Raw genomic sequence first — 230686 nt, 5'->3', positions numbered from 1 at the left:
CAGCGCGATGCTAGACGATTGGTTGAAAGACCAGATAAGGGAGCTGCCCCAAGATTAAACCATTTAAAGCCACTTTCTTTGCCGTAAAGTAACAAATTGGCAAAAAGCGCCTCCATTAAAATATTCGAAATATTGGCATAATAGCGCATCATATCAATAGTAATTTCATTTTTATGGGCGCTTTGCCAAATATTGGCGAAAGCCACAATTTTATCGTGCTTTTTCATAACTGCAACATCAAAACGGCATAAAAATTCATCATTGAAATTACCGATAGAAAAATGTTTTTCCGCACCTGACTTTTTGGCAAGCCAACTATTCGAAACATCACGCAATTCATCTAAATGAAGATTTACATCCTTTGCCGGAATGATTTCAAATTTCAATCCATCACGCTCGGCTTTACGATAAGCATAGCGGAAAGGTTGCCGCTTTGCTCCCTCAAGGGTGAAGTTTTCAAGCGCAACACGCGCCGTTTCACCAAGTTTTAAAACACTAAGCCCCATATCAAGATAAAGCGGTAGATTTTCAACCCCAACACTATAAAAAACGGTGCGGAGCGCAGCGCCGTCAGCTTTTTTATGAAAATCCCAAGCAAGTGATTTTAATGTATCACCATTAGTACTTACCGGTTCACCAAGAGCAATGAGGCTGCCGCCTGAGCGATCAAACATAATGAAACCATCTTGATTTTCAGAGATTAAAAATTGTTTGTCACCTAATAACGCCAAAGCTGTATCAGACATTGGTGATGATTGAACAAGTGAGGGTATAATATCAGGAATTTGATAATTATGATGATTGTCTTTACGTGATGATCGATGAATAATATTATAAAGGGCAATAATAAAAATGCCGGCCAAAATCACAAGGCTAGCGCGCAGAAAACGCGGTGCATTGGCGTTCCATGCGAAATCCCACCATAGGTTATTGGAATATTCAACATGGCGATAAACAAAAAAGCCAAGCCAAAGCGCCGCACCTATACAGGTAATAACACTGGTAAGCCAACCCCAGCTGATTGAAAAACTACTATCTAATGGCCGGCGATAAAAGGAATGGCGAAATTGCCATAAAAGCCAAGCAAATACGCAAAGAATAAGCGCTTCTTCAAAATCTAAACCCTTGGTTAAACAAAATACTGCGCCAGCAGCTAAAAGGCACATGGTAACCAACCAAGCATTGGCAAGACGTTTGGCAAGACCATAAGAAACAATAAGCAAGATAATAGCGACAAGACTTGCAGCAAGATTTGACGTCTCAATAAAAATCATCGGCAATATATCGGATAACACATCCAGTCTTATTTTTCGCCCCGGTGTCACCACAGAAATAAGCATGACAACGCCTGCCAAAAAGGTAAGAGCTGCTGATAATATTGGAATGAAAGGCTCAATAATTCTTGCAACCAAGGCAGCTTTACTGGTCATTTTTTTGCGTTGGCGTATTATTTCCCATAATGCCACACCAAAAGCCGCAAGGATTAAAGGTAGTACGGTATAAACAAGCCGATATAGCACAAGGGCGGCTAAAACTTCGCCATCACTTGGCATGCCAAGGCCAGCAATAATGATTGCTTCAAATGCACCAAGGCCTCCTGGGGAATGGCTAAAAACACCAATAACCACGGCCAAGGCATAAATGACAGTAAAAGCGGCAAAGCCGATATTTAAATCTGCCGGCATAAAAATATAAAGCGTTGCGGCCGCACCAATTAAATCAATTAGTCCTGCAATCATTTGAAAAATGGCATTTTTGGCATCAGGCAAGGGCAGCGATAACGACTTTATTCTTAATACACGTGCGCCTTTACGCAGCCAAAATAACAGTGCGGCGAGCACAATGAGCAATAAAAAGCCGATTGGACGTTCTAAACCCGACATAAAGGCAAGTAGGTGGGGGAAACCAATCGGATCAAGAATTAAGGCAAAAGCTAAAATGACCATGAGCGCTAGCCACATGGAAATCCAAGACATGCTAGTAATACGGGTAATATCAGCGATATTGATTTTTTCCTGCGCATAAAGACGGTAGCGCAAGGCACCACCAGTCACAAAGGAAAAACCAAGGGCATTGGATACTGCATAGCCTGCTGCACTGGTGACAGCTGCAAGCGGTAAAGGGATTTTCCCCGGTGCAATAATATGGACAGCAATCACGTCATAAAGAGCAATGCCACAATAGCTTATGATCATAAATAAAATAGCAAGCATAATATTTTTGCTATCAATATTATGCAACGCATTCCACGTTTCATGGCGCGGGGTTGATGAAGCAAGATGCCAAAAAGCGTAAAGAGAAATAAAGGCAATAGCTATTCCTGCCAAAAGCCCTAAATAGCGCTTTAATCGGGGGTATTGGCTAAAAGAGGCTTTATTTTTATGGTTGTCATCGTCTTTGCTAAAAGGTGTCGCGGTATTATTTGTCATTATGAAATATCCAAGGGCTTAAGCTTATCTATTTCCTTATTGAATCGCACGGCAAAGTTATGGCGGTTTAGGCTAATGTGAAATCATATTGTCGTGAATATAGCCGCTTATAATATTTAGTTTAGTCAATAGTGGCGTAAATATGAGCAGATCACAATTAATAGGTCATTTTTTTGAAGTAAAAATAATAAAAGGCCCACACCTTTATGGTGCGGGCCTAGCGGGGGCGCTTTACTTGTAGTAATTATCAGCCATAAGCAACATTCATACTTGCTTGTACGAAGATTTCTTCATTCGCGCCATTATTATAAACATTATAGATAACGCCAGATTCAGCTGTATAATTGCTTTCACTTAAGTGCCAGTTAGATGCAAGCTGTACAGTGTCATTGCCATCACCTGTGATGTGCAAGCTATCATTATCATAGCCAGAACTTTGAATATCCGAACCGATTTTCAAGGTATTGGCACGGCCACCAGTTAGGCTAATGCCAGTGATTGCACTTTCATCGGCACTGGTAAATAGGCTATCAAAGTTGATAACACGGCCAGCACTATCAAGATTAACTGTCAAGTTAATGTCATCATGGCCTGCTTCCGCATTATAATCATTGATAAGCTGGGTTAGCCAATCAATGCTAGAAACTGAAGCGCGATAGCCAATATTAGCTTGAATTTCTTCAAGATTGGTTGAGGCAAGCTCACCACTTTGCTGAAGGTCGGTTAACCAGTTGCGATAGTCTAGTTGGAAAGACCAGTTATAATTGGAGTTTAACACCAAAACATCATAACCATCGCCAGCGTCAATAGTAAGACCACCAACATTCACGCCATCATCGAGAATAATTGTATCATTACCTGCGCCAGTATCTACATAGTTGTGGCTTGAGCGATCGGCTTCAGCACCATCTTTAATATGAACAACATCATCGCCATCACCAGTTGAGATACGGTTTACGCCGCCGTTTTTGGCCGAAAGTTTGTCGCCAATAATGATGTGGTCATCGCCTTCACCAGTGGTAATTTCATTGGTACCACTTTTAGCCTTGATACTATCTTTAATGTTTAGCTCTGTTTGACCTTCGGTTGTCAAGCGATTTACACCACCTTTTTCCGCCACAAAGCCTTCAATGTTGATTTCATGGGAGCCATAACCAAGAAGGATTTCATTTAAGCCCTTGCTATCAAGATCGCCTTTAACATTGATGATACTATCACCTTCGCCAGCGATAATACGGTTGGCTGAACCAGATCCAGCTTCAATATCTGAACCAAAAGTTAGGATGTGAGAGCCTTCACCAAAGGTAAAGCGATTTTCGCCGCCCTTGTCTGCTTCAAGACCTTTGCGAATATTGATTTCTTTATCGCCATCGCCACCAGTAATAGTGTTTTTGCCTTGAGCTTTAATTGAACCATTAACTTTCAATATATCATCGCCATTACCTAAATTAATGCCGATTGCAGAATTAGATTTGCTTTCAATATTTTTTTGTACAGTAAGAACATCATCATTATTACTACCATCGAAATATTTTAAGCCATATTTTGTGACGATTTCACGGATAGACTTTGTAAGACCTTTAGCCATGTTAGCAACCTTTCGTTTTCAACTTGAGAAAGTGAATTTGAATTCTCATGCGTAATGTTTAAATCTAAATAAGATAATATTTCGAATGTATATATCTTTCTTTCTACAATTCCATTTGTAGTTTCATAATATATATGTTGTCAATTTAAATATTATTTCAAATATTAGCTCATTCTATTTTTTATTTTTGTTATATTTAATAACATTTATATAATTATTTAATTGTTTAATAAATTAAACAATAAATAATATAAAAAATAAAAAAATAAATTTCATAAAATCAATTGGTTATTTGTGTTATTAAATTTAATATAACTAAATTATTATTTTATAAATATAAGATATATTATTTTGTTTTATTATAATTTAATAAAATATATGGCAAATTGAGCTTGCGTACAAAATAAGTAAGCGGTGGCAAATCTGTTTAGTTATATCCTAACTACTATACTTTTTTTAAAAAAAATATTTAAAAACAATATGTTGTGATAAAAAATCTATTTTGTTAATACTTTAATATAAATTAAAATAAAAATGGTATTTTTATTATAATAATAGGATAATATATATGGAATCCACTAATTTTAGAAAACTACACTGATGGATTTCCAAAAAATTCTCAAAATTTAGCTTTTTTTTGTACAAAGTGCTATAAATAGATTCATTAACTTTGTAGCGAATTTTTAAGATAAACTTATAGCTAATGCGGTCATGTTTGATAATGTTGCTCTTAATTAAAGGCGCATCTAATGATTTAATGACTATTTGATAGCAAAATTGGTAGATACCGCCGCTTGTGAGCTATCCTCACCAATCACCAAGCAATAAATTAGCACCAAGTTAGCTCGTTAAGGAAATTAAAAATTTCAGTCCGAGGGCGTAAAAATGATATAAAGGCAAAGTACTGCCGCATTTACCGTTAATGATCTATTATCAGGCGCCAGTATGGATGTTTGGCACGCTTACAAAAGGAGCTATTTATGCAAATTGAGCAATTCATGTGTCGTAGTGATAATTTTGGCGTTATTTTGCATGAAGAAAGCAGCGGCAAGACGGCTGCTATTGATGCGCCTGATGCCGATGCTATTTTGGCGGTTTTAAAACAAAAAAATTTGAGCCTTGATTATTTATTTATTACCCATCATCATAGCGACCATATTGCCGGCATTGAAAAATTAAAAGCAGCAACTGCGGCTTTGGTCATTGGTCCCAAAGCCGAGCAATCGCAAATAGTCGGGCTTGATAGCGCTATTGCTGAGGGGGATGATTTTAATTTTGGCAATAGCCGTGTCGTGCCACTATCTACGCCTGGCCATACCAGTGGGGCATTATCCTATTATTTGCCATTAGACCGATTATTGTTTACAGGCGACACGTTATTTTCATTGGGCTGTGGTCGTTTGTTTGAAGGTTCTCCTAGTCAAATGCATGCATCGCTACAAAAATTAGCACAACTACCCGATGAAACACATATTTATTGTGGTCATGAATATACTCAATCTAATGGACGTTTTGCCATGTCAATTGATGGTAGCAATAATGCTTTACAGCAACGCATGGTTATAGTTGATGCATTGCGCGCCCAGAATTTGCCAACATTACCAACCACAATTGGTCAAGAAAAAGCAACCAATCCATTCTTGCGCTGTGATGACAATAATATTCGTGCTAATCTTGATCTTGTTGGGGCCGATGATATTACAGTATTTACAAAAATTCGCATGTTAAAGGACAATTTTAAATGAAAATAAAAAGAGGGATTCTCTTTATTTTGGGATTAATCATAGTGCCAACATTAAGTTTTGCACAAAATGCACCCAAAGGCGATGATACGTCATTTGCTCTTATTCGTGAAGAAAACGCCAAGGAAGTTGCCACCTATCCATTAAACGAAGATTTTTTAAGCAGAATGGAAAAAGTGCGAACGGAATTTCAAGCATTACCGCTTGAATCAAATCCTCCTGGCACAGGTGATGATGATACGTCCATTGATGGCATGACGCAGGCGATTAGCGGTCGCCCTGAATTGATGACGCTGTTGCGCAAATATTCTATCTCTGCTCATGATTATGTCGTAGGCTCAATGGCATTGTCGGCGGCTTTATCGGCAGCTTCAGCGCAAGGCGAAGAGCAATTTTTTGACGAAAGCCTTTCGGTTTCCGAAAATAATTTGAACTTTGGCCGTAGATATATTGATCGTATTCGCGCTGTGTTGGCTGATTGACATAAGTGTTTTTAAAAGCATTTCAATAAAGGGTCAAACATTGGGTTTGGCCCTTTTGGTTATTGTTAATGGCTGCTTTTTCTGTAGCTAACAGAAAAATCATCGATTTTATAATGGTGAGCTGCAAAAATGACTGAAAATAAAGATCAAATTCAACTTGTACGTGCAAAAGTTTTTGATATTTTAGAAAAACACGATTCTTTTAATTCTAATAGCGTGCCTGTCATTATTTTTGAAAATCCAACGGGGTGGGGTGAACCCTATCTCACTTTTGACCAAGACACTTACACGTTAATATTTGAAGAGCGTGGCAATGAAATTAACCGTATTGAGAATTTAACATTTGACGGTGTCGTAAAATTTTATATTTTTTCGGCTTGCCAACATTTTGGTAGCAATTATGAACTTAATAATCGTCGCAATGTAAATGATTATTCGCGTTGGAATTGGATGAAGCCCGCAATTGACGCAATGATGGCAGTTGATGAAGATTTTGGTGAATATGCAATCATATATTATCAAGAGGTACTATTTCGTTCACCACTTTCTAAAGATGAAATTGCCAATAGCTGGTCTGAAATACCGCAATGGGCAGTAGAGTAAACCTTTTATCCAGATTTTGTATTATCTTGCAATACAGAGGAAAGTAAAATGGTAGAAGTTAAAGACAAAATTGCTAAGATAAGGGATGCGGTCAATGATATTTTAATCGCACACAATTTACCAAAGCTTTATTATGATACGGTTCCTGAAGCTCCACAAGGTGATGGTACTCCCTATTTAACCTATGCTGGTGACGTTTTTACAATTCTTTATGAAGAGCGTGGCAAAGAATGTGGACGCATTGAAAATTTAAGCTTTGATGAAGTTATACGCTTTTATATTTTTGAATCAGCAATCCAATTTGGTCGCGATTATGAGCAAAATAATCGCCAAGATGGGAGCTGCCATTCACGCTGGAACTGGATGAAACCAACAATTGAGGTGATGGCGCAGGTAAGTGAAGATTATGGCAAATATGCCTATGATCATTATATCCGTTTTTTAAGACATTCACGCCTTACTAAAGATGAAGTCGCTAATAGTTGGTTTGATATTCCGCAGGTTTTGCTACGGCATTGAAAAAATGGTTGCGCGTTGCATATGGAACTATAGAGAAATATTAAAGATTTTATAAATAGTTAGCTAACATAAAAGTTTATTTAGCTTTCATCTTCATCATTGCAGTCGGTATTCATCAAATATATATGGTTGGCACCATTGATGCACCAGTATTTTTGATCCAATGGTAATAAATCTTCAGGATATTTTGTCGAAAAACTAAAAAACCTTGCTTGCCATCCCTCAGGAGCATAAAGTTCCCAAAAAGGACTATCATCAAAACTATAGCATGCATCAAGTCGTTTTTTATCAAAATCAATATATATGCGTGGAAGTAAATTTTCGATATCCCAATAGCAATTGGTCTTTGAGATTTTGTTTTTAAAAAATTTTTTCATATCATCAATATGAATAATACGATGCCGAGCTTTTTTAAAAAATAAATCAATCGTATCAGTATCAAGAACCATGATACCATATCTATCCTTTGCATCTTCTAAATCAATTGGAATAGCGTGCTGAGTGCTTGCCTTAATCCAAGCCATATTCCACTTATTATAGTCCAATATCCAAACCCATCTTTTCATCGAAAAAAGGTGTAGGTTTCCTTTGTAACGGATATAGGCTAAGCGATCATCTTCATCAAATCTCAACACAAATTACTTACCAATTTATCATCTTATAATTTTTAAATGTCATTTTGTATTAGTTTTATTATAAATTCCAGTGTTTTATTCGCCGTTAATAACGAATTTGTGTTTCTGTACAATAAAAAAAATTGAGCACTTCTATTTATCTAATACAAATTTTGGAATAACAATATTTTTAACTAATGCGCCTTATCTATCCAGTTGAAATGAGAACAATAATTGCCAGAATTTAAAAATAAAACTTCTGCTTTCAAAGCACTCGATAGTGTAAACTTCTTTTTAGCCGATGTTCGCGATGGGTTAGGTCCTTATCTTTCAATTTATCTTCTAGCTGTAAAAGGGCCTGAGCAAGGATGGAATGAGGCGTCAATTGGTCTTGTCATGACGATTGCTGGACTATGCGGGCTTTTAACATTGTCTCCAATTGGCTATATTATTGATAAAGTAAATGCGAAACGTGCTTTACTTATCTTGGCGGCGTTAATTGTAACAACCGGATGCTTGTTTTTACCTTTTGTGTCGTCGTTTTTTATTATAACTTTTACACAATCAGTAACAACAATGGCAGCAGGTGTTTTTGCGCCTGCAATAGCCGGTATATCGCTTGGCATTGTTGGGCCAAGATATTTTACCCGTAGAATAGGCCGAAACGAAGCTTTTAATCATGCCGGGAATTTCTTTTCTGCGGCATTGGCGGCGATTGGCGCTTATCTTTTTGGACCTGAAGTTGTTTTTTGGCTTATGGCGATTTTAACAGTATTCTCGATTATTTCTATTCTACTTATTCCATCCTCTTCAATTGACAAAAAGGCCGTGCAAGGTATCGATGAAAGTGCTGGGCCGCCGCTAGAATTTAAAAAAATACTACTTGTCCCATCCTTATTGATTTTTGCCTTTTTAATGGCGGTGTTTCATTTGGCAAATGCTGCAATGCTACCAACTTTGGGGCAATATTTAAGTAAACTTGTTGGCGCTGAACATGCAACCTCTTTGGTTGCATTATGTACCATGGCCGCACAAATTGTCATGATACCGATTGCATTGCTTGTTGCAGCCAAAGCAGATCTATGGGGAAGAAAAAAATTTATAATTTTGGCTTTTTTCTTTTTAACCCTAAGAGGATTTTTGTATCCATTATGGGCCAATGTCTATTGGCTATTTTTTGTGCAATTATTCGATGGGGTTGGGGCTGGCATTTTAGGTGCGCTGCTTCCAGTGGTTATCGCCGATATTATGTGGGGCAAAGGAAATTATAATTCGGCTCAAGGCATCGTTGCTTTTATACAAGGCGTTGGTGCGGCTTTAAGCGCAAGTTTGGCTGGCGGCATTGTTGTAAAATTTGGCTATGCAGAAGCATTTTTAACGCTAGGCTCAATTGCCTTGATGGGGCTCATTATCGCATATTTCTTTATGCCAGAAACAAAAAAAACGAATGAAATACAATAAGATCAAATATTGCTGTCATATTTAAATAGATTTTACCTAAAAACCTAGCTGATAAACTCACTTGCCAATTTCCAAAATGGCAATTGAGTTCAAAAATAAAGGCGCTTTACCTTGCGATAAAGCGCCTTTTAAGCATTATGCGATGGAAAGAAGATTAAAGGTCAAGAACCAAACGTTCTGGATCTTCGAGGCTTTCTTTAATGCGTACGAGGAATGTCACAGCTTCTGCACCATCAACGATACGGTGATCGTATGAAACAGCCAAATACATCATTGGACGAATGACCACTTGACCATTCACTGCAATTGGACGCTCTTTAATGGCATGCATACCAAGAATTGCTGATTGTGGTGCATTGATGATTGGCGTTGACATGAGTGAGCCGTAAATACCACCATTGGTGATGGTAAATGTGCCACCGCGCATATCAGCAATACCAAGCTTGCTATCGCGTGCCAAACGGCCAAGACGACCAATTTCTTTTTCAATCTGTGCAATTGACATCTGGTCGGCATCGCGTACCACTGGCACAACAAGACCCTTATCAGTACCTACTGCAATACCGACATGGGCATAGTTTTTGTAAATGATATCTGTGCCATCAATTTCAGCATTGATTGCTGGAACTTCCTTGAGGGCGTGGCAGACAGCCTTGGTGAAGAAGCCCATGAAGCCAAGCTTAACGCCATGCTTTTTCTCAAATACATCGCGGTAACGCTTACGCAATTCCATAACAGCGCTCATATCCACTTCGTTGAAAGTGGTAAGCATTGCCGCAGTATTTTGCACTTCTTTCAAACGTTTAGCAATTGTTTGGCGCAATTTGGTCATGCGTACACGTTCTTCACGTGCTTCATCATCTGGTGCAGATGCTGCGCGTGGTGCGGCAACAACTGGAGCGCTAGCAGCAGCGCTAGGCTTAGATAATGCATCAAGAACATCACCCTTAAGCACTTGACCGCGTTTGCCTGAACCATCAACTTGGCTTGCTGATAAGTTGTTTTCAGCCATAAGCTTAGCAGCTGATGGTGCAGGTGGTGTAGCTGATGAAGATGCAGGAGCTGCAGGTGCTGTAACTGCGGGTGCAGCAGCTTCAGCCTTTGGTGCGGCAGGTGCGCTACCTGCTGCGCCTTCAACCAAGGTACCAAGCAAAGCGCCAACTTCAACAGTGTCGCCTTCCTTTACCAAAATATCACCAAGCTTGCCACTTGCAGGGGCAGGCACGTCAACTGTTACCTTATCAGTTTCAAGCTCAACAAGCGGCTCATCAGCGTTAACTGATTCACCAGGTTGCTTATACCATTTGCCGATTGTTGCTTCGGTAACAGATTCACCCAATGTGGGAACACGAATTTCAGTTGCCATAATTACATTCCATTAGACTTAAGTTTCGGGAAGTCTATCTTGGCAAAAGCTAAGATAGACTTGAAATTAATATTTAAACAAGCGCATCCTCTAGGAAGGCTGCAAGTTGTTCAAGGTGTTTCGACATTAAGCCCGTTGCTGGTGAAGCAGAGGCAGAACGGCCAGCATAACGTGCACGTGGATATTTCGCATCAATATGGGCAAGTACCCACTCAATATAAGGCTCAACAAACGACCAAGCACCCATATTTTTAGGCTCTTCTTGACACCAAACAATCTCAGCATTGCGGAAGCGTGATAAGACATTTACCAAGGCTTTTGCAGGGAATGGATAAATCTGTTCCACGCGAAGCAGGTAAACATCATTAATACCGCGCTTTTCGCGTTCTTCATAAAGGTCGTAATAAACCTTACCCGAACAAATTACAACGCGGCGGATATTGGCATCCTTTTGCAATTCAATTGGTTGGTCTTTCAAATATTGCGCATCATCAAGCAATAGGCGGTGGAAGCTAGTATCTGGACCTAGTTCGCTTAGGCTTGAAACAGCACGCTTATGGCGCAATAATGACTTAGGCGTCATAAGAACCAATGGCTTGCGGAAATCGCGCTTCATTTGACGACGCAAAATGTGGAAGTAATTGGCAGGTGTTGTACAATTGGCAACCTGCATATTATCTTCAGCACAAAGTTGCAAATAACGCTCAAGACGGGCAGATGAATGCTCAGGACCTTGGCCTTCATAGCCATGAGGAAGCAAGCAAACAAGACCAGACATTCTTAACCATTTACTCTCACCAGAAGAAATAAATTGGTCAAAGACAACCTGCGCACCATTAGCAAAATCGCCAAATTGGCCTTCCCAAAGCGTTAAGCCACGTGGTTCAGCAAGGGAATAACCATATTCAAAGCCCAAAACTGCTTCTTCCGATAACATGGAGTTAATCGGCTCATAAATAGCTTGGCCTTTTTGCAAATGGTTAAGCGGAATATAGCGATTTTCAGTGTCTTGGTCATATAGAACCGAATGACGCTGGGAGAACGTGCCACGTTCAACATCTTCACCAGAAAGACGAATTGGATTGCCTTCAGTTACTAAAGTACCAAATGCCAAGGCTTCTGCCGTTGCCCAATCAATACCTTCACCTGTTTCAATCATCTTGGTGCGATTGTCAAGGAAGCGTTGAATGGTGCGGTGAACCTGAAAACCTTCTGGAATTTCGACAAGCTTGCTGCCGATTTCTTTCAAGGTTTTAACTGCAACGCCGGTTGCACCGCGACGTTGTTCATCAGCATTATCCGCAGCGCGTAGTCCTGTCCAAGCACCATCAAGCCAATCAGCTTTATTGGGCTTATAGGCGGAGCCTGCTTCAAATTCGATTTCAAGCTTATCGCGCCATTTTTGGCGTTGTGCTTCAAATTCTTCCGCTGTCAACAAACCTTCGCTAATTAAGCGGTCGGCATAAAGCTGAGTTGTGGTTTTATGACCACGAATGGCCTTATACATTAATGGCTGTGTGAATGATGGTTCATCACCTTCATTATGGCCATAACGACGATAGCAGAATAAATCTAAGACGACAGGCTTATGGAAAATCTGTCTAAATTCAGTAACCACTTTAGCCGCAAAAACTACAGCTTCTGGATCATCGCCATTAACGTGTAGAATTGGCGCCTCAATCATCTTTGCAACATCTGATGGATATGGCGAAGAACGTGAGTAACGAGGATTGGTGGTGAAGCCAATCTGGTTATTAATGATAACGTGGATAGAACCAGCGACACGATAACCTTTCAAACCTGAAAGGCCGAATGTTTCTTGGATAACACCTTGACCCGCAAATGCCGCATCACCATGAATGAGAAGAGGCATAACTTTTGCCCTCTCGCTTAATGGAATAAGATCGGTACGGGTTGGACCCACCAATTGATCTTGCTTGGCGCGGGTTTTACCAATAACGACAGGATCAACAATTTCCAAATGGGAAGGGTTAGGCAAAAGTGACAAATGCACTTTATTGCCATCAAATTCACGGTCAGATGAGGTACCAAGGTGATATTTCACATCGCCTGAGCCTGCAACATCATCTGGCTTATAAGAACCGCCCTTGAATTCGTGGAAAATAGCGCGATGTGGCTTTGACAAAGTTTGGGTCAAAACATTCAAACGGCCACGATGTGCCATACCAAAGGTGATTTCTTGAACACCCATAGCGCCGCCGCGCTTAATAATTTGTTCAAGAGCTGGAATAAGAGCTTCACCGCCATCAAGACCGAAACGCTTAGTACCTTTATATTTCACATCAAGAAACTGCTCAAAGCCTTCAGCTTCGATAAGCTTGTTTAAGATTGCTTTCTTACCTTCAGGCGTAAAGGCGATTTCCTTATGAGGGCCTTCAAGGCGTTCTTGAATCCATGCTTTTTGAGCAGGATCTGAAATATGCATGAATTCCACACCAATGGTCGAGCAATAGGTGCGATTCAAAATTTCCAACATTTGTGGAATGGTTGCATATTCAAGACCAAGAACATTATCGATAAAGATTTTGCGGTTATAGTCATCCTTGGTGAAACCATAGGTTTCAGGTGCTAATTCATTGTAATCTTCAACCGGTTCAGCAAGCTGTAAAGGATCTAGCTTGGCATGAAGGTGGCCACGCATACGATAAGCGCGGATCATCATGATAGCACGCACGCTATCACGCGCGGCATTGACTAATTGTTCTTGCGTTAAAGCTGCAACGGCTTCGCCTTTTTCATTCTTGGCGCTACCAGCGGCGGATTTACTCTTGAGCTTATCGCTCATATGTTGCTCAACACTGGCCCAATTACCGTCAAGTGCTGAAACAAGCTCGCCTGTCGCTTTAAGCGGCCAGTTCGTCCGCTGCCATGAAGCGCCTGCTGCATTTTTCTCGACATCATTTTTATCATCATGAAGAGTGCTAAAAAATTCTTGCCATTGAGGATCAACTGAACCTGGATCTTTTTCATATTGTGCATAAAGCTGATCGATGTAATCAGCATTACCACCATCTAGAAAAGAGGTAAGGGCCAAAAGATCATTTGCCTGTTCTTGCCTTGCCATTTACTTTACGGAAAAAGCTTCCGTCTCCTTTAAAGGGCTGGTTATAATTGTCATTATAGACCAGAGCTTATAAAACTTAATCAGTTCAATACTATTTTTCGTAATTTGCCTTGATATTTATATAGGCTTTAAAAAAACAAAAAATAGTCGGTGAACCCGTTTTCTCTTTATTATATTTTGGGTAGCGTTGATGAGTTTATATGAATCATGGCTTTTGCCATCAAACACTTTCATCACTATTTTGCCGCCCAATCCATTCCTTACTATGTCCACCTTTTCCAAACCGCCTTTTATACCATGATGGATTTAAAGCGTTAGGAGTTCTCCCGAACATAACATGCGTAAAACTTGTTTTAACGCATTAAAAGTATTCAATTCTTTTCGTTTTTCATTTGCAGGCAAAATTATTATAACTGCGCTGCAACTGCATTTTAAAATAGTTCAGCTAACTTCATTACACAGATAAGCCTTATTTATGTTATTTGCCTTTATGTTTATATAAATGCTATTTTACATAAAATTGGGTTTTATAGTTGCATTGCCCATAATGACTTAGTTTTACCAGTAATAATTTAGCTTTTATGGAGTGGCTAAACGCCACCCCAAATTGTGACACTTAAATACCTTGAAAACTATCTAGGCATTTAAGAAAGATTAGCCCTTAAGCAAATCTGCCAAAGTTTTACCAATGCGTGCTGGTGAATCTGTGATTTTAATACCTGCAGATTCCATAGCCGCAATCTTGTCTTCAGCGCCGCCTTTACCGCCAGAAATAACCGCACCGGCATGACCCATGGTGCGTCCTGGAGGTGCTGTGCGTCCTGCAATAAAGCCAACCATAGGCTTTTTACGGCCTTTTTTAGCTTCATCTTTAAGGAATTGTGCTGCATCTTCTTCAGCGCTACCGCCAATTTCACCAATCATCACGATCGACTTGGTTTCATCATCTGCTAGGAACATTTCAAGCATGTCGATGAATTCTGTGCCCTTAACTGGATCACCACCAATACCAACAGCAGTTGTTTGGCCAAGGCCTTCTTGCGAAGTTTGGAAAACTGCTTCATAGGTAAGGGTACCGGAGCGCGAAACAACGCCAACAGAACCTTTTTGGAAGATTGAACCGGGCATAATGCCGATCTTGCACTGATCAGGAGTTAGAACGCCTGGGCAGTTAGGTCCAAGAAGACGTGATTTTGACTTATCAAGGCGGGCTTTAACCCGTACCATGTCAAGCACAGGAATGCCTTCAGTAATACAGACGATTAAACCAATTTCAGCTTCAATCGCTTCAATGATCGCATCAGCAGCACCTGCTGGTGGTACATAGATTACTGATGCATCAGCACCAGTTTTTTCTTTACCTTCAGCAACACTGGTGAAGATTGGCAATTCTTGACCGCTCGTTGCAGTCCAAACTTCGCCACCCTTTTTAGGGTGAATACCGCCAACCATTTGCGTGCCATGATAGGCAAGGGCCTGTTCGGTGTGGAATGTACCAGTTTTACCGGTTAGACCTTGAACGAGAACTTTGGTGTCTCTTGTAACAAGAATGGACATAGCTTAGGCTCCCTTCACCGCAGCAACAATTTTTTGCGCTGCGTCATCAAGATCATCGGCAGAAATAACGTTCAAGCCGCTTTCATTGATAATTTTCTTGCCGGCTTCAACATTGGTGCCTTCAAGGCGCACAACGAGCGGCACTTGCAAGCCAACTTCTTTCACTGCAGCGCAAACGCCTTCTGCAATAATATCGCAGCGCATGATACCGCCGAAAATATTAACCAGAATGCCTTTTACATTTGGATCCGTTGTAATGATCTTAAAGGCTGCCGTTACTTTTTCTTTTGAAGCGCCGCCGCCAACATCTAGGAAGTTTGCAGGCTCTGCACCGTAAAGCTTGATAATATCCATGGTTGCCATAGCAAGCCCGGCACCATTGACCATGCAGCCAATATTACCTTCAAGAGCAACATAGGCAAGGTCATATTTCGATGCTTCAATTTCTTTTGGATCTTCTTCAGTTGTATCACGCAAAGCGAGGATATCAGCATGGCGGAACAAAGCATTATTATCAAATGAAACCTTGGCATCAAGCACACGTACATGACCATCTGTCATAACGATAAGTGGGTTGATTTCCAAAAGGCTCATGTCTTTTTCAGTGAAGGCTTTATAAAGAATTGGGAAAAGCTTAAGCCCATCTTCACGTGCATCACCTTCAAGCTTCAATGCATCAGCAAGTTTGTTAGCATCGTCTGCAGTTACACCTGTATCTGGATTAATTGCAACGGTAACGATTTTTTCAGGTGTTTCTTCAGCAACAGCTTCAATATCCATGCCACCTTCGGTCGAAACAACAAAGGCCACTTGACCAACAGTGCGGTCAACCAAAATGGAAAGATAGAGTTCGCGTGAAATGTCAGCGCCGTCTTCGATGTAAAGACGGTTTACTTGCTTACCAGCAGGACCTGTCTGCTTGGTAACAAGAGTATTGCCGAGCATTTCCTTGACATTAGCAACAACTTCTTCAATGGAATGAGCAAGGCGTACACCACCTTTTGCATCAGGCCCTAATTCCTTGAATTTACCTTTACCGCGGCCACCAGCATGGATCTGGCTTTTTACAACGTAAAGCGGCCCAGGCAATTTTTTTGCCCATTCTTCAGCTTGTTCAGCAGAATAAATGGCAACACCATTAGCAATAGGCGCACCATATTCATGAAGAAGCCTTTTGGCCTGATATTCATGGATATCCATATCTAATCCTTCTTTGGTTGAAAGCGTGTAGACCCGGGCTAATAAAAGCCCGGATCAATTTCTTATTTTAAGCTAGGTGCAATAGTTGCACAGGCTTCGCAAAGCCCCTTAACCGCGTTGACAGACTTGTCAAATGCTTGCTTGTCTTCGCTGTTAAGCTCAATTTCAATGATGCGCTCAACGCCGCCAGCACCAAGAACTACTGGTACGCCAACATAAACATCATCAAGACCATATTGGCCTGAAAGATGAGCGGCAACTGGAAGAACGCGTTTTTTATCTTTAAGATAAGATTCAGCCATAGCGATTGCTGATGCAGCTGGTGCATAAAAGGCCGAGCCTGTTTTTAAAAGTGCAACGATTTCGGCGCCGCCATCACGGGTGCGTTGAATGATTTGATCAAGCTTTTCCTGAGTTGTCCAACCCATTTTAACAAGATCAGGCAAAGGAATACCGGCAACAGTTGAGTAGCGTGCAAGTGGTACCATGGAGTCGCCATGACCACCAAGAACGAATGCTGTTACATCTTCAACCGATACGTTGAATTCTTCAGCCAAGAAATAACGGAAGCGCGAAGAATCAAGAACACCAGCCATACCGACAACTTTATTGGCAGGAAGACCAGAAAATTTTTGTAATGCCCAAACCATCGCATCAAGTGGATTGGTGATGCAGATAACAAAAGCGTTTGGCGCATATTGCTTAATGCCGGCACCAACTTGTTCCATTACTTTAAGATTGATGCCAAGAAGATCGTCGCGGCTCATGCCTGGCTTACGAGGTACACCGGCGGTTACGATAACAACATCGGCGCCTTCAATAGCAGCATAATCATTTGCGCCTTTGAAATGTGCGTCAAAACCGTCAACCGGTGAGGATTCTGCGATATCAAGCCCTTTTCCCTGCGGAACACCTTCTGCAATATCAAAAAGAACAACGTCGCCGAGTTCCTTAAGGCCGATCATATGGGCAAGTGTGCCACCAATCATGCCTGATCCGATTAATGCGATTTTATTGCGTGCCATTTTGGTCTCTTCCTCAAACTTTGTATGAGCAAAATGCTCAATGCTGTTAACCAAAGGTTTCCTCAAATCCCGAATACTGCCAAATTGTTAAACTTAAAAGCCTATAGACTCGACATTTATTCACTTGTCAGTTTTCACGAATGATGAACCTAGAATTATGGTATCATCATGAAGTTTTCATGATATATCCAAATTCATCTTTAATGCTTAATATGACTAAGGCATAATCGCACCTAATTTTTTAAAATTAGTCATAGTAAAAGCATAAAAATATCCGCGAAAAAGACTAACATAAAATTCTATAGGTTATATTTTAGAAAAAAACAACAATTTATTATGATTGTAATAAAAACAAAGGCTTAAAGGTGTAGCAGTTTACGTTAACGTAAGTAATTTGCTTAAAATAGTGACATTATTATCCATATATTTTTTTTATTGATTCAGGTGTTTTTGGTTTATAATCACTTTTATGTGTTTATTAATTTCCAAACCATTTGGTTTAATGTGTTAAATGTTTTTTTTCACTTTTTTTATCAGAAGTATTCTTTATCAAAAACGGCTTTGAAAAAGATAATTATCTAAAATTACATTATATAAGGTACTAATTTTAATTGAATTTCTATATATATAATCTAAAAGGGTTATATGTGTATCTTATCTTTTTTGGCAGCCAAGAAGCATGTTATAAGGTTGACTAGTAAAGATAACTCGGTTGTGGTAAAAATGGCTCGAATATTTATCCGCAAATTGGGATAAAATATCACCCTTATTTATAATATAAATTGATAATACTGAAAGTGTTTAGGAGACTATCATGGCAGAGGCTGGCCGTACAACTATTGATGAAACGGAAGTTGAGCGTTTTTCGCGTATTGCGGCCGAGTGGTGGAACCCTGAAGGTAAATTTCGTCCTTTGCATAAATTTAATCCTACACGTCTTGCTTATATTAAAGAAAAAATCTGTTTGGCTTTCGATCGTGATCCTTTGGCGGCCCTACCGCTAGAGGGGTTGCGTATTTTGGATATTGGTTGTGGTGGTGGGCTATTATGCGAGCCATTGGCCCGTCTTGGTGCTTATGTTGTGGGAGCAGATGCTTCTGCAACCAATATTGAAGTTGCAAAAATTCATGCGGATCAAAGTGGAGTTACTATTGATTATCGCGCAACGACAGCTGAAGATCTAGCTGCTGCAGGCGAAAAATTTGACTGTGTCCTTAATATGGAAGTTGTTGAGCATGTTGCCGATGTACATCTTTTCATGGAGGCATGTTCTGCTATGGTGAAGCCGCAAGGGTTGATGTTTGTTGCAACAATTAATCGTACTTTGAAAGCTTGGGCTTTGGTAATTATTGGTGCTGAATATGTCTTGCGGTGGTTGCCAAAGGGCACGCATAGCTATGACAAATTCTTGCGTCCTGAAGAGCTAAAGAAAGAGCTTGGCTCCAATGGTCTATCAGTTATCGACGAATTGGGTATTACATTTAACCCGATAAAAGATAGCTGGAATCGCTCACGCGATATGGATGCAAATTATATGCTATTGGCGCGCCGCTTAAAGTAATTTAGCTATCAAAGCCTTTTTGATAGGGTGGATAGCTATAAGCATATTGGTTGAAACTTTTGTTTAAGAGTCGTGTGAAGGGGTCTTCTTTGCCAAATATCGAGCAAGTTATACGTCATACGTTAGAAAAAATTGACACATCTAACGATAATTTGCGTGAGCAGGTTTATCGTGCAGTTTGGGAAAATCATGAAAGGTCAATTATTGGCGATCCTCATTTAAGCGATGAAGATCGTAATGCCTTGCGTAATATGCTTACCACGCTTATCCAAGAAATTGAGAGTGAATATAGTCAAATTGATGATGTGCCTACAACATCGCCAGATGACGCAATTGAAGCAGCTTTTGATGACGGAGCTTTTGAAGATAGGCGGCCGCAAGTTGGTAATAGCATTGATGATGCCGATCGCATGGTCGAAGATATTGAAAACGGCATTTTGCAAGAAATAGATGAAAAGGCCAGTCAAAATAAGACTAGTGGTGTTGGTCCAGAGGAATTGGGCTTTGCACCACCAGGGGGGCAAGCATCAAGGCTACAAAAGCGCCATAGTTGGTGGCGTTCCAACCTTATTTTAATGGTTTTATTGCTGTTGTTGGTTTTAGTGGCTTGGGCGTTTTATAATAGTCTTACTGCCATTAATCGCCCTGATGATGCAACCCCACAAACATCCAATCCACCGGCGACCATTACCGATCAAGCACAGGTTTCCCAAGATGGTGGTTGGATAACGGTTTTTGATCCATCACGAATTAATGATTTTTCAGTGCAAGGAAGTGCTGAGGCGCAAATAAAAGGTGAAGGTAATAATCGTGCCTTGCGTTTTAAAGCCAATAGTCTTGATGATAAAGTTGTCATTGACGTTGGTGAGGGCGTTATTGAGCAATTGCGTGGTAAAACAGTTTATTTTAATGTGATTGCAAGTAGCGTCAATGATGCAACGGCACAAATTGCTATTACCTGTGATTTTGGCTTGGATAATAGTTGTGGCAAGCGTAATTTTGATTTGCCCCAAACACGAGAAGATCTGCTTTTTTCGGTTGAAATTCCGCAGAACATTAATAATAATGGCCAACTCTTTTTACAAAGCGCTTTATTGGGCCCTGAATATGAAATTGATATTTTTGCCGTCCGAGTTCGTATTGAAGATTAGGCTGACATGATGACAAGCTTAAAACTAAACAGATTTTGGTTTTGATAAAATTTTGTCAGCAAAATGAAGGGAAGTAAGAATGACGCAAACCAGTGCAGTTGACGAAGTATTGATTGAAACCGTAGTGCGACATTTTTACGATAGAGTGCGAGCCGATGCATTGCTAGGCCCAATTTTTGAAGAAAAGATAAAAAATTGGGAGCCGCATCTACAGCAAATGTTTGCCTTTTGGTCGGCGGTGATGCTGCATAGTGGTCGTTATGAAGGGAGGCCAATGCCTAAACATGTCGTGCTTGATATTGATGCGCAGCATTTTGATCATTGGCTTGATATCTTTAGGCAAACGGTAGATGATTTGTGTCTACCTCATGATGCAGAAATCTTTAAGCAAAAGGCAACCCATATCGCTAAAAGTTTAGAAATGGGTGTTGCGCATTTTAATGGTGCTTCAACCATGAATGGCGAGCGCTATTACCGAAATAAGGATTAAAATAATTTTTTGATTTATGATTTAGGGTGAGAAGCTATGAATCTAAAGAAACAAGCACAATGAACAGCAAAAATATATAATTAAAAATATAAAGGGGAGGAAAGTAAAAAGTGGGTGGTATACCCATTTGAGCTTTACATTGCTGTGGATTATAACTGTTTTGTGTCCTTTTAGGATATGCTACTTTTTGTGATAGCTTTGACGAGGAGCCTTGAAAATATTTATATTTCTCAGAGGCTCTTCTCGCATTTAATCTTTGGGTTCTCATAAAACTTTTCTCACGCCATTTCGTTCAAATTAATAGGTCCTGACCCTAAGGTCCATTATCATTTGTGATTATTTAAAGTAATTAACTATTTATTGTTTAATAAGAGGTTGCTATGCATAAGCCAAAAATTACAGCCCATCGCGGAGGTGCAGCACTTGCACCAGAAAATAGCCTTTCGGCTTTTATGAATGCCATCGTGCTTGGTGCTGATGAAGTAGAATGTGACGTGCATTTGCTAAAAAGCGGTGAAGTCGTGGTTTTTCATGATTTTCATCTTGAGCAACTGGCAGGCAGAAGTGATGATATATCCGAGCTTAATAATGACGAGCGCAAAGCTTTGCGCATAAGCGGCGGTCATGAAGCGCCACCTTTGCTTGAAGACGTGCTTGAGGCTTTGGCACCAAGCAATCTTGGTTTACATATTGAGATAAAGACTCGCGGCAATAAGGCTGAAGAACTAGTTTTAGCGCAAAAATCATTGGCTTTGATTGAAGCGCATAAAATGGGCAATCGCACATCAGCGATTAGTTTTGATGGTGATTGTTTAAAACCATTTATTGACGCAGGTGTTCCATCTGGCCCTTGTGTTGAGCGCATGCCAGAAGATTTTGCTGCTTATTTTGCCGTTTGTCGCAATAAGGGCTATCGTGATTTAAGCTTTAACGGCAGTGCAACTTCGGTTGAATTTGCCAAGGCGGCAATTGAAGAAGGTTTTCAACTGGGTGTGTGGACAATTAATGGTCCTGCAAGGCTTGCACATTGGCTCAAGCAACCAGTTAAATATATTACTACCGATCAGCCAGACCTTGCTTTAAAAATGCGTAAGGAAATTTGTAAGGCTTCATAGTTATAGTTGTTATTTAGCCCCACTATCTTGTGGGGCTAACATTGCAAGTATCTTGCATTAAAATTTAGCCGTAAATTTGTTAAATAAATAGAATTAAAAAAGAAAAATACTTTTATATTAATTTTTCCTAATATTAGGATGATGCATAAAATTTAATTTCTTTGCATAAAATTGTAATATTTTATAGGTTTTCTAATGTAAACACTTATGGATAGTTAAACTTGTTTCTTGATTTTTCTTAAGTAATCTGCTTTCACTTTTTCTAGACTATTTTATAAAGCCTATTGGCATTTATTGACTATAGGACTTATTTATCGGTGACGGGATTGGGGCGGGGCATTTGCAAACAAAACAGCAGCATTTATTATTTTTATTGTTGTTAGCAATTAAAAAGGGGGCGAAATGGATAATTTCAACTGCTTTTTAAAAAGTAATAATTTGCAAGAGTTTGACTATGCCTGTTTTGAAAGAAAAGCTGTTGTTCATTCCTTTGATGAGGTGGAGGCCTATTTTTCTCGCCATAGTGCTGTTAATAGTCATTTTATTTTTGCAAAACCCTTTATTAGTGAAACGCGTGATAATAGTGGTGATGTTGTTTCTTGGTATTGCAACGAGCATGGTAATGCCATTACCTGGCTAGATCTTGATGAGGGCACAAAAGCAAGGGTTGCCCAAGAATTGCAAAAAGAATGGCAAAATATTTTGACTATTTTTGCCGCAACGCCTCTTTTACCAATTGTAGAGCGTTGGTTTAACATTGCTGATATTAATCAAGATTTATTATTGGTAGCCAATCGCCCAATATTGACCAATTGGGGGCTTTTACCAAAGGCCATTAGTAAAGACGAAAAGACACGCATAAATCATTTTAATAATGGATTAGGTCATGTGATTGGTGTTCAGGCTGTTTTGCCTTTTCATAGCACTGATAGCGATCTTTCCACCCCTTTGATAGGAGGCCAGACTGTGGCTGCAAATGATGGCAATCAGCATCAAGGCTCGCAAGTAAGCCAAAATTCCCAAAACCATAATCCAGATGCAACAAGCGTGCATGAGACACATCAATATGTCACCGCACCGCCATCAAGAGGTGGTTTTTTATTACCGCTTATTTTCTCTGGGGTTTTCCTTTTTCTTATTGCACTTCTATTGCTAGTTTATTTTTTGCCGGCTAGCAATCTTGGGGTTAAGGTTTCATCAACTGAAAAAGATGAAGCTATTGCTTTGTTGGAAACACGCCGTGATGAATTAAAAAAAGGTTTAAGTGGTTTTAGTTGCCCAATACCTGAAGCTGGTCCGCAATCAGCAGGTCGTACCCAAGGTGGTGGATCAGGTAATAATGGTGATGGCGTAATTAGCGCGATTGATCCAAATTTACCATTGCCAGATATTTCTGGCGCGTTGGTTGTGCCAACCAGTGGACCAATTGCCCATGCCGAAAAGGCAACCGTTCTCATTATGGTGGAAGATGATAGCGATGAAGGCGGCAGTATGGGGTCGGGTTTCTTTATCAATGAAACCGATATTTTAACCAATCTGCATGTGGTTGGTGAAGCTCAAAATGTTAAAATTATTAATAAGGAGCTTGGTAAAACGATTGATGCCAAAGTTGTCGCCCGCTCGCGCGGTGAAGCGCAAATCGGTGCTCCTGATTTTGCTGTTTTAAGAGTGAGCGGTGCCCGCGCTCCTGCAGTGCTTGCTATTGCTGGAAAAACCGCCAAGGGTGAAAGTGTTATTGCTGCAGGCTTCCCTGGTATTATTATGGAAACCGACACAGTATTTCATCGCTTGTTGCGCGGTGATGCGACTGCCGCTCCTGAAATGGCGGTAACGCAAGGCATGGTAACTACTTTCCAGCAAGGCATTGAAGGTTTGGAATTGATGCTGCACACCGCAGCAATTTCTGGCGGTAATAGTGGCGGGCCACTCATCGATTATTGTGGTCGTGCTGTTGGGGTTAATACATTTTTGCGCTCTGGCGGTTCAGAAAATTCACCACTGAGCTTTGCACAGCGCACCAGTACCTTGACCAGCTTTTTAAAGCGCTCCAATGTGGCTTTTAAATTTGATGATACCCAGTGCAATCCGCAAGCGCAACAGCCTGCTGTAGCGCAAGCCGCACCAACAACTACTGGTGAGGGGGCAACTACTGGTGAGGGGGCAACTACTGGTGAGGGTGCAACCAATGGCGAGGCTGCGCCAACCAGCCCGGCGGCACCCAATGCGCAGCCGAACAATGCAAAACCAAATACTGCAACACCAGATGCCAGACAACCATCAACACAGCCAAGCACAAGTGGTAATGCAGCGCCTACAACAGGTAATAGTAATAATGGTGCAGCTAATCCACCTTTAAGTCCGGCGCCGTCATCTGGTGGTGGTGCTAATGGCGGTACGCAAAGTCCTGCAACGGGAACTACACCTTCTACGCCACCTGCAGGTGGTGGGGCAGCCAATGGTAGCCAATCTTCAAATCAACCATCAAGCGATCAGTCAACTCGGCCGTCAGCCAATTCGGGCAATCAATCTTCTAACCAACAGGGGAATGCACAATGAACAATATTCGTCTTGCAATAACTCTGCTTAATAATTTGCGTCCTGTTGGTCCGGTTAGTGAACGTGATCACGCCTTATTGACCGACCGCTTGGTGAGCGAGCTTGGCAATGATTATGCCAATTTTTTGGCAGAACCTATCCCTTCAGGTAATGGTGCACAGGTTGATTGGTATGTTAATGCCAATAGCCGCCCACAACCCATGGAAGAGCTTGACCCACAAAGCAAATCGGCATTGCTAAGCGCGGCCGAAAGCCGCAAAATGTCGGTGATTACTTTGGCAAACCGTCTTGAGCAAGGATCGCGTGGTGATAAGGAAATTGCCAAAGCTTTGCGTAATGCGATGATTACGCCAGATAGCGGTTGGCTTTATGACGTTGATGGTAAGCCAGTACTCGTTGGCTGGGGCTATGTTTCGGCGCAAAACGAGCAGCGATCCTTGGGGCTTACAGCCGTTGGCACTGCCGGTACTGCTGCTCAGGTGCGTAGTAGTCAGGCAGTTGAACAACCAAGCCCTGCGCAAGCTAATGCAGAGCAGCCAACGGCAGGTCAACCAACCGTTGCACAATCAACACCAACAAATGCGCCGCAAACAAACCAATCACAACAAACCCATAATGTTGAACATGTGGTGCATACAACCACCTATCATCATAATAGCGTTGTTGCAAAACGCCCCTTTAATTGGCTTGCCCTTATTTTTTGGCTGCTTTGTGCTTTGCTCGCCCTTATTTTCATTTGGCTTTTATTGAGTTCGTCGGCGCTTAACCGTTGGAGCACAGTGGTCAATGGACCAAAGGTTGAAATTGGTAGTGATAACGATCCGAGCTTGCAAAAAATTGCTGATTTAAACAAGGAAATAACCAACCTTGAAGATGAAGCCCGCAAAAGGCAGCAAGAATGTATTGAGCAGCAAGCAGCCAATGAGCCACCTGCAAATAATCGTCGCAATGGCAATCCAAGGTCGGATGATGGTAGAAATCCATTTGACAATGGCCAGCCAGAACAACGTGCTGATCGCGGTAATGATGGTGGCAACAATGGTTCTGGGCCCAATAATGGGCAACCTAATATTACAATTATTATGCCACAAAATGGCGGTAATGCGCCGGAGCAGCGTGTGGAAATTGTTCCTGTACCAGTACCAGAAACTCCGCAGCAACCAACACCTCCTCAGCCAACGCCGCCAGAACAACCTGCTGATCCTGAACAGCCCGCAGAGCCTGAACAAACACCCGAACAACCACAGCAAACTGAGCGTCAGCGTGAACTTGATGATGTGATTAATCGGTCAGGGGTAAGAACGGGTGCATTGCAAATTACCCTTATCTGGAAGGGCAAATCTGATCTTGACTTATCAATCCGCTGTCCCAATGGCACGCGCGTTTATTTTAAACGCCGTTCAAGTTGTGGTGCAACGCTTGACCGTGATGCCAACCAACGCCCTGATATGCTATCGCGTGAGCCGGTTGAAAATATCTATTGGAGTGATCCATCAAAGATTCCGCCAAAGATTCCTGTCTATGTAGATTATTATGACAATCATGGTGATCCGCGTCCCAATACGCCTTTCCGTTTGCGTATTCGTAAAACGATTGTGGATCCGCAAACTGGTGAGTCCAAAGTTGAGGATAAGATCATTGATGGTGTTGCCAATGGCTCGCGTCGTCGTAGCCCAAGGCAAATTTATGTCATTACCAATCCATAATTGAACAATTATACTCCGTGAATTCCATTTAAATGAACGGAGTATATTTTTTATCAAAAGCGCATTTGGTTAAGGTTGAAAATCAAGTGGAAAAAAGCGAACAATGATAAAAAGGATATATACTTTGCAGATTTTTAGGATTTGAAATGAACAAAGTATAAGAATATTATTTTATTCCGTATCACCATTCGGATTTAACAATTAAAACAGAATGAAGCACACCTAATGATCGAGCCAAAAGATATTGTTCTTGTTCCAAATAGCGGTATTCAATTTGTAACGCTGCCTTTTGCTTTTGATAAAATTAGCCGTTTTGATCGGCCTTTTATTGAAAAGCGCATGGAAGTGCGTAGTGACGGTAAACCAGTGTTCCGGCTGTTTCCAGGCTGGAATGAAATTGATCCGCAAGCAGATGCGCCTTATTTTAGCGAAGAGGGTGATGAGGAATATTCGGTCAATAAAAATAAAGCCTTGGAGCCATTTTTAAATCAATGGGTACCATTGCCGTTTTTACGGGCATTGCCAGGACGTGATGCTAATGGTTTAGAAAATTATGACACTGGCCCAACCAATTGGTCGCGGGTGAGGGTTATTAAAGCGCCGCATAGCGATGATGCAGATGCACCTTCGCATATGGCGGTTTTTGCCTTTGATACAGCGGTGGAACAGCATGGCGGCGGTAGCGGCGATCCGCAATCACGACCATGGCCTTATACGGCGCCCATTGCCAATGATATTCTTAATCCGCAAGAATTTTCTCTTGTAAGCATGATTAGCCGCAATGGTTGGTTTTTGGGCGATCCACGCAAGCACCCAATTAGCGGTGAGGAAATGGATTTTCAAAGCTGGGCTTTAAGCTGGATTGAAAATCTTTTTGTTGCCCATCGAGAAACAGAATTAGGCCGCAAACTGCGCGAGAGTGATCGGCGTTTTGCGCTTGAACATGCGGCGCGTTGGTTTGCTTTTATTGAGTTATTGGGTATAGGTTGCACGATTCCAAAAGTGCGCTTTATGGATACAATTTCAGGGCAATCTCATGTACGGCCGGTTGAGGTTGACCTCGTTCTTGATATTGGCAATAGCCGTACTTGCGGCTTGCTGATTGAGAATTACCCTAATGAGGATAATGTCGATCTTAATAATTCGATGATTTTGTCTTTACGTGATCTTGAGCGTCCAGAATTGCAATATAGTGAACCTTTTGATAGTAATATCGAGTTTTCACAAGCCACTTTTGGTGATGATACATTGTCACGTCTATCGGGGCGGCAACGGGCGTTCCTATGGCCAGGTGTTGTGCGGGTTGGGCCAGAAGCATCGCGCCTACGCGCAATCAAGGGTGGTACTGCCGCTGTTGGTGGTATATCTAGCCCAAAACGCTATTTATGGGATGTGCAAGAAGTTAACCAGTCTTGGCGTTTTCCAGCTTCGCAATATTTGGCTGATGGTGCTGCACCGCCAATTAGCCGCATTGTGCGGCGGTTTTTAAACCGCAATGGCGATGTGATTTCGCAAATACGCAAAGATCGTGCTTTATATAAGCGGCTTTATGGCAAAAGAAGTGATAGCGAATTAATGCAGCCAAGTCCGGCTTTATCCTATTCTCGCTCATCGCTTTATTCTTTAATGATTGCTGAAATTCTATTTCAAGCCATTGCCATGATTAATAATCCGCAAGTGCGTGCCGAACGTAAGCAAAGCAATGCACCGCGCCGTTTGCGCCGCGTGATTATGACCTTGCCATCAGCTTTGCCAACGCTTGAACAACGGCTTATGCGCTCACGGGTTGAAGGAGCGGTTAATCTTTTATGGGAGTTGATGGATTGGCATCAATCTTCAAGCCCAAGCCTTGCTCGCCCAACGGTACAAGTATCATGGGATGAGGCAACCTGTGTTCAATTTGTTTGGCTCTATAGCGAAATAAGTCGCCGCTTTGGTGGACGTATTGTTGAATATTTTGATCTGTTCGGTAAGCCGCGCCAACGTTTTGAAGCTGGGCAAGAGCCTAAGCCAGATACACCGCTTGAACCATCATTACGTATTGCCAGTATTGATATTGGCGGCGGTACATCGGATTTGATGATTACTACCTATTATCAAAATGATGATCGCGCGTTGGTTCCTGTGCAAACTTTCCGTGAAGGCATTGGTATTGCTGGTGATGATATTACAAAATCGGTGATTGAGCGGTTAATTTTACCGGCAATTTCACGTCAATTAAGCGCATGTGGGGCAGGTAATCCACGCGCCATTTTAAATGAGCTTTTTGGTGGTGACCGCTCCAATATGGCCGAGCAGATTAAGGATCAGCGCCGCGAAACGGTGATTAAAGTTCTAATGCCAGCAGCCCTTGGGCTTATGTCAGCCTATGAAGAATCTGGGCAAGACCGCTATGAAGCCATTCATACCAAGCGTCTTGATGAATTGGTGCCAGCCTTACTTAAAGATAATTATCTTGACCTTGCTTATGTTCATGAAGCAGCACGTGTCGGCGGCGCGGTTGATTTTAATATTGGCGACACACCAATTGATCTTGATTTCCAGCGTTTACGCTCGGCAATCAATGAAACGTTGCAAATCGCGCTTGATTGCTTAAGTGAAGCCATTAGCCATTTTGATTGTGATAAAGTATTGCTTTCAGGTCGGCCATCGCGTTTGCCGGCTATTCACGAATATTTGGAAAATAGCCTTGCCGTTACTCCTGATAAGATACAACCATTACATCGGTATCGGGTTGATATTTGGTATCCATTCCGTTCGCGCAGTGATGTGACGATTGGTGATCCTAAAACCACAGCTGTTGTTGGCGCAATGCTTTGTGCTTTAGCCGAAGGCTCTATTGTTAATTTCAGCTTGCAAACCCATAAATTGCAAATGCGTTCCACTGCTGCCTATATTGGTGAGCTCGGCAGTGATGGCGTTCTTGAGCAATCACGGGTGTTGTTTACGGCTGAAGAATTGCAGCAAAATGGCGCTGTTGAAGCCGAGCATAAGTTAAAAATTTACACACGTGCGCGGTTAGGGTTTAGACAATTGCCATTGCAACGCTGGATTACCAACCCGCTTTATCAATTATCGATTGATGAAGGAGCTGGCAATGTTCCCCGTCCGATTGAAATCACCATTGCTCGCGAGGTGCAAGAGGACGAAAGCGGCGATAGTGCGTCGGTGTTAGAACAAGAGGCATCTAAAGAAGAGCTGACTATTAGAGAAGCATGGGATGCTAATGGCGGTGATGTACGCCGTTCCATCAATTTGACATTCTGTACTTTGCAGCTTGATGATAAATCAAGTGAATATTGGCTGGATTCTGGCACATTAACGGTTTTATAAAATGTGAAATATTGCACTTTAAATAAACGCAATATTTCGTCACAAAAGATTATAGTTGTTTTATCGTGGTTTTAATTGGCTTTGGTTAAAACCACTTGCAATAGGTAAGTAGCATGAAGGCGAATGATAATTTGGGCTTGGCAGCCGATACCACCAAAGAGACTGCACGTGCGGCGCTTGATTGGTTGCAAAAGGCTAATAATCGCGCATTGGTTGGCGATCAAGCAGCCCGTCTTGAGCGCGCCTTGCGCCTTGGTATTGTTAATGCTGGTCAGTTATCGAAAGCTGCTCGCCGGCCAATGGCGGTTGCGGTATTTGGTGCAAGCCAAGTGGGAAAATCACACTTGATTTCAGTGCTAGCCCGTAAGGGCGACGCTTTAATGGCGCGTTTCCAAGGCATGGAAAAGCCAGTTAATTATATTACAACGATTAATCCAGATCGCGGTAAAGAAGCAACCGGTCTTGTAACCCGCTTTACTATTCGTGATCCAAAAGCTGCTCCCGATGGTTTTCCTGTGCATTTGCGGCTGTTAAGCCATGCAGATCTCATCAAAATTTTTGCCAATGCCTATTTTTTTGATGGTCAACCAGGGCGATATGAGACTTGGCCAACAGAAGATGAAATTAAGGCTTTTCTTGCGCCTTTTCGTAATGGGGTGGCACAAGGTGCAGGTGATAGTGGCGAGCCTAATGGTCTTACCATTGAAGATATTTGGGGCTTGGAAGAATATTTTAATAAAACCCTTGCCGAGTTTGAATTAACCAAACGTCTTGGCTCATTTTGGGTAGTTGCAGCAGATATTGCGCCGCGTCTTAGTTTGCCAAAACTCGCAGAATTTTTATCGCTTTTATGGGGTCGTCATCAGGCAATCAGCGATGTTTATCTTAATCTTGTAAAAAGCTTGCAAGGCTTGAATTTTGCTGAAGAAGTATTTGTACCGTTTAGTGCTATTGATATTTCAGCAGAAGACCAGCAATCTATCCTTGATGTTGAAACCTTAAGTGATATTATTGAAGAAGATGCGGTTAAGCTTGATGTAGCAACGCCAAATGGTAAAATTGTTGCGCTCAATAAGCCGATTATTACCGCCCTTACTGCCGAACTATTGATTAACCTTGCTGATAATCCTTGGCCTTTTTTCGAGCATACGGATTTGCTCGATTTTCCCGGCTATCGAACCCGTGGTTTGCCGCAAGGCAGCGGCGAAGATGATGAAGGCGGCACAAAAGGTTTAGCGCGTTTTTTAAGCGAAGCGCCGCGCGAAACCATGGCTTCGCTTATTTTGCGCGGTAAGGTTGAATATCTTTTTCAACGTTACTGCAATGAGCAAGATATTACCGCCATGCTGTTTTGCGTTAAAGAAAGCAATCTAGATGTTAATCAGCTTGCCGATGTTGCAGCCAATTGGATTGCAACCACCCATGGTGCGCGGCCAAATGAACGTATTGGTAAACCGCCACTATTATACTTTGTATTAACCCGTTTTGATATGCATTTTGAAAAAAAGGCCAATGACTCTTCCATGGGGTTAAAAACGCGGTTTGAAGGGCGGATGATGGCATCATTGATCAAGCCTTTTGGCTCAAGTCCTGATTCATGGGTCAAACAATGGACACCGAATGAGCCATTTCGCAATATGTTTTTAATGCGTAATCCCAATGTTATGAATGCCGATATGTTTACCTTTGATGGTGGGCGTGAGGTGGATATACGCGAAGACCGTAAGGATTGGGTCAAAGAATTGCGTGATGGGTTTTTAGAAACCGATTATGTGCAAGAGCATTTTAACGACCCACAAACTGCCTTTGATGAAATGATGCGGGTTAATGATGGCGGTGCGAGCTATATTGCTAAAAGCCTTGCCCCCGTTTGTCGCCCAGAGATAAAATATCAACAAATTGCTTTCCGCCTTAACAAGTTAAATATGGATTTATTAGCAATATTAAAGCCATTTTATACAACAACAGATCTTGGCAAACGCTTAGCAGAGCGTGAAGAAATTGCACGCAATGTGGTCGACGCTCTTTATACGGCAGAGGAAAACTATCACCGTTTTGGTACATTGCTTCGTGGTTTAATGCTTGATAATGCTAGCATTACCGATCAACTTTATGAAGCCTTGATTGAAATGGATCGCCACCCTATTAGCCAGGATGCGGTGGCAGCACCAAGCGCGCCGCGCCGTTTGCGTCCTTGGGAGAAAAAAGAAAATACCGGCGATGAGAGTAGTGATGCGGTACCGGTTGAGCCTAGCGCCAATAATCGCCGTGAGGGGAAATTTGTTAGTGCAGCCATAGCAACTTGGATAAGCCATCTTTATCGCCAAGTTGATAATCCGCATTTCTTGATTGAAACTAAGATGGATCCTAGCCACTTACGCGAAATGGTTGATGATATCGTTTTTGCTGCTAAACGCCTAAAAATGACTGATATTATGGCGGAAACTATCAAGCGCGTAGCCTTTGTTGATCGCCGTGATGAGCAAATTTCTAAAGCGGCTTTGGTGAGTGAGCGTTTTCTTAATCGCTTTATCGCCGATCTTGGTGTCTCACTCATGGAAAAGAATGAGCGCCCCAAAAATGACTATGCCGAGCCACCACGCATTGTCTTTGATTATGGTCCATCGCCGTTTAATGCAAAAAATATTGGTCTTGAGCCTGCAACACCCTATCTCACAACGCTAGAAGATTGGGCGATTGCCTTTATGGCACTTGCCAGTGATAATGCTAAAAGTGAAGAGGGTTTAACCATAGATATCGAACAAAATGCAGCTTTGGGGCGAATTATTGATGCGTTGCATCCAGTCGAATAGCGATTGTTGCATAGTTATAAATTATGATGCTTGTATTTGATTTGCTCAAAAACAAATACAAAAGATGAATAATTAGAAAACCACTATACTCTGTACATTTAAGGTTTTAAAATGAGCAGAGTATAAGTTAAATTACTGTGCGTAAAAAACTATTTTCCATTTTCAAATGGAAAGGTCTTTACAGTTTGGGTAACTTGTATTTGTAATAGGCAAACTTATTTTAAGATTTGTCATCTTTAAAATTAATGTGGAAGAGGAAAAAATGGCTGAGATCATTGCCGCTCTGGAATTTGGCCCCGGTCATGCATGGTTGATTTTCGATGAACCTATTGCTGATGATGCAGTCATTTATATTACACGCGACTCCGATACTGCAGGTAATCTAGGGCCCAATGGTTGGCAGGCGCAATCTTTTGGTATTGATCCTATACAAATTGACCCAATGGCGAGTGGCGCACGTGTTTTGCTTGGGCCCGATGTGGTGGATTATGTCCTTGATGGTGAAGCCGTAACCGTTAAGGCTGGTAAGGTTGCGTTTTTTGCATTTTGGCCTCCTGTGACACCGGCTCCTAAAAAGAGCCGAAACAGTGTGGTTGATGGCGGCAAAGCAAAAATAGCGCAAAAGATTGAGCCGGTTTTTGAACCAGAGCCGACAGCACCTCAGCCAAAGGATGAGCCGGAACCAGAGCCTGAGATTAAAATGTTTGAGGAGACACCGCGCACACCTCGGCAACCGCAAACCGATGAAAATCCAAAGAATGAAGATGTTAAACGTGCTGTAAATGCTGCTCTTGCTGGCCAAAATAATTTTGGTGCCAATGTGCCAAAGAAAAAATCAATGGTTGTGCCTTTTGTGATAATTGGTCTTATTGCTTGTGTTGCTATCATTGCTGGTGGATATTTTATCTATAGTTCATTTTTAAATCAAAACACAGAACAGGTTGCGGGTGGTTCACCGGCAACACCGCCCGTTACTGGTGGAGAAGAACCACCAGTAACGCCAGATCCAACAACACCAGATCCAGCAACACCTGAGCCAGTCGTTGAGCAAACACAGGTTCAACGAGATTTTGCGCTTGGCCCTGATGGCTGGAGCGCACTTATCACCGCACCTGATACTGATCCGCAGCGACTTTTTGATCTTGGCCGGACTTTACGCAATGATGAGGGTGGCAATACTGATATTGGTTTTGAAGCAATTTATCGTTCTGGTGAAAGAGGCAATCGTGCAGCACTTGAGTGGTATGCCAAGGCTAATGATCCAACATCAAATGCCACCGGCAATGATCGTATAACGCCTCCCAATATTCGCCGTGCTTTTGAAAGCTGGACCAAATTGGCCGAGCAAGATGCTACCATGCGTGAAAATATAACCCGTCTTTGCAATAATTTACGTGAAAAACGCTATTCTGGTACAGCGGATGAACGCACAACCTTTCAGGATTACTGCCAATGAACCATGCTTTTCGCTCTTTAGCGCCAAATTATGTTCAATATTTGGGTCGCCTCGTAGGTCTTGCGTTTGTAAGCCTGCTCGTTGCAATACTGTCATTGACGCAGGTTAATGCGCAAAATGCTGACCGTGAAGCTTTAAAGCAAGAAGGGCGGCAAACCCTTTATCAACGCATCGTCACTAAGCCGGGCGCAATTTTGTTGCCGCAAAGCAATTCACCCGATAGCGCTGGTAAGCCATTACCTGCCTTTGAAATTTATTATGTTTTTGCTCGTCAAAATGGTGTTTTGGAAGTGGCAGGTAATAGCCGCGGCGCAACGCAGGGTTGGATAAAACAAGAATTTGCGGTCGATTGGAAACACTCAATTGTTGCAGCTTTTAATAATCGCGTCGAAGTTGGCCGCCAAAGGCAGCTTTTCTTTGCAGATAAAAATAAGCTTGTTAATGTGATTGGTGCAAGTGACGTTAAAGAAAAAATTGCAGCCCTTCGTCAAAATCCAGGGCAACAAGGTAGTCCAGTTATCGCTTTGGAACCTGAAAATATTCCGTCAATTGATGAAAAATTTTATCTCTTGCCTATTTTGGATTTTGAAAAAGGATGGTTGCATGATGATGCAGAAGGCACATTCTTAGGGGTTGGTTCGATTACTCAAAGCGGGCAATCTCAGCAAACACCGGCAACGGCACAAAATCAGGTACAGCAAAACCCCAATTCACCTAACCAACCGGCAAATGATCCAAATGCGCAGCAAGCAGGCAATCAACAGCCTAAAACTGGCGTGATGTTTGTCATTGATACAACCATTTCGATGCAGCCTTATATTGATGCAACGCGTGATGCCGTCTTAACCTTGAAGGGGGATATTGAAGATTCAGGTAAGCCAATCAATTTTGGTCTTATTGGTTTTCGCCAAAATGAGACAACCAATCGCGGTATTGGCTATCATGTCAAAGTATTTCAGCGTTTGACGCCAACTGCCACCGCCGATGATTTTGTAACCGAAATTAGCAAAATGAAAACGGCAACTCGCTCAACCCAAGGTATTAATGAAGATGCCCTTGGCGGCGTATTTGCAGGGCTTGAGGCCGGCGATTGGGATGCGTTTGATTTAAAATATATGATCTTGATTACAGACGCAGGTCCAAGAAAACCAGAACATGGCGATAATTTTGCGGGCTCTTTATTTGTTGACGAAATTAATGAGTTAGCCCGCAAAAAAGGTATCCGCATCACCACTTTGCATGTGCGTACACCTGAAGGCGCACGCGACCATCAATATGCTGAAGATGCCTATCGCCGCTTGTCGCGTATTGCTGGTGGTACCCTTTATACGCCAATTACGACGACCGATGTATCAGGGTTTATTGATCAAATCCGTCCAGCCGCAACCCAAATTGTAACCGATTTAAATAATATTGCTGCTGGTCGTTTAACTGAAGCACCGGCTGAAGATGATAATTCAGCACCGGCGCAAATTGCGCGCGCAAGCCGCGCCATGCAACTTGAATTTTTAGGACGGCGCGAAAATGCGGCCGCACCAGCTTTTTATGAAGCTTGGACGATAGATCGGGACTTTGACCAACCGGCTATTAAACCAGCCCTTGATATTCGTATCATGCTCACCAAAAACCAACTTTCAACCTTATCTGAAACGTTGCGCACTATTGTTAATCGCAGTGAAGTTATGAGCGGCGATCCAATGGAATTTTTCCGTGATATTCGAGATTTGGCGGCACGTGCTTCTAATGATCCACGGCAATTGGCAGCTGATGCGCCGCTAGGGGACGCTTTTGGCGAATATTTGGAAGGTTTACCCTATACCAGTCAAATTCTTAACCTTACCCCTGAGGATTGGGTACAAATGCCAGCCTCTCAGCAACGCGATCGTATTTTGGACTTAAAATCGAAGCTTGCTTTTTATGAGCGGGTGCACAATGATCCAAATGCTTGGTTGCAATTGCAGTCTGATGCTGCGGCTGGTGAGTTCGTCACAACTATTTCACTTGATCGCTTACCGTGATCCTTTGCCTTTATGGTAACAAATTAAGGACATTGTTTTGGCTCGTATTGTTGTTGAAAACATGACAAAAACGCTCACTGATCGTGAGCGTTCTTTTTGTCTTCATATTCCTTCATTTTCGCTACAAGAAGGCGATAAAAAAGCAATTGTTGGGGCAACGGGATCAGGCAAAACAACCGCAATGGATTTATTGGCTCTTGCTAGCCGCCCACAAACATCTGATTATTTCGAGCTTATTGGCGATGAGTTTGGCACAATTGATGTTAGTGCCAAAGCTATTCGCCGCGAAAATGCAAGGCTTGCACAATTGCGTGCCCATCTTTTCGGCTATGTTGTACAAACTAGCCCGCTTTTTTCTTTTTTGACGGTTAAGGAAAATGTTGCCGTTCAGCAAAAATTGGCAGGGCGGCGCGATGATAATTATATCATGGCGCTTTTGCAAGCAGTTGGACTTGGTAATGATGGAGATGCTCGTCCCAAGGATTTGTCGATAGGGCAGAGACAAAGAACAGCGATTGCTCGTGCGCTTGCTCATCGGCCGGCGTTTTTGATGTGTGATGAACCAACTGGTGCATTGGATGATGAAACCGCCAATATTTGCATGGAGATGATTACCAGTGTTGCCGAGCATACTGGCACTGCCATTGTAATGATTACCCACGATGTTAGCTTGGCAACGCGTCATGGCTTTAGTTTGGTAAAGGTTGAGCGCGAAAATATCAAACCTGGTTTTTCGCAAGCAGTTTTATATGACACAACAAGCGAGGTTTCGGTATGAGGCTTGGCTTCTATCTAGGGCTTCGCACAATTTTTGGCCATCCACGCGGAGCGTTTTTATCGCTTTTGGTGCTTGCTGCTATGCTTGCCCCCATTCTAGTGCTTTGGGGTTTAAAAAGTGGTACATTGACCGCGCTTGTTAATGAATTGCGCAACGACCCACGTAATCTTGAAATACGACTTATTGGTGATCATCCTTTGGGAGTTGCAGAACTTGCCAAGATTAAAGGTCTTGAAGGCGTTGGCTTTTTTCAACCAACTACCCGCGGCCTTGCAGCGCGCGCTTGGCTATCACCTGCAAGTCATGGTGGGCGGGAGGCAATCTCGCTATTGCCGGGCGGCGAGGGTGATCCACTTTTACCGCAAAATGTTGCACCACCAAAGTTAGGTGAAACGGTTATTTCAAAACGTGTTGCCGATAGTTTAAAAGTGGCAATTGGCGATGAAGTAATTTTACGAACGCAACGTGAAAGCGATCGGCTAACATTGGCGCAAAAATTAAGAATTACTGGGCTCATTGATGCCGCGCAAGCATCAGGCAGTCAGGCGATTGTCAATGCCACATTGGTTGAAGAAGTTGAGTCATTTCTTGATGGTTTTGCGATTGATCGCTTAGAGCTTGCGGGCCGCCCCATATCCGAGCGGCATTTGCGCCATGCTAATTTGCGTCTTTATGCCAAGCAAATTGAATTTGTGCCCAAATTAGCCCAATCGATTGAGGATCTGGGCTATCCGGTAAGTTCGCGGGCGGCTGATGTTGAAAAGCTAGTTTCCATCGAAAAAGCATTAAATGGTATTATTGCCGTGGTCGCAAGCCTACTGATCATTTCTTATTTCGGTGCGGCAAGTGCCAGTATTTTAGGTGTGTTTGATAAGCATCGCCGTGATATTGCGCTTTTGCGCCTTATGGGGGGATCGCGAGCAACAATATTTTGGTTCGTTGCCGGTTTTGGTTTAACCACCGGCCTCATTGGGCTTTTAACCGCAATGGGACTTTATTTGGGGCTTGCAGATTTTATCAATAGTCGATTTTCCCTTGGTCTTGCCAGTGGTGCGGCCAATTGTTATTTGGAGCCAATTCAGCTTGTTGCTGCAGGCTTGGCAACCATGTTCCTTATTCTCATCGTCACTGCGCTATCGGCATGGCGTTTTGTGACTGTTGCACCGGGAGGGGCTCTACGTGCTGAATAAATTTAATCCCACTTTCTCATCGTTCAAATCTTGGCGTCACCGCGTTACTGCTATCGGTATTGTTGCTCTATCTTGGGGGGCTTTAAGCGGCACTGCACTTTCTGCTGAATGGACACCGCGGGTTTGGAATCCAAAGCCTGCCGATGGCGATGTTGTCATTGACTTGCCCTGTGATGGCAAACTTGTATTTCGTGCTGTACAAACAGTGGTTATGGACGAAAATTCTGCCAGTGCACCTTTGAGCGACAGTCCAGTAAGCCTTGGCGCGACTGAGGGTGAGCGCGCTTATATGGAATATCGCCGTGAAGAGCATATTAGTGGTGCATTAACTAATGAGCGCGGCAATTTCTTTTTAATGGGAAAATATGAAATTAGCCATGCGCAATATCAAGCGGTGATGGCAGATAGTCCCGAAAAATGTCCAACCCGTATGGGGCCGCCTGATGCATTACCTGAAACTGGTATTAGTTGGTATGATGCGGTGGAATTTACCCGCCGTTTAAATGCTTGGCTTTATAAAGATGATCTAGCCCAGCTAACTGCAATTGGCGCACAAAACGGCTATGTACGCCTACCAACCGAAGTCGAGTGGGAATTTGCCACCCGTGGAGGCCTATCGGTTAGTGCAGCCGAACGTAGCAATAGCCGCTTCTTTACCAATGGCTCTATTGATGATTATGCTTGGTATAATGGCGCACAATCAGCAAGCGGTAAAGCAAAGCCAATTGGCCAAAAAAATCCTAATCCTCTTGGTCTTTATGATCTTTATGGAAATGCTGAAGAAATTATGCTTGATCCTTTTCGCTTAACCCGACTTGATCGCTTGCATGGCGCAGTTGGTGGTTTTGTTGTGCGCGGTGGTTCGTTCTTAGATAATCCAGAAACTTTAACATCGTCTCGTCGTGATGAATATCCATTTTTTTCGCAAGATTCAAAAGGTGAAATGCGCCGCCGCACGGCTGGTTTCCGATTGGTGATTAGCACCCCATCGATTGGCGATTTAGCGTCTGTGGAGCGCTTAGAGGCGGCATTTAAAGAGCTAAGCAAGCAGGTAGAGGGCGATGCCGCCAATCAACCTAGTATGCAATTGCAAGAAATTGAAGCGCGGATTGAAGGGCCTTTGAAAACAGAAATTGCTGGCTTGCGTACACGTTTGGAAACCGAGTTTACACGCCGAAATGACGTTGAAAATCGCAGTTTACGCCGTGCGATTTTTAATGCTGGCATGTCGGCACGCGAATTACATTTGGCCTCGCGCGCCCTTGATAATTTTTATGCGAATTTAAACGATCCTGATTTTCCTGCTGACTTGAAGGAAAGCACAAGGACGCGCTTTAAGCGTGAACGTGAAAATTTTGATATGTTTGTGACGATATATACCGATTCTATCGTGCAGATTGCAACAGATCAGGGCAATAAGGTGGCAGTTCAAGGCGATATCGTTAAGCGTGAATTGACCGAGCAAAAGCGTCAAGCCTTGGTGCGCTATGTCGATGAAGCTATGCAGCAAATATCCGATTATCATGCTGGCAGCGTCACCCAAACCCGTGCCATTGTCGATAAACTTATCGGCGCCCATCCATGGTTTGATTAGGATTTGTTGGCAAAGATGCTTTAGCAAAATGAGCAATATTTGGCGCTTTCTTTAAAAATTTTTGTAAGAAAACGCCAAATTTAAGATTTAATCGCCGATGTTATTTAATAATGAATTACCTATCCCTTTACCGTCAAAATAGGTTTAATCTTGGCAACTTTACTTACCATTTTGGCTTTAGTCATTGGTTCAACAACATCGTCAATTGGGCGGTAAGCGGCAGGTGCTTCTTCACGCAAGCGGTCTTTTAGTTCCTTTTGAATATCTAAACGCCCATATAGATTACTATTTTCATGAGCTATAGGTGTTACAACGCGCAGTTTTGTATTTAACGGCGCGCTTTTTCGTGCTTCGCCACGTGACAAACGCCTACCCGCACCATGGGCTGATGATTGTGCTAATTGCTTATTGCCAAGCCCTTTTAATAGCCAACTACCGTCCCCCATTGATCCGGGTAAAATAACTGGTTCACCAAGCCAATGATAGGCACTGCCTGCCATAATATCACCACCACGGGCAGGGCAAGCACCTTTTCGATGGCGATAAACACCATCTTCATACCAAATAGCGTTATGCGCCGCATCATAAACCAAATGATGCTCAACCTTGCGTTTTAAAACGCGTTGCAGTGCTTCAATAGCTGATAAGCCAATTAAGAAACGATTGGCAAATGCAATATTGATGGCATTTGCATATCCATTGATACAAAATTGCACTAAGCTATTATTATCATCTACATCAAGGCCACATTTATGATCGGCACTTTCTTGCATTTTTTCACGCAATATGCTGCCAACTCTTTGGCCAAAATCTAATGAGCCACTATGGATAATGACCACTAAACTATTAGATTTCAAGCCTGCGGCATGGGCAAATTGACCATCAACAATGTCATCGACAAAACCAAATTCAACAAAATGGTTGCCGCCACCAATTGTTCCCAAAATTGCATCATGGCGAAATTCGTCTAATCCTTTGCCAAAATCAGCAAAGTCTTCAATAATTCTATTCGCGTTGAAATGGCCATAATCGCCTTGATGATTAACATCGTGCCATGCGGCATCAATATTAATATCAGCCAACAAGCCTTGTCGCCCTGCTTTAAAGCTATCCAATAACCCTAAAATGCCATGTTGTAAAATGGCTTGGCGATTGCGTCCTGTAAGTGCAATATTGCGCCCACCTTGAAATAATATATGCCTTAAATGACCATCAAGCTCAGGCAATAATTCATCAGGTGACACATTATCAATAGTGACCATGCGCATGCCACAGCCAATATCATTGCCAATTAGATGAGGTATTAGGACATGCTGTGTATCAAGCACAACCCCAACAGGTACTGGTTTGCCCGCATGAAAATCAGGTGTTGTGACAATGTTGCCAATAGTATTGCTTGTTAATTGCGGTTCATGTAAAGCGCGGCGCAAATCATCCAGTGCCCGTACATAATGGCCTTGCGGTTCATTTTTCGCAATAATTGCTTGATATGGAATAGATGAAAAAATATGTTCGCCCATGTTTACTGGGCGTTTATCATGTAACATGACTTAACTCCTAAAATTGTGCAGGTTCAGCAGCCGCAGCAATACGGAGTTATTTCACGGTTCAATATTCGCTTTGCTTTTAAAAATCAAGTAAATTTTATAAAGTTTCAAAAAGCCAAATATAGTATTTAGCTAGTAATTTGTTGTTCTGGTGCATAGCAAATAGTTTTAAGTGCTTGCAATTGCGAAATAATTCCCTTTTTACCCACCAAAATATTTACTTCTTGGTCAAGTCGACGATCTTGCCAATTTAGGGTGTTTTCTGCTCCTAAAGCGGTTAAAATAGGTAAAAGCCCAGCCACATCCCATGATGCAACGCCCGCCGCTATATAGCCATCGCTTAGTCCCATGGCAGCGCGCATCAGCGATATAACCGAGGAGCCGGTGGCACGATAGGCCATTTTTTGATGGATCAATATTTCTTCAAGCATTGTCATTTCATAAATGGGTGCCCATTTGGGGTGGACTGCAATATCAATGACCGCTTTTTTAGCATCAAGGTTTGCCAATTCTTTCAAAGGTTTATTATTGAGTTGTGGCGGGCAATTGACACCGCCATAAATCATCTCACTACGAATTGGTGCATTTGCAACACCAAAAATCGATTGGTCACCGTCTAATAAGCCAATAGAAATAGCCCAATCGCCGCTACCACGTAAAAAATTAAATGTGCCATCAATGGGATCAATAATCCATACGCGGCCATTTTTGCTTGGTTTTGCGCCGCCCTCTTCACCAAAAATACCATCATCAGGAAAATGGCGTTCAATTTCACCATAGATAAAATTTTCCACTTCCTTATCGGCAATGGAAACAAGATCAAGATGGCCCTTTTCGATGACTTCCAGTTGCCCAATATTGTTAAAGTGCTGCGCTGCCAATTGACCTGCTTGGCGTGCTATCTCGATAACAATGTTATAATCAAAAGCTTGAAATTCTTGGCTCATCTTGGTCTTCCAATAATCTTGATGTTGCTATTGCTTTTGCAAATTAAATCGTCACGCCTATTTTATACCAGCATGCATAAAGGATTGCACAAATTGGCGTTGAAACAACAAAAAGGCAATTAATAAGGGTGCAATTGTCATCACTGTTGCTGCGGTGATGGTTGACCAGTTGACACCAGTTTCTGGTGAGCCAAAAATTGCCAAACCAACGGTTAAAGGGCGACTTTCAACTGAATTGGTAACAATAAGCGGCCAAAGAAAATTATTCCAATGGAAACTTGCTGAAACAAGAGCAAAAGCAATATAGGTTGGTTTTGCAAGTGGCACAAAAACTTTTAGCAAAATACCAATTGATGATGTGCCCTCAACCTTAGCCGCATCGACAAGATCATTGGGAACATTTTTAAAAGTTTGCCGTAATAGAAAAATGCCAAAGGCTGACGCAATATAGGGAAGCGCCATAGCAGGAATTGTATCAAGTAGCCCAAGACCTGAAACAATGCGGTAATTTTCAACAATGAGGACATCGGGCATAATCATCAACTGAATAAGCACCAGAATGAACAAAATATCGCGGCCGATGAAATTAAACCGCGCAAATGCATAGGCAGCAAGAGTTGCAACAATGATCTGCCCGCATAAAATAAGTAATACAAGACAGGTTGTATTAAAATAATAGCGTAAAAACGGTGCTTGTGCCCATGCATGCTTAAAATTATCAAGTGTAAGCGGTGCGGTTAAATCGAAGCGGGTTGCGTATTCGCTTGGATGGAACGCTGTCCAAAAGGCATAGATCACGGGTAGGATCCATAAAAGAGCCAAAAACCAAGCGCCAATTGTTTCAAGAAATTCAGTTGTACGGCTCATTGGTAATGGGTCCTGCGATCAAGAATAACAAATTTAGTAATTGCAATAACCGCCAACACGATAATCAAGGTTACACTTAATGTTGCGGCATAGGGCGTATCCCAATAAGAAAACGCATTTTCATAAATATAGTATAATAAAAGGGAGCTAGCATTATCTGGCCCACCTTTAGTCATGATAACCAGATGATCTACCAGTTTAAAGGCGTTGATAATCGCATTAATCGAGACGAAAAGTGTGGTTGGCATCAGCAATGGAAAAGTAACGCGCCGGAAAAAATACCAGCGGCTTGCACCTTCAACTTCGCTAGCTTCTTTTAGTTCTGGTGATAAATTTTGGAGGGCAGCCAGATAAAAAATCATAAAAAATCCGGCTTCTTTCCATATTGCCATGACAATAAGGCAGCCCATTACGGTTGAAGGATCACCCAACCAGTTATGACCTGAAAAACCAAGGCTTTGTAAAAACTGGTCTAGTAATCCATAGCCCGGCGTATAAAAAAACAACCAGATATTAGCTACCGCAATCATTGGCAAAATCGTTGGTGTGAAATAAGCAAGGCGCATAAAACCGCGACCCTTTAGTTTCCCATTGACAAAAATTGCCATCATCATTGCTAGCGCAATACTTGCAGGAACGGTAACAAGCGCAAAAACAATATTATTGCCAAAAACTTGCCAAAAAATACCGTCATTCATCATGGTATGATAATTTTCCATACCCGAAAAATAACTGCCTTTGGAACGGCTTTGCGAAAAGAAACTGGAAATAAATGTTGCGATAATTGGATAATAGGTAAAGGTCACAAGTAAAAGCATCGCTGGTGTTATAAGCAACCATGCATTTATGTTTTCTTTCCAACTAATCGGCTTGCGCGAAACTGACATATTGTTCTACTTCATTTTAAAAATGCGGCTGGCGCTTATGTCCAGCCACATTTTTGTTAGAATATCAATAATATTTGATCATTTTGAAAATGACTTATTTATAGGGTTTAAGGATGCGCTCTGCTTGGCTTTGTGCCTTATCAAGCCCGTCTTTTGCGCTTTGATTCCCAGTTAATACCGCCTGAATGGCATCGTTAATGATTTTATAAATGCGACCATTTTCGTAAACTGAAAGTTCAGGCACTGCATAGGCCAGTTGATCACGAGCAACAAGGGTTACAGGAAACTCTTCGCTATAGGCCTTTAGCTCTTTTGTGTCATAAGCATCAGGACGGGTTGCAACATAACCAGATTTCATGCTCCATTCGGCAGCACGCTCTGGTGTAGTCATCCATTTGATGAATTTTACAGCCGCGGCTTGTTGTTCTGGGCTAGCTTTTTTAAATACATAGAAGTTGCCGCCACCAGTTGGTGAGCCGCGTCTTACTTTTTCTGGTAGCATTGCAACGCCAAAATCAAACTTTGCGCCTTCTTTCACTGCGGTAAGATTACCGGTTGTATGCCACATCATTGCAGTATTTTGCTCAAGAAAATCGCTGCGCAATGTTCCCCATTCAATATTGCCTTTAGGGCTAGCATTATAGGTCTTTGAAAGGTCTAACCAATAATTTAAAGCTTCAACGGTTTTGTTGTCGTTAAAGTAAACTTCGTTACCATTCTTATTCATCAATTCATGATCATTTTCAATGGCCAAGGCTTGTAACATCCAATAACCGAATGTGCTTGGAATTTTAACGCCCCAACGGGTTACATTGCCAGAATTATCTTTTTTAACTAGCTTTTGGGCATATTCAGTCATTTCATCCCAAGTTTTGGGTGGCTGTTCTGGATCAAGACCAACTTCACGGAAAGCGTCTTTATTATAATAAAGAACAATAGTTGAACGTTGGAAAGGAATGCTCCAGGTTTTGCCATCAATATTGCCATTGGCCATAAAAGCAGGATAAAATTTATCAAACCAATCCTTGCTATCTTCACCACTAATGTCATCAAATGGCACGATTGCATCTTCTTCAAGCAAGGTGAATACGTCGGTTGACAAAAGAACCGATAATTGCGGTGGTTGCCCGCCCTTAACCACAGTCATGACTTTAGTCATGGTTTCAAAGTAGTTGCCTGAATAAACCGCATTAATTTTAATGTCCGGGTTTTCTTTTTCAAAGCGTTTTACAAAATCATCCATAACATTGGTAAGTGGTCCACCAACGGCAACTGGATAATACATGGTAAGCTCAGTGGATTGAGCAGGTGTAAAGCCAAATGCCGACCAACCTAGGACCGCCGCGGCGCATATTTTTTGTACAAAGTTCATTTTTTCCCTCAATGATGATAAATCCAAGTGATATTAAGCACTTCAAGTGTAAAGATTATCTTTTATCGGTGTTATCTAAACCTTGATTAATCGGATTTTGCCAACAGAATATCTATTGGCGCATACCAGTTTGTAAGTTAAAATGGTGAGCTGCTTCACTGTCCCAAGTGATGTAAACCTCACTTTGGGGTTTTACGTTTGAAAAGCCAGCTTCACGAACCAAAACAGTTTGTCCGGCAATATCTGCAACAATGATGCTATCTGCACCCAAATATTCTACAGATTTAACGCTACCTTTTAAAGGACCATTATTGGTATCAATTCGCGCATCTTCAGGGCGAATACCAATAATATGATTTTCATATTCAATAAGATTCATTGGTGGCATGCCAACAAAACGCGCGGCAAAGGTTGATGTTGGGCATTGATAAAGCTCATGGGGCGCGCCCTTTTGCTCAATCTTGCCATTATTCATCAACACAACTTGGTCAGCCATCGTCATAGCTTCGGTTTGGTCATGGGTAACATAGACCATTGTCATGCCAAGGCGTTGTTGCAAGGATCGAATTTCGGTGCGCATTTCATGGCGCAATTTTGCATCAAGATTAGAAAGCGGTTCATCCATTAAGCAAACGGCAGCTTCAGCTATAATCGCGCGCCCTAATGCTACACGTTGCTTTTGTCCACCAGATAATTGCCCTGATTTACGATCCAACAAATGGCTAAGGCCAACAATTTGTGCAACTTTTTTCAAACGTTCATCGCGTTCAGCGCGTCCAACACCGCGGACCTTTAGGCCGTAAACAATATTTTCTGCAACATTAAGATGAGGAAAAAGTGCATAAGACTGGAAAACCATTGAAAGTTTGCGGTCTTTTGGCGGTAAATGCGTAACATCGCGACCCGCTATGAAAATTTTACCAGAATCGCTGGTTTCAAGACCAGCAAGCAAACGCAATGTTGTTGACTTACCGCAACCTGATGGCCCAAGAAGAACCAAGAAATCGCCCTTTTCAACGCTAAAGCTGACATTATCAACACCGCCAACACCACCCCACTGGCGCGAAATTTGCTCAAAGATAATTTCAGACATGCAAACCCAATCAATTACATTGTGATATTCGTATATTATCGCTTAATTTTTAGCCGCCAGTCGTTACTGTATTATGACGTATAAGTCTAATCATATTTTAGCCACAACGTCAAAATTCAGCCTTAATGAACAATAATCCGCACCAAAATTCTGTATATTGAGCCTCCTTTTGGTGATGGCGCTTTTATTTGGGGCAAGATCGTCGTCTCAGGTTAAGCGGCGATTCTGTTGGTGTTAAGCAAATTATATTAGGCAAAACGTTGAATTAAGTTAGCCGGCGTAATTTTTAAGTTTTATCGCCGTTGATTTAATATAATTAAGATAGGTAAGCGATTCCAAAAAATATACGATTTTAGATTATATTAAAATATCGCTGCATTAATAAGCCCTTGTTTGGTATCCTTCCAACCTATGCTAAATATCAGCCATAAGAAATGGTGGTAAATAGTGCATAAAACCATAAAATAAAGCTGTTGGTGGAGTTTTTCGCTGTTTTTATTAAACATGACTTGATTTATCATATTATTAAAGGGTAAGAATAGCCAAAAATTTCCTATTATATTTGAGATGTGTAAGAGGCATGATGATGAGTGGCTTAATAAAGCAAGTTGTGGGCACACTAGGCATATTATTGGTAATGGCAGGCAATAGCCATGCACAAAATGCGCCCACACAACCAGTTCAAGGTGAGGGGGCTTTATCAGTACCTAATCAAGCAATTGATTCTCAAACCAATACAGCGCCTCTTCAGCAAGCACCAGTATTGCAGCCAACACCAACTGCACAAACTGGAAATGGGGCGCAAGCTACCAGTACTCCGTCAACAAATGGCACGGTGATCGTACCTGCAACAACTGCCAATGGTGACAGTAGCTCAGCTAACACGCCAAGTGCTAATCAAGCCCCTGCAAACCAAGTACCTGCAAGCCCAAATAATGCCCCAGCAAATTCGGCTGCTCAAGATGCCACGGCACCAGCTATAAACAATCCGCAAAATAGTGAAACAGCTCAAGGTACTGGTAATCTACCTGCCCAGCCGCTGCCGCCTATCAATGCAGGCGAGACCGTAGTTGGCATTGATAAGTCAACGCTGCCGCATGACCTTTCTCCTTATGGCATGTTTATGCAGGCCGACTGGGTAGTTAAAACCGTGATGATTGGTCTTGCAATGGCATCATTGCTCACTTGGATTATTTTTGTGGCCAAAACGATTGAGCTTAGTATTGCCAAAGCCAAAGTGCGTAATGCAGTGCGGGAGATTGTGAGTTCGCATAGTCTTAGTGAAGCAATTGAAAAATTTGCTAATAAAAAAAATGTCAGTGGACGCCTTGTTAATGCAGCAGCCAATGAAGTGCGTATGTCCATTAATGCAGTGGATGGGGCTGGTAGCAGCGGTGTCAAAGAGCGCGTAACATCCGCTTTATCACGTATTGAAGCCCATGCAGGCCGGCGCATGGCTGGTGGCTCGGCTATTTTGGCAACCATTGGTTCAATTAGCCCCTTTGTTGGTCTATTTGGTACTGTTTGGGGTATTATGAATGCATTTATCGGTATTTCAAAATCTCAAGTCACCAATTTGGCGGTTGTGGCACCAGGTATTGCTGAAGCATTGCTAGCAACGGCAATCGGGCTTGTTGCAGCTATTCCTGCTGTTGTGATTTATAACTATCTTGCCAAATCCATTACTGGATATCGTCAGATTGTAACCGATGCATCAACAGGAATTGAGCGTCTTGTAAGCCGTGATCTTGATTTTCGTGAAGCCCAAAGAAAATCGCCGCGCCCCATACAACCCTTAACTGCGGAGTAAAATAATGGCTGCAAAACTCGGTGAAATTGGTGACGAACTAGATCTTAACCATGACATTAACGTGACGCCGTTCATTGATGTTATTTTGGTTCTGCTGATTATTTTTATGGTGGCTGCACCTTTGGCAACTAGCGATATTCCGGTAAAATTGCCGGCATCTACAACGCAGGCTCAGCCGCCAGAAGATAAGCCAATTTATCTATCGCTTCAGCAAGATAAGTCGCTTTTTGTTGGCGATGTTACGGTAAACCTAGAAAATCTTGCTGCTGAACTTGATAGGCAGAGCGAAAATAATAAGGAAACCAAGATTTTCATTCGTGGTGATACAAATGTTAATTATGGTGCAATGATGGATTTATTCAATTCACTGCGCGCGGCTGGATATTTTAGCATTGGGCTTGTTGGGCTTGAAATGTCTCCCTCTGCTCCGCCTGCTGCACAATGACTACCTGCGGAGCAATGACCACCTGCGGCGCAATGAAAAGCGCTTAAAATATATTGGAAATTTAAAGATGGCAGAAAATGCAAAATTTAAAATAGGTATAAAAATGATAAAGTCATTGACTGTGTTTTTATCTTTTTTGCTTTTGCTGCCCTTACATTCTGCATTTGCAGAAGTACAAAACCCAACAAGTGATAACCAACATCTTGTAAATGATGACGCAAGCCATCAAAGTGAAGTTAATCAATCTACAGCATTGCCAGCTTCACCGCCAGTGATCTCGGTAAAGCCAAATACGCCATTCAATAAAGAGGGTTTTGCGGCCCAACGATATTTTGACAAGAATAATATAGACTGGAAAGGTCGCGTACAGGTTAGGATTAAAAGATTTAGCCAAAGCATGCCTGAGATTGAAGGAACTGAGGGTGGTGTGGTTCTTATCAGTTTTAAATATGATGACGAGGGCACAATCACTAGCGTTGAAGTTAAGCGCCCTTCAGGGAATGAAAAACTTGATCAATACGCGGTAACCATGTTTCAAAAGATGGCTACTATACCAAAACCAATCAGTGGCGGCGGAACTCTCACCGTTCCGATTAGTTTTCCAAAATCAGAAAAAAAGCCAACCGATGATGAGATGATTGATGATAAAATCAAGACAGATCCAACGTCTTAAAATGATCAACGCATTTGTTCATCAAGAAAATATGTAGAATTTGTTAAGTGGGTAAATACCTCATCTGTTGAAGATAATATCATTTACGACATTCTTGCAAATTTCAGAAATAGCAGATTTTAGCAAAATATGATGTTTTTTTGTGAAATTTAGGTATGTGGCAATAAAAGCTTTACGCACAAAAGCATTGCAAAAGTTATGTAAATTGAAGTGAGAAAATAGGGCGGCGGTTTTTGCAGCTTTCCAATTAGGAGTTGAAACAATGCAGGGAAATATAGGACAGGACAGTTCAGGGCAAAAGCAGTCCCCCTTTATTCTACCAGCAACCCCATGGTGGCATAAATGTCTATTATGGGGTGGTGCGGCGATTTTTGTCACGTTTTTTTATGTTGCTGCAGCCGTTGCACTTTATCGCTTTGGTAATGAGCCAGATCGTCTGGCAGGGGCGCCTCCTGCTTTGATGTTAGTTTTTGCAGAAGAAGTAACCGCGCCGGATAGTCCAAATTTGTCTGAAGAGGTACAGGCCGAAACACAGGTAAATGAACCTGAAGTTGAGGAAAAGCCCGAAGAGGAGCCAGAGCCTGAACCAGAGCCACTTCCCGAACCTGAGCCCGTTGTTGAAGACGTGAAGCCTGATCCTGTAGTGACGCCGCCATCCGATATGGTGGAAGAAATAAAAAAGGAAGAGCCAAAGGAAGAGCCTAAAGAAGAAAAGGTAAAACCAACACCAAAGCCTGAAAAGCCGGAACCTAAAAAGGTTGAAAGGCCAGAGCGTAAAAAAACACCACCGCCAAAAAGGCAGGCACAAAGGGCCGACCGCAACCAAAAAGCGGCGGCACCAATAGTTGATGCAAAACAAGGTTCAACTTTTGCCGCACCACGCACCAGTACAACTGATGGTCTAGGTGGAAAACTCTTTGATGACTGGAAAGGCAAAGTGCAGGTTAAATTGCGCAGTATGGCTAACCGTGTAAGGCGTCAAGCCGGTGGTTTAACCGGTACTGCAATGGTTCAATTTTCCTATGATGCATCAGGAAGGGTGACATCAACTCGTATTAGTCGCTCATCAGGTAATGATCGGGTTAATGAAATTGCTTTGAAAGTGGTTCAAATGGCATCACCAATACCAACGCCACCAAAAGGTGGTGGAAGCCTTACTGTACCAATCCAGATCCGTTAATCATAAAGCATTTAAAACGAACGATTTTTAAAATGGCTTTATCTATGTAATTTAAAAGCGCCAAAGTAATTTGCTTCGGCGCTTTTTTTATAAATTACATAAATCTTGTAAGCGGTATTTTGCCAATTGTGTTTTAACTGTTATAGCCATATGAAAGATGTTTAAGCGGTAAGCCTCGTCCTTAATGCGGTTTTGCAGCTGTAAACACATTATGATAGAATGAAACCCGTTTTGAAATGGCGAATTTGGTATGGCCTTTATTTATAAAATTTTGACCCAAGTGCAATGGCAGCAAGCGCAAGAAGATGGGGTTTTTTTGGGCGCCTCAATCGACATTGCAGATGGATTTATTCATTTTTCAACTGCCGCCCAAGTGGCAGAAACCGCCAATAAGCATTTCAAGGGGCAAGATAATCTTTGGCTATTGCAAGTTGATGAAGCAAAGCTGGGTCAAGCCTTACGCTATGAAGTATCAAGAGGTGGTGCTTTATTTCCCCATCTCTATGCTACTTTAGATTGCCAACTTATAGAAAATATTTGGCCCTTTAATGCCAATGATAATGGCATTTTTTCGATTGATAAGGATTTATTATGAACTTTCCAATCAAGCAAAGCTTGGCCTGGTCACTCATCAAGCCTTTTATTTATAAGTTTGATCCTGAAGCCGCTCATGGCATGGCACTTTCTGGTTTAAAAACTGGGCTTACTAAAGGCATACCAATCGAGGACACTCGCCTTGAATGTAACGTCGCTGGATTAAACTTAAAAAATCCACTCGGTATGGCTGCTGGATTTGATAAAAATGCTGAAGTGCCAGACGCGGTTTTACGGCTCGGTTTTGGTTTTACCGAAATTGGTACGTTAACGCCATTGCCGCAAGAGGGAAATCCTAAGCCGCGCTTATTTCGCTTGGTTGATGACCAAGCGGTTATAAATCGCATGGGATTTAACAATGATGGTCATGATGCTGCTCATCAACGGCTTATAGCAAGGCGTAGGCAAGGTATTGTCGGGGTTAATATTGGTGCCAATAAAACCTCACAAGACCGTATTGATGACTATGTTCAAGGCATTAATCGGTTTTATGATGTTGCGGACTATTTTACTGTTAATATTTCTTCACCCAACACACCCGGTTTGCGTGACTTGCAAGCACGAAGCAGTTTGAACGAGCTGATAAGTGCAATAACTGCAGCACGAACTTCGCAAATGGCGAAAACAACCAAAGAAATTCCAATTTTCTTAAAAATTGCGCCGGATCTTGACGAGGTAAGCTTAGATGATATTGCGCAAGAACTATTAGCAAGTTCGTTTAATGGTGTCATCATATCCAATACGACCTTGTCGCGTAGTGGTTTAAACGACAAGGTTCAAGCTAAAGAAGCGGGTGGCTTATCGGGTAAGCCAATTTTTGAACGCTCCACAATAGTACTTGCGAAAATGCGTAAGCGGCTTGGCAAGGATTATAATATTATTGGTGCGGGCGGCATTCGTAATGGTGAAACCGCTTTAGAAAAAATTAAGGCAGGCGCGGATTTATTGCAGCTTTATAGCTCTATGGTTTATGAAGGGCCGTTTCTTGCAGGGAATATTTTGCGCGGCCTTTTAAATGCTTGTGAGCAAGATGGTGTTAGCAATGTTCGTGATTATCGCGATGCTAATCTTGATGCGTGGGCAATGCGCCAAATCGATATTTAAAGCTCTTAAAATGCTCTAAATATCATCAAAAATATTATGCTTTGGCAAAATGTTTGATGAGGGTTTGTGGTATCACTTAAAATATTTCACTCGCTACTAAATAGTTTGAGTGATACCTATTATTTTTCCATATTCAGGGTTTGTTCAATTGGTGTTAATCTTTGAATAAAATAAAATTTTCTTAAAGGGTCATATTGCTTAAGGTGATAGGCAAATGTGGCAAGCAAAGCCAGCGCAAATAATATTGAATGGTTAAATGTTAGATCTGGAAACTCATTTTATATTTCGAGTAAATTGGGGGTGTTATAGCTACGTACAAAGTAAGTAAGCCAACCATCATTATGACCATCAGCTAAATTTTGTGAAAAATAAAAAATACATAAAAAAATGGAAATAGTATAGTCGGTAGCAATAGAAGGCGCATTAACCAACTGCGCTTAATACTTACCAATATAAACGCCATAAACGAAAAAAATGCAAAGACAAAGTATAACGTAGTTCCCCAATATAAAGTAAGTTCATTTAGCATATGATAGCTTTACCGTTTGTATTCACCTTTTATAAGGTTTACGATTTTTAATCGCGATGGTAGGGGTGATTACTCAAAATCGTGGTCGCCCGATAAAGCTGCTCGGCAAGTAAAATACGAGCAATCTGATGTGGCCATGTCATGGAGCCGAAAGACAATAGTTTATCAGCTCTTTGGCGTGCCAAATCACCGTGACCATCGGGCCCACCGATCGCAATTAATAATTGCCGCGCACCATCATCACGAAATTGGGCAATGTCATCAGAAAATTGCCGCGATGAAATCGACTTTCCACGCTCATCAAGTACGATTAGTCGCGCATTGTCTTGCAGGCGCTCAAGCATTTTATTGCTTTCTTCATCCATGCGTGCTTGCGCCTTATCAAGGCGGCTTTCGGTGATTTCATGAACGCCGCCAAAGCTAAGGCCTAAGGTCGGAGCCGATTTTGTAAAACGGTCAAAATAGCGGTCAACAAGCTCACGCTCTGGGCCTTTTTTCATGCGGCCAACGGCAAAAATTCCAACTTGCACAACATATTCCTTTTTTGATTTGCATAATCCACCCATTTGGGTTGGCTTACTAATTTACCCTCTACGATAAATATATGGAGTGGATAAACCTTTTTTATCAAAAACAGGGTATTTTATAGACATGATACGATATTGTCACAAAATAATCTTGTAAACTTAATTTTTTGATTGAATTAAATACATTCAAAAAGTCCGGCAAGTCCAAGCATAGCATTTTCACGCTCTACATTGTCGAAATCATCGCCAAGTGTAAGATCACTTAAAGGATTATCTTTTGGCTTTTGCGTAATAATTTGCATTAATTTGCGCTGCTGCCAAAATTGTGGCCCGCGTAAATGATCAACAGCTTGACCTAATTTTATATGTTGGCGAGCTCGCATTTTTACCCACTCTTCCATAGGCGGGTCGCGATCATAATTTTCCAAAACATCAATTTCATAGGATTCAAGAACATAGAATTGGCAGCGATGCGATGACAAATGCTCCAATACAGGGTCAAATAATTCAACTATTTCAGGATTATTTTTAACGGCTAGGTTTCTCATCAATAGGCTTAGTTTTTTAAAGCGATTAAATCCAATATCACCATCACCCATAGTAGCATAAATAACCGGATCCACAGGAAAGCCTTCGTCTTCGTCGTCCTCATCATTGCTATAATCAATGCTTGTTATACATCTTGTATTGCCGCTTACTAATAAGCGAAAAAACAATGGAACAGCATAAGGCTGATCACCGAGATAAATTTTTTCCTCAGGAATTAGATTGCTATCGGGCAAATAGCCATTAATGCCAATAAGAGTTGATCTATTTGCCATAACTCATCCTTTGAATATCTTAAATATTCTTCAATTATATATTGTTTTATAAAATAAACGCTATTTCTAATTCAAGCAAATTGGTCAAAAAAATCATAAAAGCCTAATTTTCTGCATTAAAGCCATGCGATAAATTATGCTTATACTTTGCTTTAATGTTAAGCAGTCTTGGGGCAAATGGCTCTTTGACGATAAAAATGCTTTGCACATAATATATTACAAAGCCCAAAAATTTGCGCAAACACCATAATCGCCAAAGCATAGGTATTTGCGCAAATTCATCAATTTGCATCCCTTTGAAAAATTACTATAGGGAAAAACGGCAATAGAGAGTGGTTCTTAATCTTTTGCTGGCTGCTGCCACATTTTTTCAAGATTATAAAATTCACGCACTTCTGGACGGAAGAGATGAATAATAACATCGCCAGTATCGATCAACACCCAATCACCATCAGGTAGTCCTTCAACTTTAACATTACGCACGCCTTCTTCGCGTAGTTTGCGTAAAATTTGGTCGCCAGCAGATGCGACATGGCGGCTAGAACGACCCGAAGCGATAACCATGAAATCGCCAAGTGCAGACTTGCCCCTAATATCAATTTGGATGATTTCTTCTGCTTTAGCGTCTTCTAGGCATTCAATAATAAATTCTAGCTGTAGCTCAGGCAGAGGAATAGCTTTATGAGGTTTGCGACCAGACCGATTATTAGCCAAGATTGGATCGCTTGTCGACAAGGTGTCGTTTAAGTGTGTTGCGGTTTTCAGAGCCGTCCCTTTCTATAAAAAGATATCGTTACGCATCACATTTATTAAATGTGCCGTAAATTAGTGTAATTGGCAAGATAAATTATTAACCAATGCCTTATCAACTATTTAGCTTTGGCGCAATTGTGTTGACGAAAGGCTTGAGCGTGGGCCGTGGATAAAGGTCCATGCAGGTGGTTTCATCAAAGCAAGGCCGCTTGCTAAGCGTTCATCAATACGGTTTTGGGCAAAGCGCCGTGCCGTCACTGATGATAGAGCTGCAATGGTTGCACCCGGCCTATCAATAATTGCAATGGGGATTTTACGAGCTATATCTTGCCAATGCTGCCAAAGATGGAAGTTTTTTAAGCTATCTGCTCCCATAATCCAAACAAAATGCACACCGACATTACGTTGCAAAATGTGATTGATGGTATCTGCTGAAAAACGTGTTTCAATCGCCTGTTCAAATGCTGTTACTTTAATATGTGGATCAGAGATGAGCCCTTCACTTAAGCCTACCCGCTCACTTAATGGGCGCAATTCCTTTTGGCTTTTTAGTGGATTGCCCGGCGTTACCATCCACCATAGTTTGTCAAGGCGCAGCCGTGTTATTGCAATATCGGCCACTAAAACATGCCCCTTATGCGGCGGATTGAACGAACCACCATAAAGGCCGATAATATTGCCTTTTTCCGCATGAGGCATTTTCAAATAATGATCGGCTAGCTTGTCGCTCAAGGTCTTATTTGCCCTTTGCCCAATACATGATATTGAAACGAAGTCAGCTGCTCAACACCAATTGGCCCACGTGCATGCATTTTACCCGTCGCAATACCAATTTCCGCACCAAAACCAAACTCACCACCATCGGCAAATTGCGTCGAGGCATTGTGAATTAGAATGGCTGAGTCGATGCCATTAAAGAATCTTTCAACAATTTGAGGATCTTCAGCAATAATAGCTTCGGTATGATGCGATGAATAATGTTCAATATGGTCAATCGCTTCATCAATGCCATCAACAAAACGCACCGACAAAATCGCATCAAGATATTCGGTTGACCAGTCCTCATCAGTTGCTAGCACTGCCTTATCAAATATTTGCAATATTTCAGTGCTGCCGCGAATTTCACAACCTTTAGCAATAAGATTATTAAAAATAGCAATCAATGCTTGCACGTCAAAATGGCGATCTACCAATAAGGTTTCAGCTGCGCCACAAATACCAGTACGGCGCATTTTTGCATTAAGCACAACCTCATTAGCAATATTTTTATCGGCGGATTTATCAATATAAATATGGCAAATACCTTCAAGATGAGCAAAGACTGGTACTCTTGCTTCATCTTGCACGCGCTTAACAAGGCTTTTGCCACCACGTGGCACGATCACATCAATTGCACCATTAAGACCTTTAAGCATTTCGCCAACTGCAGCACGGTCGGTTGTCTCAACCATTTGCACTGCATTTTGTGGTAAGCCAGCCGCTAACAACCCTGCTTTAATTGCTTGATAAATCGCATTTGATGAATGAAAAGAATCCGAGCCACCACGCAAGATGACGCAATTGCCAGCCTTAAGGCAAAGGGCCGCCGCATCAGCGGTTACATTGGGGCGGCTTTCATAAATAACGCCAATAACTCCAAGCGGCGTGCGCACCCTTTGAATATGCAAACCATTGGGACGATCCCATTCATCAATGATGCTGCCAATTGGATCAGGCAAATCGGCAATCATGCGCACGCTGTCAGCAATGGCTGCTATGCGTTTTTCATCTAAGCGTAAACGGTCAAGCAATGCTGCCGACATGCCAGCTTTTGTCCCTTGCTCAATATCCAATTGATTGGCAGCAAGAATGGCTTGGCAATTATTAGAAATTTCATCTGCAATGGCTTTTAAAGCAGCGGTCTTTTGTTCCGGCAAGGCTGATTTTAGCGTGCGCTGGGCTTGCGTTGCTTTCACTCCCATATTAAGCATGGCACTGACAATATCATGATTTTGATGATGATCTGGCATTATATCCCCCTAATTATGCACAACCATATCATTGCGATGAATTATGGCAGAACGCGCATCATAACCCAAAATATCAGCAATTTCCGTGCTTTTATGGCCAGCAATGCGACGTGCTTCATCACTATCATAGGCAATTAACCCGCGAGCAATTTCGCCGCCATCTGGGCGCACAATCGCAACCGTATCACCACAATGGAATTGACCCGATACTGAAACAACACCAGCGGGTAAAAGTGATTTGCCGGCAAGCAAGGCGCGCACTGCGCCTTCATCAACCTGTAAAATACCCATTGGCTCAATCTGACCGGCTATCCATGTTTTCCACGCATTGACCGGGCGCTCTGATGGTTTAAAGAGGCTATAAGGAATACCCTCATCCAAAGCTTTAAGTGGATGAAGCCGCTTGCCCGAAGTGATAATCATTGCCGTGCCGGCGCTCGTGGCAATCTTACCGGCATCAAGCTTAGTTTTCATGCCGCCGCGTGATAATTCCGATGCCGCAACGCCTGCCATGGCCTCAATATCTGGGGTAATGGCATCAATCACTGGTAATAATTTAGCATTTTTATCTAAATGCGGCGGTGCAGTATAAAGCCCATCAATGTCCGATAGCAAAATAAGCAAATCTGCACCCATCATTGTTGCAACGCGCGCGGCTAGGCGATCATTGTCGCCATAGCGGATTTCACTGGTTGCAACCGTGTCATTTTCATTGATAACCGGTACAATGCCCAATTTTAGCAAAGTATTCATGGTGGCACGAGCATTGAGATAACGCCGACGCTCTTCGGTATCGTCAAGGGTTAATAAAATTTGCCCCGTGCGCAACTGGAATTTTTGCAATTCTTCATTATAGGCGCGGGCAAGTTCAATCTGCCCCACCGACGCAAAAGCTTGACTTTCTTCCAGTTTTAACGCACCCGATGGAATAGATAACAAGGTACGCCCCAAGGCAATAGCGCCAGAGGAAACAACCATAATTTCTGTGCCAGAGGCTTTGAGTGCGGCAATATCACTACAAATGGCGGCAAGCCAGTCTTGTTTAAGGCCAGAATTTGGGTCAACCAAAAGGGAAGAGCCAATTTTAACCACAATACGCTTATAGCTTGCTAATGATTGTTTGACCGCCGCCATCAAATTTTACGCCTCACTTGTTTCCTCAATGCGGCTCTCGTCGATGTTTTTCATCAACATGCGCAATGCACCTTCCAAACCTTCACGGGTTACACCTGATAGGGCAAGGACGGGAGATCCTACAGCCTTTGCAAGCTCCGACATTTTTTCAGCGCGTTCTTCAGGGGTTAAAATATCAACCTGCGACAGCGCAACAACTTCCGGCTTTTCATCAAGACCATTACCATAGGCTGCCAATTCATCACGAATGGTGCGGTAGGTTTTGGCAACATCTTCTTCGCGCGCTGAAACAAGATGCAATAATACGCGCGTACGCTCGACATGGCCCAAGAACTTATCACCAATGCCAACGCCTTCATGGGCGCCTTCGATAAGACCTGGAATATCCGCAATCACAAATTCACGGACATCAATACGGGCAACGCCAAGGCCGGGATGTAAAGTGGTAAAGGGATAATCAGCAATTTTGGGTTTTGCTGCGGTCACGCTAGACAAAAAGGTTGATTTACCAGCATTAGGCAAGCCAACAAGGCCAGCATCAGCAATCAACTTTAAACGCAACCATAAGGTGCGCTCTTCGGCATCTTGACCGGGATTGGCACGCCTTGGTGCGCGGTTAGTAGATGTGGTAAAATGTAAATTACCAAAACCGCCATTCCCGCCTTTTGCTAGGCGAAAACGCTCGCCAACACGAGTGAAATCGCAAATTAAGGTTTCATCATCTTCTTCAAAAATTTGCGTACCAACTGGTACTTTTAAAATAACATCTTCACCTTTAGCACCGGTGCGGTTACGGCCCATGCCATGCATGCCGGTTTTAGCCTTGAAATGCTGTTGAAAGCGATAATCAATTAAGGTGTTAAGACCTGCAACACATTCAGCCCAAACATCGCCGCCACGTCCGCCATCACCGCCATCGGGGCCGCCAAATTCAAGAAACTTCTCCCTGCGGAAAGAGACCGCGCCAGCGCCACCATTGCCGGAGCGAATATATACTTTTGCTTGATCGAGAAATTTCATGCTTTTTGCCGTTTACCAGTTTTAGAGAATAAGGATGAAGCAATTTTGTACCAACAAAATGCTTGAGATGTTTGACGAATGCATTTGAGCGATGGGAGCAAACATCTGCCATTGATAAAATGCTATAATTGAATTTTGCGCATTTTTCCACATAAAAGCGCAACTATTCGAATTAAATTGCTTTTTAGATGAAAAATAAAGGGCACCTTTACAGCGCCCTTTATAATTTACTTTGGCTTTAATAGATTGAAAACTTCAATTAAGCCGCATCTAGCTTATTAGGCATATAGTTTAAAATTGGCCCAAGCCAACGTTCAACCTCACCAACCGGCATGTTTTTGCGCGCAGCATAATCTTCCACCTGATCGCGCTCAACTTTGGCAACGCCAAAATAATAACTTTCTGGATGTGAAAAATAAAGCCCAGAAACGCTTGATCCTGGCCACATGGCATAGCTTTCTGTAAGCTCCACCCCTGTTGACTTGGTGGCATCTAACAAATTAAACAAGGTTCGTTTTTCAGTATGGTCTGGCTGAGCAGGATAGCCAGGCGCTGGCCGAATTCCTTTATAGGGTTCCCCTACCAATTGCTCTGGTGTAAAGGCCTCATCCTTTGCATAGCCCCAATAGTTTTTGCGCACTTCTTCATGCATACGCTCGGCAAAGCTTTCAGCAAAACGGTCCGACAAAGCTTTCACTAAAATAGACGAATAATCATCATTGGCGCGTTCAAAATTTTCGGCAAAGCTTTGTTCGCCATTACCAGCAGTTACCACAAAGCCACCAAGATAATCAGCTTTGCCACTTGTTTGCGGTGCAACAAAATCAGCCAAGGCAAGATTTGCAACATTTTCACGCCGGCTTAATTGCTGGCGAAGTGTATAAAAGGTTGCCAATTGTTCATTGCGTGTTTCATCAGTAAACAACGCAATATCATCACCAATTGTATTGGCTGGCCAAAAACCGATAACCCCTTTTGGGTGGAACCATTTTTCCTTGATAATTTTATCCAGCATATGGCGTGCATCATCATAAAGTTGGCGTGCCGTTTCGCCTTGCTTTTCATCTTGTAAAATAGCTGGAAAACGCCCTTTCAACTCCCAACTTTGGAAAAAAGGTGTCCAATCAATATAATGGGCAAGGTCAGCAAGATCCCAATTATCAAAAACCTTGGTGCCAAGAAATGTTGGCTTGGGTGGCGAATAATTTTGCCAATCAATCTTAAAAGCGTTAGCGCGTGCTTCTGCAAGCGGTAAGCGTTTTTTAGCCGCTTCCCCACGCTCATGGGCGCTCGCAACCTTGGCATATTCTTCTCGTATATCGCTTATTGTTGCGTCACGGCTATCAGGCGACAAGAGTGATGATACGACACCAACCGCGCGACTTGCATCAAGCACATAAACCGCTTGACTACGTTGATAACGTGGATGGATTTTTACCGCTGTATGAACGCGGCTTGTGGTTGCGCCGCCAATCAGCAATGGAATATCAAAGCCTTCTTTTTCCATCTCACTGGCAACATTGACCATTTCATCAAGCGATGGCGTGATAAGCCCTGATAGGCCAATGGCATCGGCCTTAACTTCACGGGCGGTTTCTAAAATTTTAGCTGCCGGCACCATGACCCCAAGGTCGATAATTTCATAATTATTACAAGCAAGCACAACACCGACAATATTTTTGCCAATGTCATGCACGTCACCTTTAACCGTAGCCATAACAATTTTACCCGCGCTTGAGCGAGTATTGCCGGATTTATCATCTTCCATATAGGGTAATAAAACCGCAACCGCCTGCTTCATCACGCGGGCAGATTTAACCACTTGTGGCAAAAACATTTTACCAGCACCAAAAAGATCGCCAACCACATTCATACCCGCCATTAACGGGCCTTCAATCACATCCAATGGTTTTGCTGCTTGTAACCGCGCTTCTTCCGTATCTGCCTCAACAAATTCTGAAATACCGTTGACTAGCGCGTGTTCAAGACGCTTTTCAACCGATAATTGACGCCAAGACATATCTTTTTCTTTAGCCGCTTGCCCGCCTCGGCCGCGATAATTCTCGGCCAGAGTTAATAGACGCTCAGTCGCGCCATCATCACTATTGAGCACAACATCTTCACAAGCCTTGCGCAAATCTGGGTCAATGGCATCATAAACTGCCAATTGGCCAGCATTGACAATGCCCATATCCATACCGGCAGCAATGGCGCGATAAAGGAAAACCGCATGCATGGCTTCACGCACCGGTTCATTACCGCGAAATGAGAAAGAAAGATTGGATACACCGCCAGAAATATGGACATGCGGCAAGGTGGCACGAATATCATGGGTTGCTTCAATAAAATCAACACCATAATTATTATGTTCTTCAATACCAGTGGCAACGGCAAAAATATTGGGGTCAAAAATAATATCTTGCGGCGGAAAGCCAACTTGCTGAGTTAAAATATTATAAGCCCGGGTACAAATTTCAACCTTACGCTCGCGTGTGTCAGCTTGGCCAACTTCATCAAAAGCCATAACCACAACGGCGGCGCCATAACTGCGGGCAAGACGAGCTTGCTCGATAAATTTTTCCTCGCCCTCTTTCATGGAAATTGAGTTGACGATGGATTTACCTTGCACGCATTTTAAACCTGCTTCGATCACTTCCCATTTAGACGAGTCGATCATAATCGGCACGCGGGCAATATCAGGTTCAGCTGCTAACAGATTTAAAAACTCATGCATAACGGCTTTAGAATCAATTAGCCCCTCATCCATATTAATGTCGATAATTTGCGCGCCGTTTTCGACCTGCGCCCGGGCAACTTCTAATGCCGCGCTATAATCACCTGCGGTAATAAGCTTTTTAAACCGTGCCGAGCCGGTCACATTGGTGCGCTCCCCCACATTCACAAATGGGATATCATCAGTTAAAGTAAAAGGCTCAAGGCCTGACAGGCGTAAACGCGGCTCAATTGTTGGAATTTGTCTTGGTTTAAATTCTTTAACTTTTTCAGCAATAGCGGCAATATGTTCAGGCGTTGAACCACAACAACCACCAATAATATTGATAAGACCATCCTTAGCAAAATTGGCGACTTGCTCCGCCATCGCTTCGGGGCTTTCATCATATTCACCAAAAGCATTGGGAAGACCAGCATTGGGATAAGCGCAAATAAGCGTATCTGCTACTTGCGACAATTCTTTTATATGCGGATACATAGCATGGGCACCAAGCGCGCAATTTAGCCCAAATGAAAAAGGCTGGGCATGGGCGAGTGAATACCAAAAGGCGGTTGGCGTTTGCCCAGATAAGGTACGACCAGACAAATCGGTAATCGTACCTGAAATCATAATCGGCAAACGGATATTCTTTTCAAGAAACACTTCTTCAGCAGCAAAAACAGCCGCCTTTGCATTTAATGTGTCAAAAATCGTCTCGATAAGTAAAAGATCCGAACCACCATCGATCAGTCCTCTAATCTGCTCGCCATAGGCAATGCGCAAATCATCAAAAGTGACAGCGCGATAGCCCGGATTATTAACATCCGGCGAAAGTGATGCAGTGCGGTTGGTTGGTCCAATAGCACCTGCAACAAAGCGCATTTTGCCATCATAATCTTGCGCGCGTAATGCTGCGCGGCGCGCAAGGCGTGCGCCATCGCGGTTAAGCTCGTAAACTTCCGCTTCCATACCGTAATCAGCTTGAGCAATTGAGGTTGATGAAAAAGTATTGGTTTCCAAAATATCTGCGCCAGCAAGGGCATAGCGATAATGAATATCTTCAATGGCTTTTGGCTGGGTAAGGGTTAAAAGATCATTATTGCCTTTTAGCAAACAATCACAACTTACAAAGCGGTGGCCGCGAAAATGTTCTTCCTCAAAGCTTAGACCTTGAATTTGTGTTCCCATTGCGCCGTCAAGGATAAGAATGCGCTCTTTAGCGGCTTTTTTGAGCATTGCAAGGCGATCATCCGTTGCCTTACCGCTTTCAAAAAGTGAAGAGAAAGATTCGCTCATAATACATGATCCTTGGTCGTTATCGGCGCATTGTTATAAAATAATAGGCTCATTGCTTAATCTTCGGCTTAAAACTTAAAGGCGCGAAGCTTGCAGTTTGGGTACGGACAAAGATTGTTTTGACAAACTCCTCCCTTGCCGCTCCACTTAAATGACATAAAGAAATCTTTATGTCAATAAAGAGGTGGTAAAAGGTAAGGGAATAAAAATCTTAAAAAACAAAGACCTTAGCGAGTTTTTATTTTCAGTCTGTATTTTCACAATCAAGCTGCTTTTGGTCAATGATTAATCCATCAAGTTCGGCGCGTGCTAATCGTGTGGCGCTAGCTCTGCCAAATCGCTGGATCACTGCTTTACGACGTGCGGCATTTAATTTGTGCTCTGGTGCTTCGCGCAGGACATGGCCGCCATAACTATCAGCAAGGATAAATCCACAATCTTCAGGAAATAAATCCATTGGCACGTCACTATGGGTTGCAAAAAACAGCTTATCACAAAATGCCCGATAATCAGGCCACTTATTATCGGCCTTTAAATCAGCAATGGAGGATTTGACTTCAATAATCCAAATTTCACCCTTTGATGACACCGCTAAAAGGTCAGCACGCCGACCATCAGCCAGCGATAATTCGCTTAAGGGTGCAAAGCCAAGGCTTAATAATAGTCGCATAACGCCGCGCCGCACAAAAAGTGCGCGTTCAGATTGTCGCCCGTCATCAAGTGGATGGTTTTTATGAAGATTAATGATTGCCATAATTTTCTAAAAATTTGAAAGCCGATTTAACGCATTTTTATAATAAATATTATGTTTTATAGGTAAGACGACAGTTATAAAATTTCAAGCGGTTGGTGTTATGAGCTTATATTGATGCTTTCTAAACTAATGGTACAAGCCGGTTTTATTGATTGCCTACTTGCCGCAAGATAAAAATCACTATATAAGGATAACAAATTTCCCGGAAAAAATGTGGCTTTTACCCACGTCCCGCAAAACCGGTGCGGGCGAACAGAAGGATTATATCTATGGCTAACCAGCTGCTGATGCCCAAGGCGACCGCCGTATGGCTTGTTGACAATACTGCTTTATCTTTTGATCAGATTGCTGCTTTTTGCAAATTGCATCCACTGGAAGTAAAAGCAATTGCTGATGGTGAAGCCGCGCAAGGCATTAAAGGTCTTGATCCAATCAATACCGGACAATTAAGCCGTGATGACATTAAACGTGCCGAACAAAATCCTGATTTACGTTTGAAGTTAGCTGATCCAAAAGTGCGTATTCCTGAAAGTAAGCGTCGCACAGCACGCTATACACCGCTTTCAAAGCGTCAGGATCGTCCAAATGCTATTTTCTGGCTTGTGCAAAACCATCCTGAATTAAAAGACGCACAAATTTCGCGTCTTATTGGCACAACTAAATCAACTATTGAGCAAATCCGCACCCGTACTCACTGGAATTCAGGCACTCTTGTTGCGCGTGACCCTGTAACTCTTGGTCTTTGCTCGCAGATTGATCTTGATATTGAAGTTGAAAAAGCTGCTAAAAATCGCCCTGCTGATATGCCACGCGATGAAACATTGTTGCCTGCATCTGCGACTGAAAATTATGGCTATGATCGCAGCCACGAAGAAGAAGAGCTTGATGCTGACAAGATCTTTGCAAAGCTTTCTTCCATGAAGCGTAAGGATGAAGACGAGGAAGAAGAAAACAATTCTTTCTAATTTGACATCATAAATTTCTATTTTAAAAAGGCTCGAATGCGTAATGCTTCCGAGCCTTTTGTTTTAAAAGCTGTTAAAATAATTTTATATTAGTGACCTGACGCTCGATTATCTAGTTGACTTAAAACAGATAAAGGCATTGCTCTTGCCGTTCCAAAGGTGATATTTTTTGCAAGGTTGGGAAATCTTGTATTCAAGATCTCTTTAAGCTTTTCATTGGCTGGATAAGGGAGAGACATGCCAATATATTGGCGATAAGAAACTTCAAACCCCTTTAATTCAATGCTTCCAAGATCTAGCCATTCATTTTCCTTTAGCTCAAAATAATTAGCGCCAAGAACGGGTTTAATGACCTCTGCAGTTTTTGTACCAAAAAATGTTTTTTCTGTTTCACCAATCCATTCGGAGTGTTGACCATTTGTAAAACATTTTACTTCGGTGATAACATAGCGCCCCGGCTTTAATACTGTAAATGAATCAATAATGTCTTTAGCATTTAATTTTTCTAAAGAAGCTTTTTTTGAGCCAAAATCTGGAAAAGTGGCCATTCTCTTTGTTTTATCCGTAAGGCCCACAACACCATAATGTCTACCGCTTGAAGAGAGAATGGTAAATTGGCGATAGTCGATTTTTCCGTCTATTAACTGTCGTACGCGAATACTCCCTGCTAAACATTCTCGCTCATATGCAAATACGCGAACAGTTGCTCGGCTTGCTTGGCTGTTTGTAAAATTGGTAATTTCGGTTACGGAGTAATCTTTACGAGCGCCGCATGAGGATATGATTACACCACAGGAAATAATACCAAGGGTATAAATTAGCTTTTTAAAAAACACAGCTTTTACCTTATATAATTGATTATTAACCGCAAATTATATGCGCTTTTTAAAGGGGCAAAATTTTGCTTGCCGCAAAGCGTAAATATTATGCGCTACTACTGAAAAATATAAACGGCGCTGCCAATAGGGGCTTGCTGTCTTCCCCATATTCTCAGCGCCGATATTTTTCTATAATAGAAATTAAACTTAACTGCTATTCTTAACCAGCATATTGATTAAGAGCACGCTGTAGTGAATTTACCTCTTGCTCAAGACGTAAAATGTCTGCTGCTGGTGTCGCGCGATTATTTCGTGCTGCACGAAGGCGAGCTTGTGCTTGATTATATTGCTGACGCAATTGGCTTGCCTTAGCTTGACGGCTTGCCGCAGTTTGTCTTAATTGGGCAGTCTGCTGTGTATAGGTTCCATTTGAAATATTGGAACGTGCACAATAATAGCCATCAAAACGAGCGTCCCCCGTACAAGAGCTTTGGCAACCAGTAAGGGCTGTTACGGCGCCTAACATGCCAATGACAACCAATGGAAAAAGTTTTTTCTTTAAACCAGTCATTTCTTACTTAATCCTTTAATAAAAAGCTGCCGATATGTGTCAAAATATCGACAAATCGGCAGCCGTTAAATTATTAGCTATCAGCGCGGCTTACAGCTGTTTGCATACGAGCCAATTGGTTTTTAAGCTGATTGCGCTGCGCGGTTAACTGGGCAACACGCTGCTTAGCGGCAGCATTATTGTTATTAGCTGTTGCTCGCTTCAAATCATTAAGATCTTGATCTGCCTGATCAACATATTGGCTAACAACCTTGACATTGCCGCGGGCGCTTTCAACTTGTTTGCGATAGGCTTCTTTTGACATTTGGCCGCTTGCAAGGCTTTTTTTGCTACTAGCAAGACGAGCGGTTTCTTCAGTGATAAGGCGACCAGTCAACCCATTGATTTTGCTGTAATGGGCAATGCTCTTATCAGCATTGGCAATAATTGCGCGCAAGTCACTTTGCTCGGCTGCAATGCCGCGGGTCTGCTGATTAACGCGGTTTGCATCTGCACCACCAATAACACCGCCACCAACGCCGCCAATAATTGCGCCGCGTGTGATTGAGCGGCTATCGCCACCAGCAATTGCACCAATTGCTGCACCTGCAAGCGCACCAACGACAGCACCAGTTGCAACACCTTGTACAATGCGGGTGCGTTCAGTTTGCTGTTGACGCAAAGCAATTTCCGTTGGGGTCATCGTTGATGGGTCAATTGCAGTTGTTGTATTGGTACAACCGCTTGCCAAAACTGAAACAGCTAAAAGACCTGCAACAATCCGCTTGGAAATAAATGACATTATATTCTCCTGTAATGACGATCTATATTATAACTTGCCTTGCTTCATGCCATTGCAGGAGCTGTATATGTTTTAAGCCAATTTTAAAATGATAGCTGTTATATTTAAACTTATGTCGCCATCTTTATAGGATAGTAGCTCAATTGGTCTAAATATTGGATATGTTCAAATTGATTATGAAAAAAACCACCGCCGGCATTTTTTAAATTAACCTTATCCCTCTCACCACATTTGGCTTTTAAATTGCAATTTCAAAAACTGCTGTAAAATTCCCCTTCCAGCCAGTTTCATGCAAAATATGCCGTATTTCTAATCAAGGCAGTTTATCAACAACAATATTGCAGTAAAAAACAAGTCCTTTTTTAACTAATAATTAACTTTACACAATAAATTTTGATTTCATATAAAAAAACTAGATTTGGTATAATCTTAGAGCTTTGCAATGCTAGGCGTTATTGGTTTTCAAAGAACTTCATCATTGTGAAAAGTGAAGCCGAAAAAATTAAGAGGATCTGCAATTAATATGCCTTTTAAGTTTTGACCATATGAATATTCTATTACCAATTTTTCAAAACGTTCTCGTTTAGTATAAATATCGTCAACTCTAACGGCATCTTCACATTTAAATAGATTCTCATGGATGGAAGAAAAGCAAAATTCGTCATCTTCGTCGATATCAAAGCAACATTCTATTTTTCCTTCAGCAACAACAATAGAAAGATCTTTTTCATTGATTGAAACTTTAAAGAGTTTATTGCCGCTTTTTATATAAAAAATATAATAATAAGGATGAAATTTTTTTACTCCATCCGTCTCATCAATAAAGCCGGTAACAAAACTTTTAGAAATTCCATTTCTTTTAATAAAATTCAAAATATTTTGCATTTGGTTTTACCTTTTTTTTAATATATAAAACACACTTATAAATTGGGCCATAAAATACAAGCTTTTTTTAAATTTTAAAAATGGGAAAATAGATGAGTGACAAGGCATTAATTGTTATTGATATACAAAATGATTTTTGCCCTGGTGGTGCATTAGCTGTTGCCCAAGGCGATGATATTATTGCGCCAGTTAATGAGCTTATCGCTTGCCATGATCATATTATTGTAACGCAGGATTGGCATCCTCAAAATCATTCAAGTTTTGCGTCACAGCATGATGGCTGTGACCCTTACCAAATTATTGAAATGCCCTATGGTAAACAAGTGCTTTGGCCAGATCATTGCATTCAAGGCAGTTATGGTGCCGATTTTCACCCTGACCTTCACTGGCAAAAAAGTGAGCTTTTATTGCGCAAAGGCTACAATGCTGCAATTGATAGCTATTCGGCATTTTTTGAAAATGATCATAAAACCCCAACTGGGCTAGCAGGCTACTTAACTGAGCGCCAGATAAAAAAAATATTGCTATGCGGTTTGGCCACAGATTTTTGTGTTGCATATTCAGCAATTGATGGTGTGCGTTCTGGTTTTGAGGTAAGTGTAGTTTTAACTGCTTGCCGTGCTATTGATCTAAATGGCTCGCTTGATCATGCAATTAAAGCAATGCAAAATAATGGTGTTGAACTATTATTGACCATATAGGATGTTGATATTGCGATAAATATGTCAACAGTCCTTAGGATTTTAAAACCTTCTTAATATTGCAACTTTTCACGTATATTGAAATTTTAAGGCCATTTGCCTTAGAAGCGTCTAAATTTTTGTGTCTTTGGCGTTTGATTTATTCAATAGATGGATTTACCAATCATGAAGTTTTTTGTTAGCCGTTTTTTATTACTGCTGGTATTTGGTGCTGTTTTAAGTGCCTGCACCGATGAACGTGCTATTCTTTGGCATGATAAAATGGCGACAGCTTCGTCAATTGCGGCATCTAAAGCTGCACTTATCCAACCCAAAAAACCAATTGCTGTTCAGCCGGTCTATGTTGCTACAAGTCGCGGTAAAGAAAATAATCTATATTTGCCTTTTGGTTCGAAACGTTCACCGCATTTAAATTTCGCACGTGTTGATGTTGGGATACCTGCAGCACACCAAAAAGGCGCCGTGGAAGCTAATGGTAATAAGCCAAACTCTGGTGAGCATTTTGCTGCCGTTGCTATGCAAACCTACAAAGATAGGCAAGATTTTAAAAGTGCTTTAAATAGTGCTTTAGCAAATTTGCCACAAAAAAATAAAGAAATTCTAGTTTTTATTCATGGTTACAATAATAACTTTGCTGAAAGTACATTTAGAGCCGCGCAAATTGCCTATGATTATCAATTAAATGCTGTAACTGTTCACTATGCATGGCCATCAGGTGGTGCCTTAGGGCTTTACGTCTTTGATCGAGACAGCGCCGATTATGCTCGTGATGGTCTTGTTGAATTATTGCAATTAGTATCAGAAACAAATGCTAAGCAGGTTAGTGTTGTTGCTCACTCGATGGGTAATTATGTGACTATGGAAGCATTGCGTACTCTTGCGCTTAAAAAGCAACGTGGACCAATCAACCGTATTTCTAATCTATTGCTTGCCGCACCTGATATTGATGTTGATGTTTTTCAAATGCAGCTAAAAGACATTAATGGATTGCCAAAATCAACCGCTGTTCAAGTCTCTAGCAACGATAAAGCACTTACAGTTTCAGGAACAATCACCGGTGGCCACGCTCGCGTTGGTGATGGGTCGGATATTGCAATGCTAAATAAAGCGGGAATTGCAGTTTTTGACATGTCAAATGTTGATGGTGGCTCGCATGCGGTGTTTGCGTCATCACCAACACTGATGGCACTGGTGCAAGATGGTGCGCTTTCCCATTCGGTCCTTAAAGGCGATGAAGACAATGATGATAATGCAGCATTTCTTGCGGACGGTAATTCAGTAATTAAAGGCGCGCGGTCTTTTGTGCAGGGAGCTGCATCATTGATACTTTATACGCCGGCGCGTATTTTAAACGTGGCAAATTAATACGCTATTTAACTAGAGCGCATTTCGATCTGATTAGATCAGATCGGCGCTCTAATCCATTGTCTGCACCGCGTTTTTTGTCCGAAAACCGCTTCACACTTTTTTAAAAACGCTCTAATCAAAAAAAGATAGCATAATGAGTTAAAAAAAAGCCTTTGCAAATCTAATGCAAAGGCTTTTGTATTATAAGATATTTAAGCTTTATTAGTTTCTATTACGCTTCATGGAAATGCGCTGATAATCTATTTTAAACATGCCATCAGCAAAGCGAACGCCGGTTTTTAATTCGGTGATTTGCACTGTTGTTTCTTGGTTTTGTCGATCAATCATGGTCCATTGTCTTAATTCGTAGGTCTTGGGGTCAAATATTAGCTTTAGCTTGCCGCCGCCCATGGTTTTATCGGCAATTTCCATCACGGCAACTTTATCATTGGTAGAAAATGCTAATAATTTACCGCCGCTTAAATCAATTTGATTATTAAGCAATAATTTCATTGGCGTTTGGTTAAGCTGATAAAGATCCCATGTATCAAGTTTTTTATTATGAATAACCACCGATTTGCCATCAGCAATCACGCGTATATCCGAGCCCTTATAGGTGAAGCGGATTTGTCCAGGGCGCTCCATGTAAAATGTGCCTTCGGTCATTTCACCTTTTGGACCAATTTGAATAAAATCACCGGTCATGGTTTTTATTGAAGCAAAGTGGTTAGCAATTTCTTGGGCTGTTACTTGTTGGCTTTGGGGCTGATTTTGGGCTTGCGCAAGCATTGGCGTAATTGAAACAGCGCTAAGAGCTAATGGCAAAGCAATAAAAGCAAGGCGTAATTTTTTCAATAATTTCATCTTCATCCTCTAAATTCTTGCTAAAGCCTTTTTGAGTGTTGTCGAATTTGAGCAATGAAATGCTTTGGTTATTTGCAAATGTTCAATGTCAAAAAAAATCGCAAAACCGATTATAAACTAGGCTTAGATTTTATTTTTCTGGTTTTTTCATAGCAATATTTTGATAATTAATTCTAAACATTCCGTCAGCAAAACGTACATTACTACGTAAATTGGTAATTTGCACAGTGGTTTCAAGATTTTGACGGTCTATCATAGTCCATTGTTTAAGCTCGTTGGTTTTTGCATCAAATATTAAACGCAGCTTACCACCACCCATGGTTTTATCAGTAATTTCCAAAGTGGCTGCATTTTTATCGCTTACGAAATTTAATAATTTGCCGCCGCTTAAATCTATTTTGCTGTCGAGCAGAAGTTTCATCGGTGTTTGGCTAAGCTGATATAGATCCCAAGTATCTAATTTTTTATTATTGATCACTACTGACTTGCCATCAGAAATGACACGGATTGGGGAATTTTTATAGGCAAAACGAATTTTACCGGGGCGTTCTAAGTAGAATGTGCCTTCGCTCATTTCGCCTTTGGGGCTAAATTGAACGAAATCGCCAGTCATTGTGGTTATGGCAGCAAAATGATCAGCAATTTTTTGTGCTGCAGCTTGTTTATTACCTGCTTGGCTTACGTTTGCAGCATTATTTTGCGCCAATAATGGCGATGTGGCAAAGCTGCTGAATAAGACGGCGATTAAACTTGTTTTTATGAGTTGGAAACCACGCATAGAATTACCTCATTGTTTTAAGGCAAGTATCTCATATTGCCAATTAATCAAAACTCTAACTATTGGCTATGGCTGTTTCATGGCGCAAATCTGTTGACTTCGCGATTTTTCCATTTCATTTAAACATAAAAACCGTGTGATTGCGGTCTTTATGGTGTTTTATGAAATCATCTTTTTAATAATTTTCATTGCCGTCTTCTAACAATATTTCTCGTTTGCCGGCATGGTTGGCAGGGCTAATAATGCCTTCCTCTTCCATGCGTTCAATGATAGAGGCCGCACGGTTGTAGCCAATGCCAAGGCGGCGCTGAATGTAGGATGTTGAGGCTTTCTTATCGCGAAGAACAATAGCAACGGCTTGATCATAGGGATCTTCACTATTGGCCATGTTACTATTATTGCTTGAATTATCACTTTCGTCATCGCCTTGGTCTTCCATGACAGCATCAAGATATTCTGGTGTGCCTTGGGTTTTAAGGTGATTTACAATGGTTTCCACTTCATGATCGCCGATAAATGGTCCATGTACGCGTTGAATGCGGCCGCCGCCCATCATAAACAGCATATCGCCTTGGCCCAATAATTGCTCGGCGCCTTGTTCGCCAAGTATTGTGCGACTGTCAATTTTAGAAGTAACCGAAAAGGAAATGCGGGTTGGGAAGTTGGCTTTAATCGTACCGGTAATAACATCAACGGACGGGCGCTGGGTTGCCATAACTACATGGATACCTGCAGCACGTGCCATTTGCGCTAAACGTTGTACCGCGCCTTCAATTTCTTTGCCGGCAACCATCATCAAGTCGGCCATTTCGTCAATGATAACCACAATATAGGGCATGGTTGTCATATCAAAATGTTCGGTTTCAAAAATCGGCTTGCCTGTTTCATTATCAAAGCCAGTTTGCACGGTGCGTGATAGGCTTTCGCCATTTTCTTTTGCCTTTTGCAAACGCTCATTAAAGCCGTCAATATTGCGCACGCCAAGTTTGGACATGTTGCGATAACGCTCTTCCATTTCGCGCACCGCCCATTTTAATGCCACAACAGCCTTTTTGGGGTCGGTTACAACCGGCGTTAGCAAATGCGGAATACCGTCATAGACTGACAATTCCAGCATTTTAGGGTCTACCATGATAAGGCGGCATTCTTGTGGTGTATGCTTATAAAGAAGTGACATAATCATGGTGTTAATAGCGACAGATTTACCCGAGCCAGTGGTACCTGCAACGAGCACATGGGGCATTTTGGCAAGATCTGCAATAACCGCATTGCCACCAATCGTTTTACCTAAGGCAAGGCCAAGCTTTGCTTTACTATCGAGATAATCACGGGTTTCAAAAATTTCACGCAAATAAACCGTTTCACGATGTTTGTTCGGTAATTCAATACCAATAGCATTGCGACCTGACACTACAGCAATACGGGCAGATATCGCACTCATATTGCGAGCAATATCATCGGCAAGGCTGATAATACGTGATGATTTCACCCCCGGCGCCGGCTCAAACTCATAAAGTGTAACCACAGGCCCCGGCCTTACATCAATGATTGCGCCCTTTACCCCAAAATCTTCTAAAACGCGGGCAAGAAGTTCGGCATTTTGCGCCAATTGATCTTTGGAAAGCGAAGCATCTTTAAAGGTTTCTTTTGGTTCGGCTAAGAACTCTAGATGAGGCAATTCAAAGCCATTGCTAGTGGTTTTTTTGGCAATGTTACTTTGCCGACCTGTATCTTGCTTGCGATCTGCGGCGCGGCTTTGCCGCGTTTCTATCGCCACGCGCTCATTATTGTTGGGCATTGCATTATGATCGCCACGCTCGTCAATGTCTTGGCTAAAGTTTGGCTCAACACGTTGGTTCGATGTTGTGGTTTGTCTTGCTGTGCGTATTTCCGTTTGCTTGTTTGATGGCTTACGCTGCTCTTTTAAGGCAAATTTTTCGGCGCGCTTTGCTTTGATGCGTGCAAAAAATGCTGATACGCGCATGAATAGATGCATGGTCAAACCAAACATTGTCACAAAGATGCCCGCGCGCGGCGCATCTTCATAATCTTCAACGCGGTTGGATCGTTTAACTTCTGCCAATTTTTGGCGCTTTTTAGCTTTATTGCGCCCAATCACTGCGCCAGCATAGGCAGCAGTTATCAAAGCAAGGGGGGTAAAAACAATAGCAATAACAATATCGCGTAATGTTTTGGGCATGAAGGACAGTAATTGGTCAAAAAAGCCTAAAAACTTATCACCAACAACGCCGCCGAGGCCCATTGGCATAGGCCAACCTGCAATAGGAGGAATAGTTGCAATAGCGGTTGCAAAGAAAATGCCTGAAAGCCCCCATAGAATGATGCGGGTTATGGGCTTTGGAATATCGCGTTGCATCAGTAATAAAATTGCCCAAAAAAATGGTGGCAATAAATTAACCGGAGCTGCAAGGCCAAAAAACTGCAAGGCAATATCCGCATAGGCTGCGCCCCAAAAACCAAGCTGGTTGGTAACGGGGTTATTATTGGCAAAGCTTAATGATGGGTCGGCAAAATTCCAAGTAGCAAGAGCGGTGCCAGCAAGACCAATTAAAATAAGTAGGCCAAGACCTAAAAATGTACCAAGCTGACGAAAAAGCACATGGCTAAAGCGTGGTGCTTGATAGTCGTCTTCATCTGGTAAATTATAAGCAGAGTGCCCTTGTCTCATTTTAAAATCCTAAATGCGATCCAACCTAAAACGGTTTTAATTTTGGAAATTATAGCAAGCGAGAGTTAAGGGCAAATTAACCTAAAGTTGCGGACCAACAATTAAATTGGATTAGAAAAGACAAGAATTGTGCTTTGCAACGAATAATTTTATGCAGCTTAATCTTTTATTATTCGCGGCTTTGGGGTAAAATAAACGGCAAAACCATATCTATCCATTGGATTTCACGGGAAAATTTTAGTTTTTTTGTTCGTGAAATAATGCGTTTAAATGGTTTTTTGGTGAAACGGTTTGAACACATACGCCGTAACAATTAGCCAATAAAAAAATAGAAATGATGGTTTCAAAAGAAAAACCTTTAAATATCTCCCGAACAAAAAACTATTTTTCGCAATTAGGATTATCTAGCCATCTTTTCGCATTTAACTCTCTTGGAAATGGAATGTGTCATTGTATCACTTATAATTATTTACCGAAAGAAGATTGGGCTGTTTTTTTATAGTGAGAGAGGAAATCGATATGACGTTAAAGAATTCGCTAATGAAGATGATGCATGTAGATATTTAATCGATACCGTCATTTCTTCTTTTTTGCACCAGATAAATACTTCAGAAGAAAGTCGCAAAAATGGAAAATTTATATTTTCTGATGAGTTCCCTTAGGGATATAAACTAATTATTATTGATGGTCTCACAAAAATTATTGTGTTTTTTAAGATTAAATCCGCAGCCGATATTGTTGAATGTAATCAACCGCTCTTTAAGGCATCGCCCCATTCAAGGCGGCGCGCCTGTTTAAATAAATCACCGTCACGGCGCGTAATTTGGCGTATTTCAACATTGCCTTTATCAGTGCAAAGCTTAAAAGCAAAGCGGCCACTGCTTTTTTGTGGATGGCTTAAAATACGCGCTTCAATCGGTTGTGGTGCAAAACGCGACGCAACAAGATAGCAAAATTTTTCGTCTTCATAAGGGACTTCTGCTTTCTTGGTAAGGCGATGAAGTTTTGAGCGTGCGAGGCGCACCGAAAAATGACACCAATCCTCTTGGGTTTTGCTGTCAATTTTTGCATTTAATTGCGTTAAAGGGCAGGGGGCTAAATGTGCGCAAGGGGCAGCGATAAAGGCGCCAAGCTTTTCAAGGTTTTGCCGCTGGCGTAAAATGCGTTTCCAACCTGCCGGCGTGCCGGGCTCAATAATCACCAATGCACCTGCACATTTTTGCCAAAGGCTGCTTATCAACCTATCTTGCTGTTCATCGTGCAATTCATCAAGAACAAAACCCAAGGTGACAAGGTCAGCAATTGGCAAAGCGTCAAGAGCTGCTTGTTTGCTTAAATCTTCATGGCACCATGTAACCGTTTGATTGGTATGGCTGGTTTTTTGGCATAATTGCTCGCCAATTTTTTGAATGTCGCCACTTTGCTCAAAAAGGCTTATATTTTCAAGGGTTTCAAAAACTTCGCGCGCCGCAAAAAATACTGTTCCGGGTCCAGAGCCCGCGTCAAGCATAGTTTTAGGGGCAAAATCTCCAAGCACAGCATAAGCTTCATCAAGCGCCTTATAGGCGGCGGCAAAGGTTGCCGGTAGCCGTGCAGCGATATAGGCTTTTGCCGCCATGGAATTATCAAGATGCATGCGACCATCGCGTGTTTCAGTACGATAACGCTGGCTCAATCGTTTTGAGGCATTGCTCAACTCGTTGATTGAAACATTGGCTAAAAGCTCTTCACCAGCTTGCCGCAAGTCTGCAGGTAGTTCCATTTGGGTTCAAACTCAATTTTAAAAATGAAATGGTTTTAAAATGAAATAGCTTAAGTTTTTGCAAGCACATTCAATAATTCATCGACGCAATTAGCCAGCTTTTCATCAATTATATGGAGATATAGCTGCCAATCGTCAATATGGTTGATTTCATGTTTGCCATCAGAAATACCGCGCAAACCAATAAGCGGCAGATTAAATTGTTGGCATGCCCGCAATACTGCATAGGTTTCCATGTCAACCATATCTGCATCAATCTCATTATAGGCACTGCCTGAAACAACATTACTGCCGGTTGATAGCCGAGCTTTTGGCAGGTTGTTTAAAAAGCATGGCAATTCTATTTCTTTTGGCAGGTCTAAAAATGGCGTTAAGCCTTTTTCAACGCCAAATGCGCTCGCATCAATATCGCGCCAAGAAACCGACGCTACTTGATAAACGCCTGTTTGATGCAAATTTTGTGCGCCGGCAGAGCCGAGAGAAATGACATAATCGGGTAGGCAATTTTGTGCGCTTAAGTTTGATAATGCAATGGCGGTATTTACGGCCGCTTCAACTGGCCCAACACCTATAAAAAGCGGGGTAAAAATCTGTTTTAGCTTTTCCCCATATTCAGCTTGAGCTGCCATGAGAAACAGAAATTTTTTACCCGCTTTTTCAGTTACAATTGCCTTTATTGCCATTATGCTTTCTTTTCAAGGACGCTGATATAAAATCCATCTGTCTGCGTGCTTTTAGGTGACAAAACAATACCATGCTTTGAAAAATGTGGCGCTGGGCTTTTGGCCGACATGCGCTTTTGCCATAGGTCTTGCATATCGATTTTTTTCAAATTGGGTTCACGTGCCAAAAGACTGGTTATTTGCTCATCATTTTCAGGCGCAAAAAGTGAGCAAGTAATATAAACAAGGCGGCCATTATCTTTGACAAACTCAAGGGCATTATCAAGCACTTGGCGTTGCTCTTCAACGCGGCGTTCTAGCTGTGTTTCAGTAAGGCGCCATTTCGCGTCTGGTCGACGGCGCCATGTGCCAGTACCTGTGCATGGTGCATCAACCAATACACAATCCATTTGGCCTTTTAATGGGGTTAATTCTTTTAGATTAGCATGGGCTTGGCTATTGCGCACGCCGGCACGGCGCAAGCGGTCAAAAATTGGCGCAAGACGGCTTTTTTCCGCGTCATATGCGTGAATTTGGCCACGATTATCCATTTGGGCGGCAAGGGCCATGGTTTTACCACCAGCGCCAGCGCAATAATCAAGAAGTTGTTCATGGCCGTTAGCATCAACCAAGTGAGCTGCAATTTGCGAGCCAAGGTCTTGCACTTCAAACCAACCTTTTTGGAAAGCCGGTTCAGCTTGCACATTTGGGTGGCGGCCTAGTCCTTCAATGGGGGCAATGCGAATTGCTTCATCATACCAGTCAACTGGCTGAGCATGTGTTTCTGCTAGCTCTTTCAACACGCGTTCGCGATTAGATTTTAAACTATTAACGCGCAAATCAAGTGGTGGGCGCTCGCCAAGGGCAGCGGCTTCTTTAATCCAATTAACGCCAAATAGGTCTTGGAAATAAGTTATAGACCATTGTGGAATATCAGCTTGTATATAATCGGCTGCATCAGCAATATTAGCATTTTGCCAATGGTTGCGTGTGTTTCCATCCAATTGTTCTGGCGCAAAACGGTCATCATGCAATGCTGCATCAAGGGTTGCAAAATTCATGCCGCCTTCGCTCATTAAAGCGCCAAAGGCTAATTTTTCAATACTATTATCGCCCATGCGATAAGCAATGGATAGACGGCGACGCAAAGCATCATAAACGATATTACCTATTGCAGCCCTGTCACCAGATCCTGCAAAGCGGTGGGAAAGTCCCCAATCTTTTAATGCGTCAGCTGCAGGACGTTTGCGTGTCTCAATATCTTTTAAAACTTCAATCGCTGCTTGAAGACGGCCGCCCAATCGCATTTTTTTATTCCTACCTTTATCAATGATGTGATGTTACTCGCATCACTGCTTTACGACTTACAAACTACGCATTTATAAAGCATTGCAGTTTATAATTTTTATTCATGCTTGCTATAATGAAAAAATGGAATAAGGGCAAGGGCTGAGAAATTGGTTATGGATATCCTTTTTGCTGTGTAAAGGGTTGAGTAAATAATACCTCCATAAGTGCTTTTTGTTACAATACAGTCAAGTATTCATGGCATTCATGGAGGCGTAGGTTTCAAAAAATATATTAAAAAGCGCGATTATAGGATTTTGGCACGAAATCTACAGGGCTAAAATCTGCACCTTTTTGATTATATTGGGCGTTTAATAGCCAATAGGGATCGCGTAATAAGCCTCTGCCGACCGCAATAAGATCAGCTGCATTGCTACTTAACACAAAATCAGCAACCTGCGGATCATCTAACATGCCAACCGCAATAACCGGAACGCCCGTTGCTTGTTTAACCGCATCTGCAAGATATACCTGATAACCAGCATGAAAAGTTGGTGTATGGTTGGGGTCTAATTTGCCGTCTCCGCCACCGCTCACATGAAGAACATCTGCGCCGGCTGCAACAAAACGTTTGGCAACTTGGCATCCATAATCAACATCAAATCCATTTTCGCCATATTCTTGTGCTGATATTCGTACAAAAAGGGGCATTTCAGCCGGCATAACCTCTTTTGCAGCTTTAATAACCCGCTCACCAAATAGCATTTTGTCTTTGCCATATTCATCATCGCGAAGATTCATTTTAGGCGAATAGAATTGATGAATGAGATAGCCATGGGCGCCATGCAATTCAATGGCATCAAAGCCAGCTTCAACAGCGCGTTTAACGCTATTGCGAAATGCTACCACTATTTCATCAATTTCATCAATACTCAATGCGTGGGGCATTTGATAAGACCATTTGCCATCCCCTGCGTCAGCACTTCCATCATATATCATGGCTGAAGATGAAACAACATTGGTTGTGCCAAGCGCTTTGCGTCCTGCATGGGCAATTTGGATGGCTATTTTTGCGCCTTGTTGATGGGCAGCATCAACAATTGGTTTAAATGCATCTCTTTGTTCATCATTCCATAAGCCTAGGCAATTAGGTGAAATACGCCCATTGGCGGCAACATTGGTCATTTCAACAATGATAAGTCCAACACCGCCAACAGCGCGCGATGCATAATGAATATGATGCCATTCATTAGGCATTCCATCCTGTGCTTGATATTGACACATGGGCGGCATAACGACGCGGTTTTTTAATTCAAGGTTTTTAATATTATATGCTGTATTGAGATAACGCAATTTTGCCATTTGAATTAATCCTAACTAAAAATAAATCTGCTTGAAGCCTATCCCAGCTGCTGTTATCAGTAAAATAAATGATTTGTATAATTGGTATAAATATGGATAATATCAAGACGCTTGATCTTAATTTATTAAAAGCTTTAAATGCACTTTTAGAAGAATGTAATGTTACAAAAGCAGCTAATAAATTATCGCTGACGCAACCTGCGGTGAGCAGCATGTTAAATCGATTGCGTGACAAATTTAATGACCCATTATTTGTGAGAAGTTCGCATGGCATCGTGCCGACCGACCGCGCCTTAAGCTTGGCAGCGCCTGTAAAGCAAATTTTGTCTGATATTGATAAGCTCGTTCAACCGGTGGTTTTTGATCCAGCATTTTTAGATGTAACCTTCAAAATTGCCGCCAATGATAATGATATGCAGGTGATTGGGCTTCCCTTTATTCTTGCATTAAAAAAAATTGCACCACGGGTAAATCTTTCTTTTATTTCTTACCACCATGTTGATGTGCAATCGATGTTGGCGCGTGGTGAACTAGATCTTATTTTAACCGACCCAAAAAATTCACCACCATTATTACGTAGTCGTATTATTTATCATGAGCGTTATGTTTGTTTGATGCGTAAAGATCACCCTATGGCGCAAAAACAAAAATTGACGCTTGATGAGTTTTGTTCACTTGAACATGTTTTGGTGTCGAATGATGGTGGGCAATTTTATGGCGTTAGCGATGAAGCATTGGCAAAAATTGGTCGTAAGCGCCGAGTGTCATTATCCGTAACCAGCTTTTTAATGTTACCTAGTATTTTGCAAAAAAGTGATTTTATAACCGTTGCACCCGAGCGACTGGCTAAAACCTTTACCAATTTAGCGTTGCTACCGCCACCTTTGGAGATTAGCGGCTATACAAAAATTATGGCATGGCATGAACGTAATCATCAAGATCAGATACAAAAATGGCTGCGCCAATTAATGCTACAGTCATTTTCGTAATAGCTAATGCGTTTTTTAGTGAATGTGATTTTCTGGCTTTTCAAATATCCAAATTGCCTGTTTTAATTGAAATTGGCGTTAAGCGCGGGTTGGCAGAATGCGGTCTGGCGGGCGATGATGATCGACAAATGCGCGGATATTGATAATGACTTTTTCGCCCATATCAATCCGGCTTTCAATAGTTGCTGAACCCATATGGGGTAGTAAAACCACCCGACCACCTTTGGCAAGCTCAAGCAAGCGTGGATTAATGGTGGGCTCATTTTCAAATACATCAAGACCAGCACCAGCTAAGTGATCATTTTCAATTGCGGTGATAAGTGCTTCTTCATCAATTAACTCACCACGCGCGGTATTAACAATATAAGCACTTTTTTGCATTGCTTTAAGTCGCTCGGCTGAAAGTAAATGGAATGTTGCAGGTGTTGATGGACAATTGATGGATACAATATCCATATTTTTGAGCATCTCGTCGAGATTTTCCCAATAGGTTGCACCTAAAGCATCTTCAATAGCGTTATTGGCGCGACGGCGATTATGATAATGAATGGAAAGTCCAAAAGCGCGTGCGCGTCTTGCAACGGCTGTACCAATGCGCCCCATGCCGATTATACCGAGTTTTTTACCCCAAATTCGCCGGCCTAGCATCCAATTTGGTGACCAACCGGGCCAAAAATTTCCAGATTTACTGTTTAAAACATTAGCACCCTCAACCAAACGCCGTGGCACTGAAAGAATAAGTGCCATAGTCATATCTGCGGTGTCTTCCGTTAAAACATTGGGGGTATTGGTAACAATAATACCACGGCTAGTGGCTGCAGCAACGTCAATATGATCAGTGCCATTACCAAAACTTGCGATAAGTTTTAATTGTGGTCCTGCTTTTGCAATTAATTCAGCGTCAATGCGATCATGAATCGTTGGAACCAAAATTTCCGCAATTTTTATTGCTTCAATCAATTGGCTTTTAGTCATTGCTTGGTCAGGCGCAAGACGGACGTCAAAAAGCTCTCCCATTCGCGTCTCAATCGGATCAGGTAATTTACGAGTTAAAACAACAAGTGGCTTTTTTTGATCGGTCATTCCGTATCCCAAATGTTTAAAGTAAAAAAATCTACAATTTAATCAACCTGTTAAGTTGAAAAGAACGTCCGTATATTTCAAAGATGCCTGTTAATAAAAACTAACAATAAACAAAGATCATATATTTTGCATTCTATTGACTGCTCATTAACCAGCTTGGCATATAGCTATGCGGATAATGAGATATGCTGACTGCATATTCTATTCAAATGTTTAGCATTTGCCAGTTTAAATGCAATAAAAATTTAATTGGAATGACAATGAGGTTGGTTGTGCAATTTTCTGCTATTTTGAGAACATCGCTTTTGATATTTGCGACCCTATTGGCTGGGGGCGGATTGGCTATGGCCCAAGATTCTGAAAGCCAAGATAATGGGGTGGTAAACGAAACCGCGCAAGTTGCGCCGACAAATCTTGGCAAAAATAGCCAATTACCAATTCCGCGCTTTGTTAGTTTGAAATTTGACAAAATCAATGTTCGTGTTGGTCCCGACTCAAATAAATATAAAATTGCCTGGGTTTACAAGAAAAAAGGGTTGCCTGTTGAAATCATAGCTGAGTATGATCAATGGCGCCGTATTCGTGATGCAAATGGTGAAACAGGCTGGGTAAATGGTGGGCAGCTTGATGGAAGGCGTACGGCCATGACTGCGCCTTGGGTTAAGGATGACCAATTATTTGTTATGCGAAAAACCCCTGATAACGAAGGCGCCTTGGTCGCAGAAGTGCAATCCGGCGTCATAGGCAATGTACGTGCTTGTGATGGCATGTGGTGCGAGATGGAAATCCATGGTTACCGTGGCTATTTAAAGCAAATGGACCTTTGGGGGGTGTATCCTGGTGAAGAAATCAAAAAATAAAGGAATAAAGGCGCTTTTGATAAGAACTAATATTTTTAAATAAAAGTGCTTTATATATTTTTCTCTATCCCCCTACTAATAGTGATAGGGGGATAAATTAAGCAATTATGCTGCAGGTTCCTTGACAGCTTCATCAATAATTGATTCGACTGGCTGCGGTGCAGGCATTTTCATCATCAAGCGCAAAAGACGGGCAATGGTTTCTTTTAAGTCAAGGCGGGAAACCACCATATCAACCATGCCGTGGTCTTTAAGATATTCAGCGCTTTGGAAGCCTTCAGGCAAAGTTTCACGGATTGTTTGCTGAATAACGCGGGCACCAGCAAAGCCAATTGTTGCACCTGGTTCAGCAATGTGGATATCGCCAAGCATTGCATAAGAGGCAGAAACGCCGCCAGTTGTTGGGTTAGTTAATACCACAATATAGGGAAGTTTTGCTTCTTTCATACGCTCTATCGCAACGGTGGTGCGTGGCATCTGCATTAAGGATAAAATTCCTTCTTGCATACGTGCGCCCCCCGATGCTGTAAATAGAACAAGTGGGCGATGTTCGGCGATAGCTGTTTCAAAAGCTTTTACAATTGCTTCGCCAGCTCCCATACCTAAAGATCCGCCCATAAAGGAAAAATCCTGAACGGTTGCAATGATTGGCAAACCTTCAATAGTGCCCCGTGCATTAACGATAGCATCATCCATGCCCGTGCGAGAACGATAATCTTTAAGACGGTCAATATAACGCTTTTCATCGCGAAATTTTAACGGGTCGGTCACAACCTTGGGGTTTTCCAAAGTTTCATAAATGCCATCATCCATAAAATGCTTTAAGCGATCCTTGACCGGAATACGCATATGATGACCAGAAGCGGGAATCACATATTGGTTTTCAACCAGATCCTTATGGAATACCATTTCACCGCTGATAGGATCTTTGATCCATAGGTTTTCAGGCATATCACGTCGACCCAACATTGAATTAATTTTGGGCCTAACAAAATTTGTAATCCAGTTCATCTCTTTAGGCTTTCCTTCCAGATCATTTTTGCGCAACTTAATCTAAAATGATCAATAAATTCTTATCAGCTGATTTTTGGCATTTTCTATGCCTTAATGGCAATATTAATATTTCTTATAAATACACAAAATGGCAAAAATGAAAAGCCTTGACGACAATCTTGATTAATAAGCAAAAAATACTAGTTTTTCTCTTCTTAGATTATATGTTGAAAAATTTTGATGTTTTGAAAAGTCTAGATGGGTAGGGTTTTGATATTGGCAGTAATCGACAATGAGTAATTCAAAGTAGGGCTCATTGATTTTACATCAGTAAAAAATAATTCAATGCAAAACAAGTATAAGATAAAAAGCCAAAAAAAAAGCCGGACAAAAGTCCGGCAAGTTATGAAGGTGCCATCTAGGGCAAAACCTTCAGAGGGGAACACTCAAGAAAATGCAATGGGAGGAGACAAATTCTTGAGACCTCTGAATATTGCTCTTTTTTTCATCACAATACAACTAACACTATAGCAAGGCAGATATGCATTTTTGCATGGCTTATAGATTTTAGGCATTATGCGTAATTACTCAGCAAAAATTGATTAAATAAGACGCGAAATTAGATTTATTTTCGATCGAAAATAATAATTGCTCAATTTTTGTGCAATTAGCTGTAGACGTTTTCCGGGGTAATAATTGGCGCCTAGTTTAATAATGCTATAGGTCATACTTCTATGCAGAATATTGGCAACGCAAATATATGTCTTCACTGTCAAAGAAATGGAAACAAGTCGTTACGATTTATCCACTTCACAAATGGTTCTATTGAGATACTTTAAGGACAAGTTATCATAAACCAAAAGGAATTTTTCATGCGCCTTATCAAGACCCTTGCTACTGTTGCTCTACTTGCTGTAAGCAGCAGCTTTGCACATGCTGCTTCAATTGAGGCTCCACAAGGCAATTATTCTTTGGATCCAAACCACACTAATTTGCTTTGGAGTGTTTCACACTTCGGTCTTTCAAATTATATTGCTCGCTTTGACAAGATTGAGGGTAACCTTGTTCTCGATCCATCAGATGTTTCAAAGTCAATTCTTGAAGTTACTGTTGATCCAGCTTCGGTTGATACCAATCACCAGTCAGAACCAAATAAGTTTAATGAAGAATTGGCTGGCGAAAAGTTTTTTGATGTTGCTCAGTATAAAACCATTACTTTCAAATCAACTGCGATTGAAGTAACTGGCGAAAAAACTGGCAAAGTAACTGGTGACTTGACATTCCATGGTGTAACCAAGCCTGTAACTTTGGATGTTACTTTTAATACAGCTCTTACTCCACATCCAATGACAAAAAAGGCAGCTCTCGGTTTTTCAGCTAAAGGCGTTATCAAGCGCTCTGAATTTGGTTTAAGCGCCATGGTGCCAATGGTTAGCGATGATGTAAATTTGGTTATTGAAACCGAATTCCATCAGCAATAATAGCTTAATCCGCCCTATGCTTTGCCATTTTGGCGCATAGGGCGGATTTTTATGAGCATCTTAAAATTCTGTTTTTAACTTATTTTTTATGCAGTCCGGCTGCAATAAGATCTTGTTTGCTGACATTGCCCTGTAAGGTGCAAGAAATACTGACAACATTTGTTTTTTTATTTTGTTCGATAATAAGCACTTTTTCAGCAACTTTTGGTTTTGGCATGGTTCCATGCAATGCAGCTCTGTTTGGCTGCCAGTTGCCATTCTTTCCAGTTTTTATCATCGGATTATAAATATAAATACCTCTATCTTGAATCAATTGATTATTTTTAGAGAGTAAAGAGATAATCTGTTTTAATGATTGTTTTGTTTCAAATCCCCAATAATAAAATTTGCCTTGTGGTCCAGAAATTCCAAGCTTCTTAAGCGAATCAAAGTCAGAATAATCAATCGTGAATTTATTGATTTTTATACCTTCAGGGGATGTATAATTTAAAGGTATGGATAAACTTCCCTTCGCTTCAATATTGGTTGTATTCAGTTGGCTTGTTATCCCTTTTAGGCTAGGTATATTTTTGATTTCCTTAAAAAAATTGCCGTCGCATTGCATTAATGCTTCAACTGCCGATTGAGGAGTTGTTTGGGCGTTTGCGCTACTCAATACGCTTAAAGATAAGAGTGCAAAAGCACTGGTCAAAATTTTCTTCATGAAGTCCAGCCTTGTTTTAAATAACCATATGGGCGTAAAATAATGTGCTATACCATTAGTTTAATGGATATTTCCTAATCTCAAAATCATAAAATAATGACTTTGTATTGCAATATCTTTTTAGTTGATTTTTGTGAAAATTAAATACCGTTACGATATAAAAGTCATTTGCATTTCTCTATAGCCTGTAAGGAAATGGCTTTTTTCTATAATTTTAGATAATTTTTGTTTTATTTCGATAAAGTCCGTTGTAAAAGGCATTTATGAAACATTATGGCAAAAATATATTTATAATATGTAGCAGACGAATTGAGGGGCGAATTAGTCGCCCGGCCTTTTATCTGACCAATTAGGTCATGGAAAGGTCCGGGGATTTTATGCCGTTTAATGGTGGGTAACCATTAATTAAAGTCAGCGCTATTGCGCTTTGTTGCCAATTCCAATTTGCCTATATTGATCATTTCAATATAATAAGCTCATTTCCAATTATATTGTCAAAAAGACAATCAGAAAGATTTTTCAATGACTGATACTAACCAGACAATTGATTATTCCACCACGTTATTTTTGCCAAAAACAGATTTTCCCATGCGCGCAAGCTTGCCGCAGCGTGAGCCAGAGATTTTGGCGAAATGGCAAGAAATGAATCTTTACAAAGTGTTGCGCGAAGAAGCAAAGGACCGTCCTCTATATGTTTTGCATGATGGCCCTCCTTATGCCAATGGCAATATTCATATCGGCCATGCGCTCAATAAAATTTTGAAAGATGTTATTACCCGTTCTTTTCAAATGCGTGGTTTTAATGCCAATTATGTCCCCGGTTGGGATTGCCATGGCTTGCCAATTGAATGGAAAATTGAAGAAAAATACCGCAATGCTGGTAAAAATAAAGACGATGTTCCAGTCAATGAATTTCGTCAAGAATGCCGCGAGTTTGCAGCTCAGTGGATTGGACTTCAATCAGAAGAATTTAAGCGCCTTGGTGTTATCGGTGATTTTGAACAGCCTTATACGACTATGGCTTTCCACGCCGAAGCGCGTATTGCCGGCGAATTGATGAAATTTGCTATGAGTGGCCAGCTTTATCGCGGCTCAAAGCCAGTTATGTGGTCAGTGGTTGAACGCACAACTTTGGCTGAAGCTGAAGTTGAATACCATAGCCATGTTTCTGATGCTATCTGGGTTAAATTTCCAGTTAAAGATACACAGGCAGAAGATCTTAAAGGCGCATTTGTTGTTATTTGGACAACGACACCTTGGACAATTCCAGGTAACCGCGCTGTTTCTTTTTCGTCAAAAATTGCCTATGGACTTTATGAGATTGTAGCGGCTGAAAATGATTTTGGGCCGCAAGTTGGTGAAAAAGTCATTTTTGCTAATAATCTTGCACAAGCCTGCGCAGAAAAAGCAAAGCTTGGTTTTAAAAAGTTGCGCGATGTCAATAGTGATGAACTTGACGCAACTCTCCTATTTCACCCATTGCACGGTTTTGGCGGCGGCTATGAATTTACTGTACCGCTTCTTGATGGCGATCACGTCACCGATGATGCAGGTACTGGTTTTGTGCATACAGCGCCAAGCCATGGTCGTGAAGATTTTGACATCTGGCTTTCATCAACCCGTAAATTGCAAAGTCTTGGCATTGATCCAAGTATTCCTTTCCCTGTTGATGATGGTGGTTTTTATACCGGTGACGCACCGGGCTTTGGCGCCGATCGTGAAGGTGGCGCAGCCCGTGTTATCGATGATAATGGCAAGATGGGGGACGCCAATAAATCAGTGATGGATGAGTTGATTGCCCGCAATCATCTTTTCGCTCGTGGCCGTATCACTCATGATTATCCCCATAGTTGGCGGTCCAAAAAGCCGGTTATTTATCGCAATACACCGCAATGGTTTGTCTATATGGACAAAGATCTTGGCGATGGCACAACATTGCGTAGCCGTGCCTTAAAGGCGGTTGAGGAAACACGTTTTGTGCCGCAAGCTGGGCAAAATCGCTTGCATGCGATGATGAAAGATCGCCCTGATTGGGTGTTATCGCGCCAACGTACATGGGGCGTACCAATTGCTATTTTCGCCAATGAAGACGGCGAGATCTTACTTGATGAAGCGGTGAATTCACGCATTCTAGAAGCCTTTGAAGTGGAAGGTGCAGACGCTTGGTTTAAAGAAGGTGCGCGTGAGCGTTTCCTTGGTAGCCGTGCAGGTGAACCTTGGCAGATGGTAAGTGACATTTTAGATGTGTGGTTTGATTCTGGTTCCACTCATACATTCACCTTGGAAGACCGTCCTGACCTTAAATGGCCTGCGGATCTTTATCTTGAAGGTTCAGATCAGCATCGCGGTTGGTTCCACTCATCAATGTTAGAAAGTTGTGCAACACGCGGCCGCGCGCCTTATAATGCCGTTCTAACCCATGGTTTTACCTTGGATGAAAAGGGCCGAAAAATGTCAAAAGCGGTTGGCAATGTTATTGCACCGCAGGAAATCATCAAACAATCTGGCGCTGATATTTTGCGTCTTTGGGTGATGAATACCGATTATTGGGAAGATCAACGCCTTGGGAAGAATACTTTCCAAACCAGTGTTGATTCTTATCGTAAATTGCGCAATGTTATGCGGTGGATGCTTGGTACTCTTGCCCATGATAGCGGCGAAGATGTTGCTTATGCGGATTTGCCAGAACTTGAAAAACTGATGCTTCATCGCCTTTATGAATTAGACGAAGTGGTGCGCACAGAATATAATGCTTTTGATTTTAAACGCATCAGTCGTGCTTTGCTTGATTTTTGTATTGTTGATCTATCGGCATTTTATTTTGATATCCGCAAAGATTCGCTTTATTGCGATGCTCCATCATCCATTCGCCGTAAGGCCGCCTTGCAAACCGTGCGCCATATTTTTGAACGTATTGTTACTTGGCTTGCTCCTATGTTGCCATTTACTTGTGAAGAAGCTTGGCTTGCCCATTATCCAAATGCAAAAACTGTGCATATTGAGCAATTTAGACAAACACCGGCAGAGTGGCGCAATGATGAAGTTTCTGAGCGTTGGCGTAAAGTGCGCCATGTGCGTAAAGCGATTACTGGTGCCTTAGAACTTGAACGTGCTGATAAGCGCATTGGTTCTTCGCTTGAAGCTGCACCAATTGTTTATATCAATGATGTTGAATTGTTGAAAGCAGTTGAGGGCCTTGATATGGCCGAAATTGCTATCACTAGTGATATTATGATCACCAATGCACCAGCACCTAGCGACGCATTTAGTATGGATGAAGTTGCCAATGTTGCCGTGTTGCCACAAAAAGCAACGGGCGTTAAATGCGCGCGTTCATGGCGCTATACGCAGGATGTTGGTAGTGATCCAGAATATCCAGATGTCTCAGGGCGCGATGCATTGGCATTGCGTGAGTTAAAAGAATTAGGTCTTTTGACTAACTAAATTAAGTACGTTGAAAGTTTAACCGCTTTCAACGTATTTTTGCCTTGCTGCTGCCTGAATTATGCATTAAGCGAAATTTAATCATATGCTCTTGATTTATGATTATGTGTCATGATGCAAGGATATATAGTGGGATTCAAGTGGACTAAGGATGCAAGTATATTAAAATCTTGCATTTTTTGTCTAAATTTGCGACACCTGCTTGTGATTTATTGATTGTAGGCATTATTTGTCAGCAATTTAAAATACCATTGATTACAGATTTCTGAAAAATTTAATGGTAGTTTAATCGGTAAATAATTGCTAGCATAGCTAAAATTACCGTAATTTTGATAGGTTACGTTATCGGCATTATGTGGTATTATATTATCGCCATATAATAATTGAAGAAATAGATCGTTTGAAGCGAACTATTTGGTTGAAAAATGAATAGTCGTCTTTATTGGTTGTAAAACTGGCCCAAGATGATTGATCCTAAAAAGGATGATGACTAAGGTGAGCAAACTAAAAACAGGTATTATCATTACTGGAACTCTAGTATTGAGCATTAGTGTGTCTGGCTGTGTCAGCGGCCCAACCTATGGTACGGATAAATCATCCGGCCAACAAATGGTTGATGATTTTTCAAACCTTTTCTCATTTAGGACAAATAAAAATTCCGGCATTGAAGTAAAGCCACGACCTGAACTTGTGCGCCCTAATGAGGCAACAAAAAACAATTTGCCAACCCCTCAGCAAAGTGTTGCAAGTGCAGGTTCGCCAGATTGGCCAGAATCACCCGAACAAAGACGCAATCGTTTGCGTGCTGAGGCGACAGCTAATCAAAATAATCCTGATTATGTATCGCCAATCACCAGTTCTCCTGGTAATGCCGAGCGTTATTTATCGTCTGGTATTGATGCTGCTGCTGATCGTGCTGATAGAATGCCTACTCAGGCTGTCGCGAAAAAGCAACGCGAAGAATATTTGCGTCGTAAAAAGGAAGCTAGCGGCGGCACCGCAACAGAGCGTAAATATTTGAGTGAGCCGCCTATTGCTTATCGCCAACCTGCTGCCACCGCACCAGTTAATGAGCAAGGTCCGGACGAAGCGCAAAAAGAGCGTGAACGTAAGGCTAAATTAGGTAAGAAAAGCAGCATTTGGCCATTTTAAACTAAAGTATATAATGATTGAATTCAAAGCCAGCTTGTTAGTTCAAGTTGGCTTTTTGTTATATACCAAATTAATTAAAATAAAATATGCTTGTGGTCGTAGCAAATGCGTTTGATATTTTTAAATATTAAATAAAATGGGTAGAAGCTTGTTTAAAATCAGTTAAGCCTTAGAGTTTGACGTTAAAAGTTTTAAATACAATTAACAATTGCCGGTGTTATTAAAAACTAAAAAATATTAGCTGCCGCTGTAGAGTGCGACTCACCTTAATTTACACTAGTTTATAATATTTAATTTCGCCTAATTAAGCTGTTTAACTAATTTAGTATATTGCGCCAATGATATGCATGGCTAATAGGCGGTTATTTTTAAGCTAAAATGTGGTTTTATTAACCCTTAATCGGATTCTTATACAAAACGGCTTCACACTCTTCCATAAATGCATTAGAAGCTTATATATATGAAAACAAGTACTAAATGTAAGAGATTTATCGCTTTATGGCAGACTTTGTAGGACTTTTAAAAAAAACCATAGACGCACAAAGTAATATGACGCCGCAGTTGCGGCAGCGTATATATGAACGTGCAAAGGCCGCAGTTGAGCGTAAACTTTCCGAAAGTCCGCTTGCGCAAGAGGTTGTCGATGAGCAGCGTGCAATATTGCAGCGTGCAATTGATGAAGTTGAGGCTTATTATCTTGCACAAGAAGGGCTTGATGAGCTTTTGGATTTTTCTTTTGATGAAGACAAATATCAAGAGGAAACCGTAGTCGAAAGCCAACCGCTTGGCACGCTTAAAACTCAACAATATAGTTCTGAAGTTGTCGTTGATCATTCAGCTAATGAAACAGACACAAACGATCAGGAGTTAACGACTGAGCCAAGCATATTGCCTGCACATGATAGCGTTAATGCAAAAATTGATATGGTGTCTCAAAGTTCTGAGGTCTTTAAGTCCGAGGAGCATAGTCTTGATGGCGTTAACGAACCTGCTCATGTGGAGCCACTATCTGATACATTCATATTGCCGATTGCCGATCAACATCGTTTAAGTAATGAAAATAGCGTAGAAGCTACTGAAACTTTCAAAGATGAAACAGTAGCAACCGAGCAAGCACGATTAGAGCTAATTGAGCGTGAACGTGAAGAAGAACGTCGTATTGCTGCAGAGCAAGCTTTAAAGCTAGCTGAGGATCGCGCACGCTTTGAAGAGAATGAGCGTCAACGTGAAGAAGAGCGCAGAATTGCTGCAGAGCAAGCCTTAAAGCAAGCTGAGGATCGCGCACGTTTTGAAGAGAATGAGCGTAAACGCGAAGAAGAACGCCGAATTGCTGAAGAACAAGTTTTAAGGCAGGCGGAAGAACGTGCAAAATTTGAAGAAAATGAGCGTAAACGCGAAGAAGAGCGCCGAATTGCTGAAGAGCAAGTTTTAAGGCAGGCGGAAGAACGCGCAAAATTTGAAGAAAATGAGCGTAAGCGCGAAGAAGAACGCCGAATTGCTGAAGAGCAGGCTTTAAAACAAGCAGAAGAACGTGCAAAATTTGAAGAAAATGAGCGTAAGCGCGAAGAAGAACGCCGAATTGCTGAAGAGCAAGCTTTAAAACAAGCAGAAGAACGCGCAAAATATGAGGCTGAGCAACTTAGTCTTGCACAAGAAGAGGTAGAAATTGCACAAAAAGCGCGACTTGAAGCGGAGGAAAAAGCTAAGCTTGAGGAAGAAGCAAAGATAGCAGCTGAGGCAAGCGCTAGCGAAGATGAAGGCGCACGTTTGGCAGCATTGGATCATGCGGCAGCCCAAGAAGCTGCTATAATCGAAGCTAAGTCAAAAGCGCGCGATGAGGAATTGGCAAGGCAAGCGAGTGAACAACATCTTGATGCAAAAGAAAAGGCCGTACTTGAAGTCGATGCTCGTTTGAGTATTGAGGGTGCTAAAACCATCTCGCCACGCAAAACTGAAAACAGTAATTTTGATCCATCTGCTTATCGAGCTTTCGATGGTAATCTTGATATTGCTGCGGAGCGTGATATTGCTGGTGCCCGTAAAGATGTGTCACGCGGTCAAACTGATGATATCATGCCGATGCCACCTTTGGTGCGTGGTTCAGCTACAAAAGTTGATGTTAGCAGCCAAGCTAAAGAGGTAAAGGTGGCATCATCATTAAATGATGATCTACTAACCTCAAATGATCGTTCACTGGAAAAGGGCGATGCATCAATAAGCAAGGTGGATGATAATTTTGACCTTGTTTCTGATATCTTCAGTCAATCTTCAAGACGTGAGCAAAATCGCACACGCAGCCATATTGTCATCATTATATTTGTTTTTGCCATTATAATTGCAGCTTTGGCAGCTGGTATTTATTTTTATTTAGAAGGGCAAAAAAATAGTGCAGCCGTAGAGCCAAAGCCTGCGGTAAGCGAAAATGTCGATGGTAATGCACAGGCAGGAATAACAACACCTGATACCATAGCGCCTGTGGAAGGGGAGAGTGACTCAAATGGAGAAGTCCCTCTTGTCCATCCACCAAAGCCCGCCGATCAGACCACACAAAGCGATCCTACTGCTTCTGAGCCGGACAAAATTACAACAAGATTATTGCCTGACGGACGCGAAGTTACCGCCGGACTTTCACAATCAGGCGCTGACACAGGCAGTGAAGGTACATCATTAAGCCAAGCAACATCAATTGCTCAACGTAGTTCAGTGGCAAAGTTTTATGAACGTTCAACTTCAATTTTGCCTGCCACTGCCAGTCCCGGTATGGTTGATTGGAAGCTTATTCGTAATAAGGGCAAGGACAACGGTCCTGATGAGCTTGCAATACGTGGCGATATTATCATTCCTGAAAAGGACTTGTCAGCAAGAATTACAATTCGCCGCAATGATGATCCTTCAATTAGAGCAGATTTTTTGATCGATATGATTTTCATTGTTCCTGAAAATTTTGATGGTGGATCTGTTGCAGATATTGGAAGAGTTTTATTTAAAGCTGCAGAAAATTCAACTGGGCAGGAATTATCTGGCATGTTGCCAGTCAAGGTTGATCAAAATTTCTTTATTATTGCAGTATCTTCAAATGCAAGCGGGAGTAACCGCAATCTTAATCTTGACGTGATGCGTCAGTTTCGCTGGATTGCCATGCCTGTTATTTATGAAAATGGTCGTGTAGGTGAGTTTGTCATTGATAAAGGTGATTTTGGTGACAATATCTTTAAACAGGTTATTGATGATTGGATTGCCAAAGGTCAGTGGGCACAAAATGGAAACATAGCAAATGGTTCAGCTCCAGTTTCCGTTCCATCGGTACGGCAACCAGCACAAATTGAGCAGCCTGCGGTTAATCAAGTTCCTGTTCCAACACCTATGCCAAATAATGTGCCGGTACCAAGTACCCCAGCAAATGTTCCTACGCCGAGCTCTGTTCCAGTTCCATCTGCACCACCTGAACAGTAAAATGCCAGAACAATAATTTGATAGTATATTAATTGAATTCCTCAAACCACAAAATAGGCGCTTTATGTTTTAATGCATAAAGCGCCTATTTGTTTGCTTTTATATAATTGGTGCTTTTCTAGGAGCTGTTTGCCCTTGAAAATATAACGAAATCATTAGTCTCAGCAATTTTATGGCACGATACGAAGCAGAGTTATCAATTAAAATGCAATAAGTGAAACGCTATCTGCAGAATTTTATTTAAGAACAAAGCCCAATGGACTGCAAAAATATACAAGAGTGGAAACGAAGAGTTGGTATATACTCGGTTGAGTTCGGGACGCGTTGATTACAGCTATATTTGTGTATTTTGCATGAAATAAGTTTCCCGATAAATGTGTCGATGAGTCTTTAAAAATTGACATTCTTTGCTTCTCTTCTTCTCGTTATTACGAAAGATTTTTATATTATTTGCTAAAATTAATAGGCGTCTTAGTGACTGCGAGAAGATCTTGATATTTTCAAAATACAAAATTCGATAAAAATCATTCAACTTTACAATATAGATTGTATGAAAAAAATAAAAGATACCCCTTTTAATATTTTATATTCGCTACATATAAGTGAGGAAAGAATTACTTATAATAAAATACTAATATTATAAAATATAATACCATTATTATTATAATTACATTTGGGGAAATTGTATGTCCAATAGTTCATTATCAAATTTACCCCCAATCAATCCAGATATAAAGGTTGCACCAAGTACTACGGCCACGAATAGCCTAAGGCAAAAAGCCATTGCGTTGACATTATTTCTAGTCATTGCGGCAGCTGCAGCCGTTTTTCCATTGTCTAAAGCGATTGATCGCCATCTTTTAGCCGTATCATCGACCACAGAGCTTAGACATTTATGCGATCATCTTTTACTTAATCTTATTGCGCAAACAGAAGCCGAGCGTGCTTATTACCTAACAAGAAATCCTGAATACGATACAAAATTCACGCATAGTACTGAGGAGATTGACCTTAATCTTGGCCAACTTAATAGCATTACCCGAGGCAATGCAGTGTGGCAGGCATGGTACCAAGACGTTGCTATAAATGTTCTGTTAAGACGGGAATATTTAAAACAATTGATGTCTATCACTCGCCTGCTACCTAATAAGGTTGATGCTGCCTTAAAGCCACGTGTAGAGGAAAGATTAACAACAGGTCCTATTACCAAGCTGATTGTCAATTTCATTGAGCAAGAAGAACATTTACTAATTTCCAATTATGATCGACTTAGGCTTTTACGCTCAATTCTTAACTATATCGCTTTAACCGCAATTATAACCACCTTTGTTTTAGCTTATTTTGTAAATCAGCAGTTAAATCGTGACGTGGAGCAACTAAAAAATTATCAAAATCGTTTGGGATTAAAAAATGCTTTATTGGAGCAGCGTGTAAAGGAGCGCACCAATGAGTTGGAAACTGCAACACAATATGCTGAAAAAGAGCGCCAGCGTGTTGAATTTTTATTGCAAGATGCAAGTCACCGTATTGGCAATTCTTTAGCAACGGTTTCGTCCTTATTATCCATTCAGATCAATCAATCAAATAAAGATGAGGTGAAATCAGCCCTTATAGTCGCGCGCGATCACATACAGACTATTGCTACAGCTCATAGGCGGTTGCGCCTGTCGGAAGACATGGATACAGCTGATACTAAAGATTTTTTTGAAACTGTTATAAATGATATTGAGCTGTCTTTACCGCAACCGAAGCGAGCAAGGATTACGATTAAGACCAATATCGAAAGTCTTCGCATTAGCGCTCGTGATGCGACAACTTTGGCAATTATTGCAGGTGAGCTTGTAACCAATGCAGTCAAGCATGCGTTTATACCTCAAGAACCGGGAATTATTGCTGTTACACTAAAAGGACATGACGACGGCACATTGAAGCTCATTGTTGAGGATAATGGCAAAGGCTTCCCAGATGACATGGCTAAAAATAAAAGTCTTAGTGGTAAAGGCTTAGGTCACCTTATCATTTCCAAATTGAGCATGCAATTTGATGCAAAACCAATATTTGAAAATAAACCAGATGGCGGAGCAAGGATTATTCTTGAACTTGAAAACTTGAAACTAGTATCCCGTGGAAATTTTCGCTTGAGATAGGCTATTTAAATTTTTTAGCATGTGCGGCTTTAAAATTTTGTGACCGCACATTTTAAAGTAATGAAGCTATTTTATTTAACGCTGGCATTCTAAAAGTTTCTACAGCATTTCTAAGCGTGTTTTGGACGTAGGTGCTGAAAAAACTTTATCTAATAGTAACAGATCCTCTTCAGTCAAATGAATAGTTAATGCCATGAGGTTCTCATCTATGTGGATTGGATCTGACGCTTTGGGAATAGCAATGATATTTTCAATGCGTAATACAAAGGCAAGTGCAATCGCGGCAGGCGTTGCCCGATATTTTTGGGCTATTTGATGTAATTGTGGATATTTTAAAATACGCGCTTGCTCGATTGGGGAATAAGCCATGATTGGAATGGCTTGGCTTTTACACCAAGGCATAAGATCAAACTCTATCCCACGTCGTAAAAGATTGTAAAGCACTTGATCCGTAACAATGGAGTTTGATGGCGCTATTTTTTGGAGTTCTTCCATATCCGCAATATCAAAGTTACTCACGCCCCAATGTTTTATCTTGCCTTGTTCTTTCAAGGCTTCAAAACTCTCAACGACCTCTTCCAGTGCAAAAGCACCTCGCCAATGTAACAGATATAGGTCTATATAATCCGTATCGAGGTTGCGTAAACTACGCTCACATGCATGCTGTATGCGTAGGCGGCAGGCATTGGATGGTAATACCTTGTCGACAAGAAAAACATCATCACGAAACCCTTGCATGGCTTCGCCTACTACTTGCTCTGCACCGCCATCACCATACATTTCAGCAGTATCGATAAGAGTCATGCCCCTTTGAATACCATGACGTAGAGCATCGGCCTCTTCGCTCATTGGCAGACGGCCTTGCCCCATGCCCCATGTTCCTTGGCCAAGAGCCGGTATAGAAATACCGTTAGGTAGTGTTGCAGTTTTCATTAAAACCTCGAATTACAAACTAGTGCATAAATTAGCACAAGACCTTTAGCCGTCTTATATTGCCGCTCTCCCAACTATTTCTAGGGGGGCTATTTGTTAAATATATTTAAAAATATGAATATATTATTTATAAGCAGACATAAAATTATGTTTTACTTAAAAGCTAGGTCTTTTGCCTCAAAAGCTTTCGTGTTGGCGTTGGTCAATCAAAGGGGGATGGTTTTGCATTAAAAATGGCGGTTTTATTTAACTTGATAAGCTATTTTTAAAAATTGTAGTCTTTACATGTTAAATTGCTAAAATGTCTTAAAAATACTGTTTTTTGACTAATTATTAAGCGGGAAAAAACTAAAATGACATAATATGCAGTGGTTGAAAATTAGAGCGCTGTAATGATAGCAATATATAAAATATAGTCGATTTTCAGCCTAATTTGTGATTCGATTGACTATATATTGGAAAAAATGCAGGACAATTTGGGGGCTGAAGCTGCAAATATATTAGCTCAATTTATAAAATTTTAACCATATTTCATTGTCGTTTTTATAATATGTCTAAAGACGCTTAAATAACTGTATTTTATGCCTTGCCAGTTGTTGACATTAAAAAGAATTAATTTCATCAGTCTTTTAATATGACATCGATTATCATATTTGGAGAGTGGAATGAAAACGAAACTATCAGCAACGATAGGAGCGCTTATTGTAGGGGTAAGCCTGTTATCGTTAGTACCGCAATCTTTTGCTCAAACTTCAGCCGAGCAAACAGATAGCACTGAAGAAGAAGGGCAAAGTCGCAACGGCAATACTGTGCTATTAGATACGGTTGTTGTTACTGGTACATCTGTTGCTACAAATTTGGTTGATGCGCCTGCCAGTGTTTCCGTTGTTGGGCAAGAGCAGTTACAACAACGTGCAGTGCCTGATATTACTGAGATTTTGCGTACTGTACCGGGCGTTAATGTCGGTTTTGGTAGCGATGGTACACGCGGCATTAGTATGCGCGGCATGGGGTCTGGCTATACGCTTATTTTAATTGATGGAAAGCGTGTTAACGCTGGTCTTACCACGATGCGTCACTATAATGGTGATCTTGATTGGGTGCCAATTGATGCAATTGATCGCATTGAAGTTGTTCGCGGACCAATGTCAACCCTTTATGGTTCGGATGCCTTGGGCGGTGTTGTCAATATCATCACCAAACGTCCAGAAGGTAAATGGACTGGCTCATTAACAACCGAATATATTGCGCCAGCAAGCAGCGGCACAGGTACAACTCGTAAAGCAAAGGGCTTTATTGGTGGTGCAATCGTTCCCGGTCAGTTGGACTTCATGGGGTTTGGTAGCATTGGTCGTCAAAAGCCAGCAAATCCTAACGACCATGATGGCCTACAAGTGCCACGCGGTGTTGATGATTATGATCTTAATGGTCGCTTCACTTGGACACCAAATAAGGATCATCGTTTTGAATTTGAAGGTGGCGGAGCAAGGCAGAAATACAAGCCTTGGCTTGAACCTAACGAAGTAGATAATAGCGAAACTGAAATTCGTCGTGTTCACGGTTCTATTCGTCACATTGGTGATTGGGGCTTTGGAACATCAACAGTTACGGGACAAATTGAAGAAGCCAAAAATCTTCATAATACTACAAACCGTGCCGGTGCAGTCACTGGTTCAACCGCTATTTCCGTGACTACCGCAACTCTTGACGGTAAGCTTTCTATGCCGCTTACTCTGATGGGCTTTAAGCAGGATTTGACTATTGGTGGCGATTATCGTCACGAAAAAATGGTCGATGATGAAAACACCGGCAAGTTAAATACGTGGCTTGGTACAAAAGGCTCACCAGAAACAACAATGTGGACGGCTGCTATTTTTGCTGAAGATCAGGTTCATTTAACTGATGTATTGAAAATGACCCTTGGCTTACGTGTTGATCGCCATGAAAAATTTGGTACCCATACCAGCCCACGCGTCTATTTCAACTATAATGTTAATGACGCTTTAACATTGAAGGCAGGTTGGGCGCAGGCGTTTAAAGCGCCAAATCTACGTCAGCTCAACCCTCATTGGGTGCAAACATCACGCGGTCGCGGCTGCGGTGCTGTGGGCGGCCCATGCGAAATGGTTGGTAACCCAAATTTGAAGCCTGAAACAAGCAATAGTTTCGAAGTCGGCGGCTATTACATGCATTCCATGTTTGATGCCGGGCTTACCTATTTCTATAACGAGATTGATGATAAGATTACCTCAGCTCGCGTCGCAACTCTTATCATGCCTAATGGCACGAAATATGTGCAACAGGTCAATGTCGATAGAGCAAGAACGCAAGGTCTTGAAGGTAATTTCACCCTTTATTTCCATCCTAACTGGACATGGAATAATACGGCAACCTATCTTATTGAGTCAAAAAACCTTGAAACGGGTCAGCCGCTTTCAGCAGATCCAGAATATTCAATCCATACGGAGTTAACATGGCAAGCCCTAGAAAATCTTGCTATGACCGCATCGATGGATTTTTATGGCAAGCAGGTTGATTATACTATTGCAGAAACTTTATCAGCGCAAAATGTTTCCGCTTACAATATTACCAATTTCTCGGTAAAATATGATCCAACCAAGAACTTTACGGTAAGAGCAGGCGTTAACAATATTTTTGATAACCAGCCAAAAGCTGAATCAAATTATGCTGAAAATGGCAGAAGCTATTTTGTATCTTTAACCGCTAAATTTTAAAAATATTAAAGCGAGCCGGTATTTGCTATCGGCTCGCCTCATAAAGTGCTTAAAAATTTTATGATAAAGCCTTTGTGATGAAAATCGTATTATAGGCTAGTGCGAGCTTTAAGAGCGGCAGCAAGAGTGCCATCATCAAGATAGTCTAACTCACCACCCACTGGGACACCGTGCGCAAGGCGTGTTACCTTGACGTTGAACTCTTCAATTAGGTCTGTGATATAATGGGCCGTGGTTTGACCTTCTACTGTGGCATTTACTGCTAAAATAACTTCCCTTATATTACCTTGTGCAACGCGGCTCACCAATGATTTTATATTGAGTTGATCGGGACCAATACCATCAAGGGGCGATAATCTGCCGCCAAGGACGTGATATTTTACTGCCATGGTACCAGCTCGCTCCAGTGCCCAAAGGTCTGATACATCTTCAACAACAATTAAAATAGCGTCATCGCGTTTTGGGTCACAGCAAATAGAGCAGGGATCTATTGTATCAATATTACCGCAAACTGAACAAACCTTAACATTATCGGCAGCATCTTGCATCGCTTTTGCAAGCGGTGCTAACAATGCTTCTTTCTTTTTAACCAATTGCAATGCAGCTCGCCGCGCAGAACGAGGCCCAAGCCCAGGCACCCGCGCCAATAATTGGATAAGGCGCTCAATTTCAGGGCCAGCTATTGTTTTCGACATAGATATATATTCTCCATCAGGTGTAACTCAAATAGAGGATGGAGCGAAGCATATCAAGAACGCTTGGCTAAAATTAACTTAAAATTATCCATCGCGTGTTTTGCAACGATAAATCGGGGTGTTTAATTTTCATGAAATCGTAAAGATCTATAAAGACTTGTTCTTAGGTTTTTTAAAAATAAGTTCGCTATAAATTTAGCGTAATGGGAGGGGTGGAAAAGCAGTTATAGCTATTGGCAGCATTAATTTTATCAAGTGTTGTTAAGCATCGCATCAAAGACAGAAATTTGCTAAGTGGTTGATAATTTATATTGGCGAGCCTTTGGTAAGGTTATAATATTTGGTCTTTTATCATAAAAAATTATCATAAAAGACCAAAATTTGCCTATTGTACAATAACCTTGGTGCCAGTTGGAGTGTGGCTGTAAAGATCAATCACATCCTGATTGTTTAAGCGAATACAACCTGATGATATATTGCTACCAATTGTCCACCATTCTGGTGTGCCATGTAAGCGGTAAATGGTGTCGCGCCCATTTTTATATAAATAAAGTGCCCGCGCTCCAAGTGGATTATTAAGCCCCGGCTTCATGCCGCCAGCATATTGTCTTAGTTGCGGCTGTCGGCGTACCATTGATGCAGGTGGTGTCCAGGTTGGCCATTCCTTTTTTTGCCCAATATAAGCAGTGCCAGACCAGCGAAAACCATCACGTCCAACGCCGATACCATAACGCATGGCTTTGCCATTTGGCATAACGCGGAATAAAAATTTACTCTTAGTATCAACGATCAAAGTGCCGGCTTTTTCTGTGGTTGGGTAACTAACCACTTGGCGGCGAAATTCTGGTTTTATTTTGCTTTGATCAATGGCTGGAATCGTATAGCCCGCATCGCGCACAAGTGGATAGGTTGATGTAAAGCTAGTGGGGCCTTCACTGGTTACACAAGCTGATGTAGCCACTGCTCCTAATAATGCTAAGCCGCTGAATACTCGTTTCAGTTTCATTATATTATCCCATGTTAACTTAAATCATGCTTTATGTATTATGCAGCCTCCCAAAATTTATGCCAAGACTATCCGTGATTGAACTCTGTTGGCTGTATTAGTAAGAGCATGCAGAATAATGATTTGATATGATTAAATATTTAAGCTAATTTGGTGATATAATGATTAATATAGAATTAACCTTGATATACTTTGTTTATTTTTAAACAAATAAATATAATTATAAATAATTTAAGGGTGAGATCATATTAAATGGCATTTAAATTTTAAAAAAATTGTCAAAGCAATGACATAGGGTTGGCCTTGCCCATTAATATTGTATGTCGCTTGCGAGCAACTTCAAGCTTATTAATAATTAGCGTTTTGCAAGATTTGATATCCAATATAGGATAATTGATGAGCCGCATAAATAGGCATGATGAGATGGTCAAAATACCAAGCTGCATCCCAAATTGGCATAGATTTGTGTCGATCTGATTGCCGCTCTATACGATCGCGAAAACAGAAAAACGCGATGTGATCCTCTTTGTAGCAACTTACGCAGACATTGGCATCTTTATAATAGAGTTCAAACGCTATATCATTGCAGTTCTTGTCGGTGATGAATGATGCAATCTTGGTTTTTAATGATGCGTCATATTTTTCTTGCTGCCAGTCTTCATTTTCATCCTTATAACATGCATAACCATTGGTATCTTGCAAAGACCACCCATAATTTTCAAGATCTCCAATATAAGTTAAAAGCTTCGAGCGTGATTCATCAAGTTGCAGTATTATTGAATAGTTCATAAATCCCATATTGGCACCGTTAGAAATTAGGGTCAGGACTTTAAGTAAAATGGAATAATAATAGCCCTAAAGAACAAGATCAAATAGAGTTCTTGTGTGTCATAGAGTTGGTTTTTTTTATGAGCTGTTTACGTGACATCTATAGGGTTATGTCTATTTTGATAATAATTAAATACTATATGTAATTTATTTATATAAAAATTATTTATAAATAGTCATAAATTAATTATTTTTAATAAATTATAATATTAAAAAAGTCTATATTAATGATTTTTATAAATTTATAGCTGTTTTTTTCAAAAAATATTAAAATATTACAAAATTTTAATCTTATTTAATGAAATTATTGCAAATAATTAATCTTAATTTTACGGCAAGACACATTTTTGACTTAATTAAAGCTAATTTTAGACATGATTAAATTGAAGAATAGCTTCAACAAATGGTGTTGGGCCACCGGTTGGGACACTAGGTTTTATATTATTATAAATATTATTGTGATGGAGTAAAAAATGAAAAAAATGTTATTTTCTACGATGATGGTTGGTGCTCTTGCTTTGCCAGGTTTGGCATTCGCAGCGCCAGATGCTCCAAAGCCTACGGCTCCTCATGCAGAGCAAGCGCCAGTAGGTAACGGCCCGCGTGGACATGCAGGAGAAGAACGTCATGCTTTGCGTATGGCTGAACGTCTTTCCGCAATTGAAACAGCAATTGGTATTAAATCTGACCAGTTAGATAGCTGGCGTGCTTATACTGCCGCACTTGTTGGTTTAATGCCTGAGCCGCCACACGCGGATAAGGCGCCTCGCGATGGTGAAACTGCTGGCGGACCCGAAGAGCTTATTCTAGGTGAGCGTATGGCCGATCGCATGATTGAACAAGCTGAAAAGGCTAAGACATTTAAAAAAGCTGCCGAAGAGCTTCGTGAAAAACTTACACCTGAACAATTAGCGCGCTTAAATAATTTAGCTCGTGAAATGCGAGCAGAGCATGTTGGTGATAAGAAGCCTTCTCATGCTAAGCCTGATGGCGAGCATAAGGCACATGCAAAGCCAGATCATGGTAAGCCTTCACATCCAGAAGGTCAGCATAAACCGCGCCCATAATGAAAATTAACAGCATTGTGCTGTTTAAAATTGACTAAATTACTACCCTGAAAACTCCTAATACTTTACCACGCATCTGTTAAAAAAGCAGCTGCGTGGCTTTTTATAGTAGGCAGGCATAAATCTTAATTTGATTGCTTGGCTGTGCTGAAAGCAATTTTAACCAAAGATGAAAAGGTCTTGCTTTAAAATATGCCAAAAAATAAAAGCCATGCTTTAATACGCAAGTTTAAATGGATAATCCAAGGGGTTAGCAGTCGCCGCCAAAATTGTCGGCTTAAGTATTGGTGAGCACATCACGCAAATGCGGATTACATTCCAATTCACGCTCATAGGAAATCTGACAGCTTGCATAGGCTTCTTGCCGCTCAACATTCCAATAGCGTAAGTCGTCAAGAGGAATTTTCTCGCGGCTGACCGCGCATAAAACATAGGTTCCTGGAATTTCAATAACGTAATCGCCACCCTTATATTGAAGCTTAGCTTCATTGCCGCGTAAATTGTTCATATCCATGTTTAAATCCTTTTAGGCGCAGTTTTTATGCTATCATTTTGTATTATCAATAGAATAATTTGTTCGTTTTGCAAATGGTTTTCTGGTAACCAATGTTTTAAAAACAACCAGTGTTTTTAAAATCTGTAAAAAATGTTCAATAATCGCTTATTGGTTCTAAAGGCTGTGATTTTCATTAAAGCGATAACTGCTTCAAATTGAAACATTCTTCTTCTCATTAGAGGCTGTTACACAAGAAAATCAGTGTAAATTGATATTCTCACCTAGAATTGACTTTTAACCGTTCTAATTCTTTGACATTGTGTTAGAATAATTCTATGCATGCGCCTTTAAATAGGTACTTGCCTTGCTGGAATCTATGGTTAGAGAACTAAGGTTCAAGGATGCAAAGCTGAGCGCCGCAAAATAAAGCAATGTTTTAACAGCAGGTTGGTGAAGCTAAAAAAACAATAATTCACCAATATGTTGATAGAGATGGAGGATACCCGCCATGAATTTTGAGATCTCGCGGCGCGCCTTTTTAAAGGGTGCAGGCGCGGGGGTTGCTGTAACAGCGCTTGGCGCGCTAGGTTTTGACGAAGCAGAAGCTGCTGTACATAGTGCCATTCGTCCTTATCGACTAGCTGCTACCCAGCAAACCCGCAACACCTGTACCTATTGTTCTGTTGCCTGTGGTATTATCCTTTATGCTAAGGGTACTATGGAAAAGGGTGATGCTAAAATCGTTCATATTGAAGGCGATGTTGATCATCCAACCAATCGTGGTACTTTATGTCCAAAGGGTGCGGCGCTTTTCAATACGGTTAATGCGCCAACGCGTTTAACCAAACCAAAAGTTCGTAAGCCCGGTTCAGATCATTTTGAGGATATTAGCTGGGGCGAGGCTCTGGATAAAATTGCCCGCTATATGAAAGATGATCGCGACAAAAATTTTGTCGAGAAAAATGAAAAAGGTCAAACGGTTAATCGTTGGATTTCAACTGGTTTCCTTGCCGCTTCTGCAACAACCAATGAAACGGCTTTTCTTACCTATAAGGTAGTGCGCTCGTCAGGCATGCTGGTTTTTGATAATCAGGCACGCGTTTGACACGGCCCAACGGTGTCCAGTCTGGGCCCAACATTTGGTCGTGGTGCAATGACGAATGCATGGACAGATATCCGTGCAACTGATCTTGCCATTATTATGGGCGGCAACGCTGCTGAAGCGCATCCTTGCGGCTTCAAATGGGTAACTCATGCTAAAGAGCATCGGGGTGCGAAACTCATTGTTGTTGATCCGCGTTTTACCCGTTCGGCATCGGTGGCAGATTATTATGCGCCTATCCGTCAGGGCAGTGACATTGCATTCTTGCTTGGTGTTATCCGCTACTGCATGGAAAACGATAAAGTGCAGTGGGAATATGTGCGCCATTATACCAATGCTGCCTTTATTATTAAGGATACGTTTGAGTATAAGGATGGTCTGTTTAGCGGTTATGATGAAGAAAGCCGCAGTTATGATACATCCAGTTGGGCCTATGAAATGGGCGATGATGGCTTTGCAAAAATTGACGAGACATTGCAGCATCCGCGCTGTGTCTGGCAGCTTTTGCGCAAACATGTCGCACAATATACGCCTGAATTGGTAAACCGCATTTGTGGTACACCTATAGACAAATATCTTTATATTTGCGAACAGATTGCCGAATGTTCAAGCCCAACCAAAAACATGACTTCCATGTATGCGCTTGGTTGGACACAGCATTCTAAAGGCTCGCAAAATATTCGTACCATGGCGATGCTTCAGCTTATCCTTGGTAATATTGGTGTACGCGGTGGCGGCATGAATGCCTTGCGTGGTCACTCAAATATTCAAGGTCTTACCGATGTTGGCTTGATGTCCAATCTATTGCCGGGCTATATGAATATACCTAATGAAAAAGAGGTTGATTTAAAGACCTATCTTTCAACCCGCCAATTTAAGCCTTTGCGACCAAATCAGGTAAGCTATTGGAAGAATTATGACAAATTCTTTGTTTCCTTCCAAAAGTCAATGTGGGGCAAAGCTGCAACAAAAGAAAATGATTGGGCCTATGACTATCTGCCAAAGCTAGATATTGCCAATTATGACATTCTAAAAGCTTTTGAAATGATGGATAACGGCCAGATGACGGGCTATTTCTGTCAAGGCTTTAACGCGGTTTTATCATTCCCTAATCGCGCTAAGGTACAGCGTGCGTTGTCTAAGTTGAAATATTTGGTGGTGATGGATCCGTTAGAAACGGAAACAGCACGTTTTTGGGAAAATCATGGTGATTTTAACAATTATGATCCCAAAGATATTCAAACTGAAGTATTCCAATTCCCAACTAGCTGCTTTGCCGAAGATGAAGGCGCAGTGGTGAATTCTGGTCGTTGGTTGCAATGGCATTGGGCAGGGCAAAATCCTCCTGGTGAAGCAAAGTTTGATACTTGGATTATGGCACAAATTGGCTTGCGCTTAAAAAAGCTTTACCAAGAAGAAGGCGGTGTGTTCCCAGATCCTATCGTCAATCTTCATTGGCCTTATGAAGATCCGGAAGATCCATCGCCTCATGAACTTGCCAAGGAAATGAATGGTTATGTCCTTGAAGACGTTTATGATGACAAGGATCCAACCAAGAAAATCCTTGAAAAAGGCAAGCAGATTGGTGGTTTCGCCGCATTGCGGAATGATGGTACAACCGCAAGTGGTTGCTGGATTTATGCCGGTTCTTATACCGAGGACGGTAATATCATGGCACGGCGCGATAATACCGACTATGACAATGCCGGTCTTTATCAAAAATGGACTTTTGCATGGCCAGCCAATCGGCGTATTATCTATAATCGCGCTTCTGCCGATCTTGATGGTAAGCCTTGGGATAAGGATCGTAAGATTATTGAGTGGGATGGTGAGAAATGGGGCGGTTTTGACGTTCCAGATACTACACCAACCTCTGATCCACGCAGTGTCGGCCCCTTCATTATGAATGCCGAAGGTAGTGCGCGGTTATTCTCATTGGCAGGTTTGCGTGATGGGCCATTCCCTATTCATTATGAGCCATTTGAATCACCAATGACCAATTTGATTGCTCCGCATATTCGCGGCAATCCGGTGGCGCGTATCTTTGAGAAAGATTTAGCTCAAATGGGAGATCGTTCTGAATTCCCTTATGCGGCGACATCTTATCGCTTGACCGAGCATTTCCATTATTGGACTAAGAATAATCCGGTTAATGCTGCTTTGCAGCCGCAATTCTTTGTCGAAATTTCGGAAGAATTGGCGGAAGAAAAGAAAATTGAGCGCGGCGGTTGGGTGCGTGTTTGGAATAAGCGCGGCAGTGTCTTTGCTAAAGCCTTGGTAACCAAGCGTATCCGTCCACTCGATTGTGATGGTCAAAAAGTGCATGTCATTGGTATTCCATTGCATTGGGGCTTTGTTGGCGCGGCGAAAAAGGGCTTTGGTCCAAATTCGCTGACACCATTTGTTGGCGATGCCAATTCCAATACACCGGAGTTTAAGGCATTCCTTGTCAATATCGAGCCATCACGCGCGCCAGTTGATGTAAGTTAAGGAGGAAGAAAATGGTCAATATTAATCCTCCCAGCGAGGGACAGATAAAACCTAAATTTGGTCCTGATGATTACATCAAGGCTTCGGCATCTAATTTGCCGGAGCCTAGCCGAAAGCTTGAAGAAATTGCAAAGCTCATTGACGTGTCACGCTGCATTGGCTGCAAAGCCTGCCAATCAGCCTGTACAGAATGGAATGAGTTAACGCCGCCAATTGAAGAAAATGTCGGATCGTACCAAAATCCTCATGATCTTTCGCCTGATGCTTTCACTTTGATGCGCTTTTCCGAATGGATTAATCCAGAAACTGATCAATTTGAGTGGCTTATCCGCAAGGACGGCTGCATGCATTGCTCAGAGCCTGGTTGTCTTGCGGCTTGCCCATCTCCCGGGGCTATTGTACAATACTCAAATGGTGTCGTTGATTTTGTCCATGATAAGTGCATTGGCTGCGGCTATTGCGTTAAAGGCTGTCCATTTAATATTCCGCGCATTTCAAAAGTTGATCATAAGGCTTATAAATGCACTCTTTGCTCTGATCGTTTGGCAGTTGGTCAAGCGCCCGCTTGTGCCAAATCTTGTCCAACTGAAGCCATTATGTTTGGTAGCAAGGACGATATGAAAGCCCATGCGCAAGATCGAATTAAGGATTTAAAGTCTCGTGGCTATGACAATGCTGGTCTTTATGATCCGCAAGGCGTTGGTGGTACTCATGTGATGTATATTTTACATCACAATGATCAACCCCATATTTATGCTAACTTGCCCGATGAACCAAAAATCTCGCCGATTGTTAAAACATGGAAAGGCATTTCCAAATATGTCGGTATTAGCGCGATTACCGGTGCTATTGTTGCCACTGCTGCCCATGCTATGATGTTTGGTGCAAGCCGCGTTAAGAAAAAGGAAGAGATCGAGGCTAAAGAAGCCTTGAAGGAGGCCGAAGATGAAGCATAAATATTACGAAAAAGGCGATATCGTCACCGATGGCGAACCGGTTATTGTCAACCGCTATACCGTTGGCGCGCGGATTAATCATTGGATCGCTGCTGGTTCAATGATTTTACTTGCTTTAACTGGGCTTGCTATGTATTGGCCGCCTTTGTTTTTTATTGCCCATCTTTTTGGCGGCGGTCAGGTTATACGCGCCATTCACCCCTTTATTGGCGTTGTGATGGTTTTGAGTTTCGCTGGCTTATTTTTCCGTTTTTGGCGTTTAAACATTTGGGAAAATTCCGATTTAAAATGGGCTATGCAGGTCCATGATGTGCTCGGCAATCATGAAGAAAATCTACCTGAAATTGGCAAATATAATTTTGGTCAGAAATGTATTTTCTGGGCAATGTCGATGGGTTTAATTATTCTTATCGTTTCGGGCTTTATGGTATGGCAAGCTTATTTTGCGCAATATTTCAGCATTGAATTGCAGCGCTATGCCTTGCTTGCTCACTCGCTGATGGCGGTTATTATTATCGCAATCTGGATTTTCCACATGTATGCGGTTTACTGGATTCGTGGGTCATTAGGAGCGATGATAAAGGGCAAGGTAACTGGCGGTTTTGCTTGGCAACACCACCGTAAATGGTACCGTGCTATTATTGCCAATAAGGATCTTATTAAAGAACCGGAAGAGCAAAACAAAACGACAAAGAAATAAGTTAATTTAAAGCACTTTGGCTCTCTTAGAGTTAAAGTGCTTTAATCCTTTATAGCGCGCGTTCTCTAAAATTATGCTTTATATATTTTGACAGAATAGCAGTATTAAAACATGCTAGAAATATAGTCGATTAGTCTAACATCATAATTATTAGGGTCTAAGGGCCCGTCTAATGTTTCACCAGCTAAAAAATTGGTAAATGACATGAATGAAAATTGATGGTAGCAATTATCATTCGCTTTGGCCAAGAAATAAGCATCGATTTCAAAGGAATAGAGAATTGGGTCTTTGTTAAGATATAGTTCACGAACCTTTTGGTAGCATTGCTCTAAATCTTCATCCTTTTGCATCAAAATATGAATGACGATTTCACTAAAATCATAATGCAAGGAAAGGGATGATTTTTTCCATAAATCGCCATCAAACTGTGATAATTCTTGCCTTAGGTCATCAACAGGTTTACGCAATTTTTGAATAATAATATTATCATTCATCAGCAAGCTCTTTATCTGCCATTTATAAGATGTTTTGGGCAAAATTTAATGCGGTAATGATTGCAAATTATCCCTATTTAACCGCACCAACAAGCAAATCTTCTGGTTGTTCGATTGATACCCACTGACCGGTATTTTGGGTTGATTGGCGTTTAAGATAAAGATATTCAGTATCTTTCCAATTCAAGACCTTATCGCGCAAATTGTCTAAAATAAAATCACCACGGTCAGTCCGAATAGTGAGAACTGAATGGCCTTCGCCATCAGGTTTACGTACAACGGTGATAAGTAGGCTTGATAGGGGAATACCGCGTTGGTTTAGCTCGCGGCGCTTTAACAGCACATAATCTTCACAATCACCTGCATCAACAGGATAAGCCCAATATTCTTCCTTGCCGTAAAGTTCCATGTCTGTCGCTGGACGGATACGCGTATTGACATCATAATTCACAAACAAAATATTATCCCAAATTTCTTGGGTTAGTTTGATGGCAACAGGATTGCGGTCTTTTTGATTGCACTCTTTCGGCAATCTTTGGCAAAATTCATAATGGCCAATTGGTTGAGATGTAATGAAACCAGTTTTCATGAATGGACTACTGGCAAGCGCAAGGCTACCTGATGTTAGGCAAAAGCTAGTGGCAAGCAGAGCAATTTGGCAGATTTTACGCATTACAACTTAACCTGTTTTAAAATTTAAATCACTTTAACAAAACCATTTGGGGGTAAAACCACTTTGTAACAATGGATTTTAGTCTTTATGGCATGTCTTTGGCGAATTATTAACAAAAGGTTAACACTGCTTAAGGGGGGGCTGTCAATGGCACAAAAGCCACAATTGCATAATTATTAAAAAATGGTTAATAAATAAAATTATTGTAAATCAATTACTTGATGAGTTTTGCAATAATTGTTACAGCTTTAATCAAGAGTTGTTGAACAGAGTATGAGCATCATCCACACCTTAAATTTTAACAAGTTGGTTGGGTTTGGTATAAACATTAGCAAGTGTGCATATTCCGTATTTTTCAACGGTCTATTAGTTAACGCAAAACGACGGTTCATATAAAGCAATAGGAGAGTGGTATAGATTAGCTTCCAAGGTGATTCTCACTGATGAATTTATAGAAAAAAGCCTTAGATAAAAGTGTTTGTGCTGTGATTTTTGGTTTAAAAATTTCTTCACTTTCGTATAAAATGCTCTACACTTGCTTTGCTATTTCGCCTATCAATTTTGTTTTACGGTTTTAAGTCTTCAAAAGGAAAGCTATATTATGACAGCTATTTCGCCTCTTGCGCCACAATCCTATCCTGATATGCCAAGCCTAAAAGGCGTGCGCATGGCAACAGCACAGGCTGGCATTAAATATAAAAACCGTACTGATTTATTATTTCTCGTTTTTGATCAACCTGCTGATGTTGCAGGTGTGTTTACGCGTTCGCGCTGCCCTTCAGCAACTGTCGATCATTGCCGCGCTTCGCTTGCTCACGGTAAAGCAAAAGCTGTTGTGGTTAATTCTGGTAATGCCAATGCATTTACAGGCAAAAAGGGCAAGGTCACCACTACAAAAACGGCAGAAGCAGCAGCAGCTATTTTATCGTGCCGTGAGGATGAAATTTATCTTGCTTCTACGGGTGTTATTGGCGAGCCATTGGATGCAAGTCGTATTACCAATGTTTTGGATGGCATGGTTGAAACAATGCGCGAAGATTCTTGGCTTGATGCGGCGCGCGCAATTATGACGACTGACACATTTCCCAAAGTGGCAACGCGTAGCTTTGAGATTGATGGCATTAAGCTCACCATTAATGGTATGGCAAAAGGCGCAGGCATGATTGCGCCTGATATGGCAACCATGTTGTCTTTCGTCGTGACAGATGCGCCAATTGAAAGCATATTATTACAAAAAGCACTGAGCACTGGTACTGAAATCAGCTTTAATTCAATTACCGTTGATAGCGATACATCAACATCTGATACTTTGCTGCTATTTGCAACCGGCACGGCTTTGGAACAAGGCGTCAAGCCAATAACCGATGAAGCTGATCCGCGTTTTGCGGTGTTTAAAGCAGCCCTTAATGATGTGTTGCAAGATCTTGCCGTGCAAGTGGCAAGCGATGGGGAAGGGGCAAGAAAGCTAATAAAAATTAATGTGCGTGGAGCCACCGATAATAAAGCTGCAAAAAAAATTGCTATGTCGATTGCAAATTCGCCATTGGTCAAAACTGCTGTTGCCGGTGAAGACGCCAATTGGGGGCGGGTGGTTATGGCCGTTGGTAAAGCAGGAGAAGAAGCAGATCGTGACCGGTTAGCAATTTGGTTCGGTGATATTCGCGTTGCGGTTGATGGCGAACGTGACCCCGATTATAGCGAAGAAGCGACATCAAATTATATGAAAAATAGTGAAGTGTTGATTGGCGTCGATATCGGGCTTGGCAATGGTGAGGCAACGGTTTGGACTTGTGATTTAACTAAGGAATATGTGGCAATCAATGGCGACTACCGTAGCTAATCTTATCCAACAGCTTGAAGATAGTTATTATCGTAGTTGGGTTGCTGAAACATCCTATTATGATGGCGGTTGGCTGGTGCGCAAAACACCAAACAGTCCGTTTAAACGCTTAAATAATGTGACGCCGCTTAATATGGCTGATGATCATGATATTGAGCAGCGAGTGCTTGCCCATTGTGGAAGCCATTTAGAAAAGCCTTTGGCCATGCGGCTTATTCCATTAAGTGCGCCAAAGATTTTAAATTATGTCGAACGCCACCAGTGGAAAGCTTTGGCAAGTGTTGGGGTTTATGTGTTGGATTTAAAGGGCAGGGATGTGCTTGCAACCTTTGACAATTGCCCTATTGCTGATCTTAACCTATTTGCTGAAAGTGTTACAATTGGCGATATATCGATAGAACTTATTGACCCACAGCTTTATGCTGAGATTTCGATTGCCCATCATCAAGCAAAACCAAGCGAAGTTAAGCCGCTAAATCAATTGGTGCAGCGCTGTGAAGCAAAACCATATCCGCTTATTTTTAAAATAAATGGCAAAATTTTTGCCAATATATTTTTGGTGGAAGACAATGGCATGATCGGAATGTTTGATTTTGCACTTGCCCCCAATATGCGTGGGCAAGGTTTGGGGAGACAAAGTTTTAATGCTGTTTTGGAATATTTACGGCTTTTTGACGCTATTCGCTTTGTTTGGCTACAAATTGAAAGCACAAATGCAACAGCTTTGCATCTTTATAAAAGCTTTGGTTTTAAAAAAATCTATGCTTATGATTACTATATAGTCGATTAAAAATTTAAACGTGAAATCCCACATCACCGTGATATTGGAAATTATATGAAAAAATTACTATTGGTTGTTGCTTGCGCACTTATTGATGCCGATAATCGTATTTTATTGGCACAGCGACCAGAAGGTAAAAACCTTGCAGGGCTTTGGGAATTTCCAGGCGGAAAGGTTGAACAGGGCGAGGAGCCAGAAGCAGCTCTCATCCGCGAGCTTCATGAAGAACTTGGCATTACCACTAAGATTGATTGCTTAGCGCCCTTAAGTTTTGCGAGCCACACTTATGATGATTTTCATTTATTGATGCCACTCTATATTTGTCGGCGTTTTGAGGGGATTGCGAGCGGACGCGAGGGGCAAGCGTTAAAATGGGTGCGGGCGGATAAGTTACAAGATTATCCTATGCCACCTGCAGATCTGCCGCTTATTCCAGTTTTACGTGATCTTTTGGGATGAATATTAGATTTTGACTTGAAACTAAAACTTGACGGTTGATAATACCCGTTTCTAGTCTTGCATCTTTCTGTTGGAATAATAAATCATAAGAATGCAAGGCTTTAAGTATTTCTAGGTCATTGTTTTTATTTTATTTTTTCTTTTGTTCCAAAATATAAAAGTAACGCTTTTTTAACCAAAATTTATATTTTATTTTGCTATCAAACTTCGAATTAAAGGTTTTCTTTGTGTTTATATTATTGTTTTTAAATAATTTTATTTAATTCGACATTATTTTTTTGGAGTTTGCTCACGTTTTAATAAAGAATGTTTTCGCTTTTGACAGGCTTTTTGCGGTGAATCAATGCATAATGCCAACATGCGATTATTTTGTTGTAAATGTCATACAAAATAATCTGGGTGTCATATTAGAGCAAATTTGGCGTTTCCGCCTTAATTGTTCCGTAGCTGCAGAGCTTTTAAGAAAAGTAAGACTTCTTAAATAGCGAGTTTGGAGTTAATCATGCGTCATGCAAAGAACGTAGAATTTGAAAATATTGGCTCCATGGCTGGCGAATATTCCATGAAAGCTGGTGTTGGTTTTTTACGCGTTGTTCTGTTATTTGGCATGGCTGCTGTAATGTTAGGGCTTATTTTGGTGCCTCTTTTAATGCAGCGTGCAGATCACCAGTGGTCTGGTAATCTTTACCCAAATTTACCAGATCGAACTATTACTGGATCAATCAAACCCAATAATGATTCATCTACAGTAAAAGCAATTTTGCCAAATCAATAAACTTTATTGCTTAAAGGCATCAAAAGAAAAACTGTTTAAAAGCGGCTTTTAAGCCGCTTTTGTTTCTTCGCTCTCTGGAATAAATAGATTAAGCAAAATTGCTGTAACGCCGCCCATGGCAAGTGGTGAGCGCATAAGATCGGCAATAACAACAGGTACAGCGCTAATAAAGCTTGGTACAGTTTCAATGCCAACCCATGAAAATAAATGGGAAATCATTAAATTTACTGATATTGGGAAAGCTTCTATAAATTTTGGTACTTGTGCAATGCCAAGGCCTAATGCCAAAGATACAGCAATAATCAATAAGGCACGGCGATCAAGATTGATGCTTGATAGGATATTGATGCCTGAGGCGGCAACCGAGCCAAACATAATTAAAGTTGCACCGCCAAGGGCTGCTTCTGGCAAGGATTGGATAACAGCCGAAAAAATTGGGAATAGACCAAGAATCACCAAAATTGCAGCAATCCAAAGGCCAACATAGCGGCTAGCAACACCAGTTAATTGAATAATGCCGTTATTTTGCGCAAAGACGGAGCTTGGGAAAGTGTTGAAAAAGCCAGCAAGCAACGAATTGGCGCCATTGACTAAAACGCCGCCCTTAATGCGTTCCATCCATTTAGGACCCTCAACTGGTTCTTTGGAGATTTTACTGGTTGCAGTAATGTCGCCAACCGCTTCAAGCGATGTAACAAGATAGATAACAATCATTGGAATAAATAGCGACCAAGAAAATGAAATACCAAAATGCATAGGGCGCGGTATTTCAAAAATTGGTGCTTGTGCTAAGGGGACAAGATTTAAATCACGCATGAGTGCTGCTAGAATATAACCAACCACCAAAGCGAGCATAATCGCACTAGAGCGAAGCCAGATGTAATTCATACGATTAAAAATGATAATAAGAATAAACACGGTTAATGAAAGTATGAGATTATCAGGGCTGGCAAAAGTACCGTTTTTCATGGCTGCATAACCGCCACCCATGCTTATCAAACCTTCCTTAATGAGGGAAAGGCCGATAATTAAAACAACAATGCCCGTCACCAATGGTGTTACCATGCGCCGCACAAAGGGTAAAATGCGCGAAACGCCCATTTCAATGAAAGAACCTGCTATAACCACACCAAAAATGGTTGCCATAACCTGCTCAGCTGGAACGCCTTTTTCTACCATAAAAACGCCGCCGGCAATAAGTGGGCCAACAAAGTTGAAGCTTGTTCCTTGTACAATTAAAAGGCCGGCGCCAAGTGGGCCAAATTTGCGACATTGCACAAAGGTAGCAATCCCAGAAATCACTAGTGACATCGACAGGATCATTGATGTATCACGATCATTAAGCCCAACAGCGTTACAGATTAAAAAACCCGGTGTAATAATCGGCACAATAATCGCCAGTAAATGTTGAAAAGCCGCAAAAAACGCAATATGCGGCTTTGGACGAGCATCCATGCCATAAATAAGTTCACTATTGTTGGGTTGCGTTATTGGTGCTTCTTGGGGCGATGTCATGATGGGCCTATTTAATTGACGCGAAATTTAGAGGGTAAACTCATTTAAAGGCAGTGTTGATTTAATTATTGTGTTTTGGATTAATTTGCTGGGCAAACGAGCGATATTGGGTGAGGGCGCAAACCAGGTGATAAAATATGGAGGCAGGCACCTGATTGGAGCGGCCGCGGCCATCTTCGTCAATCATGTCAATCCAAAGACCTTTGGGCGCAGCATCTATATGCCAACGGAATAACCGCCCGACCCGCGCTTCAATTTCTGGCTTTAAGTCGGGTCCCTGATTGCCATCAAGGGCAATAGCAGCTTTAATTACTTCGGTTTGTGGCCAACTGCGCGAATTGCGATCAATCGGTAAGCCAGAACGTGAAACAGAATTATAGGCAAGGCCAGTTGCACGATTTAAACCATTGGCAATGCCAAAAGCGTAAAGTTTGCGTGCGAAAGGCACTAGGTTCTCGCAAGATTTTTTGGCCTTGGCGCAAAGATTTTGGTAGCTAATAAGCAATGAAGCCCATTCAAAATGGTGGCCGGGCTCGCAAATGTCACCAGATTCGCCAGTTGCTATACGCCATTCATCATCAAAAAATTCGCCTAATGTCCAGCTATCACGATCAAAGAAATGGCTTTTAAACAAATCCACAATACGCGATGCCCGTTGTAAATAGTCGATGTTTCCAGTCACATCATACCATGCAAGAAATGTCTCTAATAAATGCATATGGGGGTTAGAGCGCCGCCATTGTCGTTCGCCATTGGGTGTTTCAAAAAAGCCTTTGCCGCCTTTATCGCTTAAATGGTCATCCAAAAATGCAAAACTATTAATGGCAGCAGGCAAAGCTTTTTTATGTCCGGCTTTATGGGCATGGGCAAGCGCCAACAAAACAAAGGCTTGGTCATAAAGATCTTCCACGGGATTTAAGATGTTGCCACTGGCGTCAAAACTTGAAGCCCAGCCACCATTTGCCGTTTGTCCGTGTTTTAAAATAAAATTAAGCCCATGGTCGATAAGCTGCTGCGCTGGCCCATCCCAACCCATTTCACCGGCTATGGCAAAGGCATAAATTTGCCGTGCCATGGTACGCATGCGGCGCTCGCCAATAATCGGCAGACCATCAAGCCCCAATGCTTCATAAAACCCGCCCTTGTCATCAACGCCGCGCGTTGACCAAAGTGGCAAGGTTTCGTCAAATAGCCAATGTTCAACCCGTGCATTATAACTACCAGCAATCGGCATACGATCCGGCGCGGGAGTAAATTTGGCTTCTAAGCGACCAGATTTTTCTAAAGCAGCTACCACTTCGCGTACATTTTGGCTTTGACTGACGGGGGCAACAAAGGTTGCATCACTGGTTGCAACTACTGCCATGTTGCGCAAACCAACCGCTGATAAAAGCCCGCCTTGCGAACGTAAATATGAGCGCTCACAATCAATCGCTACAACATCGCCAATGATGACATTGCCAAATTCATCACGATTATTGTTTTCGCCTTGCGCGTCGAGCAAGGATTGCCATGAACCTAAATCATTCCAGTGAAATTTAGCGCGAACAAGGGCAATATTTTGCGCATGTTCCATAATAGCGTAATCAACTGAGGTTGAGGGGATTTCCGAATAATCATCAAAAGGAAGCCAAGTGCCAGAAATATCTGTTTTAGCAGCTTTTAAGGCAGTTGCAGTTTTATGCCATATATCAGCAGATAGTTTTAAAAAACTTTCTTGCATGGTTTTGGCACTAAATAGAAAAATACCAGAATTCCAAAGAAAATTACCCGATGCAACATAGTTTTGTGCGGTTTCAAGGTCGGGTTTTTCAACAAAGCGCTCAACATCAAATACATGATTGCCTAGCGTTTTATTATTATCTTTGGCTGTTTCAATATAGCCATAGCCAGTTTCTGGTTTATCGGGGGCAATACCAAAAACAACTATTTTACCATTTTGGGCAGCAAGTTTGCCTTCATCGATTGTCGTCCAAAAATCATCATTCGTGGATATTTCATGATCACTTGGCACAACAAGAACAAGCGCATCTTCGCCTTGCTCATTAAGCGCAATTTGGCTAGCAAGCGCGACGGCTGCGGCAGTATTACGACCAATTGGTTCAAATATTGGGCGGCCACCATTTAAGGGGAGACCTGCAATATCTTGACCAAGTCGGCTCGCATGGGCTTCAGACCCAATAAGATAAATCGGTGTATCGCCGTGATGATTAAGACGGCTTACCGTTTGTGATAGCATAGAGCCATGGCCGGAAAAATCATGAAACTGCTTGGGGAAATCTTCACGCGACAAAGGCCAAAGACGAGAGCCAATGCCGCCACTCATAATAAAGCTGATAATTTTTCCCGTCATGGCATTCTCCTGTTATATGCTCTAATTGGCGTTTTACGGCACATTTTTGGCGATATGACATTTTAAGATTAACGTTTTTAAGTGTTATATACTAGAAACGTTTTTTATAAACTGCAAACTTATATAAGGTATAAAAAATGCAAATTAACCAAAGATGTTTTAAACTTATGGTTAAATATGCAGAGCTGATATTTGAGTTTTTATGGCTTGGTGCCCAATTTTTTGTAAATCAAAATTTTTGCCAGAATGTAGCCATTCACTGATAATTCCGCCAATAATGGCCACGAGCATGCGGGCTGCGTCTTGGGGCGAAAAATCTTGGTTAAGCATCTGTCGATCTTGTGCGACCTGTAAAAGACGTATGAAAAGGTCTAGCATGCTATTTTGCGCTTGGCGCAGACGCTCCACCATTTCAGAAAAAGCGCCAACATATTCGCAGCGTTGGGTGATAATAGTGACAATCCGTTGCTGTTGCTCATCCTCGCTAAAAATTTTGAATGCACGTTCTGCTGATTTTTCAAGAATGTTAAGAGGATTAATAGAATCACTTTGCTGTGCTTCTTCAATGAGGCTTTCTTGCGGGAAGCGGACTTTTTGAATCATGGCACGAAATATTTCTGCTTTATCGGCAAAATGGAAATAAATAGCACCGCGTGTGACGTTGGCACGTTTTGCTATCTGCGCAAGGGTGGTTTGTGAAACACCCTGTTCAAGGAAAAGAAATTGCGCTGCAGTAATGATAGAATCGCGGGTTGCTGCCGCCTCAGCTTTTGTACGTCGCATATATGTTCCAAGTTAATCAATATATATCAAATGCTTGCTGATATTGTTTAGGCAATTACGATTTGTTGGTGAATCATTATTGTGCTAAGCATCAGATGTTTTTATACGATAATGAAGGGGCAGTTTTGTAGTAGCATCAAGAATCAGCGTTTTTACAGCTTTTGTGTTTCTAAGATCATTTTTTTGTGACCATTAGTAGGAGATAATAACTATCGACTTTTACCTAGGCAATGGGATAATTACAATATAAGTTCAATTATTTACTTGAAGCATGTATAGGCCATATTATTAGTATTTTAACGCTTGATTGTAGGGTGTAACAAGGTAAATTTAACAAAATATTCAATTTACCTTCGATTTCACCTATTTACAAACATTGGTGTCGGTATATTTTAGGCATATCATGATATAGAGGTCTGATCAGACATGAATTTTTTAAAGAAATTAACGATGGGCATTGCAATCAGTGCTACCGGTTTGAGTTTAGTGGCATGCGGTCAGGAACAAAAAGCCCAACAACAAATGCCCCCTCCTAATGTTTCCGCTGTGACCATTGATAAGCGTGAAGTTCCTATCACCTATGAATATGCTGGTCGTGTAGCTGCCTATCGCGAAACTGAAGTGAGAGCGCGTGTTGGTGGCATTTTATTGCGCCGCAACTTTATTGAAGGCAATGAGGTAAAAGAGGGCGATGTTTTATTTGAAATAGACCCTGATACATATGATGCCGAAGTTGCTCGTCAAAAGGCAGCGGTCGCTCAGGCTCAGGCGACTTATGATCAATCATTGCGCGATGCAAAACGTGCGGAAGAATTATTAAAACAACGTGTTTATAGTACGGCGCAGCGTGATCAAGCTTTTGCAACGCGCGATGCCAATGCCGCAAGTTTGCAGCAGGCGCAAGCGATGCTAAAAACAGCAGAACTAAACCTGCAATATACGAAGGTTACAGCGCCTATAAGTGGTGTTACCTCTAGGGAACAAGTTCCTGAAGGTAGTCTTATTAGTGCTAATGGCTTGCTAACGAGTATTACTCAAAGTAATCCAATTTATGTTAATTTTTCCTATACAGATAGTGAAGCCAAGGCCATTCAAAAATTAATGGCTGACATGAATGCCCGCGGCGAAAAAATTGATAAATTACAGGTAAGAATTACCTTTGGTGATGGCAGTGAATATCCAGAGCTTGGAACAATTGATTTTACCTCGCCAACTCTAGATGCGACTACAGGTACATTGGGTGTACGTGCGGTCTTTAACAATGATAAACGGCAATTGGTTGCAGGACAATTTGTACGCGTTACTGTACTTGGACTTAAACAGGATAATGCCATCGTCATTCCTGAAGCCTCGCTATTGCAAGATGCAACCAATCAGTATGTTTATATTATTGACGAAAATATGAAATTGCAAAAACGCGTTGTTAAAGTCGCGCGCGAGGTTGAGGGACGTAATTGGTTGTTAGAGCCTGCAACCAAGGTAATGGTTGATGCACCGGCAGCTCAAGCAGCTCCAGCTGCTGCAGCGGGGCAAAAGGAAGAAAGCCGTACCAAAGCAGATAAGCAAGTTAAGGCTGGTGAAACACAACCGGTTACACCACAAAAAATAGAGGAAACTATTGGCCTTATTGGTGGCGAACGTGTTATTAGCGATGGTATTGTTGGGGTTCAATCCGCCATGGCTCGGAAAAAACCGGGTAGTGATGCAATCGGCAATTTAACAACCCTTGATGGAAAGGCATTGCCTCAGCCGGTGCAAGGGCAAACAGAGCAAGGGCAACCAACAAAAGACCCATCTGCAAAAACCCAAGCTCCTAATGATGATAAAACCCCTAAAACGGGTGAAAAACAATGAATTATGGTTTTTTCATCAATAGGCCAGTTCTATCTGCCGTTTTATCAATTGTAATTGTTCTTGCTGGTATTTTATCTATTCCTAATTTGCCCGTGGAACAATATCCAGATTTGTTGCCGCCTCAGGTTACAATTTCGGCGCAATATCCAGGAGCCAGTGCGCAAACGCTTGCGCAGACTGTTGCTGTTCCTCTTGAGCAGCAAATTAATGGCGTTGAAGACATGATTTACATGAACACGGTGTCTAATGCGCAAGGTACTTTGCAAATCACCGTGACTTTTAAGCAAGGGACTGATGCAGACCAAGCAACGATTAATGTGAATAACCGCGTGCAACGTGCGTTGACGACACTACCACAAGAAGTTCAGCGTTTGGGTGTTTCGGTGGTGAAACGTTCATCGTCCACTCTTGGTATTGTGTCGATGCAGTCAGATACAGCATCCTATGATCGTACTTATGTTGGCAATTATGCATTGCTCAATGTAGTGGATGATATTAAACGTATTTCAGGTGTTGGCGATGCGCAAGTTCTCGGTAGCATCGATTATTCCATGCGTATTTGGTTGCGTCCTGATAAATTGGCGCAATATAAGCTTATTCCATCAGATGTTATAACAGCAGTTCAACAACAAAATGCGCAATATGCTGTTGGCCGTTTCGGTGATAGCCCAGATAGTCAATCAGGGGCTTACACCTATTCTGCGACGACCCAAGGCCGTTTGATTTCGGTAGAAGAGTTTGGCAACATCATTTTAAACTCTGATGAAAATGGTTCGGCCTTACGTTTAAGGGATGTTGCACGCATTGAGCTTGGCACACAACAATATGTCGTTGATACCAAGCTTAATGGTACCCCGATGGTGCCGATTATGATTTATTTGCAACCAGGTGCTAATGCATTAGCCACCATGGAAAGCGTTAAGTCGACGATGGAGGAACTTTCAAAGAATTTTCCTGCCGGCATAACTTTTGACGTTCCTTATGATACTACTAAATTCATTGTTGTTTCAGTCGAAGAAGTTATTCATACTTTCATCGAAGCGATTTTGTTGGTTATTGTTGTTGTTTTCATTTTCCTACAAAATTGGCGAGCAACTCTTATTCCGCTCATCGCGGTGCCAATATCAATCATTGGTACATTTGCTGGTATGTATGTTCTTGGCTTCTCGATCAATATGCTAACGCTTTTTGGTTTGGTGCTGGCTATCGGTATCGTCGTCGATGATGCTATTGTGGTACTTGAAAACGTTGAACGCTTGATGAGTGAGGAAAAGCTATCGCCCCATGATGCAGCGGTTAAATCTATGGCTGAGGTGACTTCGCCTATTATCGCTATTGTTCTGGTGCTTTGTGCCGTGTTTATTCCGGTGTCCTTTATGGGGGGGCTTGCTGGTATCATGTATCAGCAATTTGCGATTACGGTTGCAATTTCAGTGGTAATTTCAGGGCTTGTTGCTCTAACGCTAACACCTGCTTTATGTAGCTTGCTTTTGAAACCAACCCACAAGGAGCCGATTGCACCTTTCAGAGCGTTTAATAAATTATTTGATGCAATTACTGATCTTTATATGCATGGCGTCAAATTTTTCATTCGTTATGTTGCAATTGGTATTGCGATCTTCATTTTTGTTTGCGGATCTGTTTTCTATCTGTTCGAAAAAGTTCCAAGCTCACTTGTTCCAGCTGAAGATCAGGGCGTCTTAATGGTATTCGTGACGCTTCCATCAGGCGCGTCGCTTGACCGCACCTCGAAAGTTATGACGCAGGCCGAGGCGATATTAAGTCAAAATAAGGCGGTTGATTCAATTGTTTCTATTGCCGGTTTTGATTTGCCATCAAGTGGTCTTAAAACCAGTGCTGGGGCTATGTTCCTAACACTGAAAGATTGGAGTGTTCGTGGTAGTGATCCAACGCAGGATCCACGTCAAATGCCAGGTCCAATTATGGGGGCAACATTTGGAATTCAAGGTGGTTCTGTTTACCCAGTCAATCCACCACCAATTATGGGGCTTTCAATCTCCAGTGGTTTTGAGCTTTACATTCAAGATCGTAGTACCGGTACAGCGCAAACAATTGAAGAAACGTTAAAAAAACTTAATGACGTGACGCAAAAGGTTGTGCAAGCCGCACGGATGCGTCCGGAGTTAGATCCTCAAACAGTTCGTACGACTTTTGATCCAAATGTGCCTCAATATGATTTAGAGGTCAAACGTGATGAAGCTTTAACAATGGATGTGCCGATTAGCACTATTTATGATGCGCTTTCATCAACCTTTGGTAACGTCTATATCAATGATTTTACGCTTTATGGTCGCAATTATCAGGTTAAATTGCAATCTGAAGCTGAATTTCGACGTACACCTGAGGACTTAAAGCAAGTTTTCGTCAGGTCAAATACTGGGAAAATGGTACCACTTGATGCCTTAATTACAGCAACTCGCGTTGTTGGTCCTGATCAGTTAGAGCGGTATAATGCCTATTATGCAACTAAAGTAATGGGTTCAGCAGCTCCAGGCTATACGACAGGTGATGTAATTAATGCGATGAGAGAAGTTGCTGCAGAAGTATTACCGCAAGGTTATCAGTTCGCCTGGACAGGGACTTCTTATCAGGAAGTAACAAATTCAGGGCAGGGAAGTACCGCGCTTATTTACGGTATCATAATGGTATTTCTTATTCTTGCTGCCCAGTTTGAAAAATGGAGTTTGCCACTTGCTGTTATCACGGCGGTACCTTTTGCCGTTGCAGGAGCGCTGCTACTTACTTTGGTACGTGGGCTTGCCAATGATGTGTACTTCCAAATTGGGCTTGTCACGCTTATTGGCCTTGCCGCCAAGAACGCTATTTTGATTGTAGAGTTTGCGGTGCTTGAGCGTGAAAATGGTAAGTCAGCGGTGGATGCAGCATTATCGGCGGCAAAAATGCGCTTCCGTCCAATTGTTATGACGTCTCTTGCTTTCATTCTTGGCGTGTTGCCATTGGCAACTTCGACAGGTGCAGGGTCTGCAAGCCGCCATGCAATTGGTACTGGTGTTATTGGTGGTATGTTGGCGGCAACATGTGTTGCAACCTTCTTTATCCCAATGTTCTATCGTTTGATTGGTGGCAGGGGCAAAGCTTCTCGTAATGCTGACAATGGAACCAATAATGGTGGTGATGCACCACAACCAGTAAGTCATTAATAGCTCTACAAAAATAAAAAGCCCCGCATTTTGCGGGGCTTTTTTATGCCAATAGATGTTTTACTTTAAAAAACAGCTAAATAACTTGAATATAAAGCACTATCAGATTGTTGGCGAGTTAATTAATCGCAAGTAATAGCGCAGTTTTGGTTTAGGGAATGGTTTTGCCACATTTTTCCATAAAGCTTTTCAAGGTTGGTTGCAAAAACCTGGGTGTCAAACAGCGGTGAAGTCATCCGTTTTTCCGCAAGTGTTTGGCGTAATTTTTGCCGTTGCTCAGGGCTTTTTGCCAAGGCGATAATTCTAGCCAAATAGTCATCATCGCAATTGCAAATAAGATCGCTAAAGCCATGGGTGGTTAGCAAGCTACTTGCGACACGTGAAGCAAAACTCGCACCACGTTTGGTGATTATTGGAACCCCAGCCCATAAGGCATCGCTTGCTGTGGTATGGGACGTATAGGGAAATGTATCAATGGCGATATCCGCAAGACCAAGACGCTGAAGATGCAGATCAGTGCTTAGGGGGCTAGCAAAGGTAATACGGCTAATATCAATATTGCGTTTTGCAAACTCTTTTAGTAAATTATCGTAAACGTCTTGTTCTTTGGGTTTAATCAGCCACAAATGGGCATTATCAATATTGGCAAGGATCTTTTGCCATAAATCAATCGTTTCTGGATTGAATTTGATAATTTGATTAAAATTGCAAAGCACAAGTGCATTATCGGGCAATCCCATGTCGGCCCTTGTTACATTGGTCGTAAAAGGACGCGTGCGGTCATTGGGTTGGTAGCAATGAGGCATTAACGCCAATTTTTCGCTAAAGCCGTTTGCATCGTCTATTGGGGTAACAATAGCATCACCAATAATATAATCAGCAAGGCGCTCATGTCCCAAAGTGCCAGGAAAGCCAAGCCAACTTACAATGATTGGGGCAGGATGATAAGCGGTGATACCAAGGCGGTGTTCGCCCGTATAACCCTTAAGGTCAACAATAATATCAAACCCATTGTCAGCAATCCATTGCGCTGCGCTAAAATCGCTTTTTTCATATAAATTATGTTGCGGCCAACCCAATTGCGCTAAGCGGGCTGTATAACTATCTTGCTTTGGTTCATTATAGGCAAGAATATGAAAATCAAAGTCTGATTTATTATGTGCTTCCATCACACCAATCATCAGCCGCATCGTGGCATGGTCATAAAAATCCGAAGAGAGATAGCCAATTTTTAATCGCTTTTTTAAAGGTGCATGTTGGCTTATTGGACTAATGAGAGCAGGTCGGCTAAAAATAGTGCCGTAACGGCTAAGCGCATAGGCATGAGCAGCTGCACGCAAGTTTAGCGGTGTAAGGATTGGCATATTTAAAATGGATAATGCATCACCAACATTGCCACCATTAAGCTCATCATTTTCACATAACTGCCGGTAAATTGTATCAACCTTACCTAAGTCATTCCAAATTGCACCACGGCGCATGACCCGTTGCAAACCGCCCCAATCTTTTGCGGCATTAAAATTTTGTGCAGCTTCATTAAAGCGGCCAGTTTTTTCGGCTATTTCGGCAAGGCCTGCATAAATTTGCGGTAAGTTGGGGGCAAGTGTCTTTGCCTTTAATAATTGACTTTCCGCATTTGCATAATCTTGTTTTTTTACCGCCAAAAAAGCAGAATTAACGAGGCTTGCCAGATGATTATTATCACGCTGCAAAGCATCTTCATAATGCATGCGCGCATTTTCATAGCGTTCAAACCCTTGCTCAACCATGCCTAAATAATAATGGGCATTGGCATTTTGATTGAAAGCTTTAGCAAAATCTTTGGCAAAAGTTAAAGCCTCTTCTTGTCTTTTCATTTCCCAAAAAAGACGTATCAATAAGTCATAAGCGCGCACATCTTTTTTTATTTGCAAAAGCTTTATAAGATCTGCTTCGGCTTGTTGGTAGGCTTGACGTTTAAGATAGCAGGAAGCTCTAAGATAAAGTCCTTCAATGTCCTTTGGTTTTTTACTTAAGAATTGGTCAAGCAATTCTTCTGCCTTGCTAAAATCCTTGGCATTATAGGCAGATACTGCTTTGATAAATCGTTTCATAAAATTGCTTTCCTACCATTAAGATCTAAGCTAAATATTGCATAGTTTATGAAAAATATGAAGAAAATAGCAATGGTTAAAGCGCGTTTAGTTTAAAATAAAGAGGAGAAAAAATCTTTTTACCTAACCGCTAAAAAGATCAATAAAAAAGGCTATTAATAATAATAGCCTTAAATTAACATCAAAATATTTTGCTGACTATTAGATTGGGCGTTTAAGCACTTTCATCAAAGCGCCATGCATTAGTTCATTACCAACGACAATATTTTTTGTGTCAAACATATTTTGACCGCCATCTTTGTCGGAAACATAGCCACCAGCTTCACGTACCATAAGCATGCCAGCTGCCATATCCCAAGGTTGCAAACCATCTTCCCAAAAGGCGTCAAGACGACCTGCAGCAACTGCGGCAAGATCTAATGATGCTGCACCCATGCGGCGAATACCGGCAACTTCACCCATGACGTTGCGCAATTCAACAAGGTAATTACCATGATGACCGCGACCTAAATGTGGAATACCCGTGCCGATAACTGCATCTTCAAGTTTGCGGCGTGCTGCAACACGCAAACGACGATCATTTAAAAACGCACCACCACCGCGTTCCGTGGTGTAAAGCTCATCTAATACGGGGTTGAAAATAACACCAGCAACAATTTGTCCTTGGCGTTCTAATGCTACTGAAATTGCAAAGAGTGGAATACCATGTAGAAAATTGGTAGTGCCATCAAGTGGATCAATAATAAAGCGATGCTGGGCATCATTGCCGATAACTTCGCCGCTTTCTTCCATTAAAAAACCATAGTCGGGACGGGCGCGACTTAATTCATTGTAAAGAATGCTTTCTGCCTTTTTATCGGCTTGGCTAACATAATCGCCAGGGCCTTTAAGGGAAACTTGCAAATTTTGTACTTCACCAAAATCACGAACCAGCGAGCGACCTGCTTTAACTGTCGCTTGTACCATCACATGCATTATAGCCGAAAGGGCCATTATCTTTTCCTATCACTTTAGCTGTGTCACCTAAGGGTGATCTATAATATCGTCAACTTTATGAAAATCTTGGCTGCTTGCCAAGACAAAACAATGGGAATGATTTTATTATCGTTTTATCAAGCATTAAAGCGCTCGCCGATCAAATATGTATTTTGACGCAAGTGTAATGATGGTGCCTATGAACAATAATATTGGTCATTCCAAAACCAAAAAGATCCTGTTTAATTTGCTCAGATACAATCTAAACAGTAAAAAACATTTCGTTTGCTGCCATTTATTCGGCGCATACCATTTTATCTATGGTGAATTTTATTCGTGTAAAACGTGTAAATGCATGGGTGGCATTTTAAAATGCCACCCAAGTAAAACATTAGTCAGCGCGGCGAAGATAAGTAATTTCGTTGGTATCAACGATAATGCGCTCACCTGATGCAATGAAAGGCGGTACCAATACGCGAATACCATTTTCAAGGATTGCCGGCTTATAGGAAGAAGCAGCGGTTTGGCCCTTAACAACAGGGTCAGCTTCAGAAATTGTCAATGTTACTTGATCAGGCAAGGAGATACCAATTGGTCTGTCTTCATAAAGTTCAACAGTAACAGTCATGCCATCTTGCAAAAATGCAGCGCGATCGCCAACAAAATCCTTTTGCAATTCAAGCTGTTCATAGCTTTCAGAATCCATGAAAATCAAAGCTTCGCCTTGTTCATAAAGAAATGTGAAATCTTTTTGCTCAAGGCGCACTTTTTCAACAGTCTCAGCCGAGCGAAAACGTTCATTAAGCTTGGTGCCATTAAGAAGGTTTTTAAGTTCAACCTGATTAAATGCGCCACCCTTGCCAGGCTTTACTGCATTGCATTTTACTGCAACCCAAAGGCTGCCATCATGCTCGATCACATTGCCTGGGCGAATTTCATTGCCGTTAATTTTCATTTATCTATCCACTTATATCAAATGTCTTATAATTTTTGCTATATTCATGTGTTAAGAGGCTAAATAACACATATTATAAAAAATTCCACTCATATTGGCATAAGTTTGCTTCTGATTAATGCAAGCTTACCTATCAGTCTCATTTTCATGAATTATTACTGTTTGGTAGCACCAATAAATCCTGTGTTTTAAAAACCATATCAAAGACAGCGAGCGAACTTTTCAAATAACGTTTCACTATCGACATAGCATTTATATTCCATCTTCCAAAACCATAAAATTGTAATGAAAGCAAGGAAAATGCCACATTTTTAAGGTTAAGTTTTGTAAAATCAGTTTTTTTTTGTCTTTGTCAAAATAGTACACACCCTTTTGCTATATGCTTTTTAAAAACCGCTTTTATGTTTTTAGTGTTTTTATGGTTTGCGTGGTTATATCGTTTGCATATTGGTCATTTGGGGGATTGATGATGTACTTCGGTCAGAGGGGGATAGAGTTTGTTGTGGTATAAATCATCAATGTAAAAAGGACGCGACTATTTGCAATATGTCAGGCTTTCGCAATTGTAATGCGGCAAATGTTTAATTGTCCTTGTTAGGCGGGCATTTACTAATATGGATAGAATACCGCCTTCAACATTGGTTGGTGGGTAATGGTAGCTATGACTTGAACCTATACTGCCTTTTTGAACACGCGCTGCTATCATTTACTTTTCAATCATCTATATCTGCATGAGCGCATATTCCATTTACAATATCGAAACTACAAATTTGTAAATCGAAATCAAATCTATCATAAAAGTAATTTATCGACGTATCTGACATTTTTGATAAAAGATAAAAATATTTACCGCTACTATCTTTAAATTCTTTATCATTAAAAGAGGTTGAATATTTGGAATCGATAACTGATAAAATATATTTTGATTAATATCATTGCTTTCTATGCTAAATTTACAAAAATATATTTTATCTTTTATTTCCAAATTTTCACAAACTTTTTTTCTTTTTCATCAATTTCAATTATTGTTAATAGGGAAATGGTTTTATCATTTTTATGCATTTCCAACCTATTAATACAATATGAATGTGCTAAATTGGCTAATAAAAATATTAAAAAAATTATTATAAAGTTAAAACTAAGCCTTTTCGTAAATTGTTCTAATTCTGTATAAATATCTTTTCTATTATAGCAAATTGTATTTCTAAAATAAAAATTACATGTGCTGTTTAAACCCATTCCATATATGTGTTTAGGAGAAAATTTTTCTTCAACACCTAAATTTATATTTTCATATTTTAGTACTTCTTTATAAATTTCCTCTTTATTTCTAAAATTGATTATTTCTAATTTGTTAAAATTTAATATATAAATATTTGAAAAAGCGTGATCTTGCTCTGCATTGCTCAGATTAAATATTGCAATTGTATAACTTATAATGCTATTATTACTTTTATTTAAGATTGTAAGTGGAAAGTAAATATAATTTCCATATTGTCTAAAAACTGGTAGTCAGTTTACTTCTAGTAACTTAATATCATTTTTGATAGATACAATATAATAATTTTTTCCATGAAAAAAATTATTAATTGAAATGATCTCTTGCGGTTGATCTGCAGCAAAAGCCTTATTGGGAATACACACCATCGCCAAATTTAAAAATTCAATTACCATCTGTAGGCGAGCAATTTCCTTTTGCATAAAATTGATGAGGCGGAAATGGATTGCCCTAAAATCTTCCTTGATTATTGTATATAGTGGCATTGCTGAGCGACGAAATATGTATATCACGATAAATGTATAGGTCCTGACCCTAGATAATATACAATAGGCTACTTTGACATTATTTATATATTTTAAATAGAAGTTTGAAAGAGCAAGATGGCGGCCGAAAATATTAATATACAAACAATGAACAGTTCGTTGCAGTTCAAGTTAAAATGGTTGTTACCAATAATAATTCTCGGTAGCACTTTATTTATTGTTATTGGGTTCTTTTTCACCATTATGAGCTTTATGCAATCTGCCGATGCGTATCAAGCAGGTGTGGCAGCAGCCCAGAAAAATATTACAGTTATTAATTTAATTGGTGAACCAATGGAGCCTGCCGGCTATTTTACAGGCTCTATTACCGTTCACAATTCAAATGGCAGCGCTGATATTGCCATTTCGATTAAAGGTTCTAAAGGGACTGGTACGATATATGTTAAGGGTGAGAAAAAGTTTGATATCTGGAATTACTCCACCATGGTATTTCGCCTTGATAGCGATAATTCGCTCATTGAGCTGCAATAATGATGACTTTCGATGCTAAGGGTCGATATTTAGAAAATTTATCAATTTGCGGAAATGCTCTAAGCCATCATAGTCCTCTAATAACTAGACTGTCGCAGATGATAGTTTGAAATAATTATTTGAAAACCCTTACGGGTTGAATAAAAGCGTATCAATACGAGCTTTTGCCTCATTTAATTGTTGTGGTGAAAGCTTTTTCATGATTGCGTCAAGGTCGGTAGCACCTTGGTTTCCTTGCTGAGCTAGGAGATACCAACTTGCACCCATTACCGGATTTTTTTCAGTGCCAACACCGTTAAAATAAAAACGAGCAAGGTGAACTTGGGCTACAGGTACATTATTAACTGCAACCAACTTAACCAATATAAATGCGCCCTTTTGGTCAACTGGTCCACCGCGTCCGTCAATCTTCCATTTTGCAAGTTCCAATTGGGCTGAGACACTTCCTAAGTTAGCGGCACTTTCAAGCAATGCACGGGCGGCATATTCATCGGGCTTAACTGTTTCAGTTCCCACAGCAAGAATCTCTGCTGCGGAGTAAAGGCTATACGCATCTTTGGCAACTGCGCCTTTTAAAAACCAGATAAGGCCAATATCAAGCTTATCTTTTTCGGGAGCTAAACTCATCAAGATTTGTGCATAATAGTAGCTAGCACGAGGCACGCCAGCCTTTGCAGATTTTTCAATATATTGCGCGCCAATTTCTTTTTGAGCTTCATCTTTTGAGTCGTTAAATAAGTTAACGCCATAATATAGGGCGGCATGGGGGTCGCCCAAGTCAGCGGCGCGTTTAAACCAATCCGCAGCTATATCTGAATCCCTTTCAACCACTTTGCCTTCCAAATATAGCATGCCTATAAGTGTCATTGCAGCAGGGTCGCCTATTTCAGCGCGTTTTTTGGCTTCCTCTAAAGCTTTCTTATATTGTCCTACATCATAGGCGCTATAGGCTGCATCATAGTCACCAGCTTTAAGAATGTGCAAGGGGGCATCAGTTATTGCCTGATTTTCTGATCCTTGATTTTCATTTGTAGATGAATTGCTTGATAGGGTATTGGATGCTGGTTGGCGTGACTGCCCTGTTGGTGTGCCACTATGAATAGGGCCATGAATATCATTGGCGCTAGCTGGAACTGTTTCCATCACCATTACATTGGGCGTATTTTGTGCAAAACCAAATGCTGTTCCGCTTAAAAGGAAAGCTGTTGATACTACCAGAAAGCCGAATACCCGCATCACTCGTCATTATCCCCTAATTTTGGTGCATGTTCATCAAGCAGCTTATTGGCTGCAATAATATTTTCCACCATATCACTTGTTCCAAAGATAGCCTCTTCTAAAACAATAAATTCTGCTCCTGTTTTAGCAATTGTTTCAATACTTGCCAAGCTATTACCCGCTTGAATAAGCGCAGGCACTTCCATCATTGATGCCCACCATTCACCAAGATTGATGTTACGTGAATGGGCTTCAGGCTTTTTATCAGCGCCAAGCTTGCCAAACATCATATAATCGGGCTCTAATTCGCCAATTTGCATGGCGCTATGGCGGTCACGCAAATTAGCAAAGCCAACCATCATTGATGATTGATGCTTATCAATTGCATCTTTTAGATCTTCTATACTGGTTTCAATATGTAGACCATCTGCTTTGACACGCCCAGCAATACGGCTATCACCGGCGATAATTGCCGCAACGCCAGCATTTTGTATGATTGGAACCAAAGCTTCAGCATGTTTTTGAAACGCAGTTTCATTTTCGTCTTCGCTATAAAGAATAAGCGAGGCAACATCGCCAGCCTTTAAAATATCAGTCATTTGTTGTGGTGATATATTGCGTGTCGTTGAAAGGGCTAAAACAATGCGGCAGCGTTCATGTGACTTGTTGACGGACATATTTTATTCTCCTGCCGATGTTAAATATTGCCTTTATAGTCGTTTATTTTAATCTTGCAAATAAAACATATGCAAGAGATAGTTATTGATAATAAGAATTTAATGATAATGCGTGATTTAGCTTCATATTTAGAGTTCCAACTCGCTTAAAAGTGTTCCTTTTCCAAGATTATAAAGCAAATTGTTGTTTTAACCGATGTAGTGGTTTTAACCGAACGAATTGCCATTTAAATATATAAGACAATTGCATTTTACTAAGTTTATTCCATTTCGCGAAGTTTAATAAGGGCAAGTGATCTACAATCCGTCTTCAAGTTTTTGGCGAGTTTAAACGGTGCATTTTAACTAAGATTTCAAATGATAATGAAAATTGATGGGTAAAGCACATTTTAGGACTACATTTTGTCAATCCATAGTTCTAATTATAACACGAGCACAAATTGCATGTGTTGTATGGAGTGATTGATTTGAATAAGGCGCCTAATTTTTCTCAAAAACCAGCTGTAAAACGCGATACTCGTATTGATGTATTGCGGGCTTTGGCGCTTTTGACCATTTTTATCAACCATGTTCCTGGCAATATTTACGAAATATTTACCCATAAGAATTTTGGCTTTTCTGATTCGGCAGAGGCTTTTGTTTTAATGTCTGGTATTGCGGTTGGTCTTGCTTATGGTAAAAAATTTGTACCTGGTAATCGCTTGTTGCTGACTTTGAAAATGTGGAAACGTAGTTTTACACTTTATTCGGCACATATTTTAACCACGCTTGTCACTATTGCAATTTTTTGTGGTGCAGCCTTATTTATGCATCATCCCAATTTGTTAACCCAAATCAATATTGCACCTTTGATGAAAGAGCCTGCAAAAGCAATTTTTGGCATTGTAACGCTTGGTCATCAATTGGGATATAATAATATTTTGTCGCTTTATCTGCTGTTGATGCTTGCCGCACCTTTGATGCTGTTTTTAGCACGTAAAAGCCTTGCTTTACTTTTAGTGGTTTCTGGTAGCCTCTACTTATTTTCTGCGCTTTATGGTGTTGCGCCAATTAACTATCCTAATGCCGGTGTTTGGTTTTTAAATCCGCTCTCTTGGCAATTTTTGTTTGTTATTGGCGTTGTTGTGACTATGCATATCAAAAATGGCGGCAAATTACCAGCTCACCCTATGCTTGTCTTATCTGCAATTGGTTATTTGCTTCTTTCATTTTTTTGGGTAAAGGCTAGCCTTTGGTGGATTGACCCAACAATGGGATTACCGCACCGTTTAACTGGTTTTGATAAGACATATGAATCTTTACCACGTCTTTTACATGTTTTAGTGCTTGCCTATGTTATTGCAATTTTCCCACGCATTTCTAACTTTTTCCGCTGTTTGCCAACTAATCCATTAGCCATTTTGGGTAAATATAGTCTTGCCGTATTTGTTACTGGTACTATTTTGGCTATGGCAGCACAGGTGTTGAAGCAAGTTAATCCAGGCGGTTTGGTTTTTGATAGTTTGCTCATTGCAACAGGTATTGTTGTGCAATTTACTATTGCTTATTATTTTGAATGGCTTGCAATGATTAAGCTTGCAGCAAAACAAAAGCAGGTGGAAGTTGTACCAGTTGGTGCAACAACAACCGATGGCGAAATTTCACTACCACAACCTATCGCCAATGTCCTTAAAGCCAGTTAATCTTTATTAACCTTCATTTTGCTTAATTGTGTGCAATTGTTTTCTAATATGCCTTTCAAGGTGAAATGCTATTATAAAAGGCGATAATTGATGCATGGAATCGCTAGAAAGATTGTTTTGCCATCCAGAGTTTGGGGCTTTGTTGGTGGTTAAATTATAATTACTATTTGATTTACGTGTTATTTTATAAATAAAATTCAAAAATGAAGGAACCAATTTCGGGCAGCTTGCGTTGAATATGCAATAATTGGGTTGTTTTGAATATCATCAATAATGCAAATACTTTTGTATTACTCAGTTGATTGATAGTTCTGCATGTGGTGTTTTTTTAAATGCCAATAGCGATATAACCTGTTTTCAACCAAGAATAGTTGATGCAATTGTTTTAAAAGCAATTTGCCTTAAATATGCTTGACTTTTTTGCTTCAATAAAGGTCTTTAATATGAATATGGTAGCCGCATGGCCTAAGGATAGTCAACAGGTGGGATCGCATCCGTCAAACCGCGCAGATAGATCAGGCAACATGGTTGTATTAATGGAGCATGAGGCTTTTAATACAACATTCAAAGCACTTTATCAGCGTGGCATGCAATTAATTGAAGAAGTTGGTCATTATATTAATGAAGATGGTCGCGCGGCTATGTGTTGTTTGCCAGATGATGCTGCAGCTCTATATTCAACGGAAGCTATCCATTTAGGTTCACGTTTGATGCAGGTTGCTTCATGGCTATTGCTAGAGCGTGCTTTGCGTGATCGCGATATGAAGCCAGATTACGTTGCCAAAGAAAAGAAAAAAATCAAACTAAATTTAGAATATCCGAATTTTGATCATGAAGCATGGAACGAATTACCAGAAAAATTTCGTGATTTAGTAACTGAGTCCATACAATTGCTTGAACGTGTGCGTCATCTCAACAATGAAGATGATATTTTTGAGCAGAAAAATGAAAGCGCTGATGTGATAAAATCGCAGTTGATCCGTCTTGAGCAGGCTTTTGGTGTTAAAAACTAAATAAAAATTATCCTTAGATAATTGTTGTCTTAAATAATTTGGATGAGTTGATCCAAATTATCTAAGATTTTTATTGATTTATAGACAAGCAATTTTTGAATGAATGCTGCATTGCTTGGTGTTGTAAAACCAACAGCTCAGTGTTTGGAATGCTAACTTTAAGGCTTGTGGTATTCAAAATATGCTTTTTCCAATCTATTAAAATGCCTAGATTTTATATCTAGGCATTTATGGATAAAAGAAATTTAAAATATTTTAACCGCCAGCTTGTGATAAAGCGAGCGGAATAATACGGGCATTTTTTGTTTGCTCGTCACTATTTTGTGGTGCATCTACCGCCTTAAATGGAATGCCCAGCGCAGTCCAAGTCTCAATTAAAGCTTCCTTTAGGTCCTCAATCAATGCATCGCTATGATAAGGTGTTGGCGTAATGCGTAAACGCTCAGTGCCGCGAGGTACTGTTGGGTAATTGATTGGCTGAATATAAATATTGTGCTTTTCTAACAAGCGGTCAGTTGCCTTTTTGCAAAGATCAGGATTGCCAACCAAAATTGGCACTATGTGGGTTTCTGATGGCATAACAGGAAAGCCAGCTTCGCCCAAAACATCCTTAGCTTGCTGCGCTTGGCGTTGTTGCATGTCACGCTCAACTTGTGATGTTTTTAAATGACGAATAGCCGCCGTTGCTGCTGCCGCAATTGCTGGTGGTAGAGCTGTCGTGAAAATAAAGCCTGGAGCATAAGAGCGAACGGCATCAATAATTGCTTTATTACCAGTAATGTAACCACCTAGCGCACCAAAGGCTTTTGCTAAGGTGCCTTCAATAATATCTATGCGGTTGCAAAGATTGTCTCGGTCAGTAATACCGCCGCCGCGCTTGCCATACATGCCAACAGCATGAACTTCATCAATATAGGTCATCGCATTATATTTGTCTGCAAGATCAGCAATTGCTTCAATTGGTGCAATGTCGCCATCCATGGAGTAAACCGACTCAAAGGCAATAAGTTTCGCACGTTCATTGCCTGCAGCTTTTAACAAGCTTTCCAAATGTTCTAAATCATTATGGCGAAAAATCTTTTTCTCTGCACCTGAGCGACGCACCCCTTCAATCATCGAGGCATGGTTAAGCTCGTCAGAAAGGATAAGGCAATCGGGAAGAAGGCGCCCTATAGTAGAAATAGCGGCTTCATTGGATACAAAGCCTGAGGTAAAGACAAGACCCGCTTCTTTATTGTGAAGGTCGGCAAGCTCGTTTTCAAGTTCTACCAAAGGGTGGTTATTGCCAGAAATATTGCGTGTGCCACCTGCGCCGGCGCCAGTATTACTGGCGGTTGCACACATAGCTTCAATGACTTTAGGGTGTTGCCCCATACCTAGATAATCATTAGAACACCAAATTGTAATTTCGCGCTTTTGGCCGCCATTGCGCCAGAGTGCACGTGGAAATGCGCCAACAATTCTTTCAATATCGGCAAACACACGATAGCGTTTTTCCTGATGTAATTGGTCAATTGAGTCTTGGAAAAACTTATTATAGTCCATCTTTTAAAGCTCCCGGCAATCGGCGAGAAAATCTTCTACAATTTGGTCGTCAATGATAGCGTTGTCATTATAGATTAATAAAAGCAAACATACATTGCTTATTGTGTTAGTGCTTTGGCATCAATAGCAGCAATAAAACAGGTGTTTTTTTGTCGCATATGTCCTTATACCCGATTTTATTGGAGTTATTCTAATAAAGTCAAGGGTAAACACAAAGCGTGACGTTAAAATGATTAAATTTTAGCGATATTTTGGCAAAATCTATCCTGTTGGGTTGTTAGATAAGCAATTGCAGTTGGCGCTTACAATAAGTGCTTTTATCGACAACGAGTTCTATGGAATAAAACTTCGCGACATTGTCATGCGCATGTAACATCAATGGTTGATGCATAAAATAAGTAAAATTGTTGATAGAAATAATAATGATTTTTCAATTGTTTTATTTCCTAAAGCCACGTTATCAAGGGTTAGTCATGTTTTGTTTTCGTTTATCATTTACTGCCATTGCCTTGCTTTTGGCTACAAGCTATGCCCAAAGTGAAGAAGTGTTTAATCGGATTGCAAGTTTTCCGGTTCATCACAATCAGGCTGATAAAGCCACCAAGACTTCAGCTGAGATTATATCGGCAAGTGAAGACGGTAATGTATTGGTCTATTCGGATAGCCCATCAGGTGCGATTGGATTTATCGATATAGCCGATCCCCAAAAGCCGCAGCCCTTAGGATTGGTTAAAACCGATGGTGAGCCGACATCTGTTGTTTTTGCCGGTAAAAATGTGCTTGCGGCAATCAATACTTCAAAATCTTTTAAAGATCCGTCAGGCGAATTATTGACAATTGATTTCGAAAAAAAGTCGATAGAGGCGAAATGTGATCTTGGTGGGCAACCAGATTCAATCGCGGTTAATCATGATAAAACTCTACTCGCTATTGCTATTGAAAATGAACGTGACGAAGATTTAAATGATGGAGCTTTGCCGCAGATGCCCGCGGGTTTTCTAATTCTTGGTAGCATTAAAAATGGCGTGGTTGATTGTTCTAGTTTAAAAAGAATTGACTTAACCGGCCTTGCCACCATTGCTCCAGAGGATCCGGAGCCTGAATTTGTTAGCTTTAATAGCAAAAATGAAGTGGCAGTAACCTTGCAGGAAAATAATCATATTGTGATTGTTGATGGCGTAAGTGGAAAAATTCTTTCGCATTTTTCGGCTGGTAGTGCAGATCTTGAGAATGTAGATATGAAAAAAGATGGTCGTCTTGATTATTCTCAAAATGCGACAGGAATTTTACGTGAACCAGATGCGGTAAAATGGCTGGACGATGATCGTATCATTATCGCCAATGAGGGCGACTATAAGGGCGGTTCACGCGGTTTTACTGTTTTTGATAAAAGTGGCAAGCTTTTGTTTGAAAGTGGTTCGTCCTATGAGCATATTTTAGCCCGTGCAGGGCATTTTCCAGAAAGTCGCGCTGATAAAAAAGGGGTGGAACCAGAAGGCCTTGAAGTTGCCCGCTTTGGCGATGTTAATTATATATTTGTTTTAGCAGAGCGCGGCAATGCAGTTGGTGTCTATAAAGATACAGGTGCCGAACCTGAGTTTGTACAAGTTTTGCCATCGGGCATTGCACCAGAATCGGCAGTTGCAATACCGTCTCGTAAATTATTGGTAACTGCAAATGAGGCTGATCTTGGTGAAGATGGTGGACCGCGCTCTCATGTGATGATTTATGAACTTCAACAAGCAAAAGCGAATTATCCAACGCTTGTTTCCAAAGACAAAGGTAAAGATATTATTGGTTGGGGTGCTTTGTCAGGGCTTGCGGCTTCAAGCGAAAAGCCCGGCCTTTTATATGCGGTAAGCGACTCTTTTTATAATGCCGCTCCGACAATTTATACCATAGACGCAACCACTAAGCCTGCAACAATCATTGACGCGGTTATTGTTAACGAAAATAACAAACCTGCTGCAAAACTTGATTTGGAAGCGATTGCGCTGGATGGTGAAGGGGGCTTTTATCTTGCTTCTGAAGGTAATCCTGAAAAAGAAATTGATAATGCGTTATTACATGTTAACGCAAAGGGTGAAATTTTAGAAAAAGTAACTCTACCAAAGGAATTAGTCGAGCATGCAACCCGTTATGGTTTTGAAGGTATCGCTGTAGAGGGCGAGGGGGAAAGGCGGAGGATTTGGCTTGCTATCCAGCGGCCATGGAAAGATGACCCCGAAAATATGAGTAAGATTTTAGCCTATTCGCCATCGCAAAAAACATGGCAGGTCGCTCATTATCCACTTGAAAAGGTGGAAAAAGGTTGGGTTGGAGTTTCAGAACTCGCCATTCAATCAGGGCAGCTTTATATATTGGAGCGTGATAATCAAATAGGTGAAAATGCTAAGATCAAAAGACTTTATAAAACTGATATTGCATCATTAAAAACAGTTCCGCTTGGTGAAACGCCGCCAGTTTTAAGTAAAAAATTAAGCTATGATTTCTTAAATGACCTAGCCCAGTTAAATCACGGCTATATTCTTGATAAGATTGAGGGGGTCGCTTTTGATGTTGATGGTAATGCTTTTGCTATAACGGATAATGATGGATTAAAAGACGCCTCAGGTGAAACATTGTTCTTTAGCTTTAAGCCAAATTAAAGAATATTAGGCATTGAAATATAGAGGCTGCCTTGGAAATTTCTAATGGCAGCCCTATTATGAATAATTATTGTTCTATAATTTTGTTTTAATTTCAAAACCTATAAAATTCATGAAAAAACATAGTCATTTTAAAAATGCTTTTGATGAAATCAAACCCAACAAAATCAGTCATTGATTATCAAAATAAGTTCTTCTTAAAAATGTATATTTTTGAGATGATTTTTTATACAAACTAAGCATTTCATTGCAAATTACAGCTTACAATTTTATCAGTAAGGGCGTATCAAAAAAATCTTTAATCTTGTGAACAACTATGGCTCCTTAAAATAGGCAAGCATAGTCTTAAGCTTTCATATTTTTTACGTTAACACAGATTACGAATAACATTTGCGGCAAGGCCCATTGTTTTGGTTAATGTTATTCTTGAAGGTATTTTAAATGGATAAAAGATTGATAAATGTTGTCAACGCAACAGAAAACAACCTAAAAGGTGTATCGGTTACAATACCCAAAAATGTGATAACAGTGATAACTGGTGTGTCAGGGTCTGGTAAATCATCGCTTGTTTTTGATACGATTGGTGCTGAATCAAGGCGTGAATTAAATGAGACATTTCCAAGCTTTGTGCAACGGTATTTACCACGATATGAACGGCCTCATGTTGATATCATTGAAAATTTACCTGTAACTATTATTATTAACCAAAAAAGATTGGGTGATAATGCGCGTTCCACCTTAGGGACCTACACTGATATTTACACGTTTTTACGGTTGCTGTTTTCTCGCATTGGGCAACCATTTGTAGGCTATTCTGATGTATTTTCTTTTAACCATCCAAAAGGTAAGTGCGTAAAATGTGATGGTTTGGGCGTCTATCGCAATATCATTCTTAATAAATTGGTAGATTTCGACAAATCTTTAAATGATGATGCAATAGACTTCCCAACCTTTCACCCTGGTGCATGGCGTTGGAAACGCTATGCCTATAGTGGTTTATTTGATCTAGATAAAAAGATCAGTGATTATTCACCCGAAGAGTTAAAGCTTTTTTTGTATTCACCACAAATTAAACTAAAAAATCCTCCTGAAATATGGCCGGTAACAGCTAAATTTGAGGGGATTGTACCGCGTATGGAGCGCAGTATTATTAATAGTGATGAAGGAAAAAGGCACGCTAAACGTGTTGATGAATTTGTCGTTGAAGAGACGTGCCCTGCATGTCACGGCACGCGGGTCAATGAAAAAATTCAAAGTTGTAAAATCAACGGCCTTAGTATTTCTGATATGTGCTTGCTACCTTTAACTGAATTATTGGATTTCATCGAAGAAATTAAACACCCACTTGCCGGTGATATTAAAATTGAAATTCGTAACCGTTTATCAGCATTGATCAACATTGGTTTGGGCTATTTAACGCTTAGCCGTGCGACGGGCACATTATCAGGTGGGGAGGGACAACGTGTTAAAATTGCGCGTCATATTAATAGCGCTTTATCAGATATTTTATATGTCCTTGATGAACCAAGCATTGGCTTACACCCAAAAGACATTGAAAATCTTACTAAATCGTTGTTTCATTTAAAATCACGTGGTAATTCGATTTTGATGGTCGAACATAATCCCGCATTAATTCGAATTGCTGAACATATTATTGATATGGGGCCAGGTGCTGGGGAAAATGGCGGACAAATTGTCTATCAAGGCTCAATTGATGGTTTAATGAAAGCTGATACCTATACGGGTAAAGAGCTGCGGCAAACCATGCCTATAAAAACCAATGCGCGTACACCAATAAAATGGATTGAGCTTAAAGACATTAATTTTCATAATATTCAAGGCCTATCTGTTGATATGCCTCTTGGTGTTTTGACAGTTATCTGCGGGGTAGCAGGTTCGGGAAAAAGTTCATTAATGGATGTTTTATTGCGCAATATTACACAGCCCGTTATTGCTATTTCGCAAAAACATATTGGTATTAGCATTCGCTCGACCTTATCTACATACATGGATATTAATGACCATATTCGAAAACTTTTTGCGCAGGCCAATGATGTTGACCTTGCCTATTTTAGTTACAATTCAAAAGGTGCTTGCCCGATCTGTAAGGGAAAGGGCGTGATTGTAACGGATATGTCTTTTATGGATGATATTAAAACCGTCTGTGAAAGTTGTCATGGAGCCCGTTACAATGATAAGGTCTTGAAATATAAATATAGAGGTAAAAATATTGCCGAAGTTATTGCCATGTCCGTGACTGAAAGCATCGCCTTTTTTAGTGATGAACCTTTTGTGGTTTTGTTACAAGCATTAGAAAAAGTTGGTTTGGATTATATACGTTTAAATCAAGCTTTATCAACCTTATCGGGTGGTGAGCTACAGCGTTTAAAATTGGCTTCCTATTTAAATAAAAAAGGCACATTATTTGTGCTTGACGAACCGACCGTAGGGCTGCATATGGAGGATGTCAAAAAGCTGGTCAAGCTGTTTAATCAACTTGTCGAAGACGGTAACTCAGTGATTATTGCTGAGCACAATTTAAGTGTTATCAAGCAAGCGGACTGGCTTATTGAATTAGGCCCAGAGGCTGGCGCTAAAGGCGGCAAAATTATTTATAGCGGCGCCTTAAAAGATATCCATAATTCAAGCTCTAGTATTACTAGGCAATTTTTACTTTAAAAGGCCTTGTCGCAAATATTATTTTTATTCTGGATTAACAAAAATAATATGTTAATTTGAGCTATTTTTGCTCTTTAGGATCTAACTATTTTATAAAGCCATAAATGCTAGCAAGATTAAAGAGCAAATTATTTCAGTATAGAAAAGGCGGTTGGGCAAAGAATAATTTTAAGGCCAATTGTATGAGTTGAATACATTACCGCTGTGACTATCTTGCCAGCTACAAACAAGGCTCTTAGCTATTGTTTAAGTTACCTAGATATTGAAGAACGTTTATTAAAGCCAGCATGATGGTCTATCAGTGCACGCACTAAAGATAATAAACGGCTATTGAAATATGTTGCAAAACTTGAAAAACGATTGCGAAATTTCAAAAAAATCCCATTGCGGTTCTACCCTAATTTTAGACTATATTGATGAGACAGATATTAAAATTCAAGAATTCCAGCCGAATAATTGGATAATCATCATTTCAGCAAGAACCGATGTGAGAAAATAAAGTAAAAACAAGCCAATGGTAAAGCCAAAGCTTTCTTGTAATACGGCATCAAAAACACGAAAGCTGATATAAATTAAAAAAATCAATAAGAAAAGGATAGGGAATAGCAGAATATCTGCCCCCTCAGGAATAAGTAAAAGCAGAATTGAGACAGGCAGTGAACAAAGATTAATAAATGCCTGTAACCAATTATACGCAATAGTGAATATAATAAGCTTGCTTTTAAAGTTTAACATGTTTGCTAAAGCAAAAATAATGAGCAGTGGCAAAAACCAAGATGTTAACAAAATCAGACTTTGACCAAAGATAATCTCAGCAAGATCATGACCCTTTTCGTCAAAATGAGCGCTCATAGCTGCATCTATAATTAAAATAGGAATTGCAACGAGAATAGCTTTGAAGGATAGCCAAAATCCGCGCGATGTCAGGTCAAGCTCGTCAAGTCTTTCATATTGGCCGATACCAATTTTAAAAATGCTGATTAAGCGCTTTTTAAGAGTTTCAATATCAAGCATTTTTATTGGCTATCCTTTGGTTTTAAGCAATGATGTATTTTTTAGGAATGCTAAAGCATGCCGTCGTTACTCATCACTATGCGAAAAATGCATCTAAAAATTTTTCATAAATTTGGGTTAGCTTTTCAAGGTCATGGATGCTTACACATTCATCAATTTTATGCATTGTTTGTCCAACCAAACCAAATTCAACGACTGGACAATAATTTTTAATGAAGCGGGCATCTGATGTGCCACCAGACGTGGAAAGTTTGGCTTCACTTCCAGTGACTTCCTTAATGGCCTTATTCAAAGAATGGATTAGTGTTTCATCATGGGTTACAAAGACATCGGCGGGATTAGCAAGCCAGTTAACACTATAAGCTATAGTGTTTTGTTTTTCTTCGTTCTTAAATTGGCTTGCAGCTTTTTCTAGACGCTTAATTATTTCTGCCTGTAAGCTATCTACATTCCAACAATCATTATAACGTATATTAAAGCGGAAGCTTGCCTTACCGGGTATGATATTGGTTGCGTTATTACCAGTATCGATAGTGGTTAGTTCTAAATTGCTTGGCTGAAATTGCGCAGTGCCTTGATCTAGTGGGATTGCAATTAGGCTATGGGCAAGTTGTAACAGATAAGGTAGTGGATTATTGGTAAGGTGGGGATAGGCAACATGGCCTTGCTGACCATTAATGCTAACAACCCCAGACAGTGAACCGCGCCGGCCATTTTTAATCATTTCACCAAGAAAATTTGGGTTTGTTGGTTCACCAACAAGCGCGCTATCCCAAGTTTCTCCTTTTATTTTGGCCCATTCTAACAGTTTTACTGTGCCATTAATTGCAGGCCCTTCTTCATCACCAGTAATCACCAAGGAGACACTATTATTGAAAGGCTTGTCCAGTGGTTGTTTGTTTAAAAAACGTGCAAAAGCCGCAAGAAAACAAGCAATACCACCTTTCATATCTACCGCGCCACGGCCATAAAGAAGGTCATTTGCAATGTCGGCAGCAAAAGGTGGGTGGCTCCATGATTGTTCATCACCTGTTGGCACAACATCGGTGTGTCCTGCAAACATTAAATGCCGTCCGCCTGTTCCAAAGCGGGCATAAAGATTTTCAATATCAGGTGTATTTTCTGCCTTAAAAATTGGTCGCTCTACTTTAAAACCAAGATCTTCACCGATATTTTGCAAAAGAGATAAAGCACCGCCCTCATTTGGGGTAATAGATGGGCATTGAATTAGCTTTTGCAAAATATCTACTGGGTTTTCAAGATTCATGACGTGCCTTCTGTAAAATAGTTAGCGTGTAAGTTTGGGGCTTATAAAACTTTAAATAGGGCTATATTATTTTTAGCCTTGCGGCTAGATAATTCTACTGGCGATATTCTCAACCTTTTTTTTAAAATTTTAATCAACGGATTAAGCATTTTAGTAAGAAATGAAAAGCGCTATCATTACGCCGCACGCTGTGGCGCGGTAATTCAAAAGCATTATCTTGGCTTTTTGCGCGTCCGCGCCGTGTCGTAACGGCATTGCTATAGCCGGCTTGCTGCACAATGTCGCGAATCTCGTCATTTTCATCGCCATAAGGATAGGCGAAGCTTGATAGATTAATATTCAAGGCTGTTTCTAGCTTTTGTTTTGATTGATTGATTTCAGTAAAAGCCATGTCACTTGATAATTGGCTCAAATGAGGATGGGTTAAGGTGTGGCTGCCAACTTCATGACCATGGCTTAACCATTGCTTTACCTGACCAATATCCATGCATGCTGCGCGTTTGGCTTTTGGATTATCCCAATTATTTTGGCCGGCTATCTCATCTGCAACAACATAGTTGGTGGCAGTAAAGCCATATTGATTAAGAATAGGCATAGCGTTTTCAAAAACTGAAAGAAAACCATCATCAAAAGTAATTACGGCGATGCGGCCTTTTTTCTGCTCAAGAATATAAGGCATTGCATCCTTAAGCGATAGCCCTTTAATGCCAAGACGATTAAGCCAAGCCATTTGTTTCGCAAAGTTTTTTGGGCTAACATAATTGCTGCGCGATGGTGTACCTGATGGTGGAGGCTCATCTATATGATGATATAATAAAATAGGAACGGCCATCTATAAACTCCTTTGCCGAGATAGGCGTGCTATGTGCTTACGGTAAAGAGGGCGCAAGATTTCACGGCGTAATTTATCTAGAAACCGTGGTTTCTTTTGCACTGTTGACCCGCCAAGCGAGGCAGAAATTTCGCTAACGCCGCCTGGCAAAATTGATAATGGCCTAACATTTGTTAGCCAAAACATTTGGACAGTTGTATCAACGGGGCGATCAAATTGCATTGTTGCGTCTAAAAGTTTTTGAGCGCAATTGCGGCCGATATATTGAGCAACCTGACCAAGCCCAACAGGGCAGGGTTCAATCAACCGGTGATTTTGATTTTGTGCAAGTATTTTGCCGGTTTCGCGTTCACGAAAGGGAAAGCGGATATAAGTATCCTCATTCATAAAAGGTAAAGCGGTTGCAAAGCTTAATTCAAAGTCTTTGGTTAAAGTGATGTCATCTTCAAAAACAAAAGCGCCGTTTATATCTTGGTCAACAATTTCTTGCCATGCTTTACGATGCGATAAAAAACATGCAATTTCAGTGCGTGATAAAGTAAATGGATAAAAGGGTTGGTGGATCTTCGCCTTGTAATGACTATCAATCACGCTTTGATTAAGTGCATTGGCGTCAATTGCAGCAGTGATTTCACTGGTAAAAGGCAAAGAAGCGATTAATGCTTCAACCTGGGCTTGACGCTCTTTGGCGCGTTCTAAATGAATGATGAAAGCCTTTATTTTTGACATGATTTATTCACCATCATTTTTTTGCAATCCTATTTGACTCTATTCCCTTAAATATGGCGTTTATCATAATTGCTACAAGGATAAACTGTCAAACCGCTTTTAATTTAGTTTATTGGCAATAAAGTGTTGTTTAAATCTTAGGTAAAAGAACAAAAGCAAAAAGCGAAAGGTGCATTGCAACCTTTCGCTTTCATTTAAATTATTTCTTTATGTTCTAAATTACTATGGTCTGACGCTAGGCGCGAACGCGGCGGCGGTCCGAAATTGGTTGAAAAGCAATTTTAGAATGAAAGCTGCAATAAGGACTAGATTCACCAGAATCTGCACCACAAAAATGGAAGTCTTCATTAAGCGGATCGCCAATTGGCCATTTACATGTGCTTTCAGTCAATTGCAAAAGCGTTAAATTGCGCTTCATGGGCACAACTTTGCTGTCAGTTAATGACGCATCAAAATCGGCGGCAGCATTAGCAGCAAAATCGACCTTGACGCTACTTGTTGAAAACGTCGTTTGCGGACGTGGTTCGCGCTCAGCTTGTGGCGCTGCACGCATAGTTGATGCAGCTTCCATTTTGCGAGGGCGTGCATCGCTTGCGATTGGTTCAACTCGCGGCGTTGACTTTTCAGCCACAGGGCGAGCAACGCGTGGTGCAGAACTTGAAGCTGTTTGCTTTACTGTTTCTTCAACGGCTGGTGCACTGGTTTGTGTTGTAGCCTTAGGTGCACGTGGTTGCGCCTTGGTCGTTTTACCTCTGCCCGACAATTTCAGGCGGTGTACCTTACCAATAACAGCATTACGGCTTACGCCACCAAGTTGCGCAGCAATTTGGCTTGCGCTTAAACCTTCGGCCCAAAGCTTAGTTAAAAGCTCGACACGCTCATCTGTCCAGTTCATACCAGGACTCCATTATCTCTTTCGTGCATTTTCAATTAAACTTATCCGCATATTGAATGTTAAACAAAATAAAATCCCCAAATTGGGCGGTGCTCCAAGTTTGATTTATCGTGCTAACCATATGTTATGTAAGTAATCCAAATGCACCACTATATGTGGTTATATTAATCTTAAGCTACATATTGTAGGACTTCAAGGCAAGATGTCTTGTTTATATCTCACAGCTTTCATTTGGTTTTGGTCAAGTTTGATAGACTTTGCCACAAATTATTGTCATGTTGATACATATCAAATGCGCAAAACATAACAAATTGATTATACATTTGCATCTTTACCCAAAATTAGCAGTTTAAAAACATCTTAAAACAAATATTTGCTCCCTCACTATCAAAGCTTTTTAGTTTTTGAAATTGAAAAAGTGCTTTTTGTTTACTAAGTGAACTTTAAATAGGGGTTCATCCCTTATTTTGCAATCGTCAATTTGCATTTACAGGATTTAAATTAGCGCTACAGCATAAAATCTCTGTAAAATTATGAAGTTGATTTATAAAAAGATAGGCGTATCGCATCAATAAAATTATCATATTTATATTGCGATATTAGATATTATTGCGGCTGTAGCACTTTTTATAATTAACTGAGTTTTGATATGTTCCCAAAAATAAAACTGATTAGATGAAAATTTATCAATTATATTTTAGCACGCAACCTATGATGTTTACTAAAATTTGTGTTCTGTAAGGTGCATCTTGATCATATTTTATGGAAAAATCAAAAAAGTTCTAACTTCTCTCCTCCTTTTTTTAAAGCCTGATTGACATTTTATCTATCGGGCACAATAGTGATTTTAACGCTCGATTACATGGATATTGGTTGCCCAATTTATCAATCTATTAACATGTGTCAGTTTTCTTTTAGGTCAAGATCAAGACCGCTATTATAATTAATTTTAAACAGTTGGAGACTAAAAAATATGAAAACGCCTGATGCCTCACCGCTCTATGATACATTTGCTCGTATCAATTTGCGCTTTGAGCGAGGAGAAGGGCCATGGCTCTATACGCAAGAAGGCGATCGATATTTAGACTTTACGTCTGGTGTGGCGGTTAACGCTCTTGGTCATAATCATCCCCATTTGGTTGAAACTATGAAACGGCAGATTGAAAAGGTTTGGCATCTTTCCAATTTGTTTGAAAATCCATTGCAGGAAAAATTAGCACAGCGTCTTTGCAATGCAAGCTTTGCTGAAAAGGTATTTTTTGCCAATTCAGGTGCTGAAGCGATTGAATGTGCGATTAAAACTGCACGGCGCTATCATTACGTTAACGGTAATCCAGAGCGTTATCGCATTATTACTTTTGAAGGGGCTTTTCATGGTCGCACCCTAGCAACCCTAGCTGCTGGTGGGCAAGAAAAATATCTTGAGGGTTTTGGGCCAAAGGCGCAGGGTTTTGATCAAGTGCCATTTAGTGATAATGACGCACTTAAAGCAGCTATCAATCATGAAACCGCCGCTATTTTAATTGAGCCGGTGCAGGGTGAGGGCGGTGTGCGTCCTGTGCCCAATGAAACAATGCAGATGTTGCGGGTATTATGTGATGAACACGGTTTAATGCTTATCTTTGATGAAGTGCAATGTGGCATTGGTCGAACGGGTAAATTATTTGCTTATGAGTGGACAGGTGTTACACCTGATATTATGGCAATTGCCAAAGGTATTGGTGGTGGTTTTCCGGTTGGGGCTTGTCTTGCAACTAGCGAAGCGGCAAAGGGAATGACAGCAGGTAGTCACGGCTCGACCTTTGGTGGTAATCCACTCGCTATGGCGGCCGGCAATGCAGTGCTTGATATTATATTGAGTCCGGGCTTTCTTGATCATGTTAATCTTATGGCTAATGAATTAAAGCAAGGTCTAGTTGCCATAATTGATACCTATCCTCATATTGTTGATGATGTGCGTGGTAAAGGTCTATTGACTGGTTTACATTGCGTGATCCCTAATACGGATCTTATCGCTGCATTACGCCAAGAAAAATTATTAACCGTTGGTGCTGGTGGTAATATTGTACGTTTCTTGCCACCACTAAATGTTACGGCTGAAGAAATACGCGATGCGTTACAACGGGTTGAAGCAGCCCTTAATCATCTAAAATAATCAAAAATTCAGGGAAATTAATAAAAAATGGTTGATAATACTCGTAGCTTTACCGATCTTTCCGCTTTTTCCGGGGAGGGTTTACGCGCTATTTTAGATGATGCCAAATTTATGAAGGCTGAATTAAAGGCAGGCCGCCGTACAAAACCTTTAGCAGAAAAAGTTTTGGCAATGATTTTTGAAAAGCCGTCAACGCGTACCCGAATTTCTTTTGATGTTGGCATGCGGCAATTGGGCGGTGAGACTTTGATGTTAACCGGTTCTGAAATGCAGTTAGGCCATAGTGAAACCATTGCAGATACAGCGCAAGTTATTTCACGTTTTGTTGATATCATCATGATCCGCACAACGACACATGATCGTATGCTGGAAATGGCTCAATATGCAGGCGTTCCGGTTATTAATGGCTTGACTGATGATACCCATCCTTGCCAGATTCTGGCTGATATCATGACCTTTGAAGAACATCGTGGCCCAGTAGAAGGGAAGACCTTTGCTTGGATGGGCGATGGTAATAATGTTCTTCACTCCTTGATTGAAGCGGCAACACTTCTTAAATTCAAGCTGCGCATAGCAACGCCAGAGGGAAGCGAACCACAGCAAAAATTTGTGGATTGGGCCTTGGAGCGCGGCTGCGATATTGAGTTGACAAGAGATGCACAAAAAGCGGCAACAGATGCAGATTGCATCGTAACCGATACTTGGGTTTCCATGGGGCAAGAATTTCGTGCTCGTGAAAATGAAATCTTCATGCCTTATCAAGTCAATGAAGCTTTGATGGCGCTTGCCAAACCTGATGCATTATTTATGCATTGTTTGCCAGCCCATCGTGGTGAAGAAGTCGTTGATGGTGTGATTGACGGTCCTCATTCTGTTGTTTTTGACGAAGCAGAAAACCGTTTGCACGCACAAAAAGCCATTATAAAATGGTGTATGGAGTCATAAGTTGACACAAAAGTCAGAATTTAGAGATGAAGAAGTAAGAATAGGCGATTATGTTTTTGCCGGCGATGATGCAGTCGTGCCTTTTGAGGTTGAACGCCTTGATGCACGCGGTCGGGCTGTGCAACTGGGCGCCTCGCTTAATTCCATTCTTGATCGTCATAACTACCCTTCAGTAGTTTCAAAACTATTGGCCGAAGTTATGGTGCTTACTATTTTACTTGGTAGCTCACTAAAATTTCAAGGTAAGTTAATTGTGCAGACAAGCTCTAACGGGCCTGTTAACCTTTTGGTCTGCGATTATACAACGCCAGCTAATTTGCGAGCCTATGCCCGCTTTGATGAAGATGCGCTAAATGATGCAATTGCCGCAAATAAAACCTCGCCTGAAGAGCTGTTGGGGCAGGGCACCATGGCTCTAACTGTTGATCAAGGTGCAAATATGCAGCTTTATCAAGGTATTGTTGCGCTTGATGGTTCTAATTTGCAAGAAATTGCAGTGAATTATTTTAGGCAATCAGAGCAAATTCCAACGCAAGTGCGCCTTGCCGTTGCCGAGTTGCATGACCGTGACAGCAATGGTAAAGCACGTGTGTCATTGCGCGCTGGTGGTTTGTTGGTGCAGTTCTTGCCGCAATCTACTTTGCAGATGGGGGAAGATGCAGGAGAACAAAAGAAGCATCAAGAAGCCCATTGGGAAGAAGTGGAAGCTTTGGTCAATACGGTTGAAAGTGATGAATTGACCGATCCTGATGTTCCTTCAGAGCGTTTGTTGTATCGCTTGTTCCATGAACAAGGGGTGCGCGTATTTGAGGCAACAACTATTATTGATGATTGCTCATGCTCACGCGAGAAGATTTATGATGTATTAAGTACTTTGAGTGCGGAAGAAATTGCCGATAGCACCGAAGATGGTAAAATATCCGTCACCTGCGAGTTTTGCTCTACTCATTATGATTTTGATCCTGCAGATTTTTTGAAGAGTTAATTTTTTCGCTAATCTTCAGATTTATTTTATTTATGGGTTTGAAAAACTACTTTTTTGAGAATTTTAAAATGGGCGTTACCTGTAGGCAACGCCCATTTTAGTTTCTATGCTGCTTATTCATATTTTACGCAAAGGTACAGGGTAAATCGCGGTATCGAACTTTTATTTTTTAATACAAATATAATTAATAAAATAATTTTTTTATGGAACTCAAATCGGTGTCGATCGTTCTAATTTAGCATTTTGCAAATTATTTATTGCTGTTTAGCTAATAGGGTGGATACAGATCATGGGTATATCGATTTTCAAAAATATAACTTCGCAGCAAAGCAAGGATTTTTGGGAGCAACATATTGCTTCGTCAGATGGTGTTAGCGTGAATGAGACAAATAATGGTCTTATCGATTACGCGAAGGATATAGACACTTACAACTTCGACTCCGCCTTTTTTATAATTCCTTTGTTGCGTTCAAAAATTCATGAAGCTAAAAGCTCTCATCACATAAGCAGTGAACAGAAAGAAGAAATTGTAGATTTGATCTATAATTCGGATCTTGGTGATTATTACAAAAAATCGCTGATAGATCATTTAGAAAGCCCTATCAATCTTGATGCGGTAATTGATGAAGCAAAAGCTAACTCCTATTACACAAAAGCTTATTTTTCTAGTTTGCTAACATCGTCATCAGACGAAAAAGACCATCTATTGGAGCTTCGGTCGCAAATTTCCTTGTCTGACACGGAATTACAGAAAATTGCGTTTGATATGATTACCTTGATGCATAATAATCACGGCGTACAACTAACCAACGAAGATTAATTTGCATGCCCCAAGTAAAACACAAAAGTAAGTGGAATTTTTCATTACTTTTGTGTTTTTTAACAATTATTAAACAGGGTTTGGGCTAATACTTTTATATTTCGTTTTAAAGCATTCATAGCCATAAACATTTTATAGCCTTTATATTAAAGTTACACACTAATATAAACATATATTTATATCCGTTATTGCAAAATATTTAATGGTTAAGTTGCTAAGACTTAAAATTAACTTTCTCATTGTGATATTAAAATAAGAACGCATTATTGAAGTTAAAGTAAATATAAATAAGTTTAGTATTATATTAAAATAATTAAATATAATATTGTAATTTATTATTGCAAAACATTGATATTTATCAAATATGTTATTCTGACATTATTATTGGATTTATTTGCAATGTCCCTAGACTTTTGCATTTTTCACACTAATTGAAAATATCAAACGAATTGAAAATATTAAACTAATCGAAAATAAATATCTTTGAAAATGCAATATATGGCGTTTTATTTTTTACAACGGCATAAATATATGGCGGATTAAAAATTTGCTAGAGTTTTAATAATTATATTAAAATTAATATTGGAAACTGACTTATAGCCCTGTTTTCGTATAATTTTATAAAAAAATTAAAAAACTTGAAATTTTGAAATTAATGTGTTATAAAGATGGCTTATTTGTGAAACTTAGGGAATTTGTCTATTTGACAATACTTGTTATTTTGTAGGCATTTTTAAGAATTTATATTCTTATACTTTGCATTTTTGCGTCTCCCTTTAACTCCACTTTAATGTAATTAAAATAGAGAGTAAGATATGTCTCAAGCAGAGCAACAACCGTTAAAGGTTGATGATATTCCTATTGTTAGTAATAGTGAATTGAAAAAGGTTATTTCGGCGACAGGACTTGGCAATGCAGTTGAGTGGTTTGATTTTAGTGTTTATGGGTTTTTAACCGTTATTATTGGTAAGGTGTTCTTTGCCGACGCATCGCCCACCATGCAGCTAATTTTTACCTTAATGCTCTTTTCTGTGCCTTTCCTGTTTCGACCATTAGGTGGCGCAATTTTCGGTATTTTGGGCGATAAGATTGGCCGCAAATCTATTCTTTCTTTTACTATTATCATGATGTCGGCTAGTACTTTTTGTATTGGCATCATACCATCTTATGAAAAAATTGGCCTATTTGCGCCGTTTTTATTACTACTTGCAAAGATTATTCAAGGGCTTTCAGTTGGCGGTGAATATTCAGGTGCGGTTGTGTTCGTTTCTGAATATTCTCCCGATAAAAAACGTGGTTTTTTAGCAAGTTGGTTGGATTTTGGTTCAATTGTTGGCTTTTTGGCTGGGGCTGGTACCGTTTCACTCTTGTCGGCAGTGCTAGGCACTGAAAACTTGGAAAGCTGGGGGTGGCGCATTCCATTTCTGTTGTCTCTACCTTTGGGTTTTATCGGCCTTTATTTACGTAAATCTCTTGATGAAAGCCCAACTTTCCAAAATTTGGAAGAATCTGACCGCGATAATGCAACATCAGTCAAAAAGATTTTTATGGATAATTGGCTCAACATCGTTTTGAGCTGTGGCATTGTGATTGTTACCAATACTACTTATTATATGTTGCTTACCTATATGCCCAATTATCTTGAGGTAAGTTTGCATTATAATTACGATCATAGCATGTTGATTATCATAATTGTAATGGCTTTTATGTTGTTTATTCAGCCATTGGTAGGGTTCTTAAGCGATAAAATTGGACGTAAGCCTTTCCTCGTTGGTGGTGCTTTAGCATTGCTTATACTAGCTGTGCCAAGTTTTTGGCTAATCCAACATCATAATGTATTATTTATAGCATTGGGCTTTACTATTCTCGCGCTTATTCTTTGTTGTTTTATTGGTGTCATGGCATCTGTTTTGCCCGCATTGTTTCCAACTGAAGTACGGTTTAGGACGCTAGCTATATCGTTTAATATTTCAGTTATGGTTGCTGGTATTACACCGCCTTTAGCAGCTTATCTTGTTGCTCAAACAGGCAATCTTTATATGCCTGCATTCTATCTAATGGTTGTTGCCGTAATCGGCTTAGTGGTTGGTATGAAAGTGCATGAAACAGCTAATCAGCCATTGATGGATGCGATACCAGTCGCCTCGTCTCGTTCTGAAGCTAAACAAGTTTTGGCCGAGCATTTTGATCGTATTGAAGAAAATGTAAACGCGATTGAGGATAAGATTTCTGGTCTTGAAGATAAAAAGCAAGAACATTTTGAAAAGGCCGAGGAAAATATCAATGCTATTGATGACAAAATATCTGGTCTTGAGGATAAAAAACAAGAGCACTTTGATAAAGTTGAAGAGAGCATCAGTGCAATTGATGATAAAATCGCAGAATTGGAAGAAAAGCGTCAGGAATTGATTGATCAACATCCAAAACTAAGCTGATAATTCTTACATGAAATTAGGGGCAGAACTCGTTAATTTAAATGAAATGGTATGAGGAAATTTTTGAGAGAACAAGAGAAGAGCGGCTGAGAAATATAAGTATTTTCAAGGCTCTTTGATAAAGTTATCGCGAAAATTTTCTTGTATCTTAAAAGGACACAAAAACAGCCGTACTCTACTTTGTCGTAAAGCTCAAATGGGTATACCACTCATTTTTTGCTTTCCGTCTCTTTATATCAAAATTGTATATTTTGCTGTTTATTGGGCTTGTTTCTTTAAATTAATAGGTCTTGCCCCTAAACCCATATGATTAAAATAGAGCCATATACCTCAAAGATATGTTTCTTAGTGGTATATGGCTTTTATTTTGAGTGAACATTGCAAAAGACTAGTTGGTTATTTAAGTTTCGTTTACGAATTTATGGTTACTTTCGAGCAAATTTTGATGGATTGATTATTTTTGAGTGCTGCACGAAAAAGCTATTGGCTAGTCAATCTTGAAGCAAAAAAAGACCTATCTGATCGATCATGAAATCAGATAGGCCAATTGGTTAGCTTGATTTTAGCTAGCGGGGATTTTTGAAATTTTTAACGCAAATGCTGTGGTGCAATTTTAGCAACATTAATGCGGCTTTGGTTTGCGGCCTTTGCTTCTGACTTTTCAGGAACAATAGTAATTGAAATATTTAAGCCAGCAGATGCGGTACGGCCACCTGTTGCGCCAGCACTACCACCTGCACCACCGCTAACTGCCATTGAGCGCGCACGGCTATTTACAGCGGCTAATTGCGTTGAAAGCTTATTGGTTTCAACCCAACCTTTTTGATTTCCAACAGTCACATAGCACCAAGCTGAATTGCAAACACCAACATTAACTTCAGTTCCCTTAGCAATTGTGCTTGTTATAGCGGCACCATTTGCAGGTGCATTATGCAATGATAAGGCAGGGGCTGAAATTGTGGTTGCTTGTGCTGTAAAAGTGCTACCGATTGCAGCAATTGCTAGAGTTGAAGCAACGATAATTAATTTTGCAAAACGGTTCATGATCTTAATCCTTTAATTTTTATGGAAGAACCGCACAAACCCATAATTTTAAGCAAAGCTTCTCTATTGGCGAAAACTCGTTTCGCGCTTATTTGCTTCAAATTTTGACAAGGTTAGACTGTTAACGGGAAGCGTTATTGGCTTCCTGTTGTTAAATTCTTCCGGTTTATTCGATTAATTGTTGAAGCTGCCTTTTAGTAAAGATTGGCTTATTTGCCATTTGTCAGCCTTTGTACCTAGATAACGGCGCAGCTTAAAAAAGGTTTCAAGATTTTTTATAAATATAGAAATATTTTTTGACTGATTATATTAGATTTTATGAAAATAAATTTCTGGACTAAAATAGCGCCATTATAGATTATTAATGACGCGCTTTATAATTGTAACAATGAGTAGTGCGATTACTAGCCAAGCAATAAATATGCTCCAACTTGGCAGGTTGACAGCTAAGCCGACCCACAGCCCTAATGCACCAAAAACAAAAGCGCGGTCACTTTTACCCATTGGTCCATCATAACGGCGAGTACCACCGATAAGTGGACCCATAACTCCGGCATATTCCGATAGAACGGCTAAAAAGATAATAAGTGGCATTACAATTTGACCAAATGCGCCAACAAAACAAAAGGGCAAATAGAGTGCGCTATCTGCAATAACATCGCATAATTCATTTAAAAAGCCGCCAAGTTTGCTTTGTTGATTATGCTCGCGTGCTAGCATACCATCAATGGCATTTAACGCCATACGAATGAACAACCAGAGCGGTAAAAGGCAAAACCAAAGTGAGGGGCCGCGCCAGCTTAAAAAAAGGCCAAGTATAACTGAAAGCACGCATGCGGCTATCGTTACTTGATTTGCGGTTATACCCTTTTTTGCCAAAAAAATGACGGTCGGGCGCAATAAATTTTGAAAACGTGACTTTAAAGCATAAATTGACACAAAAAATTGCCCTATTTTTTTATAAAGGTTTGACAATAGTTTAGTTAGATAGTTCATGATGCAATTTACAATAAAAAGCAAGGTAACAAGCATGGCTTTAAATGATATGTTAAAAAGACCGGTAGAAAAATGTGAATTTACAACTTTTGATGGTGAAACAATACATTACCTTGCTTGGGCAGTAAAAGATAAAAAAACAAAAGGTGCAATCTTTCTTTTTCATCGTGGCCATGAGCATAGCGGGCGTATGGCCCATTTGGTTGATGAGTTAGAGCTACCTGATTATAATTTTTATGCTTGGGATGCGCGTGGGCATGGAAATTCTACAGGTAAGCGCGGCTTTGCTCCTGATTATGCAACTATGATCCGTGATATGGATGATTTTATTCGCTCCACTATAAAAAAGGACAACATTGCAATTGAGGATGTTGCAATTATTGCACAAAGCGTAGGCGCTGTTACTGCATCGGCTTGGGTTCATGATTATGCACCCAATATTCGCGCTATGATTTTGGCGTCTCCAGCTTTTAAGGTGAAGCTCTATGTGCCTTTTGCTCGCACTGGCATTAAGGTATGGCAAAAAATAAAGGGACAGTTTTTTGTTAATTCCTATGTTAAAGCTAAATTTCTTTCTCATGATCCAACACGTATCAAATCATTTGATGAAGATCCGCTCATTTCACGGGCTATTGCTTCCAATATTTTGTTAGAGCTTTATGAAGTTGCAGATCGCGTGGTTAGTGATGCTGGCGCTATATACGTACCAACGCAATTATTTATATCGGGTGCTGATTGGGTTGTGCATCATAAGCCGCAACATATTTTTTATGAAAATTTGGGCAGTTCGATAAAAGAGCGCCATGTTCTTGATGGTTTTTATCATGATACATTAGGTGAAAAAAATAGGGATATGGCCTTAATTGACATGCGCCGCTTTCTTGAAGAACGATTTAATGCGCCCTATCAAAAAGCAGATTTAACTAAAAGTCATTTAACAGGCCACACCCGCCGCGAAGCCGATCAATTAGCGCGGCCACTTGGCTCATTTGAGCCAAAGGGGCTTTATTATGCTGCCTATCGCGCTAATCTTGTTCTTGGTGGTGTATTATCAAAAGGCATTGGTATTGGTCAAAAAACCGGTTTTGACTCCGGATCGACCCTTGATTATGTTTATGAAGATTTGCCACGCGGCAAAGGTATTTTAGGTCGCATGGTTGATAAAACCTTTTTAAATGCTATTGGTTGGCGCGGTATCCGCCAACGCAAAATCCATATTGAACAGTTTATAAAGCAAGCAATAGGTGAATTGAGCAAGGAAGATAAGCCGATCCATATGGTTGATATTGCTGCGGGGCATGGACGTTATGTGTTGGATAGCCTTAAAACTTTGGCGATTAAGCCGACGTCCCTTTTTTTACGCGATTATTCCGATATTAACATTGAAGCAGGGCGTAAAGCCATCAAAGACCGCAATTTTGAAAGCTTTGCCCGTTTTGAAAAAGGTGATGCTTTTGACGAGGCAAGTTTAAGCTCTATAGAACCACGCCCCAATATTGCGGTGGTATCAGGTCTTTATGAATTATTTGCAGATAATGATCTTATTACAAAATCTTTGCATGGGCTTGCAAAGGCAATGGATAAGGATGGTTATCTTATCTATACTAATCAACCTTATCACCCGCAGCTTGAAATGATTGCACGCGCATTAACCTCGCACCGCCAAAAAAATGGCGAGGGACAAGCTTGGGTCATGCGCAGGCGCAGCCAAGCGGAAATGGATCAATTGGTTGCAAATGCTGGATTTGACAAACAAGCGCAACTTATCGATAAGTGGGGAATCTTTACCGTTTCAATTGCAAAGCGGCGGTAAAACATTGATGGGGAAAGCTATATGATTCATTTTAAAAAACGGGTTTTTAAATATGCCTTTTGGTGGTTGTTATTTTTAGCACCGTTTTTTTATATTTCTTATGGCTTTGCCAATTTAATCGCAGATAATTATTTGGGCATCGGTGAAATTTATTATCATTGGGAAAAAGCTATTCCCTTTTTAGCTTGGACGATTATTCCTTATTGGTGTCTTAATATTTTTTATGGTCTATCGCTATTTATTCAAAAAAATAAAGGTGGTGTAAGCCGACTTGCTGGGCGTTATTTAACCGCGCAGCTTATCGCTGTTGCTTGCTTCATTCTTTTCCCGCTAAAAATAAGTTTCATAAAGCCTGAAACGGTTGGCCTATTTGGTCAGCTTTTTGATCATCTCGCGGCCTTTGATAAGCCTTATAACCAAGCGCCCTCATTGCATATTGCATTGTTAACCATTGTTTGGGATTTGTGGCGTAAGCGCTTAACCGGCATCTGGCTTGTTTTATGGCATATTTTTTGCGCCCTTATCGCAATTTCCGTGCTTACAACCTATCAACATCATTTTATTGATATACCAACGGGATTTTTATTAGGTGTTTTTTGCCTTTGGCTTTTCCCAGAAGAGGGCGCATTGCCATTTAGCAATTTTAAGCGGATTGATAATCTTCGCCAAAAAAATATTGCGTTGATTTATTTTGGTCTTTCTCTCATCTGTGGTAATATTGCTTATTGGTTGTTTGCTGATGGTTGGGGCTTGTTGGCACTTTGGCCAATGGTTTCTTTTGCGCTTTTAGGTTATGGCTATATTGGGGCCGGCGTAAAAGTCTTTCAAAAGAGCCAAGATGGCAATGTTAGTTTTGCTTCCTTAGTGATCTTTGTACCTTATCGACTTTGCGCTTTGATAAATAGTAGGTTATGGACACGCAATATTGCTCCATATAATGAAATTGCGGGCAATATTTATTTAGGGCGCTTTCCTAGTTTCAAGCAAGTGAAACGATTTTCGAAAATTATTGATCTGACAAGCGAGTTTCACAAACCAATGGGGACAAAACATTGGTATAGTTTTCCGATGCTAGACCTTGTTAAGCCGGATATTAAAATAGCGAGTAAAGCCGTTGCCGCCATTGGCGACAATCCGCAAGAACCTGTTCTTGTTTGTTGTGCTTTGGGTATGCAGCGCAGTGCCGTTGTACTTGGCAAATATTTATGTGAAAAAAATTACACCGATGACATGGCAAGCGCAAAAGTTTTGTTACAAAAACATCGCCCGGTTGTTTTTGAAACGAATGAACGGCGTGTTAGTGGTTTTTCTTTTGCTGCTGCTGCTTTTTATTGCTTTTTTAATATTATTTTGGTCGCTTTATTTATCTGGCCTCTCTATGATTATATGGTTAATTATACTTATGTTTTTGACCAGCTTTATGGCATGGAATTTTTTCTCTTATTGATGATTTATGGCTATGCTTTTTTTCTAATTTTGCGTCTTGTGTTTGATGCTTGGTTGTTTTTTAAACAACGACATGCTGCAACAATTGCTGAAGGCCTCCAAAATATAGATCGCGTTTTATTACGTGCAGCATTGCGTGCTGCACCGCCATCAAATGATGTAACACAGCGAATGAACAATATTTATCTCATGACAAAAAGCCTTTGGGTTAGTGTTTCTATTGGCTTTATTGGCATTGCTGGTTTGATGTTTTATCGCAGTTTAATAAAGGCTTTCCTATGGCTTATGTAAAGCATAGCTTTGATCTTATGGTAGCGGTCGTTTTCGTTGGGCTTGCGAAAGTGATTACTGGTGTAAAGGGCTTTTTTGTAACTGAACCTGATGGCGATCAAACCATTTATTATGCCAACCATGCAAGCCATGGTGATCTTATTGTTGTTATGGCGGCATTACCACGCCATTTGCGTCCTAATTTGCGTGCCGTAGCCGCCGCAGATTATTGGAATAGCGGATTTTTTAAGCGTTATATTGCGCAATATGTTTTAAATGTCGTGACGATAGAACGACAAAAAATTAACCGCCATAATAATCCTTTGCATGCCTTGGATGGTGCGCTAGATAAGGGGTGTTCCTTATTAATATTCCCCGAAGGTACCCGCAATATGTCGGGCAATAGCCTATTGCCCTTCCGCTCGGGTCTTTATCAATTAGCAAAAGCGCATCCCACTATTCGACTAGTACCGTGCTGGATTGACAATATGACCCGCATTTTGCCAAAAGGTGCGCTGATACCAGTTCCACTGTTATGCCGTGTACAATTTGGCGCGCCTATTTATATCAAGGACGGTGAAATGAAGCTTGATTTTTTAAATCGCGCGCAAAATGAGTTATTGGCTTTGGCAAACGTAAATAATGTCGATGTGCTGCAAGAGGTAAAAATTAATGACTGAAATGACATGGTTGTTTGTCTTGCTATTCATCGTTTTGGCGATTGCTAGCACAATTTCGCTTGTTTTAATGGCGCGTTATAAACAGCGCCATGAAGGTATACTTTCTTCTGGTCTTATCAATCTTAATGCTCGGATCAATGCTTGGTGGGTTATGGTGATGGTTATTGGCATCGCCTTTGCATTTGGTAAAAAAGGTGTCATTATTTTGTTTTTATTGGCATCGCTTGCGGCATTTCGCGAGTTTTTGACCATTGTCTATACTGCGCGTAGCGATCATCGTTTATTGGTTGGCGTATTTTTGATTGCTATACCACTGCAATATTTTCTACTTTGGTACGAGTGGTATGGTGTTTTTACTATTTTTATTCCCGTTTATTGCTTTTTGGCCGCCGCTGCTTGGATGGCTATAAAAGGCGATACCAAACGATATTTGGAACGGGTTTCTGAACTGCAATGGGGTTTGATGCTTTCAACCTATTGTCTTAGTTACGTACCGGCATTAGCGACGCTACTGATTATAGATTATGATAAAAATCCACTATTATTAATTGCGTTTTTGCTAATTACTGTGCAAGGCAGTGATGTGTTACAATATGTTTTTGGTAAATTATTTGGCAATAAAGCTATCGCACCTCATGTTTCGCCATCCAAGACATGGGCGGGTTTTATTGGCGGTGTTGCCACAACCTCAATTCTTGGTGCAGCATTATTCTGGTTAACGCCTTTTTCACCGCTTATTGCAGCACTTATGGCGTGCTTATGTGCACTTATGGGCTTTTTAGGTGGGCTTGTTGCTTCTGCTATAAAGCGTGATAAGGGCGTTAAGGATTGGGGCAATATCATTCATGGTCATGGTGGCATGATGGATCGTGCCGATAGTCTCGTTTTTGCCGCACCGATATTTTTTCATTTAACGCGATATTTTTATGCTTAAAATAAAAGCAGCCTATTTTGTAGGCTGCTTTGAGAGCGTTTTCCGAAAAGTGTGAAGCGGTTTTCGGACCAAAAACGCGCTATAAGCAATGGATTAGCGCGCCGATCTGATCCAATCAGATCGGCGCGCTAAGAATTATTATAAAACTTAAGCGGTTAAGCTTTATTTTTGGTTGCGAGCCGCAAGGGTGCGCAAACGCAAAGCATTAAGCTTAATAAAACCAGCAGCGTCTTTTTGGTCATAAGCACCTTGATCGTCTTCAAAGGTTACCAATTTGTCTGAGTAAAGTGACTTATTGCTGCTGCGGCCTTCAACCATGACATTGCCTTTATATAGCTTCAAGGTTACTTCACCTTCAACATGTTCTTGGCTAAGATCAATCGCTGCTTGCAACATTTTACGCTCTGGTGAGAACCAGAAACCATAATAGATAAGTTCGGCATAGCGCGGCATTAACTCATCTTTTAAATGGGCGGCACCGCGATCAAGAGTAATTGATTCAATTGCACGGTGGGCGGTAAGAAGAATTGTGCCGCCGGGCGTTTCATAAATGCCGCGCGATTTCATGCCAACAAAACGGTTCTCGACAAGATCAAGTCTACCAATGCCATTTTCACGACCATAATCATTAAGCTTTGCCAAAAGTGTAGCAGGGGAAAGACGTGTACCATTAATGGAAACAGCATCGCCCTTTTCAAAACCGATAGTAATGGTTGTGGCTTTATCAGGGGCTGCTTCAGGTGAAACGGTGCGCATATGCACATATTCAGGTGCTGGTTGTGCCGGATCTTCCAATACTTTGCCCTCTGATGAAGAGTGTAAAAGATTAGCATCAACCGAAAATGGCGCTTCGCCTTGCTTGTCTTTGGTAACTGGAATTTGATGAGCTTCAGCAAATTCAATCAAATCTGTACGGCTTTTGAAAGCCCAATCGCGCCAAGGAGCAATGATTTTAATGTCTGGATTAAGCGCATAGGCCGATAGTTCAAACCGCACCTGATCATTGCCTTTACCTGTTGCGCCATGGGCAATAGCGTCAGCCCCTGTATCGCGGGCAATCTCAATTAGACGTTGTGAAATAAGCGGGCGGGCAATTGATGTGCCAAGCAAATAAACACCTTCATAGACGGCATTGGCACGGAACATGGGGAAAACGAAATCACGAACAAATTCTTCGCGCAAATCTTCGATATAGATCTCTTTAATACCCATCATTTCAGCTTTGCGGCGTGCTGGCTCCAGCTCTTCACCTTGGCCAAGATCAGCGGTAAAGGTGACAACTTCTGCACCTAATTCGGTTTGTAACCATTTTAGGATGATCGAAGTATCAAGACCGCCAGAATAGGCGAGAACGACTTTTTTTACATCTTTGAATTTGTTCATTTCAAAAGGCCTGGCTTATTGTTAATGGTTGAACATATATTTGTTTTAACAAGCTATTGCTGATGTGCAGGCAATAGAACTCGAAAAATCATTGTTTAAATCTTAACCGATTTTAATACTTAAAGACAATGTCTTTTTACATATTATCAAATTTGAAAAAGAATTATATGGGATCAGATCACTGTAAACATCTAAGGAAGCAACCAAAACCCTATAAGTGCAAAACCAACTGCAAAAAATGGGTCTAAATATTGCGTCTTTTGGCTTAATTTGTTTTCGATTGGTGCAAGGGTTAAAAGTAAAATCAGATAATAATAAGCCAAGGTAAGAATTAAGAAAACACCACCAACGCTTATGGCAAAATTCTCAAAAATATAAGACGTAACGCCGATGCGGCCTAATGAAATTGAAAACATGATAAGAAATGCAGTGCAAAAAACAAAATTAATTATACCAAGAAATGCACCAACAAAAAATAGTGGCAATCTATTTTGATCAAATCGTGTAAAACGGCCAGTTAGACAGATAAAGCAATAAAAAAAACAAAAGGCTAAAAGCGCAAGAGTAAAATAAGTTCGATAAGGTTCAATGAAATCAAGATAGATATTAGGGAACATGCCAAGAAGACAGCTAGCAATCATGCCGCTTATGAAAAAGCCTGCAACAGAAATAATGCTTGCATAACGCCCGCCAAGCACTGCTTGACGGATAAAAAATAGCGGCTGTACGCACATAACAAACTGGGTAAGAGCCATAAAAATAGCGAAACTACCCAAAAATTGTAATATGAAAAAATGCATGAAATATCCATGTCTTTAAAAATTGGTTTATCTTGTTATATCCCAATTAATTATAAATTTGGCAATATTTATTTTAAGCCAATGCTTTTGCCTAGGTGATAGTCATAAAAACGCTATAATTAGTAAGATAAAGTAATTTTTGATCAAAATTCTATAATTAGAATAAATATCTGCATGTTTTAAATGCTTTATAAATATAGGCCTTTGTGTTACATAGTGGTTTTTAAATTATCATACGGCAACGTATATTTAAGCGAAATATTTATATTAGGATGTAAATATGAAAAATATAATGGCGAGTTTATTTATATTTATGTTTGGCTTTTCGCTAGCTTTTGCAGGTGAAACAACCTCTAAGCTTTCAGTAAGTGTAGAGCAACTTCCCCCATCCTTAGTTGATTTGGATAATTTTCTTGTGCTTGCCAAAGAGGTTCAACCTCATCGTAGCGCACGGCTTTTACATCTTGATGAATTTTTAGAGCTCTCGCGTAAAGATAACGTTATTTTGCTGGATGCCCGTTCCGCGCGAGCATTTAGTATTGCCCATTTAAAAGGTGCAATTAACCTTGACTTTACAGATTTTTCTCAAGCGGCTTTGCAAAGGATCATTCCGGATAAAAACACCACTATTTTAATTTACTGCAACAATAATTTTAGTGGGCAGGAAAATAATCTTTTGTTAGCAAGCGCTTTCCCATCAAAGGTTGCAATAAATCAGCAGGCTATAGGATCAAGTTTGCCAATTATGTTGGCCCTTAATTTGCAAACCTACATAAACCTATATGGCTATGGTTATACCAATGTCTATGAATTAGCTGATCTTGTGCCAGTTACTGATCCGCGTATTGTGTTTGAAGGGGAAGTTAATTCATCCAAGGAGTAAAGGCTTGAGCGTAGTTTGCTCAAGTTAAAATAAGCTAACGGTTGATTGTACTATGATCACCTTTAAGGCGGCGCGCCAATAACCGCTTTTTAATATTCCAACAACTTAAACAATAGCGAACTTTTTTGGTCTGAATGAAGATGGTTGCATCAAAGTGCCGAAATATAAAAATTGGCTTTAAAATTATTCTTTGTGCAATCACTTCTTACGTGCTGAAGTAATTCATTTAATATTTGCGGTACGGACAGTGTACCATATGAGAACACAAATGGTTAAGTTAGTTTATGGAAAGTTGGAAAATTATGAACATGCTGGTTGCAAAGGTGAAGCTATTGAATATGGTGAAGCTGTCAAGTCAGATAGAGAAGAGGATAGTATTATTTTACGCTAACCATACAAGCGTAAGGGCGCGACAGCCAAGACAATCCAGATGCCAAATCCTGCAAATAAAGTGCCAAATACCGGATCAATCACATCTTGGTAACGCCTTAGGCTACGATAAACAGGTTTTGACGTTAAAACTAAGATAAGACTTAGCGCAATTATCGCACAGATAAACAACACAACCATATTATGGATAATAAGACCATTTGGAATGCTATTCAAATTTTCAATAAGTAGTATTTCGCTATCATGCAAAGCAAACAGAAAGCTAACATTGAAACCAAGTATAATACCAAGAATAAAATTCAGTGGTTTTATTGCCCACATTGGTTGGTCATTAATTCGGTTAAGCGATGCCATTTTGCCGACAATGCAAATGAAGCCGAATACAAAACAAAAAAGAGCAAAATAAAGTTTAAAGTTGATAATCTTTTGGTTAAATTCATTCCAGATAGGCATTTTTGCAAAATATGCAAAAAGAAGAATGATTATGCCGCTTAATATAAAACCGATAACGCTATAAATCGCGTCACCTCGTCTGCAGGTTAAGGCTTGGCGCGCAAATATAAGAATATTAATTAATGTAAAAATATAAAGCATGTTTTGCACTTCATCTTATGTTTAGAGGTGAATGTCTTGTAAATATTTAAACCAATGAGATGGTGATTTAGCGATGTTTTATTGTATTAATCAACTGCCTTTTGAGCGTTTAGCTGTCAAATACCCGATTAAATGCTGGAAACAGCTTGTTAATGCTATGAATTAAATGTGAAGTGCTTTTTCAGCTTATTTTTCATTAAAGATGGGAATGTTAATCATTAGCGGTTATAATGCGTGCAAAGTCTACGGTAGGGATAAACCAATACACGCATTTATCGTCTTTCAACCCTTTATAATATCGGTATTATTTCTTGGTTTGGACTGGCGTTGGATTGAGTCTTTCTTTTATAAATGGCATTTTAAATGATTAAAAATGGTATGAAAAAAGCAGCCTTTGCTGCATTGCTATCTCTAAGTGTTATGGGTTTAAGTGGTATCGGGCTTGCCAAGGCGGATGGCTTGGTTTGCCAAAATAATGGTCAAGATGGCAATTTGCCATTTGTACAAGATATTGCCAAGGCGTTAAAGTTTGACACTTTGGCCTTTGCCTCTTGTCGTCCCTCGCCAAACCATATTGACATGACTTATATTACTTTGCTGCGTCCCTCACAAGGGCAGGAAAAATGCGAAAAAAATTGTCAATATGACATTGCCTTTATCTTAGCTGGTACTAAAACCGGTAAAGTAACCAAGCAGCTTATTCAAAAAGATGCAATCATTGAAGGTGATGCCAAATTATCCAGCATTTCAATCGATGATACGCTTTATCAGCTAAGTCCTGATCAGCGTGCAACCGCCGTACAGATGAATTTTGAAAGAACAACGCCAGACCTTAAAGAAGCAAGACGCGATCTTTATTTGTTGATAGAGCGTGACAATGAATTTAAGGCTGGCCTTGGCAATGTTGCAAGCCCTGATGATTCAGAATTGACCAAATTGGTAATGGATAGAACCGTTACCCATGTTAAACAAAATGAACAATGCTATAGCTATCAAATGGTGTTAAAGCGTAAAATTAGCCTTGGTAGCTATTCCAATGGTTTTCGTGCCCTTGAAATAAATACTGATATTAATGATAAAGTTGCTAAGCTAGAAAATGAAAATTGCGTAGAAGTACCTATTACTACTAGCACAGGGCAAACCACAGTACCTTTTAATGGGACAGTATATTTTATTCCTGAATGGATTTCCCATTAATTAAACGGATGATTATTTTTAAAGAATAAATAAAAACCGCCTCTTTCGAGGCGGTTTTTTGTTTTATTCGGCTTTTTCAGCAAAAACAGGGCTTGGCTTAAAATTAAGCCTATCTGAGCCGCGCAATATATGAACATTAGAGCCGTCCAAGACATCGCCCATTAAAATGCGCTCAGACAATGGATCTTGCACTTCGCGCTGGATGACGCGCTTAAGTGGGCGCGCACCATAAACTGGGTCATAACCTTTTTCAGCAAGCCATTCACGCGCATCCTCATCAATATCCAAAGTGATCTTGCGGTCATCAAGCAAGGACTGTAATCTTTGCAATTGGATATTTACAATTGCCCCCATTTCTGAACGATGCAAGCGATGGAAAAGAATAACTTCATCGACACGGTTCAAAAATTCTGGGCGGAATGCTGCACGAACCACACTCATTACCTGTTCACGAGCTTTTTCTGCTTCTTCATCATCGCCAAGCTGGGTCAAATATTCTGCCCCAAGATTGGACGTCATGATGATTAAAGTATTGCGAAAATCAACTGTACGCCCTTGTCCATCAGTTAACCGTCCATCATCCAATACTTGCAACAACACATTAAATACGTCAGGGTGAGCCTTTTCAATTTCATCGAAAAGAACAACTTGATAGGGACGCCGCCGCACGGCCTCAGTCAATGCACCACCTTCTTCATAGCCGACATAGCCGGGAGGCGCACCAATTAAGCGCGATACGGAATGCTTTTCCATATATTCCGACATATCAAGACGCACCATTGCTGTTTCATCTTGAAAGAGGAATGAAGCAAGCGCTTTGGTAAGCTCAGTTTTACCAACGCCTGTTGGCCCCAAGAAAATAAACGAACCAATTGGTCGATTAGGATCTTGCAAGCCAGCACGAGCGCGGCGAACCGCACGCGATACAGCTTGCACGGCCTCACCTTGACCAACAACACGTTTACCAATTTCATCTTCCATACGAAGCAAGCGTTCGCGCTCGCCCTCTAACATGGAATCGACCGGAATACCTGTCCAACGCGAAACCACCTGTGCCACATGTTCTGATGTCACAGTTTCTTCAACCATTGAGGTGCGCCCCTCTTGGCTTTCAGCATCATGCAATTGCTTTTCAAGTTCTGGTATCTTGCCATAAGCAAGTTCACCAGCTTTTTGAAATTCGCCATTGCGTTGGGCAATAGCCAAAGCATTGCGTGCTTCATCAAGCTGACGCTTGAGGTCGGCTGCATGGCCAAGCTTTTGCTTTTCTGCCTGCCATTTTGCTGTGATCTCATTGGATAATTCCTCAAGCTCAACAAGATCATTTTCAAGCCGCTCTAAACGATCACGCGATGCGGTGTCTTTTTCAACCTTAAGCGCTTCTCGTTCGATTTTGAGCTGCATAACGCGGCGGTCAATCTCATCAAGTTCTTCTGGCTTGGAATCAACCTGCATTCTTAGGCGCGATGCTGCCTCGTCAACAAGGTCAATTGCTTTATCAGGCAAGAAGCGGTCGGTTATGTAACGGTTTGACAAGGTTGCCGCAGCAACAAGAGCCGAATCCGATACACGCACCTTATGATGTTGTTCGTATTTTTCCTTAATGCCGCGTAAAATTGAGATCGTGTCTTCAACCGTTGGCTCATCAACAAAGATTGGCTGGAAGCGGCGAGCAAGCGCAGCATCCTTTTCCACATATTTGCGATATTCTTCCAAAGTTGTTGCACCAACGCAGTGTAATTCACCGCGTGCAAGTGCTGGCTTTAAAAGGTTGGAAGCATCCATTGCACCATCAGTCTTGCCTGCGCCAACAAGGGTGTGCATTTCATCAATAAATAAAATGACTTGCCCAGCAGCAGCTTGCACTTCTGATAACACGCCTTTCAAACGCTCTTCAAACTCACCGCGATATTTCGCACCAGCAATCATCGCACCAAGATCAAGGGCAAGCAAAGATTTATCACGCAAAGATTCAGGCACATCTTCATTGACGATACGCAATGCCAAACCTTCAACAACTGCGGTTTTACCAACGCCCGGCTCACCAATCAATACAGGGTTATTTTTTGTGCGGCGTGACAAAACCTGAATTGTACGGCGAATTTCCTCATCGCGGCCAATAACAGGGTCAAGTTTGCCATTACGCGCATCTTCAGTAAGATCACGAGCGTATTTTTTTAAAGCATCATATTGGTTTTCAGCAGAGGCAGAATCGGCAGTGCGCCCTTTTCTCATATCATTAATTACCTTATTAAGAGCATTAGGCGTTACGCCGCCTTTGGCAATAATTTCATGGGTTTTAGCAGTTTTTTCCATAGCCAAAGCTTGCAATAAACGCTCAACGGTTACAAAGCTATCGCCAGCCTTATTGGCTAACTCTTCAGCTGTGGTGAAAACTTTTGCTAGTGGTTGGGCAAGATAAAGCTGACCATTGCCGCCAGTAATTTTGGGTATGGCACTAAGAGCCGCATCAAGTGCTGTTTTAATTGCAGAAAGATTGCCGCCAGCTTTTTCAATCAGTGAGGCGCAAAAACCTTCATTATCATCAATTAACACTTTAAGAAGATGCTCTGGCAAAAACTGCTGATTATCAGCTGAAAGTGCAGCATTTTGAGCGGCTTGAATAAAACCGCGAACTCGTTCTGTATATTTTTCTAAATTCATTTTATTTTCCCTTTCCCGCAACCTGAAAACATATTTGAAAAGATTTTAAATATGCTCTGGTTTAACAATGCAGCATTACGGTTGGTGGAAATTGAAAGCTCCCATTATGGCAAGCTTGTTTTCCTAATCTGATATGGGAATGATTTTAAATGACAGCAAGAGATAGCAGATAATTTTTTTTAATATTTTGGAAGCTCCTTGGTAAAATAAATGCTTTTTTAAATTGTGGGTTTATGTTTTAAAAATTAAATTTATTCTTGCGCAGCTAAGGATTTTTATTCTTCTTTAATTACAAATGTTTTATTGTGTGTTTTATTGTGATGAATAAAATTATAATGAAATGCACAGCGGATTCGCACAATTGAGTGAATGCCGCTTATGCTGTGACAGGACCATTTTACATGAGCATTCGCCGGATATTCAAATATCTGTTTTTTACAGTGGCTATTTTGGCGGTGCTGATTATGGGGGCAATCATTGCAATTCCTTATCTTATATCAACGGACGCAATACGCATACGCCTAGCACAGGACTTAAGTACTTGGACGGGCTATAATGTTCAATTGCGTGAGCCACCGAAAATTTCATTTTTCCCCAAATTGCAAGCCGCCCTACAAGGCGTTAGCTTAAGTGATGCCAGTGATGATATCCGGCCGCTTATGGAGGCAGAATGTATAGAAGTTGATTTGTCATTATTTGATGCTTTGCAAGGCAAGGTCAGTTTTTCTGAAACCCGTATTATCCGTCCGCATTTTGCGGTTGACGAACCGGTCAAAACTGTTGCTGGTTTTTTTGCTTCATTGGCTCGCTCCGATGGTAGTCTTGGTAATGCTATTCGCCAAGCGCGTGAAATTGTTGCGCAAAATCCAAATAATGCTGATTTGTCTAGTTTGCTTACTCAGCCTTTTGGCCGTATTTTTATCCAAGATGGCACATTATCCTATCCCATCGACAATTACAGTGCCGACAAAAAGCCGAGCGAAGAAGCGCGAGGCGAAATTAAAGAAATCAATGCAACGGTTACATGGCCAACCTCCACCTCTGCGGCATCGGTTAAAGCCAATGGTCGCTGGAATGGCGCTTATACAGAAGTGACTTTGCGTGCTGATCAAGCATTAATGCTAATGGCCAGTGGTAAGAGCACGGTGCGAATATCGGTTAATTCTAATCGTGGTGGTGTGACTTATACGGGGGATGCCCAATTTGCGCAACGTTTTGCTTTAAGCGGTAAAGTTGCTGCGCGACTACCTGCCTTGAATGTTACGATGGATTGGCTTGGGCAGGCAAAAAGTTTTGGTGCAGCTATTCAATCGCCAGTTGTTTGGGAATCAAACCTTAATGCAACGCCTGAAAAACTTGAATTGAATGATATAAATCTGACCCTTGGCAATGATAAGGCACGCGGCGCTTTAGAAACAGTATTTATTGGTGATTTGCCGTCAACTTCTGGATCTTTGGCATTTCAATCACTTGATTTTACCCAGATTGTACCCGCCTTTATGTCTGCTGGTGATGTTATTCCGGATTTGTCATTTCTTAATCGCTTTTCACTTGATTTACGGGTTTCAGCACCTCAGGGGCAAATTGGATCTATTGCCCTAACCAATTTTGCAGCATCAACCCAATTGCGTAATGGTAGGTTAAGCTTTGACATTGGCAATGTTAACGTTTTTGATGGTACGCTACAAAGCAATATTATCATTGGTCTACTTGGTAATGTCACCCAATTGGAAACGCGTCTTTCAACCACTAATGTTAGTTTGGAACAATTACAACTAGCCATTGGCTCGGAAGCAAAATTAAAATGCCCAATCAATTTAACTATGAATGCGACCTCTGATTTTACCCATTGGTCCAAGGCATTCTTAAATGCCAAAGGCGCATTTGATATGAATTGCAATAATGGTTCAATTGTTGGGTTTAGTTTTTCGCGGTTTTTAGATGGGGTAATGAGCGAAACGAGCCTTCCCTTTTGGAACGGCAATGAGGAGATGTTAAACTTTCTCCGACTTATTGCTAAGGGAAGCATTGAAAATGGTGCTATCAACACGGATATTGCCGGTTTGGCTTTTGATAATCATTTAATTGAATTTTCGGGGCATGCTTCATTGCAAAATGGTAATGTTGAGTTTACTGGCGTTATTGATCGTCCAAGGCGGGTTAATGGACATTGCATTGACGTTGAATGTGTTCAGCTGAGCTTAAAACCTTTGCAACGGTTTGAAGTTAATGGCGCATGGAACTTACTGCAAGTTAAAAAACTGGTAATGGATAGTGAATAGACTAATGTAGTCGAATAGTACATTGATATTAAATGACCAATTCAAGATACAAATGTCTATTATAATTAATAAATAAAGCTATAAGCATCATAATGCTTAAAAGTTTATACTTGCTTGACAATTTTGATTTCTGGTTTTTATATTAATATTTTTGTAATTTGGTTTGCAGGTTTTAAATTAAAATCATAACAATCTCTAACTACATGGCTCTAAGTTTGTGTTTTAAATGATATAGGCTCAAGCTTATCTACCTATCCAATTATTGCTTTAAATTAACAGGTCTTGCCCCTAGTCATTAACAATGGCTGTTTAGTTGAAATCCACATAATAAATTATAATTAACTTATGGCAATCCAAATAAAATCTATTTTTAAAATTGTAAAAGGGATTTAAAATGCCAGTACCCAATATTCGTTTAAATGACCAGAATTCTATCCCGCAGCTAGGGTTCGGTGTCTGGAAGATTGATGACAAGGACACAGATCAAGCGGTGATAAGCGCAATTAACGCAGGTTATCGCCATATTGATACAGCAAAAATATACCATAATGAAGAAGGTGTTGGGCGCGGCATAAGCAATAGCGGTGTAAGTCGTGGCGATGTTTTTATTGCGACCAAAATTTGGAATGATGCACAGGGTTATGATGCTACGCTGCGGACCTTTGATGAAAGCTTGCAACGCCTCAACATGGATTATATCGACCTTTACCTTATCCATTGGCCAATGCCATCAAAAGATCTATTTGTTGATACGTGGAAAGCGCTCATTCAATTGAAAAAGGAAAAACGCGTTAAATCCATCGGTGTTTGTAATTTTAGAATTAGCGATCTTGAGCGGTTAATCCAAGATACCGGCGTTGTGCCATCGGTTAATCAGATAGAATTGCACCCTGAATTTCAGCAAAATGAATTGCGGATATTTCATGAAAAAAACAATATTGTTACAGAAGCTTGGGCACCTTTGGCGCGTGGAAGCCTTTTAGATAATCCAATTCTTATTGACATTGCCAAAAATCATAACCGCACTGTTGCACAAGTTATTTTACGTTGGCATATTGAAATTGGTAATGTCATCATACCAAAATCTATATCACCGCAGCGTATGGCGGAGAATTTCAATATTTTTGATTTTAGTTTAACCAAAGGCGATCATGAAAGAATTGTTAGCCTTGATAGAGCTGATGGTCGCACTGGACCAGATCCTGATACATTTGTTGGATAATATTTGCTCATAGAAAATGAATATATTCTATTCTGTAGCAACATAAGATGGTGAAAAATTACTAATAATTAAGGTGTTGGGCAATATATCCAATGCCTTAATTTTGAATTTTAATCTATATGGAGCATGTAGAATTTAATATATTTTATCGGCTATAATAAAAAGTAAATTAGCATTTATTGTTCTGAAATTGAAACGCCATAACCATCAAAGGCTGTATCATTTGAGCTTGAGCTATTTGCGCTAATGATAGTTGAAATAATAATCATTGTGAACAGCATTGCGACTGTAACAAAAGCTGCCTTACTAACGGTCATAGCGAAATTCCCTTGTTTTAAAATGGTATGATTTAAAGATTTGAATGGTCAAAATCGGTTGGTCATTACATGTTGTTTCTTTAGCGTGAAGTTTTGCTGGCGACAATCATTAGTCATTAAAATTCTTACCTAAATGCTAACGAAATATTGGTTTTCAAGCTGCTGTGTCCTTACTGCAACGCTTCCCTTGTTGTTGACATGATATAAGCTTGCTTGACCTTGAAAACAGCAAGGTATATTTACTAAAAAATGCGCGCAAATTATAAAATGCAACGGCTTTTTGTCGATCAAACTTTTTTAAATGATTCCTTATCGGCTACGGGTGTGAAGCTTGCTTTGGCCAAGGAACAAACCCATTATCTTATCCATGTTTTAAGGATGGTTTTGGGAGATGAGGTTTTGGTTTTTAACGGCCGTGATGGTGAATGGCGAGCCAAAATTATTGATATTTCGAAAAAAGCGCTTGTGCTTGAATTGCAAACACTTGAAAGACAGCAGCCAAAGCCAATTGATCTTACTTATTATTTTGCGCCGTTAAAGCATGCGCGCCTTGATTATATGATGCAAAAGGCTGTTGAAATGGGCGCAAGCAGCCTTCAGCCAGTTTTAACCCAGCATACTCAGGTCAATCGGTTGAATATTGAGCGTATGCAAGCCAATATTATCGAAGCTGCCGAGCAATGCGGCATTCTTGCTGTACCGTCTTGTTTAGAACCTATAAGTTTAGATCGGCTTTTAGCCAATTGGGATGAAAAACGACATTTGATTTTTTGTGATGAGGCTGCAGAAGGCGATAATCCCTTGCCAATATTACAAAAATTATCGCGCGGGCCGTTAGGGGTTATTATTGGTCCTGAAGGTGGATTTAGTGATAGTGAGAGAAAATTAATCCGTAGCTGCTCTTTTGCCCACGCCATCCCCCTTGGACCACGTGTTTTAAGAGCTGATACAGCAGCTGTCGCTGCCCTTGCGTTAATTGGCGCTACGCTTGGTGACTGGCTATAATAACATGAATTATGTATTTGTGAGCTCAAGTTTTTACAAGATAGTCATAAACAACTATAAAGGCATAAAATTGTTATTTTGATATCTTGCGGCAATAGATGCTGTATTGCAATTATAACGGATTGATAAAAAACATGAAAATAGACTATCATGAATTGCTGTGAGTTTGAGTGCTTTTTTAGATAAAATTAATTATGGCTATGATGGAGTTCTATATGAGGTTCATTTTACCAATGATTTACGCGATATAAAATTGACCACATTTGTAAAAGATGAAATTGGTAATAGGATCGTCCTTGATATTTTTCTAAGCGATATAAAAGAGTGCAAGCTGTCGCAAGTAAATGGCAATAATTTCTCATGGCTAACCGATGGAATTAAATATAAAGAAATGGGTGGACTTCATTGTTTGACGATTACGGTTAATGATGAGGTCGATGAAATTGAAATAATTGATATTTTTAAGAATACAGAAGTTTATTTTATTGCTGGTAATCTTAAATATCAAGTTACACCTTATGATGAAAAATGTGGCCATTAATCTTTAAATCTAAAAAATGAAAATTTTGCTCTAGAAAAGTTCGATAATAAAAAACGCTCATAGGCCAATGTAAGTGTGATTATTGATAATTATCGGGTTCAATTTTTTTAAACAGCATGAAAATAATATTAGTGCCAAGGTTAGATATGTTCGGTTAAGAAAATAATCTAATTACGCCATAACGACATGAAAAATTATTATGACCCATAAAATAGCGGTAATTGCCTATGAGGGTATTAGTGCATTTCATCTTTCTGTGCCATGTACAGTGTTTGGTGATGACTTGTTCAAGGCTGAAAATACGAGCTATGAGGTAAAGGTTTGTGCTGAAAAAGCAGGAAGGCTTAGTACACTTTCTGATTTTGATATTTATGTAGAGCATAATTTTGAAATGATTGAAGAGGCTGATACGGTGATCATTCCCGCTTGGATTGATGCAACTACAATTCCGTCTCCTGGTCTTATTACTGCTTTACAAAAAGCATTCAAAGATGGAAAACGTCTTATAGGGCTTTGTCTTGGTACATTTGTATTAGCAGAGGCAGGATTATTAAATGGACGTGAGGTGTCAACCCATTGGGCTTGGGCCGATGATTTTACCAATCGCTACCCGAACGTTATATTAAAAACAAAAGCTTTATACATTGACCATAATAATATTATCACCTCGGCAGGAACCGCGGCAGCCATAGATTGTTGCTTGCATATTATCCGTCAAGACCATGGTGCCGATATAGCGAACCGATTAGCGCGAAAATTAGTTGTCTCGCCACATCGCTCCGGTGACCAATCGCAATATATTGACCGCCCCATAGCAACCATTGCGCAAAGAGATAGATTGAGTGAGGCTTTGGAGTGGGCCCTTAGCTGTCTTGACCAACCACTTAATCTTAAAGTCGTTGCTGAGCATGCTTTTATGAGCGTCAGAAGCTTTACCAGACATTTTAATAAAAAAACCGGAATAAGTTTTAATCGTTGGCTTTTGATGCAGAGACTTTATAGGGCGCAAAACCTCTTAGAAACAAGCAAAGCCTCACTTGAGGATATTGCACAGCAATGTGGTTTTTCGTCATCCGTTACTTTTCGCCAACATTTTTCCCGCGTTTTTTCTATTCCGCCGGGAGTTTATCGTAGTCAATTTAAAAAGCATTTACCTTAATGAGACTGTAACTTGGCTTAATTTCATCATATGTTGTCTTTTATGATAGTAGCGAAGTTCTATATTCATATTCATTAATTGTCCTTGTTTAAAACAGGAGAAAATTATGAAACATCCGACACTTCGCACAATAGGCGGTGCGTCTATTATTCAAAATCTGCAATCAAAACAAACAGCATTACTTGTTATTGATTTTCAAAATGAATATTTTGATGGCTTATTGCCAATTCCCGATGCTATGACGGCCTTAAAAAATGCAAAGAATTTGATCGAATACGCCGATGAAAATGCAATCGCCGTATTCCATGTGCAGCATATAGCACCACAAGGAAGTGCAACATTTGCGCAAGATAGCGCAATGTCTGCATTTCATAGCGATATTTTGCCCGCACCCCATCATAAGATAGTACAAAAAAACATGCCAAGTGTTTTTGCGTCAAGCGATATTGATATGCAGCTTAAAGCATCTAGTATAAATACATTGATCATTTGTGGTTTAATGACCCATATGTGTGTGAGTGCTGCTGCGCGCGAGGCTATCCCTTTGGGGTACAATATTGTCGTGGCTGAAGATGCATGCGCTACGCGCTCTATTGATTTTAATAATGAGGATACAATCGATTATACCACTTTGCATAAAGCATCATTGGTCACACTGAATGATGCTTTTGGCGATGTTATGACGGTCAATCAGATAATAAACTTGGAATGCAAATCTTGACGCAAGTTATTCATTATCGTTAGCGACTTTTACCTATTTTCAAGGTCATTTCCATTAGCAAAGCAAATCATGGTTGATTAAGTAAAACCAAATTTTGGTCAGCCATGGTTCGCTTCGATCATGTATTTCATTAAAGAGGTGAATTTGCCACCATTTGTTGCGCTGTAACCTTAGACAAACGTAAGCGAACTGATAGAGGTTAAATCACTTCTATCACGATATTGAGGTATATTATTGGCGCTTTTACAAAAGTCAGTCATCGGCTAATTTTAAATAATTTAGAACTTTTCAAAAGGTTTTAAATAATTTTAGCGCATAAAAACAATATATTATTGTTGGTCTTAGACTGATGGATTTTTTTTCACGAAAACGTGATTGGTAATTTTTATGATTATTACCCCCAATGGAACTTGGAGGAATATTATTTTTTTAGTTTATAAAGATTCTATTTTCAAAAACGTTAAACAGTTGAGGAGCTGTATATATTTGAAAAGAATTTGTGAGCTAGTATAGACAAGTAGTCGTGGAGGACTAATTTACATCTAGTTATTATCTAACTAAAAAGTTTAGCTCCAATTTGGAGGAATTTGAGCTTTTCATAAAATGACAGGTGCTTCTTATTAAAATAATTGATGGCTTAGATAGTTGTTAATCATTTCAATTAAGTAGCATTTGACAATATGTATAAGGCCTTTTTGGTCATTTTACATCTAATCTTAAGTCCACAGGGAAGGAGGAACCCATTATGGATGAACAGATGGTAGCCCGCATTGAGGCAAATCCCGATTACATCGAATTGAAAAAAAAGCGCAACATTCTTGGTTGGTCGCTTACTTTTGTTGTACTGATTGTTTATTATGGTTGGATTTTCGTTATTGCATTTAACCCCCAATTTCTCGCGACAAAACTTGGCGCCGGTGTAACAACCATTGCAATCCCAATAGGTATTGGTGTGATTGTATTGATGGTTGCACTAACCGCATTTTATGTCGTGCGTGCCAATAAGATTTATGATGATTTGATTAGTCGTCTTGAAAAAGAGGTGGGCAAATGAAATCGATTAAAAATTATAACTTATTGTTTTTATCTGCCATTTTTGCTTTTATCTTTCAGTCAAATGCTTTTGCAGATGCAATTAGTGGTGAAATGGCAAAACAGCCATTAAATCTAACAGCTATCGGCATGTTTGCCCTTTTTGTATTGTTTACGTTAGGAATTACCGCATGGGCCGCTATGCGCACAAAGTCGCGAGCCGATTTTTATACCGCTGGTGGTGGTATTTCAGGCTTTAAAAACGGGCTTGCTATTGCTGGTGACTATATGTCTGCAGCCTCTTTCCTTGGTATTTCGGCTATGGTGATGAACCAGGGCTATGATGGGCTTATTTATGCGGTTGGCTTTCTCGTTGGTTGGCCAATTGTGATGTTCCTTCTCGCCGAGCGCATGCGAAATCTTGGTCGTTTCAATTTCGCTGATGTGTCTGGATTTCGCTTTGACACCAAGCCTATCCGCATTTTTTCTGCCTGTGGTACGTTGATTGTGGTGGCATTTTATCTTATTGCGCAAATGGTTGGGGCAGGGCAGCTTATTAAGTTGCTTTTTGGTATCAATTATATTTGGGCAGTGCTTATCGTTGGTGTGCTGATGATCACCTATGTGTTATTTGGTGGTATGAAAGCAACAACATGGGTGCAAATTATTAAAGCATGCCTTTTGCTGTTTGGTGTCACCTTTATGGCATTTATGGTATTGCTGCACTTTAATTTCAATTTCAACAGCTTCTTCCAAGCAGCCGTTGATGTTAAAACCCAAATGGCGCTTGCTGATGGTAAAACACCAGAGGAAGCTGCGGCGGCAGGCTTAAGAATTATGGCGCCTGGTGGCTATGATGCAATCTCAGCCATTTCGCTTGGCATGGCGCTTATGTTTGGTACTGCCGGTTTGCCACATGTTTTGATGCGTTTTTTTACCGTGCCAAATGCACGTGAAGCACGTAAATCCGTGTTATGGGCAACCGTCTGGAGTGGCTATTTCTACATTGTTATCTTCATTATTGGCTTTGGTGCTATTGCTCTTGTATTATCCAATCCCGAACTTGCCGCGCCGTTAACCTCTGGTGCGGGTGCATCCAACATGGCGGCGGTTATGGTTGGTAAGGCTGTTGGCGGCAATATGTTCTATGGCTTTATTTCAGCAGTTGCTTTTGCTACTATTTTGGCTGTGGTTGCAGGTCTAACATTGTCTGGTGCAACCGCTATTTCTCATGATATTTTCAACATGATATCGAGAAAAGGTATGGCAACAAATGATGAAGAATTGCGCGTGTCACGTATTGCTACAATTTGCATTGGCATTGTTGCAGTGCTTCTTGGTATTGCTTTTGAGCAGCAAAATGTTGCCTTCATGGTTGGGCTTGCTTTTGCTATTGCGGCATCTGCTAACTTTCCAGTATTACTACTTTCCATCCTGTGGAAGGGGTGTACAACGCGCGGTGCGGTAATTGGTGGCTTCATTGGTCTTGCTCTTTCTGTTGGTCTAACGATTGTTTCGCCGGCTGTTTGGGTCAATACGCTGCATCTTTCAAAAGAATCTGTGTTGTTTCCTTTTGCGTCGCCAGCAATTATTTCTATTCCAATTGCATTCTTTAGTGTGTGGTTCTTCTCTATAATTGATAAGAGTGCCCGTGCGAAAATTGATAAGGCAGGTTTTAGAGCTCAAGAAATTCGCTCAGAAACGGGTTTTGGTGCTTCGAAAGCATCAGATCACTAGTAGAATTTCCAAAATTGGATTTTGTGATCTCGTTTTAAATATATTGTAAGTATAACGCGTTTTAAGTTTAGCCCCTGATGAAAAGTGAAGAAACACTTTTGGTCAGGGGCTAATTGTTAAAAATTATCGTTATAATATACGTATTAAACTTGCGGAAAGTCATTCCTAAATTCGTATAATAGTCTTAAATTTTTATCAAAATCCAAATCAGATATTATTTAAGTGCCGTTTTATTCAATATAGAACATGTTATTATGATTTTTTCAGTATAAAAATATTTTTACTCTTATATTTGCCGATTAGCATCGTTAATTGCATCTTTGTAAAATAACTTAATGCATATTTAAAGCTTGAGATTAATGTATTTTAGAATTTCATTATATAATGTTTTGATGTTATTATGATATAATTGCAACAATTGGTAATTTTTTTATAGTTAATTTTTTCTAAAATTATTTATTGTAAAAAATATATAAATAAAACAATGATTTGTGTTGATGGTATGAATTATATCTTGTTGGTGAATGGTTTTGAAGGCGTGGGGTGTAATTAAATATATATTTCACTTATATTTTATATTATATATTAAATAAATATATTTATTATAATATCTGTGAGTTTGTATGAAAAAGTTTTTATTAGCTAGTACGGTATTAACTGGAGCCTTTTTGTTCGCTACAAATGTGCAAGCGGCAGAATGTTTAACAGCCGCTAATGGTACTTTCGCAATTGGCACAAATGGCGCTCCCAATCAAAACAGCTGTTCAATTAGTTCGGTTAATTCAACTATCGGAAATGATAGTATTTGGGCAGGTGGTTTTGGTGTGTATAGTGGTCGCACAAGCAACACCATGACTATTGAAAATGATTTTTCTACCACTGTTAAAGGTAGCGCCGGCATCATAGTTTATGGTGGTGGTGGCACTACTGCAACTCAATCGGTTTTTGATGCAACGGGTAAAACAATCAATTTAACCCTTGAAAATCTGACTGCAAACCCGCAGACTGGTGCAGGGGACAGAATTGCAAAGGTTGGCCTTGGCGTGTCTCATGGTGGAATGGCAACCATAGGCACTCTTAATCTTAGCATGCTTAATTTACCCTCTGGTTATGGTGGCAGTTGGGGATTAGGTGACCGTTATGAGCATTATGGTGTATTGGCTGGCTCTACAGTTAATGCGGGTGAGCCAGCAGCTTTTAATGGGATGCAATCAAAGGCGGTTTTTGACAATTTAAATATTACCATGCAGTCTGAGCAAGGTGGTTGGCTTTTCACTCGTTATCCATTATTGGCAGGCATTCGTGTTATTCAAGGTGCTGGCCAAAGTTCGGGTAACGGTGCTGCAGGTTATGTTGAAGTTAAGAATGATTTGAATATTAATCTTACAGCCCAAGGCAATGATGCTATTGGCATTTATGTGTCTGGTACGGAAAAAGATGGTGTCCGACCAGAAGTGCGTATTCATAATAGTAATATTACAATTACGAGTACATCCACTCGCGCCAATGCGCTACGCATTGGTAAAGAGTTAACTGTGGCAGGTACTGGCGAAGGACTTATTACTTCCACCGGCAATATGGTTCTTGATACATTAAATGCACCTAATTCTTCGGCCATTGCCGTTGTTTGGCAAGGTGGCGCTTTGAATGCGGATGCTGATACAGCATCAACCACAATTAAAGCTGGCGGGCAAGCAATTACCGTTAGCGCAAGTACAGACATTGCAAGTGTACAAAGTCAAACGAGTTTCAACAATTTGGTTGCAACGACAAGCTCTGCAACTGCTAATTTGATTGACGTCATGGGCAGCAATGTTGATTATTTGCTAAGTGTTCGCGGTGCAAACAGCAATCTTACTGCTGCGGATGAAGGTTATATTTTAAATATGACTGGTGGTAGCGTAACCCAGCCAAGCACCACTGTTTTTAATTTTGCTGACGGTAAAATGACCGGCCTTGTTAATAAGGGTGAAAATGCAACGCTAGATCTTAATGTTTCAAATAATGCACAATGGATACTTGCCGCCAAAAACGGTGCTACACCATCCACAACTGCAACATTTGACCAGTTAAATCTTACAAATGGCGCTCAAATTATTGCATATGGTGCATCTGATGGTAGTGCAAATTTCACCTTGCAAGGAAATGTGCTAAGTGACGCTGGTATTTTAAATCTAAACAGTGGCGTTGCTGGCGATAGTTTAACGATTAAGGGCAATTATACCGGTCGCAATAATGCGCTTTTATCAATAGATACTTTTCTTGGTGAAAGTGGCGCTTTATCTGACCGCCTTGTGATTGATGGTGGCCAAGTCGATGGCAATACTCTGGTTCGCGTGAATAATGTTGATGCAACCAATGCAGGAGGCAATACCGAGCCTGGTCAGGGCATTAAAATTGTTCGTGCCATAAATGGCGGTACAACCACCGATGATGCTTTTGCATTGGATGCAACGGCATCCAATGCCTATACATTGCAAGGACAAACCATGGTTGGTGCTGGTGCCTATGCCTATGGTTTATTCAAAGGTGCTCAATCATCTACGGTAACAGAAGATGAATATGGTGAAACAGAACTTCAAAATGACTGGTACTTGCGTTCGCAATTAAAGCCAGTTGAACCTCCTGTCGAGCCGCCAGTTAAGCCTCCCGTGAAACCGGAAGAGCCACCAGTACAACCACCTGTAAAGCCTCCCGTAAAACCGGAAGAGCCACCTGTAAAGCCTCCAGTAGATCCAGTAGAACCTCCAATTTTACCGGCCCCACCCGTTTTTCAAGCTGGCGTTCCCACCTACGAGGCTTATCCACAAGCACTGCTTAATTTAAACAGCTTACCAACGTTACAACAGCGTGTTGGCAATCGCATTTGGATTGGTGTTAGTGCTGGCTCAGCTGTTGAAATAAATGTCGAAAATACTGGGCTTTGGTCTCGTGTGGTTGGCAATCACAGCCATTTTGAATCCCAAAAATCAACCTCAGGAGTGGATTTTAATCAAAATACTTTTAAAGCGCAAATCGGTATCGATGGAAAACTGTATTCAAATGACCATGGTAGTTTAATTAGCGGTATCAATGGATTTTATACTACTGGTAAAACCAAGACCAAATCATTTTATGGCGATGGTGAAATCACCACTGATGGTTATGGTTTGGGCGGAACTCTCACTTGGTATGGCAATGATGGTTTCTATGTCGATGGCCAAGCACAGGTCACCCTATATAACAGTGATCTAAAATCCAATTTAGCCAATCGCAACTTAGTAAGTAGCAATGACGGCTTTGGATATGCTTTATCGGCTGAGGCAGGTAAGCGCTTTAAACTTGATGAAAAATGGTCTATTACCCCGCAAACACAGCTTGTTTATTCTAATATTGATTTTGATAGTTTTCACGATATCTTCAATGCAGATGTAAGTTTAAAGCGTGGCGATAGTTTAGAGGCGCGTTTGGGCTTTGCTGTTGACTACGAAACCAGTTGGAAAAATGATCAGGGCTCATTAAATCGCACTCATATTTATGGAATTGGCAACCTTTATTATGCTTTACGTAGCGGCACCAGTGTCGATGTTTCCGGAGTTGACATTTCAAATCAACAACAACGCTTATGGGGCAGTGTGGGAGCTGGTGGTTCATATAATTGGAATGATGATAATTATTCAATTTATGGCGAAGCCCTCGTCAAGACTAGCCTCAGCGGTTTTGGCGATAGTTATGGAGTAAGTGGCCGTATTGGTTTTAGAAAAAAATGGTAGCAAATTGCCTCATTAAAACTGCTTAATTGAGCGCTTTTAGGTTGGTAGATATTTAGCTGAAATAAAAAAGGCCGATACAAATTTGTATCGGCCTTTTTTTATAAGGATTTTGATATTTATATCGCGCTTAAAATTTGATTTTCTCTGATCTAAATCCCATGCCAACGATACGGCCAGCAAAATGCGCAAGCGGTGGCCATTTTGCAATATAGCGCATGAAGCTTGGTGGTGCTTTTTTCTTTTCTGGATCAAGATTGCGCTTTTGGCTACTTTTTTGCATCATGAGTTGCAATCTTTGCGTGGCTTTGGTGGGGAATGAACGGCGTTTTTGTACCTTTGCCAAATCCTTTGTGCTAACATTTTTATTCCGCAATGGCGCATTTAATATATTGGTTGCGGCAACAGCATCTTGTATAGCAAGATTAACACCAACGCCGCCAATCGGTGACATGGCATGGGCAGCGTCACCAATGAAAAGAAGCCCCGGCTGCCACCACTGCTTAAGGCGGTTAATGCGGATGGATAAAAGATGGACAGCATCCCATGAGGTAATTTCATCCATGCGGCTTGCGGGCAGCGGGGAAAAGCGTGCAACTTCCTCGCGAAAATTTTCTAAGCCCTTGGCTTTTAGCTCTTCAAAGCTACCCTTAGGGATAACAAAGCCACATTGCCAATAATCGCCCCGATCAATAAGAATAAAACCCTGCCTTGGGCCGCCATGACCCATTGTATAGGGTGGATCTTCCTTTTGGTGCGATAGCTTCATCCATAAAACATTGCTAGCCACGCCAAACTCTTCCAAATCAAGACTAGATTGTTGCCTTAAGATTGAATTGCGTCCATCAGCGGCAATGGTTAAGGGCGCTTCAACATGAATATCGCCTTGCGAGGTTGTTGCCTCAACACCAACGACCTTATCATGCTCGTATAAAAGTTTGTGGCTTTGGCAATCCATGATAATCGAAAAATTATCAAACTGTTTGGCTTTGTCGCATAGGAAATTTAAAAATTCCCATTGCGGCATAAAGGCGATAAATTTGCATTTGGTGGATAGTTTGGAAAAATCGGCAATGGTGATATCTTTGCCATTAATTTCAGCATTTAATTTTTCGGCTCTTGTGTGGGAAATTTTTAAAAACTCGTCCAAAAATCCCAACTGGTCAATGAGATCAAGGGTTGAGGGGTGAATGGTATCGCCGCGAAAATCGCGCAAAAAATCACTATGCTTTTCAAGCAAAACGACTTGCCGTCCTTGCCGCGCCAGCAGATAAGCAGCCATTAGGCCGGCAGGGCCTGCACCAACCACAATAACCTCAGCTTTGATTATCTGCTGTGAAATATTGGCTTGATTTTGATTGAGGGACGGAGCAATTGCTTGGGTTGTTTGATCGATAGAGGACATGATAGCATTCCTTGATGTGATCTCACCAATCTAATTCAAAATACACCAAAAGCCAACAATTATGAGTAAATAAGTCATATTTCTTTTAAGGTTCTATCGCATATGTTGCTAATGCTTCCAAGCGTTGTTATTTAAATTTTTAGCAGCCATTAAAATAAAAACCCCCGAAGAAAATCTTCGAGGGTTTTAAAAACTAGTAAAGTCTTAAAACTTAAGCGGTGAGGCTTTTCAAGCGCTGTGCAAGACGAGAAACCTTGCGAGCTGCTGTATTTTTTTGGATAACGCCCTTAGTTACAGCGCGCATGATTTCAGGTTCAACAGTTTTGAAAGCAACTTGTGCTTCTTCTTTGTTGCCAGCAACAATAGCATCTTCAAACTTACGGATGAAAGTGCGAACGCGTGAACGACGTGATTTATTGACCTCTGTGCGAGCTGCAATTTTGCGCACCGCTTTTTTGGCCGAAGCTGTATTAGCCATTTATCTCTCTCTTTTCTCGATAACGACCATCAAAAATAATGGCACGAAAATTAAATAACGGCACTTCGACCGTATAACTTTCCGCGCTTATACTGGATTAAGGGGCAAAGGTCAATGAGATTTTCCAACGCGCAGAAGCAAAAAACGGCGATTTACTCATGTTTTCAAAAGAAATTAATGTAAATTTACCAATATTTTAAAAATCGCAATCTCCTATGCCGACTCACGATTCTTGTTACTTTGCATTGGGCTTTAACTATTGGATGAGTTGTCTTTTGATTTATCATCGCTAGGCGCCGATAGTTTATTGCGCAATGATGTTGGTAATAATTGTGATATGAGAATACCAGCAATAATTAACGCTGCACCAAGTAGCGCAAAGGGCCCAAAACGCTCCCCGGCCATCCGTCCAAAAAGACCAGCCCATATTGGCTCACCTGCATAAATAATGGTAGCTTTGGTTGGGGATACTGATTTTTGCGCCCAGTTCATTGCTAATTGGATAAGCGCTGTCATTGTGCCAAGTGCAACTGCTGCCCAAAACCAGATTGGCGAAAATTGAGGGATAGGTTCACCAAGGATTGGCATGGTAATAAAAGCGGCGATCGATGCCACAATTAGTTGCACTAAAGTGAGGCGGCGGCTATCAACTTCAGGTGCAAATTTGCCGATAAGAATAATTTCAATCGCGATAAAGAAAGCCGCAATGATGGTGATAATTTCACCAAAAGAAAAACTAAAACCGATATTTTGCGGATCTTTGATTAAAATAAGGCCAATAAAGCAAAGGGCAGCGCCAATCCAACTACCAAGACTAGGACGGCGTTTTAATACGCCCCATTGCAATAGCGGTACAAATGGCACATAAAGGGCAGTAATAAAGGCTGATTGGCTGCTATTGATGCTTTCGAGCCCCATAGTTTGCAAGCCATAGCCTAAATAAATAGATAGACCGATAGCGGTGCCACCAATAATTTCTTTTTTGCTAAGGCCTTTTAACGCTTTATGAAATACAATTGCGACAATTACGGCAGCAATAAAAAAGCGGAACCCTACAAAGAATAGCGGTCCGCTCTGGTGCACGGCCTGTTTAATAATTAAAAATGTACCACCCCACAGAATGGTTACACCAATGAGAATAAGTTCTTGCGGGCGTAAAAAAGAAAAAGATTTCATTTGTCCATACTTGTTTTGGTGGGCTTGGTATTTTGGTTGGCGCGCTCTCGAAGCAATTTCTTATAATTGCAAAGCGGTTAAAAAAAACAAGCTATTAAAGGGTAGGTTTTAGATTAGTTTGATAGTCAATGATTGTTCAAAATATTGATTTAGACTGCAATGCAGTTACATCAATATTTTTTCTAAAAAAGCACCAAGGTCATTGGTTGCAAAATCAATATGACTTTGGTCGCTATCATCACCTTGTGGTGTATCATGGGTTTGAGCTGCTTGTAGTATAGGTTCTATTAATACTGTTTGCATTTGTAAAGATTTTGGCACTTTCAAATTGCGGGCAAGATCTTCAAACATAACCGCGCGGCTTGGATCTATGGCAAATTTCTTTATAAAAATATCATAGGCCTCTTGCTTGGGCTTTGGAATATATCGAGCCGCCTTAATGTCAAATATGCCATCAAATACGTTTTCAATGCCAAGCCTTGTTAATACACTTATAGCATGATTGTGATCACCATTGGTAAAGATGTATTTTTTGCCCGTAAGCCTTTGCAAATTTTGCCTAAGAATTGGCGCTGGGCTTAGCCAACTATAATCGATATCATGGACTTTATTTAAAAAATCTTCTGGATCAATGTCATAAAGATGCATTAAGCCAGATAGGGTGGTGCCATAATCACGATAAAGGTCTTTTTGTAATTGGCGTGCACTTGTCCTATCCATGTTTAGCAAGTTGCTGACATAGTCAGTCATTTTAATATCCACTTGCGAAAAAAGATGGTCACCTGGTGGATAAAGGGTGTTATCTAGATCAAACACCCAATAATCTATTTTTTCCGTTGGAAAGTTTTGCGCGCCCATAAAAATACTTATCCGCGCACAATCAAAGTGCCGGCACCGCGCTCGGTAAACAGCTCAAGCAAGACTGAATGGGCGGTTTTACCATTAAGAATAACCACACCTTCAACCCCGCGCTGAATGGCTTCAATGCAGGTCTCTACCTTGGGAATCATGCCACCGCTAATTGTGCCTTTTTCAATCATACGGCGCGCTTCGCTTACCGTTAATTCTTTGAGCAATTTACCATTTTCATCAAGAACGCCCGGAACGTCGGTCAAGAATAAAAGCCGCTTTGCAGTTAATGCACCAGCAATAGCGCCAGCAAATGTATCAGCATTGATATTATAGGTATGACCATCGCGCCCCGGTGCAACTGGTGCAATAACTGGAATCATTTCCGAGCGGGCGAGTAAATCTAATAATGTGCGATCAACTTCCACTGGCTCGCCAACAAAGCCAAGATCAAGCACACGCTCAATATTGGAATCAGGGTCAATAACGGTTTTTCGTGCTTTCTCAGCAAAAACCATATTGCCGTCTTTACCGCAAAGACCAATCGCCCATTCACCTTCAGCATTGATCATAGCAACGATTTCTTTGTTAATTGAGCCTGCAAGAACCATTTCAACTATTTCAACGGTTTTTGCGTCAGTAACGCGTAAGCCACCTTCAAATTTTGATTCAAGACCCAATTTTTGCAACATGGTGGCAATTTGTGGACCGCCACCATGAACAACAATAGGATTAATGCCAGATTGTTTTAACAATGCGATGTCACGAGCAAAAGCGCGTCCAAGTTCAGGATCACCCATGGCGTGGCCACCATATTTTACAACGACAGTTTTGTTTTCATAGCGTTGCATATAGGGAAGGGCGGCAGAAAGCAGTGCGGCCTGCTTTTCAAAAATTTCTTGCTGGCTATCAAAATTATCGCTCATGGATATCTCCCTAAAATCAATATTTTGATTTTTTAACCAAACATGCGTCAAGCGCAATAGAATTTTTTATTATTAAGACATTTTTGATGGAAATGATGAAATTAAAATGACAAATATTTTTGGATTATGCCTAACCAATAGGGCCAATTAGGCTCTATTGGTTTAATATGTTTATAATTTTATCGGCGGCCGCATTGGCGCAATTGCATATCATATTGGCGGCTCATTGTTTGCGCGCGCTGCGCACCGCGCGCGGCAATGCCACCGCGTCCATTGCCGCGTGCATAGCCTGTATGGCCAAGATAATAATTGAGATAAAGATTATAGGCATCATGGGGTGCGACACCGTTTTTTTGGACACTTTGGCGGTGGTACCATGCGATAAAGCGGGCGGCATCTTCAAAATTATTACGCCTTGCGCCAGTGCGTCCCGTTTCACGGCGATAGCGATCCCAAGTACCATCAAGTGCTTGCGCATAGCCATAAGCAGTTGATTGTCGTTTCCAAGGGATGAACCCTAATAATTTGGTTCGCGGTGGGCGGGCATTGTGCTTGAAATTTGATTCTGCATACATGGTTGCCAAAATTACCGGTGTTGGAATACCATATTCGCGCTCGGCTTTTTTAACAGAGCGTTCCCAATTGGTGAAAAAGCCGTTCTTTTGGTCAAGAACAGCACAAGCATTGGTCGTACGGTTGGGAGCGCTTGCACACCCAGCCAATAACGCCACTAGCGTTAAAAAAAACAAAATGCGCGACATGTTAATACCTCTAATTGAGGTAAAAGCATAAAACCAATTTTATTAATAAGATGTATATAAACCAATTAACCATAAACTTACCCACACCCCTAGTTTTAATAATTTTATTTTTAAAAATACGCTATGCGAGTGCGGTAGTAAGGTATAAAAATCATCAAGATGCTAAGTATATTTTAGCTAAATTAAGTTTCTTTGGGACTGAATTTTAGAGTTTAATAAATAGAAAAATGCTTTTAAAATAGCGACATTGAGTTGTATTGATATCATTGGGATTGGTTGTCTTGAAGGAAAATATCGCAAATATTATAAATAATATGTTAAAGTGGTCTGCGTTAGATTTTATTGATTATGGTAATAATAATCCCTTTGTGCACTGCGATAAAGATCTACTTAAATTTATTAAAGAGAATAATTGCGTGGATTTTGCCCGTAATGCACATTTAATCGGAAGATTTGCAGGGACAAATAAGACCTATTATGTCTTTTTTGAAGAAGATATATGTAATTGCATTAAAATAGTTGTTCCTATCGATGTGGTCTTTCAAGATCAATATGATGAAAACGGAGGCAGTATTGGCTCACATAGAATTATTCTTCATTTAAAAGATTTTGATAGTGAATTTTTTGTGTTGGATAATAATGTTTTAATTTTTAAAAATGCCGATAGCGCAAATATTTATGGTTTCCATAAAAATTATCAAAAGGATATTGCTTTGCAAAAGCAGATTTATGGTGGTTAGTATCGGAAGGGCGATAAGTGATTGATACATTAGCAATTTTTGGCTATCGCTCAATACGCGATCTCATTGTGCCACTAGACAATCTTACTATTATAACCGGCGCTAATGGCGCGGGTAAATCTAATCTTTATCGCTCATTACGCCTTTTGGCTTCAGCAGCAAATGGCGAGCTTGTTGGTAATTTAGCAAAAGAAGGCGGAATTCAATCAGTATTTTGGGCTGGTCCTGAAAAAATTACCAGAGATATGCGTTCAGGGCGCGCCGCCATACAAGGTACTGTATCAAGTCAAAAAAAGCGTTTAAAGCTTGGATTTTCAAGCCGTAACATGAGTTATGCAGTGGAGTTGGGTTTTCCTACAAGTGGGGCGTTAAATAGCTCTTTAGAAAGCATGGGGCCCTTTCGATATGATCCACTTTTTAAACGGGAAACCTTATGGAGTGGTGCTTTACGCCAATCAAGCATTCATGCCTTGCGCAAGGGCGCTTTATTGTCGTTGCGTGACTTAGAGGGCGAACTTACTCCATCGCGTTTGGAACTTTCTGATTATGAGAGCATGTGCCTTATTGCTGGCGATCCGCAGGCTTCACCACAATTGTTAGAACTACGGGAAACGCTGCTTACATGGCGGTTTTATGATCATCTGCGTACCGATAGCGATGCACCGTCAAGGAAGCCACAGATTGGCACTTATACACCTATTATGGCCAATGATGGTAGCGACGTTGCCGCTGCCCTTCAAACTATTCTGCAAATTGGTGATTATAATTTGTTGGCTGAGATGATCGACCTTGCTTTTCCAGAGGCTGAAATTGATATTACCCACCATGAAGGTTGGTTTGGTCTGCAAATGCGTCAAAATGGAATATTACGCCCTTTAAAAGCTGCGGAATTATCCGATGGAACCATGCGCTATATTATGTTGCTCGCCGCTTTATTAACCCCACGGCCACCAAGCTTGATGGTTTTAAACGAGCCTGAAACAAGTCTACACCCAGATTTATTGCCGGCCTTGGCTAAGCTTATCTGTGCTGCTTCCAAAAACATGCAGCTCATTGTTGTATCGCATGCACAGCCATTGGTTGATTTATTGGAAAAACAAGGCCATGGCACCATATTGAATCTTTATAAAGAATTTAGCGAAACAACGTTTAAAGATAACAATCTTATCAATCGCGTTGGCTGGAAATGGCCGGATTAATAAGTTCTGCTCCAAGATAAATCGGCTATCGTTTTTATATGGCAGATAATTTAAAGCCCTTGATGCGCTAAAACATCAAGGGCTTGTCATTGGGAGGATCAAAAATTTTATTTATTTTTTATAAAAAGCTCTGATTTCCTCTATTATCTTATCTTGGTCGCTTTCGCTTAAATAAGGATGCATTGGAAGGCTTAACACTCTTTCTGCAAGACCTTCAGATACGGGCAAGCTGTCTTGCGCGCGGGCAAAGTCCTTATAGGCTGTTTGTAGGTGTAAAGGCTTCACATAGTAAATTACTGATGGAATCGCCTTTTCTTGCAGATGAGCACGCAAACCATCACGGTTTTCTGCTTCAATTGTATATTGCGCATAAGCAGAACGCGTATTTGCTGGAATAACAGGTGTTTTGACAACATCTTTTAAGCCATCATTGTAACGTTTACCAATAATTTCACGCTTTTGCATTTCGTCTTCAAGGATGGCTAATTTTTCAATTAAAATAGCGGCTTGGATAGTATCAAGACGTGAATTTAAACCAATGCGAACATTGTCATATTGGGTTTCGCCTTTACCGTGGAAAAGGATTGAGCGTAAAATATCGGCAAGTTCGTCACTATCAGTAAACATAGCGCCGCCATCACCATAGCAACCTAAAGGTTTGGCTGGGTAGAAGCTCGTCGATGCAACGTCACCATAAGCGCCACACATAGTATTATCGCTTTTACCGCCAATTGATTGCGCGGCATCTTCAATAACGAATAAACCTTCTTCGCCCGCAATGGCGTTAATTGCCTTATAATCGGCTGGAAGACCAAATATATCAACTGGAATAATCGCCTTTGGTGTAAGGCGACCTTCTTTTTTAATCATTTGGATTGCTTCTTTAAGTTGCTTTGTGTCGATATTATACGTATCGGGTAAAACATCGATAAATACAGGCTCAGCACCTACAAGGGCAATGACTTCAGCCGTTGCCGCAAAGGTAAAGCTTGGGCAAAAAACTGCGTCCCCTGGACCAATTCCTTTGGCCATTAATGGCATAACTAAAGCATCTGTGCCATTGGCGCAGGCAATGACATGCTTTACACCAATATAATCTGCAAGTTCTTTTTCAAACTGCGCTACTTCCGGCCCTAAAATATAACGCCCATCAGCAATAACTTTTAAAACTGCAGCGTTGATTTTATCTTCAATGCGCGCGCGCTGGGCGCCAAGATCTATAAATTGCATAAGGGCGGCTCCGCTTCTTAAAAATGATGGTCTATAACCACCGAATCAAAACATAATCTGTTTTAATCCTGATTTTTGTGAATGGCTACAGCTGAGCGTTCACAAGATTAATAACAACTGTAACAGCTGTTGAACACGTGACTTATAATAAAACAATAACGCTTTAAAGCAAGTCACGCATAGTTCTTGCCCCACTATGATTAACACTGCCAGCAGTTAGAATTTTCAATACTGCAATCGCTTCATGGCCATTGGTGCGCGGCTCGCTACGCGTTTCTATACAATGTAAGAAATGCTGCAATTCGCGTGTCAAAGGCATGCCTTCGTTTACGGCAAGATATTCAGGCTCATTGGCAGTAAATGCCCATTGGCCATTATCCTGCCAAACCGCAAAGCGATAAATGCCAAGTTTACGTTCCCATGGCTCAACATCATCAAACACCGCCATAGCTTTGGTACCGACGACAGTTAAACGCCGCTCACGATAGGGATTAAGGCGCGATGCTACCAAATGGCTGCGTAATCCATTAGGAAATACCATATGCACATGAGCAAAATCAGATAATTGGTCAATAATTGCTGCACCTTCGCCGCGAATTTCTGATGGTTCGCAGCCAGTTAAAGCAAGAATCATTGAAAGATCATGGGGAGCAAGATCCCATAATGCATCGCTTTCAGTATGGAATTTACCAAGCCCCATACGGTGGCTATGAATATATTTTATCTCACCCAATTCACCAGAATTGACGAGCTCCATGAGTTTTTCAAAAGCTGGGTGAAAGCGCAAAACATGGCCAACCATAAAAATGCGTTTATTTTCTTCAGCAATTCTAACTTCTCGTTCGGCATCTTCAACATTGAGGGCGATTGGCTTTTCCACAAGAACATCTTTGCCGTTTTCTACAGCGCGAATCGCATTTTGAGCATGAAACTGGGGTGGCAAAGCCATGACAATTGCATCAATATCTGGACGAGTGAACAAATCATCAATAGCAATTGCCTCGACATCATGTTCAGCTGCAAAGCCCTCGGCGCGGTCGGTATTAGCGTCAGAAACCGCGGCCAATGCTCCAAGGCCTTTTAAAGTGCGAATATGGTTACTCCCCCAATAACCGCATCCTAAAACTGCTACGCGTGGCGACATTTCAATCCATTCCTTTAATAATATTGTTTCAATATCCGCCTTATCGTCATATGACAAGAGATAAAGCGATAAACAATGCTTGACAGATTAATTTTAGCCCTTTATATCCACGCCACCGACAGCGAAATCGGCAACAATATTGATTTGCAGAATTGATTATTTGTTGATTTGGCGGAGTAGCTCAGTAGGTTAGAGCAGAGGAATCATAATCCTTGTGTCGGGGGTTCGAATCCCTCCTCCGCTACCATTATTTTAAAAAATAATGGTAGCTTTTATTTTTGGTTAAATTCCCAATTTATAGCCAATATTTATTGAAAATTTTTGCTGCTGCTGCTTCCTATCATTAGGAAAATTTCAGAATTTGTAATATTTAATTATTTTTTGCAAAAAAATTATCAAACTTATTAAAGATTAAAATCTGACGGTACTAATTTTATATCCTCAATATGGCTTACTTAAAATTATATTGAAATTTTAAAAAGGCAATTGACAACTTTCCATTTCCCTATAGGCTGAACGTATAAAAGATATATCCAATAAGGATAAAGGGAACAAGTTGTGAAAAAAATTGCTTATGCAGGGTTTCTGCACGAGTCCAATTCTTTTGCGCCTTATTCAGCTGATTTAGACGATTTTGTGCAAGGTGGCGGTTATATTCCATTATCTCGTGGGGACGAGATTTTAACCAATGCTGCAAATGTTAATCTCGCGATTTCAGGTGGTTTACAATATGGGATCCAGAAAAATTGGACTTTATTACCAACACTTTGGGCGGGAGCAATTCCATCAGCTCCACTTACCTATGAGGCTTATGAAAACCTAACATCTGAAATTATTGATCGCATAGCTTCTCTTGATGCTATTGATGGCATTTTTTTGGATCTTCACGGCGCAATGATGGCCGAGCACGTGGATGATGGCGAGGGTGAGTTGCTTGAGCGATTACGTAAAGTTGTTGGATACGACATTCCCGTCGTATGCGCGCTTGATCTTCATGGCAATATTACCAAAAGAATGTTTGCATTAGCTGATGCACTTATTGGCTTTCGAACTTACCCCCATATTGATATGAAAGAGACAGGTTATCGCGCTGCTAAAGTTCTTGATCATCTTATGCAAAGCCAAGAAAACTGGCATAAAGCCATGCGACGCGCTGATTTTTTAACGCCAATTGCTTGGCAATGTACAAGCCTAGAACCTGCGGCCAGTCTTTATAAGCTCGTAGAAAAAGCCGAAGATAGTCCACATATTTCGTCAATTTCACTATTCATGGGGTTTCCTGCGGCTGATTTTGATGAATGTGGCGCTACTATTTTTGTTTATGGGGATGATATAAACACTGTTGAAGCGCATGCTGATAGCTTACTTGACGAACTAAATGATCGCGAAAGCGCATTTAAAGGCAAAGCTTGGTTACCCAGTGACGCAGTGAATGAGGCAATGTCGCGTGCATTAACGTCAAATCTTCCCATCATAATTGCTGATACTCAAGATAATCCAGGTGCAGGCGGTTCCTCTGATACCACGGGCATGATTGCCGCTTTGGTTAATTGTGGTGCCACCAAAGCTGCTATTGGTCTTATTGTGGATGCGCAAGCGGTAGCCAGTGCCCATCGATTACACGAAGGCGATCGCTTCCATTGTAAACTTGGTGGAAAATCTGGCATCCGAGGCGATCAACCTTTTGAGGCAGATTTTACTATTGAGCGGCTGTTTGACGCTAAGGTGAAGGCAACAGGAGCTTATTTCGGTGGCACTGAGATGGATCTTGGGCCAGCAGTTTGCCTGCGCATTGATGATGTACGTATTGTTGTTACAACCCATGCGGCGCAAATGGCAGATCGGGCATTTTTTCAAATGGCTGGTATTATCCCAGAAGAACAAAATATTTTAGTGGTGAAAAGTTCGGTGCATTTTAGGGCTGATTTTACCCAAATAGCGCAGGACATTATCGTTGCTACTGCGCCAGGCAGTATGCCGCTATCACCGGCATCGCTTCCTTGGAAGAAACTACGGGCAGACTTAAGAGTTGAGCCCGATGGACTCATGTTTTCGCAATTATCCAATGTTTAGGCATATGTCCTAACCACTTGATTATTATTCTTTCTAAAGGTGTTCTTAATGCTTAAATACACCCTTAAACGTATAGTTTCCATTATTCCGGTTTTATTCTTGGTGGCTATTTTTGTATTTTTATTATTGCGACTAACCCCGGGAGATCCTGCTGCAATTATTGCAGGTGATGCGGCAACGCCAGAGCAACTGGATAAAATCCGTACTGCCATGGGGCTTAACGAACCATTGATTGTCCAATTTTATCATTGGTCAATGGATCTTTTGCGCGGTAATTTAGGAAATTCGCTTATCTCAGGCGTCCCAGTTAGTGATATGATTGCTGATCGGCTTTCTGCCACTATTTCAATCGCGATTTTTACCATTATACTTTCGGTGCTTATTGCAATTCCAATGGGTGTCCTAGCTGCTTGGAAACACCGCTCATGGATTGACCATTTTACGATGAGCTTTTCCGTTTTGGGCTTTTCAGTGCCGGTGTTCCTTGTTGGTTATGTCTTGATTTTAATATTTGCAGTTCAATTGAAATGGTTTCCTGTGCAGGGCTTCACGCCAATTTCGCAAGGGCTTTTACCATTTTTACAAAAAGCATTTTTGCCGGCCGTCACTTTGGCAACCATTTATGTTGCTTTGATTGCCCGTATGACGCGCGCGGCCATGCTTGATATTTTGAACGAAGATTTTATTCGCACCGCTCGCGCTAAAGGCGTGGGGGAAAGCCGCATTTTATTTGTTCATGCACTTCGCAATGCTGCCGTACCCATTGCAACGATTGTTGGCACGGGCTTTGCCCTCTTGATATCGGGCGTTGTCGTGACTGAAAGCATCTTTAACATTCCAGGGATAGGGCGCTTGACGGTAGATGCAGTCTTAGCACGTGATTATCCAATTATTCAGGCGATGATCTTGCTCACAAGTGGTGTTTATATTTTTATCAACTTGTTAATTGATATTTCTTATGTAATTTTTGATCCAAGGATACGTTACTGATGAATGTACCTTCAACTCCTTCAAAAAACCTTTGGCTATTGCGTATCATTTCGTTTCCAAACTGGATGCGTCTTGGCTTTGGACCAATTATCGCGCTTGTTATTTTGTTGATTATTATAATAGTCACACTAGCTGCACCCTATATTGCAACCCATGATCCATTGCAGATTAATGCAATGGCAAGATTACAACCGCCAAGTAAGGAACATTTTCTTGGTACTGATAATTATGGCCGCGACTTATTTTCACGCATGATTTTAGGTGGGCGTATTTCACTGGTTATCGGAATTTTTGCGGCATTATTCTCGGTGGTTGTTGGTATTGTTTTTGGGCTTCTTGCCGGCTTTTTCCGTGTAGCTGATGGCTTTATAATGCGCGCCATGGATGCATTAATGGCCATGCCGTCAATATTGATTGCCATTGCATTGGTTGCTTTAAATGGTCCATCAATTGCATCGGTTATTATCGCAATCACCGTTCCAGAGGTGCCGCGTGTGGTAAGACTTGTGCGATCGGTCGTATTAACAGCGCGTGAAGAACCTTATATTGAAGCGGCGACGACTTTGGGAAGTAGCACATCAAAAATACTTTTCCAGCATTTGTTACCCAATACTATCCCACCTATTATTGTGCAGGGCACTTATGTCTTGGCATCAGCCATTCTTCTGGAAGCTATTTTATCATTTTTAGGTGCAGGTATTAGCACTGAGATTCCAACATGGGGTAATGTTATGGCTGAAGGACGAGTCTTCTTTCGTATTAAACCCTCTTTAATTCTTTGGCCTGGTCTTATGCTCGCTCTTTGCGTTCTTAGTATCAACCTTTTGGGTGATACTGCTCGTGACAACCTTGACCCTAGACAGAAAAAACGGGAGAGTTAGAAATTGTTTTTTAAAAAACGTGACTTTTCAGACCAAGATGTCGTTTTCAAGGTAAAAGATCTTGTCGTCCAGCTTGATAATCTTGACCATTTGCCACCCGTGTTAAAACAGGTTTCTTTTGAAATTCGCAAAGGGGAAACTGTTTGTCTCGTGGGCGAATCCGGCTCCGGCAAATCGGTAACCTCGCTTGCAACAATGGGGCTTTTACCCAAAGGCGCATTATCAGTTAAATCGGGTTCGATCAACTTGCAAGGTCGTGAGCTTCTTGATTTATCCGCGGCGCAAATGCGTGAGCTGCGTGCCACCAAATTATCGATGATTTTTCAAGAGCCAATGACGGCGCTTAATCCGGTGATGCGAGTTGGCGATCAAGTTATGGAGGTTCTTGATTTACATACAAAACTACCAAAGGATGAAAAGCGCAAGCGCGTTATTCATATGTTGGAACAAGTCCACTTACCCGATGTACAACGTATTTTTAATTCTTATCCCCATCAATTGTCGGGTGGACAACGCCAACGTATTATGATTGCAATGGCTCTGATTATGGAGCCGGCGCTTCTTATTGCCGATGAACCAACCACAGCGCTTGATGTGACAACCCAAAAGCAGATCCTATCACTTATTGATGAAATGCAAAAAAGCCATGGCACAGCGGTTTTGTTTATCACTCATGATATGGGCGTTGTTGCCGAAATTTCTGATCGCGTTTGTGTTATGCGTACAGGTTCTATTGTTGAGCAGGGCAGTGTTGAAGATATCTTTACAAATCCTCAGACTGATTATTGTAAAGAGCTTTTAAATTCCGTGCCAAGTCTTATTCCACGCCAACCGCGCCCAAATAGCGATGAAACTTCAGTTATAAAAGTCGTAGATTTGGGCATGGAATATTTTTCAAAAGGCTTTTTTGCTAAAAAAAATATTGTTAAAGCGGCGACTAATGTCAATTTTTCGATTTCGCCGGGGCGAACATTGGGTATTGTTGGCGAGTCTGGATCGGGAAAAACGACGGTCGCACGCTCAATCATGCGGCTTATAAAGCCAACAGAGGGAAGCATATATTTAGGCAGGGATGATATTGCTGGCCTATCTGCTCACCAAATGAAACCCTATCGTAAAAAGTTACAAGTGGTTTTTCAAGATCCTTTTCGCTCTCTAAATCCGCGTTGGACAATTCAGCGTAGCTTGATTGAAGGACCGCTTAATTATGGGGTTAGCCGTGATCAGGCCATAAGTGAAGCGCAACGCTTGTTAAATATTGTGTCGCTGCCCGAAGATAGTTTAAATCGTTATCCGCATCAGTTTTCAGGTGGTCAGCGTCAACGCATAGCGATTGCACGTGCTGTCGCCCTTAAACCTGATATTTTGGTTGCTGATGAGGCTGTTTCGGCTCTTGATGTTTCTGTGCAGGCGCAAGTTTTACAACTTTTAGATGATTTGCAAAAAGAAACAGGCATTACAATCATCTTTATCACTCATGATTTGCGTGTCGCAGCCCAGATTTGTGATGATGTTATTGTGATGCAAAAGGGGAATGTGGTTGAACAAGGGCGCGCTATTGATGTGTTAGGCACGCCCCAGCATGACTATACGAAATCATTAATTGATGCTGCACCAAGCCGTTTTTGGGATTTCCAACGCCGGCAACCAATCACGCTTTCTGCATCTTAATGGGGGTTATTATGGCGAATATTATTCCTTTTATTTCTGAGCATGAACACGAAATGCGGACATTATTTGAGGATTTGCATCAGCATCCCGAAATTGGCTTTGAGGAGACCCGTACCGCAGCAATCGTTGCCAAAAAACTACAAGAATTTGCCTTTGATGAAGTTCATACCAATGTTGGTAGAACTGGGGTTGTTGGTATTTTACATGGTAAGATGAATGGCAATCGCACCATTGGTCTTCGAGCTGATATGGATGCTTTGCCAATTGAAGAGCAAAGTGAACTTGCTTATAGCTCTAAAGCTGCCAATAAAATGCATGCTTGCGGCCATGATGGCCACACCACCATGTTGCTAGGCGCGGCGCAATATTTGGCCCAGAGCCGAGATTTTAAAGGAACTGCGGTTTTTATTTTTCAACCAGCAGAAGAAGGATTGGGCGGTGCAAAGGCAATGCTTGCTGATGATCTATTTCAGCGTTTTCCTTGTGATGAAATTTATGGCATGCATAATAAACCGCAGGCAAAGCTTGGAACAGCAGCAATCCGTAAAGGGAATGCTATGGCTGGCGCAAGTTTTTTTGATATTGTCATCCATGGTAAGGGTAGCCATGGTGCGCAACCACAAGACTCTAAGGATGCGCTTTTTATAGGTAGCGCCTTGGTGCAACAATTACAGTCGATTGTTTCGCGTAATATTGTTGCAACCAGTACGGCGGTATTGTCATGTACCAAATTTCATACAGGGAGTGCCTATAATATTATTCCTGAAACCGCAGAAATTGGCGGTACTTTAAGGTTTTTTGATCTTGAAATACGTGATTTGATGCAGAGACGCATGACGGCAATTTGCCAAGGATTGGCCTTGGCGCATGATATAAAAATCACAATTGAGTTTAAAGAAATTTTCGATGTTCTGTTCAATGATGCAGACTGCACTGACGCTTATATAGCCGCTACAGCCGAAATTTTAGGAATGGAAAATATCAATATAGATGCGCCACCTATGATGGGAAGTGAAGATTTTTCTTTCATGCTGCGCCAAGTGCCGGGTGCTTACATCAATATTAATCACCCTGGTCCGCAAGCGGTTCATAATCCGGGTTTTATATTTGATCCAGATTTGCTGCCAATTGGTGCATCGATTTATGCACGCCTTATTGAAATGCGGTTAGCTTAAACAAGCCATGCATAGACGCAGAACAGGCAAATGTGAGCGATAGATAAGAGTATAAGTATTTTGGGAGAAGATATAATGGGTTTTCTTGATCTACCATTTGATGAAAGTGACATGATAGAGCGACTTGGCACATGGGTTAAATGTGAAAGTCCAACCTATGATGCGGCAGCAGTTAATAGAATGATGGATTTGGTTTCTTATGACCTTGTGCTTGCCGATGCGATGATTGAACGAATTCCTGGGAGAATGGGCTTTGGTGATTCCATACGGGCTACATTCCCGCATAAAAATGCTGGGCAACCGGGAATTTTAGTTTCTGGCCACTTTGATACGGTTCATCCAATTGGTACATTACAGCAAAACCCATTTCGGTTGCAGGACGGCAAATTATATGGGCCAGGTATTCAGGATATGAAGGGCGGCAATTTTGTTGCACTTGAAGCAATGCGAATGCTTCGTCAACACGGCCTAGAAACATCATTGCCAGTTACGTTTTTATTTACGCCAGACGAGGAAGTAGGAACTCCATCAACACGCACGCTGATTGAACAAGAGGCATTGCGTAATAAATATGTTTTGTGCCCTGAACCTGCGCAAGAAAATCAAGGCGCAACGACCGGTCGCTATGCCATTGCGCGTTATAATATTAGAACAAGCGGTGTTCCCTCCCATGCTGGGTGGCGGCTTAAAGAGGGACGTTCGGCCATCGCTTTAATGGCTGAAAAAATTGGTGAAATTGAAGCCATGACCAGCGAAGATTGCACTTTTAGTGTTGGTGTCATTCGTGGCGGGCAATGGGTTAATTGCGTGTCATCTACCTGTGACGCCGAAGTTTTGAGCATGGCAAAAACCCAAGAGGATCTTGATGCGGGTAACGCCAAGATGCGTGCTTTAACTGGCGATTTTAATGGCGTTAAATTTGAGGTGAAATGCGGCGTTACACGGCCAGTCTGGTCACCAGAGCTTCCAGAAACAATGGCTCTTTATAATGTTGCAAAGGATTTAGCGGCGCAAATTGGTTTTCTCATGAGTTCAAGCAGCCAAGGAGGCGGGTCTGACGCCAATTTTACCGGTGCTTTGCGGATAGCTAGTCTATGCGGGGTTGGTGTTCTGGGGGCTGGGCTGCACACTTTAAATGAGCATATATTAGTTTCGTCCTTGCTTGAGCGGGCAAAACTAATGGCAGGATTATTTACACGACTTGAATAATTTTTGCATTCATTTCTTTGTTGATTAGGGGTATCCTCATTGATTACACCGATAGAACTTCAAGATATTCATGCCGATGCTTCAATCACCATAGATGATAGTGGAGTTGCCCATATTAATGCTCAAAATCGTGATGATTTATTCTTTTTGCAAGGTTGGAATGCCGCCCGTGATCGCTTATGGCAGATCGATTTATGGCGTAAACGCGGGTTAGGCTTGCTTGCTCGTGATTTTGGCGCAGGATATTTAAAACAGGATCGCGCCGCACGCCTTTTCCTTTATCGTGGCAATATGGCAGAAGAATTTGCCTGTTATGGGGATCATGCACATGAGATATGCCAAGCTTTTGTAAAGGGGATCAATAGCTATATTAACGGCATTAAAGCTGGCTCATTTAAATTGCCACCAGAATTTTTGGTCTTTGATACATTTCCAGATTTTTGGCAAGCAGAAGATGTTGTGCGTATTCGCAGCCATTCACTTACCCGCAACGCATCGTCAGAAGCTTTGCGCGCCAAAATTTTATCTCTCGCAACAGATATAGAAATTGGTGAATATGTCGATAGGTTAAGGCAAAATCTTGAGCCGTCTATTTCTATTTCAAATGAAGATAGTGACGTCTATTTAGACGATTTTGCTAATAATCACATTTTAAATGATTTTTTTCTAGCTTTAGCACCAGTAAGCTTTGACAAAAAGCGTATGAATGCCAGATTGGACGAAGCCGATGATTGGGGGCATATAACATCAGCAGGGAAAATTGGCGGTGATAAGGGGATTAAGCTCACGGGTAATCACGCGGATAGTGAAGTGATTGGTACAGGCTCTAGTCTTGAGGGATCAAATAATTGGGCAATTGCCAGTAAAAAATCGGCGACAGGGCGGCCTATTCTTGCCCTTGATCCACACCGAACCCATAATTTACCCTCAGTTCGCTATGTTGTTCATCTTACCATGCCACAGCTTGATGTTATTGGTGCAGGAGAGCCTTGTGTCCCTGGTATTAGCATGGGGCATAATGGTTTTGCGTCTTTTGCCTTAACTATATTTTATGCCGATCAAGAAGATATTTATTGCTATGATATGGCTCCATCAAAATCTACGCATTATATGTATCAGGGGCAAGAAGAAGCCCTTATTGATATTGAAGAAACGATCGAGGTTAAAAATTACCCTGCACAAAAACTTATTTTGCAATTTACAAAGCATGGGCCGGTAATCCTCCAAAATAGCGAGCATAAAAAAGTCTATGCCATTAAAACCGTTTGGCTTGATGCCGGTATGGCGCCTTATATGGCAAGCCTTGCTGTTATGAATGCAAAAACACCAGATGACTATCTTAATGGTTTAAAAAACTGGGGTACGCCAAGCGTCAATCATATTTATGCTGATTGTAATGACAATATTATTTGGAAACCAGCAGGAGCATTTCCCATAAGGCATAATTGGGCAGGGCTTTTGCCGATATCAGGCAATGGTATGTTTGAGTGGTGCGGCTATGCTGATCCATCAACAACGCCTATGAGACAAAATCCGCCATCGGGCTTTTTAGCTACGGCAAATGCTATGAATATTAATGAGACATGGCTAAAAAATCATTCAGCAATCGGATTTGAATGGTTAGATGTTAGTCGATCTAAAGTCATTCATCAATTTTTAGAAGAAAAAGACAAAATAGGTTTGGATGATTGCGCTAAGTTGCAAAACTCAACCCTTTCTTACACAGTAACAATCGTTCAAAGCCTTATCCAGTCTATTAAGGTTGAGCAGTTAACCAAGCTAGAAAGCCGTTTGGCATTTGATATTCTTTGCCAGTGGAATGGTGATTTGAGGAAATCATCAAATGCTGCGGCATTATTTGAAATTTGGTTTAATAATCATCTTGGGGCATATCTTACTAAGGCGAAGGGTGCAGATCAAAGTTTGATCAATCTTGCTATGCCTTTTGATACTGCATCCTTGCGATTAGAGCTTGCAAAAATTGCCAAAAATAACATTGATTATTTAGCGCCTGTGCTTGATGAGACGCTAAAAACTGCCTTTGAGGAAGCAACAAACAGGCTTGGAGCAGATTATAAGGCGTGGCAATGGGGCAAGCTACATCAATTACGGTTGCAACATCCTTTACAGCACTTTGTTGATGATGATTGGTCGATAGCAGATATCGAGCTTGGCGGCTCCGCAACATCGCCGAATATGGCGGCATATAATGTGCAAAATTATCAGGTTACAACCGGCCCTTCTGTGCGCATGATTATTGATGTCGGGCAGTGGGATAATAGCCTTTTTATCAATACCCCTGGTCAATCTGGCAATCCTGATAATGTGCATTATCAAGATTTAAAAGATGATTGGCAAAGCGGCAAATATCGACAATTACTATATTCAAGTGAAGCTATAAAAAAGGCAGCAAAGGTTCAGTATTTATTCAAGCCCAAGTAAATTATCAACCAAAAAGCCAAGAGGTGGACATGTTTTACAAAAATAGCAAAAAAATTGGTTCTATCGTTAAAATGGGGCTTATTGCGTTATCAATGTCGGTGCCAATGTCATTCACGTCAACAACTGCTTTTGCCGAAACGGTGATTAAAGCGGTGATGCATTCGGACCTACGAATAACCGATCCTATTTTAACAACCGCTCATATCACGCGCAATCATGGTTATATGATCTATGATGTTTTGATTGCGCAAGATTCTAATTTGCAGCCACGTCCGCAAATGGCAGATTGGACCATTTCAGAAGATGGTAAAACTTACCAATTCACCTTGCGCGATGGTTTAAAATTTCACGATGGTTCACCTGTCACCAGTAAAGACGTTATTGTGTCTTTAAAGCGCTGGGGCGTGCGTGATAGCGGGGGGCAATTATTGCTTGATGCAACGGAAGAATTTACCGCCCCTGATGACAAAAATATTTTATGGAAATTAAAAAGGCCATTTAATCCATTATTATCTGTTTTGTCCAAGGAATCGAGCGTGCCAGCCTTTATCATGCCCGAACGCATAGCCAATACGCCAGCAGATCAAGCGATTAGTGAATTTATTGGCTCTGGTCCTTTTAAAATGGTTGTATCCGAGTTTAAACCAGGGCTTGGTGTTACTTATGAAAAATTTGCCGATTATATCCCGCGTGATGAACCACCAGATGGCTTAGCAGGGGGCAAGGTAGTCTATGTGGATAAGGTGCAATGGATCAGCATGCCAGACCGCCAAACATCAATCAATGCGCTTGCTAATGGTGAAGTTGATTATCTCGAGCAGGTGACGGTGGATCTTATTCCATTGATTGAGGGTGATGAAGACATCATTGTCGAAAAGCGTGATAAATATGGTTTTCAAACCGTGGGACGTATGAATTTTAAATATCCGCCCTTTGACAACCAAAAAATTCGCCAAGCTGCTTTATATGCACTGTCCCAACAGCCTATACTTGCTAATCTTATGGCATCAACGGAATATTATAAGGTTTGCGGTGCTATTTTTGGGTGTGGTACTTTACTTGTCTCTGAAGATGGTGCTTCGACCCTTACTCATAATGGTGATATTGAAAAGGCCAAAGCGCTTTTAAAAGAAGCTGGCTATGATGGAACACCAGTTGTAATTATGCAGCCCACCGATACGGCTAGCCTTTTGGCACAGCCTATTGTTGCAGCTCAGCAATTGCGAGCCGTTGGCTTTAATGTGGATTTGCAACCGATGGATTGGCAAACGCTCGTTGGCCGCCGTGCATCGATGGTCGCACCTAAAGATGGTGGTTGGAATTTATTCTTTACCAATTGGGGTGTACCTGAAATTTCCAGCCCTTTAATCTCGCCTATGCTTAATGGTCGTGGTGACAAGGGGTGGTTTGGATGGCCTGTAGATGATGCTCTTGAACAGCTTAAGCAAGAATTTATCGCTGCTAATAATGATGATGAACGCAAAATTGTTGCGGAAAAGATTCAAAAACATGTTTTGGATTTTGTTATCTATATACCTTTGGGTGAATATCAAATGCCGCAAGGGCGACATAAAAACGTGACCGATATGTTACCCACTTCGATACCAGTTTTTTGGAATATTAAAAAATCCGATTAGCTATCAATAGTAAACAATCGGTTAGAGATATTTTTCATCAAGACTAAAACATCTCTAACCTTTACCATCAGTAATTTAAAACAATAAAATAGAGGTGAACATGTTATATAAGAAAAATCGCTTTAAAATGCGCTCTGTCCTGAAGATTGGCCTTATCGCTTTATCTATGTCCTTAGCGTCAACAACCGCTTTTGCCGAAACTATTTTAAAGGCGGTTATGCATTCGGACTTGCGTGTTACTGATCCAATTCTAACAACTGCGCATATTACGCGTAATCATGGTTATATGATCTATGATGTTTTGATAGCGCAAGATTCCCACTCAAATCCACGTCCGCAAATGGCTGATTGGACTGTGTCAGAAGATGGCAAAACCTATAGTTTTACTTTGCGTGATGGTTTAAAATTCCATGATGGTTCACCCGTTACTGGTAAGGACGTTGTAGCTTCATTAAAGCGTTGGGGCGCGCGTGATAGTGGTGGGCAATTACTATTTGATGCAACTGAAAAATTAGAAGCCGTGGATGACAAAACAATTGTCTGGACATTAAAGAAGCCTTTCCGTCCTTTACTTGATGTTTTATCGAAAGAGTCAGCAGTTCCTGCCTTTATCATGCCAGAAGCTGTGGCAAATACGCCGCCCGATCAAGCGATTAAAGAATTTGTAGGTTCAGGTCCATTTAAAATGGTTGTTGCCGATTTTAAGCCGGGTATTGGTGTAACTTATGAAAAATTCACCGATTACATTCCGCGTGATGAGCCGGCCGACGGCATGGCAGGGGGTAAAGTTGTCTATGTGGATAAGGTACAATGGATCAGCATGCCAGATAGCCAAACCGCGATAAATGCCCTTGCTAATGATGAAATCGACTACCTTGAAGAAATCTCAGTCGATCTTATTCCGCTTATTGAAGGTGATGACCATATAGTTGTTGAAAAGCGTGATAAATTTGGATCGCAATCAATTGCTCGTATGAATTTTAAATATCCACCTTTTGATAACCAAAAAATTCGCCAAGCAGCCTTATATGCACTGTCACAAGAACCAAGTCTTGCCAATCTTATGGCTTCACCAGACTATTATCAGGTTTGTGGTGCGATTTTTGGTTGTGGTACATTACTAGGTGATGAAAGTGGTACGCAATCATTAACCCATAAGGGTGATGTTGATAAAGCAAAGGCTTTGCTAACCGAGGCAGGTTATGATGGCACGCCAATTGTTATTATGCAGCCAACTGATGTTGCAACTTTAGCGCCGCAACCTGTTGTTGCAGCTCAGCAATTACGCGCCGCTGGTTTTAAAGTTGATTTGCAACCTATGGATTGGCAAACACTTGTTGGCCGCAGAGCGTCAATGGCAGCCCCCAAGGATGGTGGTTGGAATATGTTCTTTACCACATGGATCATACCTGAAGTATCCACACCATTAAATTCACAAATGTTGAATGGACGTGGTGATAAGGCTTGGTTTGGTTGGCCAGTTGATGAAAAAATAGAGGCGTTAAAGCAAGAATTTATCGCGGCAGATAATGATGATGAGCGCAAGGAAATTGCAAAAAGAATCCAACAGCATGTGATTGATTTTGTGCTTTATGTGCCATTGGGTGAATTCCAAATTCCACAGGCACGCCATACAAATATTAAAGATATGCTGCCGACCGCTTCACCAGTTTTCTGGAATATGAAGAAAGAACAATAATTATTTATCAAAAATAGTTGAGCATTTTCAATGTAATAAATCTGTTGAAAATGCTCAATTTTAAAATCTTAAACGCTATAATGCACTTAACCTTTGGTCAAGAGGTCTGTCAATGGGACCTCTAGCGGTCTCGAATGCTTTAGCAAATTGCATTAGCTCACGGTCACCTCGTGGGCAGCCAATAATTTGGACACCTGCAGGCAGCCCATCCACCGAGAAGCCGGCAGGTAGCGAAATTGCCGGTAAACCTGCCATGCTTGTTGGAATAACCACTTCCATCCAACGGTGATAAGTATCCATATCACGCTCTGCAATTTTAGCGGGCCAATTTATATTTACATCAAATGGAAAAACCTGCGCGGTTGGCAATACCAAATAGTGGTAACGCTCGAATAGGGATAGTAAATAAGTTAACCATTGATTGCGGGTATTAATTGCATTGGCAACGGTGCTACCGCTCATTTTGAGCCCGCGTTCAATTTCCCAAATTGCTTCCGGCTTGAGCAGTTTTCGTTTTTCTTCATTTTCATAAAGCGCGGCATTAGCGGTTGCTACTGACCAACTGCGCAAATTTATCCAGCCTGTCCATAGGTTTTCAAGATCAAAATGCATATCAACAGCTTCAATGTCGCAGCCCATTTTTGTCATGACAGTAAGGGAAGATTGTAAAATATCCATCATGCCATTTTCCATTGCAAGATGACCATTCATGTCGCCTAAAAATCCAACCAATGTTTTATTCGCATTATATTGATCCGTCAGACTAAGATCTTCATTCGCAAGAGAATTAGGATCATTGGCTGAAAAGCCGGATTGTATGGCGAGCAAACGTGCCGTATCATTAACATTGCGTCCCATTGGCCCATAAGCCGATAGCATATTATTATAAGATATTTGCGGGCCACTTGGCACACGGCCAAAACTTGGACGAAAGCCAACAATATTACAAAAGCCTGCTGGATTGCGCAGTGATCCCATCATGTCGGACCCATCTGCAACTGGTAGCATATGTGCAGCTAAGGCTGCGGCGGCACCACCGCTTGAACCACCCGCACTTTTATCAAGATTATAGGGGTTGCGGGTGCGGCCATGCAGCGCATTATAGGTGTGTGATCCTAACCCAAATTCAGGCGTATTGGTTTTACCAATAATAATTGCACCGGCTGATTTAATTCTGGCGACATGGGTATCATCTATGGTTGCAACATTATCTTGATAAGCAAGCGAGCCACGTGTTGTTTTTAAACCCGCCACTTGCGATAGATCTTTTATTGCTTGCGGGAAGCCATGCATCCAACCATAAGATATACCAGCTTTTAGAGCGGCATCGGCACTATCAGCTTCTTTTAAAACTATCTCTCTATCACGCCGCAATATGATAGCGTTGATTAAGGGATTGAGTGCATCTATGCGGTTAAGATAGGCTTCCATAACCTCGCGGCATGAAATTTCGCGCCGATGAATAACTGCAGATAGGCTTTCTGCTGATAATTGGGTAATTTGCATGGGTTCTCCTCCGACATAAGCAAGGCTATCATAAAAATTATGTTATTGCTTTTGATGTTTTATTTTATAAAAATTTAGCCTGCGATCGTTTTGGTTGTTGTCGTTAATCGCGAAAATACTGGATAATTTTGCTAAGATTTTCTTTTTTAAAAAGCCATTATCTAAAAAGTAAGGCCGCACTGAATTTGATAATTCTATGCGACCTCAACGATTATAATGAGCAGCCTTTACTTGGCTACACTCTTAATGCCGGCATCAAATGTATCGACCATAATATCAACATGCTCTTTTTCTAGGATAAAGGGTGGTGATATAATGAAGGTATCAGCAAGATTTCTAATCAAAACACCATGATCGCGGCAATAATCGGCAATTCTTGCACCAAAATAATCAGATGGTTGGAAAGGTGTTTTATGCTCGCGATCCGCGACCATTTCAACGCCAATCATCAAGCCACACCCTCGGACATCGCCAATATTTTCATGTCTGGTTTGTAGGTCTTTTAATCGGTCGATAAAATATTGTCCAACATCGCCAGCTTTTTGAGTAAGATTTTCGTCTTCGATAATTTTTAAGTTGGCAAGGGCTGAAGCGCAAGCCAAAGGATGGCCAGAATAGGTGTTACCATGGACAAAACCATGAATTGAAGGATTGGGTGTGTCGATTGTTTCAAATGTATGGGCAATTTCACGGCTCATCATTGTAACACCAAGTGGAACATAACCGCTATTAATGCCTTTTGCAAAAGACATAATATCTGGACGCACGCCCCAATGACGGCAGCCTAGCATCGAACCCAAACGCCCAAAACCAGTGACAACTTCGTCTGATATTAATAAAATACCGTATTTATCACATATTTGGCGCAAACCTGGCCAATAGTTTTTAGGAGGAACAATAATACCACCTGCACCTTGTACCGGTTCGGCAATGATTGCCGCCACATTGGCTGGCCCCTTATAAAGGATCTCACGCTCCATTAAATCAAGGCAAAGTGTGCCTAATTCTTCGTGGTTTTTGATGCCAAAGGGATTGCGATAAAGATGGGGCGTTTCAACTTGACTAAACCAAGACAAGAGTGGTTCAAAATTTTCGCGATAATATCGGCTGCCAATAGCCGAAAGTGCGCCAAGTGTAACACCATGATAGGCATTTTTAAGCGATATAATATGGGTGCGCTTTGGCTCGCCCTTTAAGCGCCAATATTGGCGCACCAATTTAAATGCGGCTTCATTTGCTTCCGAGCCACCAGATGAGAAAAAACAGGCACCCATATCTTCTTGTGCTGTCATCTCAACAAGGCGATTAGATAGATCCAATGATGGTTGATTGCTTGAACCGGCAAAAAGCGAATAATAGCTTAACTTATCCAATTGTTGGCGAATTGCTTCTTTTATTTCTTCGCGTCCATGGCCGACATTAACATTCCAAAGGCCAGCTTGCCCGTCAATGTAGCTTTTTCCGTGATTATCGGTGACATAGACACCTTTGCCACCGGTTATAACAATGGGTGGAAATTTTTTTAAATTTTCAGGATCAGTAAATGGATATAATAATGAGTCAACAGTATTCTTCATATCATTATGCGAGTTCATAAAACTCTCCTCCATAGTTAAAAACAAAGACATAACCATTTATGTCGAGCATGTTAGAGCATATCTATTTATTGCTTTAGCAGTAACGTGCTTTTAAATTTATATTTTAGCGCATTTCCTGCAAAAGTTGTTTCTGCTTTTGATGTAAATGCTGCAATGCTAGCATAGGAAAACCAAGATGCTATCAAAGACAATGTGGCAGATTTATTTATTGTGTCAATTGGTCCCAGCATATTCACTCATCTTCCATGTTAAATTCTTTAGGTTTTATTTTGAAAAAGCGGGTTAGGTACAGTAAATAGATAAATCCTATCGCAAACCAAATCATACCAATTATAAAAGTGATAGAAGAAAGCGATGTCCAAAGCCAAAGTGTAAATAAAAAGCCGATGAATGGTAAAACACCATAAATAATGAGTTTGCTGCCCTTATTCTGCTTTTGATCGATAAATAAGACTTTTATTACCGATAGATTAACAAACGAAAACGCCGCTAAAGCGCCAAAGCTAATCATGTTAACGGCAAATGTTACACTCATTACCAATGCCAATAATGACACTAAGCTTACCACAAGCGTTGCGCCGATTGGGGTTCCAAATTTTTTGCTAATGACACCAAATATCCGATTGGGCAGCATGTTGTCTCGCCCCATAGAATAAAGGATGCGAACAACGCTTACCTGTGATGCCATCGCCGATGCGAAGGCGCCTGCAATATAAGCTGCAGTAAAAAAAGTAACTAAAAAATGGCCGCCCAATCTTGCCATAACATCGGTTGCGGCAGTATCTTCATTTTTGAAATCTTGCCAATTTGGAAAAACCAAATGCCCTGCCCATGCTGTGATAATAAACAGTAATCCAGCAATAAGTGTGCAAAAAATGATCGCTATTGGTACGCTACGCCGCGGATTATGTGCTTCTTCCGATAGGGTGGAAATAGCGTCAAAACCCAAAAAGGACAGGCAAAGAATCGCGGCGCCAGCAACAATTGAATTTAATTTTAAATCATCACCTATAAAGGGGCTAATGATAGAAGGGGCATCGCCTTTTAACACCATTGCAAAGGTAAGTGCAAAAAATACAATGAGAAAAATAGCTTGAGCACCAACAATGATAAAGTTCATTTTTGCTACAAGTTTAATGCCTAAAATATTAAAAATTGTTGCTAACGCAATAGATGCAATAATCCATATATGAGCAGAAATTGCCGGAAAATATTCATGGAGAAATATTCCGATAAGTAAAAAATTGATGAGTGGTAGAAATATATAGTCTAGCAGCAATGTCCAACCGACCATAAAGCCTACCGAAGAACCAAATGCCTTACTTGCATAATTATAGGCTGACCCTGCGGTTGGTTGTTTATTTACCATGCTACCATAGCTTAACGCCGTAAAAAACATGGCAAATAGTGTTACAATATAAGCAACAGGCAGGTGACCTTTTGTTATAGTTGTAACAACCCCATAGGTGGTAAAAATTGTTAGCGGCACCATATAAGCAAGGCCGAATAAAACCAAGGACGGCACACCTAGCACTCGGTGAAGAGATGATTTACTAATATCATTCATTTGGATACCCCATTATCCATAGATGTATTTATAAATCAAAAGCTGTTTGAAGTTGCATGATTGCAACCATCAAAAGGGTATCTAAATTTTTTTTAGTATCATTACCAACCCGTTAGATGGCTATGCTTGAATTGATAATGTAGCGAGCATATTGACACTAGGTGTTTATAGCAAAATAGCCTATGCACTTCATTACCAATGCAATGATTATATCCTATATTTTGCATTTTGAGCACATGCATAAATTATAGGATGTCATAAAACAACAATGCGATATATCTTCAAAAACTCAAGGTGATTATAAAACACCCATGTTCCCTTATATTTATTTATAATTCCATTCATTTCATATTTTTATCAAGCCGTCTATAGAATAAAGGTGGTTTATTCTTTTTGTCATATTCATCATTTAAGAATAGGATCATCTTCACATTGATATATTTTTGATAGGTGCATCAATGTTTTTTGAATTATTGTCGTTGTATTTGTATCTTTCAACTTAGGTTAAGAGCTTTTTTGTTGATCAATCACTTGTTTTTATGAAGTAAATCAATTTATTGTAATTTATTCCATTTATAAAAAACTGGACATAATAAAGACTATAGCATAACGTAATGATAATTTTGACTAAGATTAACTTAGTTAAGTTTTTTCTTATTTATATCCCTTAAGGATTAATTATGCCCTCAACACATATTGGTTTTCCAACTGAGACAGTTATTGTTTTTCTTATTCTGTCTATAGGTGCTATTTTTATAGACTTATTTATGCACCGTAAGGATGAGGCGGTTTCGTTAAAAAGTGCTGCGCTTTGGTCGGTGTTTTGGGTTATTGTCGCAATGGCATTTGCGGCTTTCCTATATGTTCATCACGGTGCTGAAGTTGCCAGCCTATTTGTTACTGGTTATGCCCTTGAAAAAGTATTATCGGTCGATAATTTGTTTGTCATGATGGCTATTTTTTCTTGGTTCTCTATCCCTGATCGCTATAGGCACAGAGTTTTATATTGGGGTATTATCGGGGCCATTGTTTTTAGGGCAATATTTGTCGCAATTGGTACCGGCTTATTGAGTTTGGGACCTTATGTTGAGTTAATATTTGCTTTAGTCGTTGCTTGGACCGCTGTTATGATGCTTAAAAGTAATGGCGATGAAGATGAAATCGAAGATTATTCTCAGCATCTTGCCTATCGTTTGGTTAAACGCTTCTTCCCTATTTGGCCTAAGCTTTCAGGGCATGCTTTTCTTTTGACACAAAAAGAAGTCGATGCGGAGTTACAAAAGCCTGAAAATAAAGATATCACAATTGGTCGTGGTGCCAAAGCAATGCTATATGCTACCCCGCTTATGCTATGTGTTGCCGTTGTCGAATTATCTGATGTCATGTTTGCCTTTGATTCTGTGCCGGCTATTATTGCCGTTAGCCGCGAACCACTTATTGTCTATAGTGCGATGATGTTTGCTATTTTAGGACTTCGTACGCTTTATTTTGTTCTTGAAGCCCTCAAAAAATATTTGTCGCAATTGGAAAAGGCAGTTATTGTTTTGTTATTTTTCATTGCCATCAAGCTTGGGTTAAACGCTAGTGACCATATTTGGCATCACGGCTATAGTCTTTCGGCAAGTACAAGCCTTTATGTTGTGTTGGGCGTTCTTGCTTTGGGCATTATTGCGAGCATCATTTTTCCTGATAAGTCAGAAGAATAAAGCAATAAAACTAAATTTTAAAATCCTAGCGCGATTAATATAAAATGTTTGATTGAGGTGCCCATTGCATAAATGGGCACTTTTTTATTACTCGCAATTGTTGCATCTTAGAAAAATGATGTGCTGTTAATCCGACAGGTAAAAGCTATTTTGAAAAGCCTTGATTAAAATTTACGCCTAATTAAAGTCCTTTCGTATAATATTTAAATGGGTGTTATGTTTAGTCATATTTGCCATGCTCATAGCTATTTGCACATCTCTTTATATCTTTTGCATTGGTAAGAAATATGCGGCTTGGTTTGAGGATTTAAAACGCCACATTATATAGGGAATCTATAAAAATAATATACTTGACCAATTGCATCATGTTATATAGTTATTTGGTAGGCTACCAACCAAAGGATCAGATGCAATGTTATTTCTTAAATTTTGTGGCAGTAATTTGATGAGGTTATCAATACAAAATAGCCTAATAGTAGCTAGTGTTTTGGCCAGCACCTTATCTGGATTGGCGCAAGAAAGTTCGCAAAATCGAAATGAAAGCGAACTTGAAACAATCACCATATCAGCAGATAGTGCTGAAGGTTCGGATTTTACCCAACCGCTTGCACGCACCATTATTAATCATCAAGAATTACAACAAGCGCAGATATCCGATACCAAATCGCTAGTTCCGCATATCCCAAATTTAAACTTTTCTGATTCTGGGCTTTCTTTTGCCAATACCATCAATATGCGCGGGGTTGGTTCCTCATCAGCCTTAATTGCGCCATCGGTGAAATATTATGTCGATGGCGTTCCGCTGCCGGCTCGCATGTTTGATATGCCCTTTGGCTATATTGAAAAAATTGAGGTGTTGCGTGGCCCGCAAGGCAATAATGGCGGGCTTAATGCGCAAGCCGGTGCTATCAATATAACCACCAAGGATCCATCACGTCATCTGGTTCGATCATGGGGCGCAACTATAGGCTCTTACGGGCAAAAACAAACGGAGTTATCGGTCGAGGGCAGTATTAATCAGCAAATAAGAGGTCTATTTGCAGCAAAAATCTATGATTATGATGGTGATATACGCAATATTTCTTGGTCGGCTCCCAATGTTGTTTCATCAAATGAAAGAAATTTGCGGTCGCGTTTTTATGGCACTTTGAATGGCAAGCTTATTTTTGAGACTGAAAATGCCGGCATTTTGACCATAAGCGCCGCTTGGCAAAAAGATCGCCAAAGACCAACCACTGGCTTATGGTTAGACAATCCGCAATATCCGCGCAATGCATTTAATCCACGCCCAAAACTCGAATCCCAAACAGCTTATATATCTGCAAAATATGAGCAAAATCTTGGCTCAGCCGATCTTACGACAATCAGCAGTCTATATTATTACGATACCAAAATGAAAGCCGATATCATTGATGGTTTTATTGGCAATGCCCAAACCAATTTACCAGGTTTTTTGTTTCAAGCACCCGATGTTAATGTAAGGCGGATTAATGAAGATAATTTACAAGCTAGCCATGAAATGCGTTTAGAAGGGCTAACCGATAATAATATTAAATGGCAAGTTGGCACAATGGCGCTTTGGTCTCGCTTTCAATCTACCACAGATATAGTTAGTCAATCCTTGCCCAATGGCGGCTATAAAGGAATTACCAATACGACCCATCTAGCTGTTTTTGGCGAAACGAAAATAGAAATATTTTCGCGCTTAAACTGGATAATGGGTTTACGTCTTACCAATGAAATCAAAGATTTTGATGGTCGTTTTATTGGGCGTAAAGCTGCAAGGTCAGAATTTTATGATCACGGCAAAGAAAATGATACGTTTTTAACCGGCCGCACTGGGCTAACATTTAACATTAGTGACAATGCGATAATCTATTCATCGCTAGCAAGAGGGGAAAAAACGGGCGGCTATTTGTTTTACAATCAATTTGCCGCTTTTGGTGTTCCGCTTTCTCCCTATAAAAATTCAATAACATGGACGTATGAAGCAGGTATTAAAGCAAAAAATATTGCGGGATTTTTTGATATTTCCACTGCAGCTTTTTATAATGACACCAAGGATGAACAACTCTTTACATTTAACCCATTTTTTGGTCGCGTTTTTGTCGAAAATGCCAATACGCATAGCTATGGCGGCGAAATGGAATCCGTTATACATCCAACCGATAATTTAAAATTTGGCTTAAATCTTGCGCTATTGCAAACAAAAATCACCAGTGGTCATAGCCTTATTCGCGATAATGAAGTGCCTTATTCTCCTAAACTTAGCACGCTTATTTATGGTGAATATAAAAGGGACTTTAACCTTTTTGCTCAAGGTGAGGCATTTGCCCGATTAGAATATAGCTATACAGGCAAACGTATGATTGATCCTGCTAATAGCCGCCAATTAGATGCTTATGGCCTAATTAATCTTCATCTTGGCTGGCAAAATGAAACATGGGAAATATTTGGTGATATCGAAAATATTTTCAACAAAACTTATGTAAGTTCAGCCTATCAGGCTGGCCAAAATAGAATGGCACAACCGGTTTTCGCTGGCATTCCCGGTATTGGTCGTAGTTTCTCTGTTGGGATGAAAGTGCAGTTTTAATGGAGGAAGAACAAAAATTTATTCGCAAGGCGGCTGCACTTTTATTTTTACTTATGTGCAATGCGGCAATTCAAGTATTCTTTTTGCTGGTGCTGCCTTCACTAGGGCGCGATATGGGATTATTACCTATACAAACAGGGGCAATTTTGGGTGTAGCAGCATTATTAGCCGTCATCACTGCTCCGATATGGGGCTTCTTCAGTGATCGTTTTGGTCGCGAAAGAGTTTTACTCATCGGCTTTTTAGCGGCCGCTTGTGGTACAATTATTATCATGATGATCATGGCTTCGGCTTTAATGAATAAGTGGCCTATATCACTGCTTTTTACCGCACTTTTAAGTGTACGGCTTGTGCAATCCTTGTTGGCCGGCGGCATTTTACCTGCCGCCCAAGCCTGGATGGTTGATAATTCCTCGGTTGCTATGCGGGCGCAAGCAATGGGGCTATTAGGGGCAGCCTTTGGTTCTGGGGCGATTATTGGTGCCTTTTTGCTCTTTATATTGGGGGGTAAAGCGCCCTTATTGGGGTTGCTTTTCTTAAGCTTTTTGCTTTGCCTTGGTATCATATATTTTTGGTTAAAAATGTCATCCCTTGGCAGAGGCAATCATATCGGTGTTGCTAAGGCAGCTATTAATCTTCAAAAAGCCTATCCAGCATTTTTAATTACATTTTTTTGCATCACCATTTTTTGCTTTATGCAGCATATTACGGCTTTGCGATTTGAAGACAGCTTTGCGATGATGCGTGGTGATGCGCTTAGCCTTGCGGGTGCAACTATGACTGGTGCCTCTTTACTAATGATCTTTAGCCAAACATTGGGGGTGAAGCTTTTAAAGGGTAGGGCATTTCATTTGCTTGTTATTGGCGCGTTGCTTTTATGCTTTGCTATGGTGGGGGTAACAATTGCTCACCAAGCCTATCAACTTATTATTGCCTTACAATTTATGGGTATTGCACTTGGCTTGATACTGCCCGGCAATCTTGCCTTTTTAAGCCTTATAACAAATCTTGGTGCGCAAGGTAAAGTAGCTGGGCTTAATAGTGCAGCGCAAGGTTTAGGCATGGCACTTGGGCCTTTTGGCGGGGCAGTGCTTTATCAACTCTGCGCTATCGCGCCAAACATTCTTGCGCTTACTTTTGCTTTATTTGTTCTTGTTTTTATTGTGATTAAAATAAGGGGGCTTTATAATGGCAGCTTTTCCAGATAGTGCGGCACTTGATTATGATCGCCGTATTCAAACTCTCATTCCCGGCTATAGTCTTGCATTATCGCTTATGGGGCTAAAATTTTTGCAGATTGCCAATGCCGCGCAAAATTGTGAAAAGCAGATGCGTATTTTAAGTGTTGGTTGCGGCACAGGAAGTGAAATCTTGGCGATAGCTCCATTGCTGCCAAACGCTCATTTTTATGGGGTAGATCCATCAAAGGGTATGATTGATATGGCGCAAAAACGGATAACAGCTGCCAACCTTGCCCACCGTGTTACTTTCATACATGGTTTGATTGATGATTTTGACAAAGGCAATTTTGATGCCATAAGTCTTTCTTTGATATTGCATTTTATAGCACAGGCCGAGAAAAAAACATTTTTGCAAAAGCTATCAAACAAATTAGTCGCAGGGGGCTATTTTATGATGTTTGACGCAAGGCTTGATGAAAATGATGATCTGTTAGCAATGTGGTTGGCTTGCCATCATGATAAAAATGCAGTCAATAGCATTATGGAGCGGATCCAAACCAAATGGGCACGCCTTTCCCAAAGGGATATGGAAAATTTATTCCATGAAACGGGTTTCACTAAGCAGTCGGTGTTTTTTCAAGCCTGTTGTTTCCATCTATCTCTTGCTTTTAAGGCAATATCATAAAAATAGGAGAAATTTATTGCGCTAGTTTGTTTTAGGTTTTAGCAAATGGTTGACGAGGATTTAATCTCGTTTATTTTAATTAAACTTATGAATGCGGATAGAAAGAGCATAATGCCAAAGCTTAAAACACCAGAAAACGACCTAAAGCAAAAAATTCTTGATATTGCTTTGGATATTGTTGAAAGCGAAGGCGTAAGGCAATTAACCCAACCTTATATTGTCAAAAAGGCTGGACTGCGCCAATCACACTTAACTTACTACTTTCCCAAAAAATCGGATCTTTTCCTTGCGCTTCTTGATGCATCTCATCAACGGCAAGAGCAAAACTCTGATGATGGGAATAAGAACATCATTGCAATTCTAAGCAGTTTTTTCTTCAATCGTGAGCGGATGCGTTTTTTTCTAACGATTTTGCTTGAAATTAATTATGAACCGCATCTTGGCATTGCAATGAAACAGCATATGGAAAGCCTTTATGGTCTAATTGCTAACTATGTGATTGGCGATTATCGTGATGAAGATATTGCAAGCTTTGTTGATGAATTACGGGGGATTGGGTTGCGTGTTCTCGTTGATGATGAATTGCAGCATGGTTGTGAAGAACGCATTGTGAAATTGGCAAAGACACATAATCTCGAATTGCAACAAACCTGATTTTTTTTAATTATTAGGTTGTAACTGCTTATAAGGTGTTAAACTTTGGAAATTAAAACGCACCAAGATTTTTGTAAAAAATTATATGAATTAGGCGATGAGTTTGTTTTGGCTAAAGAGCAATTAGCCGAAAAGTTAAAAACCAATGCATGGGTTGATGAGGCAAGTGGTTGGGTTAATTTTGATGTGCAAAGCTTTTTGCATGCGATAGCGCGCTATATTGAAGATATGGCTCAATTGACGGAAGAAAATGCGGTTTTTCCACAAAATGTCATTAAAAATATTGATGATATTGATTGGCAAAGATTTTATCAGTTTATTGTTGCCGGAAAAGGTTACGAGTAGCAGATAGCAGTGGCTTAACCATGAGCCATTAAAGCTAACGCAGGTTTCAATAAAAAGGCTGGTTGTTACACCAGCCTTTTAAATTTTAGCTATAATTGCTGAGCGGTGGGCAAGAGCAAATGAGATTGCGGTCACCTGCCACATTATCAATGCGTGAAACCGGAGGCCAATATTTTTGGGTTGGATCGCGGTTTTCATCAGGGAAAGCAGCAATTTTGCGGCTATAGGCATGCGCCCAATTATCGTCCAAAGTTTCAGCTAAGGCATGCGGCGCATTGAAGAGTGGATTATCATCCTTTGGCCAAATGCCTTCACCAACCTTTTTCGCTTCACCTGCAATGGCAATCAATGCATCACAAAGACGATCAATTTCGCCCTTTGGTTCAGACTCGGTTGGTTCAATCATCAATGTGCCAGCAACGGGAAATGACATGGTTGGAGCATGGAAGCCATAGTCGATCAACCGCTTGGCAACATCATCAACGGTGATGCCATATTGATCTTTTAATACCCGTGTATCAACAATACATTCATGGGCAACACGACCCTTTTTACCCTTATAAAGGATAGGATAGGCGCTGCTTACTCGTGTTGCAATGTAATTGGCGTTTAAAATGGCAACCTTGGTTGCATCACGCAAACCATCCGGCCCCATCATGCGAATATACATCCAAGTAATCACCAAAATCGACGCACTGCCAAAAGGCGCACTAGATACCGCATAATCACTGGAAAATTCTTCATGACCGGGTAAAAATGGCTTCAAGTGACTTGCGACTCCAATGGGGCCAACACCTGGACCACCGCCGCCATGAGGAATTGCAAAGGTTTTATGCAAATTCATATGGCAAACATCGGCGCCAACATCCGCAGGGCGAGCAAGCCCAACCAATGCATTAAGATTTGCCCCATCAAAATAAACCTGCCCACCATTTTTATGAATAATGTCGCAAATTTCGACAATACCTTCTTCATAAACGCCATGGGTTGATGGATAGGTAATCATCAAGGCACCAAGCTTTTCGCTATATTGCTCTGCCTTGAAGCGCAGATCATCAATATCGACGTCACCATCATTGAGGCACTTGACCACAACCACATCCATGCCTGCCATATGGGCAGAGGCTGGGTTAGTACCATGGGCCGATGCTGGAATGAGGCAGATATTGCGATTATGATCGCCGCGTGATTCATGATAACGGCGAATGGCTAAAAGACCAGCATATTCGCCTTGCGCACCAGAATTTGGTTGGACGGATACACCGGGAAAGCCGGTAATTGCGCTTAAATAATCTTCAAGCTGCTTAATCATTTGGCGATAGCCAACCGTATCACTTTGCGGTGCGAAAGGATGAATATTGGCAACTTTTGGCCAACTTACTGGTAACATTTCTGCTGCCGCATTAAGCTTCATGGTACAAGAGCCAAGTGGAATCATTGCGCGGTCAAGGGCAAGATCCTTATCGGCCAAGCGGCGTAAATAACGCATCATGTCTGTTTCAGATTTTACACCATGAAAGGCTGGTTGCGTCATGAAAGGACCAAAACGCTTTGCTTCCGGCAATTGACTTTCAATGGCTTCACCAACCTTGGCACCAAATAATTGGCAAAGGGCGTGAAGATCATCTTCGGTTGACACTTCATCAAAATTAATCGACACATGATCGCCATCAATAATGCGCAGTAAATAGCCTTTTTCGCGAGCGGCAAAGGCGATTTCTTCCGCTTCACCTTTGACTTTTACGGTGACGCAATCAAAGAAATATTCGCCTAAAGTTTCAATATTAACGCCGTTAAGCGCCGCTTTAAAGCGGGCTGCAAGCTCATGAATACGCTTAGCGATGGCTTGTAAACCCTTAGGGCCATGCCAAATGGCATAAGATGCTGCCATATTAGCAAGCAATGCTTGCGCCGTACAAATATTAGATGTGGCTTTGTCACGGCGAATATGCTGCTCGCGTGTTTGCAAAGCAAGACGGAAGCCAACACGCCCCTTGGTATCAATTGATTGACCAACAATACGCCCGGGGATAATACGGGTTAGGTCACTCGCTACAGCAAGATAACCAGCATGTGGGCCACCAAAGCCCATAGGCACGCCAAAACGCTGCATGGAACCAACGGCAATATCCGCGCCCCAACTTGCAGGGGAAGCAAGTAGCGTAAGGGCAAGTGGGTCAGCAACGGTGATAACACGTGCGCCTGCTGCCTTTGCTTGGCGAATAACAACGGAATAATCGTTGAAAACGCCATAAGTATCAGGCCAAGGCACAATAATTGCTGCGGTTTTTTCATCAATTGTGCCGTTTTCTTCAACGCTATAGCCTTGAGTGATAGCGCGGGTTTTGGCAACATCAAGGGTTTGCGGATGTAAATCACCACAAACTACAATTTTTTCGCGATTATCTTTAAACGAACGGATAGCAAGAGCGTTTGCTTCGGCTAATGCGGTTGCTTCATCAAGCAATGATGCGGCAGCAATGGGAAGTCCAGTTAATTCGGCTACCAAGGTTTGAAAGTTGAACAAAAGTTCAAGGCGGCCTTGACTAATTTCAGCTTGATATGGCGTGTAGGCAGTATACCATGCCGGATTTTCAAATAAATTTCGCAAGATAACAGGTGGCACAAATGTGCCGTGATAACCTTGACCAATAAAGCTTTTATGCAAGGCATTTTGTTCCATAATGCCTTGCAATTCATTTAATGCTTCCGCTTCGCTTGCTGCCTTGGGCAAATCCAGCAAACCTTTTAGACGGATAGAGGCCGGCACTGCCTCCTCTACCAACTGATCCAAACTATCAAGGCCAAGTACATCAAGCATAGTGCTGACATCATTGGCGTCTGGCCCTATATGGCGATCTTTAAATAAATGTTCACTCATACATCACCTCTAGCCGACTAATGCGTCATAGGCAGCTTTATCAAGCAGGCTATCAAGTTGGCTTTTATCACTCAGTTTCATGCGCCATAACCAGCCTGCATCTTCAGCACTTTGATTGACAAGCGATGGATCACTGGAAAGAGCTTCATTGATTTCAATTACTTCTCCATCAACAGGCGCATAAACATCTGATGCAGCTTTAACTGATTCAACCACCACAATAGCATCGCCCTTGGCAACAGTTTTACCAACATCTGGCAATTCAACAAAAACAAGATCACCCAATTGCTCTTGTGCATGGATGGTAATGCCCACAGTAGCGATATCGCCTTCTACGCTCATCCATTCGTGATCTTCGGTATAATAAAGTGTAGACATTGATTTATCCTTTAAAGTAATTTTGCGGAACAAAGGGAAGGGCATGAACGAGGACAGGGATTTTTTTACCCCGAACATCGGTATAAATTTCTGTGCCAATAGTGGCAAACTGCGTAGGTACATAACCCATTGCAACGGGGGCATCAAAAGATGGACCAAAGCCACCAGAAGTCACAATGCCGATTTTTGTCCCATCTTGGTCAAAAAGTTCGGCGCCAGCGCGTACTGGTTGGCGGCTTTGTGGTGCAAGGCCAACGCGTTTTTTGGCAGGACCTTGGGCAAGAAGCTCAAGAAATGCCTTAGCACCGATAAAATCGGCCTTTTCGCGCACAGCTTTGGTAACCGCCCAAGTGATACCGGCCTCAATTGGATTTAGCTCGGGGGTAATATCTTGTCCATGCAAGCAAAGACCGGCCTCAAGTCGTAAACTATCGCGTGCAGCAAGGCCAATCCACTCAACGCGTGGATCATTAATCAGTTTTTCAGCAATAGCCTTTGCGTCGTCAAGCGGTATAGCAAGTTCAAAACCATCTTCACCCGTATAACCAGAGCGCGTAATGAACCAATTATTATCGGTTAACAAACCATGCATGAAAGTAAGATCTGTACCAGGCAAGCCCAAATCATTCATAACATTAACTGCTTGCGGTCCCTGCAATGCTAGGAAAACGCGGTCAAGCGGAGTAATTGCGCAATTAAAACCACTTTGACGTTTTTGCAATTCTGCAATATCTGCATCGGCGTTACCAGCATTGGCAACCACCATAAAGCGCGTGTCATCAAGGCGCGTGATGATAAGATCATCAAGAATGCCAGCCTTATCATTTAAAAGATAATTATAGCGCGACTGGCCAAGCTTAAGCGCGCCTGCATCAAGTGGTACTGCTTGATTTAAAAAACTGGCGGCGTCCGGGCCTTCAACCAAGATAAGCTTCATATGTGAAATATCAAAAAGCCCAACTGCTGATCGCGTATGCAAATGTTCTTTCATCACCCCAAGCGGATAGGTAATTGGCATATGCCAACCGGCAAAGCCACCAAATTTTGCACCTGCTGCTTCATGCATGGCTTTAAGGGGTAATTCTTTTAGATTGCTATCGATGTCACCCATAATCTCTCCCATAAAAGGCTAGCATTTGGGAAAGAGATTTTATCTTCTTGCCCGCATACCAAAACACAATATCCGCGCTATCTTCATGATAGGCAGATTACTATTGTGCCCTTCTGTCGAAAGCCTGAGAGACTCGTGGAAGAATCCACTTACACCTTCGGCGCGGGGCTTCCCCCGACTTTCCAGAGTTGCTTTATCTTAGCTGCGGTCCTTTTGCCTGAGAGATTACGGGCGGTTTTCCCCTTCGGCGATTTATTGAAAAATTCTCTCCCGCAGCAAGATGGAAAAATGCTTTTTCCTGCTTAACGATGAGGATGGCATATCTTTTAAAACATTTCTAGAGGCTAATTGTGTAAATAAGACAGATTGCCCCAACTTAATTATAATAATTACAAAATGGTTTTAAAAATCTAAAGAGGTAAGCTATTCTTTTACAAATAAGCTAATTGATTAAGATGAGGCTTGGTAAAATTGTTGCTATTCAATCAACTTTGCAGCCTTTCCTTTGATAATTGATGCTAATTTAACATCTTGTTAGAATGATTTAAAAGGCGTATTATAATTTAATATGATGGAGGTGGCCATGTTACGTGAACTTGCTCAAATAATATTAGATTTTGCTGGGACTGTGGCTAGTTTCTTTTTCCCAAGCGATGCGGTTAATTTTGATTTTATCCGCATGGCAACAGCTTTAATATTAATGATTATTGTTGCACTGATTATTTGGGGATTGCCAACCTTATTGCATCGCAAGTAAATGCAAATTGAAGCTTTAGGGTAATCGTTCTTAAGAAGTTATTCTTTGCTATTTTTATAGTTTTATTTGGTATATGGGTTGCAACTTTTTTCTTGAAAAATCAATGAGTTGTTGTAATGCTTCTTTTACTACAGGGATGCGGTATACAAATTCTAAATCATAACTACCTTTAAACATTTTATGCTTTATCAAATTGATGTTTGAAGGGCAATTATAGCGTGATGCACTTGATATAATTGTATAGCCAAGTCCACTTGAAGCAAGACCAAGGCACGAATTAAAATCAGTAGCTGCTTCAACTATATTGGGTTTAAACTTGGCTTTGCGACATTCGGTCAAAGTAAAATCATAAAATTCTGGCGACATCTCGCGTGGAAAAAATAAGCAAGGTTCATTTTCAAGCTGCTTTAAACTGGTTCTTGACATTTGGTTCAAAGGACTGTCTTTGCTGCAAGCAATAAGTAGGTGACAGCGCATAGCTGGTATTGCTGCTTTGGTAGTATCGGCCTTTTGCCGCCAGGCCATAAATCCAGCATCAAGAGTTCCAAGTTGTAACCGTTCTGTTTGGCCAATAGCAAGGGTCGGTTCTAAAATAAGCTTAATTCCCGGGTGTTCTTCCTGAAATTCTTTTATGAGCTCAATAAAAAATGGGTTCCATGTATAGCTGGGTGCACTGCCAATATGGAGGGTTTCTTGCTGATTACCGATGCGCTTAACATTGGTTGTTGCTTGGTCAAGGGCTTGTAAAACAAAAGTGCAGTCTTTGAGTAATTGCTCGCCTGCTGCAGTTAATTCTATGCCTTTTTGCCGGCGTAAAAAAAGGCTAACGCCGAGAGAATATTCTAATTCGGCAATTTGTCGGCTTAATGCTGGCTGCACAATAAAAAGATGGCGCGCAGCTTCAGAGATGCTGCCATATTGGGCAACCGCCGAAAAATAACGAATTTTTTTCACATCAATCATATAAGAACCAACAAAATATTTTAGAATATGCAATTTCACATTATTCTTTGAAAATCTACCCATACTTTTTTGTTATGACTCTTATCATCAATTAACAGTCTTTAAAATTGGAGATTTTTGATAGTTCTGTCGTAACAATCATTGGAGGTAAAGTTATGGGAGACGTTTCGCAGGCACCTGAAAATAAAGCTGTATCACGAAAAGTCATTACAGCTGCCGTCATGGGCGGTGCATTGGAGTGGTATGATTTTGGTGCTTATGCTTTATTCGCATTTGTAATTTCAAAGCAGTTTTTTCCAGCAGAAAATGAAGTCGTATCACTGCTTTTAACCTTTATTACATTTGCAGTTGGTTTTGTAACACGTCCTTTAGGGGCTATTGTATTAGGTGCTTATTCTGATCGTGTTGGACGTAAGTCAGCCCTTTCATTAACAATGTTGCTAATGGCACTAGGCATGGCAATTATCGCATTTTGTCCAACCTATGCACAAATTGGTATTTTTGCACCGATCATTATTGTGATTGCACGTCTTATTCAGGGGATTTCTGCGGGGGGGGAAATAGGTAGTGCCTTATCTATTCTCGTTGAAACTGCCCCAAAGCATAAAAGAGGTCAATATGCTGCTTGGCAACAAGTTAGCCAAACAGGCGCCTTTTTAGTGGCTGGTCTTGTTGGTTGGAGTATTACATCTCTTTTAGATGCTGATCAGGTGGCTAGTTGGGGTTGGCGTGTGGCTTTTGCATTTGGTATGCTTGTTGCGCCTGTCGGCTTCTATATTAGAAAGCAGATTGATGAGTCTCCAGAGTTCTTGGCTCAGAATGCAAAAGGGCCAAAAGAACATGTCCCATTTGCAGTGCTTGCAAAAAACAACGGTAAAGCGCTGCTAATTGGTATTGGAATTGTGATTATTTGGACTGTCACAAGTAAAACAGCTAGCTCATTTATGCCAACTTATGCGATTACTAATTTAAAGATGGAGCTATCTTCGCCTTATCTTGGTATGATTGTTGTTGGTATTGTATTGCTATTTTGTCCATTTGTCGGTGCATGGTCTGATCGTATTGGTCGTAAACCTATTATGATTGGTGCGGCTGCTGCTATTTTTGTAAGTGCTTATCCAGCATTTTGGATATTATCAGCCTATCCAACTGTGTGGGTATTGATAGCGCAGCAATTTTTCTATGCAGTTTTAATGGTCTTTTATACAGCGCCAGCGTCTGCTGCACTTTCAGAATTATACCCAACAGCGTTTAGATCATCAGGAATTTCTTTATCCTATAATATTGCGGTTACTATTTTTGGTGGATTTTCGCCAGTTATTTCTACCGCACTTATCGGCTTTACCGGTGATAATCGCGCCATTGCTTATTATATTATGTTTGCAGCATTGGTGAGCATCATAGCACTTTGTGCCGCCAATTTCTCAAAACCTTCTAAGGCTTAAGGTATAAATATTAGGGGGCAATAAAGTTCCCCCTAATGACTTTTCATAAAAGCAATAAGATCTTTAGTTAGATTTTTTATCATAAATATAAGTTTACCTATAAAATTAATTACATTAACAGTGAGATAATTTTGGTTATTTTATTGCCATCAATTTGATAGGCTGTAGCTGAAATTATGAGATAAGTGGAGAATAAATTGGCGTCGCCTGTAAATACTATTCGCCAACATATCAGCAATTTTTTGCCTGAAATGATAAAATTGCGTCATCAACTACACCAACTCCCCGAATTAGGGTTTTATGAAACTCAAACCTCAAAAACCGTTGCTGAAAAGCTAAAATCTTGGGGCTATGATGTTGTCGAAGGTATAGCGGGCACAGGAATCGTTGCAACGCTGCAGCAAGGGGCAGGTAAAAAAATATTGGCAATTAGAGCTGATATGGATGCTTTACCCATTGTTGAAAATACTGACCTTGCTTATGCTAGTAAGAATGACGGTGTTATGCATGCTTGCGGTCATGATGGACACACGACGACACTTCTTACAGCCGCACGCTGTATTTCGGAACGAAAAGATTTTTCGGGCACTGTTCGGTTGATATTTCAACCTGCCGAAGAAGGTTTAGGCGGCGCTAAAAAAATGATTGAGGAGGGGCTATTTACCAAATTTCCTTGTGATGCTGTTTTTGGCTATCATAATGTTCCTGGTATAGCTTTGGGGCAATTTTGCTTTATTCCCGCAATAGCAACAGCGGGCTCAGATCGCGTGCGTATTACCATACATGGTCGTAGTGGGCATGGTGCGCAACCGCAAAAAGCCATTGACCCAATTTTAATTGGTAGCGCCATTGTTTCTGGCCTCCAATCGATTATTTCTCGTAATATTGCTCCCAATGATGCCGCAGTTATTACGGTTGGTAGCTTTATTGCAGGTGATGCTTTTAATATTATTCCAGAAACTGCAGAATTGCGGTTAACGGTTCGTAGTTACGATGCCAATATTCGCGCCTTGCTTGAAACGCGGATAAAAGAACTGGTGCAAGGTTATGGGGCAGCTTACGGTGCAACTATTGATGTTGAATATCGCGCAGTTACGCCTTCGGTTTATAATGATGAAAAATTAACGCAACTTGCGCAAAAGGTTGCCGTTAAAAATTTTGGTCCAGAGAAGCTTTTCCAACAAAATGAGCCATTTTCATTTAGTGAAGATTTTGCTTATATGTTGGAGCAATGTCCTGGCTGCTATCTGTTTATTGGCAATGGGAATTCAGCTAATTTACACAATGATCACTATAACTTCAATGATGAAATTATTGAAGTTGGTGCAAGCTTTTGGGTGCATTTGGTTGAAGAATTTTTGCAATAAATAGATTATTTAGTCTGTATAATTTAGAGCATAGTCAAAGCTATACGAGCCTTTGAATATGCTCTAAATTAGTCATTATTGCTTGGTTGTCCTAAGCGTGTATCATAAAGAAAAATACCATCTTGGCTTTGTCCGCACATCCAACCACCGCGTGCGAGGCGATAGGGGGCTTCGGTTATATCAATACCACTTTCGTTTGCTTGTAATGGTTGGCATATCCAATGACCAATGGAGTAATGACAACCTGCAGCCATATAAAGAGGTTCACTTAAAAAACTATGGGCTAGCCTGCCAAATTCACCGCTAGATTGTAATATTCGATGATAAGTTTCATCGGTTATGTTATCAAAAGGATCATAGGCATTTTTAAATGCTTCGGAAATTTCGACATCACTCCCTCGTATAATCTCAATCGGTTGATCGGGAGAACTTACATCAAAGCCAAGCTTCTGGCCAAGACTTAGCTGTGCGCAAAAAGCTTGAGGCTTCCTGCTCGCTTATTTTATGTAGAGGTTCATTCCACCACGATAAAAAGCGTTTAAATATTGCGTCGCCACGCGGCATAAGCAACATCATTTCTTCAATGGCAGCATGGGGCAATTGATCAGTAAATGAAAATTCGGTAAAAAAGTTGATGCGATTATCCCTGCTTACATTATCAGGAATTGGCATGGCTTCATCCTCTGGCTCCGGATTGGTGCGATCCATTATTTCATGCCAACGATGTTGCCAATATGTCTGTATTGTTTCAGGTGTTTGTCCCAATGGGGTATGTACTCGACTTGCCGCGTTTTTTTACCGGATTGAATATTTTTATTTGCAAAAAGTTTTTTAAACCAACTCATATTTTTTCCGCTATCTCATCAATTTAAAAATGATTTTTTTAACGATAGGCAAGCATTTAATTTAAAAAAATAAAAGCTTTATCGCGATAGCCCACATGATAAGCGCAATAATGCTATCAAGTATTTGCCATGAACGAGAATTGTTAAAAATTGGCCTTAAAAAACGGGCGCCAAACCCAAGAGAAAAAAAGAATAAAAATGAACCCATCACCGCACCAAGCCCAAATAAATATTGATGAGGGGTAAATTGAGTGGAGACTGTGCCAAGCAAAACCACAGTATCAAGATAAACATGCGGATTAAGCCATGTTAAAGCAAGGCAGGTTAAAACAGCACTTGTAAGGGATATTTTTTGTGTGCTGCCAAGTTCCATATTTCCATTCGCTCGGTAAGCGGCAAGCGCACTTTTGCCGCCATACCACAGCAAAAACAAACCACCACCCCACCGCATTAAAGGTTCAATCCAAGGTTGGCTTTGCAAAACTATATGAAAGCCAGTTACACCAAAGGCAATCAATAAAGCATCGGATAAGGCGCAGGTTAAGCACAAAATAAAAACATGCTCGCGCTTTAGCCCTTGCTTCAAAATAAAGGCATTTTGCGCACCAATCACCACTAAAAAGCTAAGCCCATTTGCAAAGCCATAAAAAAATGCGTCCATCAAATGCCTATAAGGAAAATTTAAGTTATGCCCTAACTTTTTATTCTGTTGCTCTCACCTAAAAATAATCAATAAAATCAATAGGTTAAATGCCAATAAAAGAGGTTATGGTGTCCACGAAGGGATTCGAACCCCCGACCCCAGGATTCATACCACTACGATTTTCATCGCCATAGAATGATCATCTATGTTTGTGGTCTGGACTGTCCCTTCACCATTGGTAAACATTACATTTAACCTTTAGGTGCTGCCCGTCCAGTCTCTACACCTTCTTTCAATAATTGATAGCTTGCGCTAAAATATTGAAAGCTTGGCTCGGGATTGGCATATTGTTGGATAAATCGCAACAATAAAGCTTTCCCCGAATTTGAGCAGATCCGTTGCAGGGTTTCCCAGCTGCAACGCCCAATTTTTAGGAATCCTGTGCTCTATCCTACTGAGCTACGTGGACATTGATGCCTTTCTCTTAACCAATAACGATTAAAGGATCAACTAGCGATTGTTAAATTTTGGCAAGTTTTTCTTGTAAAAAGGCTAAAACATCAGAAGTTGCGATATTTTTTGCCACAAAAGACTGGCCAAGCCCTCGTGTGAGGATAAATGTTAAGGCGCCACGTTCAACTTTTTTATCTTGTGCGATAAAGCCCATTAAGGTTTCAGCATCTGGCAAGCCGCCTGGCACATCACCAAGATCTGTTGGCAGACCAACCTCTTTTAAGTGCGCACGCACGCGTAAAGCCACTTCGGGCGCACAAAGATTTAATTTTGCTGAAAACTCATGGGCAAGCACCATGCCAATCGCCACTCCTTCACCGTGAACAAGGCGGCTACTATCATAATGGGTGGCCGTTTCCAAGGCATGGCCAAATGTATGGCCTAAATTAAGCAAGGCACGCTCGCCCGACTCACGTTCGTCACGAGCAACAACATCGGCCTTTGATTGGCATGAACGGGCAATTGCACTAACCCTTTCGCTGCCGCCCGCAAATACGCCCTGCCAATTTTTTTCAAGCCATTCAAAAAAATCTGGTTGGTTAATGAGCCCATATTTAGCAACTTCCGCATAGCCGGCACGAAACTCGCGCTTACTTAATGTGTCAAGCGCCTCGGTGTCGGCAAGCACGAGTTCTGGTTGATAAAAGACACCAACCAAGTTTTTTCCATGTGCTGTGTTAATGCCAGTTTTACCACCGACTGAAGAATCAACCTGCGCCAAAAGCGAAGTTGGCAATTGGATAAAGCCCATACCACGGCGAACGACGCCGGCGGCAAAACCAGTTAAATCACCAACAACGCCGCCGCCAAGCGCTAAAACCATATCACCACGCTCTAATCTTGCATCGAGAAGATCACTTACGACTCTTTCCAAGACAGGAAAGGATTTTGATTTTTCTCCCGCATCAACAATGATTGATGTATTGTCAATGCCAGCCTGCTTTAAGCTTTCTTCTACCGTTTTTAGATGAATTTTTGCCACATTACTATCGGTTACAATGGCTGTTCTTACGCCTTTAAAGCGTGATGCAATCAGCGCACCGCAAGAATTAAGAAGATTAGAGCCGATCAAAATATCGTAGCTACGTTCATCCAAATTAACTCTAACGGTGGTGCTCATCTCTTATCTCCAACAGTCAAATCAAAATTATTCTAACCTTAAAACAATTCGCCTGCTCTGTGAAGCTTCTGATTTTCGTTGAGTTTAATGATATTTGTTAAAATGAGTGACATTGATGATATTTATTCAATAAAATTGCGGACGTTAGCAAATAAACAACAATTTAAATCAATAATGCGTTTTAGAACCTTTCCCGTAGGAAAGATGCAAATATTCGTTCTAATTCTAATAAAGGTTAGCATGCCAACCATACGCCGCATTTTTTTGATTCTTTTGACAATTGCCGCATTGTTTTGCGGTGCAATTTATGCACTGGCCTATATGGTAAAGCCTAAAACTGCAGAGCTGACGATTACAATACCAAATGATAAGCTAAATTTGCGGGCATGGCCTGTACCACCGGTAGAGCCAGTACGCGATGAGCAAGCATTAGATGCAGATCGCCTTAATGAGCCTTCACAATAAGAATTGGGTAGCATTATGGTAAATAAGCAATCTTCGCGGTTGATTGATCGCTTTTTAGAAATGATGAGTGCAGAGCGCGGCGCTGCCGACAATACGCTTGAAGCCTATAATCGTGATCTTGAATGGGCTGATGAATTGCTTGCTAAAACTAATAAACAATTATCCAATGCTATGGAAAGCGATATTGAAAAAATCTTGCAAAGCATGGCGGTGGAAGGTTTTAGCCAAAGCTCGCAAGCGCGTCGCCTCTCGACTTTGCGGCAATTTTATCAATTTCTTTATGCTGAAAATGTCCGGCAAGACGATCCTACCGCCCAAATTGATGCCCCAAGCAAAGCTAAAACTTTGCCGAAGATCATGAGTGAAGCAGAAGTTGGATTGTTACTTGATTTTGCAGAGAGTGAAGCAAATTTGAGTGATTTGAGCGATGCGGAGCGTTATCGTAACTATCGGTTATATGTTTTAATCGAGATGCTTTATGCAAGTGGGCTTCGCATATCAGAACTCATAAGCCTTACCTTGAGGGCAGTAGAGGGAAATCCGCAATTTATTCTTGTCAAAGGTAAAGGTGCAAAAGAACGACTTGTGCCGCTTTCCAATAAAGCTCGCCAAGCAGTCGAAACGTGGCTTTTAATAAGGAAAAATAAAGCCTCAGATAAAAGCCCTTTTCTATTTCCTGCGCAGTCAGATAGTGGCTACATTGCGCGGCAAGTGGTGGCGCGTGAGTTAAAAGCACTTGCTAGCCGCGCGCAAATTGACGCTGAAAAATTATCGCCTCATGTGTTGCGCCATGCTTTTGCAAGCCATCTATTGCAAAATGGTGCAGATTTACGCGCCGTACAACAATTATTAGGTCATGCCGATATTTCGACTACGCAGATTTATACCCATGTGTTAGAAGAAAGGCTGCAAAAGCTGGTCAATAGCTTTCATCCCCTTGCTGAAAATGCTAATAAAG

Annotated in this window: 177 protein-coding genes, 1 tRNA gene and 1 riboswitch (2 of these 179 only partly in view); of the genes, 94 read left to right on the top strand and 84 right to left on the bottom strand. The window is 40.8% G+C overall.

Going from position 1 to position 230686, the window contains the following annotated elements:
- Both mprF and N6A79_RS11405 read right to left on the bottom strand, forming a co-directional pair.
- Positions 1-2429: the 5' portion of a bifunctional lysylphosphatidylglycerol flippase/synthetase MprF gene (gene mprF, locus N6A79_RS11410; RefSeq protein WP_268546030.1), read on the bottom strand. 199 nt of this gene lie to the left of the window's left edge; the window shows 2429 of its 2628 coding nt (coding positions 1-2429); its start codon is at positions 2427-2429; the stop codon falls past the left edge of the window.
- A 247-nt stretch (positions 2430-2676) separates the two neighbouring features.
- The gene (locus tag N6A79_RS11405) at positions 2677-4017 is read right to left on the bottom strand and encodes a hypothetical protein (RefSeq protein ID WP_182417754.1); all 1341 of its coding nucleotides are present in this window, start codon (positions 4015-4017) and stop codon (positions 2677-2679) included.
- A gap of 980 nt (positions 4018-4997) precedes the next feature.
- Between N6A79_RS11405 and gloB the strand changes: the two genes are divergently transcribed.
- The 4 genes from gloB to N6A79_RS11385 all read left to right on the top strand — a co-directional run bounded on the left by gloB (position 4998) and on the right by N6A79_RS11385 (position 7363).
- Positions 4998-5762, top strand: coding sequence for a hydroxyacylglutathione hydrolase (gene gloB, locus N6A79_RS11400; protein ID WP_268546029.1), 765 nt, complete (start codon positions 4998-5000; stop codon positions 5760-5762).
- Positions 5759-6241: a hypothetical protein gene (locus N6A79_RS11395; protein WP_262078693.1), complete on the top strand. Its 483-nt coding sequence runs from the start codon at positions 5759-5761 to the stop codon at positions 6239-6241. The genes gloB and N6A79_RS11395 overlap by 4 nt, the downstream gene beginning before the upstream one ends.
- A 129-nt stretch (positions 6242-6370) precedes the next feature.
- Entirely contained in the window at positions 6371-6844 is a 474-nt protein-coding gene (locus tag N6A79_RS11390; protein WP_268546028.1) for a hypothetical protein, read from the top strand.
- Between the two features lie 48 nt (positions 6845-6892).
- Positions 6893-7363: a hypothetical protein gene (locus tag N6A79_RS11385; protein ID WP_268546027.1), complete on the top strand. Its 471-nt coding sequence runs from the start codon at positions 6893-6895 to the stop codon at positions 7361-7363.
- A gap of 80 nt (positions 7364-7443) precedes the next feature.
- Here N6A79_RS11385 and N6A79_RS11380 read toward each other — a convergent pair whose 3' ends face one another.
- The gene (locus tag N6A79_RS11380; RefSeq protein ID WP_268546026.1) at positions 7444-7998 is read right to left on the bottom strand and encodes a hypothetical protein; all 555 of its coding nucleotides are present in this window, start codon (positions 7996-7998) and stop codon (positions 7444-7446) included.
- A gap of 213 nt (positions 7999-8211) precedes the next feature.
- On the opposite strand from N6A79_RS11380, the gene N6A79_RS11375 reads away from it, so the two are divergent.
- Positions 8212-9438 (top strand): MFS transporter, encoded by a 1227-nt coding sequence (locus N6A79_RS11375; protein WP_268546025.1) that lies wholly within the window; start codon positions 8212-8214, stop codon positions 9436-9438.
- Positions 9439-9592: 154 nt separating this feature from the next.
- On the opposite strand, the gene odhB is transcribed toward N6A79_RS11375, so the two are convergent.
- The 5 genes from odhB to mdh all read right to left on the bottom strand — a co-directional run bounded on the left by odhB (position 9593) and on the right by mdh (position 17671).
- Positions 9593-10804, bottom strand: coding sequence for a 2-oxoglutarate dehydrogenase complex dihydrolipoyllysine-residue succinyltransferase (gene odhB / locus N6A79_RS11370; RefSeq protein WP_268546024.1), 1212 nt, complete (start codon positions 10802-10804; stop codon positions 9593-9595).
- 73 nt (positions 10805-10877) lie between these two features.
- Positions 10878-13889: a 2-oxoglutarate dehydrogenase E1 component gene (locus tag N6A79_RS11365; RefSeq protein WP_182417745.1), complete on the bottom strand. Its 3012-nt coding sequence runs from the start codon at positions 13887-13889 to the stop codon at positions 10878-10880.
- 654 nt (positions 13890-14543) lie between these two features.
- Positions 14544-15446, bottom strand: coding sequence for a succinate--CoA ligase subunit alpha (gene sucD, locus N6A79_RS11360; RefSeq protein ID WP_182417744.1), 903 nt, complete (start codon positions 15444-15446; stop codon positions 14544-14546).
- Positions 15447-15449: 3 nt separating this feature from the next.
- Positions 15450-16646: an ADP-forming succinate--CoA ligase subunit beta gene (sucC, locus tag N6A79_RS11355; RefSeq protein WP_182417743.1), complete on the bottom strand. Its 1197-nt coding sequence runs from the start codon at positions 16644-16646 to the stop codon at positions 15450-15452.
- A 62-nt stretch (positions 16647-16708) separates the two neighbouring features.
- Positions 16709-17671, bottom strand: coding sequence for a malate dehydrogenase (mdh, locus tag N6A79_RS11350; RefSeq protein ID WP_262078687.1), 963 nt, complete (start codon positions 17669-17671; stop codon positions 16709-16711).
- 814 nt (positions 17672-18485) lie between these two features.
- Here mdh and ubiG point away from each other — a divergent pair.
- The 13 genes from ubiG to N6A79_RS11285 all read left to right on the top strand — a co-directional run bounded on the left by ubiG (position 18486) and on the right by N6A79_RS11285 (position 39432).
- On the top strand, positions 18486-19232 hold the full coding sequence (gene ubiG / locus N6A79_RS11345) for a bifunctional 2-polyprenyl-6-hydroxyphenol methylase/3-demethylubiquinol 3-O-methyltransferase UbiG (RefSeq protein WP_268546023.1): 747 nt from the start codon (positions 18486-18488) through the stop codon (positions 19230-19232).
- An 89-nt stretch (positions 19233-19321) separates the two neighbouring features.
- Positions 19322-20383 carry a hypothetical protein gene (locus N6A79_RS11340; RefSeq protein WP_262078685.1) on the top strand — a complete coding sequence of 354 codons (1062 nt, stop codon included), beginning with the start codon at positions 19322-19324 and terminating at the stop codon, positions 20381-20383.
- 79 nt (positions 20384-20462) lie between these two features.
- Positions 20463-20873, top strand: coding sequence for a group III truncated hemoglobin (locus N6A79_RS11335; protein ID WP_268546022.1), 411 nt, complete (start codon positions 20463-20465; stop codon positions 20871-20873).
- 380 nt (positions 20874-21253) lie between these two features.
- Positions 21254-21988, top strand: coding sequence for a glycerophosphodiester phosphodiesterase (locus N6A79_RS11330; protein ID WP_268546020.1), 735 nt, complete (start codon positions 21254-21256; stop codon positions 21986-21988).
- 402 nt (positions 21989-22390) lie between these two features.
- Complete coding sequence (locus N6A79_RS11325; RefSeq protein WP_268546019.1) at positions 22391-24544, top strand: S1C family serine protease; 2154 nt, start codon at positions 22391-22393, stop codon at positions 24542-24544.
- Complete coding sequence (locus tag N6A79_RS11320; RefSeq protein ID WP_268546017.1) at positions 24541-26250, top strand: hypothetical protein; 1710 nt, start codon at positions 24541-24543, stop codon at positions 26248-26250. Before N6A79_RS11325 ends, N6A79_RS11320 begins: the two co-directional genes overlap by 4 nt.
- A 225-nt stretch (positions 26251-26475) precedes the next feature.
- Positions 26476-29583: a virulence factor SrfB gene (locus N6A79_RS11315; protein ID WP_268546016.1), complete on the top strand. Its 3108-nt coding sequence runs from the start codon at positions 26476-26478 to the stop codon at positions 29581-29583.
- Positions 29584-29696: 113 nt separating this feature from the next.
- A complete protein-coding gene (locus N6A79_RS11310; protein WP_268546015.1) occupies positions 29697-32396 on the top strand; it encodes a virulence factor SrfC family protein in 2700 nt (899 codons plus the stop codon).
- Positions 32397-32658: 262 nt separating this feature from the next.
- A complete protein-coding gene (locus N6A79_RS11305) occupies positions 32659-33852 on the top strand; it encodes a hypothetical protein (RefSeq protein ID WP_268546014.1) in 1194 nt (397 codons plus the stop codon).
- Positions 33849-35870 carry a vWA domain-containing protein gene (locus N6A79_RS11300; RefSeq protein ID WP_268546012.1) on the top strand — a complete coding sequence of 674 codons (2022 nt, stop codon included), beginning with the start codon at positions 33849-33851 and terminating at the stop codon, positions 35868-35870. Before N6A79_RS11305 ends, N6A79_RS11300 begins: the two co-directional genes overlap by 4 nt.
- A gap of 37 nt (positions 35871-35907) precedes the next feature.
- Positions 35908-36648, top strand: coding sequence for an ABC transporter ATP-binding protein (locus tag N6A79_RS11295; RefSeq protein ID WP_268546011.1), 741 nt, complete (start codon positions 35908-35910; stop codon positions 36646-36648).
- Positions 36645-37838 carry an ABC transporter permease gene (locus tag N6A79_RS11290; protein ID WP_268546010.1) on the top strand — a complete coding sequence of 398 codons (1194 nt, stop codon included), beginning with the start codon at positions 36645-36647 and terminating at the stop codon, positions 37836-37838. The genes N6A79_RS11295 and N6A79_RS11290 overlap by 4 nt, the downstream gene beginning before the upstream one ends.
- On the top strand, positions 37828-39432 hold the full coding sequence (locus N6A79_RS11285; RefSeq protein ID WP_268546009.1) for a formylglycine-generating enzyme family protein: 1605 nt from the start codon (positions 37828-37830) through the stop codon (positions 39430-39432). The genes N6A79_RS11290 and N6A79_RS11285 overlap by 11 nt, the downstream gene beginning before the upstream one ends.
- Positions 39433-39551: 119 nt before the next feature.
- On the opposite strand, the gene N6A79_RS11280 is transcribed toward N6A79_RS11285, so the two are convergent.
- The 6 genes from N6A79_RS11280 to N6A79_RS11255 form a co-directional block, all read right to left on the bottom strand.
- Positions 39552-40979, bottom strand: coding sequence for an RtcB family protein (locus N6A79_RS11280; protein WP_268546008.1), 1428 nt, complete (start codon positions 40977-40979; stop codon positions 39552-39554).
- A gap of 128 nt (positions 40980-41107) precedes the next feature.
- On the bottom strand, positions 41108-41926 hold the full coding sequence (locus N6A79_RS11275) for an inositol monophosphatase family protein (protein ID WP_268546007.1): 819 nt from the start codon (positions 41924-41926) through the stop codon (positions 41108-41110).
- Positions 41927-41983: 57 nt separating this feature from the next.
- A complete protein-coding gene (locus N6A79_RS11270) occupies positions 41984-42793 on the bottom strand; it encodes a carbohydrate ABC transporter permease (RefSeq protein WP_182417726.1) in 810 nt (269 codons plus the stop codon).
- Positions 42790-43680, bottom strand: a complete 891-nt coding sequence (locus N6A79_RS11265; RefSeq protein ID WP_182417725.1) for a carbohydrate ABC transporter permease — start codon at positions 43678-43680, stop codon at positions 42790-42792. Before N6A79_RS11265 ends, N6A79_RS11270 begins: the two co-directional genes overlap by 4 nt.
- A 94-nt stretch (positions 43681-43774) precedes the next feature.
- Positions 43775-45052, bottom strand: a complete 1278-nt coding sequence (locus N6A79_RS11260) for an ABC transporter substrate-binding protein (protein ID WP_182417724.1) — start codon at positions 45050-45052, stop codon at positions 43775-43777.
- A 112-nt stretch (positions 45053-45164) separates the two neighbouring features.
- On the bottom strand, positions 45165-46145 hold the full coding sequence (locus N6A79_RS11255; RefSeq protein WP_268546006.1) for an ABC transporter ATP-binding protein: 981 nt from the start codon (positions 46143-46145) through the stop codon (positions 45165-45167).
- 586 nt (positions 46146-46731) lie between these two features.
- Between N6A79_RS11255 and exbB the strand changes: the two genes are divergently transcribed.
- From exbB to N6A79_RS11225, 6 genes are all read left to right on the top strand, one after another.
- Complete coding sequence (gene exbB, locus N6A79_RS11250; RefSeq protein ID WP_268546005.1) at positions 46732-47955, top strand: tonB-system energizer ExbB; 1224 nt, start codon at positions 46732-46734, stop codon at positions 47953-47955.
- Between the two features lie 4 nt (positions 47956-47959).
- Positions 47960-48400: a TonB system transport protein ExbD gene (gene exbD, locus N6A79_RS11245; RefSeq protein WP_268546004.1), complete on the top strand. Its 441-nt coding sequence runs from the start codon at positions 47960-47962 to the stop codon at positions 48398-48400.
- A gap of 103 nt (positions 48401-48503) precedes the next feature.
- Complete coding sequence (locus tag N6A79_RS11240) at positions 48504-49073, top strand: energy transducer TonB family protein (protein WP_268546003.1); 570 nt, start codon at positions 48504-48506, stop codon at positions 49071-49073.
- Positions 49074-49335: 262 nt separating this feature from the next.
- Complete coding sequence (locus tag N6A79_RS11235; RefSeq protein WP_268546002.1) at positions 49336-50253, top strand: cell envelope integrity protein TolA; 918 nt, start codon at positions 49336-49338, stop codon at positions 50251-50253.
- Between the two features lie 250 nt (positions 50254-50503).
- The gene (locus N6A79_RS11230; RefSeq protein ID WP_268546001.1) at positions 50504-50848 is read left to right on the top strand and encodes a DUF952 domain-containing protein; all 345 of its coding nucleotides are present in this window, start codon (positions 50504-50506) and stop codon (positions 50846-50848) included.
- Positions 50845-51951: a quinone-dependent dihydroorotate dehydrogenase gene (locus tag N6A79_RS11225; RefSeq protein WP_182417718.1), complete on the top strand. Its 1107-nt coding sequence runs from the start codon at positions 50845-50847 to the stop codon at positions 51949-51951. Before N6A79_RS11230 ends, N6A79_RS11225 begins: the two co-directional genes overlap by 4 nt.
- Positions 51952-52527: 576 nt before the next feature.
- Here the strand turns inward: N6A79_RS11225 and rlmH are convergent.
- From rlmH to N6A79_RS11180, 9 genes are all read right to left on the bottom strand, one after another.
- Positions 52528-53010 carry a 23S rRNA (pseudouridine(1915)-N(3))-methyltransferase RlmH gene (rlmH, locus tag N6A79_RS11220; protein WP_268546000.1) on the bottom strand — a complete coding sequence of 161 codons (483 nt, stop codon included), beginning with the start codon at positions 53008-53010 and terminating at the stop codon, positions 52528-52530.
- A gap of 173 nt (positions 53011-53183) precedes the next feature.
- On the bottom strand, positions 53184-53828 hold the full coding sequence (locus N6A79_RS11215) for a DUF7822 domain-containing protein (RefSeq protein ID WP_268545999.1): 645 nt from the start codon (positions 53826-53828) through the stop codon (positions 53184-53186).
- Positions 53829-54167: 339 nt separating this feature from the next.
- On the bottom strand, positions 54168-54503 hold the full coding sequence (gene rsfS, locus N6A79_RS11210) for a ribosome silencing factor (protein WP_246708226.1): 336 nt from the start codon (positions 54501-54503) through the stop codon (positions 54168-54170).
- Positions 54504-54701: 198 nt separating this feature from the next.
- Positions 54702-55280, bottom strand: a complete 579-nt coding sequence (locus N6A79_RS11205) for a nicotinate-nucleotide adenylyltransferase (protein WP_268547585.1) — start codon at positions 55278-55280, stop codon at positions 54702-54704.
- A gap of 29 nt (positions 55281-55309) precedes the next feature.
- Complete coding sequence (locus N6A79_RS11200; RefSeq protein ID WP_442784233.1) at positions 55310-56590, bottom strand: glutamate-5-semialdehyde dehydrogenase; 1281 nt, start codon at positions 56588-56590, stop codon at positions 55310-55312.
- A 9-nt stretch (positions 56591-56599) separates the two neighbouring features.
- Positions 56600-57724 carry a glutamate 5-kinase gene (gene proB, locus N6A79_RS11195; protein ID WP_268545998.1) on the bottom strand — a complete coding sequence of 375 codons (1125 nt, stop codon included), beginning with the start codon at positions 57722-57724 and terminating at the stop codon, positions 56600-56602.
- A gap of 6 nt (positions 57725-57730) precedes the next feature.
- Positions 57731-58744, bottom strand: coding sequence for a GTPase ObgE (gene obgE, locus N6A79_RS11190; RefSeq protein ID WP_268545997.1), 1014 nt, complete (start codon positions 58742-58744; stop codon positions 57731-57733).
- A 259-nt stretch (positions 58745-59003) separates the two neighbouring features.
- On the bottom strand, positions 59004-62753 hold the full coding sequence (metH, locus tag N6A79_RS11185) for a methionine synthase (protein WP_268545996.1): 3750 nt from the start codon (positions 62751-62753) through the stop codon (positions 59004-59006).
- Between the two features lie 244 nt (positions 62754-62997).
- Positions 62998-63507, bottom strand: coding sequence for an MmcB family DNA repair protein (locus tag N6A79_RS11180; RefSeq protein ID WP_268545995.1), 510 nt, complete (start codon positions 63505-63507; stop codon positions 62998-63000).
- Between the two features lie 269 nt (positions 63508-63776).
- Here N6A79_RS11180 and N6A79_RS11175 point away from each other — a divergent pair, with 269 nt between their 5' ends.
- On the top strand, positions 63777-64472 hold the full coding sequence (locus N6A79_RS11175) for a DUF1013 domain-containing protein (protein WP_268545994.1): 696 nt from the start codon (positions 63777-63779) through the stop codon (positions 64470-64472).
- Between the two features lie 89 nt (positions 64473-64561).
- Here N6A79_RS11175 and N6A79_RS11170 read toward each other — a convergent pair whose 3' ends face one another.
- The 4 genes from N6A79_RS11170 to N6A79_RS11155 all read right to left on the bottom strand — a co-directional run bounded on the left by N6A79_RS11170 (position 64562) and on the right by N6A79_RS11155 (position 67527).
- Positions 64562-65308, bottom strand: coding sequence for a hypothetical protein (locus tag N6A79_RS11170; protein ID WP_268545993.1), 747 nt, complete (start codon positions 65306-65308; stop codon positions 64562-64564).
- A 202-nt stretch (positions 65309-65510) separates the two neighbouring features.
- The gene (locus N6A79_RS11165) at positions 65511-65861 is read right to left on the bottom strand and encodes a hypothetical protein (RefSeq protein WP_182417709.1); all 351 of its coding nucleotides are present in this window, start codon (positions 65859-65861) and stop codon (positions 65511-65513) included.
- Positions 65862-65934: 73 nt separating this feature from the next.
- Complete coding sequence (locus tag N6A79_RS11160; protein ID WP_268545992.1) at positions 65935-66642, bottom strand: glycine zipper domain-containing protein; 708 nt, start codon at positions 66640-66642, stop codon at positions 65935-65937.
- Positions 66643-67104: 462 nt separating this feature from the next.
- Positions 67105-67527 (bottom strand): hypothetical protein, encoded by a 423-nt coding sequence (locus tag N6A79_RS11155; protein ID WP_268545991.1) that lies wholly within the window; start codon positions 67525-67527, stop codon positions 67105-67107.
- Positions 67528-67619: 92 nt separating this feature from the next.
- Here N6A79_RS11155 and pncA point away from each other — a divergent pair, with 92 nt between their 5' ends.
- Both pncA and N6A79_RS11145 read left to right on the top strand, forming a co-directional pair.
- Entirely contained in the window at positions 67620-68228 is a 609-nt protein-coding gene (gene pncA, locus N6A79_RS11150) for a bifunctional nicotinamidase/pyrazinamidase (protein WP_268545990.1), read from the top strand.
- Positions 68229-68393: 165 nt separating this feature from the next.
- Positions 68394-69593 (top strand): alpha/beta hydrolase, encoded by a 1200-nt coding sequence (locus N6A79_RS11145; protein WP_268545989.1) that lies wholly within the window; start codon positions 68394-68396, stop codon positions 69591-69593.
- 204 nt (positions 69594-69797) lie between these two features.
- Here N6A79_RS11145 and N6A79_RS11140 read toward each other — a convergent pair whose 3' ends face one another.
- The 7 genes from N6A79_RS11140 to N6A79_RS11110 all read right to left on the bottom strand — a co-directional run bounded on the left by N6A79_RS11140 (position 69798) and on the right by N6A79_RS11110 (position 78979).
- Complete coding sequence (locus tag N6A79_RS11140) at positions 69798-70364, bottom strand: LolA family protein (protein ID WP_442784282.1); 567 nt, start codon at positions 70362-70364, stop codon at positions 69798-69800.
- A gap of 205 nt (positions 70365-70569) precedes the next feature.
- Positions 70570-71217 (bottom strand): LolA family protein, encoded by a 648-nt coding sequence (locus N6A79_RS11135; RefSeq protein ID WP_268545987.1) that lies wholly within the window; start codon positions 71215-71217, stop codon positions 70570-70572.
- A 175-nt stretch (positions 71218-71392) separates the two neighbouring features.
- Positions 71393-73906, bottom strand: a complete 2514-nt coding sequence (locus N6A79_RS11130) for an FtsK/SpoIIIE family DNA translocase (RefSeq protein ID WP_268545986.1) — start codon at positions 73904-73906, stop codon at positions 71393-71395.
- Positions 73907-74654: 748 nt separating this feature from the next.
- The gene (locus N6A79_RS11125; protein ID WP_268545985.1) at positions 74655-75668 is read right to left on the bottom strand and encodes a small ribosomal subunit Rsm22 family protein; all 1014 of its coding nucleotides are present in this window, start codon (positions 75666-75668) and stop codon (positions 74655-74657) included.
- Positions 75669-75718: 50 nt separating this feature from the next.
- On the bottom strand, positions 75719-76351 hold the full coding sequence (locus tag N6A79_RS11120) for a 5'-methylthioadenosine/S-adenosylhomocysteine nucleosidase (protein WP_268545984.1): 633 nt from the start codon (positions 76349-76351) through the stop codon (positions 75719-75721).
- Complete coding sequence (locus tag N6A79_RS11115) at positions 76351-77637, bottom strand: RsmB/NOP family class I SAM-dependent RNA methyltransferase (RefSeq protein WP_268545983.1); 1287 nt, start codon at positions 77635-77637, stop codon at positions 76351-76353. Before N6A79_RS11115 ends, N6A79_RS11120 begins: the two co-directional genes overlap by 1 nt.
- 274 nt (positions 77638-77911) lie before the next feature.
- Positions 77912-78979: an NADH:flavin oxidoreductase/NADH oxidase gene (locus N6A79_RS11110; RefSeq protein ID WP_268545982.1), complete on the bottom strand. Its 1068-nt coding sequence runs from the start codon at positions 78977-78979 to the stop codon at positions 77912-77914.
- Between the two features lie 92 nt (positions 78980-79071).
- Here N6A79_RS11110 and N6A79_RS11105 point away from each other — a divergent pair, with 92 nt between their 5' ends.
- Entirely contained in the window at positions 79072-79968 is an 897-nt protein-coding gene (locus N6A79_RS11105; protein WP_268545981.1) for a LysR family transcriptional regulator, read from the top strand.
- A 78-nt stretch (positions 79969-80046) separates the two neighbouring features.
- Here the strand turns inward: N6A79_RS11105 and N6A79_RS11100 are convergent, their stop codons facing one another.
- Positions 80047-81051: a 2-hydroxyacid dehydrogenase gene (locus tag N6A79_RS11100; protein WP_182417696.1), complete on the bottom strand. Its 1005-nt coding sequence runs from the start codon at positions 81049-81051 to the stop codon at positions 80047-80049.
- Positions 81052-81395: 344 nt separating this feature from the next.
- Here N6A79_RS11100 and N6A79_RS11095 point away from each other — a divergent pair, with 344 nt between their 5' ends.
- A complete protein-coding gene (locus N6A79_RS11095) occupies positions 81396-81911 on the top strand; it encodes an SH3 domain-containing protein (protein ID WP_182417695.1) in 516 nt (171 codons plus the stop codon).
- A gap of 105 nt (positions 81912-82016) precedes the next feature.
- Here the strand turns inward: N6A79_RS11095 and accD are convergent, their stop codons facing one another.
- Positions 82017-82922 (bottom strand): acetyl-CoA carboxylase, carboxyltransferase subunit beta, encoded by a 906-nt coding sequence (gene accD, locus N6A79_RS11090; RefSeq protein ID WP_268545980.1) that lies wholly within the window; start codon positions 82920-82922, stop codon positions 82017-82019.
- Between the two features lie 854 nt (positions 82923-83776).
- Here accD and N6A79_RS11085 point away from each other — a divergent pair.
- On the top strand, positions 83777-84385 hold the full coding sequence (locus N6A79_RS11085; protein ID WP_268545979.1) for a YceI family protein: 609 nt from the start codon (positions 83777-83779) through the stop codon (positions 84383-84385).
- Positions 84386-84464: 79 nt separating this feature from the next.
- Here N6A79_RS11085 and N6A79_RS11080 read toward each other — a convergent pair whose 3' ends face one another.
- Positions 84465-85088 (bottom strand): hypothetical protein, encoded by a 624-nt coding sequence (locus tag N6A79_RS11080; protein ID WP_268545978.1) that lies wholly within the window; start codon positions 85086-85088, stop codon positions 84465-84467.
- Positions 85089-85610: 522 nt separating this feature from the next.
- On the opposite strand from N6A79_RS11080, the gene ileS reads away from it, so the two are divergent.
- From ileS to N6A79_RS11060, 4 genes are all read left to right on the top strand, one after another.
- Positions 85611-88532, top strand: a complete 2922-nt coding sequence (gene ileS / locus N6A79_RS11075) for an isoleucine--tRNA ligase (RefSeq protein ID WP_268545977.1) — start codon at positions 85611-85613, stop codon at positions 88530-88532.
- 495 nt (positions 88533-89027) lie between these two features.
- Entirely contained in the window at positions 89028-89684 is a 657-nt protein-coding gene (locus N6A79_RS11070) for a hypothetical protein (protein ID WP_268545976.1), read from the top strand.
- Between the two features lie 498 nt (positions 89685-90182).
- Entirely contained in the window at positions 90183-93137 is a 2955-nt protein-coding gene (locus N6A79_RS11065) for a hypothetical protein (protein WP_268545975.1), read from the top strand.
- Positions 93138-93823: 686 nt separating this feature from the next.
- Complete coding sequence (locus N6A79_RS11060; protein ID WP_268545974.1) at positions 93824-95284, top strand: sensor histidine kinase; 1461 nt, start codon at positions 93824-93826, stop codon at positions 95282-95284.
- Positions 95285-95383: 99 nt separating this feature from the next.
- Here the strand turns inward: N6A79_RS11060 and N6A79_RS11055 are convergent, their stop codons facing one another.
- On the bottom strand, positions 95384-96217 hold the full coding sequence (locus N6A79_RS11055) for an aldo/keto reductase (protein WP_268545973.1): 834 nt from the start codon (positions 96215-96217) through the stop codon (positions 95384-95386).
- 665 nt (positions 96218-96882) lie between these two features.
- Here N6A79_RS11055 and N6A79_RS11050 point away from each other — a divergent pair.
- Positions 96883-98952 carry a TonB-dependent receptor domain-containing protein gene (locus N6A79_RS11050; protein ID WP_268545972.1) on the top strand — a complete coding sequence of 690 codons (2070 nt, stop codon included), beginning with the start codon at positions 96883-96885 and terminating at the stop codon, positions 98950-98952.
- An 89-nt stretch (positions 98953-99041) separates the two neighbouring features.
- Here N6A79_RS11050 and recR read toward each other — a convergent pair whose 3' ends face one another.
- The 3 genes from recR to N6A79_RS11035 all read right to left on the bottom strand — a co-directional run bounded on the left by recR (position 99042) and on the right by N6A79_RS11035 (position 101442).
- The gene (gene recR / locus N6A79_RS11045) at positions 99042-99647 is read right to left on the bottom strand and encodes a recombination mediator RecR (RefSeq protein ID WP_262078631.1); all 606 of its coding nucleotides are present in this window, start codon (positions 99645-99647) and stop codon (positions 99042-99044) included.
- Between the two features lie 385 nt (positions 99648-100032).
- Positions 100033-100653, bottom strand: coding sequence for a L,D-transpeptidase (locus N6A79_RS11040; RefSeq protein WP_262078630.1), 621 nt, complete (start codon positions 100651-100653; stop codon positions 100033-100035).
- A 348-nt stretch (positions 100654-101001) separates the two neighbouring features.
- On the bottom strand, positions 101002-101442 hold the full coding sequence (locus N6A79_RS11035; RefSeq protein ID WP_262078629.1) for a hypothetical protein: 441 nt from the start codon (positions 101440-101442) through the stop codon (positions 101002-101004).
- A 512-nt stretch (positions 101443-101954) separates the two neighbouring features.
- Between N6A79_RS11035 and N6A79_RS11030 the strand changes: the two genes are divergently transcribed.
- Entirely contained in the window at positions 101955-102548 is a 594-nt protein-coding gene (locus N6A79_RS11030) for a Spy/CpxP family protein refolding chaperone (RefSeq protein WP_268545971.1), read from the top strand.
- Positions 102549-102825: 277 nt separating this feature from the next.
- Here N6A79_RS11030 and N6A79_RS11025 read toward each other — a convergent pair whose 3' ends face one another.
- Complete coding sequence (locus tag N6A79_RS11025; protein ID WP_410007263.1) at positions 102826-103056, bottom strand: DUF2093 domain-containing protein; 231 nt, start codon at positions 103054-103056, stop codon at positions 102826-102828.
- Positions 103057-103552: 496 nt separating this feature from the next.
- Here N6A79_RS11025 and fdnG point away from each other — a divergent pair, with 496 nt between their 5' ends.
- The 3 genes from fdnG to N6A79_RS11010 are packed head-to-tail and all read left to right on the top strand — an operon-like array spanning position 103553 to position 108292.
- Positions 103553-106636 (top strand): formate dehydrogenase-N subunit alpha, encoded by a 3084-nt coding sequence (gene fdnG, locus N6A79_RS11020; protein ID WP_268545969.1) that lies wholly within the window; start codon positions 103553-103555, stop codon positions 106634-106636.
- A gap of 11 nt (positions 106637-106647) precedes the next feature.
- Positions 106648-107592: a formate dehydrogenase subunit beta gene (gene fdxH / locus N6A79_RS11015; RefSeq protein WP_182417680.1), complete on the top strand. Its 945-nt coding sequence runs from the start codon at positions 106648-106650 to the stop codon at positions 107590-107592.
- On the top strand, positions 107582-108292 hold the full coding sequence (locus tag N6A79_RS11010; RefSeq protein WP_262078624.1) for a formate dehydrogenase subunit gamma: 711 nt from the start codon (positions 107582-107584) through the stop codon (positions 108290-108292). Before fdxH ends, N6A79_RS11010 begins: the two co-directional genes overlap by 11 nt.
- A gap of 104 nt (positions 108293-108396) precedes the next feature.
- Here N6A79_RS11010 and N6A79_RS11005 read toward each other — a convergent pair whose 3' ends face one another.
- Both N6A79_RS11005 and N6A79_RS11000 read right to left on the bottom strand, forming a co-directional pair.
- Positions 108397-108786 carry a hypothetical protein gene (locus N6A79_RS11005; protein ID WP_268545968.1) on the bottom strand — a complete coding sequence of 130 codons (390 nt, stop codon included), beginning with the start codon at positions 108784-108786 and terminating at the stop codon, positions 108397-108399.
- Between the two features lie 73 nt (positions 108787-108859).
- Complete coding sequence (locus N6A79_RS11000; protein ID WP_182417677.1) at positions 108860-109459, bottom strand: transglutaminase-like cysteine peptidase; 600 nt, start codon at positions 109457-109459, stop codon at positions 108860-108862.
- Positions 109460-110057: 598 nt separating this feature from the next.
- On the opposite strand from N6A79_RS11000, the gene argJ reads away from it, so the two are divergent.
- The 4 genes from argJ to N6A79_RS10980 all read left to right on the top strand — a co-directional run bounded on the left by argJ (position 110058) and on the right by N6A79_RS10980 (position 113314).
- A complete protein-coding gene (argJ, locus tag N6A79_RS10995) occupies positions 110058-111299 on the top strand; it encodes a bifunctional glutamate N-acetyltransferase/amino-acid acetyltransferase ArgJ (protein WP_268547583.1) in 1242 nt (413 codons plus the stop codon).
- Positions 111280-112089, top strand: coding sequence for a GNAT family N-acetyltransferase (locus N6A79_RS10990; protein ID WP_268545967.1), 810 nt, complete (start codon positions 111280-111282; stop codon positions 112087-112089). Before argJ ends, N6A79_RS10990 begins: the two co-directional genes overlap by 20 nt.
- A 45-nt stretch (positions 112090-112134) precedes the next feature.
- Positions 112135-112539: a (deoxy)nucleoside triphosphate pyrophosphohydrolase gene (locus N6A79_RS10985; RefSeq protein WP_182417675.1), complete on the top strand. Its 405-nt coding sequence runs from the start codon at positions 112135-112137 to the stop codon at positions 112537-112539.
- 502 nt (positions 112540-113041) lie between these two features.
- Positions 113042-113314 (top strand): hypothetical protein, encoded by a 273-nt coding sequence (locus N6A79_RS10980; protein WP_182417672.1) that lies wholly within the window; start codon positions 113042-113044, stop codon positions 113312-113314.
- A gap of 48 nt (positions 113315-113362) precedes the next feature.
- On the opposite strand, the gene N6A79_RS10975 is transcribed toward N6A79_RS10980, so the two are convergent.
- From N6A79_RS10975 to N6A79_RS10965, 3 genes are all read right to left on the bottom strand, one after another.
- Positions 113363-114829, bottom strand: coding sequence for a nucleobase:cation symporter-2 family protein (locus N6A79_RS10975; protein ID WP_268545966.1), 1467 nt, complete (start codon positions 114827-114829; stop codon positions 113363-113365).
- 61 nt (positions 114830-114890) lie between these two features.
- A complete protein-coding gene (locus tag N6A79_RS10970) occupies positions 114891-117182 on the bottom strand; it encodes an AGE family epimerase/isomerase (protein ID WP_268545965.1) in 2292 nt (763 codons plus the stop codon).
- Between the two features lie 171 nt (positions 117183-117353).
- Complete coding sequence (locus N6A79_RS10965) at positions 117354-117965, bottom strand: TetR family transcriptional regulator (protein WP_268545964.1); 612 nt, start codon at positions 117963-117965, stop codon at positions 117354-117356.
- A 450-nt stretch (positions 117966-118415) separates the two neighbouring features.
- Here N6A79_RS10965 and N6A79_RS10960 point away from each other — a divergent pair, with 450 nt between their 5' ends.
- Positions 118416-119819, top strand: a complete 1404-nt coding sequence (locus N6A79_RS10960) for an efflux RND transporter periplasmic adaptor subunit (RefSeq protein WP_268545963.1) — start codon at positions 118416-118418, stop codon at positions 119817-119819.
- Entirely contained in the window at positions 119816-123001 is a 3186-nt protein-coding gene (locus N6A79_RS10955) for an efflux RND transporter permease subunit (RefSeq protein WP_182417667.1), read from the top strand. Before N6A79_RS10960 ends, N6A79_RS10955 begins: the two co-directional genes overlap by 4 nt.
- A 122-nt stretch (positions 123002-123123) precedes the next feature.
- Here the strand turns inward: N6A79_RS10955 and N6A79_RS10950 are convergent, their stop codons facing one another.
- The 3 genes from N6A79_RS10950 to efp all read right to left on the bottom strand — a co-directional run bounded on the left by N6A79_RS10950 (position 123124) and on the right by efp (position 127024).
- On the bottom strand, positions 123124-125094 hold the full coding sequence (locus tag N6A79_RS10950) for an O-linked N-acetylglucosamine transferase, SPINDLY family protein (RefSeq protein ID WP_268545962.1): 1971 nt from the start codon (positions 125092-125094) through the stop codon (positions 123124-123126).
- Positions 125095-125295: 201 nt separating this feature from the next.
- Complete coding sequence (locus N6A79_RS10945; protein ID WP_182417665.1) at positions 125296-126087, bottom strand: inositol monophosphatase family protein; 792 nt, start codon at positions 126085-126087, stop codon at positions 125296-125298.
- 373 nt (positions 126088-126460) lie between these two features.
- The gene (efp, locus tag N6A79_RS10940) at positions 126461-127024 is read right to left on the bottom strand and encodes an elongation factor P (protein WP_182417664.1); all 564 of its coding nucleotides are present in this window, start codon (positions 127022-127024) and stop codon (positions 126461-126463) included.
- 1881 nt (positions 127025-128905) lie between these two features.
- On the opposite strand from efp, the gene N6A79_RS10935 reads away from it, so the two are divergent.
- The gene (locus N6A79_RS10935; protein WP_315973311.1) at positions 128906-129319 is read left to right on the top strand and encodes a cytochrome c oxidase assembly factor Coa1 family protein; all 414 of its coding nucleotides are present in this window, start codon (positions 128906-128908) and stop codon (positions 129317-129319) included.
- A 129-nt stretch (positions 129320-129448) separates the two neighbouring features.
- Here N6A79_RS10935 and N6A79_RS10930 read toward each other — a convergent pair whose 3' ends face one another.
- Complete coding sequence (locus N6A79_RS10930) at positions 129449-130555, bottom strand: tetratricopeptide repeat protein (protein ID WP_262080639.1); 1107 nt, start codon at positions 130553-130555, stop codon at positions 129449-129451.
- On the bottom strand, positions 130555-131214 hold the full coding sequence (locus N6A79_RS10925) for a thiamine phosphate synthase (protein ID WP_268545961.1): 660 nt from the start codon (positions 131212-131214) through the stop codon (positions 130555-130557). The genes N6A79_RS10930 and N6A79_RS10925 overlap by 1 nt, the downstream gene beginning before the upstream one ends.
- A gap of 467 nt (positions 131215-131681) precedes the next feature.
- On the opposite strand from N6A79_RS10925, the gene N6A79_RS10920 reads away from it, so the two are divergent.
- Both N6A79_RS10920 and N6A79_RS10915 read left to right on the top strand, forming a co-directional pair.
- Positions 131682-132896, top strand: coding sequence for an OpgC family protein (locus N6A79_RS10920; protein WP_262078606.1), 1215 nt, complete (start codon positions 131682-131684; stop codon positions 132894-132896).
- A gap of 443 nt (positions 132897-133339) precedes the next feature.
- Positions 133340-133909 (top strand): DUF1465 family protein, encoded by a 570-nt coding sequence (locus tag N6A79_RS10915; RefSeq protein WP_182417658.1) that lies wholly within the window; start codon positions 133340-133342, stop codon positions 133907-133909.
- Between the two features lie 255 nt (positions 133910-134164).
- On the opposite strand, the gene hemA is transcribed toward N6A79_RS10915, so the two are convergent.
- On the bottom strand, positions 134165-135454 hold the full coding sequence (gene hemA, locus N6A79_RS10910; protein ID WP_262078605.1) for a 5-aminolevulinate synthase: 1290 nt from the start codon (positions 135452-135454) through the stop codon (positions 134165-134167).
- Between the two features lie 473 nt (positions 135455-135927).
- Here hemA and N6A79_RS10905 point away from each other — a divergent pair, with 473 nt between their 5' ends.
- Both N6A79_RS10905 and N6A79_RS10900 read left to right on the top strand, forming a co-directional pair.
- A complete protein-coding gene (locus N6A79_RS10905) occupies positions 135928-138102 on the top strand; it encodes an esterase-like activity of phytase family protein (RefSeq protein ID WP_268545960.1) in 2175 nt (724 codons plus the stop codon).
- 441 nt (positions 138103-138543) lie between these two features.
- A complete protein-coding gene (locus N6A79_RS10900) occupies positions 138544-140781 on the top strand; it encodes an excinuclease ABC subunit UvrA (RefSeq protein ID WP_268545959.1) in 2238 nt (745 codons plus the stop codon).
- Between the two features lie 435 nt (positions 140782-141216).
- Here the strand turns inward: N6A79_RS10900 and N6A79_RS10895 are convergent, their stop codons facing one another.
- From N6A79_RS10895 to N6A79_RS10875, 5 genes are all read right to left on the bottom strand, one after another.
- Positions 141217-141795 carry a hypothetical protein gene (locus N6A79_RS10895; RefSeq protein WP_268545958.1) on the bottom strand — a complete coding sequence of 193 codons (579 nt, stop codon included), beginning with the start codon at positions 141793-141795 and terminating at the stop codon, positions 141217-141219.
- 76 nt (positions 141796-141871) lie between these two features.
- Entirely contained in the window at positions 141872-143062 is a 1191-nt protein-coding gene (gene dapE / locus N6A79_RS10890; protein WP_268545957.1) for a succinyl-diaminopimelate desuccinylase, read from the bottom strand.
- A gap of 133 nt (positions 143063-143195) precedes the next feature.
- A complete protein-coding gene (locus tag N6A79_RS10885; protein WP_268545956.1) occupies positions 143196-143894 on the bottom strand; it encodes a polysaccharide deacetylase family protein in 699 nt (232 codons plus the stop codon).
- Positions 143895-144623: a glycosyltransferase family 25 protein gene (locus N6A79_RS10880; RefSeq protein WP_268545955.1), complete on the bottom strand. Its 729-nt coding sequence runs from the start codon at positions 144621-144623 to the stop codon at positions 143895-143897. It lies immediately after the preceding gene.
- Between the two features lie 235 nt (positions 144624-144858).
- Positions 144859-145518, bottom strand: coding sequence for a GcrA family cell cycle regulator (locus N6A79_RS10875; protein WP_182417647.1), 660 nt, complete (start codon positions 145516-145518; stop codon positions 144859-144861).
- A 973-nt stretch (positions 145519-146491) separates the two neighbouring features.
- Between N6A79_RS10875 and N6A79_RS10870 the strand changes: the two genes are divergently transcribed.
- From N6A79_RS10870 to proP, 5 genes are all read left to right on the top strand, one after another.
- Complete coding sequence (locus N6A79_RS10870) at positions 146492-147673, top strand: aspartate aminotransferase family protein (RefSeq protein WP_268545954.1); 1182 nt, start codon at positions 146492-146494, stop codon at positions 147671-147673.
- 27 nt (positions 147674-147700) lie between these two features.
- Positions 147701-148618, top strand: coding sequence for an ornithine carbamoyltransferase (argF, locus tag N6A79_RS10865; protein ID WP_262078590.1), 918 nt, complete (start codon positions 147701-147703; stop codon positions 148616-148618).
- Between the two features lies 1 nt (position 148619).
- A complete protein-coding gene (locus N6A79_RS10860) occupies positions 148620-149603 on the top strand; it encodes an Hsp33 family molecular chaperone (RefSeq protein WP_182417644.1) in 984 nt (327 codons plus the stop codon).
- Between the two features lie 289 nt (positions 149604-149892).
- Positions 149893-150423, top strand: a complete 531-nt coding sequence (locus N6A79_RS10855) for a DUF533 domain-containing protein (protein ID WP_268545953.1) — start codon at positions 149893-149895, stop codon at positions 150421-150423.
- Between the two features lie 815 nt (positions 150424-151238).
- Positions 151239-152858, top strand: a complete 1620-nt coding sequence (gene proP, locus N6A79_RS10850; RefSeq protein WP_268545952.1) for a glycine betaine/L-proline transporter ProP — start codon at positions 151239-151241, stop codon at positions 152856-152858.
- 588 nt (positions 152859-153446) lie between these two features.
- Here proP and N6A79_RS10845 read toward each other — a convergent pair.
- Positions 153447-153902, bottom strand: a complete 456-nt coding sequence (locus N6A79_RS10845; RefSeq protein ID WP_268545951.1) for an SH3 domain-containing protein — start codon at positions 153900-153902, stop codon at positions 153447-153449.
- Between the two features lie 351 nt (positions 153903-154253).
- A complete protein-coding gene (locus N6A79_RS10840; protein ID WP_268545950.1) occupies positions 154254-154841 on the bottom strand; it encodes a CDP-alcohol phosphatidyltransferase family protein in 588 nt (195 codons plus the stop codon).
- Positions 154842-154932: 91 nt separating this feature from the next.
- Between N6A79_RS10840 and N6A79_RS10835 the strand changes: the two genes are divergently transcribed.
- From N6A79_RS10835 to N6A79_RS10820, 4 genes are read left to right on the top strand one after another with little or no spacing between them, the layout of a single operon-like run.
- Complete coding sequence (locus tag N6A79_RS10835) at positions 154933-156711, top strand: bifunctional alpha/beta hydrolase/class I SAM-dependent methyltransferase (RefSeq protein WP_268545949.1); 1779 nt, start codon at positions 154933-154935, stop codon at positions 156709-156711.
- A 21-nt stretch (positions 156712-156732) separates the two neighbouring features.
- Positions 156733-158448 carry a phosphatase PAP2/dual specificity phosphatase family protein gene (locus N6A79_RS10830; protein WP_268545948.1) on the top strand — a complete coding sequence of 572 codons (1716 nt, stop codon included), beginning with the start codon at positions 156733-156735 and terminating at the stop codon, positions 158446-158448.
- A complete protein-coding gene (locus tag N6A79_RS10825) occupies positions 158436-159107 on the top strand; it encodes a lysophospholipid acyltransferase family protein (protein ID WP_182417637.1) in 672 nt (223 codons plus the stop codon). The genes N6A79_RS10830 and N6A79_RS10825 overlap by 13 nt, the downstream gene beginning before the upstream one ends.
- Positions 159100-160041, top strand: coding sequence for a phosphatidate cytidylyltransferase (locus N6A79_RS10820; RefSeq protein WP_268545947.1), 942 nt, complete (start codon positions 159100-159102; stop codon positions 160039-160041). The genes N6A79_RS10825 and N6A79_RS10820 overlap by 8 nt, the downstream gene beginning before the upstream one ends.
- Before the next feature lie 162 nt (positions 160042-160203).
- On the opposite strand, the gene N6A79_RS10815 is transcribed toward N6A79_RS10820, so the two are convergent.
- Together N6A79_RS10815 and N6A79_RS10810 are read right to left on the bottom strand one after the other, a co-directional pair.
- Positions 160204-161424 carry an argininosuccinate synthase gene (locus N6A79_RS10815; protein WP_182417635.1) on the bottom strand — a complete coding sequence of 407 codons (1221 nt, stop codon included), beginning with the start codon at positions 161422-161424 and terminating at the stop codon, positions 160204-160206.
- A 191-nt stretch (positions 161425-161615) separates the two neighbouring features.
- Positions 161616-162224, bottom strand: coding sequence for a hypothetical protein (locus N6A79_RS10810; RefSeq protein ID WP_268545946.1), 609 nt, complete (start codon positions 162222-162224; stop codon positions 161616-161618).
- A 280-nt stretch (positions 162225-162504) separates the two neighbouring features.
- On the opposite strand from N6A79_RS10810, the gene N6A79_RS10805 reads away from it, so the two are divergent.
- Together N6A79_RS10805 and N6A79_RS10800 are read left to right on the top strand one after the other, a co-directional pair.
- Positions 162505-163107, top strand: coding sequence for a rhodanese-like domain-containing protein (locus N6A79_RS10805; RefSeq protein WP_268545945.1), 603 nt, complete (start codon positions 162505-162507; stop codon positions 163105-163107).
- Between the two features lie 268 nt (positions 163108-163375).
- Positions 163376-163498: a hypothetical protein gene (locus N6A79_RS10800; RefSeq protein ID WP_268545944.1), complete on the top strand. Its 123-nt coding sequence runs from the start codon at positions 163376-163378 to the stop codon at positions 163496-163498.
- On the opposite strand, the gene N6A79_RS10795 is transcribed toward N6A79_RS10800, so the two are convergent.
- The gene (locus N6A79_RS10795; protein WP_268545943.1) at positions 163495-164091 is read right to left on the bottom strand and encodes a hypothetical protein; all 597 of its coding nucleotides are present in this window, start codon (positions 164089-164091) and stop codon (positions 163495-163497) included. The genes N6A79_RS10800 and N6A79_RS10795 overlap by 4 nt on opposite strands.
- Positions 164092-164454: 363 nt before the next feature.
- On the opposite strand from N6A79_RS10795, the gene N6A79_RS10790 reads away from it, so the two are divergent.
- Positions 164455-165288, top strand: a complete 834-nt coding sequence (locus tag N6A79_RS10790) for a hypothetical protein (RefSeq protein WP_268545942.1) — start codon at positions 164455-164457, stop codon at positions 165286-165288.
- Between the two features lie 63 nt (positions 165289-165351).
- On the opposite strand, the gene clpB is transcribed toward N6A79_RS10790, so the two are convergent.
- A complete protein-coding gene (clpB, locus tag N6A79_RS10785) occupies positions 165352-167952 on the bottom strand; it encodes an ATP-dependent chaperone ClpB (RefSeq protein WP_182417630.1) in 2601 nt (866 codons plus the stop codon).
- A gap of 401 nt (positions 167953-168353) precedes the next feature.
- On the opposite strand from clpB, the gene N6A79_RS10780 reads away from it, so the two are divergent.
- Positions 168354-170234 carry an AsmA family protein gene (locus N6A79_RS10780; RefSeq protein ID WP_268545941.1) on the top strand — a complete coding sequence of 627 codons (1881 nt, stop codon included), beginning with the start codon at positions 168354-168356 and terminating at the stop codon, positions 170232-170234.
- Positions 170235-170628: 394 nt separating this feature from the next.
- Positions 170629-171456 (top strand): aldo/keto reductase, encoded by an 828-nt coding sequence (locus N6A79_RS10775; RefSeq protein WP_268545940.1) that lies wholly within the window; start codon positions 170629-170631, stop codon positions 171454-171456.
- A 176-nt stretch (positions 171457-171632) separates the two neighbouring features.
- Here the strand turns inward: N6A79_RS10775 and N6A79_RS10770 are convergent, their stop codons facing one another.
- A complete protein-coding gene (locus N6A79_RS10770) occupies positions 171633-171773 on the bottom strand; it encodes a hypothetical protein (RefSeq protein WP_268545939.1) in 141 nt (46 codons plus the stop codon).
- 249 nt (positions 171774-172022) lie between these two features.
- Here N6A79_RS10770 and N6A79_RS10765 point away from each other — a divergent pair, with 249 nt between their 5' ends.
- From N6A79_RS10765 to N6A79_RS10735, 7 genes are all read left to right on the top strand, one after another.
- On the top strand, positions 172023-172778 hold the full coding sequence (locus N6A79_RS10765) for a 16S rRNA (uracil(1498)-N(3))-methyltransferase (protein ID WP_268545938.1): 756 nt from the start codon (positions 172023-172025) through the stop codon (positions 172776-172778).
- 166 nt (positions 172779-172944) lie between these two features.
- Entirely contained in the window at positions 172945-173319 is a 375-nt protein-coding gene (locus tag N6A79_RS10760; protein ID WP_268545937.1) for a hypothetical protein, read from the top strand.
- 199 nt (positions 173320-173518) lie between these two features.
- Positions 173519-174478 (top strand): GlxA family transcriptional regulator, encoded by a 960-nt coding sequence (locus tag N6A79_RS10755; protein WP_268545936.1) that lies wholly within the window; start codon positions 173519-173521, stop codon positions 174476-174478.
- A gap of 106 nt (positions 174479-174584) precedes the next feature.
- On the top strand, positions 174585-175199 hold the full coding sequence (locus N6A79_RS10750; RefSeq protein WP_268545935.1) for a cysteine hydrolase family protein: 615 nt from the start codon (positions 174585-174587) through the stop codon (positions 175197-175199).
- 745 nt (positions 175200-175944) lie between these two features.
- Complete coding sequence (locus N6A79_RS10745) at positions 175945-176253, top strand: DUF485 domain-containing protein (RefSeq protein WP_182417622.1); 309 nt, start codon at positions 175945-175947, stop codon at positions 176251-176253.
- On the top strand, positions 176250-177968 hold the full coding sequence (locus N6A79_RS10740; protein ID WP_182417621.1) for a cation acetate symporter: 1719 nt from the start codon (positions 176250-176252) through the stop codon (positions 177966-177968). Before N6A79_RS10745 ends, N6A79_RS10740 begins: the two co-directional genes overlap by 4 nt.
- Before the next feature lie 623 nt (positions 177969-178591).
- Positions 178592-181720, top strand: a complete 3129-nt coding sequence (locus N6A79_RS10735) for an autotransporter family protein (RefSeq protein ID WP_268545934.1) — start codon at positions 178592-178594, stop codon at positions 181718-181720.
- A gap of 127 nt (positions 181721-181847) precedes the next feature.
- Here N6A79_RS10735 and N6A79_RS10730 read toward each other — a convergent pair whose 3' ends face one another.
- The 6 genes from N6A79_RS10730 to N6A79_RS10705 form a co-directional block, all read right to left on the bottom strand.
- On the bottom strand, positions 181848-183122 hold the full coding sequence (locus N6A79_RS10730) for an FAD-dependent oxidoreductase (RefSeq protein WP_268545933.1): 1275 nt from the start codon (positions 183120-183122) through the stop codon (positions 181848-181850).
- Between the two features lie 211 nt (positions 183123-183333).
- Positions 183334-183600 carry a 30S ribosomal protein S20 gene (rpsT, locus tag N6A79_RS10725; protein ID WP_268545932.1) on the bottom strand — a complete coding sequence of 89 codons (267 nt, stop codon included), beginning with the start codon at positions 183598-183600 and terminating at the stop codon, positions 183334-183336.
- Positions 183601-183852: 252 nt separating this feature from the next.
- On the bottom strand, positions 183853-184776 hold the full coding sequence (locus N6A79_RS10720; protein WP_268545931.1) for a DMT family transporter: 924 nt from the start codon (positions 184774-184776) through the stop codon (positions 183853-183855).
- A 165-nt stretch (positions 184777-184941) separates the two neighbouring features.
- Complete coding sequence (locus N6A79_RS10715; RefSeq protein ID WP_268545930.1) at positions 184942-185634, bottom strand: pyrimidine 5'-nucleotidase; 693 nt, start codon at positions 185632-185634, stop codon at positions 184942-184944.
- A gap of 8 nt (positions 185635-185642) precedes the next feature.
- Entirely contained in the window at positions 185643-186551 is a 909-nt protein-coding gene (gene argB, locus N6A79_RS10710; RefSeq protein ID WP_182417615.1) for an acetylglutamate kinase, read from the bottom strand.
- Positions 186552-186730: 179 nt separating this feature from the next.
- Positions 186731-187312: a transglycosylase SLT domain-containing protein gene (locus N6A79_RS10705; protein ID WP_268545929.1), complete on the bottom strand. Its 582-nt coding sequence runs from the start codon at positions 187310-187312 to the stop codon at positions 186731-186733.
- Positions 187313-187593: 281 nt separating this feature from the next.
- Here N6A79_RS10705 and N6A79_RS10700 point away from each other — a divergent pair, with 281 nt between their 5' ends.
- Entirely contained in the window at positions 187594-188052 is a 459-nt protein-coding gene (locus tag N6A79_RS10700) for a hypothetical protein (RefSeq protein ID WP_268545928.1), read from the top strand.
- A 17-nt stretch (positions 188053-188069) separates the two neighbouring features.
- Positions 188070-189251, top strand: a complete 1182-nt coding sequence (locus N6A79_RS10695) for an AAA family ATPase (protein ID WP_268545927.1) — start codon at positions 188070-188072, stop codon at positions 189249-189251.
- Between the two features lie 111 nt (positions 189252-189362).
- Here the strand turns inward: N6A79_RS10695 and N6A79_RS10690 are convergent, their stop codons facing one another.
- Both N6A79_RS10690 and N6A79_RS10685 read right to left on the bottom strand, forming a co-directional pair.
- Positions 189363-190481, bottom strand: a complete 1119-nt coding sequence (locus N6A79_RS10690; RefSeq protein WP_182417612.1) for a DegT/DnrJ/EryC1/StrS family aminotransferase — start codon at positions 190479-190481, stop codon at positions 189363-189365.
- 163 nt (positions 190482-190644) lie between these two features.
- Positions 190645-191625 carry a Gfo/Idh/MocA family protein gene (locus N6A79_RS10685; RefSeq protein ID WP_182417611.1) on the bottom strand — a complete coding sequence of 327 codons (981 nt, stop codon included), beginning with the start codon at positions 191623-191625 and terminating at the stop codon, positions 190645-190647.
- A gap of 170 nt (positions 191626-191795) precedes the next feature.
- On the opposite strand from N6A79_RS10685, the gene N6A79_RS10680 reads away from it, so the two are divergent.
- From N6A79_RS10680 to N6A79_RS10635, 10 genes are all read left to right on the top strand, one after another.
- A tRNA-Met gene (locus N6A79_RS10680) sits at positions 191796-191872 on the top strand.
- Positions 191873-192183: 311 nt separating this feature from the next.
- Complete coding sequence (locus tag N6A79_RS10675) at positions 192184-193698, top strand: M81 family metallopeptidase (RefSeq protein WP_268545926.1); 1515 nt, start codon at positions 192184-192186, stop codon at positions 193696-193698.
- Positions 193699-193746: 48 nt separating this feature from the next.
- Positions 193747-194688 (top strand): ABC transporter permease, encoded by a 942-nt coding sequence (locus tag N6A79_RS10670; RefSeq protein ID WP_268545925.1) that lies wholly within the window; start codon positions 193747-193749, stop codon positions 194686-194688.
- Positions 194688-195569, top strand: coding sequence for an ABC transporter permease (locus N6A79_RS10665; RefSeq protein ID WP_442784232.1), 882 nt, complete (start codon positions 194688-194690; stop codon positions 195567-195569). The genes N6A79_RS10670 and N6A79_RS10665 overlap by 1 nt, the downstream gene beginning before the upstream one ends.
- Before the next feature lie 3 nt (positions 195570-195572).
- Positions 195573-197240: an ABC transporter ATP-binding protein gene (locus N6A79_RS10660; protein ID WP_268545924.1), complete on the top strand. Its 1668-nt coding sequence runs from the start codon at positions 195573-195575 to the stop codon at positions 197238-197240.
- Positions 197241-197251: 11 nt separating this feature from the next.
- The gene (locus tag N6A79_RS10655; protein WP_268545923.1) at positions 197252-198415 is read left to right on the top strand and encodes a M20 aminoacylase family protein; all 1164 of its coding nucleotides are present in this window, start codon (positions 197252-197254) and stop codon (positions 198413-198415) included.
- 75 nt (positions 198416-198490) lie between these two features.
- Positions 198491-199624, top strand: a complete 1134-nt coding sequence (locus N6A79_RS10650; protein WP_268545922.1) for a M20/M25/M40 family metallo-hydrolase — start codon at positions 198491-198493, stop codon at positions 199622-199624.
- Positions 199625-199663: 39 nt separating this feature from the next.
- A complete protein-coding gene (locus tag N6A79_RS10645) occupies positions 199664-202066 on the top strand; it encodes a penicillin acylase family protein (RefSeq protein ID WP_268545921.1) in 2403 nt (800 codons plus the stop codon).
- Positions 202067-202095: 29 nt separating this feature from the next.
- Positions 202096-203703, top strand: a complete 1608-nt coding sequence (locus tag N6A79_RS10640) for an ABC transporter substrate-binding protein (protein WP_268545920.1) — start codon at positions 202096-202098, stop codon at positions 203701-203703.
- A 100-nt stretch (positions 203704-203803) separates the two neighbouring features.
- Positions 203804-205402: an ABC transporter substrate-binding protein gene (locus N6A79_RS10635; RefSeq protein WP_268545919.1), complete on the top strand. Its 1599-nt coding sequence runs from the start codon at positions 203804-203806 to the stop codon at positions 205400-205402.
- A gap of 75 nt (positions 205403-205477) precedes the next feature.
- On the opposite strand, the gene N6A79_RS10630 is transcribed toward N6A79_RS10635, so the two are convergent.
- The 3 genes from N6A79_RS10630 to N6A79_RS10620 all read right to left on the bottom strand — a co-directional run bounded on the left by N6A79_RS10630 (position 205478) and on the right by N6A79_RS10620 (position 210073).
- The gene (locus N6A79_RS10630) at positions 205478-206908 is read right to left on the bottom strand and encodes an amidase (RefSeq protein ID WP_268545917.1); all 1431 of its coding nucleotides are present in this window, start codon (positions 206906-206908) and stop codon (positions 205478-205480) included.
- 227 nt (positions 206909-207135) lie between these two features.
- Positions 207136-208503 (bottom strand): aminotransferase class III-fold pyridoxal phosphate-dependent enzyme, encoded by a 1368-nt coding sequence (locus N6A79_RS10625; RefSeq protein ID WP_268545915.1) that lies wholly within the window; start codon positions 208501-208503, stop codon positions 207136-207138.
- Between the two features lie 235 nt (positions 208504-208738).
- Entirely contained in the window at positions 208739-210073 is a 1335-nt protein-coding gene (locus tag N6A79_RS10620) for an APC family permease (protein WP_268545914.1), read from the bottom strand.
- A gap of 680 nt (positions 210074-210753) precedes the next feature.
- On the opposite strand from N6A79_RS10620, the gene N6A79_RS10615 reads away from it, so the two are divergent.
- The 6 genes from N6A79_RS10615 (at position 210754) to N6A79_RS10590 (ending at position 217240) form a co-directional block, all read left to right on the top strand.
- Positions 210754-211779, top strand: a complete 1026-nt coding sequence (locus N6A79_RS10615; protein WP_268545913.1) for a TerC/Alx family metal homeostasis membrane protein — start codon at positions 210754-210756, stop codon at positions 211777-211779.
- Positions 211780-212224: 445 nt separating this feature from the next.
- On the top strand, positions 212225-214375 hold the full coding sequence (locus tag N6A79_RS10610) for a TonB-dependent receptor (protein WP_268545912.1): 2151 nt from the start codon (positions 212225-212227) through the stop codon (positions 214373-214375).
- Positions 214375-215583 carry an MFS transporter gene (locus N6A79_RS10605; protein ID WP_268545911.1) on the top strand — a complete coding sequence of 403 codons (1209 nt, stop codon included), beginning with the start codon at positions 214375-214377 and terminating at the stop codon, positions 215581-215583. Before N6A79_RS10610 ends, N6A79_RS10605 begins: the two co-directional genes overlap by 1 nt.
- Positions 215564-216241, top strand: a complete 678-nt coding sequence (locus N6A79_RS10600; RefSeq protein WP_268545910.1) for a class I SAM-dependent methyltransferase — start codon at positions 215564-215566, stop codon at positions 216239-216241. Before N6A79_RS10605 ends, N6A79_RS10600 begins: the two co-directional genes overlap by 20 nt.
- A 111-nt stretch (positions 216242-216352) precedes the next feature.
- On the top strand, positions 216353-216895 hold the full coding sequence (locus N6A79_RS10595; protein WP_268545909.1) for a TetR/AcrR family transcriptional regulator: 543 nt from the start codon (positions 216353-216355) through the stop codon (positions 216893-216895).
- 45 nt (positions 216896-216940) lie between these two features.
- On the top strand, positions 216941-217240 hold the full coding sequence (locus tag N6A79_RS10590; RefSeq protein WP_268545908.1) for a DUF7660 family protein: 300 nt from the start codon (positions 216941-216943) through the stop codon (positions 217238-217240).
- A gap of 85 nt (positions 217241-217325) precedes the next feature.
- On the opposite strand, the gene gcvP is transcribed toward N6A79_RS10590, so the two are convergent.
- From gcvP to gcvT, 3 genes are read right to left on the bottom strand one after another with little or no spacing between them, the layout of a single operon-like run.
- Positions 217326-220121 (bottom strand): aminomethyl-transferring glycine dehydrogenase, encoded by a 2796-nt coding sequence (gcvP, locus tag N6A79_RS10585; protein ID WP_268545907.1) that lies wholly within the window; start codon positions 220119-220121, stop codon positions 217326-217328.
- Positions 220122-220130: 9 nt separating this feature from the next.
- Entirely contained in the window at positions 220131-220499 is a 369-nt protein-coding gene (gene gcvH, locus N6A79_RS10580; protein WP_262078532.1) for a glycine cleavage system protein GcvH, read from the bottom strand.
- A 4-nt stretch (positions 220500-220503) separates the two neighbouring features.
- Positions 220504-221610, bottom strand: a complete 1107-nt coding sequence (gene gcvT / locus N6A79_RS10575) for a glycine cleavage system aminomethyltransferase GcvT (RefSeq protein WP_268545906.1) — start codon at positions 221608-221610, stop codon at positions 220504-220506.
- Between the two features lie 195 nt (positions 221611-221805).
- Positions 221806-221893: riboswitch (glycine riboswitch) on the bottom strand.
- Between the two features lie 300 nt (positions 221894-222193).
- On the opposite strand from gcvT, the gene N6A79_RS10570 reads away from it, so the two are divergent.
- A complete protein-coding gene (locus tag N6A79_RS10570; RefSeq protein ID WP_182417589.1) occupies positions 222194-222367 on the top strand; it encodes a hypothetical protein in 174 nt (57 codons plus the stop codon).
- A gap of 54 nt (positions 222368-222421) precedes the next feature.
- Here N6A79_RS10570 and N6A79_RS10565 read toward each other — a convergent pair whose 3' ends face one another.
- Positions 222422-223330 carry a LysR family transcriptional regulator gene (locus N6A79_RS10565; RefSeq protein ID WP_182417588.1) on the bottom strand — a complete coding sequence of 303 codons (909 nt, stop codon included), beginning with the start codon at positions 223328-223330 and terminating at the stop codon, positions 222422-222424.
- A 155-nt stretch (positions 223331-223485) separates the two neighbouring features.
- Here N6A79_RS10565 and N6A79_RS10560 point away from each other — a divergent pair, with 155 nt between their 5' ends.
- Both N6A79_RS10560 and N6A79_RS10555 read left to right on the top strand, forming a co-directional pair.
- Positions 223486-224775 (top strand): MFS transporter, encoded by a 1290-nt coding sequence (locus tag N6A79_RS10560; RefSeq protein WP_182417587.1) that lies wholly within the window; start codon positions 223486-223488, stop codon positions 224773-224775.
- Between the two features lie 251 nt (positions 224776-225026).
- The gene (locus N6A79_RS10555; RefSeq protein WP_268547581.1) at positions 225027-226142 is read left to right on the top strand and encodes a M20 aminoacylase family protein; all 1116 of its coding nucleotides are present in this window, start codon (positions 225027-225029) and stop codon (positions 226140-226142) included.
- A gap of 68 nt (positions 226143-226210) precedes the next feature.
- On the opposite strand, the gene N6A79_RS10550 is transcribed toward N6A79_RS10555, so the two are convergent.
- From N6A79_RS10550 to aroB, 4 genes are all read right to left on the bottom strand, one after another.
- Positions 226211-226396, bottom strand: coding sequence for a hypothetical protein (locus N6A79_RS10550; protein WP_268545904.1), 186 nt, complete (start codon positions 226394-226396; stop codon positions 226211-226213).
- Between the two features lie 181 nt (positions 226397-226577).
- Positions 226578-226850 (bottom strand): hypothetical protein, encoded by a 273-nt coding sequence (locus N6A79_RS10545; protein ID WP_268545903.1) that lies wholly within the window; start codon positions 226848-226850, stop codon positions 226578-226580.
- Positions 226851-227048: 198 nt separating this feature from the next.
- Positions 227049-227648: a LysE/ArgO family amino acid transporter gene (locus N6A79_RS10540; RefSeq protein ID WP_268545902.1), complete on the bottom strand. Its 600-nt coding sequence runs from the start codon at positions 227646-227648 to the stop codon at positions 227049-227051.
- Between the two features lie 502 nt (positions 227649-228150).
- A complete protein-coding gene (gene aroB, locus N6A79_RS10535) occupies positions 228151-229263 on the bottom strand; it encodes a 3-dehydroquinate synthase (RefSeq protein WP_268545901.1) in 1113 nt (370 codons plus the stop codon).
- A 240-nt stretch (positions 229264-229503) separates the two neighbouring features.
- On the opposite strand from aroB, the gene N6A79_RS10530 reads away from it, so the two are divergent.
- Positions 229504-229728 carry a hypothetical protein gene (locus N6A79_RS10530; RefSeq protein WP_268545900.1) on the top strand — a complete coding sequence of 75 codons (225 nt, stop codon included), beginning with the start codon at positions 229504-229506 and terminating at the stop codon, positions 229726-229728.
- 15 nt (positions 229729-229743) lie between these two features.
- On the top strand, positions 229744-230686 hold the 5' portion of the coding sequence (locus N6A79_RS10525; RefSeq protein WP_182417581.1) for a site-specific tyrosine recombinase XerD. It continues 5 nt past the right edge of the window; the window shows 943 of its 948 coding nt (coding positions 1-943); the start codon lies at positions 229744-229746; its stop codon lies off the right edge, out of view.

The organism is Bartonella sp. HY761 (assembly GCF_026743145.1).
Classification (GTDB): domain Bacteria; phylum Pseudomonadota; class Alphaproteobacteria; order Rhizobiales; family Rhizobiaceae; genus HY038.
This window is presented reverse-complemented; position numbering and strand designations above follow the sequence as displayed.

Coding starts and splice junctions, on each gene's coding strand:
- proB (WP_268545998.1), bottom strand. CDS start 57,724: ATGGCGGCGGTCAAACAATCATTAGCAAGCTATAAGCGTATTGTGGTT.
- N6A79_RS10970 (WP_268545965.1), bottom strand. CDS start 117,182: ATGACGGGAAAAATTATCAGCTTTATTATGAGTGGCGGCATTGGCTCT.
- N6A79_RS11025 (WP_410007263.1), bottom strand. CDS start 103,056: ATGAACAATTTACGCGGCAATGAAGCTAAGCTTCAATATAAGGGTGGC.
- N6A79_RS10915 (WP_182417658.1), top strand. CDS start 133,340: ATGAATATGGTAGCCGCATGGCCTAAGGATAGTCAACAGGTGGGATCG.
- N6A79_RS11300 (WP_268546012.1), top strand. CDS start 33,849: ATGAACCATGCTTTTCGCTCTTTAGCGCCAAATTATGTTCAATATTTG.
- N6A79_RS10950 (WP_268545962.1), bottom strand. CDS start 125,094: ATGAAACGATTTATCAAAGCAGTATCTGCCTATAATGCCAAGGATTTT.
- N6A79_RS11005 (WP_268545968.1), bottom strand. CDS start 108,786: ATGAATGATAATATTATTATTCAAAAATTGCGTAAACCTGTTGATGAC.
- N6A79_RS11060 (WP_268545974.1), top strand. CDS start 93,824: ATGTCCAATAGTTCATTATCAAATTTACCCCCAATCAATCCAGATATA.
- N6A79_RS10800 (WP_268545944.1), top strand. CDS start 163,376: ATGGTTAAGTTAGTTTATGGAAAGTTGGAAAATTATGAACATGCTGGT.
- N6A79_RS11165 (WP_182417709.1), bottom strand. CDS start 65,861: ATGACTGGTTTAAAGAAAAAACTTTTTCCATTGGTTGTCATTGGCATG.
- N6A79_RS10705 (WP_268545929.1), bottom strand. CDS start 187,312: ATGTCGCGCATTTTGTTTTTTTTAACGCTAGTGGCGTTATTGGCTGGG.
- argF (WP_262078590.1), top strand. CDS start 147,701: ATGGTTGATAATACTCGTAGCTTTACCGATCTTTCCGCTTTTTCCGGG.
- N6A79_RS10955 (WP_182417667.1), top strand. CDS start 119,816: ATGAATTATGGTTTTTTCATCAATAGGCCAGTTCTATCTGCCGTTTTA.
- N6A79_RS10750 (WP_268545935.1), top strand. CDS start 174,585: ATGAAACATCCGACACTTCGCACAATAGGCGGTGCGTCTATTATTCAA.
- N6A79_RS11315 (WP_268546016.1), top strand. CDS start 26,476: ATGATCGAGCCAAAAGATATTGTTCTTGTTCCAAATAGCGGTATTCAA.
- N6A79_RS10615 (WP_268545913.1), top strand. CDS start 210,754: ATGCCCTCAACACATATTGGTTTTCCAACTGAGACAGTTATTGTTTTT.
- N6A79_RS11175 (WP_268545994.1), top strand. CDS start 63,777: ATGGCTAACCAGCTGCTGATGCCCAAGGCGACCGCCGTATGGCTTGTT.
- N6A79_RS10775 (WP_268545940.1), top strand. CDS start 170,629: ATGCCAGTACCCAATATTCGTTTAAATGACCAGAATTCTATCCCGCAG.
- N6A79_RS10730 (WP_268545933.1), bottom strand. CDS start 183,122: ATGTCCTCTATCGATCAAACAACCCAAGCAATTGCTCCGTCCCTCAAT.
- N6A79_RS10625 (WP_268545915.1), bottom strand. CDS start 208,503: ATGAACTCGCATAATGATATGAAGAATACTGTTGACTCATTATTATAT.
- N6A79_RS11065 (WP_268545975.1), top strand. CDS start 90,183: ATGGCAGACTTTGTAGGACTTTTAAAAAAAACCATAGACGCACAAAGT.
- gloB (WP_268546029.1), top strand. CDS start 4,998: ATGCAAATTGAGCAATTCATGTGTCGTAGTGATAATTTTGGCGTTATT.
- N6A79_RS10530 (WP_268545900.1), top strand. CDS start 229,504: ATGCCAACCATACGCCGCATTTTTTTGATTCTTTTGACAATTGCCGCA.
- efp (WP_182417664.1), bottom strand. CDS start 127,024: ATGAAAATTAACGGCAATGAAATTCGCCCAGGCAATGTGATCGAGCAT.
- N6A79_RS10790 (WP_268545942.1), top strand. CDS start 164,455: ATGATTAAAAATGGTATGAAAAAAGCAGCCTTTGCTGCATTGCTATCT.
- N6A79_RS10595 (WP_268545909.1), top strand. CDS start 216,353: ATGCCAAAGCTTAAAACACCAGAAAACGACCTAAAGCAAAAAATTCTT.
- exbD (WP_268546004.1), top strand. CDS start 47,960: ATGGCTGCAAAACTCGGTGAAATTGGTGACGAACTAGATCTTAACCAT.
- N6A79_RS11130 (WP_268545986.1), bottom strand. CDS start 73,906: ATGAGACAAGGGCACTCTGCTTATAATTTACCAGATGAAGACGACTAT.
- N6A79_RS10620 (WP_268545914.1), bottom strand. CDS start 210,073: ATGAATGATATTAGTAAATCATCTCTTCACCGAGTGCTAGGTGTGCCG.
- N6A79_RS11320 (WP_268546017.1), top strand. CDS start 24,541: ATGAACAATATTCGTCTTGCAATAACTCTGCTTAATAATTTGCGTCCT.
- dapE (WP_268545957.1), bottom strand. CDS start 143,062: ATGAATCTTGAAAACCCAGTAGATATTTTGCAAAAGCTAATTCAATGC.
- sucC (WP_182417743.1), bottom strand. CDS start 16,646: ATGGATATCCATGAATATCAGGCCAAAAGGCTTCTTCATGAATATGGT.
- N6A79_RS11255 (WP_268546006.1), bottom strand. CDS start 46,145: ATGTCTGAAATTATCTTTGAGCAAATTTCGCGCCAGTGGGGTGGTGTT.
- N6A79_RS10965 (WP_268545964.1), bottom strand. CDS start 117,965: ATGCGACGTACAAAAGCTGAGGCGGCAGCAACCCGCGATTCTATCATT.
- recR (WP_262078631.1), bottom strand. CDS start 99,647: ATGTCGAAAACAATAGCTGGCCCTGAAATTGAGCGCCTTATCCAATTA.
- N6A79_RS11395 (WP_262078693.1), top strand. CDS start 5,759: ATGAAAATAAAAAGAGGGATTCTCTTTATTTTGGGATTAATCATAGTG.
- N6A79_RS10600 (WP_268545910.1), top strand. CDS start 215,564: ATGGCAGCTTTTCCAGATAGTGCGGCACTTGATTATGATCGCCGTATT.
- N6A79_RS10980 (WP_182417672.1), top strand. CDS start 113,042: ATGCGTCATGCAAAGAACGTAGAATTTGAAAATATTGGCTCCATGGCT.
- N6A79_RS10960 (WP_268545963.1), top strand. CDS start 118,416: ATGGGCATTGCAATCAGTGCTACCGGTTTGAGTTTAGTGGCATGCGGT.
- ubiG (WP_268546023.1), top strand. CDS start 18,486: ATGGCAGAGGCTGGCCGTACAACTATTGATGAAACGGAAGTTGAGCGT.
- N6A79_RS11405 (WP_182417754.1), bottom strand. CDS start 4,017: ATGGCTAAAGGTCTTACAAAGTCTATCCGTGAAATCGTCACAAAATAT.
- N6A79_RS10650 (WP_268545922.1), top strand. CDS start 198,491: ATGGGTTTTCTTGATCTACCATTTGATGAAAGTGACATGATAGAGCGA.
- N6A79_RS10560 (WP_182417587.1), top strand. CDS start 223,486: ATGGGAGACGTTTCGCAGGCACCTGAAAATAAAGCTGTATCACGAAAA.
- N6A79_RS10855 (WP_268545953.1), top strand. CDS start 149,893: ATGGGTATATCGATTTTCAAAAATATAACTTCGCAGCAAAGCAAGGAT.
- fdxH (WP_182417680.1), top strand. CDS start 106,648: ATGGTCAATATTAATCCTCCCAGCGAGGGACAGATAAAACCTAAATTT.
- N6A79_RS10895 (WP_268545958.1), bottom strand. CDS start 141,795: ATGCTTGATATTGAAACTCTTAAAAAGCGCTTAATCAGCATTTTTAAA.
- N6A79_RS11080 (WP_268545978.1), bottom strand. CDS start 85,088: ATGAAGAAAATTTTGACCAGTGCTTTTGCACTCTTATCTTTAAGCGTA.
- N6A79_RS10740 (WP_182417621.1), top strand. CDS start 176,250: ATGAAATCGATTAAAAATTATAACTTATTGTTTTTATCTGCCATTTTT.
- N6A79_RS11140 (WP_442784282.1), bottom strand. CDS start 70,364: ATGCTTGCGCAAGCCCAAAATCAGCCCCAAAGCCAACAAGTAACAGCC.
- N6A79_RS11035 (WP_262078629.1), bottom strand. CDS start 101,442: ATGAACTATTCAATAATACTGCAACTTGATGAATCACGCTCGAAGCTT.
- N6A79_RS11095 (WP_182417695.1), top strand. CDS start 81,396: ATGGCCCAAGATTCTGAAAGCCAAGATAATGGGGTGGTAAACGAAACC.
- N6A79_RS11145 (WP_268545989.1), top strand. CDS start 68,394: ATGAAGTTTTTTGTTAGCCGTTTTTTATTACTGCTGGTATTTGGTGCT.
- N6A79_RS11000 (WP_182417677.1), bottom strand. CDS start 109,459: ATGCGTAAAATCTGCCAAATTGCTCTGCTTGCCACTAGCTTTTGCCTA.
- N6A79_RS10640 (WP_268545920.1), top strand. CDS start 202,096: ATGTTTTACAAAAATAGCAAAAAAATTGGTTCTATCGTTAAAATGGGG.
- N6A79_RS11110 (WP_268545982.1), bottom strand. CDS start 78,979: ATGGCAAAATTGCGTTATCTCAATACAGCATATAATATTAAAAACCTT.
- N6A79_RS11310 (WP_268546015.1), top strand. CDS start 29,697: ATGAAGGCGAATGATAATTTGGGCTTGGCAGCCGATACCACCAAAGAG.
- N6A79_RS11390 (WP_268546028.1), top strand. CDS start 6,371: ATGACTGAAAATAAAGATCAAATTCAACTTGTACGTGCAAAAGTTTTT.
- aroB (WP_268545901.1), bottom strand. CDS start 229,263: ATGAGCACCACCGTTAGAGTTAATTTGGATGAACGTAGCTACGATATT.
- N6A79_RS10925 (WP_268545961.1), bottom strand. CDS start 131,214: ATGTCCGTCAACAAGTCACATGAACGCTGCCGCATTGTTTTAGCCCTT.
- N6A79_RS10655 (WP_268545923.1), top strand. CDS start 197,252: ATGGCGAATATTATTCCTTTTATTTCTGAGCATGAACACGAAATGCGG.
- N6A79_RS10715 (WP_268545930.1), bottom strand. CDS start 185,634: ATGGGCGCGCAAAACTTTCCAACGGAAAAAATAGATTATTGGGTGTTT.
- N6A79_RS10870 (WP_268545954.1), top strand. CDS start 146,492: ATGAAAACGCCTGATGCCTCACCGCTCTATGATACATTTGCTCGTATC.
- N6A79_RS11010 (WP_262078624.1), top strand. CDS start 107,582: ATGAAGCATAAATATTACGAAAAAGGCGATATCGTCACCGATGGCGAA.
- argB (WP_182417615.1), bottom strand. CDS start 186,551: ATGAGCGATAATTTTGATAGCCAGCAAGAAATTTTTGAAAAGCAGGCC.
- N6A79_RS11085 (WP_268545979.1), top strand. CDS start 83,777: ATGCGCCTTATCAAGACCCTTGCTACTGTTGCTCTACTTGCTGTAAGC.
- N6A79_RS10825 (WP_182417637.1), top strand. CDS start 158,436: ATGGCTTATGTAAAGCATAGCTTTGATCTTATGGTAGCGGTCGTTTTC.
- N6A79_RS10665 (WP_442784232.1), top strand. CDS start 194,688: ATGAATGTACCTTCAACTCCTTCAAAAAACCTTTGGCTATTGCGTATC.
- N6A79_RS10690 (WP_182417612.1), bottom strand. CDS start 190,481: ATGCAATTTATAGATCTTGGCGCCCAGCGCGCGCGCATTGAAGATAAA.
- N6A79_RS11200 (WP_442784233.1), bottom strand. CDS start 56,590: ATGCCAGATCATCATCAAAATCATGATATTGTCAGTGCCATGCTTAAT.
- N6A79_RS10780 (WP_268545941.1), top strand. CDS start 168,354: ATGAGCATTCGCCGGATATTCAAATATCTGTTTTTTACAGTGGCTATT.
- N6A79_RS10565 (WP_182417588.1), bottom strand. CDS start 223,330: ATGATTGATGTGAAAAAAATTCGTTATTTTTCGGCGGTTGCCCAATAT.
- N6A79_RS11040 (WP_262078630.1), bottom strand. CDS start 100,653: ATGAAACTGAAACGAGTATTCAGCGGCTTAGCATTATTAGGAGCAGTG.
- N6A79_RS11275 (WP_268546007.1), bottom strand. CDS start 41,926: ATGAGCCAAGAATTTCAAGCTTTTGATTATAACATTGTTATCGAGATA.
- N6A79_RS10735 (WP_268545934.1), top strand. CDS start 178,592: ATGAAAAAGTTTTTATTAGCTAGTACGGTATTAACTGGAGCCTTTTTG.
- N6A79_RS11305 (WP_268546014.1), top strand. CDS start 32,659: ATGGCTGAGATCATTGCCGCTCTGGAATTTGGCCCCGGTCATGCATGG.
- clpB (WP_182417630.1), bottom strand. CDS start 167,952: ATGAATTTAGAAAAATATACAGAACGAGTTCGCGGTTTTATTCAAGCC.
- N6A79_RS11155 (WP_268545991.1), bottom strand. CDS start 67,527: ATGCAAAATATTTTGAATTTTATTAAAAGAAATGGAATTTCTAAAAGT.
- N6A79_RS11240 (WP_268546003.1), top strand. CDS start 48,504: ATGATAAAGTCATTGACTGTGTTTTTATCTTTTTTGCTTTTGCTGCCC.
- accD (WP_268545980.1), bottom strand. CDS start 82,922: ATGAACTGGATTACAAATTTTGTTAGGCCCAAAATTAATTCAATGTTG.
- gcvP (WP_268545907.1), bottom strand. CDS start 220,121: ATGAGTGAACATTTATTTAAAGATCGCCATATAGGGCCAGACGCCAAT.
- hemA (WP_262078605.1), bottom strand. CDS start 135,454: ATGGACTATAATAAGTTTTTCCAAGACTCAATTGACCAATTACATCAG.
- proP (WP_268545952.1), top strand. CDS start 151,239: ATGTCTCAAGCAGAGCAACAACCGTTAAAGGTTGATGATATTCCTATT.
- N6A79_RS10720 (WP_268545931.1), bottom strand. CDS start 184,776: ATGAAATCTTTTTCTTTTTTACGCCCGCAAGAACTTATTCTCATTGGT.
- N6A79_RS11290 (WP_268546010.1), top strand. CDS start 36,645: ATGAGGCTTGGCTTCTATCTAGGGCTTCGCACAATTTTTGGCCATCCA.
- N6A79_RS10805 (WP_268545945.1), top strand. CDS start 162,505: ATGAAAAATATAATGGCGAGTTTATTTATATTTATGTTTGGCTTTTCG.
- N6A79_RS11125 (WP_268545985.1), bottom strand. CDS start 75,668: ATGGAACTACCTGCAGACTTGCGGCAAGCTGGTGAAGAGCTTTTAGCC.
- gcvH (WP_262078532.1), bottom strand. CDS start 220,499: ATGTCTACACTTTATTATACCGAAGATCACGAATGGATGAGCGTAGAA.
- N6A79_RS11270 (WP_182417726.1), bottom strand. CDS start 42,793: ATGAGCCGTACAACTGAATTTCTTGAAACAATTGGCGCTTGGTTTTTG.
- N6A79_RS11235 (WP_268546002.1), top strand. CDS start 49,336: ATGCAGGGAAATATAGGACAGGACAGTTCAGGGCAAAAGCAGTCCCCC.
- N6A79_RS10815 (WP_182417635.1), bottom strand. CDS start 161,424: ATGAACAAATTCAAAGATGTAAAAAAAGTCGTTCTCGCCTATTCTGGC.
- mdh (WP_262078687.1), bottom strand. CDS start 17,671: ATGGCACGCAATAAAATCGCATTAATCGGATCAGGCATGATTGGTGGC.
- N6A79_RS10845 (WP_268545951.1), bottom strand. CDS start 153,902: ATGAACCGTTTTGCAAAATTAATTATCGTTGCTTCAACTCTAGCAATT.
- N6A79_RS10835 (WP_268545949.1), top strand. CDS start 154,933: ATGGCTTTAAATGATATGTTAAAAAGACCGGTAGAAAAATGTGAATTT.
- N6A79_RS11225 (WP_182417718.1), top strand. CDS start 50,845: ATGAACTTTCCAATCAAGCAAAGCTTGGCCTGGTCACTCATCAAGCCT.
- N6A79_RS10670 (WP_268545925.1), top strand. CDS start 193,747: ATGCTTAAATACACCCTTAAACGTATAGTTTCCATTATTCCGGTTTTA.
- N6A79_RS10900 (WP_268545959.1), top strand. CDS start 138,544: ATGGATAAAAGATTGATAAATGTTGTCAACGCAACAGAAAACAACCTA.
- N6A79_RS10745 (WP_182417622.1), top strand. CDS start 175,945: ATGGATGAACAGATGGTAGCCCGCATTGAGGCAAATCCCGATTACATC.
- N6A79_RS10540 (WP_268545902.1), bottom strand. CDS start 227,648: ATGGACGCATTTTTTTATGGCTTTGCAAATGGGCTTAGCTTTTTAGTG.
- N6A79_RS11385 (WP_268546027.1), top strand. CDS start 6,893: ATGGTAGAAGTTAAAGACAAAATTGCTAAGATAAGGGATGCGGTCAAT.
- N6A79_RS11215 (WP_268545999.1), bottom strand. CDS start 53,828: ATGGCAAATAGATCAACTCTTATTGGCATTAATGGCTATTTGCCCGAT.
- N6A79_RS10770 (WP_268545939.1), bottom strand. CDS start 171,773: ATGACCGTTAGTAAGGCAGCTTTTGTTACAGTCGCAATGCTGTTCACA.
- N6A79_RS11205 (WP_268547585.1), bottom strand. CDS start 55,280: ATGCCTCATGCGGAAAAAGGCAATATTATCGGCCTTTATGGTGGTTCG.
- obgE (WP_268545997.1), bottom strand. CDS start 58,744: ATGAAATTTCTCGATCAAGCAAAAGTATATATTCGCTCCGGCAATGGT.
- N6A79_RS10610 (WP_268545912.1), top strand. CDS start 212,225: ATGAGGTTATCAATACAAAATAGCCTAATAGTAGCTAGTGTTTTGGCC.
- N6A79_RS10935 (WP_315973311.1), top strand. CDS start 128,906: ATGGCGGCCGAAAATATTAATATACAAACAATGAACAGTTCGTTGCAG.
- N6A79_RS10885 (WP_268545956.1), bottom strand. CDS start 143,894: ATGGCCGTTCCTATTTTATTATATCATCATATAGATGAGCCTCCACCA.
- N6A79_RS10985 (WP_182417675.1), top strand. CDS start 112,135: ATGAAAAAATTACTATTGGTTGTTGCTTGCGCACTTATTGATGCCGAT.
- N6A79_RS10755 (WP_268545936.1), top strand. CDS start 173,519: ATGACCCATAAAATAGCGGTAATTGCCTATGAGGGTATTAGTGCATTT.
- N6A79_RS11280 (WP_268546008.1), bottom strand. CDS start 40,979: ATGTTACATGATAAACGCCCAGTAAACATGGGCGAACATATTTTTTCA.
- N6A79_RS11330 (WP_268546020.1), top strand. CDS start 21,254: ATGCATAAGCCAAAAATTACAGCCCATCGCGGAGGTGCAGCACTTGCA.
- metH (WP_268545996.1), bottom strand. CDS start 62,753: ATGAGCGAATCTTTCTCTTCACTTTTTGAAAGCGGTAAGGCAACGGAT.
- exbB (WP_268546005.1), top strand. CDS start 46,732: ATGAGTGGCTTAATAAAGCAAGTTGTGGGCACACTAGGCATATTATTG.
- N6A79_RS11180 (WP_268545995.1), bottom strand. CDS start 63,507: ATGGCAATCATTAATCTTCATAAAAACCATCCACTTGATGACGGGCGA.
- N6A79_RS10685 (WP_182417611.1), bottom strand. CDS start 191,625: ATGTCGCCACGCGTAGCAGTTTTAGGATGCGGTTATTGGGGGAGTAAC.
- N6A79_RS10830 (WP_268545948.1), top strand. CDS start 156,733: ATGATTCATTTTAAAAAACGGGTTTTTAAATATGCCTTTTGGTGGTTG.
- N6A79_RS11030 (WP_268545971.1), top strand. CDS start 101,955: ATGAAAAAAATGTTATTTTCTACGATGATGGTTGGTGCTCTTGCTTTG.
- N6A79_RS10545 (WP_268545903.1), bottom strand. CDS start 226,850: ATGGATCGCACCAATCCGGAGCCAGAGGATGAAGCCATGCCAATTCCT.
- N6A79_RS11265 (WP_182417725.1), bottom strand. CDS start 43,680: ATGTCAGTTTCGCGCAAGCCGATTAGTTGGAAAGAAAACATAAATGCA.
- N6A79_RS11260 (WP_182417724.1), bottom strand. CDS start 45,052: ATGAACTTTGTACAAAAAATATGCGCCGCGGCGGTCCTAGGTTGGTCG.
- N6A79_RS10930 (WP_262080639.1), bottom strand. CDS start 130,555: ATGCGGGTATTCGGCTTTCTGGTAGTATCAACAGCTTTCCTTTTAAGC.
- N6A79_RS11115 (WP_268545983.1), bottom strand. CDS start 77,637: ATGCGATTGGGCGGCCGTCTTCAAGCAGCGATTGAAGTTTTAAAAGAT.
- N6A79_RS10945 (WP_182417665.1), bottom strand. CDS start 126,087: ATGGCCCTTTCGGCTATAATGCATGTGATGGTACAAGCGACAGTTAAA.
- rpsT (WP_268545932.1), bottom strand. CDS start 183,600: ATGGCTAATACAGCTTCGGCCAAAAAAGCGGTGCGCAAAATTGCAGCT.
- N6A79_RS10810 (WP_268545946.1), bottom strand. CDS start 162,224: ATGCATTTTTTCATATTACAATTTTTGGGTAGTTTCGCTATTTTTATG.
- N6A79_RS10555 (WP_268547581.1), top strand. CDS start 225,027: ATGATAAAATTGCGTCATCAACTACACCAACTCCCCGAATTAGGGTTT.
- N6A79_RS11100 (WP_182417696.1), bottom strand. CDS start 81,051: ATGACCGATCAAAAAAAGCCACTTGTTGTTTTAACTCGTAAATTACCT.
- N6A79_RS11105 (WP_268545981.1), top strand. CDS start 79,072: ATGGATAATATCAAGACGCTTGATCTTAATTTATTAAAAGCTTTAAAT.
- N6A79_RS10875 (WP_182417647.1), bottom strand. CDS start 145,518: ATGAACTGGACAGATGAGCGTGTCGAGCTTTTAACTAAGCTTTGGGCC.
- sucD (WP_182417744.1), bottom strand. CDS start 15,446: ATGTCCATTCTTGTTACAAGAGACACCAAAGTTCTCGTTCAAGGTCTA.
- N6A79_RS11135 (WP_268545987.1), bottom strand. CDS start 71,217: ATGCGTGGTTTCCAACTCATAAAAACAAGTTTAATCGCCGTCTTATTC.
- N6A79_RS10795 (WP_268545943.1), bottom strand. CDS start 164,091: ATGCTTTATATTTTTACATTAATTAATATTCTTATATTTGCGCGCCAA.
- gcvT (WP_268545906.1), bottom strand. CDS start 221,610: ATGGGTGACATCGATAGCAATCTAAAAGAATTACCCCTTAAAGCCATG.
- N6A79_RS10905 (WP_268545960.1), top strand. CDS start 135,928: ATGTTTTGTTTTCGTTTATCATTTACTGCCATTGCCTTGCTTTTGGCT.
- N6A79_RS10975 (WP_268545966.1), bottom strand. CDS start 114,829: ATGACATCGCCCCAAGAAGCACCAATAACGCAACCCAACAATAGTGAA.
- N6A79_RS11050 (WP_268545972.1), top strand. CDS start 96,883: ATGAAAACGAAACTATCAGCAACGATAGGAGCGCTTATTGTAGGGGTA.
- pncA (WP_268545990.1), top strand. CDS start 67,620: ATGAGTGACAAGGCATTAATTGTTATTGATATACAAAATGATTTTTGC.
- N6A79_RS10605 (WP_268545911.1), top strand. CDS start 214,375: ATGGAGGAAGAACAAAAATTTATTCGCAAGGCGGCTGCACTTTTATTT.
- N6A79_RS11160 (WP_268545992.1), bottom strand. CDS start 66,642: ATGTCATTTATTTCCAAGCGGATTGTTGCAGGTCTTTTAGCTGTTTCA.
- odhB (WP_268546024.1), bottom strand. CDS start 10,804: ATGGCAACTGAAATTCGTGTTCCCACATTGGGTGAATCTGTTACCGAA.
- N6A79_RS10990 (WP_268545967.1), top strand. CDS start 111,280: ATGGCGACTACCGTAGCTAATCTTATCCAACAGCTTGAAGATAGTTAT.
- N6A79_RS10765 (WP_268545938.1), top strand. CDS start 172,023: ATGCGCGCAAATTATAAAATGCAACGGCTTTTTGTCGATCAAACTTTT.
- N6A79_RS10880 (WP_268545955.1), bottom strand. CDS start 144,623: ATGTCAAAAATAAAGGCTTTCATCATTCATTTAGAACGCGCCAAAGAG.
- N6A79_RS10570 (WP_182417589.1), top strand. CDS start 222,194: ATGTTACGTGAACTTGCTCAAATAATATTAGATTTTGCTGGGACTGTG.
- N6A79_RS10820 (WP_268545947.1), top strand. CDS start 159,100: ATGACTGAAATGACATGGTTGTTTGTCTTGCTATTCATCGTTTTGGCG.
- N6A79_RS11365 (WP_182417745.1), bottom strand. CDS start 13,889: ATGGCAAGGCAAGAACAGGCAAATGATCTTTTGGCCCTTACCTCTTTT.
- N6A79_RS10550 (WP_268545904.1), bottom strand. CDS start 226,396: ATGGCTGCAGGTTGTCATTACTCCATTGGTCATTGGATATGCCAACCA.
- N6A79_RS11055 (WP_268545973.1), bottom strand. CDS start 96,217: ATGAAAACTGCAACACTACCTAACGGTATTTCTATACCGGCTCTTGGC.
- N6A79_RS11230 (WP_268546001.1), top strand. CDS start 50,504: ATGGCCTTTATTTATAAAATTTTGACCCAAGTGCAATGGCAGCAAGCG.
- N6A79_RS11335 (WP_268546022.1), top strand. CDS start 20,463: ATGACGCAAACCAGTGCAGTTGACGAAGTATTGATTGAAACCGTAGTG.
- ileS (WP_268545977.1), top strand. CDS start 85,611: ATGACTGATACTAACCAGACAATTGATTATTCCACCACGTTATTTTTG.
- N6A79_RS10635 (WP_268545919.1), top strand. CDS start 203,804: ATGTTATATAAGAAAAATCGCTTTAAAATGCGCTCTGTCCTGAAGATT.
- N6A79_RS10630 (WP_268545917.1), bottom strand. CDS start 206,908: ATGCAAATTACCCAATTATCAGCAGAAAGCCTATCTGCAGTTATTCAT.
- N6A79_RS11120 (WP_268545984.1), bottom strand. CDS start 76,351: ATGGCAATAAAGGCAATTGTAACTGAAAAAGCGGGTAAAAAATTTCTG.
- N6A79_RS11325 (WP_268546019.1), top strand. CDS start 22,391: ATGGATAATTTCAACTGCTTTTTAAAAAGTAATAATTTGCAAGAGTTT.